215 protein-coding genes, 2 tRNA genes, 3 rRNA genes, 2 pseudogenes and 1 riboswitch (1 of these 223 cut by a window edge) are annotated in these 228091 nt (G+C 70.9%); of the genes and pseudogenes, 136 read left to right on the forward strand and 86 right to left on the reverse strand.

From position 1 onward, the window contains the following. The first annotated feature begins 577 nt into the window (after positions 1-577). The 3 genes from OH804_RS00005 to rrf all read left to right on the forward strand — a co-directional run bounded on the left by OH804_RS00005 (position 578) and on the right by rrf (position 5785). Positions 578-2092: ribosomal RNA gene (locus tag OH804_RS00005) — 16S ribosomal RNA — on the forward strand. Positions 2093-2473: 381 nt separating this feature from the next. Further along, a 23S ribosomal RNA gene (locus OH804_RS00010) occupies positions 2474-5583 on the forward strand. A gap of 85 nt (positions 5584-5668) precedes the next feature. Further along, positions 5669-5785 (forward strand): 5S ribosomal RNA (gene rrf, locus OH804_RS00015). Together the 16S, 23S and 5S rRNA genes form the textbook arrangement of a ribosomal RNA operon. Before the next feature lie 176 nt (positions 5786-5961). Here the strand turns inward: rrf and OH804_RS00020 are convergent. Beyond that, positions 5962-6648, reverse strand: coding sequence for a hypothetical protein (locus tag OH804_RS00020; RefSeq protein ID WP_196919329.1), 687 nt, complete (start codon positions 6646-6648; stop codon positions 5962-5964). 69 nt (positions 6649-6717) lie between these two features. Between OH804_RS00020 and OH804_RS00025 the strand changes: the two genes are divergently transcribed. Genes OH804_RS00025 through OH804_RS00035 form a run of 3 tightly spaced genes read left to right on the forward strand, consistent with a single transcriptional unit; the run spans position 6718 to position 11098 of the window. Further along, positions 6718-9336: a valine--tRNA ligase gene (locus tag OH804_RS00025; RefSeq protein WP_406061899.1), complete on the forward strand. Its 2619-nt coding sequence runs from the start codon at positions 6718-6720 to the stop codon at positions 9334-9336. Then, positions 9333-10667 (forward strand): bifunctional folylpolyglutamate synthase/dihydrofolate synthase, encoded by a 1335-nt coding sequence (locus tag OH804_RS00030; protein ID WP_406061901.1) that lies wholly within the window; start codon positions 9333-9335, stop codon positions 10665-10667. Before OH804_RS00025 ends, OH804_RS00030 begins: the two co-directional genes overlap by 4 nt. Continuing rightward, positions 10664-11098, forward strand: a complete 435-nt coding sequence (locus tag OH804_RS00035; RefSeq protein ID WP_196919326.1) for a DUF4233 domain-containing protein — start codon at positions 10664-10666, stop codon at positions 11096-11098. The genes OH804_RS00030 and OH804_RS00035 overlap by 4 nt, the downstream gene beginning before the upstream one ends. Positions 11099-11132: 34 nt before the next feature. Here the strand turns inward: OH804_RS00035 and OH804_RS00040 are convergent, their stop codons facing one another. After that, a complete protein-coding gene (locus OH804_RS00040) occupies positions 11133-12626 on the reverse strand; it encodes a VOC family protein (RefSeq protein WP_406061904.1) in 1494 nt (497 codons plus the stop codon). 142 nt (positions 12627-12768) lie between these two features. Between OH804_RS00040 and ndk the strand changes: the two genes are divergently transcribed. After that, positions 12769-13194: a nucleoside-diphosphate kinase gene (gene ndk, locus OH804_RS00045; protein ID WP_196919324.1), complete on the forward strand. Its 426-nt coding sequence runs from the start codon at positions 12769-12771 to the stop codon at positions 13192-13194. Positions 13195-13227: 33 nt separating this feature from the next. Here ndk and sigJ read toward each other — a convergent pair whose 3' ends face one another. Together sigJ and OH804_RS00055 are read right to left on the reverse strand one after the other, a co-directional pair. Further along, on the reverse strand, positions 13228-14106 hold the full coding sequence (gene sigJ, locus OH804_RS00050; protein WP_406061906.1) for an RNA polymerase sigma factor SigJ: 879 nt from the start codon (positions 14104-14106) through the stop codon (positions 13228-13230). Beyond that, entirely contained in the window at positions 14103-14543 is a 441-nt protein-coding gene (locus OH804_RS00055) for a carboxymuconolactone decarboxylase family protein (RefSeq protein WP_406061908.1), read from the reverse strand. The genes sigJ and OH804_RS00055 overlap by 4 nt, the downstream gene beginning before the upstream one ends. A gap of 220 nt (positions 14544-14763) precedes the next feature. Here OH804_RS00055 and OH804_RS00060 point away from each other — a divergent pair, with 220 nt between their 5' ends. Continuing rightward, positions 14764-16314 carry an alkaline phosphatase D family protein gene (locus OH804_RS00060; protein ID WP_406061910.1) on the forward strand — a complete coding sequence of 517 codons (1551 nt, stop codon included), beginning with the start codon at positions 14764-14766 and terminating at the stop codon, positions 16312-16314. A gap of 99 nt (positions 16315-16413) precedes the next feature. Here the strand turns inward: OH804_RS00060 and OH804_RS00065 are convergent, their stop codons facing one another. Further along, positions 16414-17610, reverse strand: a complete 1197-nt coding sequence (locus OH804_RS00065) for an acyltransferase family protein (protein ID WP_406066372.1) — start codon at positions 17608-17610, stop codon at positions 16414-16416. Between the two features lie 352 nt (positions 17611-17962). On the opposite strand from OH804_RS00065, the gene ileS reads away from it, so the two are divergent. Further along, entirely contained in the window at positions 17963-21178 is a 3216-nt protein-coding gene (gene ileS, locus OH804_RS00070) for an isoleucine--tRNA ligase (RefSeq protein WP_406061912.1), read from the forward strand. Positions 21179-21283: 105 nt separating this feature from the next. Beyond that, the gene (locus OH804_RS00075) at positions 21284-21973 is read left to right on the forward strand and encodes a 1-acyl-sn-glycerol-3-phosphate acyltransferase (protein WP_196919318.1); all 690 of its coding nucleotides are present in this window, start codon (positions 21284-21286) and stop codon (positions 21971-21973) included. Between the two features lie 41 nt (positions 21974-22014). Here the strand turns inward: OH804_RS00075 and OH804_RS00080 are convergent, their stop codons facing one another. Next, the gene (locus OH804_RS00080) at positions 22015-23232 is read right to left on the reverse strand and encodes a hypothetical protein (protein ID WP_406061914.1); all 1218 of its coding nucleotides are present in this window, start codon (positions 23230-23232) and stop codon (positions 22015-22017) included. 107 nt (positions 23233-23339) lie between these two features. Here OH804_RS00080 and OH804_RS00085 point away from each other — a divergent pair, with 107 nt between their 5' ends. The 11 genes from OH804_RS00085 (at position 23340) to OH804_RS00135 (ending at position 36684) form a co-directional block, all read left to right on the forward strand. Continuing rightward, a complete protein-coding gene (locus OH804_RS00085) occupies positions 23340-25340 on the forward strand; it encodes a TIGR03960 family B12-binding radical SAM protein (RefSeq protein ID WP_406061916.1) in 2001 nt (666 codons plus the stop codon). A gap of 261 nt (positions 25341-25601) precedes the next feature. Further along, complete coding sequence (locus OH804_RS00090) at positions 25602-26042, forward strand: hypothetical protein (RefSeq protein WP_196919316.1); 441 nt, start codon at positions 25602-25604, stop codon at positions 26040-26042. A gap of 10 nt (positions 26043-26052) precedes the next feature. Then, complete coding sequence (locus OH804_RS00095; RefSeq protein WP_406061918.1) at positions 26053-27534, forward strand: WXG100 family type VII secretion target; 1482 nt, start codon at positions 26053-26055, stop codon at positions 27532-27534. Between the two features lie 10 nt (positions 27535-27544). Further along, positions 27545-29017, forward strand: coding sequence for a type VII secretion-associated serine protease mycosin (mycP, locus tag OH804_RS00100; RefSeq protein WP_406061920.1), 1473 nt, complete (start codon positions 27545-27547; stop codon positions 29015-29017). 159 nt (positions 29018-29176) lie between these two features. Then, a complete protein-coding gene (locus tag OH804_RS00105) occupies positions 29177-29989 on the forward strand; it encodes a TIGR03936 family radical SAM-associated protein (RefSeq protein WP_406061922.1) in 813 nt (270 codons plus the stop codon). Positions 29990-30120: 131 nt separating this feature from the next. Next, positions 30121-33234, forward strand: a complete 3114-nt coding sequence (locus OH804_RS00110; RefSeq protein WP_406061924.1) for an Rne/Rng family ribonuclease — start codon at positions 30121-30123, stop codon at positions 33232-33234. A 117-nt stretch (positions 33235-33351) separates the two neighbouring features. Beyond that, entirely contained in the window at positions 33352-33846 is a 495-nt protein-coding gene (locus OH804_RS00115; protein WP_196919311.1) for a hypothetical protein, read from the forward strand. A gap of 166 nt (positions 33847-34012) precedes the next feature. Further along, on the forward strand, positions 34013-34327 hold the full coding sequence (gene rplU / locus OH804_RS00120) for a 50S ribosomal protein L21 (RefSeq protein ID WP_007464063.1): 315 nt from the start codon (positions 34013-34015) through the stop codon (positions 34325-34327). Positions 34328-34338: 11 nt separating this feature from the next. Next, positions 34339-34593, forward strand: coding sequence for a 50S ribosomal protein L27 (gene rpmA, locus OH804_RS00125; protein ID WP_007464062.1), 255 nt, complete (start codon positions 34339-34341; stop codon positions 34591-34593). A 95-nt stretch (positions 34594-34688) separates the two neighbouring features. Then, entirely contained in the window at positions 34689-36164 is a 1476-nt protein-coding gene (obgE, locus tag OH804_RS00130; protein WP_196919310.1) for a GTPase ObgE, read from the forward strand. Positions 36165-36234: 70 nt separating this feature from the next. Further along, a complete protein-coding gene (locus OH804_RS00135; RefSeq protein WP_196919309.1) occupies positions 36235-36684 on the forward strand; it encodes a GNAT family N-acetyltransferase in 450 nt (149 codons plus the stop codon). 46 nt (positions 36685-36730) lie between these two features. Here OH804_RS00135 and OH804_RS00140 read toward each other — a convergent pair whose 3' ends face one another. Together OH804_RS00140 and OH804_RS00145 are read right to left on the reverse strand one after the other, a co-directional pair. Next, on the reverse strand, positions 36731-37390 hold the full coding sequence (locus OH804_RS00140; RefSeq protein ID WP_196919308.1) for a DUF6766 family protein: 660 nt from the start codon (positions 37388-37390) through the stop codon (positions 36731-36733). A 66-nt stretch (positions 37391-37456) separates the two neighbouring features. Beyond that, positions 37457-37948: a DUF4383 domain-containing protein gene (locus OH804_RS00145; protein WP_406061927.1), complete on the reverse strand. Its 492-nt coding sequence runs from the start codon at positions 37946-37948 to the stop codon at positions 37457-37459. Between the two features lie 231 nt (positions 37949-38179). On the opposite strand from OH804_RS00145, the gene OH804_RS00150 reads away from it, so the two are divergent. The 3 genes from OH804_RS00150 to OH804_RS00160 are packed head-to-tail and all read left to right on the forward strand — an operon-like array spanning position 38180 to position 40138. Further along, entirely contained in the window at positions 38180-39025 is an 846-nt protein-coding gene (locus OH804_RS00150; protein ID WP_406061929.1) for a hypothetical protein, read from the forward strand. A gap of 31 nt (positions 39026-39056) precedes the next feature. Next, positions 39057-39524: a phage holin family protein gene (locus tag OH804_RS00155; RefSeq protein WP_196919305.1), complete on the forward strand. Its 468-nt coding sequence runs from the start codon at positions 39057-39059 to the stop codon at positions 39522-39524. Continuing rightward, positions 39521-40138 (forward strand): DUF3618 domain-containing protein, encoded by a 618-nt coding sequence (locus OH804_RS00160; RefSeq protein ID WP_196919304.1) that lies wholly within the window; start codon positions 39521-39523, stop codon positions 40136-40138. Before OH804_RS00155 ends, OH804_RS00160 begins: the two co-directional genes overlap by 4 nt. 101 nt (positions 40139-40239) lie before the next feature. Here OH804_RS00160 and OH804_RS00165 read toward each other — a convergent pair whose 3' ends face one another. Together OH804_RS00165 and OH804_RS00170 are read right to left on the reverse strand one after the other, a co-directional pair. Beyond that, complete coding sequence (locus tag OH804_RS00165; protein ID WP_406061932.1) at positions 40240-41238, reverse strand: glycosyltransferase; 999 nt, start codon at positions 41236-41238, stop codon at positions 40240-40242. A 73-nt stretch (positions 41239-41311) separates the two neighbouring features. Beyond that, positions 41312-42559 (reverse strand): cytochrome P450, encoded by a 1248-nt coding sequence (locus OH804_RS00170; RefSeq protein ID WP_406061934.1) that lies wholly within the window; start codon positions 42557-42559, stop codon positions 41312-41314. Between the two features lie 145 nt (positions 42560-42704). Here OH804_RS00170 and OH804_RS00175 point away from each other — a divergent pair, with 145 nt between their 5' ends. Next, entirely contained in the window at positions 42705-43106 is a 402-nt protein-coding gene (locus tag OH804_RS00175) for a hypothetical protein (RefSeq protein ID WP_406061936.1), read from the forward strand. A gap of 30 nt (positions 43107-43136) precedes the next feature. On the opposite strand, the gene OH804_RS00180 is transcribed toward OH804_RS00175, so the two are convergent. Continuing rightward, complete coding sequence (locus tag OH804_RS00180) at positions 43137-43355, reverse strand: DUF397 domain-containing protein (protein WP_030336536.1); 219 nt, start codon at positions 43353-43355, stop codon at positions 43137-43139. Positions 43356-43424: 69 nt separating this feature from the next. Between OH804_RS00180 and pepN the strand changes: the two genes are divergently transcribed. Further along, a complete protein-coding gene (gene pepN, locus OH804_RS00185) occupies positions 43425-45941 on the forward strand; it encodes an aminopeptidase N (RefSeq protein ID WP_406061938.1) in 2517 nt (838 codons plus the stop codon). 50 nt (positions 45942-45991) lie between these two features. Here pepN and OH804_RS00190 read toward each other — a convergent pair whose 3' ends face one another. Both OH804_RS00190 and OH804_RS00195 read right to left on the reverse strand, forming a co-directional pair. Then, positions 45992-47197 carry an FAD-dependent oxidoreductase gene (locus OH804_RS00190; RefSeq protein ID WP_406061940.1) on the reverse strand — a complete coding sequence of 402 codons (1206 nt, stop codon included), beginning with the start codon at positions 47195-47197 and terminating at the stop codon, positions 45992-45994. Positions 47198-47386: 189 nt separating this feature from the next. After that, positions 47387-48130 (reverse strand): PadR family transcriptional regulator, encoded by a 744-nt coding sequence (locus tag OH804_RS00195; RefSeq protein WP_406061942.1) that lies wholly within the window; start codon positions 48128-48130, stop codon positions 47387-47389. A gap of 154 nt (positions 48131-48284) precedes the next feature. On the opposite strand from OH804_RS00195, the gene nadD reads away from it, so the two are divergent. The 6 genes from nadD to OH804_RS00225 all read left to right on the forward strand — a co-directional run bounded on the left by nadD (position 48285) and on the right by OH804_RS00225 (position 52325). Then, positions 48285-48881, forward strand: a complete 597-nt coding sequence (gene nadD / locus OH804_RS00200; RefSeq protein WP_091409875.1) for a nicotinate-nucleotide adenylyltransferase — start codon at positions 48285-48287, stop codon at positions 48879-48881. Between the two features lie 110 nt (positions 48882-48991). Beyond that, on the forward strand, positions 48992-49402 hold the full coding sequence (gene rsfS / locus OH804_RS00205; protein ID WP_196919296.1) for a ribosome silencing factor: 411 nt from the start codon (positions 48992-48994) through the stop codon (positions 49400-49402). Next, the gene (locus tag OH804_RS00210; RefSeq protein WP_406061944.1) at positions 49399-50028 is read left to right on the forward strand and encodes a histidine phosphatase family protein; all 630 of its coding nucleotides are present in this window, start codon (positions 49399-49401) and stop codon (positions 50026-50028) included. The genes rsfS and OH804_RS00210 overlap by 4 nt, the downstream gene beginning before the upstream one ends. A gap of 48 nt (positions 50029-50076) precedes the next feature. After that, entirely contained in the window at positions 50077-50931 is an 855-nt protein-coding gene (locus tag OH804_RS00215; RefSeq protein ID WP_406061946.1) for a DegV family protein, read from the forward strand. Between the two features lie 21 nt (positions 50932-50952). Further along, positions 50953-51708, forward strand: a complete 756-nt coding sequence (locus OH804_RS00220) for an SDR family NAD(P)-dependent oxidoreductase (protein ID WP_406061948.1) — start codon at positions 50953-50955, stop codon at positions 51706-51708. Positions 51709-51950: 242 nt separating this feature from the next. Next, the gene (locus OH804_RS00225) at positions 51951-52325 is read left to right on the forward strand and encodes a VOC family protein (protein WP_406061950.1); all 375 of its coding nucleotides are present in this window, start codon (positions 51951-51953) and stop codon (positions 52323-52325) included. Here the strand turns inward: OH804_RS00225 and hemC are convergent. Then, positions 52268-53371: a hydroxymethylbilane synthase gene (gene hemC / locus OH804_RS00230; RefSeq protein ID WP_406061952.1), complete on the reverse strand. Its 1104-nt coding sequence runs from the start codon at positions 53369-53371 to the stop codon at positions 52268-52270. The genes OH804_RS00225 and hemC overlap by 58 nt on opposite strands. Before the next feature lie 188 nt (positions 53372-53559). Here hemC and OH804_RS00235 point away from each other — a divergent pair, with 188 nt between their 5' ends. The 4 genes from OH804_RS00235 (at position 53560) to OH804_RS00250 (ending at position 58427) form a co-directional block, all read left to right on the forward strand. After that, entirely contained in the window at positions 53560-54399 is an 840-nt protein-coding gene (locus OH804_RS00235; protein WP_406061954.1) for a helix-hairpin-helix domain-containing protein, read from the forward strand. Continuing rightward, the gene (locus OH804_RS00240; RefSeq protein WP_406061956.1) at positions 54396-56759 is read left to right on the forward strand and encodes a ComEC/Rec2 family competence protein; all 2364 of its coding nucleotides are present in this window, start codon (positions 54396-54398) and stop codon (positions 56757-56759) included. Before OH804_RS00235 ends, OH804_RS00240 begins: the two co-directional genes overlap by 4 nt. Positions 56760-57012: 253 nt before the next feature. Next, a complete protein-coding gene (holA, locus tag OH804_RS00245) occupies positions 57013-57993 on the forward strand; it encodes a DNA polymerase III subunit delta (protein WP_196919290.1) in 981 nt (326 codons plus the stop codon). Further along, positions 57990-58427, forward strand: a complete 438-nt coding sequence (locus OH804_RS00250; protein WP_196919289.1) for a hypothetical protein — start codon at positions 57990-57992, stop codon at positions 58425-58427. Before holA ends, OH804_RS00250 begins: the two co-directional genes overlap by 4 nt. Positions 58428-58593: 166 nt before the next feature. Here the strand turns inward: OH804_RS00250 and rpsT are convergent, their stop codons facing one another. Together rpsT and OH804_RS00260 are read right to left on the reverse strand one after the other, a co-directional pair. Continuing rightward, the gene (gene rpsT, locus OH804_RS00255) at positions 58594-58860 is read right to left on the reverse strand and encodes a 30S ribosomal protein S20 (RefSeq protein WP_030491765.1); all 267 of its coding nucleotides are present in this window, start codon (positions 58858-58860) and stop codon (positions 58594-58596) included. A gap of 281 nt (positions 58861-59141) precedes the next feature. Continuing rightward, a complete protein-coding gene (locus tag OH804_RS00260; protein WP_406061959.1) occupies positions 59142-60128 on the reverse strand; it encodes a phosphotransferase family protein in 987 nt (328 codons plus the stop codon). 61 nt (positions 60129-60189) lie between these two features. On the opposite strand from OH804_RS00260, the gene OH804_RS00265 reads away from it, so the two are divergent. The 7 genes from OH804_RS00265 to OH804_RS00295 all read left to right on the forward strand — a co-directional run bounded on the left by OH804_RS00265 (position 60190) and on the right by OH804_RS00295 (position 67262). Further along, positions 60190-60726, forward strand: a complete 537-nt coding sequence (locus OH804_RS00265; protein ID WP_196919287.1) for a DUF4240 domain-containing protein — start codon at positions 60190-60192, stop codon at positions 60724-60726. A gap of 116 nt (positions 60727-60842) precedes the next feature. Beyond that, a complete protein-coding gene (gene lepA, locus OH804_RS00270) occupies positions 60843-62720 on the forward strand; it encodes a translation elongation factor 4 (protein WP_196919286.1) in 1878 nt (625 codons plus the stop codon). A gap of 376 nt (positions 62721-63096) precedes the next feature. Further along, entirely contained in the window at positions 63097-63381 is a 285-nt protein-coding gene (locus tag OH804_RS00275) for a GlsB/YeaQ/YmgE family stress response membrane protein (RefSeq protein WP_406061962.1), read from the forward strand. A 249-nt stretch (positions 63382-63630) separates the two neighbouring features. Beyond that, positions 63631-63915, forward strand: a complete 285-nt coding sequence (locus OH804_RS00280) for a GlsB/YeaQ/YmgE family stress response membrane protein (RefSeq protein ID WP_091410004.1) — start codon at positions 63631-63633, stop codon at positions 63913-63915. 250 nt (positions 63916-64165) lie between these two features. Continuing rightward, on the forward strand, positions 64166-65452 hold the full coding sequence (locus OH804_RS00285; RefSeq protein ID WP_196919285.1) for a sugar ABC transporter substrate-binding protein: 1287 nt from the start codon (positions 64166-64168) through the stop codon (positions 65450-65452). Next, positions 65449-66435, forward strand: coding sequence for a carbohydrate ABC transporter permease (locus OH804_RS00290; protein WP_196919284.1), 987 nt, complete (start codon positions 65449-65451; stop codon positions 66433-66435). Before OH804_RS00285 ends, OH804_RS00290 begins: the two co-directional genes overlap by 4 nt. Beyond that, positions 66432-67262, forward strand: coding sequence for a carbohydrate ABC transporter permease (locus tag OH804_RS00295; RefSeq protein ID WP_196919283.1), 831 nt, complete (start codon positions 66432-66434; stop codon positions 67260-67262). Before OH804_RS00290 ends, OH804_RS00295 begins: the two co-directional genes overlap by 4 nt. Before the next feature lie 24 nt (positions 67263-67286). Here the strand turns inward: OH804_RS00295 and OH804_RS00300 are convergent, their stop codons facing one another. The 3 genes from OH804_RS00300 to OH804_RS00310 are packed head-to-tail and all read right to left on the reverse strand — an operon-like array spanning position 67287 to position 69667. Next, a complete protein-coding gene (locus OH804_RS00300) occupies positions 67287-68066 on the reverse strand; it encodes a MerR family transcriptional regulator (protein WP_406061965.1) in 780 nt (259 codons plus the stop codon). Between the two features lie 45 nt (positions 68067-68111). Next, on the reverse strand, positions 68112-68873 hold the full coding sequence (locus OH804_RS00305; RefSeq protein ID WP_406061967.1) for an ABC transporter permease: 762 nt from the start codon (positions 68871-68873) through the stop codon (positions 68112-68114). Continuing rightward, complete coding sequence (locus tag OH804_RS00310; RefSeq protein WP_406061969.1) at positions 68870-69667, reverse strand: ABC transporter ATP-binding protein; 798 nt, start codon at positions 69665-69667, stop codon at positions 68870-68872. The genes OH804_RS00305 and OH804_RS00310 overlap by 4 nt, the downstream gene beginning before the upstream one ends. Before the next feature lie 72 nt (positions 69668-69739). On the opposite strand from OH804_RS00310, the gene OH804_RS00315 reads away from it, so the two are divergent. After that, the gene (locus OH804_RS00315) at positions 69740-70381 is read left to right on the forward strand and encodes an MOSC domain-containing protein (protein WP_406061971.1); all 642 of its coding nucleotides are present in this window, start codon (positions 69740-69742) and stop codon (positions 70379-70381) included. Positions 70382-70558: 177 nt separating this feature from the next. Here OH804_RS00315 and OH804_RS00320 read toward each other — a convergent pair whose 3' ends face one another. Both OH804_RS00320 and OH804_RS00325 read right to left on the reverse strand, forming a co-directional pair. Further along, entirely contained in the window at positions 70559-71461 is a 903-nt protein-coding gene (locus OH804_RS00320) for a phytanoyl-CoA dioxygenase family protein (RefSeq protein WP_091409805.1), read from the reverse strand. Positions 71462-71682: 221 nt separating this feature from the next. Beyond that, on the reverse strand, positions 71683-72543 hold the full coding sequence (locus tag OH804_RS00325; RefSeq protein ID WP_196919281.1) for a hypothetical protein: 861 nt from the start codon (positions 72541-72543) through the stop codon (positions 71683-71685). Positions 72544-72869: 326 nt separating this feature from the next. Here OH804_RS00325 and OH804_RS00330 point away from each other — a divergent pair, with 326 nt between their 5' ends. Continuing rightward, entirely contained in the window at positions 72870-73634 is a 765-nt protein-coding gene (locus OH804_RS00330) for an SDR family NAD(P)-dependent oxidoreductase (RefSeq protein WP_357357285.1), read from the forward strand. A gap of 191 nt (positions 73635-73825) precedes the next feature. Here the strand turns inward: OH804_RS00330 and OH804_RS00335 are convergent, their stop codons facing one another. Then, positions 73826-74614 carry an enoyl-CoA hydratase-related protein gene (locus OH804_RS00335; protein ID WP_406061973.1) on the reverse strand — a complete coding sequence of 263 codons (789 nt, stop codon included), beginning with the start codon at positions 74612-74614 and terminating at the stop codon, positions 73826-73828. A gap of 19 nt (positions 74615-74633) precedes the next feature. Here OH804_RS00335 and hemW point away from each other — a divergent pair, with 19 nt between their 5' ends. Then, positions 74634-75857 (forward strand): radical SAM family heme chaperone HemW, encoded by a 1224-nt coding sequence (gene hemW / locus OH804_RS00340; RefSeq protein ID WP_196924593.1) that lies wholly within the window; start codon positions 74634-74636, stop codon positions 75855-75857. Positions 75858-75923: 66 nt separating this feature from the next. Here hemW and OH804_RS00345 read toward each other — a convergent pair whose 3' ends face one another. Beyond that, a complete protein-coding gene (locus tag OH804_RS00345; RefSeq protein WP_406061975.1) occupies positions 75924-76553 on the reverse strand; it encodes a DUF4870 domain-containing protein in 630 nt (209 codons plus the stop codon). Positions 76554-76779: 226 nt separating this feature from the next. Here OH804_RS00345 and hrcA point away from each other — a divergent pair, with 226 nt between their 5' ends. The 3 genes from hrcA to OH804_RS00360 all read left to right on the forward strand — a co-directional run bounded on the left by hrcA (position 76780) and on the right by OH804_RS00360 (position 79758). Further along, positions 76780-77802: a heat-inducible transcriptional repressor HrcA gene (gene hrcA, locus OH804_RS00350; RefSeq protein WP_091409786.1), complete on the forward strand. Its 1023-nt coding sequence runs from the start codon at positions 76780-76782 to the stop codon at positions 77800-77802. Positions 77803-77877: 75 nt separating this feature from the next. Next, entirely contained in the window at positions 77878-79023 is a 1146-nt protein-coding gene (dnaJ, locus tag OH804_RS00355; protein ID WP_181518639.1) for a molecular chaperone DnaJ, read from the forward strand. Continuing rightward, positions 79024-79758 carry a 16S rRNA (uracil(1498)-N(3))-methyltransferase gene (locus OH804_RS00360; protein ID WP_406061977.1) on the forward strand — a complete coding sequence of 245 codons (735 nt, stop codon included), beginning with the start codon at positions 79024-79026 and terminating at the stop codon, positions 79756-79758. A 103-nt stretch (positions 79759-79861) separates the two neighbouring features. Here the strand turns inward: OH804_RS00360 and OH804_RS00365 are convergent, their stop codons facing one another. Next, positions 79862-80623, reverse strand: a complete 762-nt coding sequence (locus tag OH804_RS00365) for an SDR family NAD(P)-dependent oxidoreductase (RefSeq protein WP_406061979.1) — start codon at positions 80621-80623, stop codon at positions 79862-79864. 99 nt (positions 80624-80722) lie between these two features. Here OH804_RS00365 and OH804_RS00370 point away from each other — a divergent pair, with 99 nt between their 5' ends. From OH804_RS00370 to OH804_RS00405, 8 genes are all read left to right on the forward strand, one after another. After that, positions 80723-81082 carry a histidine triad nucleotide-binding protein gene (locus OH804_RS00370; protein WP_406061981.1) on the forward strand — a complete coding sequence of 120 codons (360 nt, stop codon included), beginning with the start codon at positions 80723-80725 and terminating at the stop codon, positions 81080-81082. Next, positions 81079-82473 (forward strand): serine hydrolase domain-containing protein, encoded by a 1395-nt coding sequence (locus tag OH804_RS00375; RefSeq protein WP_406061983.1) that lies wholly within the window; start codon positions 81079-81081, stop codon positions 82471-82473. Before OH804_RS00370 ends, OH804_RS00375 begins: the two co-directional genes overlap by 4 nt. A 130-nt stretch (positions 82474-82603) precedes the next feature. Beyond that, complete coding sequence (locus OH804_RS00380; protein WP_124861046.1) at positions 82604-83662, forward strand: PhoH family protein; 1059 nt, start codon at positions 82604-82606, stop codon at positions 83660-83662. Positions 83663-83677: 15 nt separating this feature from the next. Further along, positions 83678-84151, forward strand: coding sequence for an rRNA maturation RNase YbeY (gene ybeY, locus OH804_RS00385; protein ID WP_406061986.1), 474 nt, complete (start codon positions 83678-83680; stop codon positions 84149-84151). Continuing rightward, the gene (locus OH804_RS00390; RefSeq protein ID WP_112677216.1) at positions 84127-85551 is read left to right on the forward strand and encodes a hemolysin family protein; all 1425 of its coding nucleotides are present in this window, start codon (positions 84127-84129) and stop codon (positions 85549-85551) included. Before ybeY ends, OH804_RS00390 begins: the two co-directional genes overlap by 25 nt. Beyond that, positions 85544-85930 carry a cytidine deaminase gene (locus tag OH804_RS00395; protein ID WP_196919273.1) on the forward strand — a complete coding sequence of 129 codons (387 nt, stop codon included), beginning with the start codon at positions 85544-85546 and terminating at the stop codon, positions 85928-85930. Before OH804_RS00390 ends, OH804_RS00395 begins: the two co-directional genes overlap by 8 nt. Before the next feature lie 5 nt (positions 85931-85935). Next, a complete protein-coding gene (gene era / locus OH804_RS00400) occupies positions 85936-86832 on the forward strand; it encodes a GTPase Era (RefSeq protein WP_372433024.1) in 897 nt (298 codons plus the stop codon). Positions 86833-86986: 154 nt separating this feature from the next. After that, positions 86987-88135: an acyltransferase gene (locus OH804_RS00405; RefSeq protein ID WP_406061988.1), complete on the forward strand. Its 1149-nt coding sequence runs from the start codon at positions 86987-86989 to the stop codon at positions 88133-88135. Here the strand turns inward: OH804_RS00405 and OH804_RS00410 are convergent. Further along, positions 88122-88931, reverse strand: a complete 810-nt coding sequence (locus tag OH804_RS00410) for a DUF4097 family beta strand repeat-containing protein (RefSeq protein WP_196919270.1) — start codon at positions 88929-88931, stop codon at positions 88122-88124. The two genes, OH804_RS00405 and OH804_RS00410, sit on opposite strands and share 14 nt — an antisense overlap. A 102-nt stretch (positions 88932-89033) precedes the next feature. On the opposite strand from OH804_RS00410, the gene recO reads away from it, so the two are divergent. The 5 genes from recO to OH804_RS00435 all read left to right on the forward strand — a co-directional run bounded on the left by recO (position 89034) and on the right by OH804_RS00435 (position 92272). Next, positions 89034-89900 carry a DNA repair protein RecO gene (gene recO / locus OH804_RS00415; protein WP_406061991.1) on the forward strand — a complete coding sequence of 289 codons (867 nt, stop codon included), beginning with the start codon at positions 89034-89036 and terminating at the stop codon, positions 89898-89900. A 4-nt stretch (positions 89901-89904) separates the two neighbouring features. Next, the gene (locus OH804_RS00420) at positions 89905-90717 is read left to right on the forward strand and encodes an isoprenyl transferase (protein WP_196919268.1); all 813 of its coding nucleotides are present in this window, start codon (positions 89905-89907) and stop codon (positions 90715-90717) included. A gap of 71 nt (positions 90718-90788) precedes the next feature. Continuing rightward, complete coding sequence (locus OH804_RS00425) at positions 90789-90974, forward strand: hypothetical protein (protein ID WP_030491795.1); 186 nt, start codon at positions 90789-90791, stop codon at positions 90972-90974. Positions 90975-91286: 312 nt separating this feature from the next. Then, positions 91287-91514 carry a thioredoxin reductase gene (locus OH804_RS00430; protein ID WP_231392379.1) on the forward strand — a complete coding sequence of 76 codons (228 nt, stop codon included), beginning with the start codon at positions 91287-91289 and terminating at the stop codon, positions 91512-91514. Beyond that, complete coding sequence (locus OH804_RS00435) at positions 91511-92272, forward strand: pirin-like bicupin family protein (RefSeq protein ID WP_196919267.1); 762 nt, start codon at positions 91511-91513, stop codon at positions 92270-92272. The genes OH804_RS00430 and OH804_RS00435 overlap by 4 nt, the downstream gene beginning before the upstream one ends. A 125-nt stretch (positions 92273-92397) precedes the next feature. Here the strand turns inward: OH804_RS00435 and gndA are convergent, their stop codons facing one another. Both gndA and OH804_RS00445 read right to left on the reverse strand, forming a co-directional pair. Next, the gene (gene gndA, locus OH804_RS00440) at positions 92398-93840 is read right to left on the reverse strand and encodes an NADP-dependent phosphogluconate dehydrogenase (RefSeq protein WP_406061994.1); all 1443 of its coding nucleotides are present in this window, start codon (positions 93838-93840) and stop codon (positions 92398-92400) included. A gap of 189 nt (positions 93841-94029) precedes the next feature. Next, positions 94030-94326 (reverse strand): thiamine-binding protein, encoded by a 297-nt coding sequence (locus OH804_RS00445; protein ID WP_196919265.1) that lies wholly within the window; start codon positions 94324-94326, stop codon positions 94030-94032. A 291-nt stretch (positions 94327-94617) separates the two neighbouring features. Between OH804_RS00445 and OH804_RS00450 the strand changes: the two genes are divergently transcribed. Beyond that, positions 94618-95025 carry a hypothetical protein gene (locus OH804_RS00450; protein ID WP_406061997.1) on the forward strand — a complete coding sequence of 136 codons (408 nt, stop codon included), beginning with the start codon at positions 94618-94620 and terminating at the stop codon, positions 95023-95025. 313 nt (positions 95026-95338) lie between these two features. On the opposite strand, the gene OH804_RS00455 is transcribed toward OH804_RS00450, so the two are convergent. The 3 genes from OH804_RS00455 to OH804_RS00465 form a co-directional block, all read right to left on the reverse strand. Further along, complete coding sequence (locus tag OH804_RS00455; protein ID WP_406061999.1) at positions 95339-96139, reverse strand: energy-coupling factor transporter transmembrane component T family protein; 801 nt, start codon at positions 96137-96139, stop codon at positions 95339-95341. After that, the gene (locus OH804_RS00460) at positions 96136-97566 is read right to left on the reverse strand and encodes an ABC transporter ATP-binding protein (RefSeq protein ID WP_196919262.1); all 1431 of its coding nucleotides are present in this window, start codon (positions 97564-97566) and stop codon (positions 96136-96138) included. The genes OH804_RS00455 and OH804_RS00460 overlap by 4 nt, the downstream gene beginning before the upstream one ends. A gap of 123 nt (positions 97567-97689) precedes the next feature. After that, entirely contained in the window at positions 97690-98283 is a 594-nt protein-coding gene (locus OH804_RS00465; protein WP_406062001.1) for an ECF transporter S component, read from the reverse strand. Between the two features lie 74 nt (positions 98284-98357). Then, positions 98358-98462: riboswitch (TPP riboswitch) on the reverse strand. Positions 98463-98569: 107 nt separating this feature from the next. Here OH804_RS00465 and OH804_RS00470 point away from each other — a divergent pair. The 5 genes from OH804_RS00470 to OH804_RS00490 all read left to right on the forward strand — a co-directional run bounded on the left by OH804_RS00470 (position 98570) and on the right by OH804_RS00490 (position 103725). Beyond that, a complete protein-coding gene (locus OH804_RS00470; protein WP_406062003.1) occupies positions 98570-99400 on the forward strand; it encodes an alpha/beta fold hydrolase in 831 nt (276 codons plus the stop codon). A gap of 29 nt (positions 99401-99429) precedes the next feature. Then, positions 99430-100236 carry an aminoglycoside N(3)-acetyltransferase gene (locus OH804_RS00475; RefSeq protein WP_406062005.1) on the forward strand — a complete coding sequence of 269 codons (807 nt, stop codon included), beginning with the start codon at positions 99430-99432 and terminating at the stop codon, positions 100234-100236. Then, positions 100233-100982, forward strand: a complete 750-nt coding sequence (locus tag OH804_RS00480) for a sugar isomerase domain-containing protein (RefSeq protein ID WP_406062007.1) — start codon at positions 100233-100235, stop codon at positions 100980-100982. The genes OH804_RS00475 and OH804_RS00480 overlap by 4 nt, the downstream gene beginning before the upstream one ends. Before the next feature lie 137 nt (positions 100983-101119). Continuing rightward, positions 101120-101623, forward strand: coding sequence for a DUF6328 family protein (locus tag OH804_RS00485; protein ID WP_406062009.1), 504 nt, complete (start codon positions 101120-101122; stop codon positions 101621-101623). 104 nt (positions 101624-101727) lie between these two features. Beyond that, complete coding sequence (locus OH804_RS00490) at positions 101728-103725, forward strand: acyl-CoA dehydrogenase family protein (protein WP_406062011.1); 1998 nt, start codon at positions 101728-101730, stop codon at positions 103723-103725. A gap of 25 nt (positions 103726-103750) precedes the next feature. Here OH804_RS00490 and OH804_RS00495 read toward each other — a convergent pair whose 3' ends face one another. The 9 genes from OH804_RS00495 to OH804_RS00535 form a co-directional block, all read right to left on the reverse strand. Further along, positions 103751-103918 (reverse strand): hypothetical protein, encoded by a 168-nt coding sequence (locus OH804_RS00495; RefSeq protein ID WP_167337361.1) that lies wholly within the window; start codon positions 103916-103918, stop codon positions 103751-103753. A 9-nt stretch (positions 103919-103927) separates the two neighbouring features. Beyond that, positions 103928-104536 (reverse strand): hypothetical protein, encoded by a 609-nt coding sequence (locus OH804_RS00500; RefSeq protein ID WP_196919255.1) that lies wholly within the window; start codon positions 104534-104536, stop codon positions 103928-103930. Positions 104537-104651: 115 nt separating this feature from the next. Continuing rightward, entirely contained in the window at positions 104652-105455 is an 804-nt protein-coding gene (locus OH804_RS00505) for a class I SAM-dependent methyltransferase (protein ID WP_196919254.1), read from the reverse strand. 320 nt (positions 105456-105775) lie between these two features. Beyond that, a complete protein-coding gene (locus OH804_RS00510; RefSeq protein WP_145792480.1) occupies positions 105776-106174 on the reverse strand; it encodes a Fur family transcriptional regulator in 399 nt (132 codons plus the stop codon). Next, positions 106171-106470 carry a metalloregulator ArsR/SmtB family transcription factor gene (locus OH804_RS00515; RefSeq protein WP_030338189.1) on the reverse strand — a complete coding sequence of 100 codons (300 nt, stop codon included), beginning with the start codon at positions 106468-106470 and terminating at the stop codon, positions 106171-106173. Before OH804_RS00515 ends, OH804_RS00510 begins: the two co-directional genes overlap by 4 nt. A 43-nt stretch (positions 106471-106513) precedes the next feature. Next, the gene (locus tag OH804_RS00520; RefSeq protein WP_406062015.1) at positions 106514-107380 is read right to left on the reverse strand and encodes a metal ABC transporter permease; all 867 of its coding nucleotides are present in this window, start codon (positions 107378-107380) and stop codon (positions 106514-106516) included. 3 nt (positions 107381-107383) lie between these two features. After that, positions 107384-108145, reverse strand: a complete 762-nt coding sequence (locus OH804_RS00525) for a metal ABC transporter ATP-binding protein (protein WP_196919252.1) — start codon at positions 108143-108145, stop codon at positions 107384-107386. Beyond that, entirely contained in the window at positions 108142-109086 is a 945-nt protein-coding gene (locus OH804_RS00530) for a metal ABC transporter substrate-binding protein (RefSeq protein ID WP_406062017.1), read from the reverse strand. The genes OH804_RS00525 and OH804_RS00530 overlap by 4 nt, the downstream gene beginning before the upstream one ends. A gap of 54 nt (positions 109087-109140) precedes the next feature. Beyond that, positions 109141-109398 (reverse strand): hypothetical protein, encoded by a 258-nt coding sequence (locus OH804_RS00535; protein ID WP_030338196.1) that lies wholly within the window; start codon positions 109396-109398, stop codon positions 109141-109143. 29 nt (positions 109399-109427) lie between these two features. Between OH804_RS00535 and OH804_RS00540 the strand changes: the two genes are divergently transcribed. From OH804_RS00540 to dusB, 4 genes are all read left to right on the forward strand, one after another. Continuing rightward, positions 109428-109769, forward strand: a complete 342-nt coding sequence (locus OH804_RS00540) for an antibiotic biosynthesis monooxygenase (protein WP_112589142.1) — start codon at positions 109428-109430, stop codon at positions 109767-109769. A gap of 24 nt (positions 109770-109793) precedes the next feature. After that, the gene (locus OH804_RS00545; protein ID WP_196919250.1) at positions 109794-110273 is read left to right on the forward strand and encodes a hypothetical protein; all 480 of its coding nucleotides are present in this window, start codon (positions 109794-109796) and stop codon (positions 110271-110273) included. Between the two features lie 112 nt (positions 110274-110385). Then, positions 110386-111765: a glycine--tRNA ligase gene (locus OH804_RS00550; protein WP_196919249.1), complete on the forward strand. Its 1380-nt coding sequence runs from the start codon at positions 110386-110388 to the stop codon at positions 111763-111765. Between the two features lie 64 nt (positions 111766-111829). Further along, a complete protein-coding gene (gene dusB, locus OH804_RS00555) occupies positions 111830-113002 on the forward strand; it encodes a tRNA dihydrouridine synthase DusB (protein WP_406062021.1) in 1173 nt (390 codons plus the stop codon). A gap of 441 nt (positions 113003-113443) precedes the next feature. Here the strand turns inward: dusB and OH804_RS00560 are convergent, their stop codons facing one another. Further along, positions 113444-114106, reverse strand: a complete 663-nt coding sequence (locus tag OH804_RS00560; RefSeq protein WP_406062023.1) for a C39 family peptidase — start codon at positions 114104-114106, stop codon at positions 113444-113446. Between the two features lie 461 nt (positions 114107-114567). Further along, positions 114568-116334, reverse strand: a complete 1767-nt coding sequence (locus OH804_RS00565) for a beta-N-acetylhexosaminidase (protein ID WP_406066375.1) — start codon at positions 116332-116334, stop codon at positions 114568-114570. Between the two features lie 230 nt (positions 116335-116564). Between OH804_RS00565 and ppdK the strand changes: the two genes are divergently transcribed. Next, positions 116565-119300, forward strand: coding sequence for a pyruvate, phosphate dikinase (gene ppdK, locus OH804_RS00570; protein ID WP_406062025.1), 2736 nt, complete (start codon positions 116565-116567; stop codon positions 119298-119300). Between the two features lie 43 nt (positions 119301-119343). On the opposite strand, the gene OH804_RS00575 is transcribed toward ppdK, so the two are convergent. Further along, entirely contained in the window at positions 119344-119844 is a 501-nt protein-coding gene (locus OH804_RS00575) for a roadblock/LC7 domain-containing protein (protein WP_406062027.1), read from the reverse strand. 253 nt (positions 119845-120097) lie between these two features. On the opposite strand from OH804_RS00575, the gene OH804_RS00580 reads away from it, so the two are divergent. Genes OH804_RS00580 through OH804_RS00590 form a run of 3 tightly spaced genes read left to right on the forward strand, consistent with a single transcriptional unit; the run spans position 120098 to position 122570 of the window. Continuing rightward, a complete protein-coding gene (locus OH804_RS00580) occupies positions 120098-120451 on the forward strand; it encodes a VOC family protein (RefSeq protein ID WP_196919244.1) in 354 nt (117 codons plus the stop codon). Further along, positions 120435-121706 carry a deoxyguanosinetriphosphate triphosphohydrolase gene (locus tag OH804_RS00585; RefSeq protein ID WP_406062029.1) on the forward strand — a complete coding sequence of 424 codons (1272 nt, stop codon included), beginning with the start codon at positions 120435-120437 and terminating at the stop codon, positions 121704-121706. Before OH804_RS00580 ends, OH804_RS00585 begins: the two co-directional genes overlap by 17 nt. Positions 121707-121721: 15 nt before the next feature. Then, entirely contained in the window at positions 121722-122570 is an 849-nt protein-coding gene (locus OH804_RS00590) for a siderophore-interacting protein (RefSeq protein ID WP_406062031.1), read from the forward strand. Between the two features lie 7 nt (positions 122571-122577). Here the strand turns inward: OH804_RS00590 and OH804_RS00595 are convergent, their stop codons facing one another. Next, on the reverse strand, positions 122578-123783 hold the full coding sequence (locus tag OH804_RS00595) for a low temperature requirement protein A (RefSeq protein WP_406062033.1): 1206 nt from the start codon (positions 123781-123783) through the stop codon (positions 122578-122580). Positions 123784-123896: 113 nt separating this feature from the next. Here OH804_RS00595 and dnaG point away from each other — a divergent pair. Beyond that, positions 123897-125799: pseudogene (dnaG, locus tag OH804_RS00600) on the forward strand (DNA primase). Further along, positions 125800-126336, forward strand: a complete 537-nt coding sequence (locus OH804_RS00605; RefSeq protein WP_406062035.1) for a hypothetical protein — start codon at positions 125800-125802, stop codon at positions 126334-126336. Positions 126337-126345: 9 nt separating this feature from the next. Here the strand turns inward: OH804_RS00605 and OH804_RS00610 are convergent, their stop codons facing one another. Together OH804_RS00610 and OH804_RS00615 are read right to left on the reverse strand one after the other, a co-directional pair. Continuing rightward, on the reverse strand, positions 126346-127365 hold the full coding sequence (locus tag OH804_RS00610) for a TAXI family TRAP transporter solute-binding subunit (protein ID WP_196919238.1): 1020 nt from the start codon (positions 127363-127365) through the stop codon (positions 126346-126348). After that, positions 127362-129689, reverse strand: coding sequence for a TRAP transporter fused permease subunit (locus tag OH804_RS00615; RefSeq protein ID WP_406062037.1), 2328 nt, complete (start codon positions 129687-129689; stop codon positions 127362-127364). Before OH804_RS00615 ends, OH804_RS00610 begins: the two co-directional genes overlap by 4 nt. 181 nt (positions 129690-129870) lie before the next feature. On the opposite strand from OH804_RS00615, the gene OH804_RS00620 reads away from it, so the two are divergent. Further along, on the forward strand, positions 129871-130803 hold the full coding sequence (locus tag OH804_RS00620; protein WP_406062039.1) for an ABC transporter ATP-binding protein: 933 nt from the start codon (positions 129871-129873) through the stop codon (positions 130801-130803). Between the two features lie 391 nt (positions 130804-131194). Continuing rightward, positions 131195-131734, forward strand: coding sequence for a hypothetical protein (locus OH804_RS00625; protein WP_406062041.1), 540 nt, complete (start codon positions 131195-131197; stop codon positions 131732-131734). 163 nt (positions 131735-131897) lie between these two features. On the opposite strand, the gene OH804_RS00630 is transcribed toward OH804_RS00625, so the two are convergent. After that, on the reverse strand, positions 131898-132113 hold the full coding sequence (locus OH804_RS00630; RefSeq protein WP_238670351.1) for a flavin reductase: 216 nt from the start codon (positions 132111-132113) through the stop codon (positions 131898-131900). Between the two features lie 273 nt (positions 132114-132386). Here OH804_RS00630 and OH804_RS00635 point away from each other — a divergent pair, with 273 nt between their 5' ends. The 22 genes from OH804_RS00635 to OH804_RS00740 all read left to right on the forward strand — a co-directional run bounded on the left by OH804_RS00635 (position 132387) and on the right by OH804_RS00740 (position 158874). After that, positions 132387-133190, forward strand: a complete 804-nt coding sequence (locus OH804_RS00635) for a Scr1 family TA system antitoxin-like transcriptional regulator (protein WP_406062043.1) — start codon at positions 132387-132389, stop codon at positions 133188-133190. After that, positions 133181-133372, forward strand: a complete 192-nt coding sequence (locus OH804_RS00640) for a DUF397 domain-containing protein (RefSeq protein ID WP_406062045.1) — start codon at positions 133181-133183, stop codon at positions 133370-133372. Before OH804_RS00635 ends, OH804_RS00640 begins: the two co-directional genes overlap by 10 nt. Positions 133373-133604: 232 nt before the next feature. Then, entirely contained in the window at positions 133605-134393 is a 789-nt protein-coding gene (locus OH804_RS00645; protein ID WP_406062046.1) for an ABC transporter permease, read from the forward strand. Between the two features lie 69 nt (positions 134394-134462). Further along, complete coding sequence (locus OH804_RS00650; RefSeq protein ID WP_406062048.1) at positions 134463-135272, forward strand: ABC transporter permease; 810 nt, start codon at positions 134463-134465, stop codon at positions 135270-135272. Positions 135273-135337: 65 nt separating this feature from the next. Next, positions 135338-136363: a YihY/virulence factor BrkB family protein gene (locus OH804_RS00655; RefSeq protein ID WP_406062050.1), complete on the forward strand. Its 1026-nt coding sequence runs from the start codon at positions 135338-135340 to the stop codon at positions 136361-136363. Between the two features lie 260 nt (positions 136364-136623). Then, positions 136624-137802 carry an ROK family protein gene (locus OH804_RS00660; protein ID WP_406062052.1) on the forward strand — a complete coding sequence of 393 codons (1179 nt, stop codon included), beginning with the start codon at positions 136624-136626 and terminating at the stop codon, positions 137800-137802. 133 nt (positions 137803-137935) lie between these two features. Further along, positions 137936-139444, forward strand: a complete 1509-nt coding sequence (locus OH804_RS00665) for a sugar ABC transporter ATP-binding protein (protein WP_406066377.1) — start codon at positions 137936-137938, stop codon at positions 139442-139444. Beyond that, the gene (locus OH804_RS00670; protein ID WP_091408995.1) at positions 139441-140568 is read left to right on the forward strand and encodes an ABC transporter permease; all 1128 of its coding nucleotides are present in this window, start codon (positions 139441-139443) and stop codon (positions 140566-140568) included. Before OH804_RS00665 ends, OH804_RS00670 begins: the two co-directional genes overlap by 4 nt. A 96-nt stretch (positions 140569-140664) precedes the next feature. After that, on the forward strand, positions 140665-141717 hold the full coding sequence (locus tag OH804_RS00675; RefSeq protein ID WP_196919228.1) for a substrate-binding domain-containing protein: 1053 nt from the start codon (positions 140665-140667) through the stop codon (positions 141715-141717). 53 nt (positions 141718-141770) lie between these two features. Further along, positions 141771-142946, forward strand: coding sequence for a Gfo/Idh/MocA family protein (locus OH804_RS00680; protein ID WP_406066379.1), 1176 nt, complete (start codon positions 141771-141773; stop codon positions 142944-142946). A gap of 570 nt (positions 142947-143516) precedes the next feature. After that, positions 143517-144683 carry an inositol-3-phosphate synthase gene (locus OH804_RS00685; RefSeq protein ID WP_406062055.1) on the forward strand — a complete coding sequence of 389 codons (1167 nt, stop codon included), beginning with the start codon at positions 143517-143519 and terminating at the stop codon, positions 144681-144683. Beyond that, positions 144667-145518 (forward strand): SCO3242 family prenyltransferase, encoded by an 852-nt coding sequence (locus tag OH804_RS00690; RefSeq protein WP_406062057.1) that lies wholly within the window; start codon positions 144667-144669, stop codon positions 145516-145518. The genes OH804_RS00685 and OH804_RS00690 overlap by 17 nt, the downstream gene beginning before the upstream one ends. Next, complete coding sequence (locus tag OH804_RS00695; RefSeq protein ID WP_406062059.1) at positions 145515-146483, forward strand: sugar phosphate isomerase/epimerase family protein; 969 nt, start codon at positions 145515-145517, stop codon at positions 146481-146483. Before OH804_RS00690 ends, OH804_RS00695 begins: the two co-directional genes overlap by 4 nt. A gap of 55 nt (positions 146484-146538) precedes the next feature. Continuing rightward, on the forward strand, positions 146539-147147 hold the full coding sequence (locus OH804_RS00700; protein WP_196919224.1) for an EboA domain-containing protein: 609 nt from the start codon (positions 146539-146541) through the stop codon (positions 147145-147147). Then, positions 147148-148005, forward strand: a complete 858-nt coding sequence (locus tag OH804_RS00705; RefSeq protein WP_196919223.1) for a TatD family hydrolase — start codon at positions 147148-147150, stop codon at positions 148003-148005. Continuing rightward, positions 148005-149204: a metabolite traffic protein EboE gene (gene eboE / locus OH804_RS00710; RefSeq protein ID WP_406062062.1), complete on the forward strand. Its 1200-nt coding sequence runs from the start codon at positions 148005-148007 to the stop codon at positions 149202-149204. The genes OH804_RS00705 and eboE overlap by 1 nt, the downstream gene beginning before the upstream one ends. Continuing rightward, entirely contained in the window at positions 149201-150616 is a 1416-nt protein-coding gene (locus tag OH804_RS00715) for an alkaline phosphatase family protein (protein ID WP_406062064.1), read from the forward strand. The genes eboE and OH804_RS00715 overlap by 4 nt, the downstream gene beginning before the upstream one ends. Further along, a complete protein-coding gene (locus tag OH804_RS00720; protein WP_196919220.1) occupies positions 150613-151680 on the forward strand; it encodes a polyprenyl synthetase family protein in 1068 nt (355 codons plus the stop codon). Before OH804_RS00715 ends, OH804_RS00720 begins: the two co-directional genes overlap by 4 nt. A 219-nt stretch (positions 151681-151899) precedes the next feature. Beyond that, positions 151900-154755, forward strand: coding sequence for a PQQ-dependent sugar dehydrogenase (locus OH804_RS00725; protein ID WP_406062066.1), 2856 nt, complete (start codon positions 151900-151902; stop codon positions 154753-154755). 75 nt (positions 154756-154830) lie between these two features. Further along, on the forward strand, positions 154831-156933 hold the full coding sequence (locus OH804_RS00730; protein WP_406062068.1) for a ThuA domain-containing protein: 2103 nt from the start codon (positions 154831-154833) through the stop codon (positions 156931-156933). Between the two features lie 217 nt (positions 156934-157150). Continuing rightward, the gene (locus OH804_RS00735) at positions 157151-157654 is read left to right on the forward strand and encodes a sensor histidine kinase (RefSeq protein WP_406062070.1); all 504 of its coding nucleotides are present in this window, start codon (positions 157151-157153) and stop codon (positions 157652-157654) included. Between the two features lie 212 nt (positions 157655-157866). Continuing rightward, a complete protein-coding gene (locus OH804_RS00740; RefSeq protein WP_030488695.1) occupies positions 157867-158874 on the forward strand; it encodes a sugar phosphate isomerase/epimerase in 1008 nt (335 codons plus the stop codon). 64 nt (positions 158875-158938) lie between these two features. Here OH804_RS00740 and OH804_RS00745 read toward each other — a convergent pair whose 3' ends face one another. Beyond that, entirely contained in the window at positions 158939-159346 is a 408-nt protein-coding gene (locus tag OH804_RS00745; protein WP_196919216.1) for a hypothetical protein, read from the reverse strand. A gap of 261 nt (positions 159347-159607) precedes the next feature. Between OH804_RS00745 and OH804_RS00750 the strand changes: the two genes are divergently transcribed. The 4 genes from OH804_RS00750 (at position 159608) to OH804_RS00765 (ending at position 163382) form a co-directional block, all read left to right on the forward strand. Further along, a tRNA-Asn gene (locus OH804_RS00750) sits at positions 159608-159680 on the forward strand. Between the two features lie 158 nt (positions 159681-159838). Next, complete coding sequence (locus OH804_RS00755) at positions 159839-161956, forward strand: MMPL family transporter (RefSeq protein ID WP_406062073.1); 2118 nt, start codon at positions 159839-159841, stop codon at positions 161954-161956. Continuing rightward, the gene (locus OH804_RS00760) at positions 161946-163184 is read left to right on the forward strand and encodes an FAD-dependent oxidoreductase (RefSeq protein WP_406062075.1); all 1239 of its coding nucleotides are present in this window, start codon (positions 161946-161948) and stop codon (positions 163182-163184) included. The genes OH804_RS00755 and OH804_RS00760 overlap by 11 nt, the downstream gene beginning before the upstream one ends. 121 nt (positions 163185-163305) lie before the next feature. Beyond that, a tRNA-Ile gene (locus OH804_RS00765) sits at positions 163306-163382 on the forward strand. A gap of 89 nt (positions 163383-163471) precedes the next feature. Here the strand turns inward: OH804_RS00765 and OH804_RS00770 are convergent. Next, positions 163472-164041, reverse strand: a complete 570-nt coding sequence (locus tag OH804_RS00770; protein ID WP_406062077.1) for a hypothetical protein — start codon at positions 164039-164041, stop codon at positions 163472-163474. A gap of 826 nt (positions 164042-164867) precedes the next feature. Here OH804_RS00770 and OH804_RS00775 point away from each other — a divergent pair. Next, a complete protein-coding gene (locus tag OH804_RS00775; protein WP_196919212.1) occupies positions 164868-165401 on the forward strand; it encodes an SUKH-4 family immunity protein in 534 nt (177 codons plus the stop codon). On the opposite strand, the gene OH804_RS00780 is transcribed toward OH804_RS00775, so the two are convergent. From OH804_RS00780 to OH804_RS00805, 6 genes and pseudogenes are all read right to left on the reverse strand, one after another. After that, positions 165395-165727, reverse strand: coding sequence for a hypothetical protein (locus tag OH804_RS00780; RefSeq protein ID WP_406062079.1), 333 nt, complete (start codon positions 165725-165727; stop codon positions 165395-165397). The two genes, OH804_RS00775 and OH804_RS00780, sit on opposite strands and share 7 nt — an antisense overlap. Before the next feature lie 259 nt (positions 165728-165986). Next, entirely contained in the window at positions 165987-166601 is a 615-nt protein-coding gene (locus OH804_RS00785; protein ID WP_406066381.1) for a DUF4240 domain-containing protein, read from the reverse strand. Between the two features lie 199 nt (positions 166602-166800). Continuing rightward, positions 166801-167073 (reverse strand): annotated as a pseudogene (locus tag OH804_RS00790) (hypothetical protein); the annotation flags it as partial. 914 nt (positions 167074-167987) lie between these two features. Continuing rightward, entirely contained in the window at positions 167988-169901 is a 1914-nt protein-coding gene (locus OH804_RS00795) for an EAL domain-containing protein (RefSeq protein WP_406062081.1), read from the reverse strand. Next, positions 169888-170508, reverse strand: coding sequence for an RNA polymerase sigma factor (locus tag OH804_RS00800; protein WP_231392867.1), 621 nt, complete (start codon positions 170506-170508; stop codon positions 169888-169890). The genes OH804_RS00795 and OH804_RS00800 overlap by 14 nt, the downstream gene beginning before the upstream one ends. Continuing rightward, complete coding sequence (locus tag OH804_RS00805) at positions 170508-170801, reverse strand: hypothetical protein (protein ID WP_406062083.1); 294 nt, start codon at positions 170799-170801, stop codon at positions 170508-170510. Before OH804_RS00805 ends, OH804_RS00800 begins: the two co-directional genes overlap by 1 nt. Positions 170802-171247: 446 nt before the next feature. Here OH804_RS00805 and OH804_RS00810 point away from each other — a divergent pair, with 446 nt between their 5' ends. Beyond that, positions 171248-171505: a hypothetical protein gene (locus OH804_RS00810; protein ID WP_406062085.1), complete on the forward strand. Its 258-nt coding sequence runs from the start codon at positions 171248-171250 to the stop codon at positions 171503-171505. A 64-nt stretch (positions 171506-171569) separates the two neighbouring features. Here OH804_RS00810 and OH804_RS00815 read toward each other — a convergent pair whose 3' ends face one another. Together OH804_RS00815 and OH804_RS00820 are read right to left on the reverse strand one after the other, a co-directional pair. Then, positions 171570-172382 carry a hypothetical protein gene (locus OH804_RS00815; RefSeq protein WP_406062087.1) on the reverse strand — a complete coding sequence of 271 codons (813 nt, stop codon included), beginning with the start codon at positions 172380-172382 and terminating at the stop codon, positions 171570-171572. 220 nt (positions 172383-172602) lie between these two features. Next, positions 172603-173244 (reverse strand): hypothetical protein, encoded by a 642-nt coding sequence (locus tag OH804_RS00820; RefSeq protein ID WP_406062089.1) that lies wholly within the window; start codon positions 173242-173244, stop codon positions 172603-172605. Between the two features lie 121 nt (positions 173245-173365). Between OH804_RS00820 and OH804_RS00825 the strand changes: the two genes are divergently transcribed. Further along, positions 173366-174073: a uridylate kinase gene (locus tag OH804_RS00825; RefSeq protein ID WP_406062091.1), complete on the forward strand. Its 708-nt coding sequence runs from the start codon at positions 173366-173368 to the stop codon at positions 174071-174073. Between the two features lie 11 nt (positions 174074-174084). Here OH804_RS00825 and OH804_RS00830 read toward each other — a convergent pair whose 3' ends face one another. Next, the gene (locus OH804_RS00830; RefSeq protein WP_406062093.1) at positions 174085-174501 is read right to left on the reverse strand and encodes a hypothetical protein; all 417 of its coding nucleotides are present in this window, start codon (positions 174499-174501) and stop codon (positions 174085-174087) included. 258 nt (positions 174502-174759) lie between these two features. Here OH804_RS00830 and OH804_RS00835 point away from each other — a divergent pair, with 258 nt between their 5' ends. Then, complete coding sequence (locus OH804_RS00835; protein ID WP_406062095.1) at positions 174760-175638, forward strand: hypothetical protein; 879 nt, start codon at positions 174760-174762, stop codon at positions 175636-175638. A gap of 35 nt (positions 175639-175673) precedes the next feature. Here OH804_RS00835 and OH804_RS00840 read toward each other — a convergent pair whose 3' ends face one another. The 6 genes from OH804_RS00840 to OH804_RS00865 form a co-directional block, all read right to left on the reverse strand. Next, entirely contained in the window at positions 175674-176255 is a 582-nt protein-coding gene (locus OH804_RS00840) for a dihydrofolate reductase family protein (protein WP_406062097.1), read from the reverse strand. Positions 176256-176320: 65 nt separating this feature from the next. After that, entirely contained in the window at positions 176321-177160 is an 840-nt protein-coding gene (locus OH804_RS00845; RefSeq protein WP_406062099.1) for a helix-turn-helix domain-containing protein, read from the reverse strand. A 55-nt stretch (positions 177161-177215) separates the two neighbouring features. Continuing rightward, complete coding sequence (locus OH804_RS00850) at positions 177216-177920, reverse strand: TMEM175 family protein (protein ID WP_406062101.1); 705 nt, start codon at positions 177918-177920, stop codon at positions 177216-177218. Between the two features lie 140 nt (positions 177921-178060). After that, a complete protein-coding gene (locus tag OH804_RS00855; RefSeq protein WP_406062103.1) occupies positions 178061-178420 on the reverse strand; it encodes a hypothetical protein in 360 nt (119 codons plus the stop codon). Positions 178421-178615: 195 nt separating this feature from the next. Further along, positions 178616-179068: a hypothetical protein gene (locus OH804_RS00860; protein WP_406062105.1), complete on the reverse strand. Its 453-nt coding sequence runs from the start codon at positions 179066-179068 to the stop codon at positions 178616-178618. Between the two features lie 16 nt (positions 179069-179084). Next, positions 179085-179705, reverse strand: a complete 621-nt coding sequence (locus tag OH804_RS00865) for a dihydrofolate reductase family protein (protein WP_406062107.1) — start codon at positions 179703-179705, stop codon at positions 179085-179087. Positions 179706-180085: 380 nt separating this feature from the next. Between OH804_RS00865 and OH804_RS00870 the strand changes: the two genes are divergently transcribed. The 7 genes from OH804_RS00870 (at position 180086) to OH804_RS00900 (ending at position 188356) form a co-directional block, all read left to right on the forward strand. Beyond that, the gene (locus OH804_RS00870; protein ID WP_406062108.1) at positions 180086-182851 is read left to right on the forward strand and encodes a BTAD domain-containing putative transcriptional regulator; all 2766 of its coding nucleotides are present in this window, start codon (positions 180086-180088) and stop codon (positions 182849-182851) included. 93 nt (positions 182852-182944) lie between these two features. Then, on the forward strand, positions 182945-183664 hold the full coding sequence (locus OH804_RS00875) for a hypothetical protein (protein WP_196919193.1): 720 nt from the start codon (positions 182945-182947) through the stop codon (positions 183662-183664). A gap of 43 nt (positions 183665-183707) precedes the next feature. Then, the gene (locus OH804_RS00880; protein WP_406062110.1) at positions 183708-184592 is read left to right on the forward strand and encodes a hypothetical protein; all 885 of its coding nucleotides are present in this window, start codon (positions 183708-183710) and stop codon (positions 184590-184592) included. Between the two features lie 93 nt (positions 184593-184685). Beyond that, the gene (locus OH804_RS00885) at positions 184686-184994 is read left to right on the forward strand and encodes a hypothetical protein (RefSeq protein ID WP_196919191.1); all 309 of its coding nucleotides are present in this window, start codon (positions 184686-184688) and stop codon (positions 184992-184994) included. Positions 184995-185092: 98 nt separating this feature from the next. Further along, a complete protein-coding gene (locus OH804_RS00890; protein ID WP_196919190.1) occupies positions 185093-185623 on the forward strand; it encodes a SigE family RNA polymerase sigma factor in 531 nt (176 codons plus the stop codon). Further along, positions 185620-187047 (forward strand): hypothetical protein, encoded by a 1428-nt coding sequence (locus OH804_RS00895; protein ID WP_406062113.1) that lies wholly within the window; start codon positions 185620-185622, stop codon positions 187045-187047. Before OH804_RS00890 ends, OH804_RS00895 begins: the two co-directional genes overlap by 4 nt. Positions 187048-187147: 100 nt before the next feature. Continuing rightward, the gene (locus tag OH804_RS00900) at positions 187148-188356 is read left to right on the forward strand and encodes an Imm21 family immunity protein (RefSeq protein WP_406062115.1); all 1209 of its coding nucleotides are present in this window, start codon (positions 187148-187150) and stop codon (positions 188354-188356) included. Between the two features lie 530 nt (positions 188357-188886). Here the strand turns inward: OH804_RS00900 and OH804_RS00905 are convergent. After that, positions 188887-189471 (reverse strand): hypothetical protein, encoded by a 585-nt coding sequence (locus OH804_RS00905; protein WP_406062117.1) that lies wholly within the window; start codon positions 189469-189471, stop codon positions 188887-188889. A gap of 70 nt (positions 189472-189541) precedes the next feature. Between OH804_RS00905 and OH804_RS00910 the strand changes: the two genes are divergently transcribed. Then, entirely contained in the window at positions 189542-190036 is a 495-nt protein-coding gene (locus tag OH804_RS00910) for a hypothetical protein (RefSeq protein ID WP_196919186.1), read from the forward strand. 26 nt (positions 190037-190062) lie between these two features. On the opposite strand, the gene OH804_RS00915 is transcribed toward OH804_RS00910, so the two are convergent. From OH804_RS00915 to OH804_RS00925, 3 genes are all read right to left on the reverse strand, one after another. Next, on the reverse strand, positions 190063-191250 hold the full coding sequence (locus tag OH804_RS00915; RefSeq protein ID WP_406062119.1) for an NAD(P)/FAD-dependent oxidoreductase: 1188 nt from the start codon (positions 191248-191250) through the stop codon (positions 190063-190065). Positions 191251-191332: 82 nt separating this feature from the next. Beyond that, on the reverse strand, positions 191333-192277 hold the full coding sequence (locus OH804_RS00920) for an RNA polymerase sigma-70 factor (protein WP_406062121.1): 945 nt from the start codon (positions 192275-192277) through the stop codon (positions 191333-191335). 33 nt (positions 192278-192310) lie between these two features. Further along, positions 192311-193069: a hypothetical protein gene (locus OH804_RS00925; RefSeq protein ID WP_406062123.1), complete on the reverse strand. Its 759-nt coding sequence runs from the start codon at positions 193067-193069 to the stop codon at positions 192311-192313. Positions 193070-193171: 102 nt separating this feature from the next. Between OH804_RS00925 and OH804_RS00930 the strand changes: the two genes are divergently transcribed. After that, the gene (locus tag OH804_RS00930) at positions 193172-193765 is read left to right on the forward strand and encodes an HD domain-containing protein (RefSeq protein ID WP_196919183.1); all 594 of its coding nucleotides are present in this window, start codon (positions 193172-193174) and stop codon (positions 193763-193765) included. 6 nt (positions 193766-193771) lie between these two features. On the opposite strand, the gene OH804_RS00935 is transcribed toward OH804_RS00930, so the two are convergent. The 4 genes from OH804_RS00935 to OH804_RS00950 all read right to left on the reverse strand — a co-directional run bounded on the left by OH804_RS00935 (position 193772) and on the right by OH804_RS00950 (position 196644). Continuing rightward, a complete protein-coding gene (locus OH804_RS00935) occupies positions 193772-194992 on the reverse strand; it encodes an MFS transporter (protein WP_406062125.1) in 1221 nt (406 codons plus the stop codon). A gap of 76 nt (positions 194993-195068) precedes the next feature. After that, the gene (locus tag OH804_RS00940; RefSeq protein ID WP_406062127.1) at positions 195069-195548 is read right to left on the reverse strand and encodes a hypothetical protein; all 480 of its coding nucleotides are present in this window, start codon (positions 195546-195548) and stop codon (positions 195069-195071) included. 9 nt (positions 195549-195557) lie between these two features. Then, positions 195558-196031 carry a GNAT family N-acetyltransferase gene (locus tag OH804_RS00945; RefSeq protein ID WP_406062129.1) on the reverse strand — a complete coding sequence of 158 codons (474 nt, stop codon included), beginning with the start codon at positions 196029-196031 and terminating at the stop codon, positions 195558-195560. Between the two features lie 10 nt (positions 196032-196041). Then, complete coding sequence (locus tag OH804_RS00950) at positions 196042-196644, reverse strand: TetR/AcrR family transcriptional regulator (RefSeq protein WP_406062131.1); 603 nt, start codon at positions 196642-196644, stop codon at positions 196042-196044. 138 nt (positions 196645-196782) lie between these two features. Here OH804_RS00950 and OH804_RS00955 point away from each other — a divergent pair, with 138 nt between their 5' ends. The 5 genes from OH804_RS00955 (at position 196783) to OH804_RS00975 (ending at position 200793) form a co-directional block, all read left to right on the forward strand. Continuing rightward, positions 196783-197802 (forward strand): aldo/keto reductase, encoded by a 1020-nt coding sequence (locus OH804_RS00955; protein WP_406062133.1) that lies wholly within the window; start codon positions 196783-196785, stop codon positions 197800-197802. Positions 197803-197850: 48 nt separating this feature from the next. Beyond that, on the forward strand, positions 197851-198405 hold the full coding sequence (locus OH804_RS00960) for a Uma2 family endonuclease (RefSeq protein ID WP_406062135.1): 555 nt from the start codon (positions 197851-197853) through the stop codon (positions 198403-198405). A 41-nt stretch (positions 198406-198446) separates the two neighbouring features. After that, entirely contained in the window at positions 198447-199046 is a 600-nt protein-coding gene (locus OH804_RS00965) for a class I SAM-dependent methyltransferase (RefSeq protein WP_406062137.1), read from the forward strand. 440 nt (positions 199047-199486) lie between these two features. Further along, entirely contained in the window at positions 199487-199756 is a 270-nt protein-coding gene (locus OH804_RS00970) for a hypothetical protein (RefSeq protein ID WP_124859437.1), read from the forward strand. Further along, positions 199756-200793 (forward strand): hypothetical protein, encoded by a 1038-nt coding sequence (locus OH804_RS00975; protein ID WP_406062139.1) that lies wholly within the window; start codon positions 199756-199758, stop codon positions 200791-200793. Before OH804_RS00970 ends, OH804_RS00975 begins: the two co-directional genes overlap by 1 nt. A gap of 46 nt (positions 200794-200839) precedes the next feature. Here OH804_RS00975 and OH804_RS00980 read toward each other — a convergent pair whose 3' ends face one another. Next, complete coding sequence (locus OH804_RS00980; RefSeq protein ID WP_196919175.1) at positions 200840-201364, reverse strand: SRPBCC family protein; 525 nt, start codon at positions 201362-201364, stop codon at positions 200840-200842. After that, positions 201365-201676 (reverse strand): helix-turn-helix transcriptional regulator, encoded by a 312-nt coding sequence (locus OH804_RS00985; protein WP_112699184.1) that lies wholly within the window; start codon positions 201674-201676, stop codon positions 201365-201367. A 98-nt stretch (positions 201677-201774) separates the two neighbouring features. On the opposite strand from OH804_RS00985, the gene OH804_RS00990 reads away from it, so the two are divergent. Beyond that, positions 201775-202704 carry an LLM class F420-dependent oxidoreductase gene (locus tag OH804_RS00990; RefSeq protein ID WP_406062142.1) on the forward strand — a complete coding sequence of 310 codons (930 nt, stop codon included), beginning with the start codon at positions 201775-201777 and terminating at the stop codon, positions 202702-202704. A gap of 33 nt (positions 202705-202737) precedes the next feature. Here OH804_RS00990 and OH804_RS00995 read toward each other — a convergent pair whose 3' ends face one another. Next, complete coding sequence (locus OH804_RS00995) at positions 202738-203160, reverse strand: hypothetical protein (protein ID WP_406062144.1); 423 nt, start codon at positions 203158-203160, stop codon at positions 202738-202740. A gap of 20 nt (positions 203161-203180) precedes the next feature. Here OH804_RS00995 and OH804_RS01000 point away from each other — a divergent pair, with 20 nt between their 5' ends. Both OH804_RS01000 and OH804_RS01005 read left to right on the forward strand, forming a co-directional pair. Then, a complete protein-coding gene (locus OH804_RS01000) occupies positions 203181-204032 on the forward strand; it encodes a hypothetical protein (RefSeq protein ID WP_406062146.1) in 852 nt (283 codons plus the stop codon). Beyond that, positions 204029-205300: an FAD-binding protein gene (locus tag OH804_RS01005; RefSeq protein WP_269215239.1), complete on the forward strand. Its 1272-nt coding sequence runs from the start codon at positions 204029-204031 to the stop codon at positions 205298-205300. Before OH804_RS01000 ends, OH804_RS01005 begins: the two co-directional genes overlap by 4 nt. Before the next feature lie 91 nt (positions 205301-205391). Here the strand turns inward: OH804_RS01005 and OH804_RS01010 are convergent, their stop codons facing one another. Both OH804_RS01010 and OH804_RS01015 read right to left on the reverse strand, forming a co-directional pair. Next, a complete protein-coding gene (locus OH804_RS01010; RefSeq protein ID WP_406062148.1) occupies positions 205392-206522 on the reverse strand; it encodes a site-2 protease family protein in 1131 nt (376 codons plus the stop codon). Positions 206523-206683: 161 nt separating this feature from the next. Continuing rightward, positions 206684-207538: an alpha/beta hydrolase gene (locus OH804_RS01015; RefSeq protein ID WP_196919170.1), complete on the reverse strand. Its 855-nt coding sequence runs from the start codon at positions 207536-207538 to the stop codon at positions 206684-206686. A 141-nt stretch (positions 207539-207679) separates the two neighbouring features. Here OH804_RS01015 and OH804_RS01020 point away from each other — a divergent pair, with 141 nt between their 5' ends. From OH804_RS01020 to OH804_RS01035, 4 genes are read left to right on the forward strand one after another with little or no spacing between them, the layout of a single operon-like run. Beyond that, positions 207680-208579, forward strand: coding sequence for an ABC transporter ATP-binding protein (locus OH804_RS01020; protein ID WP_196919169.1), 900 nt, complete (start codon positions 207680-207682; stop codon positions 208577-208579). Between the two features lies 1 nt (position 208580). Then, positions 208581-209381, forward strand: a complete 801-nt coding sequence (locus OH804_RS01025) for an ABC transporter permease (protein WP_406062151.1) — start codon at positions 208581-208583, stop codon at positions 209379-209381. A gap of 27 nt (positions 209382-209408) precedes the next feature. Further along, positions 209409-210539, forward strand: a complete 1131-nt coding sequence (locus OH804_RS01030; RefSeq protein WP_196919167.1) for a sensor histidine kinase — start codon at positions 209409-209411, stop codon at positions 210537-210539. Beyond that, positions 210536-211168 (forward strand): response regulator, encoded by a 633-nt coding sequence (locus tag OH804_RS01035; protein ID WP_406062153.1) that lies wholly within the window; start codon positions 210536-210538, stop codon positions 211166-211168. The genes OH804_RS01030 and OH804_RS01035 overlap by 4 nt, the downstream gene beginning before the upstream one ends. A 16-nt stretch (positions 211169-211184) precedes the next feature. Here OH804_RS01035 and OH804_RS01040 read toward each other — a convergent pair whose 3' ends face one another. Together OH804_RS01040 and OH804_RS01045 are read right to left on the reverse strand one after the other, a co-directional pair. Next, positions 211185-212096: a L,D-transpeptidase family protein gene (locus tag OH804_RS01040; RefSeq protein WP_406062155.1), complete on the reverse strand. Its 912-nt coding sequence runs from the start codon at positions 212094-212096 to the stop codon at positions 211185-211187. 76 nt (positions 212097-212172) lie between these two features. Further along, a complete protein-coding gene (locus OH804_RS01045; RefSeq protein WP_406062157.1) occupies positions 212173-213618 on the reverse strand; it encodes an alpha-amylase family glycosyl hydrolase in 1446 nt (481 codons plus the stop codon). A 273-nt stretch (positions 213619-213891) separates the two neighbouring features. Here OH804_RS01045 and OH804_RS01050 point away from each other — a divergent pair, with 273 nt between their 5' ends. Genes OH804_RS01050 through OH804_RS01065 form a run of 4 tightly spaced genes read left to right on the forward strand, consistent with a single transcriptional unit; the run spans position 213892 to position 218575 of the window. After that, positions 213892-215538 carry a hypothetical protein gene (locus tag OH804_RS01050; RefSeq protein WP_406062159.1) on the forward strand — a complete coding sequence of 549 codons (1647 nt, stop codon included), beginning with the start codon at positions 213892-213894 and terminating at the stop codon, positions 215536-215538. Continuing rightward, entirely contained in the window at positions 215538-217001 is a 1464-nt protein-coding gene (locus tag OH804_RS01055; RefSeq protein WP_196919164.1) for an NADH-quinone oxidoreductase subunit NuoF family protein, read from the forward strand. Before OH804_RS01050 ends, OH804_RS01055 begins: the two co-directional genes overlap by 1 nt. A gap of 51 nt (positions 217002-217052) precedes the next feature. Continuing rightward, positions 217053-217667: a TlpA family protein disulfide reductase gene (locus OH804_RS01060; RefSeq protein WP_406062162.1), complete on the forward strand. Its 615-nt coding sequence runs from the start codon at positions 217053-217055 to the stop codon at positions 217665-217667. Beyond that, the gene (locus tag OH804_RS01065) at positions 217664-218575 is read left to right on the forward strand and encodes a cytochrome c biogenesis CcdA family protein (protein ID WP_406062164.1); all 912 of its coding nucleotides are present in this window, start codon (positions 217664-217666) and stop codon (positions 218573-218575) included. Before OH804_RS01060 ends, OH804_RS01065 begins: the two co-directional genes overlap by 4 nt. Before the next feature lie 13 nt (positions 218576-218588). Here the strand turns inward: OH804_RS01065 and serS are convergent, their stop codons facing one another. From serS to OH804_RS01090, 5 genes are all read right to left on the reverse strand, one after another. After that, positions 218589-219872 (reverse strand): serine--tRNA ligase, encoded by a 1284-nt coding sequence (serS, locus tag OH804_RS01070; protein WP_406062166.1) that lies wholly within the window; start codon positions 219870-219872, stop codon positions 218589-218591. 96 nt (positions 219873-219968) lie between these two features. Further along, positions 219969-221051, reverse strand: coding sequence for a MerR family transcriptional regulator (locus OH804_RS01075; RefSeq protein ID WP_406062168.1), 1083 nt, complete (start codon positions 221049-221051; stop codon positions 219969-219971). Between the two features lie 25 nt (positions 221052-221076). Further along, on the reverse strand, positions 221077-222273 hold the full coding sequence (locus OH804_RS01080; RefSeq protein WP_406062170.1) for a saccharopine dehydrogenase family protein: 1197 nt from the start codon (positions 222271-222273) through the stop codon (positions 221077-221079). A gap of 50 nt (positions 222274-222323) precedes the next feature. After that, a complete protein-coding gene (locus OH804_RS01085) occupies positions 222324-223472 on the reverse strand; it encodes an alcohol dehydrogenase catalytic domain-containing protein (protein WP_406062172.1) in 1149 nt (382 codons plus the stop codon). Next, entirely contained in the window at positions 223469-223909 is a 441-nt protein-coding gene (locus OH804_RS01090; RefSeq protein ID WP_406062174.1) for a hypothetical protein, read from the reverse strand. Before OH804_RS01090 ends, OH804_RS01085 begins: the two co-directional genes overlap by 4 nt. Positions 223910-224053: 144 nt before the next feature. On the opposite strand from OH804_RS01090, the gene OH804_RS01095 reads away from it, so the two are divergent. Further along, positions 224054-226897 carry a LuxR C-terminal-related transcriptional regulator gene (locus OH804_RS01095; RefSeq protein WP_406062176.1) on the forward strand — a complete coding sequence of 948 codons (2844 nt, stop codon included), beginning with the start codon at positions 224054-224056 and terminating at the stop codon, positions 226895-226897. Positions 226898-226908: 11 nt separating this feature from the next. Here OH804_RS01095 and OH804_RS01100 read toward each other — a convergent pair whose 3' ends face one another. The 3 genes from OH804_RS01100 to OH804_RS01110 all read right to left on the reverse strand — a co-directional run. After that, positions 226909-227457: a DsbA family protein gene (locus OH804_RS01100; protein WP_196919156.1), complete on the reverse strand. Its 549-nt coding sequence runs from the start codon at positions 227455-227457 to the stop codon at positions 226909-226911. Beyond that, positions 227454-227951, reverse strand: coding sequence for a redoxin domain-containing protein (locus tag OH804_RS01105; protein ID WP_406062178.1), 498 nt, complete (start codon positions 227949-227951; stop codon positions 227454-227456). The genes OH804_RS01100 and OH804_RS01105 overlap by 4 nt, the downstream gene beginning before the upstream one ends. 100 nt (positions 227952-228051) lie before the next feature. Next, positions 228052-228091, reverse strand: partial view of a BON domain-containing protein gene (locus OH804_RS01110; RefSeq protein ID WP_196919154.1) — the end only. Its footprint extends 647 nt past the window's final position; only the last 40 of its 687 coding nucleotides appear in the window; its start codon lies off the right edge, out of view; it ends in the stop codon at positions 228052-228054.

The raw sequence follows: 228091 nt of genomic DNA on the forward strand, positions 1-228091 counted from the left end.
CTTTCTCTCTGCACGGGGGAGGCCGGACAAACCGGCCGAGAACGGGCGCCAGGCTCGTGGCGGGAACGCCGAGCGAGACTGAGGATCGGGCGGTGCGGAACACTCCGGAAACGGGGTTGCGAACGCGGAGCCGACCGGGTAGAGTTCTGAAGCCGGCAGGAGCCGGGCGGAGAGCCGCGAAGCGGCGATCGGCCGGTCTGCGGCTTCCCACGACAGAAACGAACGTCGGAAACGATGTGCGTCATCGTGGACTCGAGCTAGCAACACTATCCGCATTATCGGGTGAAGCACGACGAACCGCGAAATATCGGTTTGACACGGCGGAAACGAGCGGGTAACGTAGTAAAAGTGCCTGGCGCTGAAAGCGCCGGACGCGGTACGGAAATTAGCCCCGGTTGGGGTTCCACTTGGGTGGGGCTTCTGGTCGGTGTGTGGTTGTTCTTTGAGAACTCAACAGGGTGCTTGTAAAGCCAGTGCCAATTATGATTTATACCCCGGACTGGTCAGTTTTTGCTGGCTGGTTGGGATTCCTTTGGCAACATTTGTTTGTTGCCGGGATAGCTGTTCAACTAATTTTTTGTTGGAGAGTTTGATCCTGGCTCAGGACGAACGCTGGCGGCGTGCTTAACACATGCAAGTCGAGCGGAAAGGCCCTTCGGGGTACTCGAGCGGCGAACGGGTGAGTAACACGTGAGCAACCTGCCCCAAGCTTTGGGATAACCCTCGGAAACGGGGGCTAATACCGAATAGGACTGCTGGCCGCATGGCTGGTGGTGGAAAGTTTTTCGGCTTGGGATGGGCTCGCGGCCTATCAGCTTGTTGGTGGGGTGATGGCCTACCAAGGCGACGACGGGTAGCCGGCCTGAGAGGGCGACCGGCCACACTGGGACTGAGACACGGCCCAGACTCCTACGGGAGGCAGCAGTGGGGAATATTGCACAATGGGCGGAAGCCTGATGCAGCGACGCCGCGTGAGGGATGACGGCCTTCGGGTTGTAAACCTCTTTCAGCAGGGACGAAGCGAGAGTGACGGTACCTGCAGAAGAAGCACCGGCCAACTACGTGCCAGCAGCCGCGGTAAGACGTAGGGTGCGAGCGTTGTCCGGATTTATTGGGCGTAAAGAGCTCGTAGGCGGCTTGTCGCGTCGACCGTGAAAACTTGGGGCTCAACCCCAAGCCTGCGGTCGATACGGGCAGGCTAGAGTTCGGTAGGGGAGACTGGAATTCCTGGTGTAGCGGTGAAATGCGCAGATATCAGGAGGAACACCGGTGGCGAAGGCGGGTCTCTGGGCCGATACTGACGCTGAGGAGCGAAAGCGTGGGGAGCGAACAGGATTAGATACCCTGGTAGTCCACGCTGTAAACGTTGGGCGCTAGGTGTGGGGGGCCTCTCCGGTTCCCTGTGCCGCAGCTAACGCATTAAGCGCCCCGCCTGGGGAGTACGGCCGCAAGGCTAAAACTCAAAGGAATTGACGGGGGCCCGCACAAGCGGCGGAGCATGCGGATTAATTCGATGCAACGCGAAGAACCTTACCTGGGTTTGACATGGCCGCAAAACTCGCAGAGATGTGAGGTCCTTCGGGGGCGGTCACAGGTGGTGCATGGCTGTCGTCAGCTCGTGTCGTGAGATGTTGGGTTAAGTCCCGCAACGAGCGCAACCCTCGTTCGATGTTGCCAGCGCGTTATGGCGGGGACTCATCGAAGACTGCCGGGGTCAACTCGGAGGAAGGTGGGGATGACGTCAAGTCATCATGCCCCTTATGTCCAGGGCTTCACGCATGCTACAATGGCCGGTACAATGGGCTGCGATACCGCGAGGTGGAGCGAATCCCAAAAAGCCGGTCTCAGTTCGGATCGGGGTCTGCAACTCGACCCCGTGAAGTCGGAGTCGCTAGTAATCGCAGATCAGCAACGCTGCGGTGAATACGTTCCCGGGCCTTGTACACACCGCCCGTCACGTCACGAAAGTCGGCAACACCCGAAGCCGGTGGCCCAACCCTTGTGGAGGGAGCCGTCGAAGGTGGGGCTGGCGATTGGGACGAAGTCGTAACAAGGTAGCCGTACCGGAAGGTGCGGCTGGATCACCTCCTTTCTAAGGAGCACCTTCACCTGAAAGGGTGCAAGGAGCCCGCGGCCTACGAATGTTGGGTCGGGGTGCTCAGATGGCGGAGACACTGGCAAGTTTTGCCCTGGCAACGGCCGGCGGCGCCTAGTACAGCCACCCTTGGGTGGTGGGAACGGTTGCTTCTGGTGCGGCTGGGGGGAGATGTAGGCACCCTGTTGGGTCCTGAAGGAACAACCCGTGTGGTTGTTGTTTCAGAGACGTGGCTGGCCTCCTGTGTGGGGGCTGGCAGTCTGCCAGGCATGGCCTGGCCTCACATACCGCTGACTGTTGTCGGGTTTGGTGTGGGGCGGATCGGGTTGTGGGTTGGTCGTTTGTTGAGAATTGCACAGTGGACGCGAGCATCTTTGTGGTCAAGTTGTCAAGGGCGAACGGTGAATGCCTTGGCACCAGGAGCCGATGAAGGACGTGGGAGGCCGCGATAGGCCTGGGGGAGCTGTCAACCAAGCTGTGATCCCAGGGTGTCCGAATGGGGAAACCTGGCACCAGTCATGTGGTGTCACCCACACCTGAACACATAGGGTGTGTGGAGGGAACGCGGGGAAGTGAAACATCTCAGTACCCGTAGGAAGAGAAAACAATTTAGTGATTCCGTGAGTAGTGGCGAGCGAAAGCGGATCGAGGCTAAACCGGCTGCGTGTGATACCTGTCAGGGGTTGCGTGGTCGGGGTTGTGGGACCCCGCTGAGTGTACTGACATGCACTCGAGGAGTTACAAAGTCAGTGGCTAGTCGAACAGTCTGGAATGGCTGACCGTAGACGGTGAGAGTCCGGTAGGTGAAAGTTGCTGACCTTCTGTGGGTGTTCCCGAGTAGCGGCGGACCCCTGAAATCTGCCGTGAATCTGCCAGGACCACCTGGTAAGCCTAAATACTTCCTGGTGACCGATAGCGGACAAGTACCGTGAGGGAATGGTGAAAAGTACCCCGGGAGGGGAGTGAAATAGTACCTGAAACCGTTCGCCTACAATCCGTCGGAGCCTTGCGGGGTGACGGCGTGCCTTTTGAAGAATGAGCCTGCGAGTTAGTGGCATGTGGCGAGGTTAACCCGTGTGGGGGAGCCGTAGCGAAAGCGAGTCTGAATAGGGCGATTCAGTCGCGTGTCCTAGACCCGAAGCGGAGTGATCTAGCCATGGGCAGGCTGAAGCGCGGGTAAGACCGCGTGGAGGGCCGAACCCACCAATGTTGAAAAATTGGGGGATGACCTGTGGTTAGGGGTGAAAGGCCAATCAAACTCCGTGATAGCTGGTTCTCCCCGAAATGCATTTAGGTGCAGCGTCGCGTGTTTCTTGCCGGAGGTAGAGCACTGGATGGTCTAGGGGGCCCACAAGCTTACCGAAATCAGCCAAACTCCGAATGCCGGTAAGTGAGAGCGCGGCAGTGAGACTGCGGGGGATAAGCTTCGTAGTCGAGAGGGAAACAGCCCAGATCACCAGCTAAGGCCCCTAAGCGTGTGCTAAGTGGAAAAGGATGTGGGGTCGCATAGACAACCAGGAGGTTGGCTTAGAAGCAGCCACCCTTTAAAGAGTGCGTAATAGCTCACTGGTCAAGTGGTTCCGCGCCGACAATGTAGCGGGGCTCAAGCACACCGCCGAAGCTGTGGCATTCACATTTTATCCTCGCTTGGACTTGATTCCTTGTGCAGGTGTGTGGATGGGTAGGGGAGCGTCGTGCCGCGAGTGAAGCAGCGGGGTGACCCAGTTGTGGACGCGGCACGAGTGAGAATGCAGGCATGAGTAGCGAAAGAAGGGTGAGAAACCCTTCCGCCGGATGACCAAGGGTTCCAGGGCCAGGCTAATCCGCCCTGGGTGAGTCGGGACCTAAGGCGAGGCCGAGAGGCGTAGTCGATGGACAACGGGTTGATATTCCCGTACCCGCGAAAGAGCGTCCCTGATGAACCTCGTTGTGCTAACCATCCGAACTTGGTGAGGTCTTCGGACTGAGTTGAGGGAGCGTGGGAACCTGATGGGTAGTAGTCAAGCGATGGGGTGACGCAGGAAGGTAGCTGAGCCCGGCCGGTGGTTGTGCCGGGGTAAGCGTGTAGGCCGTGTTGTAGGCAAATCCGCAACACACTAGGGCTGAGACGTGATGCCGAGCCGATTCAGGTGAAGTCAGTGATCCTATGCTGCCGAGAAAAGCCTCTAGCGAGTTCTTAGCGGCCCGTACCCCAAACCGACACAGGTGGTCAGGTAGAGAATACCGAGGCGATCGGGCGAACTGTGGTTAAGGAACTCGGCAAATTGCCCCCGTAACTTAGGGAGAAGGGGGGCCGGAGACGTGAAGCCCCGCGCGGGTGGAGCGTTGTATGGCCGCAGAGAGCAGGGGGAAGCGACTGTTTACTAAAAACACAGGTCCATGCGAAGAAGTAATTCGATGTATATGGACTGACGCCTGCCCGGTGCTGGAACGTTAAGGGGACCTGTTAGCTCTTCGGGGCGAAGCGGAGAACTTAAGCGCCAGTAAACGGCGGTGGTAACTATAACCATCCTAAGGTAGCGAAATTCCTTGTCGGGTAAGTTCCGACCTGCACGAATGGCGTAACGACTTCCCCACTGTCTCAACCACAGGCCCGGCGAAATTGCAGTACGAGTAAAGATGCTCGTTACGCGCGGCAGGACGGAAAGACCCCGGGACCTTTACTATAGCTTGACATTGGTACTCGAATTAGCTTGTGTAGGATAGGTGGGAGCCGGTGAAGTCCATACGCCAGTATGGGTGGAGGCAATCTTGAAATACCACTCTGGTTGATTTGGGTATCTAACTTCGGACCGTTATCCGGTTCAGGGACAGTGTCTGGTGGGTAGTTTAACTGGGGCGGTTGCCTCCTAAAAGGTAACGGAGGCGCCCAAAGGTTCCCTCAGCCTGGTTGGCAATCAGGTGTTGAGTGCAAGTACACAAGGGAGCTTGACTGTGAGACTGACAGGTCGAGCAGGGACGAAAGTCGGGACTAGTGATCCGGCACTTGCGAGTGGAAGCGGTGTCGCTCAACGGATAAAAGGTACCCCGGGGATAACAGGCTGATCTTCCCCAAGAGTCCATATCGACGGGATGGTTTGGCACCTCGATGTCGGCTCGTCGCATCCTGGGGCTGTAGCAGGTCCCAAGGGTTGGGCTGTTCGCCCATTAAAGCGGTACGCGAGCTGGGTTTAGAACGTCGTGAGACAGTTCGGTCCCTATCCGCCGTGCGCGTAGGATACTTGAGAAGGGCTGTCCCTAGTACGAGAGGACCGGGACGGACGAACCTCTGGTGTGCCAGTTGTCCTGCCAAGGGCACGGCTGGTTAGCTACGTTCGGAAGGGATAACCGCTGAAAGCATCTAAGCGGGAAGCCTGCTTCAAGATGAGGTATCCCACCCACCTTGGTGGGGTAAGGCCCCCAGCTAGACGACTGGGTTGATAGGCCGGAAATGTAAGCCCGGTAACGGGTTCAGTTGACCGGTACTAATAGGCCGAGGACTTGACTACTAAGCTGCTACGCGTCCACTGTGCAACTCTGAACAAGCGAACACCCGTGTTTGTGTGCCGGGGTTGTTTGATATGTTCATAGAGTTACGGCGGTCATGGCGGAGGGGAAACGCCCGGTTACATTCCGAACCCGGAAGCTAAGCCCTCCAGCGCCGATGGTACTGCACTCGTGAGGGTGTGGGAGAGTAGGACGCCGCCGGACAATCTTTCAGAAAAGGCCACCCCAATGGGGGTGGCCTTTTCTGCGTGCCCGATACGGTTGTCCTGATAGCGGGGTCTCACGGCCGCAGTGATGCCCCTACAACCAGAATGTTGCGCGATCATGTGGTCGGCGGGCCCGCGGCCTGCGGAGCGGCGCGTGGTGGTCCGCAGTGCGGGTCAGCCTCGGGTCTGCATGCCGTCGCGGAGGTTGCGCAGCAGGCCGCCGGCGTCGTCGACCGATCGGCCCGGGAACATCGCCATGACCACGCTGCCGTGGTCGGCCCAGCCGCACACCGCGAAGTCTCCGCCCTCGCCGCTGGTGCTGCCGCACTTCAACACCCCGCCGAGGCTGCCCGCGGGGAGCTCGCGCAGACCGTTCACCGCACCGGTCTCGTCCGACATCAGCCGGAAGAGGCTGTCCAGGTCCCGCTCCGGCTGCCAGAGCAGTGTGGTGCCCCCGAAGATGAGCACTGAGCGCTTCTCGTCGGCCGGGTCGCGGTAGACAGTGCCGAAGCTACGGTCCAGCTCGATGTTGGCGGCCAGGCCGCTGCGCAGATAGTCGGCAGTGCTCTTCGCTCGCTCACTGTCGTCGCGGGTCAGACCCGCCACCTGATCGGGTGACGTCAGCTGGGTGTCCTTCTGTTGCGCCACCCGCAACCCACCGACACCGAGCACTGCGGCGCCGGCGAGGCCGACCACCAGTGCGACCGTCCAACCGATCTTGCGTCGGCGGGACCAGCCGCCGGACCGCTCGTCGGGGTCGCCTCCGGGGTCCCGGGTGCTCAGCTGGATCGGCTCTTCGGTCAGCTCGACCGGCTCGCGGCCGCCGTCGCGCGACCGCTCGGTGAGATGTGCGTCGGACATAGCCGACACCGTACGCGAACGGCAGGTGGCGCACGTCAGGTCTGCGGAAGCCCTCCGTAGACTTGTCCGGTGACCGAGAGACTGGATGCCCGACGCCCCGACGCCCCGACCCTTGCCGGCCAGTACCAGCCCGGTGAGGTTGAGCAGCGACGGTACGAGCAGTGGGTAGCCGCCGGGCACTTCCGGGCCTCCGCCGACAGCGACAAGCCTCCCTTCACCATCGTCATCCCGCCGCCGAACGTCACCGGCTCGCTGCACATGGGCCACGCGTTCGAGCACACGCTGATGGACGCGTTGACCCGGCGTAAGCGGATGCAGGGCTTCGAGGCGCTGTGGCTGCCGGGCATGGACCACGCCGGCATCGCCACCCAGAACCTGGTCGAGCGTCAGCTCGCCGCCGAGGGGCTGTCCCGGCACGACCTCGGCCGGGAGAAGTTCGTCGAGCGGGTCTGGCAGTGGAAGGCCGAGTCCGGTGGCGCCATCCTCGGCCAGATGCGCCGCCTCGGCGACTCCGTCGACTGGGACCGCGAGCGCTTCACCATGGACGAGGGGCTGACCCGCGCCGTCCAGACGATCTTCAAGAAGCTCTTCGACGACGGGCTGATCTACCGGGCCAACCGGATCATCAACTGGTGTCCGCGCTGCCTCACGGCGCTCTCCGACATCGAGGTCGAGCACACCGACGACGACGGCGAGCTGATCTCGATCCGCTACAGCGACGAGGTCGTGGTGGCCACCACCCGGGCCGAGACGATGCTCGGCGACACCGCCGTGGCGGTGCACCCCGACGACGAGCGCTACCAGCACCTGATCGGCACCGAGGTCGAGCTGCCGCTGACCGGCCGCCGGATCCCGATCGTCGCCGACGCGCACGTCGACCCGTCCTTCGGCACCGGCATGGTCAAGGTGACGCCCGCGCACGACCCGAACGACTTCGAGATCGGCCAGCGCCACGGCCTGCCCGCGCTGACCGTGATGGACGAGCGCGGTGTGATCACCGTGCCCGGCCCGTTCGAGGGGTTGGACCGGTTCGAGGCGCGGCCCGCGATCGTGGCCGCGCTCCGGGAGCAGGGCCGGATCGTCGCCGAGAAGCGCCCGTACATGCACGCGGTCGGGCACTGCTCGCGCTGCAAGACCACCGTCGAGCCGCGGCTGTCGCTGCAGTGGTTCGTCAACACCGCCCCGCTGGCCCAGGCCGCGGGCGACGCGGTGCGCGACGGCCGGGTCCGTATCGAGCCGGCCGAGCTGGCCAAGCGCTACTTCGCCTGGGTCGACAACATGCACGACTGGTGCATCTCCCGCCAGCTGTGGTGGGGGCACCGCATCCCGGTCTGGTACGGCCCGGCGGGTGAGATCGTCTGCGTCGGCCCCGACGAGGCGCCGCCGACCGGCGAGGGCTGGCACCAGGACGAAGACGTCCTGGACACCTGGTTCTCCAGCGGCCTGTGGCCGTTCTCCACACTGGGCTGGCCCGAGCAGACCCCGGACCTGGCGAAGTTCTACCCGACCAGCGTGCTGGTCACCGGGTACGACATCCTGTTCTTCTGGGTCGCCCGGATGATGATGTTCGGCCTCTACGCGATGGACGGCCGGCCGCCCTTCGACGTGGTCGCCCTGCACGGCATGGTGCGCGACCAGTTCGGCAAGAAGATGTCGAAGTCGTTCGGCAACGTGGTCGACCCACTGGACTGGATCGACAGGTACGGCGCCGACGCCACCCGGTTCACCCTGGCGCGGGGCGCGAACCCCGGCCAGGATGTCCCGGTCAGCGAGGAGTGGTGCCAGGGCTCCCGCAACTTCTGCAACAAGCTCTGGAACGCCACCCGGTTCGCCCTGATGAACGGCGCACACACCACGGGCGACCTGCCCCCCACCGAGCAGCTCTCCACCGTCGACCGGTGGATCCTGTCCCGGTTGGCGCACGTCACCGCCGAGGTCGACGAGCAGTTCGAGTCGTACGAGTTCGCCAAGGTGTGCGACCTGCTGTACCACTTCGCCTGGGACGACGTCTGCGACTGGTACGTCGAGCTGAGCAAGCCGGTGCTCGCCGAGGGCGGTGAGCGCGCGGAGGCCAGCCGTCGGGTGCTCGGGCACGTGCTCGACCAGTTGCTGCGGCTGCTGCACCCGGTCATCCCGTTCGTCACCGAAGAGTTGTGGCTCGCGCTGACCGGCGGCGAGACGGTGCAGGCCGCCGCCTGGCCGGTGGCCGACCGGTCGCTGATCGACGACGCCGCCGAGGCCGAGCTGGTCGGCGTGCAGCGGGTGGTCACCGAGATCCGCCGGTTCCGTTCCGACCAGGGGCTGCGCCCGACGCAGCGGGTGGCCGCCCGGCTGGACGGCCTGTCCGGCGCGGGTATCGCCGCCCACGAGCCGCTGATCCGTTCGCTGGTCCGGCTGGACCCGGCCGGTGACGACTTCCAGGCCAGCGCCACGCTGGCCATGCCCGGCGCGGTCGGTGTCGCGTTGGACACCCGGGGGTCGATCGACGTGGCCGCCGAGCGGGCCCGGCTGACGAAGGACCGCGCGGCGGCCGAGAAGGAGGTCGCGCAGGCCCGGGCGAAGCTCGACAACCCTGCCTTCATCGGCAAGGCCCCCGAGCCGGTGGTCGCGAAGATCCGCGACCGGCTCGCCACCGCCGAGGCCGACCTGGTCCGGATCGACGCTGCTCTGGAGACACTGCCCTCGTGACCGACCGTACCGATTTCGCCGCCGTCGAAGCCGAGCTGAACGCCCGCGGTTTCACCCGCATGGTCTTCGAGCTGGACCGGATCGAGTCGCTGCTCGACCTGCTCGGCAGCCCACAGCGGGCGTACCCCGCGATCCACCTGACCGGCACCAACGGCAAGACCTCCACCGCGCGGATGATCGACTCGCTACTGCGGGCGCACGGGCTGCACACCGGCCGGTACACCAGCCCGCACCTGGAGACCGTCCGGGAGCGGATCAGCCTGGACGGGGAGCCGGTCAGCGAGGAGCGGTTCACTTCGGTGTACCGGGAGATCAAACCGTTGGCCGAGCTGGTCGACGCACGGTCGGACGAGCCGCTGACGTACTTCGACATGACCACCGCGCTGGCGTTCGCCACGTTCGCCGACGCGCCTGTCGACATCGCGGTGGTCGAGGTCGGCCTCGGCGGCGCCGAGGACGCCACGAACGTCATCCAGGCCGGAGTCTGTGTGATCACCCCGATCGGCCTGGACCACACCGAGTGGCTCGGCGACACGCTCCAGGACATCGCGCTGGCCAAGGCCGGCATCATCCATCCGGGCGCCACCGTGATCGCGGCGGCGCAGGAGGAGGAGGCCGCGGGCCCGCTCCTCGACCGCTGCGCCGAGGTCGGGGCCACCATCGCCCGGGAGGGCGCCGAGTTCGGAGTGGTGAGCCGGGCGGTCGCGGTCGGCGGTCAGGTGCTCAGCCTCCAGGGGCTGGGCGGCGTGTACGACGACGTGTTCATCCCGCTGCACGGCGCCCACCAGGCGCAAAACGCTGCGGTGGCGCTCGCCGCCGTGGAGGCGTTCCTGGGTGCGGGGGCTCGGCGGCAGCTGGACCTGGAGGCGGTCCGGGAGGGCTTCGCCTCGACCAGCTCCCCGGGCCGGCTGGAGCGGGTCCGCAACGCCCCGACGATCCTGCTGGACGGGGCGCACAACCCGCACGGCATGAAGGCCACAGTCACCGCGCTCCAGGAGGAGTTCGCGTTCAGCAAGCTGGTGGCCGTGATCGGCGTACTGGCCGACAAGGACGCGGAAGCGCTGCTGGAGCTGTTGGAGCCGGTGGTCGACCAGGTGGTGGTCACCCGCAACAGCTCGCCCCGGGCGATGCCGACGGAGGAGCTCGCCGCGCTGGCCGCCGAGATCTTCGGCGAGGAGCGGGTGGCCTCGGCCGAGGAGATGCCGGACGCGATCGAGCTGGCGGTGGCGATGGCCGAGGAGGACGTCCCCGGTGAGCTGAGCGGGGTCGGGGTGCTGGTCACGGGTTCCGTGGTGACGGTCGCCGACGCGCGCCGGCTGCTGAAGCGATGACCAGCCCGGAGCGGGAGCCGCACCCCACCGAGGACCCGACGCGCCCGCCGGCCGAGGAGCCGGTGGGGGAGGAGCCCACGGCCGGGCAGCCGCGGCGCTCCGGGTTGCGCAACCCGGAGCGGGCGGTACGCGGTCTCGGCGCCGGCACGCTCAGCCTGGAGGCGCTGGTGCTCCTGCTGGCGATCCAGCCGATCCGGGTGGTCGGCGGTGACCTCGGTGGGGCCGCGATCGGTGCGGTCGTGGCACTGGCGGTGGCCGCCGTGGTGCTCGCCGGCATGATGCGCCGCCCCTGGGCGTGGAACGCCGGCACCGTGCTCCAGGGCCTGCTGTTGCTGGGTGGTCTGCTGCACTGGTCGCTGCTCGGGCTGGGCATCATCTTCGCCCTGGTCTGGGCGTACGCGTTGCATGTTCGCCGGGTCATCCTCGGCTGACGCCGGACCCGACCGAGGCGGGAGCGGACCCGGGTCAGGCCTCGGCGCGTTCGCGCCACTGGGTGAGCGCGACGCCGTGGCCGTCCGGGTCGCGGAAGGCCGCCGCCCACCCCTCCAGCTTGGTGCCCCGGTTGACCACCCGGGGCGCGTACGTGAAGCGGACGCCCGACTCGCGCAGCCGTTCGTACGCCGCCTCGATGTCGTTGACCTCGAGGTTGACGTGTACGAGCCGGCGGCTGATGGGTGCTGCCCCGGTCACCTCGCGGAGGACGATCCGGGTCGTCCCGGAGGCGAGGACGGCGTTGTGGGCACCCTGGTCGACCTCGTTGAAGCCGAGCATGTCGCGGTAGAAGGTGAGCGACCGGGGCAGGTCGGTGACCAGCAGGGTGAGCCCGACTCCGCTGATCGGCGCGGTCGGGTCCGCGGCCGAAGCGGCTTCGAACCCGAAGATCGCCTGGTCCAGTTCCTCGTCGGTCACTGTCGCGCGTGCGGCCCCGGCCGGGGACGGATCGTCCAGCGGAAGGTCGAGTGGGTCCAGCGGGTCGGCCGCGCCGGGACCGGACCGCTGCGCGGGCGGTGGGTCGGAGCGCTGCGCGTTGGGCGGGTCGACGGGGTCCTCGACGGGTGGGACGGTCGTGCCGTGCTGTGCCGGAGCGTCGAACCGGTCGGCGGCGGGCTCGTCGAAGCGCTCCTCGGCGGGCGGGCGCGGCGCCGGTGTGGCCCGTCGGGGCAACCCACCGGGCTGCTGCTCGACGAGAACGCCCTCCAACACCACCGGGCCACCCGGGCTCTGGTGCATCACCACCGGCTCGCGTTCCTCGGGCACGACGACCGGGTCATCGCGCCGAAGGTCATCGCGCCGGAGGTCATCGCGCCGAAGGTCGTCACGTAGGAGGTCGTCGCGGGAAGCGTCGCTGCGCAGGGGGTCACCGAGCGGGTCCCGGAACGGGTCACCGACCGGGTCCCGGAAGTCGTCGCGGAAGTCGTCGTCGGGTGCGCGGTCGGCCCACGGCGGCGCGTCCTGCTGGATCAGCAGCTCGTCCATGGCCTCCGCCTCGGCGAACTCCGGCGGGAGATCGGCGACGGCAGCGGCGGTCTCGGCGTGGGTCGGCACCTCGTCCCAGAGGACCTTGACGTGCCGCTGGTCGTCCAACGCGACCCGGATCGGCAGGGTCTGGCCCAGCGACGGCCACTTGGAGACCGGCACCCTCGGCTCGATGATTTTCTTGGATCGCGGCGGCAGACCAGGGGCATCGATCACCAGTTGCAGTTCACAGCGGCCGAACGCGTACTGGGTGGGTGGTTCGGAGGCGCTGTGCACGTGCCCGACACCGACGACCCACGTGCGACCGCCGCCGCGTACGGTCGCCAGCGCGATCGCCAGCACCAGCAGGGCGACCCCGAGAGCCACGATGGCCCAACTGGTCATGCCCAGCCCGAACAGGACGACGAACGTGGCCACGGTGCCCAGCACCGTGCCGATCAGCTTGCGTACCGGCGCGATGGGTCGGTTCCCGCCATTCGCCACAGTGGACCTCCCGGGGGTCAGGGCCAGGCTAGGCCGGATCGGCCACCGGGGGAAAGACCGGCCGCCGCGCCGGCGCCGGGACCGGGTCGCTAGGCTGACCGTACCGATCCCAAGCGTTCCGCGCGTACAGGAGGAACCCAGCGTGTCCAGCAACAGCCCGGATGAGCGCAGCCTCGTTCTGATCAAGCCCGACGCGGTCCGCCGCGGCCTGGTCGGCGAGGTCCTCTCCCGCTTCGAGCGCAAGGGGCTGCGGATCGACGCGATGGTGCACCGGACGATGGACGCCGCGCTCGCCGACGAGCACTACGCCGAGCACGTCGACAAGGCGTTCTACCCGCCGCTGAAGGACTTCATGACCGGCGGCCCGCTGGTCGCCCTGGTGCTCTCCGGCGACCAGGTCATCGACGTGGTCCGCGGGCTGGTCGGCGCCACCGACGGGCGCAGGGCCGCCGCCGGCACCATCCGGGGTGACCTGTCGCTGTCCAACCGGGAGAACCTGGTGCACGCCTCCGACTCGACGGACAGCGCCAAGCGCGAGATCGCGCTCTGGTTCCCCGAGCTGGGCTGACGCCCACCGGCCCGGGGTCGACGACGCCCGGGTTCAGCCGACCACCGGCACCTTCGCCGGGTTTCCGACCACGTAGATCCCGGTGATCCGCCCGTCGGCCGCCGCGATGGTCAGCGTGTATCGACTGCCGTCCGCGCGGGTGATCAGCATCGCGGGCTCCCCGTTGAGCTCGATCGGATCCATTGTCACCCGGTGACGCGGGCCGTAGACCCCGGCGTAGAACCGGGCGATCCGGTCCGCGCCGGTGACCGGGTTCAGGGCGGCCCGCGCCCGACCGCCACCGTCGTTCCACGCTGTGGCGTCGGCGGCCACCAGCTCGGTGAGCCTCGCCAGGTCGCCGTCGCGGGCGGCGGCGAGGAACGCGTCCAGCAGTCGCTCCCGCTCCGGGCGGCTGGCGGTGAACCGGCGCTGCTCCTGCCGTACCCGCGCGGTGGCACGGTGGTACAACTGCCGACAGTCGGTGACGGACCGGTCCAGGATCTCGGCGATCTCCGCGTACGGCAGGTCGAAGGCCGTGTGCAGGACGTACACCGCCCGCTCCGGCGGGGTGAGTCGCTCCAGGACGTGCAGCAACGCTGTGGAGAGCGTGTCGCGTAGCTCCACCCGGTCCAACGGCCCGAACGGCGAGGGCGCGGTCGGCACCGGCTCGGGCAACCACGTCCCGACGTACGTCTCGCGGGCCGCCTGCCGAGCGCGCAGCCGGTCCAGGGCCAACCGGGTGACCACCCGGGACAGGTACCGGCGCGGCTCGTCGACCCGGGCCCGGTCCACACCCAGCCAGCGCAGGTACGCCTCCTGGAGCACGTCCTCCGCGTCGTGCCGGCTGCCGAGCAGGCGGTACGCGAGCCCAAGCAGCATGGGCCGGTGCGCCTCGAGCGCACCGGCCGCCTCCGCTGCCGCCTCGGTGGTCACGCCTGGGCCGGAGGCTCCAGCCGCATCGTCACCCCGATCCGGTTCCACACGTTGATTGTGGCAATCGCGATGACGAGGTCGGCCAGTTCCTTCTCCGACCAGACCTTCGCGGCGGCATCCCACACCTCGTCCGGCACCCCGTGCTCGCCGAGCCGGGTGACCGCGTCGGTGAGGGCCAGCGCGGCCCGCTCCCGCTCGTCGAAGAAGGGCGCCTCCCGCCAGGTGGCGACCGCGAACAGCCGCTGGCTCGACTCGCCGCCGGCGAGCGCGTCCCGGCTGTGCATGTCCACGCAGTACGCGCACCCGTTGATCATCGACGCCCGCAGCTTCACCAGCTCCAGCACTGTGTGGTCGACGTTCGCCTGGACGTACTTCTCCAGCCCCAGGACCGCCTTGTACGCCTGCGGTACGACCTCGGGCGGGTTCATCCGTTGCATGACTACCTCCTGATCGGTCCGACGCCGATACGACGGTTGGGCCGGGGTGGGTCGTGACAACCGGGGGTGTGACCCCGCTCATGCCGCCCGGCGGCCGGGGTGGGCGGCCAGCCGACCGACGCCCCGACGACAGGCGTTCGCGTTCGCGTCACCCGGGCCGCCGCTCACTGTCACCTCCGCCCGATAGACCCACGGGGTCAACCCATGATCGGGAGGAAGCATGACCGAGCTTGATCGACGTACCCTGCTGCGGACCGGCCTGGTGGTCGGCGCCGGCGCCGCCGGTGGCGCCCTGTTGGGCGGTGCCGGCGCGAACGCCGCCCCGGCCTGGCGCCCGGCGGAGCGCCCGGTGCTCACCCACGGTGTGCAGAGCGGCGACGTGACCGCGGACTCGGCACTGGTCTGGACGCGGGCCGACCGGCCGGGTCGGATGCTTGTCGAGGTGAGCCGTCGGCCGGACTTCCGGGGGGCGCGCAAGCTGCGCGGCCCGGTGCTCACCCCGAACGGCGACTTCACCGGGAAGGTCCGGCTGCGAGGGCTGCCGGACGCCGAGCGGCTGCACTACCGGGTGCGGGTGGAGAGCCTGGACCGGCACGGGGTGGTCAGCGAGCCGCTGACCGGGACGCTGACCACCGCGCCGGGGCGGCACCGGCGACGCGACGTGAAGTTCGTCTGGACCGGCGACGTGGTCGGGCAGGGCTGGGGCATCGACCCGAACTTCGGTGGCATGTCGATCTTCCGGGCCATGCGGCAGACCCGGCCGGACTTCTTCCTGTGCAGCGGCGACACCGTGTACGCCGACGGCCCGCTGGTCGAGTCGGTGACGCTGCCCGACGGGCGGATCTGGCGCAACCTGGTCACCCCGGAGAAGAGCAAGGTCGCCGAGACGCTCACCGAGTACCGCGGGCAGTTCGCGTACAACCTGCTCGACGAGCACCTGCGGGAGTTCGCCGCGGCGGTGCCGCAGATCAACCAGTGGGACGACCACGAGGTCCTGAACAACTGGTACCCGGGCGAGATCCTCGACGACCCGCGCTACACCGAGCGGCGGGTGGACGTGCTGGCCGCCCGGGCCCGGCAGGCGTTCAACGAGTGGCTACCGGTGCCGGTCGACGGGCCGATGTACCGGCGGCTGTCGTACGGGCCGTCGCTGGACGTGTTCGTGCTGGACATGCGCACCCACAAGGACCCGAACGACGGCAACACGTACGCCGACCCGAAGCGTGGCCTGCTCGGCCGGCAGCAGCGGGAGTGGCTGATCCGGGAGCTGAAGCGCTCCACGGCGACCTGGAAGGTGATCGCCAACGACCTGCCGATCGGTGTGGTGGTGCCGGACGGCCCGGGCGCGCAGGAGGGGGTCGCGCAGGGCGACCCGGGTGCGCCGGCGGGCCGGGAGCTGGAGTTCGCCGAGGTGCTGCGGGCCACCCACCGGGCCGGGGTGACCGGCATGGTCTTCCTGACCGCCGACGTGCACTACTCCGCCGCACACCACTACGACCCGTCCCGCGCGGCGGTCGGCGACTTCACCCCGTTCTGGGAGTTCGTCTCCGGCCCGGCGCACGCCGGCGCGTTCGGCCCGAACGCGTTGGACGGCACGTTCGGGCCGCAGGCGGCCTTCGTGCACGCGCCGCCGGTGGCCAACACAGGCCCGGCGGGAGGTTTCCAGCACTTCGGTGAGGTCACCATCGACGGCGAGTCGGAGGCCCTGACGGTCCACCTGCGCGACCGCGACGGCGCCTCGCTCTGGAACACCACCCTCCCGGCCCCCTGACCGCAGCTCGTTGATCATGAGGTTGGCGGGTGGCTCGGCGACCGACCGTCCCGTCAACCTCATGATCAACGGCGGTCGCCGGTCAACGGCGGTCGCCGGTCAGCGGCGGTCGCCGCCGAGGGTGAGGACCGGGGCGGGCGGCACGGTCCGATCGGACAGGTCGGAGGCGGGGCGGTTGGTGAGGGCGGCGGGGGTCGCGGGGGTGGGGGTCGCGGGGGTGGGGAGCGGCGGCTCGGCGGACGGCACCGGGGGGACAACCTTTCCTCGTCCGGAGAGCCGACGTCCCACAGCGATCATCGGCTGCTCCACCCAGCGGTACAGCAGGTCGGCGGCGAGCAGGCCGACAACTGTGGTGGCGACGAACAACCGGGTGCTGTGCCCGGCGTACGACGGCACCAGCGCGATCACCGCCGTCATGGCGAGGTACTGCACCAGGTAGAGCGAGTACGAGCGTTCGCCCACCAACACCAGCGGTCGCCAGGAGAGCAGTTTCGTCGGCAGGCCAGGGGTCAGCGTGGCGGGGAGCAGAAGCGCCACCGCCACCGCGTACACGCCGACCATCAACTCCGAGTGGCCGTCCTCGGCCGGCGGCCAGTAGTACAGCGACAGGTGCAACGCCACGAACCCGACCAGCACGGCGACGGACGCCACGGGATGGGTCAACGGCCGGAGCAGCGCGTACCCCCGGGGGTGGTGCATGACGATCGCCAGCAGGCAGCCCACCAGGATCGACACGTAGTGGATCGGCCAGTAGGGCCAGTCCTTCTCGAACGGGACCAGCGCGACGAGCGCGGCGATGGCCAGCACCGTCACGGCCACCCGGCGCCAGAACGCGGCGGTGACGAACGCGAAGGCGAGCAGCGGCCACACCAGGTAGAACTTCCACTCGATAGCGATCGTCCAGGAGTGCAGGAACGCCTTGTTCGGCGCGAACTCGTTGACCATGAGCAGGTAGTACGGCATCGATTCGCGGAGCCTGCCGGTGGCGCCGTTGAGGTGCGCGAGCGCGTACGTCGCGGCGAGCACCACCAGATAGACCGGCAGGATCCGGAAGAGGCGCCGGATGTAGAAGGACCGCAACGACACCCGTCCCCGCGACTCCTCCTCGCGCAGCATCAGCGTGGTGATCAGGAAGCCGGAGAGCACGAAGAACAGTTGGACGCCGAGCGAGCCGGACAGCCACGTCCATTGCGGCCCCCCGAAGTGGAAGGCGACGACGATCACCGCGGCGATCGCCCGGAGCCCGTCAAGGGCAGGAAACCGGCGCATCGCACGGTATTCGGCGTAACTGATCATGGCCACCGGTGAATTCTGGGGAGCGGCACACGCTGCGTCAAGGCGGCTCCCCCGGCCGCCGCTCCGGTTCGGCGTCACTCGTCGGCGTGGCGGTGGGCGCGTCGAGTATCGTTGAGCACCGTAAGGCGATGACCCGGCCATCACCGGTGAGCCTCCGGAAGAACAGCCGGGCAACCGGCCCAGTAGAACCGGACGGGTGCGGCCCGTCACAGCCGGTAACGAGCGGGCGGTCGATCCTGACCGCCAAGCGGGGTGGTACCGCGGACCACGGGAGCGCCGTTCCAGGCGTACCCCGGACGGTTCGTCCTCGCAGACCCACGTTGAGTGAGCTGCATGAGGAGAGCGACCCCCGATGGCCTATCCGTTGCACGACGCGACCGCCGCCGGTGTCCCGGCGAGCCCGGACCTGCCCTCGGTGGAGCGCCGGGTGCTGGAGCACTGGACGGCCGACAAGACCTTCGAGGCCAGCATCGAGGCAAGGCCGACCTCCGGTCGGCAACCGGAACGGACGGACTCCGCCGACGGCGGCGTCGCAGGCGACGCCGAAAACGAGTACGTCTTCTACGACGGCCCGCCCTTCGCCAACGGCCTGCCGCACTACGGTCACCTCTTCACCGGCTACGTCAAGGACGTGGTGCCGCGCTACCAGACCATGCGCGGCCGACACGTCGAGCGGCGCTTCGGCTGGGACTGCCACGGCCTGCCCGCCGAGGTGGTGGCCGAGAAGCAGCTCGGCATCACCAGCAAGGCGGAGATCATCGACCTGGGCGTGGCCCGGTTCAACGAGGCCTGCCGTACCTCGGTGCTGGAGTTCACCCAGGACTGGGAGCGGTACATCAACCGGCAGGCCCGCTGGGTCGACTTCAGCAACGACTACAAGACGCTCGACCTGGACTACATGGAAAGCGTCATGTGGGCCTTCAAGACCCTGCACGACAAGGGTCTGATCTACGAGGGCTTCCGGGTGCTCGCGTACTGCTGGCGCTGCGAGACGCCGCTGTCGAACACCGAGACCCGGATGGACGACGTCTACCGGGACCGGCACGACCCCACCCTGTCGGTGTGGTTCGGGCTGACCGCCGACGAGTCCGCGCCGGAGCTGGTGCGCGGGCCGGTCAAGCTGGGCGTCTGGACCACCACGCCGTGGACCCTGCCGTCGAACCTGGCGCTCGCCGTCGGGCCCGACATCGAGTACGCGGTGCTCGAACACCGGGGTTCCCCCGACAGCGAGCGCAGTGGCGACCGCTACGTCGTCGGCGCGGCGCGGCTGGCCGCGTACGCCAAGGAGCTGGAGGGGTACGAGCAGGTCGGGACGGTGTACGGCCGGGACCTGGTCGGGCGCCGCTACACGCCGCTGTTCGACTTCCTCGTCGAGCAGGCCGGGGAGAACGCCTACCAGGTGCTCGGCGCGGAGTTCGTCACCACCGAGGACGGCACCGGGATCGTGCACCTGGCCCCGGCGTTCGGCGAGGACGACCAGAACGTCTGCAACGCCGCCGGCATCCCCACCATCGTCACCGTCGACGACCACACCCGGTTCACCGCGCTGGTTCCGCCGTACCAGGGTGAGCAGGTCTTCGACGTCAACAAGCCGGTGATCCGGGAGCTGAAGGACCGGGGGGTGGTGCTCAAGCAGGACACCTACACCCACTCGTACCCGCACTGCTGGCGCTGCGACACCCCGCTGGTCTACAAGGCCGTGTCGTCGTGGTTCGTCGCGGTGACCCAGTTCCGGGACCGGATGGTCGAGCTGAACCAGGAGATCAACTGGACGCCCGGCCACATCAAGGACGGCTCGTTCGGCAAGTGGCTGGCCAACGCCCGGGACTGGTCGATCAGCCGGAACCGGTTCTGGGGTTCGCCGATCCCGGCGTGGAAGTCCGACGACCCGAACTACCCGCGGCTGGACGTCTACGGTTCGCTGGCCGACATCGAGCGGGACTTCGGCGTACGCCTGACCGACCTGCACCGGCCGGCGGTGGACGACCTGGTCCGCCCCAACCCGGACGACCCGACCGGCAAGTCGATGATGCGCCGGGTGCCGGAGGTGCTGGACTGCTGGTTCGAGTCCGGGTCGATGCCGTTCGCCCAGGTGCACTACCCGTTCGAGAACGCGGACTGGTTCGAGCACCACTACCCGGGTGACTTCATCGTCGAGTACATCGGGCAGACCCGTGGCTGGTTCTACACGATGCACGTGCTGGCGACCGCGCTGTTCGACCGGCCGGCGTTCCGCAACTGCCTGAGCCACGGCATCCTGCTCGGCTCGGACGGGCGCAAGATGTCCAAGAGCCTGCGCAACTACCCGGACGTCTACCACGTCTTCGACGCGTACGGCTCGGACGCGATGCGCTGGATGCTGATGTCCTCGCCGGTGCTGCGCGGTGGGGACATGGCGGTCACCGAGGCGGGCATCCGTGACGCCGTCCGGCAGGTGCTGCTGCCGCTGTGGAACGTGTGGTACTTCTTCACGCTGTACGCCAACGCCGACGGGTACCAGGCGCGGCGGCGCACCGACTCCACCCACCTGCTCGACCGGTACGTGCTGGCGAAGACGAACGAGCTGGTGTCCACTGTCGGCGCGCAGATGGACGCGTACGACATCTCCGGTGCCTGCGCCACCGTCCGGTCCTACCTGGACGCGCTGACCAACTGGTACGTGCGTCGGTCCCGGGACCGGTTCTGGTCCGGTGACGTCAACGCGTTCGACACCCTGTCGACTGTGCTGGAGACGCTCTGCCGGGTGGTGGCGCCGCTCGCGCCGCTGACCGCTGAGGAGATCTGGCGTGGCCTGACCGGGGAGCGCTCGGTGCACCTGACCGACTGGCCGGAGGCGAGCGAGTTCCCGGCCGACCACGACCTGGTCGCCGCGATGGACAACGTGCGGGCGGTCGCCTCGGCGGCGCTGTCGCTGCGCAAGGCCAAGGGGCTGCGGGTACGACTGCCGCTGTCGAAGCTGACAGTGGCCTCGCCGGCCGCCGAGCAGCTGCGGCCGTTCGCCGACCTGGTCGCCGACGAGGTCAACGTGAAGGCTGTGGAGTTCAGCGCGGAGTTGTCCGCGTACTGCGAGCAGGTGTTGACGGTGGTGCCCCGGGCGCTCGGCCCGCGGGTCGGCAAGCAGGTGCAGCAGGTGATCAAGGCGGTCAAGGCGGGCGACTGGGAGCTGGTCGACGGCGCCCCGGTGGCCGCCGGCGTCACCCTCGCCGAGGGCGAGTACGAGCTTCGCCTGGTCGCCGCCGACGCCGAGCACTCCGCGCCGCTGCCTGGCGGTGAGGGCGTGGTCGTGCTGGACACCGACGTCACCCCGGAGTTGGCAGCCGAGGGGCTGGCCCGCGACGTGGTGCGGGTGGTGCAGCAGGCCCGCCGGGACGCCGACCTGGACGTCTCCGACCGGATCGTGGTGTCGGTGTCGGCGTCCGACGAGGTGCGCGCGGCGGTGGCCGCGTACGTCGACTTCGTCTCCGCGGAGGTGCTGGCCGACTCGGTGGACTTCGTCGAGGGCCAGGAGGGCTTCGCTGGCGAGGTCGGCGATGGTGAGCGGGTAACGGTGGTCGTCCGCCGGGTATAAGGGACCATCGCCAGGGTGCGGGCGCCTCACCACCTCCGTCTGGGAGGTGTGGAGGCGTCCGCTACCGTGACACCGCCTGTTCGCACCTGATCTGCCGGAGGACCAGTGCCCCTGCTCTACACCATCGGCAAGCTCACCGTGGCGCCCACGCTGCGGTTGGCGTTCCGCCCGACCGTGGAGGGGCTGGAACACGTGCCGGAGATCGGTGGCGCGGTCTTCGCCGGCAACCACCTCTCGGTGGCCGACGAGCTGTTCCTCGGCACTGTCGTGCCCCGGCACCTGGCGTTCTGGGCCAAGTCGGAGTATTTCAAGGGCACCGGCGTGAAGGGTGCGATCTCCAAGTTCGTCCTCACCGGCCTGGGCGCCATCCCGGTCGAACGGGCCGGTGGCCGGGCGGCGCTGTCCGCGTTCGACGCGGCGATCCCGGCGCTCAAGGGCGGTGACCTGGTGGTGGTCTACCCGGAGGGCACCCGCTCGCCGGACGGCAAGCTCTACCGGGGGCGGACCGGCGCGGCCCGGCTGGCGATCTCGGCCGGCGTGCCGATCATTCCGGTCGGCATGATCGGTACGGACAAGGCGCAGCCGATCGGCGCCAGGGTGCCCCGGCCGGGCACTGCCAAGATCACGGTTCGATTCGGCAAGCCGCTGGACTTCACCGGCCGTCCGGACGACCGCGCCTCGCTGCGGCAGATGACCGACGAGGTGATGAGCGAGATCCAGAAGCTCACCGGCCAGGAGTACGTGCCCCGCTACGCCCCGCCGCGCGCCCACCCGGACCCGACCCGCGACGCCTGACCCCGCCGCCGGTCCCGGTCTCTGGCCGGCCGGGGTGCGGCTCAGCTCCGCTCGGGCTGGACGATCTGGGCGCGCAGGGTGGCCAGCAGGCCGGCACTGTCGGCGACGGAGAGCCGGGTGAACACGCCGGTGGCGATGCTGCCGTGGTCGACCGACGTGCAGACCACCACGTCACTGCCGTCGGCGCTCCCCACCGCGCACCGTTCGTGCCTGCCGCGCACTCCGGTGTCCACGCTCTCCGGGGCACTCAGCGCGTACCGCTCGGTGAGCCGGCTGATCTCGGCTTCCGCGTCCGACTCGGGACTCAGCCGGAAGCCGGTGCCGCCGAAGACGGTCACCCGCTTGCCGCTCGTCGTGGAGTAGACGCCGGCGAAGGTGTCCTCGGCCAGCCAGTGCTCCTTGCGTACCTCGCCCTCCAGCTTCTGGGCGGTCTCCGTGCTGCGGTTGTCCTGCCGCAGGCTGAGGTCGTCGACCTGGACGGGCAGCGCGGCGCGCGCCGGGTACTGGGCCGAGATCGGGAACCCGTAGTAGGCGGGGCAGCCACAGCAGCAGGCCAGCGTGAGCAGGAGCAGCCACGGCCAGCGGCGTCGCCGGCGGACCGGGACCGGCACGTACCCCTTCGGGGCCTGCCATCCGGGCGGTGGCGCCGGTGGCGCGGCGGATCGCCGGCCCCGGCGCTGCTTCGGCACCTTCGGCATCGTCGGCGGCGCGGGTGGCGACATGGGTCGGGCCGGCACCGTGGGCCCGATGGCCCGGGGGGCGCTCGGGGCGGCCGGCGGCGGTACCGGGTGCGATACGGCCGGGGGAGCGGGCGGCCCGGACCACTGCCGGGTGTCCGGCGGCGTCGGGTACGACATCGTCGGCGGCAGCGGGGGCAGTTCGGCGGAGGGCAGGTCCCAGCCGCCGGTGTCCACGCCGGCCCACGGGTCGACCGGGGTCTGGTGCTCCGGCGGCCCGACGGCCACCGGCGGGGGAGGGGTCGGCTCGGCCGACTCGCCCCAGACAGGTCGTCGGGGCAGCGGCGGTGGCACCGGGGCCGAACCGCTCCACCTGGGCGCCGGGACCTCCGCGGTCGCGGCAGGTTCCGGCTGGTCCGGGGGTTCCGGCTGGTCCGGGGGTTCCGGCTGGTCCCGGGGTTCCGGCTGATCCGAGGGTACGGGTGGGGAGGTCGGCTCGTCGGCGACCGCCGGGTCCCGCTCCGGCTCCGCGCCCGGGGTGCTCCCGTCGGCCGGCCGTGCTCCCGGCTTCGGCTCCGGCATCGCGGCAATCTCCTCTCGCGCCGATCCGAGGTTAGTACCGCCCCGCCACCACCGCCGATCGGGCGTGCGCGCGATCCCCGCCGGAGGAACGCGTACCCTTGGGCATCATGAGTGCCCCGTCCACGACGCCGCGCGCGGCCGCGACCAACTCCGTGTGGTCCCAGCTCGAGCCGCTGCTACCCCAGATCTCCAAGCCCATCCAGTACGTCGGCGGCGAGTTGGGTGCGGTCACGAAGGACTGGGACTCGGCGACCGTGCGCTGGGCGCTGATGTATCCCGACGCGTACGAGGTGGGCCTGCCCAACCAGGGCGTGCAGATCCTCTACGAGGTGCTCAACGAGTTGCCCGACACCCTCGCCGAGCGGACGTACGCGGTCTGGCCGGACCTGGAGACGCTGATGCGCACGCACGGCGTGCCGCAGTTCACCGTCGACGCGCACCGGGCGGTGCGCGGGTTCGACGTGTTCGGCATCTCCTTCTCCACCGAGCTGGGTTACACCAACATGCTCACCGCGATCGACCTGGCCGGCATTCCGATGCTGGCCGCCGACCGCACCGACGCCGACCCGGTGATCGTTGCCGGCGGGCACGCCGCGTTCAACCCGGAGCCGATCGCCGACTTCATCGACGCCGCTGTGCTCGGCGACGGCGAGGAGGCGGTCCTGGAGATCACCGCGATCGTCCGGGAGTGGAAGGCCGAGGGCTCGCCGGGCGGCCGCGACGAGCTGCTGCTGCGGCTGGCCCGCACCGAGAGCGTCTACGTGCCGCGCTTCTACGACGTCGACTACCTGCCGGACGGCCGGATCCAGCGGGTCGTGCCGAACCGGGCGGACGTGCCGTTCCGGGTGCACAAGCGCACGACGATGGACCTGGACGCCTGGCCGTACCCGAAGAAGCCCCTCGTGCCGCTGGCCGAGACGGTGCACGAGCGGTACGCGGTGGAGATCTTCCGGGGCTGCACCCGGGGCTGCCGGTTCTGTCAGGCCGGGATGATCACCCGGCCGGTGCGCGAACGGTCGATCACCACTGTCGCGCAGATGGTCCGCGAGGGCCTGGAGTTCTCCGGCTTCTCCGAGGTCGGCCTGCTGTCGCTCTCCTCGGCGGACCACTCCGAGATCGGCGACATGTGCTCGGGCCTCGCCCAGCAGTACGAGGGCACGAACGTCTCGCTGTCGCTGCCGTCGACCCGGGTGGACGCCTTCAACATCGACCTCGCGCAGGAGCTGTCCCGCAACGGGCGGCGTACCGGCCTGACCTTCGCCCCGGAGGGCGGGTCGGAGCGCATCCGCAAGGTCATCAACAAGATGGTGTCGAAGGAAGACCTGATCCGTACGGTCGTCACCGCGTACACCAACGGTTGGCGGCAGGTGAAGCTCTACTTCATGTGCGGCCTGCCCACCGAGACCGACGAGGACGTCCTCGAGATCGCGGAGATGGCCCACGAGGTGATCCGGGCGGGCCGGGCCGCGACCGGCTCCAAGGACATCCGCTGCACGGTCTCCATCGGCGGGTTCGTGCCGAAGCCGCACACCCCGTTCCAGTGGGCCGCCATGGACCGTCCGGAGGTCATCGACCACCGGCTGAAGATCCTCAAGCAGGCCATCAACGCTGACCGTTCGCTGGGCCGGGCCATCGGCTACCGCTACCACGACGGCGAGCCGTCGCTCATCGAAGGGCTGCTCTCCAGGGGTGACCGCCGGGTCGGCTCGGTCATCCGCAAGGTCTGGGAGAACGGCGGCCGGTTCGACGGTTGGAGCGAGCACTTCTCGTACCAGCGCTGGGTGGACGCGGCGGCCGAGACGCTGCCCGCCTTCGGCGTGGACCTCGACTGGTACACCACCCGTCAGCGCGACGAGCTGGAGGTCCTGCCCTGGGACCACCTCGACTCGGGCCTGGACAAGGACTGGCTCTGGCAGGACTGGCAGGACTCGTTCAGCGAGTTCGAGCAGGACGACTGCCGGTGGACGCCCTGCTTCGACTGCGGCGTCTGCCCATCGATGGACACCGAGATCCAGATCGGCCCCACCGGCAAGAAGTTGCTGCCGCTCACCCCGCTGGGCGGCAACGGCATGAAGGTCCCGTCGGGCCACCAGCACTCGCACCCCTGACCGGGCCGCCGTCGGGCAGCGCCCGCTGGCGGTGACCCACCACCCTCCACATCCGACATGTCACCCAACGGGTCCGCGTCTCGCGGGCCCGTTGGCGTTGTTCGGGCCCGGCCGCGCTGCGGCCCGGCACCGAACCTTCCGCGAGATCGGCCGCCATCTGTACCACGTGCTGGTGGCTGGGGCTGCCCGGACTGGGTCAGACTCGATACGCTGCGTCTGACATGGACCGACCCGGCGGGTCGGGGACGGGGGAGGAATCGCATGGGGAGCATCCCGCCGCCGAGCATCGGCGATCTGCAGGTCAGCGTCGAGGACCTGGACGCCGCCGCCACGTACGTCGAGCGGCTCAGGCAGTACATCGACGACACCATCAAGTACGAGATGGAACGCATCAAGACGCGGATGAAGGGCGACAGCAACAACGCCCAGACCGTCCCGAACGGCACCCCGTTCGGCGCGTACGAGGACGCCGTCATGCAGTGGCGGGCCCTGGAGACCTCCACGGCGAACATGGAGGCGCACCTCACGACGCTCTCCCAGAAGCTCGCCGCGCTGAAGGAGGGCACCGAGGAGATCGCCAAGGCGTTCCGCGACACCGAGGCGCGCAACGGCGCCAACGGCAAGGAGATCGAGCGGCTGCTGGAGTCGGCGGCGCCGCCGCCCACTGCCAGCGGCGCACCCACCTACCCGTACACGGCCTGAGGGGGACGTCATGGCTGGAGGAACCTGGGAGCGGTGCGTCCGCGAGGTGACGCTCTCCGCGGACCCGGAAACGGTCGGATCGGTCGGAGCGGGCTGGAGCAACCTCTCCAGCGGCCTGCAGCAACTGCGGGACGCGCTCGTCGGTCGATCGTTCGTCGGCCCGGTCGCGACGGGCCAGGAACGCCCGAACGTCGGCGGCCTGCCCGGGATGCTCGCCGGTTGGAAGGGCAGCGGTGGCGACGCGTACCGCGAGCACCTGGGCAAGATCGGCAAGCAGATCGAGGATCTGATCACCGACGCGACGAACGTCAGTGGCGCGTTGACGCGGATCGAGGGCGACATCCGCAAGTCGGTCTCCACAATTCCGATCCCGCTGATGGACGACTTCGGCTTCAACGAGTGGAGCCTGCCCAACGGCACCGAGCTCGACGATGCCCGCGACGGCGAGAGCTCGTCGGGTTTCCTCGCCGCCCTGCGGAAGGACTACCAGAGCAACCCCGGCTCGTACGCCGACGGCGCGTTCCGCGACAAGGCCGACGACCTGGAAGCGACAATGAAGGTCGACGGTCAGGCCGGCGACCAGAAGCGGGGCGGCTGGTGGGACACCGGGGCCCACCTGGACAACTGGTACCGGGACAACCAGCAGGCGGCGAACACGGCGATGTCGCCGCTGCCGCAGGCCGTGTACACCGAGCGTCCCAAGCTGACCGTGGTGGGGCCCGAGGGCCACGAGAAAATCGACGACGTCCGCCGCGACCCCCGGGTGCCGCCCACGGGACGGCCCGACATCAGCGGTGGCGAATTCGGCGGGAAGCCCGACATCGGTGGTGGCGGCCCCACGATCGGCAGTAGGCCACCGGGCATCGACGACACGGGCGGTCCGACGTCCAGTGTCGAACCGTTCTCCCCGACCAAGCCCGGTGGGCTCGGCGATGGCTCGCCAACCGGCGGCACCGGCCAGCTCACGGCCCCACCGACCGGTTCCGGTTACCCGGGCTACGGCGACGATGACTACACCAGCGGTCTGGCTGGTGCCACCCCGGGCGGTGTCGGCGGCCTGGGCGGTGGCGTCGGCGGCGGCGGGGTCGGCAGCGCCGGTCTCGGTGGCGCCGGCGGCGGTTTCGGCGGCGGGGCCGGGGTGGGCTCGGCCGGCGGCATCGGCGCCGGCGGCGGCCTGGGCGGTGGTGCCGGGATCGGCGTGGGTGGCATCCCCGGCATGGTGGGTGGCGGTAACGGAAAGCTGCCGCCGATGACGAGCGCCGCGAACGCGCTGCGTACTGCTGCCGCCGCCGGCCCTGGCGGCGCCGGGATGGCGGGCGGCGCGCGTGGTGCGGGCGTCGGCGGCGCCGGAATGATGGGCGGCGGCATGATGGGCGGCGCGGGCGGCGCCGGGCACGGTGGCGGCGCCGGCTCCGAGCACTCGTCGTGGTTGACTGAGGATGACGATCCGTGGGGCCCCGGTGACGGGGCGTCCCCGGGTGTCCTTCGATGAGGATGGACGGATGAGGGTGAACGTCGGAAGCCTCCGGCCGGTAGCCGCCTGTCTGCTGGCGGGGCTCCTCGTGGTGGGGGCCGCCCAGCCGGCGGCCGCCGCGCCGCGGCGGGCCGAGCAGTGGTATCTGGATGAGCTCAAGATCGACCAGGTGCACGAGATCTCCACCGGGCGGGGTGTGGTCGTGGCCGTGGTCGACACCGGCGTCGAGGCCAGCCACCCGGACCTTCGGGGTCAGGTGCTGGCTGGTGGTCGCAGCTACGGCGCCTCCGGGGACGGCCGGGTAGACGAGGACGGGCACGGCACGCACATGGCCGGCATCATCGCGGCGAAGGGCAGCGGCGACGGTGTGGACGGCATCGCCCCTGGCGCGAAGATCCTGCCCATCAAGTTGCGCAAGGGCAGCGGCACCACCAGTGACGCGGCGATGGCCCTCGGCATCAGGATGGCCGTCGACGGCGGTGCCAAGGTGATCAATATTTCCCAGAGTGGCCCGGGCCTCGTCACCGACGCGGAGGCGAGCGCGATCAAGTACGCGTTCGACCGTGACGTCGTCGTGGTCTCCGGCGCTGGCAACACCGCCAGGGGCAGCGTCGCCGTAGGAAACCCGGCCAACACTCCCGGCGTGATCGCGGTGACCGGGACGACCAGGGGCGGCGCATTCTGGTCCGGCTCTGTCCGGGGTCCGGAGGCGGTGGTCGCCGCTCCAGGCGAAAGCGTCTACAACATCACCAACGAGGCGGGCTACGGCTGGGGCGACGGGACCTCCGACTCCAGCGCGATCGTCTCCGGTCTCGCCGCGCTGATCAGGTCGAAGTATCCGGACCTCAGCGCTCCAAGTGTGATCAACCGGATCATCCGGACCGCGCGGGACGCCGGCCCGTCCGGGCGGGATCCGCAGTACGGCTTCGGGGTGATCGACCCGATCAAGGCGCTGACCGCGAACGTGCCACCGGTCACCGCCAACCCGCTGCTCGGCCCGGCCGCGGCGCCGGTGGACCCGGGCCCGACCCGCGCCGCGGGTCCGGACGAGGAGTTCGACGTCACCCAGCACGGCGATCGCGGTGGTCCGACCGACCAGCAGGTCATGGTGGTGGGCATCGGCATCGCAGTGGTGCTGGTGTTGCTGTTGGGCCTGGCGGTGTTCCTCATCTGGAACCGCCGGCGGTACCGGCGGGAGGCGGCCCGGGCCGCCGCCATCCCGGACGAGGCGTTGGACCAGGTTCTCTCTGGTGCCTACCCGTCGCCGGGTGCGGGTTACGCCCCGCCGCCCGGCTATCCGCCAGCCCCCGGGTACGCCCCATCCTCCGGGTATGCCGCTCCGCCCCCCGGTCAGGGCCCGCCTTCCGGCTACGGCCCGCCTCCCGGTCATGCCCCGCCTCCCGGTCATGCCCCTGCCCCCGGTTACGGACCGCCGGGCGGACCGCCTCCCGGTTACGGACCGCCGGGCGGGGCGCCGCCTGCCCCGCCACAGGAGCGGTAACCGGCACTGATCGTGGTGGCCGGCTGGTGACCTTTCCGGGTCACCAGCCGGCCATCGGGCTTTTCGGGTCGGTGGTCACGATCCACACGACCGTTTTGCACCCGTCTGCCGGGCCATTCGGCCGCCCCGGCTGCGTACCGTCACGAGCCCTGCGCCAGGATGGGCGGACACGCAGGTACACCTGAGGAGCCCACGATCGCCAGAAAGCCTCAACCCGAGGGCGGCCAGGCACCGGTCGTCCAGCGCGTCCGCATCCGGTACGCCAAGCGCGGGCCGCTGCGATTCACCTCGCACCGCGACTTCGCCCGGGCGTTCGAGCGCGCGCTACGCCGGGCCGCCGTGCCGGTCGCCTTCTCCCAGGGTTTCCACCCGCACCCGAAGATCTCCTACGCCAGCGCCGCACCCACCGGGGTGGCGAGCGAGGCGGAGTACCTGGAAATCGCCCTTCAGGCCGCCGTCGACCCGGAGGCGCTGCGCGCCGCGTTGGACGCCGCGCTCTCGCCGGGGCTGGATGTCCTGGACGCTGTGATCGCCGAGGGAGGCAACCTGCCGGACCGGATCGAGGCGTCGCACTGGTACATCGAGTTGCCCGAGGTCGACACCGCGGTGCTGCGCGCCGCTGTGGACGCCTTCGTCGCGGCCGAGGAGGTGCTGGTCGAGCGGATGACCAAGCAGGGACGACGCACTTTCGACGCTCGCGCGGCCGTGATATCGATCGATGTCCAACTGCCGACGCCGACGCCTTCCGGGGTGCCGGCCGTACCGTGTGCGATACTCGAACTGGTCGTGCGGCAGGTCACCCCGTCCGTACGGCCCGATGACGTCCTTTCCGGCCTCCGCGTGGTGGCCGACCTGGAGCCGCCGGTTTCGCCGAGGGTGACCCGGCTGGCTCAGGGCACGTTGACCGCGCAGGGTGCGATCGTGGATCCGTTGGATGCGGACCGCGACGGGGCAGCCATCGTTGGGCACTGACCGACGGTCGGTGTTCTGGCAGGCAGACTTCGGCGGTCGCGCACCACGCGCGCCCGGCGGAAACACTTTTGCGGCGACCCTGCGTGGCAGCGCTCACCCGCGCCCGGGCTAGCCAGAACTGGAGAACGTCCATGCTCGAGAACGAGCCCGAGGGCGGCGAACGGACCGGTTCACAGCCGGCCGGCGAGACCGCCGACCAGAGCACCACGGCCGACGGCGCCGCCGTCGCGCCGCCCACCACCGCTGTCGGTTCGGCCCCGATGGAACCGACCGGCGCGGAGAGCGCTCCCGGTGAAGCCGAGCCCGCTGCGCCAGTGCGGCGCACCCGGGCGACCCGTCGTCGGGCCGCCCCGCTCAACCAGCCGGAGCAGACCGACGCTCCGATCGAGGCGCCCACCGCTGGGGCCGGCAACGTCGAGTCGCCGCAGGCGGAGGTCTTCGCCCCGGTCTCCGGCGACCTGGACGTCGCACCGAAGACCCCCCGGCGCCGCCGCAAGGCCGCCCCCGTCGAGACGACCGCTGAGGAGCCGCTGGTCGCGGCCTCCGCGGAGCCGGCCTCGGCCGAGGTGGTGCCGCCGGTCAAGGTCACCCGTACCCGGCGCAAGAAGGCCACACCGGCTGCCGTCGAGGAGCCGCCCGCCACCGAGCAGCCGGCCGCCGTCGACGAGGTGCCGGTCGTCGAGGAGCCGGTCGTCGAGGAGCCGGTCGTCGAGGAGCCCGCGGAGTCCGACCTGCGCGAGGCTGAGGCCGAGTTGAACGACGCCGAGACCCTCCCGAGCACGTCCGCCGCCGAACTGGCCTGGAGCAGTGGCGCGCAGGACCGCTCCGGTGAGGTGCCACCGGGGGTGGCCGTTCCCGCTGTGACGGATGAGCCGAACGAGCCGGCCGAGATCGAGCCGGAGCAGCCGCGTACCCGTCGTCGGCGGGCTGCGCTCTCCGCGCCCACTGTGCTGTTCATGGCACCCCAGCCGGACGCCGTGCCGGTGACCCGACCGGTGGAGCCCGCCGCGGCGACCGAGGAGCCGCCCGTCGAGGAGGCCGCCGAGCCGTCCCGCCGCCGTCGGCGTGGTCGCCGCGAGGTCGAGCCGGTGGAGCCGATCGAGGCGATCGAGGCCGAAGAGGAGCCGACCGAGGAGGCCGACGAGGCCACCGAGGCGGATGAGGACGACGAGGACAGCGCCGCCGCGCGCCGCCGCCGCCGGCGTGGTCGCCGGGGCCGGGGCCGGGGCAAGGGCGGGGCCGACGACGCCGAGGACGACGAGTCCGAGGAGGCGGCGCAGGCCGATGAGGAAGAGACCGCCGAGGTCGAGGCCGAGGGCGACGAGGACGAGGAGTCCGAGGGTGGGGACGGCCTGACCCGTCGTCGCCGCCGCCGTCGCCGTCGTGGCGCCGGTGACACCGAGGGAGGCGCGGCCGACGACGGCGTGCCGACCGTTGTGAAGATCCGCGAGCCGCGTCGGACCGTCGACGAGGTGCAGGGTGTGTCCGGCTCGACCCGGCTGGAGGCCAAGCGCCAGCGCCGCCGCGACGGTCGGGAGCAGCGGCGTACGCGTCCGCCGATCCTCAGCGAGTCGGAGTTCCTGGCGCGCCGGGAGGCTGTCGACCGGGTGATGGCGGTCCGCCAGCGCGGTGACCGCACCCAGATCGCCGTCCTGGAGGACGGCGTGCTGGTCGAGCACTACGTCACCCGCAACTCCTCTGGGACGATGGCCGGCAACGTGTACCTGGGCAAGGTGCAGAACGTGCTGCCGAGCATGGAGGCCGCGTTCGTCGACGTCGGCCGGGGCCGCAACGCGGTGCTGTACGCCGGTGAGGTCAACTGGGACACCTCCGGGCTGGAGGGGCGGGCCCGCTCGATCGAGCAGGCGCTGCGCTCGGGCGACTCGGTGCTGGTCCAGGTCACCAAGGACCCGATCGGGCACAAGGGCGCACGGCTGACCAGCCACATCGCGCTCTCCGGCCGGCACCTGGTCTACGTACCCAACGGCAACGCCTCCGGGATCAGCCGCAAGCTGCCGGACAACGAGCGCAAGCGGCTGCGGGACGTGCTCAAGAAGCTGGTCCCGGACGGCGCGGGCGTGATCGTCCGGACGGCTGCCGAGGGCGCCACCGAGGACGAGCTGGCCCGCGACGTCAAGCGGCTCCAGGCGCAGTGGGAGGACATCCAGGCCAAGGCCGCCGAGGGTGGCGCTCCGGTGCTGCTCTACGGGGAGCCCGACCTGGTCATCCGGGTGGTCCGGGACCTCTTCAACGAGGACTTCCGCGAGCTGGTGATCGAGGGCGAGCAGTCGTACGACATGGTCGAGTCGTACCTGTCGCACGTCTCCCCGGACCTGGTCGACCGGGTGCGCCGGCACGTCGGTACGAGCGACGTGTTCGCCGAGTACCGCATCGATGAGCAGATCATCAAGGGCCTGGACCGCAAGGTCTTCCTGCCCTCCGGTGGCTCGCTGGTGATCGACCGCACCGAGGCGATGACTGTCGTCGACGTCAACACCGGCAAGTACACCGGCTCCGGGGGCAACCTGGAGGAGACCGTCACCCGCAACAACCTGGAGGCGGCGGAGGAGATCGTCCGTCAGCTCCGGTTGCGTGACATCGGCGGCATCGTGGTGATCGACTTCATCGACATGGTGCTGGAGTCGAACCGTGAGCTGGTGCTGCGCCGGCTCACCGAGTGCCTGGGCCGGGACCGCACCAAGCACCAGGTCACCGAGATCACCTCGCTCGGCCTGGTCCAGATGACCCGTAAGCGGATCGGCGCGGGCCTGCTGGAGGCGTTCAGCGAGACCTGCGAGTGCTGCAAGGGCCGGGGCGTCATCATCCACACCGAGCCGGTGCCGGAGAAGCCGCGCCCCGCCGGCGCGGGGGAGAAGGTCAAGGCGGTCGCCTCGGCGGTGGCTCCCGCCCCGGCTGCCGAGCAGGGTGCCACCTCGTCCCGCCGCCGGGCCCGCAAGAGCGCCCCGGCCGAGCGGGCCGTCGTGGAGGTCGTCGACACCGACACCGCCGCCGAACCGGACGCCGACTACCAGGACACGATGGGTTACGACCTGTCCCGCTACGAGTCGGACACCGCCGCCGCGCCGGCGATCTCCGACGCTCAGCAGGGTGAGTCGGCTCGGCTTGCTGCGGCGGACGACCCGGACGCGCTCGCTGACGGTGAGGGCGACGAGGAGACCACCGAGGGTGGTGGCGGCCGTCGCCGGTCGCGTCGCGGTGGCGCCCGTCGGCGGACCCGCCCCTGAGCGCCTGACCGGCCACGTGTTTGACGAGGTCCCTCTCCCGGCAAAGTGACGGGGGAGGGACCTCGCCGTTGCGGCCATCCGGTCCCCCGATCGGCCGCCCCAGGTCAGGAGAAGAAGATGCGCCGTCTGCTCGCCGTCACCGCGCTGCTCACCATGCTCTCCGGCGCGGTCGGCTGCTCCACCGACGGGTCCGCCGGCGGAACCGCCCAGGGCACCGGCTCGGCGGCCGCCGGCACCCCTGCCGGCCCGAGCGGCATGCCGGCCAGCGGTGGGGTGGCGGGTGGCAACGCCACCGAGGTCTGCACCGCCGCGCAGGAGGCCAGCACCACTGCCGTCCGGACGTACGTGGCGGAGCTGGGCCACATGCTCGCGGCGGTGGGCGCCGGGGACAGCCGAGCGGCCGAAACCGCCCGGGGGCGGGCCGAGGCGGCGCTGGCCGACTGGCGGACCGTGCTGCGGGAGCAGTCGGGGCGGACCAACGATCCGCAGCTCAAGACTCTGCTCACCGACCTCGGGACCGAGGTTTCCGCGCTCGGCGCCGACGTCGAGTCGATCGACGAGACGGAACTCGACCGGCTCCAGCAGCGCCTCGACCAGCTCTGCGCGCGCTGACCAGGGCGGGCCGGTTTGGGGTCCGGGCCAGCAATGGCGTACTCTTGCCTGCGGCCCACCTTTGGTGTGCCGAGTTCCCGTGTGCCCGCGCCGCCGTGCACTGCTACCCGGCGAGCCGCCGCGGGGACGACCGCCAGCAGCCTCAACGACAGGGAGTCCGCCTCCGATGTACGCGATCGTCAAGACCGGCGGCAAGCAGTACAAGGTCGCCGAGGGCGACGTGATCGAGGTCGAGAAGCTCACCGGTGCCCCCGGTGACGCGGTGAAGCTCACCGCGGTGCTCCTCGTCGACGGTGACGACCTGGTGACCGACGCGGCGAAGCTTGCCGAGGTCGCGGTGTCCGGCGAAATCGCCGCGCACACCAAGGGCCCGAAGATCCGGATCCACAAGTTCAAGAACAAGACCGGCTACCACAAGCGCCAGGGTCACCGCCAGCCGTTGACCCAGGTCAAGGTGACCGGCATCTCCAGCGGGAAGTAGGTCGTCCTCCAATGGCTCACAAAAAGGGTGCGTCCAGCTCGCGTAACGGTCGTGACTCCGCGGCCCAGCGACTTGGCGTGAAGCGCTTCGGTGGTCAGGTCGTCAGCGCCGGTGAGATCATCATCCGGCAGCGTGGCACCAAGTTCCACCCCGGTGACCTGGTCGGCCGTGGCGGCGACGACACGCTGTTCGCGCTGTCCGCCGGTGCGGTCCTGTTCGGTACCAAGCGCGGTCGCAAGACCGTCAGCATCGTTCCGCAGCAGTAGTTCTCGGGCTAAGCGGGCCGCGGACCTCCGGGTCCCGGCCCGCTTAGCCTTTTTCGCGAAGTGCGAGGTCGAACCTCGCTGGAAGGATTGACGCCGTGGCAACGTTCGTTGACCGGGTCGTTCTGCATCTGCAGGCCGGCGATGGCGGGCACGGTTGTGTCTCGATCCACCGCGAGAAGTTCAAGCCCTTCGGTGGGCCGGACGGCGGCAACGGTGGGCACGGCGGCAGCGTGTCCCTGGTGGTCGACCCGCAGGTGACCACGCTGCTCGACTTCCACTTCCACCCGCACGTCAAGGCCGACAACGGCAAGGGCGGCGCTGGCTCGAACCGGGACGGGGCCAACGGCCACAACCTGGTGCTCAAGGTGCCCAACGGCACCGTGGTGCAGACCTCCGATGGCACAGTGCTGGCCGACATGGTCGGCGCCGGCACCACCTTCGAGGTCGCCCGCGGCGGGCGCGGCGGGCGGGGCAACGCCTCGCTGGCCAACGCCAAGCGCAAGGCACCCGGTTTCGCCGAGCTGGGGGAGCCCGGCGACCAACTGGACATCGTGCTGGAGTTGAAGAGCGTCGCAGATGTGGGCCTGGTGGGCTTCCCGTCCGCCGGCAAGTCGTCGCTGATCTCGGTGATCTCCGCCGCGAAGCCGAAGATCGCCGACTACCCGTTCACCACCCTGGTGCCCAACCTCGGCGTGGTCCGGATGGACAACCACACCTTCACCGTCGCGGACGTGCCGGGCCTGATCCCCGGCGCGGCCAACGGCAAGGGGCTGGGCCTGGAGTTCCTGCGGCACATCGAACGCTGCGCGGTGCTGGTGCACGTCATCGACTCGGCGACCCTCGAGCCTGGTCGTGACCCGGTGGCCGACATCGACGCCATCGAGGCCGAGCTGAGCCAGTACGGCGGCCTGGCCGACCGCCCACGGCTGGTGGCGGTCAACAAGGTCGACGTGCCGGACGGCCGCGACCTCGCCGAGATCGTGCGCCCCGACCTGGAGGAGCGCGGTTACCGGGTGTTCGAGGTCTCCGCTGCCACCCGGGAGGGGCTCAAGGAGCTGACCTACGCGATGGCCGAGCTGGTGGAGGCGGAGCGTAAGGCCGCTCCGCCCGCCGAGCCGACCCGGATCGTGATTCGCCCGATGGCCGTGGACGACGACGGCTTCACCATCACGGCCGAGGCGGATGGCTCGTTCACCGTCCGCGGTGTCCGGCCGGAACGCTGGGTCAAGCAGACCAACTTCGACAACGACGAGGCGGTCGGCTTCCTGGCTGACCGGCTGGCCCGGCTCGGGGTGGAGGACAAGCTGGCCAAGGCCGGCGCGCAGCCCGGTGATCTGGTCCGGATCGGCGTGCGCGAGTTCGACTGGCAGCCGACGCTGTTCGCCGGCGTGGACTTCGTACCCGGCAACCGGGGCACCGACATCCGCCTGGAGGAGAAGTCGAACCGGGCTTCCGCCGCGGATCGGCTCGCCGCCCGGAAGGCTCGCCGGGTGCGGTCGGCGGACGAGGTGGGCGCGGACGCGTCCGACGACCTCGACGAGGACATCGACGACGAGGACGACGCCGAGTAGTTCGTTGCGCTCCGTGATGGGGTTGATTTCCAGAAACCTCCCCGAAATCCACGCGTCCTAGCGTGGGGTGATGCTGATCGAGTCCCGGCCTGCCATCGATCCGGAGATCGCCGCCATGGTCACCGCGCAGCAGCGTGAGCTGCGCGAGGCCGATGGTGGGTTGGATGGGCAGGTCTTCGTCCCCCATGACGACGTCCGCTACCTCGCGGTGGTGGTGAACGGTCGGGCGGTCGCCTGCGGTGGGCTCCAGGCGTTGGATGCCGAGACCGGCGAGGTCAAGCGGATGTACGTCCGGCCCGCGTACCGGGGGCGGGGGATCGGCCGTCAGTTGCTCGCCGCGCTGGAGGAGTGCGCGTTCCGGCAGGGGCACTCGGTGGTCTGCCTGGAGACAGGCGTCTACCTGCCGGCCGCTGTCGCCTTGTACACCGCGTGTGGCTACCACCAGATCCCGGTCTACGGCGAGTACGTGGGCAACCCGTACAGCGTCTGTTTCGCCAAGCGGTTGCCGGTCGCGGCCTGACGGCCGGCCACCCCGCCGCGCCGCCGTTGCGGGCGCTGGCTGGCGTTCAGGCGCCGGTGCTGGCGTGCTCGACGGTCACCGGCTTCGACTCCGGCGAGGCGTGCTGGCGTAGCACGATGCTGAGCAGGATCAGCGCGCCGACGGCGAGAAACTCGCTCTGCCAGTTCTGCATGGACTGGAACCAGAAGTCGCTGGTGCCGAGGAACTCCCACGCCCCGATCGGCGGTGCGCCGCTCTGGAGCGCCTGCTCCTGGTTGTATGCGGCGGTGCCACCGAGCAGGTGACCGACGAACGAGCCGGCGAAGATCAGCAGCAGGGCGAGGGAGAGGCTGTTCCGGTAGATCACCAGCGGCAGGCCGCCGACGCGTACCGGCCAGGGTGACTGCGGGGTGGCCCGGCGCTCGTCGTCCTCCGGTCGGTCGGTCTGGTCCATCGGCTTCGACTCGGCCGAGCCCCGCTGCACCAGGTACGCGGTGAGCAGCACGTACCCGCCCATCTGGAGGAACTCCGACTCCCAGTTCTCGAAGACCGACTCGGCGAAGTGCCCACTGGTCAGGTACGCCGGCCAGCTCAGCGGGGCGGCACCGAACTCGGTCAGCTCCTCATTGTGGGTCTGCCAGCCGAAGACGCTCTGCAACACCAGAAAGACCAGGAACGCCCCCAGCATGGCAACGGCCAGGGCGTTGTCGCGTAGCCAACGAGGCATGATCGCACCCCCTTCGCCGGTCGATTACCCCTGCGGGCATGACCGCGAAACCCCAAAAAGTCCAGGTCAGTGCCGGTCGGCCGGACTGTCCAGGCGTCCACCGGTGCCGGCCTGGTTCGACAGCAGCAACCCGAGCGCCAGCATCCCGAAGCCGAGCGCGAGGTGCAGCCAGTTGTCGGCGTCGTTGACCGGCAGGATGTTCGCCCCGCCCTCCGGGTTGACCGCCTCGATCGCCAGGCCGTACAGCCAGAGAGCGAGGTAGATCGCGCCACCGGCGGCCAGGAACACGCGGGCGCCGGCGATGCTGCGGGCCAGCACCAGGCCGACCAGCCCGAAGAGCAGGTGCACCACGTTGTGCAGGATCGACACCTGGAACAGCCCGAGCAGGTGGGCGTCGGAGTGGTGCCCGGCGAACCGCAGCTCGCCGTAGTCGGTGGTGATGCCGGGGATGAAGCCGAGGACGCCGATCAGCAGGAAGACCCCGGCGACGGCCAGTGCGGCCAACTGGACCCGGGGTCGGGGGTGGGCCGCTCGGCCGCCCCGTGCGTTTCGTGCCATCGCTGCCCCCTCCATGGATCTGCCGGCCTCGCGAACCTCACTGTCCGCGGCGGCGACGTGACGCAGCCCGACGATCCTCCATTTTGAAGACCAACCGGTGGGCCGCGCAGAGAAATGCACGAAGAGGTATGGAAGCCAAAACGCAGGGTAGGTGAATGGTCAGCGGTCGCGGCAACGCGTTCCGCATCCCCCCAGCACAACCGCGACGACTTTCTGAGCGGAAGGGAAATCATGACTTACGATCTTTCATCTTCGTCCTCCACGTACGGGCAGCAGTCGACCAACGGCGGTGGCGTCCGCGACCAGGCGCGCCAGGTCGGGTCGGAGGCCGCGCAGGCTGGTGGCGCGGTCGCCCAGACCGCCAAGGAGCAGGGCACCGAGGTCGGCCGCGAGGCGGCCCGGCAGGCCCGCAACCTGTACGGCGAGGCCCGCAGCCAGCTCGCCAGTCAGACCGGTGAGCAGCAGCGTCGCGCCGCCGGTGGGCTGCGTTCGCTGGCCGACGAGATGCGCTCGATGGCCGAGAACGGTGGCCAGGCCGGTCCGGTGAGTGAGCTGGCCCGCCAGGCCGCCGACCGGGTGCACGGCGTCGCCGGCTGGCTCGAGGAGCGCGAGCCCGGCGACCTGATCACCGAGGTACGCGACTACGCGCGGCGTAACCCGGGCACCTTCCTGGTCGGCGCTGCGGTCCTCGGTGTGCTGGCCGGTCGGCTGACCCGGGGCATCTCGGCCGGCGGCGACGACTCCGGCAACGGTTCCTCGGCCTACCGGGGCGCCGGGGCATACGACCCGGAGCAGACCGCTGTGATCCCGACGCAGCCGCCGACGTCCCGCGCGGTGCCGGACGCTGTCCCGCCGGGCGGCTACCTCGACCCGACCCCCGGTACGCACACCCCGCCGACGTCCGGTGGCTACGCCGACCAGACGCCCGGCACCTACGCCGACCCGGCGCCCGGTGGTTACGCCGAGCCTGGCCGGGGCGACACCCCGGAGCACTCCGGCACCGGTCAGCCGCTGCCGCCGGTGACCCAGACCGACCCGCTGCCGGGTGTGCCGTCCACCGGCAACCCTCGCCCGTGAGCCGCCGAGTCATCCGAAGGGAGGCGACGGCATGAGCATGCCGACGCAGGGGTCCGGACTGGACTCCGGTTACCACCCTGACGCGGGTGCCCCGCACACCGCGTCGGAGGTGAAGGGCAGCTCGCTGGGTGACCTGATGCGTCAGGTCACCACCGACCTGTCGACGCTGATGCGTCAGGAGGTCGAGCTGGCCAAGGCCGAGATCCGCCAGGAGGGCAAGAAGGCCGGCAAGGCCGCTGGCCTCTTCGGTGGCGCAGGCTTCGGCGGCTACATGGTGGCCCTCTTCGTGTCCATCGCCGTATGGCAGTTCCTGGACAACGTCATGGACTCCGGCCTGGCCGCGCTGATCGTGGCCGTGATCTGGGCCGTGGTCGCCGCGGTCCTCTACTCGATGGCCAAGAAGAACGCCCAGCACGTACGCGGGCTCAAGCAGACCAACGACAGCGTGCAGCGGATCCCCGACGCGCTCAAGCCGCACCCGGAGGGAGTCACCCGATGAGCACCGATCCCGATCAGATCCGCCGGGAGATCGAAGCAACCCGTAACAGCCTCAGCTCCGATGTGGATGCGCTGGCGTACAAGGTCAGCCCCAGCCGCATCGTCGACGACCGCAAGCAGCGGGCCCGCTCCGCTCTGCAGAATGTGAGGGACAAGGTCATGGGAACCGCGTCTGACCTCGGCCACGGCACCGGCCAGGCCGCCCACTCGGTGGGTGACCGCGCCTCGTCGGCGGCCTCCAGCGTCAGCGACGCCGCGCACTCGGCGGCGACCACTGTCAGCGACGCCGCGCACAGCGCGCCGCGGGTGATCCGGCAGAAGTCCCAGGGCAACCCTCTCGCCGCCGGTCTGATCGCGTTCGGGGTCGGCTGGCTGGCCTCGTCGCTGATCCCGGCCTCCCGCCGCGAGCAGCACGCCGCCACCCAGGTGAAGGCCAAGGTCAGCGAGCACGGCGGGGCCGTGAAGGAGAAGCTGGGCGAGGTGGCCAGTGAGTTGCGCGAGCCGGCCCAGCAGGCCGCCGAGTCGGTGAAGTCCACCGCTCAGGACGCCGTGCACGCGGTCAAGGACGACACGAAGTCCGCCGCCCACCAGGTCAAGGACCACGCCACCCCCTGACCCATCTCCCCAGACCCAGCGCGACAGCTCGCGGCCACCCCCGGGTGCCCGCGAGCTGTCGCGTTCCCACCCACCCCCGACCTGCCCCCGCGATCTTGCACTTACGGTTGGGTCTTTGTCGTCGTTGAGGTGTTTTGCCCCCACAGAAAGTGCAAGATCGCGGAGGTCCTGGGGTGGCGCGGGGCGGGGTTGGCGGCTCGGCGGATTCGGGTGTCGCCGTAGCGGACGCCGCCCAGCAGGAGGCGTTGGGCTACCGCGAGCCAGCTGCACACCCCGCGTTCCAGCAGCCAGAGCGGGGCCGCCAGCGCCGTGGCCGGCGGGAACACCCGGCTGCCCCCGGCTCGGCGGCGACCCGTCTCGGCCAGGGCGACGACCCCGGCCACCACGCCGAGCAGTACCCGGGGCCGGCGCGCCGCGACCGCCGCCGCCGGCAGCACCGCCAGCGCGGTCAGCAGGCGAACCGGCTGGGCCAGATCGTCGTACGCCTGACGAACCCGTTGGCCGCGGAAGTGCGCGGCGCCCGGAGGCAGCCGGCGGACGTACAGCCAGGCCGGGGCGGCCTCGGTGCCGCGGTGGGCGCGCACGGTACGGATCAGCTCCAGGTTCTCGAAGAGAACGTCCCTGTCGTACCCGCCGATGGCGAGGAAGGTGCCGCGCCGCACGGCGAGGGTTCCCGGGTAGTCCGCCCCGAGCGCCCGGTTGAGCAGCGTGCGGCCGGTGTCCCACCAGGCGTGCCAGGGCAGCGGGTCGAAGTAGTTCTGCGGTCGTACCAGGTCGGCCCGGCCCAGCAGGCGGTGCACCGCGGTCAGCGCAGCCTCGTCGTACCTGACGTCGTCGTCGGCGATCACCACGTGCTCGTGGCCGGCCGCGCGGACGCCGGTGTGTACGCCGAGCACCTTGCCGTTGAGCCCACGCTCGCTCGGGTCCGGTGGGAGGTGCCGGACCAGCCCTCGCCACGCCTCGGCATGCCGAGCGAAGTGGCCCGGAGGTGAGCCGTCGACCACGAGGACCTCGACCCGGTCACCGAGCCAGCGCAGGTAGTCGGTCAGCTCGGCCAGGCCGGCGTCGGTGTGCCAGCGCAACGGCAGCACGTACGTCATCGGTAGGCGGGTCGGTGGGGCGTCGGCTCGTCGTACCGCTTCGTCACCTCGGCCATCCACGATCGTCGTCCGCTCAGGCGGCGGAGCGGACGTTGGTGAGGGTCAGTCCGAGGGGAGGCAGCGCGGGCATCCGGTGCAGGTCCAGGGCCAGGTTCTGCACGGGCACGTCGTAGCGCATGGTGGTGGTCAGGTTGGTGACCGCCCGCTTCATCAGGTCGATGGTGATCCACTCGCCGGCGCAGCGGTGCCCGGCCCAGTGATCGCCGCCGCCCTGCGGGATCAGCTCGAACGGGTCCACCCGGCGGCCGGCGAACCGCTCCGGGCGAAACAGCTCCGGTTGCGGCCAGATCGCCTGATGGTGGTTGGTGCCGTAGAGGTCGAGCAGCACCCGCCGGCCCTTCGGAAAGTGGTGGCCCTGCCAGTCGAAGGACCGCCGGACCCGGGCCGCCGCGATCGGAAAGAACGGGTAGTAGCGGCGTACCTCCTGGACGAAGTGCTCGGTGGCCTCGTCGTCGTCACGGACCCGGTCCCGCCAGGCCGGATGGTCGTGCAGGGCGAGGGCGGCGAAGGTCATGTACTGGTCGACGGCGACCACCGGGCGCAGCACGTTGAGCAGCTCCACCGCCGCGATCCGCCGGGGGAGGAGGTTGCCGCGCTCGTCCCGGTGTTCGGCGATCACGGCCAGGGCGGTGCCGGCCGGCGCCGGAGCGAAACCGACCCGGGTCCGTTCGATGAGGTTGGCGAGCCAGTGTTCGGCGCGGTACCGGGCGACCCGTCCCCGCCAGTGCCGGGTGCCCAGCACCGCCGGAGCCTCGATCATGGCGTGCAGTTCGACGGCGCGCCGCTCGACCTGCGACGCGGGCAACGGCACCCCGGCCCAGGCGCAGACCACCCGGGTCAGCAGCCGACCCAACTCGTCGTAGAGCGACACCGGACCGGCAGCCTCCCAGGCCGTGACCCGGGTCCGCCACTCGTCGTCGAAGAGCTGACCGAGCCGCTGGATCGCCGCCGGCGTCATGATCGACATGAACATGGCCTTGCGATCGGAGTGCTCCGACCCGTCCAGCCCCTGCACCCCACCCCGACCGGTCAGGGTCCGCTGCACGCGCAGCGGCATGGCGGTGGCCCGCTGGAAGCGGTCTCTGTCGTAGAACAGCTCCGCCGCCGGCCGACCGCGCAGGCAGATGGTCGGGGCGAGCAGAATCCGGGTCGTGAAGATGTCGCTGCCGTACCGCTCGCAGCGCTCGCCGATGAATCGGTAACCGGCGCGGAGCAGCGCGAGGGTGCTGTCCGGGCTGCGGTCGGCCGGCATCGTCGCCATCGGGTCTCCTCACGCGCAGGTGCGGCTGGTCGCCGCCGACCACTGCGCTTACCCCCGCCGACGCCGCTGAATCCCGCCCGGCTGGCCCCTCCCAGGGGCGGCGAAACCTGGTTTGCTGCTGGTGGGACGAGCACGGGGAGGGCGAATGCGCGACAACAGATCGCCGCACTGGCGGCAGCGGCGAGCGGCCGGAGCACTCGGCGGGGGCCGCGACGGACGATCACTGATCGGGCCGCCGCGGCGGCCCACCCGTCCACACCGGTTCTTCACCGTGCACCTGGGCTTCACCGCGCCCGGCCCGGCCGAGGCGCGCGAGCTGGCCGTGGCGTACGCCGAGGCGCTGAGCCTGCTCCGTTCGGAGGTGGCACTCGGTGCGGCGGCCCTGTCACCTGCGGACGCCTGGCAGCGGGCCGAGCGGCTGTTCTGCGGCGCGCTCGGCCCAGACGGAGAGCGCTGCGTCGACGTGGCCGACCATCCGGGCTTCCACCACGCCCCGGGCCCGGGTGGCCTCGGCTGGGGCGACGGCGACGGCCCCGGCGATGGCTGACATCCACCACCGGCGGGTCGGCCGGCACGATCAGTCCAGGTCGAACTCGCCGTCCTGCGCGCCGGCAACGAAGGCATCCCACTCGGCCTGGGTGAAGACCAGCACCGGCCCGTCCGGCTCGGCCGAGTTGCGCATCCCGATCAGGTCGTCGACGAAGGCGACCTCAACGGCGCTGTCGGAGGTGTCCCCCTCGGCCCGCTGCCAGACCGCCCGAGAGAGGTCGAAGTCGCCCTTGGGGTGCTGCGCCATGTTTCTTTCCTCCAGTGCCGAGGGTCGTGTGGTGACCGGGTGCCGATCCCCATCGGGCAGGATAAGCGGATGCCGAGCCTGACCCGTGTAGAGGCGACCGCGCGTGGCGCGGCGATTACTGTCGAGTCCTATCAGGTGGACCTCGACCTGACCGGTGACGGCGACCTGTTCCGCTCCCGCGTCGAGATCCGGTTCCGGGCCACCGCCGGCGCCGCGACCTTCGTCGAGGTCAAGCCCGCCAAACTGCTCGGCGTACGCCTCAACGACCGCGACCTCGATCCCGCCCTGCTCACCGACAACCGGCTGCCCCTCGACGACCTGTCCGTGGAGAACACGCTCCTCGTCGAGGCCGAGATGGCGTACTCCAAGACGGGGGAGGGGATGCACCGCTTCGTCGACCCGGCCGACGGCGAGACCTACCTCTACGCCGAGTCCTTCCTCGACAACGCGCCGCGCATCTTCGCCGCCTTCGACCAGCCCGACCTCAAGGCCCCGGTCACCCTCTCGGTCACCGCGCCGCCGCAGTGGATCGTCGCCGGTAACGCCGAGCTGGCCGTCAACCCGGTCCCCGGGCGCTGGGAGTTCGCCCCGAGCGCGCCCCTGGCCACGTACTTCTTCTCGCTGATCGCCGGGCCGTACCACGTCCGACGGGCCGAGCACGACGGCATACCGCTGGGCATCTACTGCCGCCGGTCGCTCGCCGAGCACCTGGACGCCGACGCCGAGGAGATCTTCACGGTCACCCGGCAGTGCCTGGACCGGTTCCACCAGCTCTTCACCGAACGCTACCCGTTCGGCAAGTACGACCAGGCGTTCGTGCCCGAGTTCAACAGCGGCGCGATGGAGAACCCGGGCCTGGTCACCTTCCGCGACGACTACGTGTTCCGTTCGGCGGTCACCGACACCCAGCGCGAGCAGCGGGCCGGCACCATCGCCCACGAGATGGCCCACATGTGGTTCGGTGACCTGGTCACCATGCGGTGGTGGGACGACCTGTGGTTGAACGAGTCCTTCGCGGAGTACCTCGGCACCCGGGTCACCGCCGAGGCGACCCGATTCGATCAGGCCTGGACCACCTTCGCGATGCGTCGCAAGGCCTGGGGGTACGCGGCCGACCAGCGGCCCTCCACCCATCCGATCGCTCCGCAGGAGGTGGCCGACGCCGAGCAGGGCCTGCTCAACTTCGACGGCATCTCGTACGCCAAGGGGGCCAGCGTGCTGCGGCAGTTGGTCGCGTGGCTCGGCGACGAGGCATTCCTCGCCGGCCTCAACGCGCACTTCGCCGCACACCGCTTCGGCAACGCCACCCTCGCCGACCTGCTGGCCAGCCTCTCCGCCAGCAGCGGGCGGGACCTGTCCGAATGGGCCGAGCTGTGGCTGCGCCGACCGCAGGTCAACACCCTGCGTGCCGAGGTCGCCGTGGACGCCGACGGCCGCTACACCGAGGTGGCGGTGGTGCAGACCGCGCCCGAGTCGTACCCGGTGCTGCGCCCACACCGCATCGGGGTGGGCCGCTACTCGATGGACGGCACCGGGCGGCGCGACGAGGTCGACATCGACCCGGACACCGACGGAGGCCGCACCGTGCTGGGTGGGCTGACCGGCGAGCCGGCGGCCCGGCTGTTGCTGCTCAACGACGGTGACCTCACGTTCGCGAAGGTTCGTCTCGACCCGGCCTCGGCGGATGCCGTCCCGCAGGTGTTGCCCGGTCTGACCGACCCGCTGGCAAGGGCGGTGCTCTGGCGCGAGGCCCTGGACGCGGCGACCGACGGCGAGCGGCCGGTCACCGGCCTGGTCGACCTGGTGACCGCCGCGCTGCCCACCGAGACCGAGGTGATCATCGCGGAGGACGTGCTGACGCTCAGCCGGTCCCTGGTCGACCGCTACCTCGATCCGCTGACCCGATCCACGGCGCTGGCCAGGGTCGCTGGGGCATGCCAGCGGCTGCTCGACGGCGCGTCGGCCGGGGAGTCGTTGCAGCTCGCCGCCGCCCGGGGTTGGATCGCCGCGACCACCGACGCCGATCTGCTCGTCGGTTGGCTCGCCGGCCGGGACGTGCCGGCCGGTCTGAAGGTCGACGCGGAGCTGCGCTGGGCGGTGCTGCGTCGCCTGGTGGTGCTGGGCGCCGCTGGCGAGGCGGAGATCGCCATCGAGGCCGCCGCCGACAACAGCTCCGCGGGCGCGGAACGGGCCGCCCACTGCCGGGCCGCCCTGCCCGACCCGGCGGCGAAGCAGGCCACCTGGGAGATCATCCTGCGGGACACCGAGCTGTCCGGTCGGCTGCTGGAGGCGATCACCGAGGGGTTCTGGCAGCCCGAGCAGGCCGACCTGACCACCGCGTACGTCGATCGGTACTTCGCCGAGATGCCGGCTGCCGCGCACCGGCGTACCGCCTGGACGGCCGACCGCGTGGCTGCCCTGGCGTTCCCCCGCTACGCCGTGGCGCAGCCCACCCGGGAGGCCGCCGCGGCACTTCTGGCCCGCGACGACCTGACTCCCGGGCTGCGCCGGGTGGTGACCGACGCCGACGACGACCTGCGCCGCGCGCTGGTCGCCCGGACGGCGGTGGCCGCCGCCTCGGCCTGAGCCGCTGACCAGCGCGGGGTGGCTGGCTGGCCACCCCGCGCGGGCACCGCTCAGCGCAGGGCGGGCTCCGTCGTGACCGGCGCGTCCCAGTCGATGACGTAGCGCTGCTCGTCGGCGACGGTCTTCTCCGGGTCCAGCACCGTGCGCACCATCAGCGGCATCAGCAACGGCATCAGCGTCCGCGCGACCGCACCGGGAGCCTTCGCATGGTTGATCCGGGCCGCCCGGGCCGCGACCTTCTCCACCCGGGTACGACGCAGCCGCACGTACGCGGCGAATGCCGCCTCGACGTTCGGCAGGTCACGCAGGCAACGGGCGAGCTGCACCGCGCTCTCGATGGCCAACGACGCGCCCTGCCCCGAACTGTTCGACGGCGCGTGCGCCGCGTCGCCGACCAGCACCATCCGGCCCCGATGCCAGTGCGGCACGGGCGGCATGATCTGCAACGACCCGACCACCTGAAGGTCGTCGGCGTTGCTGGTGGCGACGAGTTCCCGGCCCGGGTCGTCGTCGCCGTAGGTGGCGCGCAGCATGTCCAGCCACTGCTCCGCCGGCACCGCCCGGGCCTCGACGAGGCTCATCGGCCGCTGCTGCGGCAGGTTGGCCCCCCACCGGGTGCCGCCACCCGGCTCCGGCCAGTACAGGTAGTAGCCGCGTCGCCCGAACGCGAACGTCATTGTGCCCGGCTCGGCGTCCACGTCGTGGCGGGCGACCGCCTCGACGCCGAGCAGTCCGCTGAACCGGGGACCGGGCGCGGCCGGGTCGATGAGACCCCGGACCGTGGAGCGGATCCCGTCCGCGCCGACGAGGATGTCGGCGGTCGCGGTTGTGCCGTCCTCGAAGCGTGCGATGACGGCGTCGTCGGTCTGCTCGGCGTCGACCAGCCGCTTGCCGTACGCGAACGGCACGCCTTCGGCGAATGCCTGATCGTGCAGTGCCTGGTACAGCTCGGCCCGGTGCACCACGTGCAGCGGCGGCACCCCGGTCAGCGTGGGCATGTCGATGCGGCGGCGGCCGACGGCCAGAGCGCTGCGGACGATCGGCGTGGCGATCGTCGTCACCGCCTCATGGGTGCCTACGGTGCGCAGAGCCGCCATGCCGTTGGGCGCGAGGGCGAGGGTGCCGCCGATGCCGTTGGCCGTGGCCGGGTACGCCTCGTAGACGGTTGCGGTGATGCCGGCGCGGCGCAGCGCGAGCGCTGTCACCGGCCCGGCGATGCCACCGCCGATGACGATCGCGGTTCGTACCGTGGTCATGCTCTCTCCCTGGGTGTGGTCGTTGGTGCGCGGGCGCGCGGACCTGGTGGGGTCGGTGCGCGGACGCGCGGACCTGGGAGGGAGCCCGGTTATCCTCGTGGTTGCCGCTTCGGGCCGGGTGCCTTCCCAGGCGTCGGTTCGGGGTCAGGGCCCCGGTGAGGTGTTGGCGCACCTCGCCGGGGCCGTTCTTCAGCCGGTGGTGTCGGCTCGGCGGCTGCTGCTGTCGGGGCGTTCGGCGCTGTCGGGGCTGGCCTCCGGGGTGTGGGTGGTCGGGGTGTCGGAGCTGGCCGTCGGGGTGTTGCTTCTCGCGGCCAATTCGGTCAGCTCGGCCGGCATCTCGCCGGTCTCGTGGAAGGTGCGCCAGGTGTCCAACCCGGGGTAGCTCCCCGAGGTCAGCTCGGCGAGCAGTGCCCGCAGCCAGGCCGCCTCCGCGTCCCGCATGGCGAGGTCGTACTCCGACTCGACCAGGAACAGCCGGGGGATCTCCCGCAGGTACGCGTCGAGCGTCTCGCGGTCCTGGCGGATCGCGGCCTCCAGCAGATCGAGCCGTTGCCGCAGCAGGTCGGTGGCCTCGTCGGGATGCAGCGCGGCGAGCACTGACAACCCGGCCCGGAAACGGGGCTGCTCGGCCATCGGGGTGGAGACCAGTTCGCGGGCCCAGTCGACCAGCTCCGCCCGCCCCGCGTCGGTGATCCGGTAGACGGTGCGTTCCGGGCGTCGGCCTTCGCGCACACTCTCCACCGCCTCGATGAGGTGGTGTTTGTCCAGGTTGCCGATCACCGTGTAGAAGGACCCCCACTTGAACTCCATGTCCTGGTCCTTGCCCCAGGCGCGGAGTGCGGTGGCGATCTCGTACGGGTGCATCGGCCGCTGGACCAGGGCGGACAGCACGGCCAGCGCCAGCAGATTGCCGACCTTGCGCCGCTTCGGCACGACGACCCCCTCGCTCGTCGACGGTTACTCGTCAACGAATATACGCCGACGTGCGAGGATGCCGCGACCCCTGTCCCGCCCGCGACCCCGGCGCCCGCGTACGGCAGCGCCGGGCCGGGACGGTCGGCCACAGCGTTCGGCCTACGATCATTGGGTGGAGGAAGATATCCGGCGGATCGGGATCATGGGTGGCACCTTCGACCCGATCCACCACGGGCACCTGGTGGCGGCCAGCGAGGTGGCGGACCGGTTCGGCCTGGACGAGGTGGTCTTCGTCCCCACCGGGCAGCCGTGGCAGAAGGCCGACGAGCCGGTCAGCCCGGCCGAGGACCGGTACCTGATGACAGTCATCGCCACGGCCTCCAACCCTCGCTTCCAGGTCAGCCGGGTCGACATCGACCGCAGTGGGCCGACCTACACGGTCGACACGCTGCGTGACCTGCACGCCGAGTACGGCCCGAAGGTGCAGTTGTTCTTCATCACCGGCGCGGACGCTCTGCAACGCATCCTGTCCTGGAAGGATCTGGACGAGATCTTCGAGCTGGCCCACTTCATCGGTGTGACCCGGCCCGGTTTCCCGTTGAGTGACAAGCACCTTCCGGCGGATACCGTCAGCCTGATCCAGGTGCCCGCGATGTCCATTTCGTCGACCGACTGTCGTGCTCGGGTCGCCAGAGGTGAGCCGGTCTGGTACCTGGTGCCCGACGGTGTGGTGCAGTACATCGCCAAGCGGAGCCTCTATCAGCGCTGAGCGCACCCGTTATGCCCGGTTTCGTGCAGTTAACCGACCAGAACTGCACGATCGAGGCGCCGCCGGGTATGAGACGCTTGGAGGATCGCACGCTTGATCGAAGGAGAACGGTGACAGTTTCCGAACGCGCTCACGAGCTGGCTATCGCGGCCGCCCAGGCCGCCGCCGACAAGAAGGCGCAGGACATCACGATCATCGACGTCGGCGACCAGCTCGCCATCACCGACGCGTTCGTGCTCGCCGCCGCCCCCAACGAGCGTCAGGTGCTGGCCATCGTCGACGCCATCGAGGAGAGCCTGCTGGAGCTGCCCGAGAAGGCGAAGCCGGTGCGGCGCGAGGGCGAACGTGGTGGCCGCTGGGTGCTGCTCGACTACGTCGACATCGTGGTGCACGTGCAGCACACCGAGGAGCGCGAGTTCTACGGGCTCGACCGCCTCTGGAAGGACTGCCCCACCATCCCGTTCGTCGATCGCGACCTGGTCGAGGCAGACGCCAGCGGGTCCGCCGCCGCCGCCGAATGACCCGACTGATCGTCTGGCGGCACGGCAACACCGACTGGAACGCCGCCAACCGCGTCCAGGGGCAGACCGACGTACCCCTCAACGAGCTCGGCCGCGACCAGGCCCGCGCCGCCGCCCCGCTGCTCGCGGGGCTGCGGCCCGACGCCATCGTGGCCAGCGACCTGAGCCGCGCCGCCGACACCGCCGCCGCGCTCGCCGCGCTGACCGGGCTGCCGGTACGCACCGACGCCCGCCTGCGCGAGCGGCACTTCGGCCAGTGGCAGGGTCTGCACCTCACCGAGGTCGCTGAGCGATTCCCCGAGGAGTACGCGCGCTGGCGGGCCGGCGACCCCGACCCGGGCGCGGATCTGGAGCCTCTGCACGCCCTCGGGGAGCGGGTCGGCGCCGCGCTACAGGAGGCAGCCGACGCGGCTCCGGGCGGCACCGTGGTGATCGCCACTCACGGTGGCGGCTCCCGACAGGGCATCGGTCACCTGCTCGGCTGGGACACTGCCGTGCTGCGCACCATCGGTTCGCTGGCCAACTGCCACTGGACCGAGCTGCGCCACGACGACGTTCGTGGGTGGCAGTTGCGGGCGCACAACGTCGGCCTGATCACCGCCCCGGTCGCCGTCGACGCGGTCTGAGCGCTCGCGCCTCGGCGTTCGCGGTCTGGATCGGCTAGCGTGCCGGGCATGCCCGTCGCGGTTGTCATCGACTCCACCGCCTACCTTCCGCCCGAGCTGGTGCAGGCGCACCGGCTGACCGTCGTGCCGTTGACCGTTGTTCTCAACGGCGCGGAAGGGCTGGAGGGGGTGGAGACCCAGCCGGCCGACGCGACAGTGGCACTGAGCGCCCGCCGGGTCACGGCGACCACTTCCCGCCCGGCACCCGAGCAGTTCGCCCGGACGTACCGCCGACTGCTCGACGCCGGCGCCGATGGGATCGTCTCGGTGCACATCTCCGCCGCGCTGTCCGGCACGGTGGAGGCCGCCCGGCTCGCGGCCGCCGACCTGGACGGCCGGGTCGAGGTTGTGGACAGCCGCTCGGCGGGCATGGGGCTGGGCTTTCCGGCCATCGCCGCCGCCACCGCCGCCGAGGCCGGCGCCGACCTTGCCGGTGTACGCGACGCGGCGCTCGCCGCCGTCGCCCGCACCACCGTCTGGTTCTACGTCGACACGCTGGAGTTCCTCCGCCGGGGCGGCCGGATCAACGCGGCCGAGGCGTTGGTCGGCACTGCGCTGTCCGTCAAGCCGATCATGCACATGCCGGACGGGGCGATCGTGCTCCGCGAGAAGGTCCGCACCGCCAGCCGGGGAGTGGCCCGTCTCGTGGACCTGGCCGTCGAGGCGGCCGGCGACGACGACGTGGACCTCGGGGTGCACCACCTGGCCGCGCCGCAACGGGCCGAGGCGTTGCGCGTCGCGCTGACCGAGCGGTTCGGTGAGCGGCTGCACGACACGTACGTCTCCGAGGCGGGTGCCGTCGTCGGCGCGCACGCCGGGCCGGGTTTGGCCTGCGTGGTCGTCCACCGCCGTCCGGAGGGCTGAGCCCTGCCCACGTCGTGTGTGGTGACCGGGGGCGGACGCGGTGTCGGCCGGGCCGTTGTGGAACGGCTGCTGGCGACCGGCGCCACCATCGTCGTACTGGAACGCGACGCCGACGCGGTCGACTGGTTGGCCGGCCACCCGGCCGCCGACCGACTCGTCGCGGTGGTCGGCGACGCCGCCGACGAGCAGGTGGCCGAGCACGCCGCCGAGCTGGCCGACCGCGCCGCGCCACTGACCGGCTGGGTGAACAACGCGGCGGTGTTCCGCGACGCCACGCTGCACACCGCGTCTGCCGACACGGTGCTGGACCTGATCGGCTTGAACCTGCGTCCGGCGGTGGTGGGCGCCGCGGTCGCCGTCCGCCGCTTCCTGGCCCGCGCCGCCGGCGGCGCGATCGTCAACGTCTCGTCGCACCAGGCCCGCCGACCCGTGTCCGGTGCGCTGCCGTACGCGACAGCGAAGGCCGCCGTGGAGGGGCTGACCCGGGCGCTGGCCGTCGAGTACGGGCGGCACGGCATCCGGGCCAACGCTGTCGCCCTCGGCTCGATCGCCACCGAGCGGCACACCGAATTCCTCGCCACGCAGGATCCCACCCAGGCCCAGTGGATCGACGCCGAGCTGACCCGGCTGCACCCGGTGGGCCGCATCGGGCGGGCCGAGGAGGTGGCAGAGGCGGTCGCGTACCTGCTGTCGCCCGCGGCGAGCTTCGTCAACGGGGTGACGCTGCCGGTCGATGGCGGACGGGCCGTACTCGGCCTCGACCCGGAGGCCCGCTGACCCGTTCTCGTGGCGCCGCCGCTCCGGGGCAGCTGTGTTAGCCTCCGTGCGCGCCCCAGATGGGCCTACCCCCCGGAGGTTCTGGCTACTTCAGCCACCACGCCGAGGTTGACGCGATGTGCGCGTCTCTCGTGCGGGATCCGGGGCGTCGGTGCCCTCGGGGCTTTGTCATCTGCGTGGCTGGGTGAACGCTGTGGGCCTCCGGTCGGGTCTTCGGATCGACCGGAAAGAAGACGGCACGGATGACAGTCACGTTCAACCACACCATCATCGCCAGCAAGGACAAGAGCGCCTCGGCCGCGTTCTACCGGGAGTTGTTCGAGCTGCCGGAGGCGCCATCGTGGGGGCCGTTCGCCAACGTCCAGTTGGACGAGGGTGTGCTGCTCCAGTTCGCCGAACCACCGGTGGACATCCAGATGCAGCACTACGCGTTCCTCGTCGACGACGAGTTGTTCGTACGGTGCCTGGCGTTCGTCGAGGGGCGTGGGATCACGTACTGGGCCGACCCGCAGTTGAAGCGCGAGGCGGAGACCAACACCGAGCACGGTGGGCGGGGCTTCTACTTCTTCGATCCGGCCGGCCACGCCATCGAGATCATCACCCGGCCGTACCTGTAGGTCGTCTGCGTCGCTCGTCGAGGATGAGGTCGGCTCTGTTGGTTCGTCCACTGGAGCCGACACCTCACCGTTGTCGACTCGGCCTGCTCCGCCGGCGTTACCGTGGGCGGGCAGACGTGCGCGGACAGGTCGAGGAGGTCACGGGCGCCCTGCCGGAGCAACGCGGCGGCCACGGAGGTCCCGAGGGTGATCGGATCCGCCGCCCATTCGTGTACGTCGAGCACTGTCTTACCGTCGACGCTGATCACCCTCGCCCGTAGACCGAGGCGTCCGTCGGGTTCGGTACGGGCAAGCGCGGCGATGGGGGAGTGACAGTTCCCCTGCAGGATGTGCAGCATGGTCCGTTCCGCCACGGTCTCCCGCCAGGCTCGTGGGTCACCGAGGCTGGCTGCCAGGTCACGGGTGCTGGTGTCGTCTTCGCGGCATTGCAGGACCAGGGTGCCGGAGCCGACGGCCGGGACCATCGTGTCGACGTCGATCGGATGCGTGATCCGGGCGGCCTGCCCGATCCGCTCCAGCCCCGAGAACGCGAGCAGCAGCGCGTCGTACCTGTCGCCGGCGTCGAGTTTGGCGAGCCTGCTGTTCGCGTTGCCCCGGATGGGCACCGGCACCAGGCTCGGCCAGTGCAGCGCCAGCTGCGCGACCCGCCGGACGGCGGAGGTGCCGATCCGGGTGCCGGAGGGCAGTTGGTCGATTCGCAGCCCGCCCGGGTGCACGAGGCAGTCCCGGACATCGTCGCGGGCCAGGTAGGCGGCCATCACCGTGCCGGCTGGTGCCGGCCGGTCTCCGGGGACGTCCTTGACGCAGTGCACCACCAGGTCAACATCCCCGGCGATCAGGGCGGCGTCCACCTCCTTGATGAACGCCCCCTTGCCGCCCAGGGCGGCCAGGTCACCGTGCCAGCGGTCCCCGCTTGTCGACATCGACAGCACGTCCACTGTGACCTCGGGGTGCCGATCGGCGAGCATCGCGCGGACCCGCTCGACCTGCGCGAGAGCCATTGGAGAGTTGCGTGTGCCGATGCGCAGCAGGCGGGAGTCGGACATACCGGTGAGGGTAGTCCGCTCGACGCGGGTGCCGGCGACCAGACCGGCTGCCCAGGCCACGCGCCCTGGTTCGGCCCCCGCATAGCAGACCGGGACCATGATCAGGGCGTTGTCCACAGTGGCGGTGGTTGTCCACAGGACAGCGCCATCACCCGCCACCGTCCCGGTCGCCGCCATAGCGTCGCGCTGTGTCGCACGACGAGGAAACAGAGGTACGCCAGCGCCTGCGCCGGCTGACGGAGGCGGCTGTCGCACCGCCGCTCCGGCCGGAGGTGCCGCTCGCTGGCGTACCCCCGTCGTCACTGGTCGGCGCGCAGCCCGCAGACGTGCCGTCCTTCCGGCCCGCCGCCGTGCCGCTCGCGGAGCCGTCGTCGGACGGCCTCGCGGTCCCGCCCGAGTCACGGTTGCCCGGCCCGTCGGCGTTCGACCCCGGGCGGCGGGGTGTGCGGGCGCTGGCGGTGGTCGCCGTGGTGGTGGTCGTGGGTGCGGCAGGTTGGGCCTGGCAGGCCCGGCCGCAGTCGGAGCCGGTCGCCCCGCTGGTCAGCGAGACCGCGTCGGCCGCGCCAGCGGGTGACCCCAGCGTGTCCGGCCCCGGCGAGTTGGTGGTGGCGGTCGCGGGCAAGGTCCGAAAACCCGGTTTGGTACGCCTGCCGGCCGGGTCCCGTCTCGCCGACGCGGTTCAGGCGGCCGGCGGCGCGCTCCCGGGGGTCGACGTGGCGCTGCTCAACCCCGCCCGCAAGGTCACCGACGGCGAGCTGATCGTGGTCGGGGTGACGCCACCGCCGATGCCGGGCGGTGCGGCCGGGCCTGCGGCGGGCGATGGGGGACTCGCCGCCGGGCCGCTGAACCTCAACACCGCGACACTGGCGCAGCTCGACGCGCTGCCCGGGGTCGGCCCGGTGCTCGCCCAACGGATCCTCACCCATCGAGATCAGCACGGCGGGTTCAAGTCCGTTGGCGACCTACGCCAGGTCGACGGGATCGGCGATGCCCGTTACGAGCAGCTCAAGGATCTGGTGACGGTGTGAGCGAGTCCGAGCCGCCGGATCTGCGACTGGCTGGGCTCGCCGTGGCGGCCTGGCTCACCGCGCTCGCCGGGCTGCACCTCGGCAGCCGCACCGTTCTGCTGGTGGCCGCCGCGGCGGCCGGTCTGACGGCAAGTGGCGCCGTACATCTGCTCGGCCGCCTCGGCCGTCCCCGAGCCGTGGTGCGGCGTTTCGGGTGGGTGGCCGTGGCGGTCGGCCTCGGAATGGTCTGCGGTGGTGCCGCCACCGCCGCCCGGCTCGCCGTTCGCGACGCGCCGGCGATCCGTGCCCTCGCCGAGCAACGCGCTCCGATCACCGCCGACCTGGTCGTCCGGGACGACCCGCGTCCGATCCGGAGCGCCGGGCGACCGGGCATGTTGCTGGTGTCGACGAAGCTGGTCCGGCTCACCGGCCCGGATGGTCGGCGGATCCACGCGTCGGTGCGGCTGCTCGTCCTGGCCACCGACCCGGCGTGGCGGGGCCTGCTGCCCGGGCAGCGACTCACCGCCGACGGCCGGCTCGATGTTCCGCGCGGCGGCGACCTCACCGCGGCGGTGCTCAGCACCAACGATCCGCCGGAGCGGCACGGCGCGCCGTCCTGGGCGCAGCGCGCCGCCGGGACGCTCCGCACCGGCCTGCAACGGGCCTGCGAGCCACTGCCCGACGACCCCGGTGGGCTGCTGCCCGGTCTGGTGGTGGGCGACACCAGCCGACTGCCACCCGCCGTCGAGGAGGACTTCCAGGCCACCGGGATGACCCATCTCAACGCGGTCTCCGGCTCCAACGTGGCGATCGTGGTGGGTGCGGTGCTGTTGCTGGCCCGTTGGGCGCGCGCCGGTCCGTGGCTTGCGGCCGCGCTGTGCGGGGTGGCGCTGGTGGGGTTCGTCATCCTGGTCCGCCCGTCGCCGAGCGTCGTACGGGCCGCCACGATGGGAGCGATCGGGCTCGCCGCGCTCGCCGCCGGTCGACCTCGGGCGGCGCTGCCCGCGCTGGCCGCCGCCGTGACCGTGCTGGTGCTCGTCGACCCCGAGTTGGCTGGGGACCCTGGGTTCGCCCTCTCCGTGCTGGCCACCGGTGGCCTGCTGCTGCTCGCACCGCGCTGGCGGGACGGGTTGCGTCGGCGAGGCGTCCCACCTGGGCTGGCCGAGGCGTTGGCAGTCCCGGCTGCTGCCCAACTTGCCTGCGGTCCGGTCGTCGCCGGGATCTCGGGCACGGTGAGCCTGGTGGCGGTGCCGGCGAACCTGCTGGCGGTGCCGGCCATCGCACCAGCGACAGTGCTGGGCGTGCTGGCGGCCATGGTGTCGCCGATCTGGCCGGCCGGTGCCGAGTTCGTGGCGTGGCTGGCGAGTTGGCCTGCCTGGTGGCTGGTGGTCATCGCCCGGCAGGGTGCTCGACTGCCAGGCGGCACCCTGCCGTGGCCGGGCGGGGTGCCCGGTGCCCTGCTTCTGACCGGGCTGACCGTCGCGCTGCTGATCGCGGTGCGCCGGCCACTCGTACGGCGGCTGGTGGCGGTGGTTGGTGTCGCCGCCGTGCTGGGTGCCCTGCCGGTTCGGCTGTTAGCCGCCGGCTGGCCGCCCGTCGGGTGGGTCGTGGTGGCCTGCGCGGTGGGCCAGGGCGACGCCCTGGTGCTCCCGGTCGACCCCGGCCGGGCCGTGGTGGTGGACGCCGGGCCGGAACCGGGCGCGGTGGACGGTTGCCTGCGTCGGCTCGGTGTACGGGAGGTGCCCCTGCTGGTGATCAGCCACTTTCACGCGGACCACGTGGGCGGGGTGGCCGGCGTGTTCCGGGGGCGGCGGGTGGGAGCCGTACTGATGCCGTCGTCGGCGGACCCGGAGAGCGGTCGGGACCTGGTTCGGGCGGCAGCCACCGGCGGGCAGGCCGCGCTGCTGACCACCGTGGCCGGCGCTCGCCACCCCGTGGGCGGGGTCGACCTGCTGGTGCTCGGTCCGCCGTACCCGCTGGCCGGGACCAGGTCCGACCCGAACAACAATTCGCTGGTGCTGCGCGCCACGGTGGCCGGCGTGCGGATCCTGCTGGCCGGCGACGCGGAGACCGAGGAGCAGCACGCGATGGTGGCGCGGGCGGCCCCCGGCCAGTTACGGGCGGACGTGTTGAAGGTCGCGCATCACGGGTCGGCGTATCAGGACCCGGGCTTCCTCGACGCGGTCCGGCCGGCGGTGGCGCTCGTGCCGGTGGGCACCGGCAACACCTACGGCCACCCGAGCCCGGGGCTGCTCGCCCACCTGGGCAGGGGCGGTGTGCGGGTGCTGCGTACCGACACGGACGGCGATGTGGCGGCGGTCCGAACGGCCGACGGTCTGGCGGTAGCCCGGCGAGGTGTGCCCGCGGGCCGGCAGCCTTGAGTCGCCGGCGGTCCGGACTCGCGGCCGGCCGTCCGGGTCGCTGATCGACGCTGGATCGCTGACCTCGGGGTATCAGCGGCCCGAAACCGCGATTTCCGTGATCCCGTGTGGATCAAGAACGGGCCTCCGATTAATCGGGCGATTTGCGGGTTAAATGGGGAATTGACTTGGATGTCTGGATTTGCGCTGTGTGCGGGCTGCGCCGATCAAGCAGCTAATGAGCAGGCACGATCCCGCCGCAGGCCGTGCGAATATGGGCGACGTGACCCCCGCCAGCCTCGCCCCCATTCTGCTCGTCCTCGGTGACGAGGAACTGCTCGCCACGCGCGCGGTCACCGAAGCTGTCTCGAAGGTTCGCAGCGTCGACCCCGAGGTGGACGTCCGTGAGTACCAGGCCAGCGCGCTCACCGTCGGCGAGATCGCCGAGATGCTCAGCCCCTCCCTGTTCGGCGGGCGGCGGCTGCTGATCCTGCGTTCCGGCCAGGACGCCCGCAAGGACCTGGTCGCCGCGCTGTTGGCGTACGCGAAGAATCCCGACCCGGAGGTCCAGCTGCTGGTGCTGCACCTGGGGGGTGCCAAGGGCAAGGCGTTCGCCGACGGTCTGCGGGCGGCCGGCGCGACAGTCGTCCCGGCCGCCAAGCTCAAGGGGCACCGCGACCGGGTGGCCTTCGTCCGCGACGAGATCCGGCGGGCCGGCGGTAAGTGCACCGACGACGCCGCCGAGGCGCTCATCGCTGCGGTCGGCAACGACCTGCGCGAGCTGGCAGCCGCCTGCTCCCAGCTGATCGCCGACACCGACGGGCGGATCAGCGCCGAGACGGTCTCCCGTTACTACCGGGGCCGGGTCGAGGTGACCGGCTTCACGGTGGCGGACGCCACAATGGTCGGCGACGTGCCGGCGGCGCTTGAGGCACTGCGCTGGGCCCTGCACGTCGGCGTTGACCCGGTGCCCATCGCCGACGCCCTGGCCGACGGGGTGCGTACGGTGGCCCGGGTGGCGTCGGCCGGGCGGGGTAGCCCGTACCAGCTCGCCAGCAGCCTCGGAATGCCCGCCTGGAAGATCGAGCGGGCGCAGCGGCAGGGACGGGGCTGGACGCCGGAGGGCCTGGTCCGGGCCATGCAGGTGGCCGCCGAGTGCAACGCGGCCGTCAAGGGCGGCTCCGACGACCGGGCGTACGCCCTGGAGCGTGCGGTCTTCTCGGTCGTGGCGGCCCGGCAGGGCAGCACCAGGTGACGGGAGCGAGCCGCCCGGCGTGGGCCACCGTCCGCGTGGACGAGGAGCGTTACCGGCCGCTCTACGCCCGGCTCCTCGGCCTACGGTTCGTCAACCCCGGCGGCGTGCTGTGCTTCCTCTTCTTCGAGGGCGCCATCGCGCTGGCGGTGCTGCTCGCCCTCGCCGAGTTGGTCAGCTGGTGGGCGGTGCTGGTGCTGCCGGTCGTGGTGGCGGCCATGGTCAAGCTCAACGACATGGTGGCCGCGGTCGTGGTCCGCTCCGCCGCGCTCGTACCCGAGCAGGAACGGGATCGGTTTCGCCGGCAGATGGAGCCGGCGGTCGGGCGAGCGCAGGTGGAGTGGATGTTGCACAGTGTGCCCGGCGTCATCGTGACGGCGGATACATCGCCCCCGGGCACTGCCGAGCCGACGCGCCCACCGACGCATTCGTCGTAGACCTTGGAGCGGAATGGCCCCTCCAGGGGCACTTTCCTTCCAAGATCTCAAGGCGGGAGCGCAAGGGCGCGCAAGGCGGGCGCGCGGCTGAACGACTGGGGATGGGCACACGGAAACCCCGGGCCTTGGGCCCGGGGTTTTCCGAATCAGTCTGACGGTGAAGTCGTCAGGCGGAGAGCGACACCACGCGCTTCGCGATCGCGGACTTGCGGTTCGCGGCCTGGTTGGAGTGGATCACGCCCTTGCTGACGGCCTTGTCCAGCTTGCGAGAGGCGTCCAGCATGAGCGCGGTCGCCTTCTCGACGTCACCGGCCTCGGCAGCCTCGTGGAACTTCCGGACGGCGGTCTTCAGCGACGACTTGACCGACTTGTTGCGCAGCCGGGCCTTCTCGTTCTGCCGGTTGCGCTTGATCTGGGACTTGATGTTCGCCACGCGACAGCCTCGTCTTGATAGCTCGGGTTGGTCAGCTTATTGCGCGTGATGACGAACATGCGTCATCGCTGCGCGAAGAGCCAGGTTACCAGGTCGCCCGGGACGAGCCAAAACGGCTCGGCCTTCGCGCGGACGGACCCGGCCCGTCGGGCACCAGGTTACGCCCTCGACCCTGGCGGCGGCCCACCGCCAGCCCGACGGCAGCCGGTCCGGTCCGCGCCGCCAGCCCGACGGCAGGCCGGTCTGGTCCACGCCGCCAGCCCGACGGCAGGCGGGCCGCGTTACCGCCAACCCTGGCGGCGGGCCAGCCAGTCGAGCGACTGCTCGCCGCTCCACCGCTGGTGGGCCGGCAGGTGCGGCGAGGCCGTCGGCGGTGCCGCCGCGGCGCCGGTGAGGTAGTAGCCGGCCAACGCGGCCAGTGTCGCGTCCAACGCGTCCGGGGGTGCGCCGGTGGTGGCCGGGTGCGCGGCGAAGAGCCGGTCCGCGTCCAGCCCGCTGGCGTACGCGGTGAGCAGCAGGCCGGCCAGGTCGAACCAGGCCGGCCCGGTGCAGACCCAGGTCCAGTCGCAGAACCAGGCGCGGCCGGCCGAGTCGATCAGCACGTTGTCGACCCGCAGGTCGCCGTGGACCAGGCCGGTCGCCCCGGCGGCGTACCGGGGGAGGATGGACTCCAACTCCACCAGCTCGGGCAGCCGGTTCAGCAGCGACGCGGGCAGTGGTGGGGTCGGCTCGCGACCGGCGGCGACCTCCTCCCACCAGAGGATGTCCGACCGGGCCAGGTCGGCCAGGTGCGGCAGGCCGAGCGCGGTCAGCGCGATCGGCGGGTCGGCCAGGGCGGCGGCGACCTGCGCGTACCCGGCGAGGGTGGCGTCCAACTCGGCGGGCACCCAGGGCAGGCGGGGGGTGCGCCCGTCGACGGCGTCGGTGCAGAGCACGAACCAGCCGGCCGCGGAGAGGGTCCACCGGGGGCGGGGCGCCGGCAGGTCCGCCGGCAGCCGATCCAGGATCGCGGCCTCTCGGGCGTACCAGTCGACCAGATGCGGTTGCTCGGCGGCGGGTGCGGCCTTGACGAAGACCCGACCACCGTCGGCGGTGTCGAGCACGGCGGCGAAGCCCCGGGTGAAGCCCGCGTCCGCGACCCGGGCGGTGACCACCGGCGCGCCGAGCCGTTCGGCGACCGCGGCCCGCAGCGCCGCCGGCAACGCCGGCCACGACGGGCGCAGGGCGCTTGCGTGGTACGGCACCGGCGGCAGCAGGGGAGGGGACATCCCACCATGCTGCCCCGGGGTACGTGCGCGACGCACGGCGACACTGCCAGACTGCCAAGCCATGAGGACCGAGGACTTCTGGAAGCTGATCGACGAGGCGCGGGCCGGCGGCGGCGGTGAGCCCGGCCCGGTCGCCGCGCGGGCCGTCGCGCTGCTCGCCGAGCGCGACCCGGAGGACATCATCGGGTACGCGCGACACCAGACGCGGGTGCTGGCCGCCTCGCACAAGGCGGATCTGTGGGGTGCGGCGTACCTGATCAACGGTGGTGCCTCGGCCGACGGCTTCGAACACTTCCGGGGCTGGCTGATGACCCAGGGTCGGGCCGTCTTCGCCCGCGCCGTCGCCGAACCGGACTCGCTGGCCGAACTGCCCCAGGTGCGGGCGGCCTCGCTCAGCGGCGAGGAGTTCTCCGCCGAGCAGATGCTCTCGGTGCCCTGGGACGCGTACCGCAAGGCCACCGCTACCGAACTGCCGGCGGACCGCGACCCGGTGCGGACGCCGGACCTCAACGACTTCTGGGACTTCGACGACGAGGACGAGGCGCGTCGGCGGCTGCCCCGGCTGGCCGCGCTCTTCGTCGAACCGCCGATGGAGTGAGGGGTCCTCGCGCCGATCCATCGCCCGCGCAGCGGGCGCACCCCGGCGGCGTGGGAACATAGAGGGGGTCGGCGGCGCGCCGGCCTGTTCACGTCAGCCGACCAGAACGGACCGCTGTGCCACCGAAGCTCGATCCCGGCGCGAACGCCCCTGGTGCCACCGACCCCGGTCGCATCCGGAACTTCGGCATCATCGCCCACATCGACCACGGGAAGTCGACCCTGGCCGACCGGATGTTGCAGCTCACCGGCGTGGTCGACCCGCGGCAGATGCGCGCGCAGTACCTGGACCGGATGGACATCGAGCGCGAGCGCGGCATCACCATCAAGAGCCAGGCCGTCCGCATGCCGTGGACCATCCGTGAGGGTGAGCGGGCCGGCGAGCACGCGGTGCTCAACATGATCGACACCCCGGGGCACGTGGACTTCACCTACGAGGTGTCCCGGTCGCTGGCCGCCTGCGAGGGCGCGGTGCTGCTTGTCGACGCCGCGCAGGGCATCGAGGCGCAGACCCTGGCCAACCTCTACCTGGCTCTCGAGAACGACCTGCGCATCATCCCGGTGCTCAACAAGATCGACCTGCCGGCCGCGCAGCCGGAGAAGTACGCCGAGGAGCTGGCCCACCTGATCGGCGGCGACCCCGCCGACTGCATCCGGGTCTCCGGCAAGACCGGTGAGGGCGTCCCGTACCTGCTCGACGAGATCGTCCGGCAGTTCATTCCGCCGGTCGGCGAGGCCGAGGCGCCCGCCCGGGCGATGATCTTCGACTCGGTGTACGACGTCTACCGCGGCGTCGTCACGTACGTCCGGGTCATCGACGGCCGGATCAGCGCCCGCGACCGGATCAAGATGATGTCCACCGGCGCGGTTCACGAGCTGCTGGAGATCGGCGTCATCTCACCCGAGATGGTCAAGGCCGAGGCGCTCGGCGTCGGCGAGGTCGGCTACCTGATCACCGGTGTGAAGGACGTCCGGCAGTCCCGGGTCGGTGACACGGTCACCATCAACAGCCGGCCGGCGGCCGAGGCGTTGGGTGGCTACAAGGACCCGAAGCCGATGGTCTACTCCGGTCTCTACCCGATCGACGGGTCCGACTACCCCAACCTGCGCGAGGCGCTGGACAAACTCAAGCTCAACGACGCCGCCCTGGACTACGAGCCGGAGACCTCCGGCGCGCTGGGCTTCGGCTTCCGCTGCGGCTTCCTCGGCCTGCTCCACCTGGAGATCATCCGGGAGCGGCTGGAGCGCGAGTACAACCTCGACCTCATCTCCACCGCGCCCAACGTCGTCTACCGGGCGATCACGGACGACGGCGAGGAGATCGTCGTCACCAACCCGAGCGAGTACCCCACCGGCAAGATCGCCGAGGTGTACGAGCCGGTGGTCCGTGCCACAGTGCTGACTCCCAACGACTACGTGGGCGCGGTCATGGAGCTCTGCCAGGGCCGGCGCGGCACCCTGCTCGGCATGGACTACCTCTCCGCCGACCGGGTGGAGCTGCGCTACACGCTGCCCCTCGCGGAGATCATCTACGACTTCTTCGACCAGTTGAAGAGCCGTACCAAGGGCTACGCCTCACTCGACTACGAGCCCTCCGGCGAGCAGGCGTCCGACCTGGTGAAGGTGGACATCCTCCTGCACGGCGAGCCGGTGGACGCGTTCAGCGCCATCGTGCACAAGGACAAGGCGTACAACTACGGCGTCACCATCGCCGCCAAGCTGCGCACCCTGATCCCGCGCCAGCAGTTCGAGGTACCGATCCAGGCGGCCATCGGCAGCCGGGTCATCGCCCGGGAAACCATCCGGGCGATCCGCAAGGACGTCCTCGCCAAGTGCTACGGCGGCGACATCAGCCGTAAGCGCAAGCTGCTGGAGAAGCAGAAGGAAGGCAAGAAGCGGATGAAGATGGTCGGCCGGGTCGAGGTGCCGCAGGAAGCCTTCATCGCCGCCCTCTCCTCCGACTCCGGCGACGGCAAGGCCGCCGGCAAGAAGTAGTCCGCGACGCCGTACGCGCCCGGGTGCCACATGCACCCGGGCGCGTCGCGTTTCCGGACGCCTCGCGTGCCTCGCCCCTGCCCCCGTCGGGTCTGACGGGCCCGCCGAGATTGCCGGCCGAACGCGTCGGCGCGGCGGATGTGACCGCCGGGTGCGGGAAATTTCTCTGCCCCTGTTGTGGGGCCGGCGGGCGGGCGAAGTGGCCTCCTACCTGTGTGGACGTACTCACGCGTCAACCGACGCAGCTCCGGAACATTGACTGCTGGCGTTGCCGATTGAGGTGAGTCGGTTTGGGCTTTCGGTGGGTCGGGCACTTAGCGGTCACGACAGGAAGCACACACCTCGTGTGTCAGACATTCTTTGAAGGAGGGCGACCGTGGAGTTCACCGTGTGGGGCATCATCACTGCGATCGTTGTTGGTCTCATCGTCGGCGCGCTCGGCCGTCTGGTCGTCCCGGGCCGGCAGAACATGCCGATCTGGCTGCACATGCTGATCGGTATCGGCGCGGCCCTGCTGGGCACCGTCCTGGCGCGGGCCATCGGCATCGCGACCGAGACGAGCGGTATCGACTGGAGCGAGCTGCTGGTCCAGGTCGTGGTGGCCGCGATCGCCGTCGCGCTGGTGGCCGGCGTGGGTGGCCGTCGCCGCGTGACCCGATAACACCACAGCACCAACCCGCACCACCGCGACACCTCCGATGGGCGCCCGACCGACAGGTCGGGCGCCCATCGGCGTTCTCCCAACGCCTGGTGGCCAGGGTTGGCCTGCGGTGGAACGTGTCCTTGTTGGCCAAGTCGTGATCGTTTGGTGAGTGAAGGTCGGTTTGGATTTTCGATGGGTCGGGCAATTAACGGTCACGACAGGAAGCACACGAACCGTGTGTCAGACATTCTTTGAAGGAGGGTGGCCGTGGAGCTCACCGTGTGGGGCATCATCACTGCGATCGTTGTTGGTCTCATCGTCGGCGCGCTCGGCCGCCTGGTCGTCCCGGGCCGGCAGAACATGCCGATCTGGCTGCACCTGCTCATCGGCGTCGGCGCCGCCCTGCTGGGCACCGTCCTGGCGCGAGCCATCGGCATCGCGACCGAGACGAGCGGTATCGACTGGGCCGAGCTGCTGGTGCAGGTCGTGGTGGCCGCGATCGCTGTCGCGCTGGTGGCCGGTGTGGGTCGCCGCCGCAGCGTCACCCGATAACGACCCGGCATCATCTGACGACACCGCACCACGTGTAGGACAGCACGACTCGAAAGGGCGCCCGGCCGAGAGCCGGGCGCTCTTTCGTGCTGAAGGCCCGACTTTGGCCGGATGTTGGAGTGCCGGTCGTCGGGCCGCTGCGGTACGGTCGCCACGCTTCGGCCAGTCCCGCCCACTGTCGTAAAGGAATTCTCCGTACTAGGGTGCGGCGGAGAAGGTTAGTTCCAGGCGGCGCGAGGGGAGAAGTGGCGTGAACAGGTGGAAGCGGCTGGCCCCGGTCACCGCCATGGTGGCCTCGGCCGCGATGGTGCTGACCGGCTGTGGGGGCTCCGGCGACGACGCGGCCGACGACAGCAAGCTCACGGTCTGGATGATGGGTGAGGGTGGCGACGCGCAGAACTCCTTCCTCGACGGGGTCGAGGCCGAGTTCCGCCAGAAGCACCCCGACACCGACGTGGTCGTGCAGTACATCCCCTGGCTGGAGGCGCCCAAGAAGTTCCAGGCGGCGCTCGCCGGCGGTGAGGGGCCGGACATCACCGAGCTGGGCAACACCGAGACTCAGGGGTGGGCCGCCCAGGAGGCGCTCGCCGACGTGAGTGGTCGGATGGGCGGCTGGGCCGACGGCAAGGATCTGCTGCCCGACCTGGTGCGCAACGCGCAGCTCGACGGCAAGCAGTACGGCGTGCCCTGGTACGCGGGTGTGCGCGCCATCTACTACCGCACCGACTGGTTCGCCGAGGCCGGCGTGCAGCCCCCGAAGACCTGGGACGAGCTGGTCACTGTGGCCAAGGCCGTACAGGCGAAGAAGAAGGGCACCTACGGCATCGCGTTGCCCGGCAACTCCGAGCTGCCCTTCTACTCGTTCCTCTGGGGCGCGGGTGGCGAGATCGCCAGCAACCAGGGCGGCACCTGGAAGTCCGGCTACACCACGCCGGAGGCGCAGCGGGCCGTCAAGTTCTGGACCGACCTGGTGACCGTGCACAAGGTCGCCCCGCCGGCGGCGGCGGGTTGGAACGAAATCGACGCGCGTACCCAGTTCGCCACCGGTAAGGCCGCGATGGCCTTCGCCGGTAGCTGGCAGCAGGGCGCCATCAAGAAGGACAACCCCGAGATCGAGAAGGTCTGGGGTACGTTCCCGATCCCCGGCCCGGACGGCAAGGCGGCGCCCGGTTTCGCCGGCGGCTCGGACGTGGCGATCTGGAAGGACAGCGAGCGGCAGGACCTGGCCTGGGACTACCTGACCGTGCTGCTGAACAAGAAGAACGCGCAGAGCTTCGCCAGCAGCCTCGGCTTCTTCCCGGTCTACCAGGACCTGGTCTCCGGTGGCGCGTACGCGAACGACAAGGTGATGGCGTCGTTCGCCACCACCATGCAGAACACCAAGCTCACGCCGCTCACCCCGAAGTGGGTGGAGGTCAGCCGGACGAAGACGGTGACCCAGGCGATGAACAGCTCGGTCATGAAGGGTCAGAAGACGGTCGAGAAGGCTACCGCCGACGCGGCCGGTGAGATGGAAAGCATTTTGAACAGCAAGTGAGCTCACAGACAAAAAACCCGGAGACGTCCGCCGCGCGGGAGACCCCCGCGCGGCGGCGTCGCCGGGTGGACCGCCTGCCCTACCTGCTGCTCCTGCCCGCCCTGCTGATCATCGGGGTGCTGCTGCTCTGGCCGCTCGGCCAGGTGGTGGTGATGTCCTTCTACCGGCTGAACAGCGTCCGGCAGTTGCGCGGCGATCGGGAGTGGCCGTGGGTGGGGCTCGGCAACTACGTCGACATCCTCTCCGACCCGTTCTTCCTGACCGTGCTGCGCAACACGGTGCTGTTCGCCGCAGCGAACGTGCTGCTCACCATGGTGCTCGGCACCCTGGTGGGGCTGCTGCTCAACCGGCTCGGTCGCAAGATGGCGACGTTCGTGGCCAGCTGCGTGATGCTCGCCTGGGCCACGCCGGCGCTGACCGGCACCATCGTCTGGAAATGGATCTTCGACGACACGAGCGGCCTGGTCACGTGGCTGTTCAACGCGTTGCCGGACGGGCTCTCGACCAGCCTGTTCGGGCGCAGCGACTGGACCGGCTACGGCTGGTTCAACTCGCCGCTGCTCTTCTTCGCCATCCTCACCCTTGTGGTGGTCTGGCACTCGTTCCCGTTCATCGCGGTGAGTGTGTTGGCCGGTCTCAAGAGCGTGCCGAGTGAGCTGCACGAGGCGGCCCGGGTGGATGGCGCCAGCCCGTGGCGGGTCTTCTGGAAGATCACCTTCCCGTTGCTGCGCCCGGTCTTCGGGATCCTGATCGTGCTCTCCACGATCTGGGACTTCAAGGTCTTCACCCAGCAGTTCGTGCTGGCCGGCGGCACCCAGGACCGGCCGACGTTCATGCTCGCCATCTACTCGTACGCCGAAGCCTTCTCGCCGCCGCCGAAGTACGGGCTCGGCGCGGCCATCGCGGTGATCCTCACGCTGATCCTGCTCGTGGTCACCGGCTTCTACGTACGGATGGTGCTCAGGCAGGAGGACGAGTCGTGAAGAAGGTCGCCCTCAACGGCGCCGGGCTGCTTGTCGCGCTCTTCGCGGCGTTCCCGGTCTACTGGATGATCTCCACCTCGCTGAAGCCGAGCAACGAGATCTTCTCTTCCACCCCGCAGCCGGTGCCGACCCATCCGACGTTGGCGCACTACCGGGAGATCCTGACTGGCAACCTGATCCCCGGCGTCAGCTTCCTCGACTTCTTCCTCAACAGCGCGCTTGTCGCCGTCTCCACTGTGGTGCTCAGCGGCCTGGTCGCGCTGCTGGCCGCGACCGCGGTGGCGCGGTTCCGCTTCAAGCTGCGGACCAGCTTCCTGATCATGCTGCTGGTGGTGCAGATGATCCCGCTGGAGGCGTTGGTCATCCCGCTGTTCCTGATGATCCAGCGGTTGGGGCTCTACAACACCCTGCCCAGCCTGATCCTCACGTACCTCGGTTTCTCGCTGCCGTTCGCGGTCTGGATGCTGCGCGGGTTCGTCGCCGCGGTGCCGAAGGAGTTGGAGGAGGCGGCGGCGATCGACGGGGCCAGCCGGGCCCAGACCTTCCGCAGGGTGCTCTTCCCGCTGGTCGCGCCCGGCCTGGTGGCCACCAGCATCTTCTCCTTCATCACGGCGTGGAACGAGCTGATCTTCGCGTTGACCTTCATCAACGATCAGGGCAGCTACACCCTGCCGGTGGCGATGACCTTCTTCTTCGGTCGGGACGACACCAACTGGGGGCCGGTGATGGCGGCGTCCACACTGTTCACCCTGCCGGTCATCATCTTCTTCCTGCTGGTGCAGCGGCGGATGGTCTCCGGTCTGGTCGCCGGCGCCGTCAAGGGCTGACGGCGTGGCAGGACGCCCGGAGGGTCAGGATGGCGGCTTCGCGAGCCGCTCCATCCGGTTCCAACCGGACCAGCCGCGCTCGCGCATCAGCTCCCGCAGCTGCTGCGCCCGCGGGTCGGACTCGTCGGCGAGTGCGTCGATCAGGTCGTGCGGGAGGTCGTCGGCGGGCGCGTCGGCGAGGACGCCCTTGCCCGCGGCGTACGCCTGCTCTGCCAGGTCCGCCATGATGTCGGCGGCCTCCGCCAGGCGCGGGTCGTCCTGCACGTCGTCGTCGAAGATCTCCGACAGCACCCGATAGAGCCGGACGACCTGCGGATTGTCGAGGTGGGCGACCTTCTCCGGCATGATGTCGACGATGCGGTCGGGCCAGCGTGCCGCGACGAGGATCCATCCGTCCCGTTCGGCCTCCACCATCCGCTGTGACGCCCCGATGCCCCGGAGCCGGTCGAGGTAGGCGGCCACCTCCGGTGGGAGCGCCAGGCTGTTCCCGGCGGTGAGCTGTGCGATGTGTCTGCGGCTGGTCTGCAGTCGGTCGATCTCGTCGCGCAGGTGGTCGTCGATGGTCCGGATCGCTTTGGCGAAGGCTGACGCGTCGGCTTCGAGCAGCCGACTGATCTGCGACAGTGGCACGCCGGCGTCGGCGAGGGTGCGGATCTTGATGAGGGACACGACCGCCGTCGCGCCGTACCGTCGGTAACCCGAGGCATCGCGTTCCGGCTCGGGCAGCAGCCCGATCTGGTGATAGTGCCGCACCGCCCGTACGGTGACGCCGGCGTACGCCGCCAGTTGACCGATCGTCAGCATGCTCTGATCCTGCCCGCGATCGACCCCGCTCCGGTCGGCACCTGCTCAGGAGATCTTGCGCCGGTAGGTGATCGTGGCGAACAGGTAGGCGAGAACGAGGATGCCGACGCACCAGGCGAGGGCGATCCAGATGTCGGTGCCGACCGGCTGTTGGGTGAACAGGTCCCGGATCGCATTGACGATGGAGGTCACCGGCTGGTGCTCGGCGAAGGCGCGCACGGGGCCGGGCATGGACTGGGTGGGCACGAAGGCAGAGCTGACGAACGGCAGGAAGACGACCGGGTAGGAGAACGCGCTCGCGCCGTCGACGGTCTTCGCGGTGAGGCCGGGGATCACGGCGACCCAGGTCAGCGCCAAGGTGAGCAGAAGCAGAATGCCGGCGACCGACAGCCACCCCAGCACGCCGGCCCCCGAACGGAAGCCCATCAGGACGGCCACGAGGACGACGACGACGAGCGAGATCAGGTTGGCGACCAGCGAGGTCAGCACGTGCGCCCAGAGCACCGAGGATCGTGCGATCGGCATGGACTGGAACCGTTCGAAGATGCCGCCCTGCATGTCCTGGAAGAGCCGGAAGGCGGTGTAGGAGATTCCCGAGGCGATCGTGATGAGCAGGATGCCGGGGAGCAGGTAGTTCACGTACGAGTCGGAGCCGGTCTGGATGGCGCCGCCGAAGACGTAGACGAACAGCAGCATGAAGGCGATCGGCATGACCGCGGTGGTGATGATGGTGTCCGGGCTGCGGGCGATGTGGCGCAGTGAACGACCCAGCAGGACGGTGGTGTCGCCGAGGAAGTGCTTGTTCATCGTTGTTCCTTCTCCGTCTTGGCGCCGACGAGGGTGAGGAAGACGTCCTCGAGGCTCGGCTGCTTCTCGACGTACTCGATCTTCGCGGGTGGGAGGAGCTGCTTGAGTTCGTCGAGGGTGCCGTTGACGAGGATCCGGCCCTCGTGCAGGATCGCGATCCGGTCGGCGAGATGTTCCGCCTCGTCGAGGTACTGGGTGGTGAGCAGCACGGTCGTGCCGCCCTTCGCGAGTTCCTTGACGGCCTGCCACACCTCGATGCGCGCCTCTGGGTCCAGCCCGGTCGTCGGCTCGTCGAGGAAGATGACCGGCGGGTTCCCGATCAGGCTCATCGCGATGTCGAGGCGGCGGCGCATTCCGCCGGAGTACGTCGCCACCCTCCGGGTGCCCGCCTCGGTCAGCGAGAAGCGCTTCAGCAGGTCGTCTGCGATCGCACCGGGCTCCGTGAGGTGCCGCAGCCGGGCGACCAGGACCAGGTTCTCCCGCCCGGTGAGGATCTCGTCGACCGCCGCGAACTGCCCAGTGAGACTGATCGACTCGCGTACCCCGGCAGCCTGCGCCGCGACGTCGAAGCCGGCGACCCGGGCCGTGCCGCCGTCGGCCCTGAGGAGTGTGGCCAGGATCTTCACCACTGTGGTCTTGCCCGCCCCGTTCGAGCCCAGCAGGGCGAAGATGCTGCCCCGCGCCACGTCGATGTCGACGCCGCGCAGCACCTTCAGCTGCTTGAACGACTTCTCCAGGCCGCGCACGTGTATCACGGGCTGCTGGGCCTGATCCGTTCTTGGCGGGATGCTCATGGCGGCCAGCATGCAGGGTTGACGCAGCGTCAAGGTCAAGCCCGCACGGCGACTTCACCTAGGCTGACGGTCGTGACGGGCAGGGTGGCAGCGGTGAATCTCGGCATTGTGACCGAGGCGCAGTGGGCCGGCGACGCGAGCGGTCGCAGCGGCATCGACAAGCGGCCGGTGGACGGGCCGGTGCTGATCCGCGCCGACGGGCTGGTCGGCGACTTCATCGGCGAGCCAGCCCATCACGGCGGTCCTGACCAGGCGGTCTACGTCTACGCCGAGGAGGACGCCGCCTGGTGGGCGGGCGAACTGGGCCGGGCCGTGCGACCCGGGGGCTTCGGCGAGAACCTGACCACCTACGCGGTCGACGTCACGGGTGCGGTGATCGGCGAGCAGTGGCAGGTCGGGTCCGCCCTGCTCCAGGTCACCAAGCCGCGGACGCCCTGCACCACTTTCGCCGGGTTCTGGGGCGTACCGGATCTGATCAAGCGGTTCACCGCGCGGGCACTGCCCGGCGCCTACCTGCGGGTGCTGCGGGAGGGCGAGGTCGGCCCGGGTGACCCGGTCGAGGTGGTGGAGCGGCCCGCGCACGGCGTGACCATCGGCGAGGTCTTCCGGGCGACCAGCCTGGAGCCGGAGCTGCTGCCCCGGCTGCTCGAAGCGGAGGGCCTGCCGGAACCGCTCCGGGAGAAGGCCCGCCGCCGCCTCACCTCCCGCGGCTGAGCGCCACCGGCGACCAACCACTCCCCGATGAGGGTGAGTAGCGGGACGGCGGTCTGCGCCGCGCCCCGAACGGTGGGGTCCTCGGCCAGGCTGGCGGCGAGCCGGGAGAACCGCGGACGTGGAACGGCCCCCCGCCAACGCTGAGCGTCGGCGGGGGGCCGTTCTACGAGCAGTGGGTCAGCGGAGCCAGGGGATGTTGCGGTCGAGCAGACCGCGCTCCTTGAGTTCCTTGCGCAGCGGGATCTCGTCGTCGACGTACCCGTCCCAGTTGATGCCCCAGTAGTTGGCGGTGTGGGTGCCCTCACCGATCAGCTGGCGCTGCACGGGGGTGCGGTTGCGGTACCACTCGCCGTTCACGTCGGGGTGCAGCTCGTCCAGCGGGCGGATCCACCGGTAGGTGTAGCCGACGAAGAGCATCTTGCGGGTGATGGTCGACAGGTTCGTCGACCGCGAGTGCCACTGCCGGCGGTCGAAGATGAAGGCGTCGCCCGGGTTGGCGGTGATCTCCACCGTGCCCTCCGGGTCGGGGTTCTGCACCGTGAGGTCCGCCGGCCGGGGCAGCGAGTTCTTCAGGTGGCTACCCGGGATGACCTTGGTGGCGCCGCGGCCGGTCTCGGAGAGGTCCGACAGCACGTACGCGACCTTCAGCGAGAACATCGGCCGAGGCAGGTTCGGGTCCATCGTCTCCGGGTCGGAGTTCTGCCGGTACCCGTCCTGGTGCCAACCCCAGTACGGCTTCTCCGGCTCGGCGGCCGGCGGGGTGACGTCCAGGTGGTTGTGGTGCGTGTAGATGTTCCAGCCGGCCAGTCCCCACATGTACGGGAAGGCGATCGGGTGGGTCAGCAGCTCACCGAAGAGCTCGTCGCGCTCCAGGAAGCCCAGCAGGTGCAGGGTGCCGTCCTTCTTGGTGGTGCCCTTCGCCTGCTCCTCCGCGTAGACGCGGTCGACCGCCGCCTCCAGCGCCGCCCGGTGGTCCTCCGTCAGGACGTTGCGCAGCAGGAGGAAGCCCTGCTCGTGGAACTCCTTGCGGTCAGTGTCGCTGATCGGTTCGTAACCGGTCCGGTCGCCGTAATCGAACACCGCGTCGTACCCCTCCCCATGAGGTGAAACCTTTTCTGGCACAGGCCGCCGATCGTAACGCGGCGGTCCAGGCGTCGGGGAGGGTGCGGTGCGGGATTTGGCCCCGGTGGGACCCCACGCAGCGAGAGAAACGCACAGAGTGAGATCTACGCGTTCAATAGAGCGATTTAATGCGTCTTGCCCGATTGTGCGGTGACCGCCGGTTAAGAGATCCGGGTCGGTCAACCCTCGTTGAACACCTCGGCCACCACCTGACCGGCGGGGCTCTGCTGGCCGTCCACCCGGCCCCACGAGCCGTCGCGGGCGGTCCACTCCAGGTCGCCGAAGCGGACCCGCTTCACCCCGTGGTCCTGGGCGTGCGACACCAGCCAGTGCGCGTACCGCCAGCCGTCGCGCTGGTCGCCCGGAGTCACCGCCAACCCGGTCGGGTCGGTCGGGTCGGTGCCCTTCAACCCCCAGTCCAGCACCAGGTTGCGGGTCAGTTGGGCGGCCGCCGCCGCGCCGTGCATCACCGGGGTGCGCCCCACCGTGCAGGCGACCGCGCCGCTGGCGTCGCCGAGCAGAGCCCGGCTGAGCACCTCGGAGTCGTCGGCCCACTTCTGGTACGCCTCGGGGAATGCCGAGCGCTGCACCCGCTGGGCGGCGTCGGTGACCCGCATTTCCTCCCAGCCGCGCACCTTCTTCAGGGCCGCGTAGAACCGGTTGGCCGCGTAGCGCGGGTCGCGGATCTGCGCCGGAGTGCCCCAGCCCTGGCTCGGTCGCTGCTGGAACAGGCCGACCGAGTCGCGGTCGCCGTCGGCGAGGTTGCGCAGCCCGGACTCCTGGTACGCGGTGGCGAGCGCGACCACGACGGCCCGCTCGGGCATTCCGCGCTTCGCGCCGATCGCCGCGATGGTCGCCGCGTTGGCCATCTGGTCGGCGTCCAGCGCGACCCGTCCGTCGGCCTGCACTGTGCACTTGCGTGCCATCAGTGGCAACTTCAGATTGTCGCCGACCTGCCGTACGACGAGCCAGATCGCGATCACGGCGACGAGGATGAGCACCACTCCACCCGCCACGGTTGCCCGAGTTCGCACCCACACCCCCAGATCGACAGTCTGACAAGCGTACGTCCCCGCAGGCCCCCTCCGGGTCGTCCGAGCGGTTCGGGCCCGACCTGGTCGACTCCGACCGGTTCGGGGTCGGCTCCGCTGCCGCGTACCGGTTGGCGACGTTCCCGCTCCGGTCGCGATCTCACCTGCCCGCGTCGTTCCGTCACCCGCCCCGATGCGGGGCTGTCGCGCGCGTCACCGGGTAAGCGATATCGGGAAGCGATTGACCAGTCAAGGACTTAGGTCAGTTGACATGTCAATCCGACCTACCGCCCCGCACAGCCGGACGCGTTGGTCGCCCAACAAGGAGGAGTGCCATGGGAACGCTCGATGGCAAGGTCGTGCTGATCACCGGCACCGGCGGGGGGCTGGGCCGCGTCGCGGCGCTGACCTTCGCCCGCGAGGGCGCGAAGGTCGTCGGGGCCGACCTCCAGGTCGCCGGCAACGACGAAACTGTCGAACTCGTCCGCCGCGCCGGCGGCGAGATGACCGGCATCGCGCCGGTCGACCTCACCGACCCCGAGCAGGTGCGCAAGCTCGTCGACGACGCTGCCGCCGCCTACGGCGGGCTCGACGTGGTCTACAACAACGCGGCGGCGCTCCGCTTCGGCCCGATGCCCGACTTCTCCGTGGAGGACTGGCGCTACACCATCACCGGAGAACTCGACATTCCGTACTTCGTGTCGAAGTTCGCCTGGCCGCACCTGGTCCGGCGCGGTGGTGGCGTCATCATCAGCGCCGCCTCCATGGCCGGGATGATCGGCGGCCACGTCCCGCCGATGGTCGGTCACACCGCCGCGAACGCCGGCATCATCGGCATGACGCGACAACTCGCGCTCGAAGGTGCGCCCCACGGGATCCGCGCGGTGGCGATCAGCCCCGGGCCCACCCTCACCCCGGCCAGCGAACGCGACCTCGGTGACAACCAGGAGGCCCGGGACGCCATCACCGCCAAGACGCTCCTCAAGCGCTTCGCGCGCCCCGAGGAGGTCGTCGAGCTGGTGGTCTTCCTCGCGTCCGACCGGGCGTCGTACATCACCGGGGCGAACTACCCGGTCGATGGCGGCGCGACCGCCTGGTGACCCGACAGGACACCTGGGGCGTCGCTGAACGACGGCGGCGCTCAGCCAGCCCGGCCGGGCGACGACCCTCGTCTGCGTCCTTTGCTCTGCTTCACCGGACGCAACACCACCTGTCCGATATCCGGACAGCGGCTGTTGCGCCGGTTGAAGCAGAGCAAAGGACCGGCGAGCCGCAACGCCTACCCGGATGCTCAGTCGTCGAGAGCGGGCAACCAACGCGCCGGTCGCTTTTCCCGGAACGCGGTGACCCCCTCGCGCCCCTCGTCCGACCGGAAGTAGCCGGTCGAGACGGCGGAGAGCCGGGCCAGGTCCGCGCGCAGCTCGGCGGTACCCGGTCGGCGCAGCAGCTCCTTCGCGCCGGCCAGCGCCCCGGGCGCGCCGCGCACCAGCGAGTCGCAGTAGCCGCGTACCGCGTCGTCCAACCCGTCCGCCGGGACCGAGGCCGTCACCAGGCCGATCTCGGCGGCCCGGCGGCCGTCGAAGGTGTCGCCGGTCAGGTACAGCTCGGCGGCGGCGCGGGGGTGCAGCCGGGGCAGCACTGTCGCCGAGATGACCGCCGGGATCACCCCGATGCGTACCTCGGTGAACGCGAACGTCGCCTCGTCGGCGCAGACCGCCAGGTCGGCGGCGGCGATCAGGCCCAGCCCGCCGGCCCGCGCCGGCCCGCCGACCCGGGCCAGCACCGGCTTCGGGCACTCCCAGATCGCCGCGAGCACGTCACCCAGCATGCCGGCCGGCACCGTCCCGCTGGCGTACGCCGCGGCGGTCTCCTTCAGGTCGGCGCCCGAGCAGAAGACCGGGCCGGTGTGATCGAGCACGATCGCTCGCACCGCCTCGTCGGCGACCGCGTCCGCGAGCCCCGCCAGCAGCTGGGTCATGAGGCCGGTGGAGAGCGCGTTGCGGTTGTGCGGGCTGTCCAGGGTGAGGGTGGTCACCCCACGGGCCGTGGCGACCCGCACGAGGACGTCGGGAGAGGTCATGCCGGGCACACTAGTGGCCATGCCCGGCGTCCTTCCAGATGGTGAGACCGTCCCCGTCGACGGATCGTTGCCCGCCACCGCCACCACGGCGGTCGGCGCGCGCGGCTTCGGCGTGTACGTGCACGTCCCGTTCTGCGCCAGCCGTTGCGGCTACTGCGACTTCAACACCTACACCGCCTCCGAACTGGGCGGCGGCGCCAGCCGCGAGGGGTACGCCGACACCGTCCTGGCCGAGCTGACGCTCGCCGCCCGGGTGCTCGGCGACACCCCGCCGCCCCGGGTGGACACCGTCTTCGTCGGCGGCGGCACGCCCACCCTGCTCCCCGCCGACGACCTGGCCCGCATCCTCGACGGCATCGACCGCACCTGGGGGCTGGCCGCCGACGCCGAAGTGACCACCGAGGCCAACCCCGAGTCGGTCACCCCGGAATCGTTGAAGCTGCTGCGGGCCGCCGGCTACACCCGGATCTCGCTGGGCATGCAGTCCGCCTCCCCGGGGGTGCTGGCGATCCTGGACCGCAAACACAGCGCCGGCCGGGCCACCGCCGCCGCCCTGGAGGCGCGCGACGCCGGGTTCGAGCACGTCAACCTGGACCTGATCTACGGCACCCCGGGGGAGCGGGCCGAGGACTTCGCCGCCTCGCTGGAGCAGGTCGTCGCCGCCGGGGTGGACCACGTCAGCGCGTACGCCCTGATCGTCGAGGACGGCACCCGGCTCGCCGCCCGGATGCGACGCGGCGAGCTGGCGTACCCCAGTGACGACGTGGCCGCGGACCGCTACCTGGCCGCCGAGGCCGCGCTCGACGCGGCCGGGCTCTCCTGGTACGAGGTCTCCAACTGGGCCCGCACCGAGGAGGCCCGCTGCCGGCACAACCTGCTCTACTGGACCGGCGCGGACTGGTGGGGGCTGGGGCCGGGGGCGCACAGCCACGTCGGCGGGGTGCGCTGGTGGAACGTGAAGCACCCCTCGGCGTACGCCCAGCGGTTGGCCGCCGGCGCGTCTCCCGGCCTGGCCCGGGAGGTGCTCACCGTCGACGAGGCGCACATGGAGGACGTGATGCTGCGGCTGCGGCTGGCCAGCGGTCTCCCGTTGGCGGTGCTCGACGCCACCGGTCGGGCCGGCGCCGAGCGGGCGCTTGCCGGCGGCCTGCTGGCCGCCGACGAGTACGCCGCCGGCCGGGCGGTGCTCACAGTGCGTGGACGGCTGCTCGCCGACGCTGTCGTCCGCGACCTGCTGCCCTGAGTGGCCTACCGCCCCCCGACCGGGACCGCGGTGATCCGGACCGGCCGGGGGAGCGGCCGGCCCGGTTCACTTGATGAAGCTCGCGGCGAGCGGGTAGCGGTAGAGCTGGCCCTCGTTGGCTTTGATGCCGGCGATGATGCCGAACACGGCACCGAGGATGATGGCCGCCCCGACCCCGATGAAGCCGATCAGGATGCAGGACAGCACCCAGCCGACCAGACCGACGATCGACCAGATGAGCTGGAAGTTGAGCGCTGCCACAGCGTGCGCCCGCACCGTCGGGGACTGGTTGCCGCGTGCCAGCATCGCCACCAGCGGGGCGATCCAGCCGAGCACACCGCCGCTGATGATCATGCCGGCGGCGCCGCCGAAGTGCGCGACCAGCGACCAGGTCTTGTCCTCGTTGTTGGCGTAACCGCCGCCGGGGCCGCCGTAGGCCCCGCCGGCCGGGTAGCCGCCGGGTGGGGGATAGCCCCCGGGCGGGGGGTAGCCGCCTGCCGGAGGGTAGCCGCCTGACGGCGGTTGGTCACCGGTGGGCGGTGGATAGCCACCGGCCGGGGGATAGCCGGCCGGGCCGGGAGCCCCGGACAGTGGTGCGGTGGGCGGCTCGGCCGACGGGTACGGGCCCGGGGAGGTGGGCTCCGGCGGGTAGCTGCCGGCGTCGCCCGACCCGGGAGGGCGAGGAGGTTCAGTCATGGATGTCACGGTAGGGGCCGTTGGCAACGCCGCACCAGAGCGACACCGCCTGGCAGTGCGGGCCGATCGGCCCAACAAGGGTGGCGCGGGCCGCACCGACGGGTGGCCGTTGATCATCGCGTCGACGGGCCCGCCGACGTAGACTGGCACTCGTTACAGTCGAGTGCCAGGACGGCCCGACCGGCCCAGAGTGCCGGTGGCCGACGTGCGACAGGAGGTGCGGAGGATGGGTCTCGACGACCGGAAACTCGCCGTGCTCCGCGCCATCGTCGAGGACTACGTCTCCACCCAGGAGCCGGTCGGCAGCAAGGCGCTGGTCGAGCGGCACCAGCTCGGGGTCTCCCCGGCCACGGTCCGCAACGACATGGCCGTGCTGGAGGAGGAGGGCTACATCCGGCAGCCGCACACCAGTGCCGGCCGGGTGCCCACCGACCGTGGCTACCGCCTCTTCGTCGACCGGTTGTCCCGGGTCAAGCCGCTCAGCCCGGCCGAACGCCGGGCCATCGAGCGCTTCCTGGTCGGCGCTGTCGACCTCGACGACGTCGTACACCGCACGGTGCGGTTGCTCGCCCAGCTGACCCGTCAGGTCGCCGTCGTGCAGTACCCGAGCCTGGCGCGTTCCTCGGTGCGCCACCTGGAGCTGGTGCCGATCTCCACCACCCGGCTCATGCTCGTCATGATCGCCGACACCGGGCGGGTGGAGCAGCGGCTCGTGGAGCTGCCCGGGCCGGTGCCCGCCGACGACGTCACCGACCTGCGTCGACTGATCAACGAGAAGCTCGCCAACGCCCGGTTGTCCGAGACGCCGCCGCTGGTGCAGGCGCTGGTCGAGGAAGCGCCGACCGGGCTGCGTCCGACCATGACCACCCTCGCCACCGTCCTGCTGGAGACGCTCGTCGAGCGGCACGAGGAGCGGATCGCGCTCGCCGGCACCGCGAACCTCACCCGGGGCGGCCTGCTCGACTTCCAGGGCTCCCTGCGGCCGATCCTCGAAGCTCTGGAGGAGGAGGTCGTGCTGCTCAAGCTCATCGGTGAGACCGAGCCGAGCACGACCCGGGTGCTGATCGGCGACGAGAACGAGTTCGACAACCTGCGCGCCGCCTCGGTGGTCAGCACCGGGTACGGCCCGGGCACCACCATCGTGGGCGGCCTGGGGGTGCTGGGGCCCACCCGGATGGACTACCCCGGCAACATCGCCACGGTGCGCGCCGTGGCACGCTACGTGGGCGAGTTGCTGGCCCAGAACTGATTGGTCAGGGCCGATGCGGCCGGCTGCGGCCGCCGACCGGCGCAACGCGAGACGAACATGAGGACACGGAACGCAGTGGCCAGGGACTACTACGGCATTCTCGGTGTGAGCCGGGAAGCCTCCGATGACGAGATCAAGCGCGCCTACCGCAAGCTGGCCCGCCAGTTCCACCCGGACGTCAATCCGGACCCGGAGGCTCAGGAGAAGTTCAAGGACATCAACGCCGCGTACGAGGTCCTCTCGGACGACCGGAAGCGGCAGATCGTCGACCTGGGTGGCGACCCGCTCGCCCCTGGTGGTGGCGGTGCCGGCGGCCCGGGCGGCCCCGGAGGCGCCGGCCCGTTCGTCGGTTTCCAGGACATCATGGACGCGTTCTTCGGCGGTGCTGGCGGTGGCGCCCGTGGCCCACGGCCGCGTACCCGACCGGGCGCCGACGCGATCCTGCGACTCGAACTCGACCTGCACGAGACGGCGTTCGGCGTCGAGGCCCCGATCACGGTCGACACCGCTGTGCTCTGCACCACCTGCTCGGGCGCTGGCACGGCGGCCGGCACGCACCTGGCGACCTGCGAGGCGTGCGGCGGGCGGGGCGAGGTGCAGTCGGTGCAGCGCACCTTCCTCGGCCAGGTGGTCTCCGCCCGGCCGTGCACTGTGTGCCAGGGCTACGGCACCACCATCCCGCACCCCTGCCCCACCTGCGCCGGCGACGGCCGGGTGCGGACCCGCCGCTCGCTGACGGTCAAGATCCCGGCCGGTGTCGAGGACGGCATGCGGATCCGGCTGGCCCAGCAGGGCGAGGTGGGCCCCGGTGGCGGCACCGCCGGTGACCTCTACGTGGAGATCCACGAGCGCCCGCACGACGTGTACTCCCGCAAGGGCGACGACCTGCACTGCCGGGTCACAGTGCCGATGACCGCGGCGGCGTTGGGCACCCGGCTGACCATCAAGACGCTGGACAGCGAGGAGACCGTCGACGTCAAGGCCGGCACCCAGCCGGCCAGCACGCTGCGACTGCGCGCCCGGGGCGTGCCGCACCTGCGCGGCACCGGCCGAGGCGACCTCTACGTGCACCTGGACGTGCGGACGCCGACCAAGCTCGACCCGGACCAGGAGAAGATGCTGCGCGACTTCGCCAAGACCCGTGGTGAGGAGGTCGCCGAGCTGTCCAAGCAGGGCGGCTTCTTCTCCCGGATGCGCGACGCGTTCAACGGGCACGCCTGAGTGTCCGCGCCGCTGTTCCTGGTCGAGGCGCTGCCCACCGGCGACGCGCTGACCCTGGACGGCCCCGAGGGGCACCACGCCGCCACAGTGCAGCGACTGCGCGTCGGCGAGGAACTGCTGCTCGCCGACGGCCGGGGTGGCACGGCGGCCGCCGTGGTCACGGCCGTCGGCCGGGGCAACCTGGAGGTCACCATCACCTCCCGGGGGTACGCGGACGCGCCCGTACCCCGTCTGGTGACCGTGCAGGGCATCGCCAAGGGCGACCGGGGCGAGCTCGCCGTGCAGGCGATGACCGAGGTCGGGGTGGACGAGATCGTGCCCTGGGCGGCATCGCGCTCGGTGACCCAGTGGCGCGGTGACCGGGGCGTACGCGCCCGGGAGAAGTGGGTGGCCACCGCCCGGGAGGCGGCCAAGCAGGCCCGCCGGCCGTGGCTGCCGGTGGTGGCCGGCGCGCCGGACGAGTCCACCGCCACTGTGGCCCGTCGGATCGCCGGTGCCGCCGCCGGGTTCGTGCTGCACGAGGAGGCCGAGGACCGGCTCACCACGGCCGAGTTGCCCTCCACCGGCGAGATCGTCCTGGTGGTCGGCCCGGAGGGTGGCATCGCGCCGGCCGAGCTGAGCGCGTTCCGGGAGGCCGGCGGGCGACCCGTACGCCTCGGGCCGGCAGTGCTGCGCACCTCCACCGCCGGGGTGGCGGCCCTCAGCGTGCTCGCCACCCGCCTCGGCCGCTGGTAGTCCAGCCCGCCCCGCGCCGGTTACCGATCTTCTTCACCAAGATCTTGGAAGGAAACCGCCCCTCCAGTGGCGCTTTCTTTCCAAGATCTTGTCGGAGCTGGCCTCAGCTGCGCAGGTAGGAGGCCCCGTTGAGGTCGACGATCGTGCCGGAGGCCCACTCGGCCTGCGGCGAGGCCAGCCAGTGCACGGCGGCGGCGATCTCCTCCGGTTTGCCCACCCGGTCGAACGGGCTCTGCGCGCGGATGGCCGCGCCCTCCTCACCGCGCAGGTACTCGGTGACCATGTCGGTCGCCACGAAGCCCGGCGCGACGGTGGCCACCGCGATGCCGTACGGCGCGAGCGCCACGGCGAGGGACTGGCCCAGCGCGTTCAACCCCGCCTTGCTGGCGCCGTACGCCGGCTGCTCCGGCTCACCACGGAACGCGCCCCGGGACGAGACGTTGACGATCCGCCCGCCGCGTTCGCGCATGTGCTGGGCGGCGCACCAGGTGACGTTGCCGGCACCGGTCAGGTTCGTCTCCAGCACCTGCCGCCAGCGCTGCTGCCACTCCTCGTACGAGGCGCCGAAGATCGGGTGCGGGTCGTCGCGGTCGCCGTACGTCCCGGCGTTGTTGACCAGCACGTCCAGCCCGCCGAGCAGCTCGGCGGCCCGGTCCACCATGACCCGGACCGCGTCCGGATCGGTGAGGTCGGCGCGGACCACCGCGTGCCCGTCGCCGGGCAGCTGCGCGCGTAGCTCCTCGGCCGCGTCGGCGGAGTCGCGGTGGTGGATGGCCACCCGGTCGCCGCCGGCCGCGAACGCCTTCGCCACCGCGCGGCCGATCCCGCGCGAGGCCCCGGTCACGAGTACCGCCCGATCCGTCATGCCGGCCATCCTGCCTCAGCCATACCTTCGGCTGCGAACGGGCCGGCGGCGCATGCTGCGCCGGAGCGCCACCGGGCCGTTAGTCCTTACACTGCCCCGATGGGATCCGACTGCCTGTTCTGCCGCATCGTCGCCGGGGAGATCCCGGCCACAGTGGTCCGGGAGACCGACACCACCCTCGCCTTCCGTGACATCGACCCGAAGGCGCCGGTGCACGTCCTGGTCATTCCGAAGGAGCACTACGCCGACGTCGCCACGCTGGCCCAGGGCGACCCGGCGCTGGCCGCCGACGTGCTGGCGACGTCCGCCGCCGTGGCCGAGGACGAGGGTCTGCTCGGCGATGGTTTCCGGCTGATGTTCAACACCGGCGCGTACGGCGGGCAGGAGGTCTTCCACGCGCACGCGCACCTGCTCGGTGGTGCGCCGCTCGGCCCGATGCTCGTCCGGAACCTGGCGTGAGCGAGCGCAGCGAGGACGGTCGCGGCAATGAGCACCTGGACCGGTTGGTGCGGCGGGTGCAGGCCGAGGCCCGGGTGCCGGCGGTGTCGGCGGCGCTGCACCGGGCCGACCGGCCGCTCTGGAGCTGCACCGTCGGCGAGACCGGCACCGACAGCCCGCTGGGGCCGGGCACCCAGTTCCGGATCGGCTCGGTCACCAAGACGTTCACCGCGGTGCTGGTCCTCCAGTGCCGCGACGACGGGCTGCTGGACCTGGACGACCCGGTGGGCCGGCACCTGGACCTCCCGGCGCACGGCGACCTGACCGTACGCCGGTTGCTGTCGCACACCGGTGGCCTGCAACGCGAGCCGTTCGGCGATGTCTGGGACAGCCTGCGCGCGCCGGACGACGACCAACTGGTCGCCGAACTGGACCGGGCCGAGCGGGTGCTGCCGACCGGCCGTCGGTTCCACTACTCCAACCTGGGCCTGGCCGTGCTCGGCCAACTCGTAGCCCGGCTCCGGGGCGGAAGCTGGGCGCAGGCGCTCACCGAGCGGATCCTGACGCCGCTGGGGCTGACCGACACCACTGTGACCCCACGGCCGACGGCGGCCACCGGGTTCCTGGTGGACGCGTACTCCGACGAGGCGCACCCGGAACCGCCGACCGACTTCGGCGCGGTCGGCCCGGCCGCCCAGCTCTGGAGCACCGCGACCGACATGGCCCGCTGGGCGGCGTTCCTGGCCGACCCGGCGGCGCTGGACCCGGCCGGCGCGGTCCTCGCCCCGGCCACCCTGGACGAGATGCGCTGGCCGGTGACCACCACCGACGAGACGCTCTGGGGCGCGGGCTTCGGCCTCGGGCTGATCCTGATCCCGCAGGGGGAACGGGTGATGCACGTGGGGCACGACGGGGCCATGCCCGGTTTCCTCGCCGGGGTGTACGGCCGCCGAGGCGGCGACGGCACGCCCGGCGCGATGGGCGCCGCCGTGCTCGGCTCGTCCGGCACGGCGAGCGAACTGTTCGACCTGTCGCACCGGCTGCTCGCCGCGGCTGTCGAGCACGACCCGGCCGAGATCGAGCCGTGGCGGCCCGGCGCACCCGCGCCGGCGGCCCTGCGGGGTGCGCTCGGCCGCTGGTGGGGCGAGGGATCCGAGTACGTCTTCTCCTGGCACGACGGCACCCTGCGGGCGCGTGGGGTCGGTGACCCGGCCGGACGCCCACCGGCGATCTTCACCCCGCTGGAGGACAAGCCGGACGTGTTCCGCGTGGTCTCCGGTCGGGAGGCCGGTGAGCTGCTGCGACTGACCCGGGACGAGGCCGGCGCGGTGGTCCGGATGCACTGGGCGACGTACCGGTTCACCCGCCACCAGGAGACCTTCGACAGGTACGACTTCCGGGCCGGGAGTTGATCGCGGCCAGCGGAAATGGGCGCGATGCGGCCCGCGTTGAACGGATACGATGGGTGTAACGTCCGCACGCCAGGCCAGCAGGCCGGCGCCGAGATCGAGAGCAGGTGCGCAGGGCCCTTCGGCCCAACCTATGACCGGCACCCCACCTCCCGGCCCGCCCCGGGTGCAGACCAGGATCACCGTGCCCGACCCGAAGATCATGGTCAATCTGCTCGGCGCAGGCGACGAGATCCTCAGACTCGTCGAACGCTCGGTCAACAGTGACGTGCACGTTCGCGGCAACGAGATCACCATCACCGGTGACCCCGCGGACAACGCTCTCGCCGAGCGGGTCTTCAGCGAGCTACTCGAACTCATCGAGAAAGGCGAGACCCTGACCAGTGACGCCGTCCGGCGTACCGTCGGCATGCTCGAGCAGGGCAGCGCCGAGCGGCCCGCCGAGGTCCTGACACTCAACATCCTCTCCCGGCGCGGGCGCACCATCCGCCCCAAGACGCTCGGGCAGAAGAAGTACGTCGACGCGATCGACACCCACACCATCGTCTTCGGCATCGGCCCGGCCGGCACCGGAAAGACCTACCTGGCGATGGCGAAGGCCGTCCAGGCGTTGCAGGCCAAGCAGGTCAACCGGATCATCCTCACCCGGCCGGCTGTCGAGGCGGGCGAGCGACTGGGCTTCCTGCCCGGCACGCTCAACGAGAAGATCGACCCGTACCTGCGCCCGCTCTACGACGCGCTGCACGACATGCTCGACCCGGAGACGATCCCGAAGCTGATGGCCGCCGGCACGATCGAGGTCGCCCCCCTCGCCTACATGCGGGGTCGGACGCTCAACGACGCGTTCATCATCCTGGACGAGGCGCAGAACACGACGCCCGAGCAGATGAAGATGTTCCTCACCCGACTCGGCTTCAACTCCAAGATCGTCGTCACCGGTGACATCACCCAGGTGGACCTTCCCGGCGGGACGAGCAGCGGCCTGCGGGTGGTTCGGGAGATCCTGGAAAACGTCGATGACGTGCACTTCTCCCAGTTGTCCAGCTCCGACGTGGTCCGTCACCAGCTGGTCGGGGAGATCGTCGACGCGTACGCCCGCTGGGACGCCGAGCGGGAGAACCAGCAGGCGCAGGGCGTTCACGCCGTGCCTGGGCGACCCGCCCAGGGCGGCCGGGCCGGCCGCCGCCGCTAAAGCAGAGGAAAGCAGTTGTCCATCGAGATCGCCAACGAGTCCGGTATCGACGTCGACACCGACGCCGTGCTCGCCGTCGCCCGGCACGCCCTCGACGAGATGGGGGTCAACCCCCTCGCCGAGCTGTCAGTGCTGCTGGTCGACATCGACTACATGACCGAGCTGAACCACCGCTGGATGGGTGGCGACGGCCCGACCGACGTGCTCGCCTTCCCCATGGACGAGGGCAGCGTCGACCACGGCCCGGGTGAGTCCGCACCGGCCGGTGGCGAGCCCGCCCTCCTCGGCGACATCGTGCTCTGCCCAGAGGTGGCGGCCAAGCAGGCGGCGACCGCCGGGCACGCGCCCGCCGACGAGCTGCACCTGCTCACCGTGCACGGGGTGCTGCACCTGCTCGGCTACGACCACGCCGAGCCGGAGGAGGAGCGGGAGATGTTCGCACTCCAGGCTCGACTGCTGGCGAGCTGGCGGTCGACCCGCACCCAGTGATGTCCACTCCTCCGTTACTCGCGGCCGGCGCCACCGCCGGCCTCCCCGACTTCCAGCTGATCGTCTTCGCGGCGGGCCTGGTGGTGTTGGCCGGCCTGATCGCGATGACCGAGGCTGCCCTCGCCGCGGTCTCACCGGCCCGCGCCGCCGAGCTGGCCCGCGACGGCGTGCGCGGCGCCCGTACCCTCCAGGTCGTCGCCGGCGACGTCGTCCGGCACCTCAACCTGCTCCTGCTGTTGCGGCTGCTAGCCGAGCTGACCGCCACCACGCTGGTGGCGCTCGTGGCGGTGGACAGCTTCGGCGCAGGCTGGCGGGCCGCGCTGGTGACCGCCGGCGCGATGACAGTGGTCAGCTTCGTAGTGGTGGGCGTCGCCCCGCGCACCATCGGCCGGCAGCACGCCTACGCCGTGGGTCGTGCGGTGGCGCCGCTGGTCCGCTGGCTGGGCCGGGCACTCAACCCGCTCGCGTCGTTGCTGATCCTGATCGGCAACGCGGTCACCCCGGGGCGCGGCTTCCGGGAGGGCCCGTTCGCCACCCAGGTGGAGCTGCGGGAGCTGGTCGACCTGGCCGAGCAGCGCGGCGTGGTCGAGCACGGCGAGCGCCAGATGATCCACTCCGTCTTCGCGCTCGGTGACACCATCGCCCGTGAGGTGATGGTGCCGCGTACCGAGATGGTGTGGATCGAGGAGGGCAAGACCCTCGCGCAGGCGCTGGCGCTCTTCCTGCGCTCCGGTTTCTCCCGCATTCCGGTGATCGGCGAGAGCGTCGACGACGTGCTGGGCGTGCTCTACCTCAAGGACCTGATCCGGCGCTCCCGCGGCGGGGACCCGAGGGCAGAGCAGTTGCCGGTGGCCGAGCTGATGCGTCCGGCGACCTTCGTACCGGAATCCAAGCCGGTCGACGACCTGCTGTCCGAGATGCAGGCGGCCCGCAACCACCTGGTCATCGTGGTCGACGAGTACGGCGGCACCGGCGGTCTGGTCACCATCGAGGACATCCTGGAGGAGATCGTCGGTGAAATCACCGACGAGTACGATGTCGAGCGCCCGCCCGTCGAACGTCTGGCGGACTCCTCGGTGCGGGTGACCGCTCGCCTGCCGGTGGAGAATCTCGGCGAGATGTTCGACACCGACCTGCCCACCGACGAGGTGGAGACGGTCGGCGGTCTGCTCGCCCAGTCGCTGGGGCGGGTGCCGATCCCGGGTGCCGAGGCCGAGGTCGCCGGTCTTCGCCTGGTCGCCGAGGGCACCACCGGCCGACGCAACCGGATCGACACGGTGCTGGTCAGCCGGGTGGAGCCGGGAGACGAGCAGGACAGCGCGGGGCGTGGCGAGCACGCCGGCCCCGGGGACGACACTGACAACTACCGAGACGACGAGAGGCAACCCGCCGATGCCTGACACACCCGCCGCGCCTGCCGCCCGGCCCACCTTCACCGCGTCGGGTGCGCTGAGCGCCGAGGACGGCAAGCTCGTCGTCCTGGCCCGGGGAGCCCGCGCGCGGGTCGGCGCCGTGGAGGGCGCCGCGGTTCGTGACCAGGACGGCCGGACGTACGCGGCGGCCAGTGTCGCGCTGCCGTCGCTGACGCTCACCGCGTTGCAGTTGGCTGTCGCTTCGGCAGTGGCCGCCGGGGCGAGTCGGCTGGAGGCGGCGGTGGTGGTGACCGAGGCGTCGACGCTGGACGGTGCCGGGCACGCTGCGGTACGCGACCTCGCGGCGGACGCACCGGTCCACGTGGCCGCTCCGGACGGCACTGTCCTCGGCACGGTGACCGAGTGAGCCCGGTGCAGGATCCGGAGGCGCGACCGTACCGGGCCGGGTTCGGCTGTTTCGTCGGTCGCCCCAACGCCGGCAAGTCGACGCTGACCAACGCCATCGTCGGCACCAAGATCGCCATCACCTCGAACAAGCCCCAGACCACCCGGCACGTCATCCGGGCGGTGCTGCACCGCCCGGAGTCGCAGCTGGTCCTCGTCGACACGCCGGGCCTGCACCGCCCCCGTACGCTGCTCGGCGAGCGTCTCAACGACCTGGTCCGGTCCACCTGGACCGAGGTCGACGTGATCGGCCTGTGCATCCCGGCCGACGAGCCGGTCGGGCGCGGTGACCGGTTCATCACCGGCGAGCTGGCCGAGTTGAAGGCGACAGTGCTGGCGGTGGTCACCAAGACCGACCTGGTGGACAAGCGCCGCCTGGCGGAGCAGCTGCTCGCGGTCAGCCAGATGGGGGAGTTCGCCGAGATCGTGCCGGTGAGCGCGGTGTCCGGGCACCAGGTGGACACCCTCGTCGACGTGATGACCAAGTACCTGCCGCCGTCGCCGCAGCTCTACCCGGACGACATGCTCACCGACGATCCCGAGCAGGTGCTGGTCGCCGAGCTGATCCGGGAGGCCGCCCTGGAGGGGGTCCGCGACGAGCTGCCGCACTCCATCGCCGTGGTGGTGGAGGAGATGATCCCCGAGGGTCAGGTCATGAAGATCTACGCCGACCTGTACGTGGAGCGGCCCAGCCAGAAGGCCATCGTGCTCGGGCACAAGGCGAGTCGGCTCAAGGAGGTCGGCACCAACGCCCGCAAGCAGATCGAGGAGCTGCTCGGCGGTCGGGTCTACCTCGACCTGCACGTGCGGGTCGCGAAGGATTGGCAGCGCGACCCGAGGCAGCTACGCAAGCTGGGCTTCTGACCCACCTCGTTGGCGGCGCCCGACCGGCGGCATGATCGGCCCTCGGTCGGGCGGCGGAGGATGTTCACCTTCGGTTGAGGTCGCTGTCGTTTGGTGCGTGCGCGACGCAGGGTAGGGAAGTTGTGCCCGGCGTCCCCGACCCAGATGCAGGCTGATGCGCAACAGGTACCTCGACCTCCTCCGTTCCCTGGCCATCGTTCGAGTAGTGGTCTACCACGTCACCGGATGGGCGACTCTCACCCTCGTCTTCCCTGCGATGTCGGTGATGTTCGCGCTGGCGGGTTCGCTGATGGCCGCGTCGCTGACCCGCTCCGGGCCGGCGGCGGTCGGGCGTCGGCTGCGCCGGCTGCTGCCGTCGCTGTGGGTGCTGGCGGTGATCTTCGTGCCGGCCATGCTGTTCACCGGGCTGACGGTCAGTCCTCGGGTGTTGCTGTGGTTGTTCCCGGTCGCCGACCCGCCGGCCAACCACTGGGGTGCGCTGGCGCTGAGCGTCATCTGGTACCTGCGCGACTACCTGTGGTTCGTGTTCGCCTCGCCGGTCGCGTTCTGGCTGTTCCGGCGGGCTCCGCTGCCGACCCTGCTCGCCCCGTACCTCCTGCTGGTGGCGATCGAGGTGGGGATCTACCCGGCGCCGCCGGTGTTGCGCGAGTTCGGGCTCTACTTCGGTGCCTGGCTGCTCGGCTTCGCCCACCACGCCGGGATGCTGCGCCGACTTCCCGGCCGGCTGCTGTACCCGGTGGCGCTCGTTCTCGCAATCGGCGGCGGCGCCTGGATCGTCGGACATCCCGGCCCGCGCGGGTACGACCTGAACGACAACCCGCTGGGCAACGCCCTCTGGTCGGCCGCGTTCATCCTGATCGTGCTGGGCCGGGCCCCGGCTGGGGTGGCCTGGCTGAGCCGGAGCCGACTGGCCGACCGGGCGGTGACGGTGCTCAACCGGCGGGCGCTCACCGTCTACCTCTGGCACATGCCGTTCGTGGTGGCGCTCACTCCGCTTGTCGACGTGGTGGGCTGGTCCCACCAGGACCCGGTGGGCCTGGCCATCCGGGTGCTGCTGGTCTTCGCCCTGGTCGGGCTGGTCACCCTGGCCGTCGGCTGGGTCGAGGACGTCGCCGCCCGTCGCCGCCCGGAGCTGATCCCCGGTGGCCCGGCGCAGTCCGCCGACGCGGCCGTTCGGCCGGGTGCCGACGCTGCGGTCCGGCCGTGTGCCGACGCGGCGGACGGTGCCGGACCGGCCGTCGGACGAGCGGTGGTGCCGGCGCCGCGGACGGCCGGGGCCAGCGTCGAGATCAACGCTCGCTGATCGTGAGGTTGCCGCTGTTGGCCGAACCGTCGAGCACCAGGGACGCCGCCGGGTTGTCGGCGACGGTGATGGTCTCGTCGCCGGAGTCGGCGTTGGACCGGACCCGGTAGGCGCCCGCCGGCACCACGAGCGTGACGTCACCGCTGGAGGCGTGGACGCGGGCCGAGGCCGGCTTGTCCAGCTCGACGTTGACATTGCCCGAGCTGGCCTCGGCGTCGACAGTGCCGCCCAGCCGGCGTGCGGTGATGTCTCCGGACGAGGCGCGCAACCGTACCGCCGCGGCGGCCTCGCTCACCTCGATGTTGCCGGAACGGGCCTCCACCCCGACCGCGCCCGACGCACCGGAGATCCGCACGTCGCCCGAGCTCACCTGTAGCTCGACGGCGCCGACCCGGCTCAGCTCGACGTTGCCGGAACTGGTCTCGCCCTGCACCGCCACACCCTCCGGCACCGTCACCTCGTAGGAGATGCTGCACCGCGAGCCGCAGTCGGTGTCCAGCACCAACTCGCTGCCCTTGATCTCGTACCGGGCGTTGTCCGGTTCGCCGCCCTGGTAGCGCACCACCCGCTTGATCCGTACCTCGGATGCCGGGCCGGTGCCGCGGAGCACCACGTCGCCCGAGCCCCCGGAAAGCCGGACCGTGGTGATCCGGACCGCCTCGGTGTTGTCGTAGTCGAGCCGGCGGAACGACAGGTTGTCGCACCCGGAGAGCACGATGAGGGTGGTGACGAGCCCGAGTGCGACGGGAGCGGCGACGCGACGACGGCGCGGGGTGGTGGTCAGCTGCAGTGCCATGACCAGCACGCTACGGCCGGGCACGAGTTGGCCGCATCGGGGTTCATCCGCGTCTGCACCCCGAACCAACCCTGATTTCGCACCCCGAGGGAGAATGGCCCGATGGCCGGGTATCGCCGACAGCTCTACCGCGACGACGCGGTGGTCCTGCGTGTGCAGAAACTCGGCGAGTCCGACCGGATCATCACCCTGCTCACCCGCCGGCACGGCCGGCTGCGCGCGGTGGCTCGAGGGATCCGCCGCACCACCAGCAAGTTCGGTGCCCGGCTGGAGCCGTTCGGCCACGTCGACCTCCAACTCGCCGGTGACCCGAAGGGCAACCACGGCAGCTCACTGCACACCGTCAGCCAGGTCGAGGGCATCGACCTGTACGGCAAACGGTTCCTGGGCGACTACCCGCGCTACACGGCGGCCAGCGCGATCGCCGAGACCGCCGAGCGGCTGACCCCGGTGGAGCGGGAGCCGTCGCTGCGGCTGTTCCAGCTCACCATCGGCGCGCTGAAGGCGCTGTCCCGGGGCGAGCACGCCACCACCCTGGTGCTCGACGCGTACCTGCTGCGCGGGATGTCCCTGGCCGGTTGGGCGCCGGCGCTGGTCGCCTGCGCGGTCTGTGGCACGCCCGGGCGGCACCGGGCGTTCTCCGTGCCGGCCGGTGGCGCGGTCTGCCCGGATTGTCGGCCACCCGGGGCGGCCCATCCCGCGCCGGCCACCATCGATCTGATGTCCGCGCTGACCACCGGCGACTGGGTGATCGCCGACGCCACCGACGCCGCCGTACGTCGGGAGTGCAGTGGGCTGGTCGCAGCTCACCTGCAGTGGCACCTGGAGCGCGCGCTACGCTCGCTGCCGCTGGTCGACCGGGGTCCCTCGGCGGCCGGCACGGCCCCTCCGCCGGAAGGCACCGGGGCCGTGGTGCTCCGGCCACGTGGCGACGTCGAGGCCGGGGCGGACGGCGCGAGCAGGGAGTGACCGAGTGATCCGATCGAAGAAGGCCGGCCGGCGCGAGCCGACCCCGCCGGTGCCACACCCGTCCGGGGCCCGACCCCCGGCGCTGCCCAGCGAGGCGGTGCCGAAGCACGTGGCGGTGGTGATGGACGGCAACGGCCGCTGGGCGAAGGACCGCGGGCTGCCGCGCACCAAGGGGCACGAGGCGGGGGAGCACAGCCTCTTCGACACCATCGAGGGCGCCATCGAGATGGGCATCCCGTACCTGTCGGCGTACGCGTTCTCCACCGAGAACTGGCGGCGTTCGCCCGACGAGGTCCGGTTCCTGATGGGGTTCAACCGGGACGTGATCCGTCGTCGCCGTGACCAGCTGGTCGACCTCGGCGTACGGGTGGTGTGGTCGGGCCGGCCCGGCCGGCTGTGGAAGAGCGTCATCACCGAGTTGCAGACCGCCGAGGAGATGTCCCGCGACAACTCGACGCTGACCCTGCAGTTCTGCGTCAACTACGGCGGGCAGGCCGAGATCGGTGACGCCGCCGCCGCGATCGCGCGGGATGTGGCGGCCGGCCGGCTGGATCCGGCGAAGGTCACCGAGAAGACCGTGGCGAAGTACCTCTACCACCCGGAGATCCCGGAGGTGGACCTGTTCCTGCGCCCCTCCGGTGAGGAACGGATCTCCAACTTCCTGCTCTGGCAGACCGCGTACGCCGAGCTGGTCTTCCTGGACACGCTCTGGCCCGACTTCGACCGCCGCCACCTCTGGTACGCGTGCGAGTTGTACGCCCAGCGGGACCGACGCTTCGGCGGCGCGCTGCCCAACCCGGTCGCCCCGGCTATCTGAGCCGACGTGCTTACCGGCACGTCACTCTGGGTATCAGAGACGTCAGAAGCCACTGACGGAGGTGAACCCACATGATCCAGAAGCGCATTGCCCAGTGGGCGGTGATGGCTGTCGCGGTGCCGCTGGCCGCGGCCGGTGCCCGCCGGCTCAGCCACACCCTGGAGGCCCGGCGTGGTCCCTCCGGGGCGACCCGGTTGCTGACCAAGGGTGCGGACCTGATCCGTCCGCAGAAGGCCAAGCGCCGCCGCTTCTTCTGACCGATCCCCAACTGTCCCCGGCGCCGTCCGCACCCGTGCGGACGGCGCCGTCGCATCCCCACCCGCCCCCACCCCACCCCACCCCGCCCCCGCCCCGCCCGGGTCGATCATGGAGTTGTGGTGGCCGGATCAGCCGCTTTTGCGGTTTATGCTCACCACCACAACTCCATGATCGACCCGGCCCGGCGGGTGGGCGTTCGGTCGGCGGGGTAGGCGTGTGGTTGGCGTGGGTGGTTGCGGTCGTTTCGGCGTCCCGCGCACGGGCGGCGGGTAGGGTCCGGAGGTGGTGGGACGACGGCGGTTGGGGTGGGAATGCGGGATCTCCGATTCAAGATGATCATGGCGTTGAACGCCGCCGATCTGGGCGACCCGATCTGCGAGCAGGTGGCCGAGATCTGCGCCGAGATCGCCGAGCAGCACTGCGCCGAGTTCGGCCACACACCTCAGCTGCGGACCGGTGAGATCGCCGAACTGGCCACCGGTGAGCCAGCCCTGACCTGGGCGCCGTCCATCCCCGATTCCGGGCAGCGTGCCTGGTGACCGCGCCCGCGCCCGCTGTCGACATCCGTCGTGCCGACGATCGCTTCGCCACCCGGATCTCCTGGCTGGACTCCAAGCACTCCTTCTCGTTCTCCCGGCACTACGACCCGGCGAACACCCACCACGGCCTGCTGCTGGTCAACAACGACGACGTGGTCCGACCGGGGGCCGGCTTCGAGACCCACCCGCACCAGGACATGGAGATCGTGACCTGGGTGCTGCGCGGTTCCCTGGTGCACCAGGACTCCACCGGGCACTCCGGGGTGATCTACCCGGGTCTGGCCCAACGGATGAGCGCCGGCACCGGCATCCTGCACTCGGAGAAGAACGACGCCTGGCGGCTCAACAACCAGGAGCCGCACAGCGACCCGGTGCACTTCGTGCAGATGTGGGTGCTCCCCGACGAGCAGGGCGTCGACCCCGGTTACGAGCAGTTGGAGATCGAGGACGAGCTGCTCCGCGGGGGCCTGGTGCCGATCGCCTCCGGGATGGACCGCTACGACGGCGCGTCCGCGATCCGGATCCGCAACCGGTACGCGACCCTGCACGCCGCCCGTCTCGCCCCCGGCGACGAGGTCACCATCCCCGACGCGCCCTACGTGCACGTGTACGTGCCGGACGGCACGGTGACCCTGGAGGGCAGCGGCCCGCTCGGCAGTGGCGACGCCGCCCGGCTCACCATGACCGGTGGCCGGCGGGTCACCGCCGACGAACCGGCCGAGATCCTGGTCTGGGAGATGCACGCCACGGTCGGCTGACCGTCCCCCCGCGCGGCCCTCCCCATGATCTCGCCCGAACATTTTTGTAGTGGCCTCCCCACCGGGGGAGACCACTACATCAAGGATCGAGCACGATCACGGTGGCGCGCAGGGCGCCGCCCCGGCTACGCCGGGGACTCGGTGCGGTCGGCGGCCCAGGTGGTGTGGAACGAACCTTCGCGGTCCACCCGCTGGTAGGTGTGCGCGCCGAAGTTGTCCCGCAGACCCTGGATCAGCGCGGCGGGCAGCCGCTCCGCGCGCAACGCGTCGAAGTACGCCAGCGACGACGAGAACGCGGGCGTCGGCACACCGGCCCGGGTCGCGTCGGCCACCACCCGCCGCCAGCTCGGCACGCCAGCGCTGACCGCCTCCGCGAAGTACGGGGCCACCAGCAGCGTCGGCAGGTCCGGCTGCTCGTCGTACGCCTCACGGATCCGGTTGAGGAAGCGGGCCCGGATGATGCAGCCACCCCGCCAGATCGTCGCGGTGCCACCCAGGTCGATGTCCCAGTTGTATTCCTGGCTGCCCGCACGGATGTGGTCGAAGCCCTGCGCGTACGCGACGATCTTGGAGGCGAGCAGCGCCCGGCGGACGTCCTCGACGAACTTGTCCCGGTCGCTGACCTGCCACTTCTCACCCGCGTCGGGGAACGTCCGGCGGGCCGCCTCACGCTGGTCGACGTGCCCCGAGAGCGAACGGGCGAAGGTCGCCTCGGCGATCCCGGTGATCGGAATGCCCAGGTCCAGGGCGCTCTGCACTGTCCACCGACCGGTGCCCTTCTGCTCGGCCCGGTCCTGCACGATGTCCACGAACGACCGGCCCGTCGCCGCGTCGGTGTGCGCGAGCACATCGGCGGTGATCTCGATGAGGAACGACTCCAGCTCGCCGTTGTTCCACTCCCGGAAGATCTCCGCGATCTCGGCCGGCGTCGCGTCCAGGCCCGCCCGGAGCAGGTCGTACGCCTCGGCGATGAGCTGCATGTCGGCGTACTCGATGCCGTTGTGCACCATCTTGACGAAGTGCCCGGCGCCGTCCGGCCCGACGTGCATGCAGCACGGCACGCCGTCCACCTGGGCGGCGATCTTCTCGAACATCGGCCCGAGCTTCGCGTACGACTCGGCGGAACCGCCCGGCATGATGCTCGGCCCGCGCAGCGCGCCCTCCTCGCCACCGGAGACGCCGGTGCCGCTGAAGTGCAGCCCCTGCGCCCGCAGCGACTCCTCGCGGCGGCGGGTGTCGGCGAAGTGGGCGTTGCCACAGTCGACGATGATGTCGCCCTCGTCGAGCAGCGGCACCAACTCGTCGATCACCGCGTCGGTGGGCGCGCCGGCCTTGACCATGACGATGACCGCGCGGGGGCGTTCCAGTGACGCCACGAAGTCGGCCATCGTCTCGCCCGGCACGAACGTGCCCTCGTCGCCGTGCTCGGCGACCAGGCTGCGGGTGCGCTCCGGCGAGCGGTTGTGCACTGCCACCGTGAAGCCGTTGCGGGCCAGGTTGCGGGCCACGTTGCGACCCATCACCGCCAGCCCGGTCACACCGATTTGTGCCCTCGCCTGATCAGCCATTCGTGCCGCCACCTCTCGTCACACCACTATCAGCGTTTGGAAACTTACCGTGATGTGACCCGATACGGACCAGTGACGGGCGTCCCGTTACTGCACGTGATGTGGACGTTGCCGCTGGCGGCCCGGGCCGTCGGCAATGGTCGGTGAGTGCCGCGCAGGGAAACGTGTCGTCATCCCGCGCCGCGCCCGTCAGCCTTCGGCGAGACGGGCTTCGATTCGGGCGATCTTCCCGGTCAGCGCGTCGGTGACCCCAGGCCGGACGTCGGCCTTGAGCACCACACTCACCCGGGGCGCCCGCGCGGCGACCACGTCGACCGCCTGCTTCACCACCGCCATCACCTCGTCCCACTCACCCTCGACGGTGGTGAACATGGCATCGGTCCGATTGGGCAGGCCGGACGCACGGACCACCCGCACCGCCTCGGCGACCAGGTCACCCACGGAGTCGTCACCGCCGAGCGGGGTGATCGAGAACGCGATCAGCATGTGCCGATCGTGCCAGTAAAAACGGATGCGCGCCGGTCGGGCGGTGGCTACGGTACGGACATGCGTAACTGACGCCCCACTTCCGAGCCGGCCCGCCGTCCCGCGTCGCGGTCCGTGCGCTCCCGGGCGTCCCGCATTCCCTCCCCGCCGTTCGGCGGCGCTGGCAGTGCCCGACCCCCGGTGAGCAGTCCCTTCCCCACTCGACCGTCGCGCGACGGCGGTCACCAGCCGATCCGACCGACCGCCGCAGCGCGGGACCGGCCGTGCCGGTCGGCATTGAAGGAGGCCCGGATGCCTGCCAGGCGTAACCCGAAGAAGACCCGTACCCCGAGAGCGACGCCGCTCGGCGTCGACCCGGCGGCCGACCACGGCCCGATCCCACCCGCCCTTCCGGCCCTCGACCTCGCTGTCGAACCGGCCCTGCCGGCGGTGCTTGTGGAACCGGGAACGCTGGCCGAGCCGGCGCTGCTGGCGGTGCTCGCCGAGCCGGCACTGCCAGCGGCCGTCCTGGACGAGGTGGCGCTGCCGGTCGACGTGCCGGCAGCGGTCGACGCGCCGACGGTGGGCGACCTGCCGAAGACGACAGCGCGACCATCGGCACCGACGGCCGGCCCGCCGCAGGGTGGCGGCAACCGCTCCGGCGGCGGCCGCAGTCAGCAAGCCGGCCAGGCCCGCCGCTACGCCTTCCGCCGCAGCTGACAGAGCCACCCCACCCAGCCCACCCCACCCAGCCCTCCCAGCCCAGCCCAGCCCAGCCCAGCCCTGCTCCCGCGATCTTGCACTTTCTGCCCTCGCATCACCGGCATATCGGGATGAACCAACGACAGAAACCGCAAGATCGGCGATTGTGGTGCGGGGGTGTCGCGGGGGCGCTGGGTGGGACAGCAACATCAGGGATGTAGGGGTCTCCTTCGCCAGCGAGGCCACTACATCCCTGATGTTGTGCGGATCTTGTGGGCGGGGCAGCGGGCGGGGCAGCGGGCGGGGAGCAGGCGGCGGCGCTGAGTGGGGGTCAGCTGATCAGGGGGCGGAAGGCGCCGACCAGCACACTTGTCGTAAGGGCCGCGCCGGCCAGCGCGACCGCCCCGGCGATGAGCAGTGTGTCGGCAAGGCCGAAACGCTGGTGGCGGGCGACGGTACGAGGTGTGCCGGCGTCGAAGCCCCGCGCGTCCATCGCCACCGCCAACCGGGTGCCTCGACGGATCGCCCCCACCAGCAGCGCGAACGCGGTGGAGGCGAAGAGCCGCAGTTTCGCCACCGGATTGCGTCCCGCGTCGACGCCCCGGGCGCGCCGAGCCATGCTGATCATCTGCCACTCCTGACCGAGCAGCGGCACCAGCCGGAACGCCGCCAGCGCCCCGATGGCGAACCGGGCCGGCGCCTTCGCGTTCTGGATCAACGCGTCGGCCAGGTCGGTGGGGTCGGTGGTCGCGAAGACGATCACACCGGGCAGTGCCACCGCGAACACCCGCAGCACCAGGCCGAGCGCGGTGAGCAGCACTCCGGTGCTCACCAGCACCGGCCCCGCGTCGAGCAGGACCCGGCCGGACCGGTCGGCCGCGAACAGGACCAGGGTGACCAGGATGCCGGCGGCACTGAGCAGCAGTGGCCAGGCCCGACGGGCAAGCACCCGGTAGCGGATGCCGAACAGCGGCAGGACGGCCAGTTCGAGGGCGATGGCGATGGCCGGGGCCACCGGGTCCAGGGTCGACAGCAGGGTGAACGAGAAGACCAGTGCGGCGGCGACCTTCGCCACCGGGTTGCGGCGGGCCAACGGCGCGTCCGGCGCGGCGACCGGCTCGATACTGATCATCGGCCGTCGTCCGGGGCGCGTCGCAGGGTGACGGTGCGGTCGGCGAGCGCGGCCACGAAGTCCGCGTCGTGGGTGACGGTGACCACGCCGTGGCCGGCGTCGCGCAGGTCGGCGAAGAGGTCGACCAGCTCCCGCCAGGTCCGCCGGTCCTGGCCGAAGGTGGGTTCGTCGCAGATCAACAGGCGTGGCGCGGTGGCCAGGGCGGTCGCGACGCTCAGCCGCCGCGCCTCGCCACCGGAGAGGGTGTACGGGTTGGCGGCGGCGAGCCGGGCCAGTCGCAGCCGTTCCAGCAGCCCGGCCACGGTCTCCTTGACGACCGCCTCGGGTTGACCGGTGCGGCGTGGGCCGAGCGCCAACTCGTCGAAGACCGTGCTGGTGACGAACTGGTGCTCCGGATCCTGGAAGACCGACCCGATCCGTCGGGCCAGCGCGGGGGCCCGCCACCGGTGTGGGGGAGTGCGGTGGTCCCGGCCGGCCAACTCGGCGGACGCGGTGACCCGCCCTCTGCCCGGCCGGAGCAGGCCGCCGAGCAGCAACGCCAGGGTGGACTTGCCGGCGCCGTTGGGTCCGCGTACGGCGAGTGCCTCACCGGCGCGTACCGCCAGGTCTGTGGAGCCCAGCCGGGGCGGCAGGCCGAGCCGGTCGGCGGTGAGCAACAGCTCCCCGGGCCCGGCGGTGGCCGCCCGGGGCGCGATGGGGTGACCGGGCACCCAGACCCCCTCGGCGGCCAGGGCGGCGCCGTGGGTGGCGAATACCGCCTCGGGTGTGCCGTCCGCGCGGACGCCGCCACCCGGTTCCAGGACGACCACCCGGTCGACAAGCGGCAGCGCCTCGGCGACCCGGTGCTCGACCAGGATCAGCGTGGTGTCGGCGTCCAGTGCACCTGCCACCGCGCGCCGGACCAGGTCGGCCCCGGCCGGGTCGAGGTTGGCGGTCGGCTCGTCGAGCAGCAGCAGGGCGGGGCGCAGGGCCAGCGCGCCGGCCAGGGCGAGGCGTTGCTGCTCGCCGCCGGAGAGCGCCGCGGTGTGGCGGTCCCGGGGGTACGGGAAGCCGACCCGGTGCAGCGCCTCGTCCACCCGGGGCCAGATCTCGTCGGCCGGCACGCCCCGGTTCTCCAGCCCGAACGCGACGTCGTCGCCGCAGCGCGCCATCACCAGTTGGGTCTCCGGGTCCTGGAAGACGATGCCGACCCGTTCCCGCCCCTTGCGCGGGTCGAGCCCGTCGATCTCGACGGTGCCCTCCTGCTCGCCGGAGTCCTCGGGGAGCAGCCCGGCCAGCGCGCTGAGCAGTGTGCTCTTGCCGGCCCCGGACGGTCCGAGAAGCAGAACCCGCTCCCCAGCCTCAACCCGCAGGTCAACCCCGCGAACGGCCCAGGCGCGCCGCCCAGCGTGCCGCCACCCGAACCCCCGCAGCAAAACCCCGCCCACCGACCCACCCCCTCCACCCAACCGCGCGCCCCGCCTAACCCTGCACGGTCGATCATGAGGTTGACGGCGGTTATGAAGATCCATCCGCCCGTCAACCTCATGATCGACGCGAGTGGGTGGGGGTTAGATCAGGGCTCGGTTTCGGCCTGCGGGGAAGCGGTCCAGGACGCCGGTGTTGGCCAGGGCGTTGGTGAGCAGCCAGCCGCCGGCGCCGGCGATCACGGTGGCGCTGACGATGGTGAGCAGCGCGTACGGGATGCGGTAGTCGGTCAGCGCGTAGTCGACGTTCCAGACGAAGAAGTCGAACAACGCGGCGCTGAGGCCGGTCAGCGCACCGGCGAACACAGCGGTCGGCAGCCGGAACGACCGGTACCGGAAGGCGGCGAAGGCCAACTCGGCGCCGATGCCCTGCACGATGCCCTGCGGGATCACCGTGCCGGCCCACTGGCTGCCCAGCAGCGCGGACAGCACCGCGGCCACCGTCTCGCAGTAGAGCGCGGCGCCGGGCTTGCGGATGACCAGCCCACCGATCACCGCCGGCATCAGCCAGACGCCGTAGAGCAGCGTCTGCGCCGGCGGGAAGAAGGCGAACGCGCCCTCGGTGGCGCTCCAGACCAGGCCCCAGGCCCAGAAGATGACGCCGAAGGCGACAGCGATCACCGAGGCGACCACGATGTCGATGGTGCGCCAACGGTTGGTGTCGCTGGTGGATTTCATGTTTGCTCCCAGTTCAAGTGAAGAGAACCAGGAGAAGACGCACGCCGCGTCCGGTGGCACCGGACTGCGGCGCGGCTGGAGGTCGACCGAACTCCCTGCGCTGGCATTACCCAGATCAGGTTCGAGGGTCTGCGGGCGTGCCCGCACTCTCAGCGCTGTGCGCTCCCCTGTCGGATATGAAGTTGTCTCGCTGACGCTAACACCGACCGGGGTCGCGGGCCCAGCAGGGCATCCGCCTGACCTGCGGGAGGGGCCGGCCCGCCGCCGGCTGGGTACGCTTCCGATCATGCGGGTTGACGGGCGAGGCTTCACGTTCGAGGTGACCGTCGGCGGTCCGACGGACGGCGTACCCGTCCTGCTGCTGCACGGCTTCCCGCAGCACAGCGGCGAGTGGGACGACGTGGTACCGGCGCTGCACGCCGCTGGGCTGCGCACGTACGCGCTGGACCAGCGCGGTTACTCACCCGGGGCGCGGCCCACGGCGGTGGCCGACTACCGGATCCCCGAGCTCGTCACCGACGTGGTGGCGGTGCTCGACGCGCTCGGGCTGGACGCCGCCCACCTGGTCGGCCACGACTGGGGCGCTGTCGTGGCCTGGGCGGTCGCCGCCCGGCACCCCGAGCGGGTCCACACGCTGACCGCGGTGTCCGTACCGCATCCGGCGGCCATGGCGCACGCCCTGAGCACCGACGCCCAACAGAAGGCCCGCTCGTCGTACATCGCGCTGTTCCGCAAGCCGGACAAGGCGGAGAAGGTGCTGCTGGCGTGGCACGCCACCGCGCTGCGCAAGCTGCTCGGCGGGGTGGGCGACACCTCCCGGGTGAACCGGTACGCCGACCCGATGCGGGAGCCGGGGGCGCTCACGGCCGCGCTGAACTGGTACCGGGCGATGTCCCGCGCCGACCTGGCCGGCGTCGGCCCGGTCGCGGTGCCCACCACGTACGTCTGGAGTGACAGCGACGTCGCCATCGGCCGGACCGCCGCCGAGGCGTGCGCGGAGAACGTCACCGGCGACTACCGCTTCGTGCAGCTGCCCGGGGTGAGTCACTGGATCCCGGACGCCGCGCCGGCCCCGCTCGCCGAGGCGATCCTGGCCCGAGCCGGCGGAACGGCCTGAGCCGTGCGGGCCGGCGAGGAAAAGCCATCGTGACGACGGACGCCAGCGGGCCGGGCAGCCGTCGCTCGGTCGCCGCGCAGCTGCGCGTGCTCGGCGTACGCCCCGGCTCGACGCTGCTGGTGCACGCCGCGCTGCGTCCCCTGGGCTTCGTCAGCGGCGGCCCGCACGCGATGGTGCTCGCCCTGCGCGACGCGCTCGGCCCGGACGGCACGATCGTCGTGCCCACCCACACGCCCGACAACAGCGACCCCGCGCAGTGGCGCAACCCGCCGGTGCCAGCGGGCTGGTGGCCGCTGATCCGCTCGGAGATGCCGGGCTTCGACCCGGCGGTCACGCCGAGCCGGTTCATGGGTGCGCTCGCCGAGACGGTCCGTGGCTGGCCCGGCGCCCTGCGCAGCTCGCATCCGCACGTGTCGTTCGCCGCGCTCGGGCCGGCCGCCGAACAGGTGGTGGCAGGGCACACCCTGGCGGACATGCTCGGCGAGGGCTCCCCGCTGGCGCGCCTCTACGACCTGGACGCCGACGTGTTGCTCCTCGGCGTGGACCACTCGGTGAGCACCTCGCTGCACCTGGCCGAGTACCGCTGCCCCGGCTCGCCCCGGGAGCGACTCGGTGCCGCCGTGCGTACCGCCGACGGTGGCCGGGAATGGGTGTGGTGGCAGGACGTACGACTCGACGCGGACGACTTCGCCGTGTTGGGCGAGGACCTGGAGGCCACCGGGGTGGTACGCACCGCACCGGTCGGCACCGGGACCGGCAGGTTGATGCGCCAGCGGGCGGCGGTCGACTTCGCGGTTCGTTGGCTGGCCCGCAATCGAACGACGGAGGACGTATGACGGTGAGTGCCGAGGACTACCTGGCCGTGGTGACCGAGACGATCGGCCGGGTGGCCGCCAGTCAGCGGGAGGCGGTGGGGCGGGCCGCCGACCTGATCGCCGAGGCCGTCCGGGCCGACGGCGTGGTGCACGCCTTCGGCACCGGGCACTCGGAGGCCCTCGCCATGGAGATCGCCGGACGGGCCGGCGGTCTCGTGCCGACCAACCGGATCGCCCTACGCGACCTGGTGCTGCTCGGCGGCGAACCGGCCGAACGGCTCGGCCCGCTGCTGGAACGGGACCCGGCCGTCGCGCACCGCCTCTACGAGCTGGCCCCGGTGCGCCCCACCGACGTCTTCGTGCTCGCCTCGAACTCCGGGGTCAACGGCGCGATGGTGGAGTTCGCCACGCTGGTGAAGGAGCACGGTCACGGGCTGGTGGCGATCACCTCGGCCCAGCACTCCGGCCGGATGACCTCCCGGCACCCGTCCGGCCGCAAGCTGAGCGACCTCGCCGACGTGGTGCTCGACAACGGCGCGCCGTACGGCGACGCAACGCTGCCCCTGCCCGGCGGCGGCGCGGTCGGCGCGGTCTCCTCGATCACCGCGGCGCTGCTGGCCCAGCAGGTGACAGTGGAGGTGGTGGCGCGGTTGTTGGCGGCGGGGGAGCGGCCCCCGGTCTACCTGTCGGCGAACATCCCGGACGGCGACGCGCACAACAACGAGCTGGAAGCGCGGTACGCGGGCCGGATCCGACGCGGGTCCTGACGCCTCTGGCGGCCGACTTGCGTCCCGGAAATGAACGGCAGATGTCGTGAACCTGTTTCGCGCTCGGCCGGGTGGGGCATTGGCGTTGCTGCCGGCGGCCGGGACCGCCGGCAGTAGCGTCTCACCGGAGGTAGCGCGTGTCCAAGGAGACCGAGAAGCAGCGCTGGCAGCGCAACTTCGCCGACCTGCTGCAGGAGTTGCGGGTCGCCCAGACCGGCGTGCAGATCCTCTTCGCCTTCCTGCTCACCCTGCCGTTCAGTAACGGGTTCACCAGGACCACGGAGTTTCAGCGGGACGTCTACATCGTGGCGTTGCTCGCGGCGGCGGCCGCCACCGCGCTGATCATCTCGCCGGTGGCGTTCCACCGGGCGCTGTTCCGGCAGGGGCGCAAACCGGAGCTGGTCCGTTTCGCGCACCGGATGGCCACCGGCGGCCTCGCCTTCATGCTGATCGCGATGGTCAGCGCGGTGCTGCTGATCACCGACTTCGTGCTGGACCGGCCGATCGCCTTCGTGCTCAGCGCCTTGGCCGGAATCTGGTTCCTCACGTTCTGGGTGGCCCTGCCGTTCGCCCGGCGCAACTGGGGTGAGGACGACATCGACGACGATGACGACGACCCGGACACGATCAACGGCCGCTGACCAGGCCGATCTTCACGCAGCGCTACCCCTGGGTAACAACCGGGGGTAGCGTGGCGGTAGTCGCGCACGTCGACGCAGCCGCACCGAGCTTCGAGGGGGCAGCCGTGACCACGACGCAGGACGGCCGACCGGCACCGGACGGCCCCGACTCCGAAACCACGGCCGGTGCCGCCGCGCCGCTGCCCGCGGAAGCCGGGCAGGTCACCGAGAAGGAGGCCCGGCAGGTCGCCGAGGCCGCCCGCGAGTCCACCTGGGACCGGCCCAGCTTCGGCAAGGAGCTGTTCCTCGGCCGGTTCCGGCTCGACCTCATCGACCCGTGGCCCCAATCCGATCCGGACGACGTGGCGCGCGCGGAGAAGTTCCTTGCTCGGTTCCGCGCCTTCCTGACCTCCGAGGTGGATGGCGAGGCCATCGAACGGGACGCGTCCATACCCGACTCGGTGTTCCACGGCCTGGCCGACCTCGGCGCGTTCGGCATGAAGATCGACCGGAAGTACGGCGGGCTCGGGCTGAGCAACCTGCACTACTGCCGGGCGCTCATGCTCGCCGGCTCGGTCAGCCCGGCCATCGGCGCGCTGCTCTCGGCGCACCAGTCGATCGGGGTGCCACAGCCGCTGAAGATGTTCGGCACCGCCGAGCAGAAACAACGCTTCCTGCCCCGGCTCGCCGCAGGCGAGGTGTCCGCGTTCCTGCTCACCGAGCCCGACGTCGGCTCCGACCCGGCCCGGCTGGGCACCATCGCCGAGCCCACCGAGGACGGCACCGGTTACCGGCTCAACGGGGTGAAGCTCTGGGCCACCAACGGCATCGTGGCCACCCTGCTGGTGGTGATGGCCCGGGTGCCCGCCACGGAGGGACGTCGCGGCGGGATCACCGCGTTCGTGGTGGACGGCGACAGCCCCGGCATCACCGTCGAGCGGCGCAACGAGTTCATCGGCCTGCGCGGGCTGGAGAACAGCCTGACCCGGTTCCACGACGTGATCGTCCCCGCCGAGAACGTCATCGGCGGCGAGGGCAAGGGGCTGAAGATCGCCCTGACCACTCTGAACACCGGCCGGCTCTCGCTGCCCGCCATGTGCGTGGGCGCCGGCAAGTGGGCGTTGAACGTGGCCCGGGGCTGGGCCGCCGATCGGGTCCAGTGGGGACGGCCGGTCGGCGAGCACGAGGCGGTCGCGCAGAAGCTCTCCTTCATCGCCGCCACCACGTACGGCATGGAAACCATGCTCGACCTCTGCTGCCTGCTCGCCGACGAGGACCGCAACGACATCCGGATCGAAGCGGCGCTGGTCAAGCTGTACGCCAGCGAGATGGCCTGGAAGATCGCCGACGAGTTGATCCAGATCCGGGGCGGACGAGGCTACGAGACGGCCGACTCACTGGCCGCCCGCGGCGAACGCCCGGCCGCCGTCGAGCAGATGCTGCGCGACCTGCGGATCAACCGGATCTTCGAGGGCTCCACCGAGATCATGCACCTGCTGATCGCGCGGGAGGCGGTCGACGCCCACCTGTCGGTGGCCGGCGACATCATCGACCCGGACGCGGGGCTGGGCCGCAAGGCCCGAGCCGGCGCGCGAGCGGGCGCCTTCTACGCGAAGTGGCTACCCACCCTGGCCGTGGGCCGGGGGCAGAGCCCGTCGGCGTACGCCGACTTCGGCCCGCTCGCCGCGCACCTGCGGCAGGTGGAGCGCTCGTCGCGCAAGCTGGCCCGGTCGACGTTCTACGCGATGTCCCGCTGGCAGGGAAAGATGGAGCGGAAGCAGGCGTTCCTCGGCCGGGTGGTGGACATCGGGGCCGAGTTGTTCGCGATGTCAGCGGTCTGCGTCCGGGCCACCGCCGAACGGGACAGCCGCCCGGAGAACGTCGAGCTGGCCGACCTGTTCTGCCGACAGGCGCGGGTGCGGGTGGACGCCCTGTTCGCCGCACTCTGGGACAACACCGACTCGGTCGACACCGCCGCCGCGAAGCGCATCCTCGCCGGCCGCTACGCGGGCCTGGAGGAGGGTGTGCTCACCCCGTCCGACGAGCTGCCCTGGGTGGCCCAGTGGTCGCCCGGCCCGTCCACCGCCGAGGACGTCCGCCGCCGCATCCCCCCGAAGCCGTAAACCCCGCCGCGCGGGCTGACGCGGATCAGCGGGAGACCGCCCAGGCCAGCACTCCCGCCAGGATCAGACCGTTGAGCCCGGCCAGGGCCAGGTACGCCGCAGGTGGGATCTTCTTGCCCCGGCGTACGAAGGAGACCAGGACGGCGGCGTAGCCGAGCAGCAGGACGGCGATGACGACAAGGAAGTAGAACACCCGACGACCTTAGCGGCCCCGGCCGCGGAGGCCGAGTTGGCGCAGCTCCAGGGCGGCCAGGGCGTCGACTGTCGCGTCGTCGCCGCGCCGCCACGCCTCGGCGACGTCCGGACCGATCCGGGTCAGTTTGCCCAGTGGCTGGGTGGCCAGCGCGCGCAGGGCGAGCAGGTCCCGGCCGGCTGGCCCGGCAGCCAGCTTCGTCGCCGATCCGGCCCGGCGCATCCAGCGGACCCGCAGCGGCAGCCAGCCGAACAGCACGATGCCGAGTGGGAAGATCAGCACCGCGATGGCGAGGGCCAGGGCGAGCTGGTCGACCAATTGCTGCTGGTCGCGGCCGGCGTCGGCGAGCGATCGGGCGGCGTCGGCGGCGCGCTGGAACGGTGCGGTGAGTTCGTCGCCGACCAGTGGCACCCGGCCGACCTTGCTGCCGGCGTCGCCCAGGTTGTCGGCGAGCCCGCTGCCGGCGCCCTCCAACTTCTGCCCCGGCACGGCGAGCTTCTGCACCAGGTCGTGCAGCCACAGCGCGCCGCGGATCGCCACGTACACCCAGGCGACGACGAGCAGATCGGTGAGCAACTGACGGGCGGCGGTCGGGAACCGATCGGCATAGATTTTCACGTCGGCCAGCGTGCCACGAACGGACGCGGCGGGGCACCCGTCGGCGTTCAACCAGGACTTGGCCGAATGCACGTGCACTCTGGTGAATCCGACGACCGCTACCGATGGAAGCGATTCACCGGACACGTTCGGCGAGCCTCAGCTCAGTCAGGTAGCGCTTGACTACTTGGCCCCCGTAGTTGACGTCGATGAGCCGCGCGATGGAGTTCAGCAATGCGCTCTGCTGCGCGTCCGGCAAGGCACGGTGGCCGGAGTAGGTCAACAGCAGATCCAGGTAGTCCGCTGTCGAGTACGGCAACTCCCACTCGTATCGGTAGAAGCTCGCAGGCCCGAACCGCTCCGACGAGGTCAGCTCCCGATCGTCCTCCGGAATGTCTGGAGCACCTTCAAGACGCAGGCCCGGTGGGGTCGACGGATCGAAGCGCTCGTAAAGCTTCTGAATCTCAACGAAGAACGCCTCGGTCCAGGTGCCACCGGCGATGTGGTGGGTTCCCACGGTGGCCAGCAGACCACCGAGACGCAAGGCGTCAGCAGACTTCGACACCCGCACGGCCGGATCGATCCAGTGAAACGCCGTCGCGGAGAGGACCACGTCGAACGGTTCCGCAGGCAAGGGCCACTCCTCGAACGCTGCCGTCACCACCTCCACCGAGTCGGAGCCGGCAAGGTTTCGCCGAGCCACAGCAGCCATGTCTGCGCCCAACTCGACGGCCACGATCCGGTAGCCCCGTTCCGCCAGCGGCACGGTCGCCTGCCCGGTGCCACAGCCGATCTCCAACACCCTTGCATCGGGCGCTACGCCGGCCGCAGCGAGATCATCGAACATCTGTGCCGGGTACCGGGGCCGCGCACGGTCATACCGTTCAGCGTCCTCGTTGAAGGTTTCTCGCAGCCTCACGTAGTCATTGCTCTCGCTCACCCAGAGAGAGTACGAGTGCCGCTCCTACGGCAGGCACTCAATTCTCAATACCTGGCTCGCCGGGGCGCTGCAGCTCGCCCGCCTGCCGATCGTTACCGGAAATTCGCAACAACGTGCCACTTCAAGGCCGGCGGATCCCATGGGATCAGATTGAAGCACAGCAATGTAATGCGACGTTTCGGCGTGTAAACGCAGGCAGAGCGGTCCCTGGCATTCTGGGGCGAGGACCTTCGCGTGTCAGGGCTGCGCGGCGCGTGGTCAGCAACGGGGATCGGGCGTTCTGTTGGACCAGTCGCGTTGGACGAGGGCCGTGCGCCGGGTCAGCGGACGCAGGTCGGGCAGGTGCCGAAGATCTCCAGGGTGTGGCTGACGTCGGCGTAGCCGTGCTGCGCGGCGACCCGGTCGGCCCAGCTCTCCACGGCGGGGCCGGCCACCTCGACCGTACGCCCACACACCCGGCAGACCAGGTGATGGTGGTGCCCCTCGCTGCACCGGCGGTAGAGGTGCTCGCCGCCCGGCGGACGCATCACGTCGATCTCACCGGCGTCGGCGAGCCCCTGGAGGGTGCGGTAGACGGTGGTCAGGCCGACCCGCTCGCCGCGCTGCCGCAGCATCGCGTGCAGGTCCTGGGCGCTGTGGAAGCCCTCCATCTCGCCCAGCAGCGCGCTTACCGCCGAACGCTGCCGGGTGTTGCGCACCGCGGCGCTGCTCTCGCTCATGATCCCTCCCCGGCGTGACTGACCGCGTCCGCCACGATGTGCGCGACGTGCTCGTCGACCAGGCTGTAGGCGATCTCCCGGCCTCGACGGGAGCCGCGCACCACGCCCGCCCCGCGCAGCACCCGCAGGTGCTGGGAGACCAGTGGTTGCGCCGCGCCGAGCTTCTCCACCAACTCGTGCACGCACCGCTCGCCGCCGGCCAGCTCACTGACGATCGCCAGCCGGATGGGCGCGGACAGGGCGCGGAGCAACTCGCTGGCCCCGTCGAACCCGTCGTAGCCTGTCGCGCTGGTCATTCCGCAACGGTAACCAATACCACCGACGTCCCGCTGATCAGGCTCAGCTCAGCACGACCTCGTGCGGTTCCGGTGCCGGCGCGGCGGTCGGCGTCGTCCGGCGGCGTACGACCCGCCAGACCGCCCCGGCCACGGCCACCACCAGGAACGAGGCGATCGCCACCAGCACCACCGAGGCGCCCGGCGCGGTGTCCGCCGTGGCCGCCACCCAGACACCCGAGCCGGCGGCGAAGAGCCCGAGCGCCATGGCGGCGGCCATCGTGCTGCGGAAGCCCCGGGTGACCTGCTGGGCGGTGGCGACCGGCACCACCATCAACGCGCTGATCAGCAGCACTCCGACGGCCCGCATGGCGATGGTCACGGTGACCGCGGTGGCGACCGCGATCAGCAGGTTCAGGGTGCGGACCGGCAGGCCGGAGACCCGGGCGTACTCCTCGTCGTGGCTGACCGCGAAGAGCGCCGGCCGCAACGCGATCATCGTGACCAGGATCGCCGCGCCGAGCACCGCGATGGTGGTCAGGTCGGCGGGCGAGATGGTGGTCAGCGACCCGAACAGGTAGGCGTTGAGGTTCGCGCTGGTCGCGTCGGAGAGGCCGACCAGGAGTACGCCACCGGCGATGCCGCCGTAGAAGAGCAGGGCCAGGGCCAGGTCACCGGAGGTACGCCCACGGGCACGGACGACCTCGATGGCGATCGCGCCGAGGGTGGCGGCGATCACCGCGACCAGCACCGGCGAGCGGTTGAGCAGCAGCCCCGCCCCGACACCGGTCAGCGCCACGTGCCCCACCCCGTCGCCGATCAACGCCAGCCGGCGCTGCACCAGGTAGATGCCGAGCGCCGGCGCGGCCAGGCCGATCACCAGCGCGCCGATCAGGGCGCGCTGCATGTAGGGGTACTGGAAGAGTTCCATCTGTCAGTTGCTCCACAGCCCGGCGGGCTCGTCGTAGCAGTGCGGGTGCACGTGGTCGTGGTCGGGCTCCGCGTGATGGCCGGCCGGGTCCGGCACCGCGCCGTCGTGCGCGATGCGACCCTCGTGGACGACGACAGCCCGGCTGATCACCGGTCGCAGCGGGCCCAGTTCGTGGGCGACCAGCAGCACCGTTCCGCCGTCGGCGACGAAGTCGCGCAGCGCGCCGGCGAACGCCTCCTGGCTTGCCGCGTCCACCCCGGCGGTGGGCTCGTCGAGGACCAGCAGTTCGGGCTGGCCGGCCAGGGCGCGGGCGATCAGGGTGCGCTGCTGCTGGCCGCCGGAGAGCGTGGACACCGGGTCACCTGCCCGGTCGGCGAGCCCGACGGCGCGCAGCGCGTCGTCGACGGCGGACCGGTCGGCCCGACCCGGCGGACGCAGCACCCCGCGACGGGCCAGCCGGCCGGAGGCCACCACCTCGCGGACGGTGGCCGGCACGCCGCCGCCGGCGCCCAGGCGCTGCGGGACGTACCCGATGCGCGCCCACTGCCGGAAACGGCGCAACGGCCGGTCGAAGAGGGTGACCGAGCCGGCGCTGATCGGCACCAGCCCGAGCACGGCGCGGATCAGGGTGGACTTGCCGGAGCCGTTGGCGCCGAGGATCGCGACCACCTCGCCGGCGGTGACGGTGAGCGAGATGTCCCGGAGCACGGGGCGGCCGTCGTAGCCGACCACCCCGTGCTCGACGGTGATGACAGGTGAGGTCACGAGCAGCTCAAGGCCGTCTGCAGGGTCCGCAGGTTGGTGCGCATCACCGAAAGGTAGTCCCCGTTGCTGCCGGCGGCGAGCCCTTCGATCGGGTCGAGCACTGCGGTCTTCGCGCCGACCTGACCGGCGATGGTCTCGGCCACCTTCGGGCTGACCAGGGTCTCGAAGAAGATCGTGGTGGCCTGGTGCTCCTTCGCCTCCTCGATCACGTGCGCGAGGCGCTGCGGCGAGGGCTCGACGTCCGGGCTCAGCCCGGTGATGCCGACCTGGTCGAGCTGGTACCGGTCGGCGAGGTAGCCGAACGCGGCGTGGCTGGTCACGATCTCCCGCCGCTGGCAGGTCGCCAGACCGTTCTTGAACTCGCCGTCAAGGGTCGTCAGGTCGGCGCGCAGGGCGGTCGCCCGGGCGGTGTAGTCGGCGGCGTGGTCCGGGTCGGCCTTGCCGAGCCGCTGGGCGAGCTGGTCGCCGATGCCGGCCAGCCGGCTCGGGTCGAGCCAGACGTGCGGGTCCTTGCCGCCGCTCTCCTCGGCGTGCCCCTCCTCGCCCTCGTGGTTGTGCCCGCCGGCGGACGCGTCCAACAGCGGCTGCACGGTGGTCACGTCGAACGCCCGGTCGCCGCCGTTCTGGGCCACTGCGTCGTCCACCGCCGGCTGGAACCCCTTGAGGTAGACGATCAGCTCCGCGTCGCTGACCTGACCGACCTGGCTCGGGTTGAGTTCCAGGTCGTGCGGCTCGGCGCCGGGCTTGGCCAGGTTGGTCACCCGGACCGCGTCGCCGCCGATCCGTTCGGCCAGGAACTGGAGGGGGTAGAACGCGGCCACCACGTCGACTCGCTGAGGGTCGGCGCCGGCGGCGCCTCCGGTGGAGCAGCCGGCCCCGGCGCCCAGGGCGAGGAGGGCGGTCGTGGCGGCCAGGACACGGTACGTGGCGCGGTTGGTCATGTCATCAACTGTCCGTGGCAACGATAATGATTGTCAAAAACGCATGATTGCATGTCAGAGGAGCTTCGCGAGGCCCACCGTCACCAGCAGGGTCAGCATCACCAGTCGGATCAGCCGGGTCTGCGGCGCCTGAACCGCCCAGGTCGTCGCCAACAGGGCGATCAGGACCCCGGCGAGCGCGAGCGTCAACAGCCCGCCGATCACCCCGGGGGTGAAGAACGCCACCAGCACCACCACCAGGGTGAGCAGGAACACCGACGTCGGGTTCGCCCCGGCCAACCGGGCGAGCAGAGGGCGCTGCGTACGCTGCATCCCACAGACTCTACGAGGAGGAACCCCCGGTGCTGGTGACCAACCGGTTCGTGGTCGACGTCGATGCCGCCGACGGCTTCACCGAACGGGCGCACGCCGCCCTCACCGCGCTGGCCGCCCGACCCGGCTACCTGCGCGGTCAACTGGTCCGGGCGCTCGACGACCCCCGGCACTGGTCACTGGTCACCGAATGGGAGTCGGTCGGCACGTACCGGCGGGCGCTGGGCGCCTTCGAGGTCAAGGTCAGCGCCGTGCCGTTGCTCGCGGAGTCCGTCGACGAACCCTCCGCCTACGAGGCGCTGGCCACCGCCGCCCCCGGCGGGGCCGTGGTCGTCGCCGAGAGTGATCGGGCTGCGGGTCCTTACCGCTGAGCCGCCGGACACTACGCTGCTCCTATGACCGCACCCGCCCCGCCACCCGGTCCCGGGGTGGCTCCGCCGTTCGCCGCGCCGCCCACCGAGGGCCGCCGGAACCGGCTCTGGATCGGCCTCGGCGTCGGCGCGCTCGCCGTGGTGCTCTGCTGCGGCGGGGGTGGCACCGCCGTCGTCGGCCTGGCCGTCAGCGGAGTCCAGGCGATCCGGGAACAGGCCCACACCGTCACCAGCGACTACTACCAGGCGCTGGTCGAGCGGAACTACGGGCGGGCGTACGACCAGTTGTGCGACGACGCGCAGCGGCGTGAGTCCCGACCGGAGTTCGAGCGACGCGCCGCCGCCGAACCGCAGGTGACCGCGTTCCGGGTGGGCGAGGTGGACCAGACCTACCTGACCGTGCCGGTCGACGTGACCCTCGACGGCGGTGACCGGGAGCGGCAGCAGGTCAGCCTCGGCCAGGACGGGCAGACCGGGGGCGTGGAGGTCTGCGAGGTCAACTGACCCGCCACCGGTATTCTGCTGGGCTCGGGGGGACGGTGGTCGTACCGTTGTCCCGAACCGACCGTTCCATCCATCTCGCCCCCGCCGACCGCCAGCCGGCGTAGGAGGAAACATGCCAGCCGACCGTATCGACGCCGTCGTCAGCCTCGCCAAGCGCCGAGGCTTCGTCTTCCCCTCCAGTGAGATCTACGGAGGCACCCGATCGGCGTGGGACTACGGTCCGCTCGGCGTGGAGCTCAAGGAGAACGTCCGCCGGCAGTGGTGGAAGAACATGGTCCAGCAGCGCGACGACGTCGTCGGCCTGGACTCCGCGGTGATCCTGGCCCGCAAGGTGTGGGAGGCGTCTGGTCACATCGCCGAGTTCGTCGACCCGCTCACCGAGTGCCAGTTCTGTCACAAGCGGTTCCGGGCGGACCACCTGGAAGAGGCGTACGCCGAGAAGCACGGCAAGCCGCTGACCTCCCTGGCGGAGCTGAACTGCCCCAACTGCGGCAACAAGGGCACCTTCACCGAGCCGAAGATGTTCAACGGCCTGATGAAGACCTACCTGGGCCCGGTGGAGAGCGACGAAGGGCTGCACTACCTGCGCCCGGAGACCGCGCAGGGCATCTTCGTCAACTACAAGAACGTGGAGACGGTCGCCCGTAAGAAGCCGCCGTTCGGCATCGCGCAGACCGGCAAGTCGTTCCGCAACGAGATCACCCCGGGTAACTTCATCTTCCGGACCCGCGAGTTCGAGCAGATGGAGATGGAGTTCTTCGTCGAGCCGGGCACCGACGAGCAGTGGCACGAGTACTGGCTCCAGGAGCGCTGGAACTGGTACCTCGACCTCGGCCTCTCGGCGGACAATCTGCGGCTCTTCGAGCACCCCAAGGAGAAGTTGTCGCACTACTCGAAGCGGACTGTCGACATCGAGTACCGCTTCCAGTTCGGCGGCACCGAGTTCGCCGAGCTGGAGGGTGTCGCCAACCGCACCGACTTCGACCTCTCCACGCACAGCAAGCACTCCGGCGTCGACCTGTCGTACTTCGACCAGAGCAAGAGTGAGCGCTGGATGCCGTACGTCATCGAGCCGGCCGCGGGTCTGACCCGCGCGGTGCTCGCCTTCCTGCTGGAGGCGTACGACGAGGACGAGGCGCCGAACACCAAGGGCGGCGTGGACAAGCGCACCGTCATGCGGTTCGACCCACGGCTCGCCCCGGTCAAGGTGGCGGTGCTGCCGCTGTCCCGCAACGAGGCGCTGTCGCCCAAGGCCAAGGACCTCGCGACGCTGCTGCGCAAGCGCTGGGTGGTGGAGTTCGACGACTCGCAGGCGATCGGGCGTCGCTACCGCCGGCAGGACGAGATCGGCACCCCGTTCTGCGTGACTGTCGACTTCGACACCCTGGACGACAACGCGGTGACGGTGCGCAACCGGGACACCATGGCCCAGGAGCGCGTCTCCCTGGACCAGGTCGAGCGCTACCTGATCGAGCGTCTCCCCGGCTGCTGAGACTCTGCGCACGGGGCCTCGGCCGACGCGATAAGCGCCGGTCGGGGCCCCGTACACTTGTCCGGTGACTGCCTCGACCGTGCCCGCGCTGCGCCCGCTGACTCTCGGCCAGCACCAGGTGTGGCCGCCGGTCGTCCTCGCGCCGATGGCCGGAATCACCAACATCGGGTTCCGTCGGCTCTGCCGCGAGCAGGGCGGCGGCATCTACGTCTGCGAGATGATCACCACTCGGGCGCTGGTCGAGCGCAACCCGAAGACACTGCGCATGATCGCTTTCGGCGACGACGAGAAGCCCCGCAGCCTCCAGCTCTACGGCACCGATCCGGAGATCACCGCCGCCGCCGTGCGGATCGTCGTCGAGCGCAACCTGGCCGATCACATCGACCTCAACTTCGGCTGCCCCGTACCCAAGGTCACCCGGCGTGGCGGCGGCGCGGCGCTACCGTGGCGGCGCCGGCTCTTCGCGCGGCTCGTGCGGGCCGCGGTGGCTGCCGCGTCACCGTCCGGCGTGCCGGTCACTGTCAAGATGCGCAAGGGCATCGACGACGACCACCTGACGTACGTCGAAGCCGGGCTCGCCGCCCAGGAGGCCGGCGTGGCCGCGGTGGCCCTGCACGGGCGGACGGCGTCGCAGCGTTACTCGGGCACCGCCGACTGGGACGCGATCGCCACGCTGAAGCAGGCCCTCGACGTGCCGGTGCTCGGCAACGGCGACATCTGGGAGGCCGACGACGCGCTGCGCATGGTTGCCCACACCGGCGTCGACGGCGTGGTCATCGGGCGCGGCTGCCTGGGCCGACCGTGGCTCTTCGCCGACCTGGAGGCCGCGTTCAACGGTCGGTCGGACCGACGGCTGCCCACCCTCGGCGAGGTGGCGGTGACCATGCGCCGGCACGCCGAGCTGCTTGTCGACCAGTTCTCGGCCGGCGCCCGCAACCCGGCCCGAGGCGAACGGGACGGTTGCACCGACTTCCGCAAGCATGTCGCCTGGTATCTCAAGGGCTTCCCGGTCGGCGGCGAGCTGCGTCGCTCGCTGGCGATGATCGAAAGCCTGGCCCAGCTCGACGACCTGCTCGGCAAGCTCGACCCGGCGGAACCGTTCCCGGTGACCGCCCTCGGGCAGCCGCGTGGGCGTACGAACTCACCCGGCAAGGTCTTCCTGCCTGAGGGCTGGCTGGCCAGCCGGGACGACGACACGGTCCCCGAGGGCGCCGAGATGGACGACTCCGGCGGCTGAGCCGTCGGCCCGTCGAGCAGAGACGCCCCGCGAACGTCCCTTCCGAACGCGGCCTCGGCGCGGAGGCTGGGCATCTGAGTTCGAGGCCCTTTCGAGCTGATGTCGTGAACGATTCACCCGCTCGGCCTCGGCTCGGCTCGGCTCGGCTCGGCCTCGGCTCGGCTCGGCTCGGCTCGGCTCGGCCTCGGCTCGGCTCGGCTCGGCTCGGGCTCGGCTCGGCTCGGCCTCGGCTCGGCCCGGCTCGGCTCGGCCTCGGCTCGGCTCGGCTCGGCTCGGCCTCGGCTCGGCTCGGCCCGGCCCTGATTCGTTTACGACATCAGCTCCAAAGGACCCGTGACGGCGGTCAGTGGGGTGGGCCTTCTGTGCTCTGGACAGTGACCCGGTCATGCCGAAGGGCCGGGCCCCGTGGTGGGGTCCGGCCCTTCGTCGTGGTGCGGTGGGTCAGCTGGTGGCGTAGCCGCGGGTGGCGATCCAGTCCGCGAGGTGCTCGACGCTGATCCAGTAGGAGGCGGTGTTCGGGTCGGCGGAGTCGGCGATCTTCACCGTGTTGCCGTTGTCGCGGTAGCCGACGACGCTGATGTAGTGCCCGCCCTCGTAGGAGTGCACGCCGCCGTCGGTGTCGGTGCTGGTGCCGGCGATGTTGGCGACCACGGCCCGGCCGTCGTCGACGGTCTTGACGATGTCGGCGCGCAGCGTGTCGGTCTGCTTGGTGTTGGCATCCGGGGTGCTGATCTCGACCGACCGGTAGGCGTCGTTCTTGCCGGTTTCCTTGTTCAGCACGGGGGTGATGTCGTTGATGGAGTTGGTGCCGGCCTCGGTGGTGCCCATCTCCTTGGCCATGTCATCAACGTTGATGTCCTTGCCCTGCACACTCAGGGCGTTACGGGTCGCGGCGGGCCCGCAGTAGTAGAAGTTCGGCTGCGCCTCGTAGCGCACACCCAACTCGCGCTCGCCGTGGCCCTTGCGATCGGTCTGGGTCTGGGTGGCCGGCTTGCCGGTGGTGGAGGCGGCGAAGGCGGTGGTGACGGGGCCGGCGATGGCGCCTCCGGTGAACGCGAGGCCAGCGGCGGTCAGGGCGGTCTTACGGATCAGATCGGTACGCATGATGGCGTGCTCCTCTGCATCGGGGGTGCCCACACACAACCTCCGGGGGTGTGGTCGTGCGGGGGAAGTTCACGGCAACGTCGGCGATCCCGGGGGGACCTGCTCGGGCGTTGCGGGGGATGTAACCGGGGCGGCCGGCAGGGTGTTCCCGGCGGCTGCCGCGCCCCACGACTCGATGGTCGCGGTGGCATGCCAGGTATAACGACCCCGGCCGGCCGCCGATTCCACCGCCGGTGTGGCCCCGACCACCCGGCATCCCGGGCCAAACCGGACGATCCACCCACCTGACAACCGGACACCGGCGACCAGAATGACCTGATCGACTCGGGCTCACGGAAATCGCGGTGTCCCAGTGCCGGGGATACCCCGACTTCATGAAACCCGAGTGGATCACGGCGGTCTGCCCCGTTCGGGCACCCCGACCGGCCCGGAGCCCGGGGGCAGGGGCCGGGTGGACCGCTCTACTCGGGGGTCAGGTGGGTGGCGGTGTCGGGTTGGGGAACGTTGCGCTGCGTGGGGATGGTCGGCGTGGTCGACCAGGGGATCTCGGGCGCGCGGTGGAAGGTGATGCCGGCCGTCGTCCAGCGCGGGCCCTGGCCGGCCAGGCGGTCGCGGAAGCTGGCCCAGTCGTGGCTTGCCCGGGGTGACCAGCCCAGTTCGGCGATGGCCGGGAGGCGGGGCAGGAGCAGGAGTTCGATGTCGGCCAGCGAGGTGACCGATTCGGTCCAGAGCGGGGCCTCCACACCGAGCACAGCCTCGGCGGGTACGCCGACGACGTGTGTACCCGGATCCCAGTCGTAGGCCTTTCGTACGTCGATGAGGCCGGCCCAGTCGTGCCCGATCGGGGTGTCCGGGGCGTACTTCATGTCCAGGTAGGCGTGGTTGCCGGGGGAGACGATCAGCCGGGCGCCCCGTCGTACGGCGTCGACGGTGGTGGGGTCTTCGCCGTTCGTGCCCCACCACTGCAGCGCCCGCCCGTCGAGGTGGGCGGCGGGTGCGAGCTGGTGCCAGCCGATGACGGTCTTGCCGAGGTCGGCCACGATGCGCTGGACCCGCTCGACGAAACCGGTGTAGACCTCGCCCTTCACCTTGAACGCCTCGTCGCCGCCGATGTGCAGCCAGGGGCCGGGGGTGAGAGCGGCCACCTCGCCCAACACGTCGGCCACGAAGTCGTACGTCCGCTCGTCGGCTGGGTCGACGTAGCTGAAGCCGACCTCGGTGCCGGTGTACGGCGGCGGCGCCGTCTTGTCCGGTGCCAGCTCCGGGTACGCGACAAGCGCCGAGTTGGTGTGCCCCGGGAGGTCGATCTCCGGTACGACGGTGATGTGGCGGGCGGCGGCGTAGGAGACGATCCGCGCGTAGTCGGCAGTCGTGTAGTGCCCGCCGGAGCCGCCGCCGACCTCGGTCGTCCCGCCGACGGTGGTGAGCTTCGGCCAGGAGTCGACGGTGATCCGCCAGCCCTGGTCGTCGGTGAGGTGCAGGTGCAGATGGTTGAGCTTGTAGCGGGCCAGGTGGTCGACCACCCGCAGCACGTCCTCGACGGCGAAGAAGTGCCGCGCCACGTCGAGCATCGCGCCCCGGTAGGGGAAGCGGGGTGCGTCGGTGATGGTCCCGCCGGGCAGCGCCCAGCGTTCGGTGACCGGGTCGGGGCTCTCGATCGCCGCCGGTAGGAGCTGACGGAGCGTCTGGACGCCGTAGAAGAGGCCGGCGCCGGTGGCGGCGGTGACGCGTACCCCGCTGGTGGCGATGTCGAGGCGGTAGGCCTCCGCGCCGAGGTCGGCGCTGTCGTCGAGCACCAGCGCGATGCCACCGGCGGCCTCCGGCGTGGTGGCGTCGGTGACCGGCAGCGGGTAGCCGGTGGCCGGGCGCAGGAGGTGGGCGAGCTGCTCGGCGACGGCCAGCGCGGCGGGGTCGGCGCTGGCCACGATGACCGCGTCGGCCGGGAGGACCCAGTCGGCGGTCGGGTCCGGCTGGACCTGGAGCGGGGCGGGGACGACGTCGGTCAGCCGGTGCGGGGCCGCCGGGGCGAGCAATGCGCCCGCGGTCTGCTCGGCCGTGCGGGCCAGCGTGGCCGCGTCCGGTTCCACCGACGACAGCGGCGCGGGGACGGCGGTGGGGCCGGGGGAGGAGGTGGTCGACACGGCGGCGACTCCGGGGGGTGTATTCGCGTCGGTTATGGCAAAAGTGAGGTTCACCGGCTGGCGTGGCGTCAAGCGTACGACGCTCAGCCGGGATGCGTGATGGTGCGCATGGAAGCGTTCCCAAAAACCGGTACGAACACGGATAGTCGTGATGGCTGTGCCAATTGTCACCGAACGGTCCCAGGTCACTCGATGTTCGCTTAACCTTCGCCCACCGATCGACGTTGACCCCGGGATTACCGGCGGTCCGTCCCGGGGAAGAAGAAAACTGAACCTTCGTTAAGTGTCAATCCGGCGCGTGTGTTGTGGAGGCTCTGGTGGCAGCGCAAGAGACCGTCGATCACAAGTACGTCTACGACTTCTCCGAAGGCAACAAGGAGCTCAAGGAACTGCTCGGCGGCAAGGGGGCGAACCTCGCCGAGATGACCAACCTGGGTCTGCCCGTCCCGCCCGGCTTCACCATCACGACCGAGGCGTGCCAGGCGTACCTCGCGACCGGACGGGAGCCGGACGGGCTCGCCGGTCAGATCGAGGCGCACCTGGAATCGCTGGAGCGCGCGATGGGCAAGCGCCTCGGCGACCCGCAGGACCCACTGCTGGTCTCCGTCCGCTCCGGTGCCAAGTTCTCCATGCCCGGCATGATGGAGACCGTCCTCAACGTCGGTCTCAACGACCAGAGCGTGGAAGGACTCGCACGACAGGCGGGAGGCTCGGCTGGCCAGGCCGCCTCCGGCGGCGCAGACAGGTTCGCCTGGGACTCCTACCGGCGGCTCATCCAGATGTTCGGCAAGACCGTCTGCGAGGTGCCGGGCGAGGAGTTCGAGCACGCGCTCGACGAGGCCAAGCGCGCCAAGGGCACCCACAACGACCTGGATCTGGACGCCGACGACCTGCGCGGGCTTGTCGACGCGTACAAGAGGATCTTCCTGAAGCACACCGGTCGGGAGTTCCCGCAGCAGCCACGCGAACAGCTCGACCTGGCCATCCGGGCGGTCTTCGAGTCGTGGAACGCCGAGCGCGCGGTGCTCTACCGCCGCCAGGAGCGCATCCCGGCCGACCTCGGCACCGCTGTCAACGTGGTGACCATGGTCTTCGGCAACCTCGGGCCCGACTCCGGCACCGGGGTCGCCTTCACCCGCGACCCGGCCAGCGGCGCGCAGGGCATCTACGGCGACTACCTGGCCAACGCCCAGGGCGAGGACGTGGTCGCCGGCATCCGCAACACAGTGCCGTTGCAGGAGTTGGAGCAACTCGACGAGTCCTCCTACGACGAGCTGCTCGGCATCATGGCCCGGCTGGAGGAGCACTACAAGGACCTGTGCGACATCGAGTTCACCATCGAACGCGGCAAGCTGTGGATGTTGCAGACCCGGGTCGGCAAGCGCACCGCCGCCGCCGCGTTCGTCATCGCCGGGCAGCTCGTCGACGAGGGCCTGATCGACCTGGACGAGGCGCTGCACCGCGTCAACGGCGCGCAACTGGCCCAGCTGATGTTCCCGCGTTTCCAGCTCGACCACGAGTTCCAACCGGTCGCCAAGGGCATCGGCGCCTCGCCCGGCGCGGCGTCCGGGAAGGTGGTCTTCACCTCCGCCCGGGCCGTCGAGCTGGCCGCCGAGGGTGAGTCGGTGATCCTGGTGCGTCGGGAGACCAACCCGGACGACCTGAACGGCATGATCGCCGCGCAGGGCATCCTGACCTCGCGCGGCGGCAAGACCAGCCACGCCGCGGTGGTGGCCCGGGGCATGGGAAAGACCTGCGTCTCCGGTGCCGACCAGATCGAGGTGAACGTGCCGGCGAAGCGGTTCACCGTCGCCGGGCAGACCGTCAACGAGGGCGACGTCGTGTCCATCGACGGCACCACCGGCAAGGTCTACCTCGGTGAGGTGCCGGTCATGCCCTCCGAGGTCGTGCAGTACTTCGAGGGCAGCCTCGACCCCGAGCACATCGACAACGCGCTGGTCCGGGCCGTACACCGGATCATGACGCACGCCGACGGCAAGCGGAGGCTCGCGGTCCGCACGAACGCCGACACCGGCGCGGACGCCGCCCGGGCCCGGCGCTTCGGCGCCGAGGGCATCGGGCTGTGCCGCACCGAGCACATGTTCCTCGGCGACCGGCGGGAGTTGGTCGAGCGGCTGATCCTGGCCCGGGCCCCGGGCGAGCGGGAGGCGGCGCTGGCGGCGCTGCTGCCGTTGCAGCGGGCCGACTTCGAGGAGATCTTCCGCGAGATGGACGGCCTGCCGGTCACCGTCCGGCTCATCGACCCGCCGTTGCACGAGTTCCTGCCGCCGTTGGAGCAGCTCGCCGTCAACGTGGCGGTCGCCCAGGAACGCGGCGAGGACGTGGCCAAGGAGGAGGCGCTGCTCGCCGCCGTGCGGCGGATGCACGAGGAGAACCCGATGCTCGGGCTGCGGGGTGTACGCCTCGGCCTGGTCATCCCCGGCCTGTTCGCGATGCAGGTCCGGGCCATCGCCGAGGCGGCGGTCAGTTGTGCCCGTAACGGGGGCGTGGCCAAGCCGGAGATCATGGTGCCGCTGGTCGGCGCGGTGCAGGAGCTGGAGACGGTCCGCGCCGAGGCCGAGAAGATCATCGCCGAGGTGGTCGGGGACAGCGGCGTCGAGGTGCTGATCGGCACCATGATCGAGGTGCCCCGGGCGGCGCTGACCGCCGGGCAGATCGCCGAGGCCGCCGAGTTCTTCTCCTTTGGCACCAACGACCTGACCCAGATGGGTTGGGGCTTCTCCCGGGACGACGTCGAGGGCGCGTTCTTCTGGCGCTACCTGGAACTGGGCATCTTCGGCATCTCACCGTTCGAGTCGATCGACCGCGACGGCGTCGGCCGGCTGGTGCGGATCGCCGCCGAGGAGGGCCGGGCGGCCCGACCCGGGCTGAAGCTCGGCATCTGCGGTGAGCACGGTGGCGACCCCGACTCGGTGCACTTCTTCCACGAGGTCGGCCTGGACTACGTGTCCTGCTCGCCGTTCCGGGTGCCGGTGGCCCGGCTGGAGGCCGGTCGGGCGGTCGTGGAGAGCGGCGGGTCGGACAGCCGCTGACGCACGTCGGCGGCGGCCCGGTCACCCGGCCGCCGCCGACGTCTCAGATCGGCGGACGACGCCAGGTGGGTCGGGCCGCGCGGCGCAACTGCGCCGGCAGGGTCGCCATCGGGGTACGCGTGGCCAGCGGGGCGTGCGCGTCCGGCACGGAGGTCGCGCCGATGCCGCCGCCGCGAACGTCAAGGAACGAGCCCGCCCGGCGGGCCACCGCCCGCGCCTCCTCGTGCAGCGCCTCCAGGTCGCCCGCACCTGACACGGTGACGAGGGTCAACAGGGCGCTGCGCCCGGCCGGGTAGGTCACCACGCAGCCGGCGGTGGTGCACACGACCGACTCCCGGAACTCACCCTGCCGGACGGTGTCGGCCACCCGGTGACCGAGCCCGAAACTCGCGGCGGCGAGCGCGGCGAGATGGGTGGCGTCGGTGCTGGGCAGGTCGCTGGAGATGAGCAGGCCGTCGGTGCCCGCGAGCACCGTGCCGGCGATGTCGGGTCGACGTTGGCGCAGCCCGCGTAGCTCCGTTCCCATCACCGTGTCTGCGTCCACGAGCGTCACCCCTCACCGGTCGGCTCTTCGTGTCAGTCGGCTGGTCACGTTCCGCGCTGGGAACGCTACCGGCGGCGACTTCCAGCCGCGAGCCCGTAACCCTCGGCGATCGGTTGGCAACTGGGGGCCAATCGGTGGTTGTGTGCCCTTCGTCGATGCGTCGTGAGCGGGTCGAGCAACTGTGGCGGGCGTAATCTTGGCTCGCTCGTACACGGCCGATTGGGCGCCGCGTCGAACGGGAAGAGGTGACTGCATGACCAGTGTCTGGGAGAGCCTGACTGTCGACGCCCGCGACCCGGCCCGACTGGCCCGTTGGTGGGCCGAGGCGCTCGGCTATCAGGTCGTCACCGAGACTCCGAGCGGCGTGGAGATCCGGCAGTCCCCGGACCAGTCGCCCGCCCTGTTCTTCGGCCCGGTGGCCGAGGGCAAGGAGCGGAAGAACCGGCTGCACCTCGACCTGCGCCCCGCCAACCAGGAGGCCGAGGTCGAGCGCCTGGTCGACATGGGCGCCCGGCACGTCGACATCGGTCAGGGCGAGGTCGACTGGACGGTGCTGAGTGATCCGGAAGGCAACGAGTTCTGCGTCCTCCGTGAACGCGAGGAGTGAGCCGGGGGCGGCGGACGCGCGGTTGGTCGAGGAGCCGCCCAAGGACACCGGGCACCGCCGGTCGCCGTACGAGCGCGACCGGGCCCGGGTGCTGCACTCGGCGGCGTTTCGCAGGCTGGCCGCCAAGACCCAGGTGCACACCGCCGGGACTGACGACTTCCTGCGTACGCGGCTGACGCACTCGTTGGAGGTGGCGCAGATCGCCCGGGAGATGGGTGCCCGGCTGGGCTGTGACCCGGACGTGGTGGACGTCGCGGGGCTCGCGCACGACCTCGGGCACCCACCCTTCGGGCACAACGGCGAGGCCGCGCTGGACCTGCTCGCCACACCGTGCGGCGGCTTCGAGGGCAACGCGCAGACGCTGCGGGTGTTGACCCGGCTGGAGGCGAAGGTGCTCGCCCCGGACGGCTCGTCCGCCGGGCTGAACCTGACCCGGGCGTCGCTCGACGCGATCGGCAAGTATCCCTGGCCGCGTCGGCCGGGGGAGCGCAAGTTCGGGGTGTACGCCGACGATGCTGCCGTCTTCGACTGGATCCGGGTGGGCGCGCCCGGCGACCGGCGCTGCCTGGAGGCCCAGGTGATGGACTGGGCCGACGACGTCGCGTACTCGGTGCACGACGTGGAGGACGGCATCCACGGTGGCTACGTCACGTTGCATCCCCTGCTCACCGACGCCGACGAGCGGGCCGCGCTCTGCGCCGACGTGGCCGCCGCCTACTCCGGTGAGTCCGCGGCGGACCTGACCGAGGTGCTTGTCGATCTGCTGGCCGGTCCGCTGCTCGCCCCGTTTGCCGGGTACGACGGCAGCCATCGCGCCCAGGTCGCGTTGAAGGCCACCACCAGCGGGGTGACCGGGCTGTTCGTGTCAGCGGCGGTGGCGGCCACTGAGGAGCGCTTCGGTCCGGGCCCGCACCGCCGCTACGCCGCCGATCTGGTGGTGCCCCGACTGGTCCGGGCGCAGTGTGCAGTGCTCAAGGGCATCGCGCTTCGGTACGTGATGCGTCGCAGTGGCTTCCGGGGCCGCTACGAGCGGCAGCGGACGATGCTGGCGGAGTTGGTCGCCGCGCTGGTCCGGCGTGCCCCGGAGGGGCTCGACCCGGTCTTCGCCCCGCTGTGGCGGGCCGCACCGGATGACACGGCCCGGCTGCGGGTGGTGATCGACCAGGTCGCCTCGCTCACCGACCCGGCGGCGGTGAGTTGGCACACCCGCCTGGTCGGGGGAGGCACGCCGCCGATTGACCACGAGCCAGCTTAGGCTAACCTAACTGGCATGACGGAACGCCCCAGGAACGTCACCTCGGCCCGGGTGCTGCGCACCGAGCGGCCCACCCCGCACCTGATCCGGCTCGTCCTCGGTGGGGACGAACTGGTCGGCCTGCCGGTGGGCGAGTTCACCGACCACTACATCAAGGTCGTGTTCCCGCAGCCGAACGTCGCGTATCCGCAGCCGTTGGACCTCGCCGCGATCCGCCGGGACCTGCCCCGGGAGCAGTGGCCCCGGCTGCGCGCGTACACGGTGCGGCGCTGGGATCCGCTGGCCGGGGAGTTGACCGTCGACGTGGTGTACCACGGCGACGAGGGGTTGGCCGGCCCGTGGGCCGCCGCGTTGCGCCCGGGGGATCCGGTGCACTTCGTCGGCCCCGGCGGCGCGTACGCCCCGAACCCGGACGCGGACTGGCATCTGCTGGTCGGTGACGAGAGCGCCCTGCCGGCGATCGCCGCCGCCCTTGAGCGTCTGCCGTTGGGTGCCCCGGCCCACGTCTTCGTGGAGATCGCCGATCCGGCGGAGGAGCAGAAGCTGCTCAGCCCCGGGGCGGTCGAGCTGACCTGGCTGCACCGTGGCGAACGCCCGGTGGGCGAGGCGCTGGTCGCGGCGGTGCGGGCGTTGGAGTTCCCGGCCGGTCAGGTGCACGCGTTCGTGCACGGCGAGGCTGCGTTCGTCCGGGACCTGCGCCGGCTGCTGCGCGGCGAGCGGGGCCTACCCCTCGACCAGCTCTCCATCTCCGGCTACTGGCGGCGTGGCATGGACGACGAGGGTTGGCGCTCCACCAAGGCCGACTGGAACCAGCAGGTGGCGGCCGAGGAGACGGCCATTCCTGAGCCCGCCGCGGCGGCCTGAGCGCCGCTCACCCCTCGGGGGTGTTCATCTCCTTACCGGCCCGGGCGAGGCGCCGGCTGAGCAGTACGGCGTACCCGACGACGGCCAGGGAGAGCAGCGACAGCATCACCCTGGGCTGGTGCACCGTCGCGGTGATCAGGCTGACCGAGACCACCCCGTAGGCGGCGATCGCCAACCGGGCGGCGCTCGGTCGGGTCCACAACCAGTACAGGGCGAGCCCGCAGGCCGTCCACACCACCATCGAGGCGCCCAGCAGCAGCCGCAGCTCCAGCGGCAGCTGGTTCGCGTCGTCGTCGACCAGCCGGACCACCTGCCCGAGCGCCCAGCCGAGCAGCAACAGCGCACCGCCGAGCGGAATGTGCAGGTAGGTGTACGCCTGCCCGCCGCGCAGCCGGCTCTGGGTCAGCCGGGTGGTGACGAAGGTGGTGTAGACCCACCAGACCGCCGCCGGGATGAGGAACGCCATCGCGGCGGTGAGGATCATGTGGGGTGGGGGGTGGTCCGGCACGGCGAAGAGCAGGCTGGCCAGCGCGCTACCCAGCACGATGATGGTGAACTGGCCGATCCGTTCCGGCAGGTGCCGGTTGTCCACCGGCCAGCGGTTGAGCCAGCGCACGCCGGCCCAGGGCGTGGCCAGTTCGATGACCATCGCGACGATCCACAGGACCGGGCGTAGTTCGGCGGAAACGGTCAGCGAGACCAGCCAGATCAACCAACCCGACCCGAAGCCGATCAGATAGACAGTCGTCACCATTCGGGCGCTCGGGCTGGTCGGCCAGGCCCGCAGGTACAGCAGGAGCAGCACACCCCGCACGATCAGGTAACCGACCGGCAGCAGCACGCTCTCCGGGACCTCGTCGACGCCGAGGGTCATCGCGCCCGCGCCGACCAACGCGACAAGCACCAGCAGCCGGTGCAGCGCGTCGTCCGGATCGAACCGGGTGTCGTAGTAGACCTGCCCCATCCAGGCCCACTGGATCACCACGAAGAGCCCGATCACGGCCAGCACGGCCTTTGGCGACGGGGCCGGTTCGTTGCCCAGCCGGGCCACCACCGCCGCCAGCGCGTACACGAAGATGAGGTCGAGGAAGAGTTCCAGCCAGGTGGCGTGCCGGTGGCCGGCCTCGTCCGTCTGCGGGGTCTGCCCGGGTAGCCCCATCCGAGCGGCCAGCCATCTCGGCAGGCGGGGGGCTTCGGTCCGTACCCGGCGCATCTGGTCATGGTCCCCGTGCGGACCCGGCCTGCGGGCCGGAACCGCCCAGCCGGCAGCGGCCGCCGCCACACCGGCGTCCCCCGGCCGGCGTGTCGTCGGTCCGGCAGGGCAGGATGTACGGCGAGGGGGTGGCGCATGGCTGGGCGGATCCGGGACGAGGACATCGCACTGGTCCGGGAACGCACCTCGATCGGGGATGTGATCTCCGAGACCGTCACCCTGAAGTCCGCCGGCGGCGGCAACCTCAAGGGCCTGTGCCCGTTCCACGACGAGAAGAGTCCGTCGTTCAACGTGTCCCCGGCCCGCAACGTCTGGTACTGCTTCGGCTGTGGGGCCGGCGGGGACGCGATCAAGTTCCTGATGGACGCCGACCACCTCAGCTTCGTGGAGTCCGTCGAGCGGCTGGCCGGCCGCGCCGGCATCCAACTGCGTTACATCGAGGACGACAAGGGCACCCCGCGCCCGCGCCCGCAGCAGGGTCAGCGGCAGCGCCTGGTCGCCGCGCACGCCGCCGCCGTCGAGTTCTACCGCGCGCAACTGAGCACCGCCGGCGCCCGGCCGGCACGGGAGTTCCTGGCGCGACGGGGCTTCGACAGGGCCGCCGCCGAGCGCTACGGCTGTGGGTTCGCGCCGGAGGGTTGGGACCTGCTCACCAAGCACCTGCGCCAGCAGGGCTTCACCCACCAGGAGCTGGTCACCGCCGGGCTGTCCCGGGAGGCCCGTTCGGGCTCCCTGATCGACCGGTTCCGCCGCCGGCTGCTCTGGCCGATCCGCGACCTCGCCGGCGACGTGATCGGATTCGGCGCGCGCAAGCTCTTCGATGACGACGACGGCCCGAAGTACCTGAACACCCCCGAGACGCCGATCTACAAGAAGTCGCACGTGCTCTACGGCATCGACCAGGCCAAGCGGGAGATCGCCAAGCAGGGGCGGGCGGTGATCGTCGAGGGTTACACCGACGTGATGGCCTGCCACCTCGCCGGGGTGACCACGGCCGTGGCGACCTGCGGCACCGCCTTCGCCGCGGACCACATCTCCGTCCTGCGTCGGCTCCTGTTCGACAGCGACGAGGTGGCCGGCGAGATCATCTTCACCTTCGACGGCGACGCCGCCGGGCAGAAGGCCGCGCTGCGCGCCTTCGAAGACGACCAACGCTTCGTCGGGCGTACGTTCATCGCGGTCAGCCCGGACAACATGGACCCGTGCGACCTGCGGCTGGCCAAGGGTGACCTGGCGGTGCGTGACCTGGTCGCCCGCCGCGAGCCGCTTGTCGACTTCGCGCTGCGGCACGTGATCAGCCGCTTCGACCTGGACACCGTCGACGGCCGGGTCGAGGCGATGCGCCACGCCGCCCCCCTGGTCGCGCGACTCAAGGACCGGGAAAAGCGCCCCGAGTACGTCCGCAAGCTCGCCATGGACCTCGGCATGGAGATCGAGCCGGTGCAGCGGGCGGTGCTCGCCGCCGGCAACACCGCGCCGGCCGGCACCCGCGACGCCGCCCCCGCCGCCCGGCCGACCTCGGCCCGCCCTGAGCCTGCGGTGGACAGCCCGCAGTCGATGGTCGAGCGGGAAGCGCTCAAACTCGCCCTCCAGCAACCCGTTCTGGCCGGGCCGATGTTCGACGCTGTCGAGGCCACCGAATACCGCCACCCGGTGCACGTCGCGGTGCGTACCGCCATCGCGGTGGCCGGTGGCGCCGCGTCGGCGACCGGCGGGGCGGTCTGGATCGAGTCGGTCCGCGACGCCTGCGACGACCTGGCGGCCGCGGCGCTTGTCGGTGAGCTGGCCGTCGAACCACTGCGGATCGACGGCGAACCGGACCCGCGCTACGTGTCGATCACCATGGCGCGGGTGCAGTTCGGGTCGGTGACCGCCCGGGTCCGGGACCTCAAGTCACGCATCCAGCGGATCAACCCGGTCAACAACAAGGACGAGTACTTCGCCGCGTTCGGTGAGCTGCTGTCCCTGGAGCAGCACGCCCGGGCGCTGCGCGAGCAGGCCGCGGGAGGCCTCTAGATGGGACTGTTCAGCCGCAAGCCGAAGCTGCCGCCGGCCGACAGGCCGGCGCTGACCGCCGACGAGCGGGTGTTGGCCTGGGCCGCCGCCGGCAACGGTGAGGGCGACGGGGTGGTGGTCGCCACCAACCTCGGGTTGTGGTTGCCCGGTCGGGGGCACCGGCTCGGGTGGCACAGCATCCTCAAGGCGGTCTGGTCCGGCCGGGAGTTGACAGTCACCCCCGCCGAGCAGCTCGTCGAGCGGGACGGCTACACGGTGGTCGTCGACGGTCCGGCCGAAACGTACCTGCTGCTCGACCCGGGGGAGTTGCCGCACCAGGTGCGGGCCCGGGTGACCCGCTCGGTCGCGTACACCGAGCACCAGCCGGTGCCCGGCGGCGCGGCGCGGGTCGCGGCCCGCCGCGTGGCCGGGGTCGACGGTCTGACCTGGACGGTCCGACTCGACCCCGGCACTCCGGCGGACGACGAGGCCCTGCTCGCCGAGACCGACCGGCTGGTCGGCGTGGCCCGCGCCGCCACCGCGCCGGCCGACAACTGACCGGCTGGGTCAGTTGGCGCCGAGGTCCTTCAGCGCCTTCTCGGCGCCGCGGTGCAGCGGCACCGGCAGGGTCCTGCGGGCCTTTTCCAGCGAGATCCCCTTGGCCGCCGGGTTGGCCTGGGCCAGGGCGTCGCGCTTGTCGAAGACCGTCCGGGTGATCGCGCAGGCGACGTTGGCGTCCAGGTCCTTACGGACCAACAACACGTTCGGTACGACGATGGTCGGGGTGTCGCTCGCCGTCCGGTACGCGTCCCGGCCGATCGTCCCGGCCTGGTAGGCGGGGCTCAACGCTGCCATCTTCGGCAGCAACGGCGAGATGTCGACGAACTTCACCGAGCCGCCGGCCGTGGTGAACAGGTCGGTGAGGCCACCGGTGGGCAGACCACCGGACCAGAAGAAGCCGTCGACGCTGCCGTCCTTGATCCCCTCGACAGTCTTGGTCAGGTCCAGTCGCTGCGCCCTGACGTCCTTGGCCGGGTCGAGGCCGGCGGCCTCCAACAGCCGGTTGGCGATCACCTCGGTGCCGGACTTCGGTGAGCCGGTGGAGATCCGCTTGCCCCGCATGTCGGCCACCGAGGTGATCCCAGAGTCGTTGCGGACCACCACCTGGGTGTAGTTGTCGTAGATGCGGGTCAGCGCCTCCACCGGCTGCGGCGCGGTGAAGCTGTCCTTGCCCTCGAACGCATTGACAGCCGTGTCGAACAGCGAGAACGCCACGTCGTACTGACCACCGACCAGTTGCTCGACGTTCTGCACCGAAGCGCCGGTCTCGGCCGCGGTGCCGGAGAGCTTGCCGCCCGTCGCCCCGGACAACTGCCCGGCCAGGGCGTTGCCGACCACGTAGTAGACGCCGGTCGCGTTGCCGGTGGCGATGCCGACGCGGGTCTCCTTTGTCACCTCGCAGGTGACCTCGCTGGCCGTGTCGTCCTTTGCCGCGCCGCCCTGCTGACCTCCGCACCCCGCGGTGCCGACCGTGACGAGGGCGAGCACGCTCAGGCCCGCCGCGAGCCGTACGTCGATTCGTCTCACAGTTGTTCCTCCACAGGGTTGGCTGGTGATCCGGACGATGACCGGCCGGCGGATCCGCGTCGGACGAACACACCCGCCGCCGCGACGGCGGCCAGCGCCGCGCCCACAGTTACCGGCACGGGTTCGAGCCAGAGCAGTGTGACGCCGGCGAGGGCACCCAGCACCCGTTCCGGCGCGCCGGCCGGGCCCACGCCGGGCAACCAGCCACCGGCGGCGACGGCGAGCACCGCCACACTGAGCGCGGTGACCGCCGCGGCGAAGGCGATCCGTTGAACGCCACCGATGCCGAGCAGACCGAGCCCGGCCGGCGTGATGACGAACGCGATCGGGGTCAGGTACGCCGGCAGCGCGTACCGCAGGGTCTGCCACATGGTCGGCACCAGCCGGCCGCCGGTGACGGCGGCGGCGGCCACCGCGGCGAGCGCTGTCGGTGGGGACACCTCGGACAGCACAGCGAAGTAGAAGACGAACATCGCCGCCGCCGGCGCGGTGACGCCCAGGTCGAGCAGGGCCGGACCGACGATCACCCAACCGATCACGAACGACGCGGTGACCGGCACGGCCAGACCCAGCAGGGTGAGCGCGACGGCGGCGAGCAGCGCGGTGAGCACCAGCACCAGCGTCGGGTCCGAGGTGACCGCCTGCGCCCCGCCGATCAGCAGCGCCGCCGCCTGCGGCCCGAGGCCGGTCTTCGTGGTGGTCGCCGTGATGATGCCGGCGGCGGCGCAGACCGCGGTGACGGCGAGGACGCCGCGTACGCCGCTGACGAGCGCGGTCACCAGCCGGCCCGGGGTGAGCCGGTGCGCGCGGTCCTCGTTCCTGGGGGCGCGGCCGTTCCTGGGGGCGCGGCCGTTCCTGGGGGCCAGGAACGACAACGCGACGGTGAGCACGATGGCGAACACGACAGCCCTCGTCGCGGACACGCCTAGCGCGAGGAACACGATGATGGCGATCAGCGAGGCGAAGTGGTAGCCGAACCGGGCCAGCAGACGCCAGGGCGAGCCGACGTCGATCACCACGGGGCGTACGCCCGAACGGCGGGCGTCGATCTCGACGGCGAGCAGGATGCCGAGGTAGTAGAGCACCGTCGGCACGGTCGCCCAGCCCAGCACCTGGAGGTACGAGACGCCCAGGTACTCGGCGATGATGAACGCCGCCGCACCCAGAGTGGGTGGGGAGAGGATGGCGCCCACCCCGGCCGCGGCCAACATGCCGCCGGCCCGCTCCGGCGGGTAGCCGGCGCGGCGCAGCAGCGGCCAGGTGACCGCGCCGATGCTCACCGTCGTCGCCGCGCCGGAGCCGGAGACGGTGCCGAGCAGGAACCCCGAGGCCACCGCCGTCCGGCCGGCGGCGGTACGCGAACGCCGGAACGCCGCGGCCGACAGCTCGACGAAGAACCGCCCGGCCCCGGACAACTCCAGCACCGCGCCGTAGATGGTGAACAGCACGATGTACGAGGCGGCCACGTCGAGCGGCGTGCCGTAGAAGCCGCTGTCGGAGTTGTAGAACGCGTCGACCAGCTGACTGAAGTCGAGCCCCGCGTGCGCGACCGGCCAGGACTGCGGCAGCAACCCGCCGTAGTAGCCGTACCCGAGGAACAGCAGGCAGACCGCCGGCAGGATCCAACCGGTGGTCCGTCGGCACGCTTCGAGCAGCAGAAGCAGCAGGACGGTGCCCAGCACCAGATCCGTCGGCGCCAGCAGGCCCTGCCGGTCGAGGAACGCGTTGTAGCCGCCGCCACCGCTGCCGATCCGGATCGGCAGGACGGGGTAGAGACAGGCCGCCACCGCCAGGACGACCAGGACCCAGTCGGTCACTGTGGGCCGCGTCGAGGCGGGTGGTCGCCGGGCGCGTAGCCGGGCCGGCAGCCGCAGGTCGGCCGGGTAGGCGAGGAAGACCAGCGGGAGTACGCCGGCCAGGAAGATGATCAGGTAGTACTTGCTGCCCTGCGACAGCGGGCGGAACACCTGCCACAGGGCGAGAGCGCCGATCGCGAGCGCCGCAGTGGTGAGGAGCAGACCCGCCGGCCCGGAGAGCGCCCGTCCCGGTTTCTCGTCCTCGAACTGGGCGGCGAGGTCCCGGGTCGACTGCTCCGGGATGTCGGGCCCGCTCGGGTCGGGCCCGCTCGGGTCGGGCCCGCTCGGGTCGGGCTCGCTTGCGTGGGGCTCGCTCGGGTCGGGCCCGCTTGCGTGGGGCTCGCTCCGGTCGGCTTCCGGTCGTGGTCGGGGTGGCCCGCCGTCGGGGCTCACCGCGGACCCACCGGCGGGAGAGTTGGCTGGTCGGGCAGGTGACGACGAACCATCTGGCGCGCTGATGGGCGACACGAAAGGACGATACACGTCGATTGGCTGACGGGTGGGGCATCGACCGGCGTTTCGTCGCCCGTGGTCGGGGTGACCGGCGGGTCGCGGGCGCCGTCGCCCTGCCCGTCTCGCGGCGGACGTCCCGGCACAATCGCGCGTATTTGCGTGGAGGGCTGTCGGACCCGGCGGTTAGGGTCGGACGGTGACTTCGGGGCGACCACTGATTCAGGCTCGGGGGCTGGTGAAGCGGTTCGGTGATTTCACCGCCGTGGACGGCATCGACGTCGAGGTGCGCCCGGGTGAGGCGTTCGGCTTCCTCGGGCCCAACGGAGCGGGCAAGTCGTCCACCATGCGGATGGTCGGCTGCATATCCCCGCCCAGCGGCGGTGAGTTGCGCATCCTCGACATGGATCCGGTGGCCGACGGGCCGGCGATCCGGGCGCGCCTCGGGGTCTGCCCCCAGCTGGACAATCTCGATCCGGAGCTGACCGTCCGGGAAAATCTGACCGTCTACGCCCGCTACTTCGGCATCTCCCGCCGGGCGGCCCGGGAGCGCGCCGCCGAGCTGCTCGACTTCGTCCAGCTCACCGAGCGCGCCGACAGCAAGGTCGAGCCGCTCTCCGGTGGGATGAAGCGTCGGCTGACCATCGCCCGCGCACTGGTGAACGATCCGGAGATCGTGCTGCTCGACGAGCCGACCACCGGGCTCGACCCGCAGGCCCGGCACCTGGTGTGGGAGCGGCTGTTCCGGCTCAAGCAGCAGGGCGTCACGCTGGTGCTCACCACGCACTACATGGACGAGGCCGAGCAGCTCTGCGACCGCCTGGTGGTGATGGACGGCGGCCAGATCGTCGCGGAGGGCTCACCCCGAGCGTTGATCGAGCAGCACTCGACGCGTGAGGTGGTCGAGCTGCGCTTCGCCGCCGAGTCGCAGGAGCCGTTCGCCGGCAAGCTCGACGGGCTGGGGGAGCGGGTCGAGGTCCTGCCCGACCGGGTCCTGCTCTACGTACCCGACGGCGACGCGGCGGTCGCCGAGGTCACCGCGCTGGGGCTCCAGCCGGCCAACGTGCTGGTTCGGCGCAGCGGCCTGGAGGACGTCTTCCTGCACCTGACCGGCCGCACCCTGGTCGACTGACGGGCCAAGAGTGATCGTTGGCAGCCCATCCCTGCGACATTTCCGGTGTATCGACCCCGGCCCGCGAAGATCCACTCGGCTTCCTGCAAGTCGGGGTGATGCGGCGAAGTGGATAGCCCGACTTCCTGAAACCCGAGTCGATCAAGCGGCCGGGGCCAGGGGTACCGGCCAGGCCGAGGCGGGCGGCTGGGCCGAGGCGGGCGGCTGGGCCGAGGCGGGCGGCTGGGCCGAGGCGGGCGGCTGGGCCGAGGCGGGCGGCTGGGCCGAGGTGGGCGGCCAGGCGGGGCGAGTGGCTGGGGGCGGGGGCCGGACGACTGGGTGAAACGCGGGCGACAAGTCGAAGGGAACGTCGTAGGGTGACCGGCGGTCTGTCGTAACCCGGGGGAACTTCATGTCTGATCTGGTGATCGCCAACCGACGTCAGGCCGGGCTCACCGCCCTCTACCTGGGCATCTTCGCGATGGTCTGGTTCAGTGTGCCGGCGGCGGAGCAACCGCTGCGTGCCCTGCTCGTGGTGGGCAGCATCGTCGCGCTGCTCACCGCCGTGCTGGGCGGTGTGCTGGCCTCCCGACTGCGGGGGGCCGGCAGCCCTCGGGACCGGGCCGCCGACCGCCCGTACCTGCTCATCGTCGTGGCCGAGTTCGTCGCCGCCGGGCTGGGTGCCGCCGTGTTGGTGGCGGCCAACTGGTCCGAGTACGTGCCGGTGCTGGTCTGCCTGGTGGTCGGTCTGCACTTCTTCCCGCTCGCCCCGCTCCTGCGGGATCCGTTGCTGCGCACGCTCGGTGCCGCGCTGTGCCTGGTGGCGGCGGCGGGCCTCGTCACCGGCCTCGCCTCGGGAGTCTCTGCCGGGTTGGTGGTCGGCGTCGGCGCGGGAGTGCTGCTGCTCGGTTACGCCGTGCAGGCGCTGGTCCGCGGTTACCGGCCGGCCTGACCGGCGCAGCCCGCCGAAGTCGGGGCCGCCGCCCGCCCGTCGACACCTCGGCTCGGCCACCGAGCACCCGGTCCGACCATTGACGATTCAACCGTCCGATCGTTGGCAGCTCAGCAGCAACCGTTCCGGCGTGTCGAGCTGCTGGGCTGCCAACGATCACCGCTCAACGGGCCCTGGCCCAGGTGATGAAACGGTCGGTCAGTCGATCCTGACCGGCCTGGCCGGCGAGGTCCCCGGCCGCCTCGTAGAGCAACGCGGCCAGGTAGATGAGCAGGCCGATCCGGTCCTCGCGGTACTCGCCCAGCAACGCCAGGCGGGCCGGCGAGCAGGGCCACGCCGCCCCGCAGACCCGACAGCGCCAGGACGGGCGCGCCGCCACGTGGGGGCGGTACCGGGGCATCAGCGCCCGCCGCCGTCATGAGCCGACCAGATGAGTCGCACGGGGGAACCTCCGTCGGGTGGGTGGGGAGCGCCCCGGATCGGGGGTCACGGGGCGCTCCCGGCCTGGTTCCGCCCGCCGTCTGATCCCGTGAGCGGTTCCGCTGCGTGACAGTCTGGTGAGGACCCGACTACGGTGGGAGGTTCCGCACGCTGACGACCAGCGCGTACGGCGATCGGCCCGGCACGGTACGGGAATGTACGGGGGTTGTCCATGGAGAGTTCGTCCATGCTGGAGCACTTCGCCGAGGAGCTGCGACTGGCCCGGGCCGCCAACGGGATGTCACAGGCCGCGCTGGCCGAGGCGTTGAGCTATTCCGGGGCGCTGGTCGCCAAGGTGGAGACATCCGAGCGCCGGCCGAGTCTGGACTTCGCCCGCCGGTGTGACGCAGTGTTCGGGGCCGACGGTCGGTTCGAGCGGATCCAGCGGCGGATCAGCCGGGAGGCCGTGGTGCCGTGGTTCCGCGACTGGGCCGGCATCGAGCAGGAGACCACCGCGTTGCGGTGGTACGAGCCGCTCTACGTGCCGGGTCTGGTGCAGACCGAGGGGTACGCCCGCGCCATCCTGGCCGGTGCCGGGCTCTTCGCGGCGGACGAGGTCGAGCAGCAGGTGACCGCCCGGCTCGACCGGCAGGGCGTGCTCACCCGGGACCGGCCACCGCTGCTCAGCGTGGTCGTCGACGAGTACGCACTGCGCCGCCACGTCGGCGGGCTGGAGGTGATGCGCGAGCAGTTGCGTCACCTGGTGAAGCTCGGCTCGGCCCTGCCGCGGGTCCGAATCCAGGTCGTGCCGCTGTCGGCCGGTGCGTACGCTGGGCTCGATGGTCCCTTCGTGATCGCCACCGCCACCACCGGCGAGGATGTCGTCTTCCTGGACGGGCAGCGCCACGGGCAGGTGATCGACCGGTCCGAGTATGTGCGGCAGATGGTCGAGGTGTGGGAGTCGATCCGGGGTGAGGCACTATCGCAGCAGCAGTCCCTCGACCTGATCGCGGAAGTGGCGGAGACATGGAGCTGACCGGCGCCCGCTGGCGCAAGAGCACCCGCAGCAACGGCAGCGGCGGTGCCTGTGTGGAGGTTGCCGCCAACCTGCCTGGGCTGGTGGCCGTCCGCGACTCCAAGGACCCGACCGGCCCCGTGCTCGTCTTCCCGCCCGACGCGTGGCGCGCGTTCGTCGGCTCCGACTCCGTCGGCCGGTAGGTAGGGAGCGACCACGCCGCCTTGATCGACTCGGCTTTCAGGAAGTCGCGGCATCGGGGTGGCTCTGACGCCGCGACTTTCAGGAAGCCGAGTCGATCAACCAGCGGCGCACAGGCCGACGCGGCGAAACCCGGGCGACACGTCGGCGGGGTCGTCGTAGGGTGACCGGCGATCTGTCGTACCCCGGGGGTAGACAGGTCGTGGTGGCTGGCGTGGCGGGCGGGGTGGTCGGGTGAGTGTGGCGGGATCGGCGCGGTTCCCATGGGTGCCGGCGTATGCGGTGTTCGAGCACTACCTGGTGGGTCTGCGACGCACCTGGCGGGCGGGGGTGTTCTCCTCGTTCCTGCTGCCGGTGCTGACCGTCCTCGGGTTCGGGGTCGGCGTCGGCGCCTACATCGACCAGGGCGTCGACGGGGTGCGTTACCTCGACTGGCTGGTCCCGGGGCTGATCGCCTCGACAGCGCTCCAGGTGACCGTCGGCGACTCGACCTGGCCGGTGTTCAGCAACTTCCAGTGGATCAAGACCTACTTCGCGCAGGGCGCGTCGCCGCTGCGGGTGGGTGACATCGTGGCCGGGCACCTCGCCTTCGTGCTGTTCCGGGTGCTCACCACGATCGTGGCGTTCCTGCTGGTCACCGGGCTGTTCGGGGCGTTGCGGTCGCCGTGGGCGGTGGCCGCCCTGCCGGTGGTGGCGTTGTTCGGGCTGGCTGTCGCCGCGCCGACCTTCGCGTACGCCGCGTCGGTGCCGAGCGACAGTTGGCTCGCGATGCTGTTCCGGTTCGCGGTGATCCCGATGACGCTCTTCGCCGGGGTGTTCTTTCCGGTCGAGTCGTTGCCCGAGGCGCTGCGCTGGCTGGCGTACGCGACGCCGTTGTGGCATGCCGTGGACCTGTGCCGCGCGGCCACGCTCGGCGTCGCCCCACAGTGGTCGATCGTCGGGCACCTGCTCTACCTGGCTGCCTGGGCGGTCGCCGGCTGGTTGCTGGCGGTGCGCGCGTTCCGTCGCAAGCTCGTCGTCTGAGCCGAGCAGGCCCGGCAGCCGAGCGAGCAAGAGCAACTCGTGGTTTGAAGAGCAAGCAGAGAGGGTGTCGTGGTCACGCTGATCCTGCCCCGGCTGGTCGATGTCTCCGCCGCGTCCCGGCGGTCGGCGTCGGTGGTCGGGCGCAACGTCGCGGCGCTGAAGTCGGTCTACTGGCTGCTGCTGCTCTCCGGCTTCGTGGAGCCGCTGCTCTACCTGCTCTCCATCGGGGTGGGCGTCGGCTCGCTGGTCGGCGACCTGCCGTTGCCGGACGGGCGGCTGGTCTCGTACGCCGAGTTCGTGGCCCCGGCGATGCTCGCCTCCTCGGCGATGACCGGGGCGCTCGCGGAGACCACCTTCAACTTCTTCGGCAAGATGAAGTACATGAAGCTGTACGACGGGATGATCGCCACCCCGGTACGGCCGTTCGAGATCGCCGTGGGCGAGTTGGGTTGGGCGATGCTGCGGGGCAGCGCCTACTCGGCGGCGTTCCTCGGGGTGATGGTCGCGCTGGAGTTGACGAGCGTCACCCGCGCGCTGACCGCCCTCCCGGCCGCGGTGCTGGTCGGGTTCGCGTTCGGGGCGCTCGGCATGGCGATCTCCACCTTCATGCGCAGTTGGCAGGATTTCGACCTGATGGGCTCCGCGCAGTTCACGCTCTTCCTCTTCTCCGGCACCTTCGTGCCGGCGCAGGCCTATCCGACAGTGCTGCACTGGCTCGTCGAGATCACCCCGCTGTACCGGTCGGTGCACCTGATCCGGGGGGTCGCCCTGGGCAGTGGCGGCTGGCTCTGGCTGCTCGACGTGCTCTACCTGGTGGCGATGGTGGCGGTCGGCCTGCTGGTGGCTTCCCGCCGAATGGCGAAGTTGCTCTACAAGTAGGGGGTTATCCGCGCCCGTCGACGGGGCATGTCCGGAGGTGACACCGCCGACCAGGAGGAGGGGCGATGGCCTCGGACGAGTCTTCCGCCCAGCGTGAGCATGAGCGTGATCCCGCCAGTGCGCCGGTCGGGCCCGACGCGGGCCCGGACAGCCCCACCGACCTGCCCGGCAGTGGCTGGAAGGCGGCGATGCGCCGGACGATCAGCGAGTTCCAGGACGACAGCCTGACCGACTGGGCGGCGGCTCTGACCTACTACGGGGTGCTGTCCATCTTCCCGGGCGTGCTGGTGCTGATCTCCCTGCTCGGCCTGCTCGGCGAGAGCGCCACCGAGGGCGTCAAGGACACCGTCAACCAGGCGGTGCCGGACGACAGCATCCGGCAGATCATCACCGAGGCGATCGGCACCGCGGACAAGAACGGTGGTCTGGCCAGCCTCGCCGCGATCATCGGTCTGGTGGCGGCGTTCTGGTCGGCTTCCGGTTACATCGGCGCGTTCATGCGCGCCTCCAACACCATCTACGACGTGCCGGAGGGCCGGCCGATCTGGAAGACCCTGCCGATCCGACTCGGCGTGACAGCGGTGATCGGTGTGCTGTTGCTGGCCAGCGCGGTGATCGTGGTCTTCACCGGCCGCCTCGCCGAATCCGTCGGCGACGTGATCGGGCTCGGCTCGACGGCGGTCGCGGTGTGGGACGTCGCCAAGTGGCCGGTGCTGCTGATCCTGGTCAGCCTGATGTTCGCGATCCTCTACTGGGCCTCGCCGAACGCCCGGCACGGCGGTTTCCGCTGGGTCAGTCCGGGCGGGGTGCTGGCCGTGGTGATCTGGCTGGTGATCTCCGGCCTGTTCGCCCTCTACGTGAGCAACTTCGGTTCGTACAACAAGACGTACGGGACCCTGGCCGGGGTGATCATCTTCTTGGTCTGGCTCTGGCTGAGCAACATCGCGATCCTGCTGGGGGCGGAGTTCGACGCGGAGTTGGAGCGTGGCCGGGCGATCTCGGCCGGCCACGCGGTGGACGACGAGCCGTACGTCGAGCTGCGCGACGACCGCAAGCTCCGCAAGAAGCGCAACTCTGCTGGCCGTCGCTGACGGTTCCGCGCCAAACGCCCCGCCACCGAGGATCGGCTGGCGGGGCGTTTGCGTGTCCGTCGATGGAACTGCGGGCGAGGGGATGCGGGCCGTCCGTGATCCTTTCCTTGATCGACTAGTAGCTTTTGTTCTTTCGGACAAAAGTTGGTCTCGGAACGGTTGAAGCTCTGGACAGGCGGCGTGGAACGCTCTTACTGTGTCGGACACAACACATCGGCATTGCGTCGATGTGAACGCTGCCAATGAAGAGGGGGACCCGGATGCGCACCGTCGACCCCCTGCACGTGCGTCTGTTGCGGTTGCTCCGCGACGAGGGCGCCGTGTCCCGAGCTGAGCTCGGTGACCGACTCCAGATGCCGCGTCCGCGGATGCTGGCCGAGCTGGATCGCCTGGTGGCGCTGGGCTACGTCGCCGAGGCCGGGCTCGCCGCATCCCGAGGTGGGCGTCGCTCGACCCTTGTCGAGCTGAACCCGAAGCTGCGCTTCGCCGCCGTCGACCTCGGTGCCAGTTCGATGGACGTCGAGGTGGTCAACGGCCGCCTCGAACCGGTGGCCCACTACGCCGAGTCAGCCGACATCCGCAACGGCCCGAAGGTGACCCTGCAACGGGTCAACGAGCTGCTGCACAAGGCCCGGGTCGACGGCGCGTACGAGCGACTGGACGCGGTCGGCATCGGCGTACCCGGCCCGGTCAGCTTCCGCGACGGCGTTCCGGTCTCACCACCGATCATGCCGGGCTGGGACCGGTTCCCGGTGCGTGAACTGCTCAGCCGGGAGCACGGCTGCCCGGCGGTTGTCGACAACGACGTCAACATCATGGCGATCGGGGAGCGGCACGGTGGGGTCGCCCACTCGGTCGACGACTTCCTCTTCGTGAAGATCGGCACCGGCATCGGGTGCGGCATCTACCTCACCGGCGAGGTCTACCGGGGCACCGACGGTTGTGCCGGCGACATCGGCCACATCCAGGTCGACTCGCACGGTCCGATGTGTTCCTGCGGCAACGTCGGCTGCCTGGAGGCGCTGTTCAGCGGCGCCGCGCTGGCCAAGGACGCGGCAGCCGCCGCCCGCAGTGGGACGTCGCCGGCGCTTGCCGAGCGGTTGGCCCTGCGGGGAGTCGTCACCGCGCTGGACGTCGCCGAGGGCGCCGTCGAGGGCGACGTGACCTGCATCCAGCTGATCCGGGACGGCGGACGGCGGGTCGGCGGGGTGCTCGCCGGCCTGGTCAGCTTCACCAACCCGTCGATGATCGTGATCGGCGGCGGGCTGGCCCAGCTGGGTCACATCCTGCTCGCCGAGATCCGCAGTGTGGTCTACCGCCGGTCGCTGCCGCTGGCCACCGGCAACCTTCCCGTCGTCCTGTCCGAGCTGGGCGGCCGTGCCGGTGTCACCGGTGCGGCGGTGCTCGCGAGTGACGTCGCCTTCGGGGAAGCCGCATGAAGCTGTTCGAGATTCCGTCGTGAGCGAGGAGGAGACTGTGGCTCTGCCCGAGGATGACCCCGCCACCGCGTCGGCCGAGGCCGTCGCCGAGGCGCCGCTGGTCGAGGCTCCCGCCGACACCGTCGCGGGCGAGGTGGTCCTGCGCCTCACCGACCTGGTGAAGACCTTCCCCGGCGTACGCGCGCTCGACGGCGTGCAGCTTGAGGTGCGTGCCGGCGAGGTGCACTGCCTGCTCGGGCAGAACGGCGCCGGCAAGTCCACCCTCATCAAGGTTCTCGCCGGGGTGCACCAACCGGATTCCGGGCAGGTGGAGTGGCGCGGTGAGCCGGCCACGTTCGCCAACCCGCAGGCCGCCATGAAGGCGGGCATCGCCACCATCTACCAGGAGCTCGACCTCGTCGAGGACCTGTCGGTGGCGGAGAACGCGTTCCTCGGGCACGAGTACCGCAGCTTCGGTTTCGTCCGGCGCGGCCGGATGGCCCGGCACACCCGGCAGATCCTCAGCCGGCTCGGCCACGGTGAGATTCCGCCCGGGCGGATGGTCCGGTCACTGCCGGCGGCCGGCAAGCAGATCGTCAGCATGGCGCGGGCGCTGTCGCACGAGGCCCGACTGATCATCATGGACGAGCCGAGCGCGGTGCTGGCCCACGACGAGGTCGGCAACCTGTTCCGGATCATCCGTGAGCTGACCGCGCAGGGCATCGCCGTCATCTACATCTCCCACCGGCTGGAGGAGATCCGCGAGATCGGCGACCGGGTCACCGTACTCAAGGACGGCCGGACCACGGCGGCGAACCTGCCGGCGCGCGACACCCCGACCCGCGACCTGGTGAGCCGGATGACCGGCCGCACCATCGAGTACGTCTTCCCGGACCGGCCGACCGAGGACTCCGCCGGCGCCGACCTGCTCCAGGTGGAGGGGTTGACCCGCGCCGGCGAGTTCGCCGACGTCTCGCTGAGCGTGCGCGCCGGGGAGATCGTGGGCATCGCGGGCCTGGTCGGCTCCGGTCGCTCCGAACTGCTGGAGACGATCTACGGTGCCCGCCTCCCGGAGGCCGGCACGGTGCGGATGGACGGGAAGGTCCTGCGTCCCGGTGTCGGCGCGGCGGTTCGCGCCGGCATGGGGATGGCCCCGGAGGAACGCAAGAGCCAGGCGCTGCTGCTCGGCGAGCCGATCTACCGCAACGTCACGCTGGCCACCTTCGGCCGGTACGCGCGGCTCGGCTTCACCAACGCCGCCAAGGAACGCGCCGAGGCGGACCGGATCGCGGAGACCCTGGAGCTGCGGCCCCGGGACGTCGACCGGCCGGTACGCACGCTGTCCGGCGGCAACCAGCAGAAGGTGGTGGTCGGGCGTTGGCTGCTCGGCGGCACCAAGTTGCTGCTCCTCGACGAGCCGACCCGGGGTGTGGACGTGGGCGCCCGGGCCGAGCTCTACCAGGTCATCCGGGCATTGGCCGCTCAGGGCGTGGGGGTGCTGCTGGTCTCCAGCGAGGTGCCCGAGGTGCTGGGTCTGGCCGACCGGGTGCTGGTGATGCGGGAAGGGCGGGTCGTCCGCGAAGCCGCGGCCGGCGAACTCGACGAGAACACTGTGCTTGACCTCGTGATGGCGGGGTCCTTGATGGAAGGCGCACCGGCATGAGCGACGCGACTCCCACTCCCACCGCGACACCGGAGCGCCCGCAGCTTCCGGCGCAGTCGCCGCCGGTGGACCCGGCGGAGACGGCGGTGGCCAATAACAAGGCAGGATCCGGGGGCAAGCTCTCCTGGTGGCGGGGTGACGGTGGCGACGGCGCCAAGCGCAACCTCGGTCTGATCGGGGTGCTGGCCGCGCTCATCGTGGTCGGCGCGGTCACCAAGCCCGACCTGTACGGCGACCCGAACTGGGTCTGGAACAACGTCCTGGCCATCCTCCAGTTGGCCTCGGTCGTCGGTGTGGTCACTGTCGGCATGACCTTCGTGATCATCGGTGGTGGCATCGACCTGTCGGTCGGCGCGATCGTCGCGCTGGCCGGGGTCTGGTGCACCACGGTGGCCACCCAGAGCTACGGCGCCGGCGGCATGATCTTCGCCGCCCTCGCGGTCGGCATCTGCGTCGGCCTCGTCAACGGTGTGCTCATCTCGTACGGGCGGCTGGTCCCCTTCATCGCGACGCTGGCGATGCTGGTGGCCGCGCGAGGGCTCGCGGCGTCGATCTCCAACAAGCAGACCCAGGTGTCGAGCAGCACGTTCATCAACGACATCGCGGCGCGCAAGGTGATCGGTATCCCGATCCTCGTCTACATCCTCGGCGCGGTCGTGCTGGCCGGTTGGGTGGTGCTCAACCGCACGACCTTCGGCCGGCGGACCATCGCCGTCGGCGGTAACCCGGAGGCGGCCCGGTTGGCCGGCATCAACGTCCGGCGGCACACCATGCTGCTCTACGCGCTCTCCGGTCTGTGCTGCGGCATCGCCGCGATCATGCTCACCTCGCAGGCGACCTCGGCGCAGGCGGCGATGGCCAACCTGTACGAGTTGGACGCGATCGCCGCGGCGATCATCGGCGGGACGTTGCTCAGCGGCGGTCGGGGCACCATCGTCGGCTCGCTGCTCGGCGTCATCATCTTCGCCACCATCACGAACCTCTTCGCCATCAACGGCCTCTCCATCGAGGCGCAGAACATGGTCAAGGGCGGCATCATCGTCGCCGCCGTCCTGGTCCAGCAGTTCCAGTTCAAGTCAGTCACTCGGCTCCTCGCGCGGAACAGGGTCACCACCGCAACCTGACGCACCGCACCGTTGTCCTGGCGACGTCGAGAATTCGACGCTGGCCGGGCCTCGCACACCCTCAACAAGTCAAATCCCGCTCCCAGGAGGTCATTCATGACCCAGCACAGTCGCGACCTGTCGCGCCGCCGGTTGCTCTTCGGTGGAGCCGCAGTGGGCGCTGCCACCCTGCTCACCGCCTGCACCAGCAACGAGACCCCGGCCGCCAGCACCCAGACCAAGGCCGCCGGAAACGCCGAGGGCAACAACGCCCCGGGCAAGAAGGTCGTCATCGGCTTCTCCGCCCCGGCCGCCGACCACGGCTGGATGGGCGCTATCCACGCCAACGCCAAGGCGCAGGCCGCGGCCTACTCGGACGTGGAGTTCAAGGAGGTCGACGGCGGGTCGAACTCCGAGGCCCAGCGTTCCACGCTCGGCACCCTGATCGCCCAGAAGCCGGACATCATCGTCGTGCTGCCGCACGACGGCAAGGAGGTCAACGCCGTTGCCCTCCAGGCCATGCAGGCGGGCATCCCGATCGTGAACCTCGACCGGGCGTTCCCCGACGCGCTGGCCTCGCGGCTGGTCATCAAGGGCGACAACTACGGCATGGGCGTCTCGGCCGGGCACTTCATCGGCAAGATGCTCAAGGACAAGGGCGTCGCCAACCCGGTCATCGGTGAGATCGCCGGTCTGGAGATCCCGCTGACCGTCGAGCGCAGCGAGGGCTTCAAGGCCGCCCTGGCGACCTACGGGTTCAAGGTGGGCAACCGTCGTTCGGCCGAGTTCACCTCGGACAGCGGCCAGCGCGAGGCGTCCCAGCTGCTCCAGGCGCTGCCGAAGATCGACGCCATCTGGAACCACGACGACGACCAGGGTATCGGTGTGCTCGCGGCCATCAAGCAGGCCAACCGGTCGGAGTTCTTCATGGTCGGCGGCGCGGGCTCCAAGCTCGCGATCGACGCGATCAAGGCCGACAACACCGTGCTGAAGGCCACTGTCACCTACAACCCGTCGATGGCCTCCTCGGCCGTCTCGCTCGCGCGGCTCATCGCGCAGGGTCGGGGCCTGGGCGACCTGACGGAGCTGCAGGTGCCCAAGGAAGTGACTCTGGCCTCGGAGACGATCACCAAGGAGAACGCGAGCAGCTACGACAAGCTCGGGTTCTGACATACGGGGGGAGACCCACCTTGTCCACGACAGACAAAGAACTGCGGGTCGGCATGGTCGGCTACGCGTTCATGGGCGCCGCGCACTCACAGGCGTGGCGCACCGTGAACCGCGTCTTCGACCTGCCGGCGCGGGCCCGGATGGCGTTGATCTGCGGCCGAGACACAGCGAAGGTGGCTGACGCCGCCGACACACTCGGCTGGGACGCGTACACCACCGACTGGCGTGACCTGATCAACCGGGACGACATCGACGTCGTCGACATCTGCACCCCGGGAGACAGTCACGCCGAGATCGCTCTCGCCGCGTTGGCCGCAGGCAAGCACGTTCTGTGCGAGAAGCCGTTGGCCAACTCGGTGGAGGAGGCACGGGCGATGACCGCTGCGGCGGATGTCGCCCGGGCCGCCGGAGTGCGGTCGATGTGCGGGTTCAACTACCGCCGGGTCCCCGCGGTCACGATGATGCGCCAGTTGGTCGCCGACGGACGGCTCGGGGTGATTCGACACGTCCGTGCGACGTACCTGCAGGACTGGATCGTGGACCCGCAGTTCCCGCTGGTCTGGCGGTTGCAGAAGGACAGGGCGGGCTCCGGCGCGCTCGGTGACATCGGTGCGCACATCATCGACCTGACCCAGTTCGTGACGGGTCAGCGGATCAGCGGCGTCAGCGCGGTCACCGAGACCTTCGTCAAGGAGCGGCCGTTGCCGGCCGAGTCGAGCGGTCTGGCGGCCTCGGTGGACGGCCACACGGCGCCCACCGGAACGGTCACCGTCGACGACGCCGCGGTCTTCGTGGCGCGGCTCGACGGTGGCGCCCTGGCCACGTACGAGGCGAGCCGGTTCGCGACAGGCCGTAAGAACGCGCTGCGTGTCGAGATCAACGGCTCGCTGGGCAGCGTGGTCTTCGACCTAGAGCGCCTCAATGAGCTGGAGTTCTACGACGCGACCCGCCCGGCTGTGGAGCAGGGCTTCAACCGCATCCTGGTGACCGAGGGCGAGCACCCGTACATGTCGGCGTGGTGGCCCCCGGGCCACATCATCGGCTACGAGCACTCGTTCACGCACGAGATGCGCGACTTCATCGAGGCGGTCGCCACCGGTGTCGACCCGACTCCCTCCTTCGCCGACGCGTTGCAGGTCCAGCTGGTGCTGGACGCGGTGGCCCGTTCGGCGGAGCTCGGCTCATCCTGGGCCGAGGTGGAACCGACGCTGACCGCGGCGGCTGTCTGACCATCGACCATCCGCGACGGCGGTGTTCGCACCGCCGTCGCCCGACCGGCTTTCCGACGCCGACCGGCGAGGGACCAGCCACGGATTGCGCCCCGTGGCCGGGACAGAGGTCGGCATCGGTGAGCGTGCAGCCGGGCCCCACGGCCCGGTGGCGCACGAGCAGGACGGTCGTCCGGTGCGACCGGACCGGGATTCCCCGGCCGCACCGGAGGACCGCCACCACCGGTGACTTCCGGAGGACCTGATGACACCGCCCGCCGCGGCGGCCTGAGACGCCCGGCCGGGGCATGCCAACGCCCCGACCGGCCGGATGCGGGGGAGGCAGGGTCGAGACGCCGACCCGACCCTGCCTACCAGCCCCGTCTGCTCGCACCTGCCGGGATCCGGTCCGGCGTCGTCGCCGCCGACGCCGACGTCGGAAGCCGGTGCTGTTCCGGTGCGGGGCGAGCGGACGGGGCCCATCCACCCAGCCCGAAACTTTCCGAAACCCGGCCGTATCTTTCCGAAACATATTCTGATATTCCTATATTTGCCGGTACCGACGGTTCCTCGCGAAGGGGAAGGAGCACCATGCGAACAGGTGTCTGGCTGGTAGGAGCGCGCGGTTCCGTCGCGACCACCAGCATCGTCGGGGGGCTCGCGCTGCGGGCCGGCCTGGCCGGGCCCACCGGCTGCGTCACCGAGCTTCCCGAGCTGCGCGGCCCGGCCCTGCCGGCCTTCGCCGATCTGGTCTTCGGCGGACATGACCTGGCCACCACCCCGCTGTGCAAGCGCGCCGAGGCCCTCGCTGACGCCGGTGTCATCCCCTGGCGGCTGGTCGCCGCGCTCCGCGACGAACTGGGCATGGTCGAGCAGGAGCTGCGCCCCGCGCCGGTCGGCGACACCCAGGCCGACCGGGCCGCCGCCGTGGTCCGCGACCTGACCAGCTTCCGCGAGCGCCACGAACTGGACCGGGTGGTGGTGGTCAACGTCTCCGCCACCGAGCCGGCCCCTGGACCGCACCCCGGGCACGCCGACCCGGCCGCGCTGCGCGCCGCCCTCGACGGGCCGGACGAGGTGCTGCCGGTCAGCTCCCTCTACGCGTACGCGGCAGTGCTCGCCGGCTGCCCGTACGTCGACTTCACCCCGTCCACCGGGCTGCGGCTGCCGGCGCTGGCCGCGCTGGCCGAGGAGGCCCGACTGCCGTACGCCGGGCACGACGGCAAGACCGGGGAGACCCTGGTCAAGTCGGTGCTCGCGCCGATGTTCGCGATGCGCAACCTGGCCGTGGGCTCCTGGTCCGGGGTCAACCTGCTCGGTGGTGGCGACGGCGCCACCCTCGCCGACCCGGCCGCGAACGCGGCGAAGGTGCAGAGCAAGCAGCGGGTGCTCGGCGAGACGCTGGGCTACGTTCCGCAGGGCGGCACCCGGATCGAGTACGTCGAGGAACTGGGCGACTTCAAGACCGCCTGGGATCTGATCACCTTCAGCGGGTTCCTCGGCACCGGCATGCGGATGGAGTTCACCTGGCACGGCTGTGACTCCGCGCTGGCCGCGCCGCTGGTGCTCGACCTGGCCCGACTCACCGCCGCCGCGCACGCCGCCGGGCAGGTGGGTCCGCTGGCCGACCTTGGCTTCTTCTTCAAGGACCCGCTGGGCACGCCCACCCACTCGCTGGGCGAGCAGTGGGCCCGGCTGACCGCCTTCACCCGGCACCTGCACGACGGCGGGGACAGTGACCATGACAACGTTGGCTGATCTCGCCGAGCTGGTCCGGGCACCGGCCGCGCTCTCGGTGCCCGGTGACGTGATCGCCGGGGCCGCGGCTGCCGGCGCGTTGAGCCCGCGTACCCCCGGCCTGGCCGGCGCCTCGGTGCTGCTCTACTGGGCCGGCATGGCCGCCAACGACTGGGCCGACCGGCGCCTGGACGCCGAGGAACGGCCCGAGCGGCCGATCCCCAGCGGGCGGGTCACCCCGGCCGCCGCTGTCGGTCTCGCGGCGGGCCTCACGGCCGCCGGCGTGGGCCTGGCCGCCGCCGTGGGCGGTCGCCGCGCCGCCGCGCTCGCCGTGCCGCTGGCCGCCACCATCTGGGGGTACGATCTGCTGGCCAAGAACACCGCCGCCGGTCCGGCCGTGATGGCCGCCTGCCGGGGGCTGGACGTGCTGCTCGGCGCGTCCAATGGCCGGATGACCCGGGCGTTGCCGGCGGCGGCCACCGTCGCCGCGCACACCTGGACGGTCACCGCGCTGTCCCGCCGGGAGGTCACCGGCGCCGACGCCACCCTGCCGATGCGTACCCTCGCCGGCACCGCGTTGGTCGCCGCCAGTGCCGTCGCCGCCCCTCGGCGGGTTGCGGTGCTGCCCGCAGTGCTGGCCGGCTGGTACGCCGCCCGCTACGGCGCGGCCCAGGCCGAGGTGGTCCGGGACCCGTCGGCCGGGCGGGTCCGCGCGGCCGTCGGCGCCGGGATCACCGGGTTGCCGGCCCTCCAGGGGGCCCTCACCGCACGGGGTGGAGCGGGTCTGCTCGGGGTGGCCGTCGCGGCGGCCGCGCCGCTGGGTCGACGGCTGGCCCGGAAGGTCTCCCCGACATGAGCGTCCCCGAGCCCCGGCCCGGTGCGCCGGCCGCCGACGCCACCACGCTGCGCCTCGGGTACGGCACGAACGGCTTCGCCAACCACCGCCTCGACGACGCGATCGCCGTCATCGCCGACCTCGGCTACGACGGGGTGGCGCTCACCCTGGACCACGACCACCTGGACCCGTTCGCGCCCGGGCTCACCCGCCGGGTCGCCGCTGTCGGTCGACGGTTGGAGTCGCTGGGCCTGGGGGTGGTCATCGAGACCGGGGCCCGCTACCTGCTCGACCCGTGGCAGAAGCACGCACCGACGTTGCTGCACGACGACCCGACCCGGCGGATCGAGTTCCTGCGCCGGGCCGTGCGGATCGGCGCCGACCTGGGCGCGGAGGCGGTCTCGTTCTGGGCCGGTGTCCGACCCGAGGCGGTGTCACCGCAGTGCGCCTGGGACCGGCTGGTGGCAGGCTGCGCCACAGTGGTCGACGCGGCCGACACCGCCGGCGTCACCCTCGGCTTCGAACCGGAGCCCGGCATGCTGGTGCAGGACATCGGGGACTGGCGTCGGCTGCACGCCGCACTCGACAACCCGGCCCGTTTCGGCATCACCCTCGACATCGGCCACTGCCGGTGCCTGGAGCCCTGGCCGGTGCCGCAGTGCGTCGCCGAGGTGGCCGACCACCTGGTCAACGTGCAGATCGACGACATGCGCCGAGGCGTGCACGAGCACCTGGAGTTCGGCGTCGGCGAGATCGACTTCCCGCCGGTGCTGGCTGCCCTGGCGGCGGCCGGCTACCAGGGGCTGGTCGCTGTGGAGTTGCCCCGCGACTCGCACGCCGCACCCGCCGTGGCCGCCCGGTCGATCGAGTTCCTGCGCGCCGCCGCGGCCACCGATCACGACAGTGTCCGCACCCTTTGCTCTGCACCCGCCGAGGCGACACCTGCCGAGGCGACACCCGCCGAAGAGGCCCCGGTGCATATGTAGGTGCAGAGCAAAGGGTGGCGGGGCACCGGGGAGCAGCACCAAGGGAGGAGACGGGATGACACCGGATTCACTACGGGCCGCGCTGCGAGGCGTACCCGATCCCGATTGGCTGGACACGGCGCTGCGCCGGGTCAGCACCGAGCCCACCGCGATCACCCGGCTCTTTCCCGCCGTCGGCCGACGCTGCGGTCGGGGCGCTCTGCCCGACGCCCCCGGCTGGACCGCCGACGACGCGGCCCGGGTGCTGCTGCTCACCAGCCTGCCCGGCGAGCACGCGGAGTACGCCGAGCGCCTCTACCACCACGGTGACGCTGCCGAACGACGAGCCGTGCTGCGCGCCCTGCCGCTGCTGCCGATCGGCGCCGACGGGGTTCCGTTGCTGCACGACGCGATCCGGACCAACGACACCCGGCTGGTCGCCGCCGCGCTCGGCCCGTACGCCCGGCACCTCGACCAGGCCGCCTGGCGGCAGGCGGTGCTCAAGTGCGTGTTCAGCGGCGTCCCCCTGGCCGGCGTGGCCGACCTGGACAGCCGGGCCGACAGCGAGCTGACAGCGATGCTGGCCGCGCTGGCCGCCGAACGGCACGCCGCCGGCCGGGACCTGCCCGCCGACGCCACCGACCTGCTCGACCGGCTCACCGCCGCACTGCCCCGGGAGGCGTGAATGCGCATCTTCGACCCCCACATCCACATGACCTCACGCACCACGGACGACTACGAACGGATGGCAGCCGCCGGAGTACGCGCGGTGGTCGAGCCGGCGTTCTGGCTGGGTCAGCCGCGCACCAGCGCCGCCTCGTTCACCGACTACTTCGACTCGCTGATCGGCTGGGAGCCGTTCCGGGCCGGGCAGTTCGGGGTGCGCCACTTCGCCACCATCGCGCTGAACCCGAAGGAGGCCAACGACCCGCGCTGCCGCCCGGTCCTCGACCTGCTGCCCCGCTACCTCGACAAGGACGCGGTGGTCGCGGTCGGCGAGATCGGGTACGACTCGATGACCCCCGAGGAGGACGAGGCGTTCGCGGCGCAGCTCGCCCTCGCCGTGGCGTACGACCTGCCGGCGCTGGTGCACACCCCGCACCGGGACAAGGCGCGCGGCTGCGAGCGGACCCTGGCCGTGGTCGCCGAGTCCGGCATCGACGCGGGACGGGTGGTGGTCGACCACCTCAACGAGGTGACGGTGAAGCTGGTCCGCGACAGCGGCTGCTGGCTGGGTTTCTCCATCTATCCGGACACCAAGATGACCCCGCAGCGGATGGTGGAGTTGCTGCGGGAGTACGGCACGGAACGGATGCTGGTCAACTCGGCGGCCGACTGGGGACGCTCCGACCCGCTGCTGACCCGGGCTACCGGCGAGGCGATGCTCGCGGCCGGCTTCAGCGACGATGACGTCGACAAGGTGCTGTGGCGAAACCCGGTGGAGTTCTACGGGCAGTCGGGGCGGCTCGACCTCAGCGACCTGGACGTCGCCGCGGCCGTGGACCCGCAGACCGGCAACTCGATCCTGCGCGGCGGCAGCTGATGCGGCTGCGACATGCCGGCGGCGAGGCCGTCCACCTCGGCTACTGCACCAACGTGCACCCCGCCGAGGACCTCGCCGGCATCCTCGGTCAACTGGACATCTACGCGGTGCCGGTCCGCGAGGCGCTCGGCAGCGACCTGCTCGGGCTCGGCCTGTGGCTGGCCGCCCCGGTCGCCGCCGAACTGGCCGCCGACCCGACGCTCCGCCGCCGGTTGCGCACCGAGCTGGACGCGCGGGGGCTGGAGGTGGTCACCCTCAACGGCTTCCCGTACGCGGCCTTCCAGGCGCCGGTGGTCAAGCAGGACGTGTACCACCCGGACTGGACCACCGAGCAGCGCCTGACGTACACGCTGAATCTGGCCCGGGTGCTCGCCGACCTGCTGCCCGACGACGCCGCCCGGGGTTCGATCTCCACTCTGCCGCTGGCCTGGCGTCGACCGTGGGACACCGGCCGGGCCGACGCGGCCCGACGCCGGCTGGACCAGTTGGCCGCCGGCCTTGCCGACGTGCAGCGGGACACCGGGCGTGAGGTGCGGATCGCCTTCGAACCGGAGCCCGGCTGTGTGGTGGAGAGCACCGGTCAGGCGGCCGGGTTGCTGTCCGGGATGGACACCGATCGGCTGGGTGTCTGCCTCGACCTGGCCCACCTGGCCTGCGCCTGGGAAGAGCCGGCCGAGGCGCTGGAACGACTGCGGGCGGCCGGACTGCCGGTGGTGAAGGTGCAGGTCTCCGCCGCCGTCGAGGCCGCCGACCCGGAGGGCGGGGCCGAGGCGTTGCGCCGCTGGGTGGAGCCACGCTTCCTGCACCAGACCCGGGGCGCCGGTTGCGCCGGTCTGGCCGACCCGGCCGACCCGGCGTACGCGGCCGACGACCTGGACGAGGCACTGGACCGGGCGCTACCGGGGCCGTGGCGGGTGCACTACCACGTGCCCCTGCACGCTCCACCCGAGGAACCGCTCGGCTCGACGGTGCCGGTGCTCCGCGCGGCCCTGAGAGCGCTCTTCGACGGCCCGACCGCCGGCTGTGACCACCTCGACGTCGAGACGTACACCTGGGGGGTGCTGCCGGCCGCACGACGGCCCGGCACCGACGCGGAGCTGGCCGCCGGCATCGCCGCGGAGCTGGCCTTCGCCCGGGACGAACTGGTCGGCCTCGGCCTGACCACAGAGCGAACCGTGAGCATGGGAGTGACGCGATGAGTCGGCGACTGGTGGTCCTCGACGTGGTGGGGTTGACGCCCCGACTACTGGCGCACATGCCTCGACTGCGGGGGGTCGCCGACGGCGGCTTCCGGGCCGAGCTGGGCACGGTGCTGCCCGCCGTGACCTGCTCGGTGCAGTCGACCTTCCTCACCGGCGAGGCGCCCAGCGGGCACGGGATCGTCGGCAACGGGTGGTATTTCCGGGAGCTGGGCGAGGTGTTGCTGTGGCGGCAGCACAACGCGCTGGTCGGCGGGGACAAGCTCTGGCAGGCCGCCCGTCGGGCCGAACCCGGCTACACAGTGGCAAACGTCTGCTGGTGGTACGCCATGGGCGCGGACGTCAACTGGACGGTGACGCCCCGCCCGGTCTACTACGCCGACGGACGCAAGGAGCCGGACTGCTACACCGACCCGCCGGAGCTGCACGACGCGCTCACCGGGCGGCTGGGCACCTTCCCGCTCTTCACCTACTGGGGGCCGACCGCCGGGTTGCCGTCGTCGCGGTGGATCTGCCAGGCGGCCGAGCAGATCCTCGCCGACGTGTCACCCGACCTGACCCTGGTCTACGTCCCGCACCTGGACTACGACCTGCAACGTTTCGGCCCGTCGTCGGCCCAGGCCGCCGCCGCGGCAGCGGAGCTGGACACGGTGCTCGGTCCACTCCTGGACGCCGCCCGAGCGCGGGACGCCACAGTGGTGGTGTTGTCGGAGTACGGCATCACCGACGTGTCCCGCCCGGTGGACGTCAACCGACTGCTGCGCGCCGAGGGCCTTTTGCGGGTGCACACCCAGGCGGGCATGGAGTACCTCGACCCGTGGACGTCGAAGGCGTTCGCTGTCGCCGACCACCAGATCGCCCACGTCTACGTCAAGGATCCGGCCGACGTGCCGGCGGTGGCGAAGCTCTGCGCCGGCCTGCCCGGCGTGGCCGAGGTGCTCGACGCCGAGGGCAAGGCCGCACACGGGCTGGACCATCCGCGCGCCGGTGAGCTGGTGCTGGTGGCCGAGCCGGACGCCTGGTTCACCTACTACTACTGGCTGGACGACGCCCAGGCACCGGATTTCGCCCGGCTGGTGGAAATCCACCGCAAGCCCGGTTACGACCCGGCCGAGCTGTTCTTCGACCCAGCCAACCCCGGTGCCGCGAAGGCCCGCGCCGGGGTGGCGCTGGCCCGCAAGAAGCTCGGCATGCGGTACCTGATGAGCGCTGTCGGCCTGGACGCCGGCGCGCGGGCGGTGCGGGGCTCGCACGGGCGGCTGCCGGACGACCCGGCGGACGGCCCGGTCCTGCTCTGCTCCGACCCGACGGCGGCGCGGGACAAGATCGCGGCGACCGAGGTCAAGGCACTGCTGCTGGAGCTGGCCGGCCTCAGCCCCGGCGGCACTGGCGGGTCGGGGGAGGGCTCATGACGGTCACCGTCGCGCCCACCGACGCCAGCGGACTGCGGGCGCGCTTCGACGCGGAGCTGGCCGGGTTTCTCAGCCGGCAGGGCCCGGACTGGCCGGACGGGGCGCCGCGGGGCGTGTTCACCGCGCTGCAACGGTTCGTGCTGGCCGGTGGCAAGCGGTTGCGGCCGCTCTTCTGCTACTGGGGCTGGCGCGGCGCGGGGGCGGCCGACGGCACCCCCATCGTGGTGGCCGCGGCGGCCCTGGAGCTGTTCCACGCGTTCGCGCTGATCCACGACGACATCCTGGACGGCAGCGACCGCCGCCGGGGTGAGCCGTCGGTGCACCGGCTCTTCGCCGACCTGCACGCCCGCTCGTCGTGGCGCGGTGACCCCGAGGCGTACGGCCGCAACACCGCGCTGCTCTGCGGGGACCTCTGCGCGGCCTGGTCGGATCAGATGTTCCACGAGTGCGGGCTGAGCACCGAGCAGGTGCACCGGGGCTACGGCGTGTTCGCGCTGATGCGTACCGAGGTGATCGCGGGGGAGTACCTGGACCTGGTCTCGGGCGTGGGTGACGGCTCGGTGGCCAGCGCGCTGACCGTGATCCGGATGAAGGCCGCCCGGTACACGGTGACCCGGCCGTTGCAGATCGGCGCGGCCCTGGCCGGCGCGGGGCCGGAGCTGATCGCCGCGCTCGGCGAGTTCGGTGACCCGCTGGGGGACGCGTTCCAGCTCCGCGACGACGTCCTGGGCGTGTTCGGTGACCCGGCGGTGACCGGGAAGTCGGTCCTGGACGACCTGCGTGAGGGCAAGCCCACAGTCATGATGGCGCTGGCCCGCAGCGAGGCCGACCGGCCGCAGACCCTCCGGCTGCGCGAGCTGTTCGGCAACCCGGCCCTGGACGCCGAGGGCGCGGCGGAGCTGCGCGACATCATCGAGGCGACCGGTGCGCGGGAGCGGATCGAGCAGATGATCCGGGTCCGGACCGAGGCCGCGCTCGCCGCCCTGCAGAACGCCATGGTGGCCGACGAGGCCCGCGCGGCCCTTGTTGCGCTGGCCGGACAGGCGATCGACCGACGCGCCTGACCGGCGACTTTCGATCAAATCGACAAAAGTTGATGCTGAACCGCCGGAAGGTATGGACACATCGACACGTGCGACTTAGTGTCGTGACCAACACGACAATGTTTCGTCGAGGTGAACCGGCGGCGCGGTAACCCATCGACCCCCCCATCACCGCTACGGCATCCGGCGCGACGGCGCGCGCCCGGCCTGGCAGTCACACGTCAGGAAGGGACAGCACAGATGTCCATGAAGGACGCTCCCAGACAACGGTCCCGACGATGGTTCTCCGCCGGATCAGCGCTGCTGCTGGCGGTCGCCGCCGGCACTGTCACCTTCGCCGCCGGTTCGGCCCCCGCCCAGGCGCACACGATCGTCGCCAGCGACTTCCAGCAGGTCGAGCTGGCCCGCGGCGTGACCGACATGGGTGAGCCGATGTCGCTGGCGGTCCTGCCGGACCGCTCGGTCCTGCACACCGCCCGCAACGGCACCCTGCGCCGCACCGACGCCAACGGCACCACCTCAGTGGTCGGCACCCTGTCGGTCTACACGCACGACGAGGAGGGGTTGCAGGGCGTCGGGGTCGACCCGGGCTTCGCCAGCAACCGCTACATCTACCTCTACTACGCCCCGCCGCTCTCCACCCCCAGCGGCGACGCGCCGGCCACCGGCACCGACTTCTCGGCCTGGAACGGCGTCAACCGGCTCTCCCGGTTCACCCTCAACTCGGACTTCACGCTCAACCAGGCCAGCAAGGTCGACGTGCTCGACGTCCCGGCCAGCCGGGGTGTGTGCTGCCACGTCGGTGGGGACATCGACTTCGACGCCGCCGGCAACCTCTACCTGTCCACCGGCGACGACACCAACCCGTTCGAGTCGTCCGGCTACTCGCCGCTGGACGAGCGGACCAACCGCAACCCCGCGTACGACGCGCAGCGCAGCGCCGGCAACACCAACGACCTGCGCGGCAAGATCCTGCGGATCAAGGTGAACGCCAACGGCACGTACTCCATCCCGTCGGGCAACCTGTTCGCCCCCGGCACGGCCAGGACCCGGCCGGAGATCTACGCGATGGGGTTCCGCAACCCGTTCCGGATCAGCGTGGACAAGGCCACCGGGGTGGTCTACGTCGGTGACTACGGGCCGGACGCCGGCTCCACCAGCTCCACCCGCGGGCCGTCCGGCCAGGTGGAGTTCAACCGTGTCGCGGCACCGGGCAACTACGGCTGGCCGTACTGCACCGGCACCAACACCAGCACCGAGACGTACAACGAGTTCGACTTCGCGACCAGCGCCAGCGGCGCGAAGTACAACTGCACCGGCGGGCCGACCAACAACTCGTTCCGCAACACCGGCCTGACCACCCTGCCGCCGGCCCAGCCGGCCTGGATCCGGTACGCCGGCGACGCCGGCACCCCGACCGAGTTCGGCGGTGGCTCCGAGTCGCCGATGGGCGGCCCGGTCTACCGGTACAACGCCTCGTCGACCTCCACCACCAAGTTCCCGCAGTCGTTCGACGGGCAGTTCTTCGCCACCGAGTTCGGCCGGGGCTGGATCAAGCCGATCCACGTCAACTCCGACGGCTCCCGGGGCACCATCGACACCTTCCCCTGGGTCGGCAAGCAGGTGATGGACTCGGCGTTCGGCCCGGACGGCGCGTACTACGTCCTCGACTACGGCACCGGTTACTTCAACGGTGACGCCAACTCGGCGCTCTACCGCTTCGACTACGTCGGCGGCGGCAACCGGGCGCCCACCGCGAAAGCCAGCGCCAACCGCACCTCCGGGGCGGCCCCGCTCGCGGTGACCTTCTCCTCGGCCGGCTCGTCCGACCCCGAGGGCGGCGCGTTGACCTACTCGTGGGCGTTCGGCGACGGAACCACCTCGACCGCCGCCAACCCGACGAAGACCTACAGCGCCAACGGCACCTACACCGCCACGCTGACGGTGCGCGACCCGCAGGGCGCCACCGGCAGCAGCAGCGTGCAGATCAGCGTCGGCAACACCGCGCCCACCGTCACGATCAACAACCCGGGCAACGGTCAGCTGTTCGGCTTCGGGGACACGGTGCCGTACAGCATCACTGTGACCGACCCGGAGGACGGCACCATCGACTGCACGAAGGTCAAGATGACCTACGTGCTCGGGCACGACCAGCACGGGCACCAGATCACCTCGAAGACCGGCTGCTCGGGCTCGATCACCATCCCGGTCGACGGTGAGCACGACGACGCGGCGAACATCTTCGCGATCTTCGACGCCGAGTACACCGACGCCGGTGGGCTGACCACGCACACCCAGCACACGCTGCCGCCGCGGCACCGCCAGGCCGAGTTCTACGGCACCTCGTCCGGGATCAACGTGTTCAGCAAGACCCCGGCCGAGGGCGGCAAGACCGTCGGCGACATCAACAACGGCGACTGGATCGCGTTCCAGCCCTACCGGTTGGGCAACGTGACCTCGTTCAACGCCCGGGTCTCCTCGGCGGGCGCCGGTGGCACCCTCCAGGTCCGGGCCGGCTCGGCCACCGGCACCGTGCTCGGCTCGGCCACGGTCCCGGTGACCGGCGGCTGGGAGACCTTCACCACGGTCACCGGGACGATCAGCAACCCGCCGACCGGCACGACCACGCTCTACCTGACCTTCGCCGGGTCGGGCACCGGGGCGCTCTACGACCTGGACGCCTTCACCTTCGTGACCGGGACGCCCCCGGCCGGTGGGGCCGGGGCGATCAAGGGCCTCGGTGGCAAGTGCCTGGACGTGCGCAACGCCGCCACGGCCGACGGCACGCAGATCCAGATCTACACCTGCAACGCCAGTGCCGCCCAGACCTGGGCGGTCACCCCCAACTCCACGATCAAGTCGTTGGGCAAGTGCCTGGACGTGTCGGGTGGTGCCACCGCCGACGGCACCAAGATCCAGCTCTGGACCTGCAACGGGACCGCCGCGCAGAACTGGGCCGCCCAGGCCGACGGCACCCTCCGCAACACGTCGTCGAGCAAGTGCCTCGATGTCTCCGGCAACAGCTCCGCTGACAGCACGGTGGTCCACCTCTGGACCTGCACCGCCGCCGCCAACCAAAAGTGGACCCTGCCCTGAGCTGGCGGGAGGGGCCCCTCGACAACGCCTAGTGTGAGGCGAGGGGCCCCTCCTAACCACAATTAGGAGAGCGATATGCGCAGACGCCTGCGACCCGTCCTCGGTGCGGCCATGGCCGCACTCGCCGTCATCGCCTGCACCACCCCGGCCACCCCGGCCAGCGCCGCCGACGCCCCGTACGACGTGCTGGTCTTCTCCAAGACCGCCGGTTTCCGGCACGACGCGATCCCGGTCGGCATCCAGACCATCCGCGATCTGGGGGCGGCGAACAACTTCACAGTCACCGCCACCGAGGACGCTGCCGCGTTCACCACCAGCAACCTCAACCAGTACGAGGCCGTCGTCTTCCTCAACACCACCGGTGACGTGCTCAACGCCAGCCAGCAGACCGCCTTCGAGTCGTACATCGGCTCGGGCCGCGGGTACGTGGGTGTGCACGCCGCGGCCGACACCGAGTACGACTGGCCGTTCTACGGCAACCTCGTGGGCGCGTGGTTCGCCTCGCACCCCGCCATCCAGCAGGCCAACATGAAGGTGGAGGACCGGGGGCACGCGGCCACCGCCCACCTTCCGCAGACCTGGACCCGCACCGACGAGTGGTACAACTACCGCACCAACGCCCGGTCGAGCGCCCACGTGCTGGCCACCCTGGACGAGTCGTCGTACTCCGGCGGCGGCATGGGCGCCGACCACCCGCTGAGCTGGTGCAAGAGCTACAGCGGCGGCCGGTCCTTCTACACCGGGGCCGGGCACACCCAGGCGTCGTACGCGGAGTCGGGGTTCCGGAACCACCTGCTCGGCGGCATCCGGTACGCCTCCGGTCGGAGCAAGGCCGACTGCCGGCCCGAGACCGGCTACACCCCGCTGTTCAACGGCTCGACGGCCGGTTGGTCACAGGCCGGCCCGGGCAGCTTCACCAACGCCGACGCCACCCTGACCTCGGTCGGCGGCATGGGGCTGTACTGGTACAGCGCCAAGCAGTTCACCAATTACTCGCTGAAGATGGACTGGAAGCTGGCCGGTGACGACAACTCCGGCGTCTTCATCGGCTTCCCGCCGTCGAGTGACCCGTATTCGGCGATCAACAACGGCTACGAGGTCCAGATCGACGCCACCGACGCGGTCGACCGCACCACCGGCGCGATCTACACGTACAAGGCCGCCGACATCGCCGCCCGCGACGCGGCGCTCAACGCGCCGGGGGAGTGGAACACCTACGAGCTGCTGGTCGAGGGGGAACGGCTGCAGGTCTTCCTCAACGGAGTGAAGATCAACGACTTCACCAACACCGACCCGGTCCGCTCGCTCGCCGGCCACATCGGCATCCAGAACCACGGCACCGGTGACGACACCTTCTTCCGCAACATCCGGATCAAGGAGTTGGGCACCACCCCGCCGCCCACCGGCACGATCCAGGCCGAGACGTTCAGCTCGGCCAACGGCGTCTCCGCGTTCACCAAGGAAGGCGCGAACGGCGGGCAGACCGTCGGTTACATCGACCCGGGTGACTGGGTCGCGTACAACGGGGTCAACCTGACCGGGGTCACCTCGTTCACGGCCCGGGTCGTCTCCGGCGGCGCGGGCGGCACCATCCAGGTGCGCACCGGCTCGGCCACCGGCCCGGTGCTCGGCTCGGTCGCCGTGCCCAACACCGGCAGTTGGACGACCTTCGCCAACGTCTCCACGGCACTGTCCAACGTCCCGTCCAGCACCCAGAACCTCTACCTCACCTTCACGGGCAGTGGCACTGGGCTCTTCGACCTGGACGATTTCACCCTGGTCAAGGGCGGCGGCACCCCCGGGGTCGGCCCGATCAAGGGTCTCGCCGGCAAGTGCCTGGACGTGCGCAATGCCGGCACCGCCGACGGCACCCAGATTCAGATCTACACCTGTAACAGCAGCACGGCGCAGACCTGGACCGTGTCCGGCTCGACGATCAAGGCGCTGGGCAAGTGTCTGGACGTCTCCGGCAGCGGCACCGCCAACGGCACCAAGATCCAGCTCTGGACCTGCAACGGCAGCGGCGCGCAGAACTGGGCTGCCGCGTCCGACGGCACCCTGCGCAACCCGTCGTCGGGCAAGTGCCTGGACGTCTCCGGCAACAACTCCGCCGACAGCACCATCGTGCACCTCTGGACCTGCCTCAACGCGGCCAACCAGAAGTGGACCCTGCCCTAACCAACCCCCTGACGCGTCGTCCCGCCGGCTCCACCCCGCCGGCGGGGCGCCGCCCCCGCGCCGCCCCGCGCTGCACCCCACCCCCGCCCCGTCGATCTTGCACTTTCTGTCGGGATGAATGCCGCAATGCCGGCGTTTCGTCGACACAAAGTGCAAGATCGGCGGGCTGGGGGGCGGCGCGGACCGGCTTGCAGCTTGCTGCCGTACCTTGACCTGCATGGGGTTGTTCGCGCAGTGGCGTGGGACGGTGCTGGCGCGAGGCCATCAGCTGCTCGGTGCGCTGGGCCGGGCCGACGAGCCCGAGGACCCGTCCGAGCCGGCGCCCAGCCTGAACCGCCTCGGCGCGTTGGTGGAGGGCTTCACCGCCGGTCAACCGGTGCGGTGGACCATGGCCGGGCAACCCCGGCCGCTGCCCGGCCCGGTCGACGTGGTGGCGTACCGGATCATCGAGGAAGCGCTGACCAACGCGTGCCGGCACGCGCCCGGCGCACCGGTCGGGGTCCGCCTGCGCTACGACGCCGCCGGCATCACCATCGAGGTCCGCGACGAGGGCGCCGGTCCCGCCCCGGCCGGCGGCGGCACCCAGACCGCCGGTCGGGGTCTGCTCGGGGTACGCAGGCGCGCCGAGCGGCTCGGCGGCACGTTCTCCGCCGGCCCCCGGGCCGGTGGCGGCTTCACCGTGCGGGCCGTCCTGCCCGCGCCCGAGGAAATGATCGGATGATCGGCCGACCGTGGGGCTTCCCCGAGGGGGCACTGCGGAAATAGGGTGGGGGTCGGCGACCGTGCTGGTGGCCGGTGACCCGGTGGGAGGCGCAACCCGCCGGGCTCAGGTGTGTTCCGCACCCACCGGTGACCGCTCGGGTGCCGCGCACGTCCGGTCACCCTCGCCCCGGTCCGCACAAGGAATCCCCATCACAACAGGGGAGAAGGACAATGGCGCGACCCATCACGCTCTTCACCGGCCAGTGGGCCGACCTTCCGTTCGAAGAGGTCTGCCGGCTCGCCTCCGAGTGGGGCTACGACGGTCTGGAGATCGCCTGCTGGGGCGACCACTTCGAGGTCGACAAGGCGCTCGCCGACGACTCGTACGTCGAGCGCAAGCGGGAGACCCTCGCGAAGCACAACCTTGAGGTCTTCACGATCTCCAACCACCTCGTTGGTCAGGCGGTCTGCGACCACCCGATCGACGAGCGGCACCAGGACATCCTGCCCGGCCGCATCTGGGGCGACGGGGAGCCCGAGGGGGTCCGCCAGCGGGCTGCCGAGGAGATCAAGGACACCGCGCGGGCGGCGGCGAAGCTCGGGGTGAAGACGGTCGTCGGCTTCACCGGTTCGTCGATCTGGCACACCCTCGCGATGTTCCCGCCGGTGCCGCCGTCGATGATCGAGCGCGGCTACCAGGACTTCGCCGACCGGTGGAACCCCATCCTCGACGTGTTCGACGAGGTGGGGGTGCGGTTCGCGCACGAGGTGCACCCCAGCGAGATCGCGTACGACTACTGGACGACGAAGCGGACGCTGGAGGCGATCGGCAACCGGCCCGCGTTCGGGCTGAACTGGGACCCGTCGCACTTCGTCTGGCAGGAGCTGGACCCGGTGAACTTCATCTTCGACTTCGCCGACCGGATCTACCACGTGGACTGCAAGGACGCGAAGGTGCGTACAGGCGACGGCCGGCGTGGCCGGCTCGCCTCGCACCTGCCCTGGGCCGACCTGCGCCGCGGGTGGGACTTCGTCTCCACCGGCCACGGCGACGTGCCCTGGGAGGACTGCTTCCGCGCGTTGAACGCGATCGGCTACACCGGCCCGATCTCGGTCGAGTGGGAAGACGCCGGCATGGACCGGCTGGTCGGTGCCCCGGAGGCGTTGCAGTTCGTCCGCCGGCTCGCCTTCGACGCACCGAGCGCCGCCTTCGACGCGGCGTTCAGCAGCAAGGACTGACCGCACGTCGGACAGACCACGGGCCGGTCGCCCTGCGGCGACCGGCCCGTCGACGTGCGATTGGTCAGAGCGTGCTGGCGTTCGTGCCCGAGCCGGACGGCTTGGTGCGGGGGTTGTTGGTGGACGACGGCGACCCGGAGGTCGTGCCGACCGTGCTGGTGCCCGCCTTGGCGCCCACGGTGGCGGGCGTGCCGGCGAACGCGTCGTCGGCGGCGGTCAGCTCCTGCTTGCCGGTGCTGCCGTTACCGTTGCCCAGCTTCTCGCCCAGTTTGGTCTGGCCGAGCTTGTCCTTGCCCTCGCTGTAGAGCTTGTTGGCCTGGGCCTGCGCGACCCCGGCCGCCTCCTGGACGGTCGGGTGGTCGAGCACCTTGCGGCCCCGAACCACGAGCTCTTCGTACTTTTCCCGGCCGGCACGGGCGCCCAGGACGAATCCCGCAGCCAGCCCGCCAAGAAACATGATCTTTCCGCGCATGGCGGCTCCTTCCGTACCTGACGCGCCGTCACCCCGGCGAGTTGCCCCGTCGGAAGGCGACCTGTTCGCGCCTGCGTCCTCTGTCCGCAGCTAACTACCCATCCTGCTCTCCGCTCAAGCATGCTTGTGCCGGGATGGCGATTTACCCCTATTGTCAATGCGACAGCGGGGAGGGAACCCACTGGACCACCACCCGGGGATGTCCTGTACTCTTGTCCCGTCGCACGGCGTCGGGGAGATCCGAAGTCGCGCGGAGCACGATCCCCTGTAGCTCAATTGGCAGAGCAGCCGGCTGTTAACCGGCAGGTTATTGGTTCGAGTCCAATCGGGGGAGCTTTTCCACGTACGCCCGTCAGCCACCGGCCGGCGGGCGTTTTCGTATGCGTGACCCGGTTTCACCCACCCTCGACCTGCTTGCCCGGCAGGATGGTCGATGTCGACTGAGGCTTACCGCTGCGTCGATTGATGCGTCGATCCTTGGGGTGAGTGCGGATGTCCGGACGAGGCGGCAAGGCCACGCTGATCGCGGTGGCGGTCGTGCTGGCCTGGTTGGTGATCGGCGGCGTGTCCGGCCCGTACGCGGGGCGCCTCAGCGAGGTCGCCACCAACGACAACGCGGCCTTCCTACCCACCGACGCCGAGGCGACCCGCGCCCAGGACCTCGCCGGCGAGTTCGTCGACCGGCAGACCATCCCGGCGCTTGTCGTCTACGAGCGACCCGCCGGGATCACCGACGCCGACCGGCAACGGGTCAGCGCCGACGCCGCCCGGTTCGCCCAGATCCCCGGCGTGGTCACCCCGCTGCCACCGCCCATCCCGAGCGACGACGGCCAGGCCCTCCAGGTCGTCGTACCCGTGGACGACGCCGAGGGCGAGGAGATCGGCGCGGTCGTCGAGCAGCTCCGCAACATCACCGGCGGTGACCGGGACGGGCTCACAGTGGACGTCTCCGGGCCGGCCGGCCTGCTCGCCGACCTGATCGAGGTCTTCTCCGCCATCGACGGACCACTGCTGCTGGTCACCCTGGTCGTGGTGCTGGTCATCCTGCTGATCGTCTACCGCAGCCCGGTCCTCTGGATCTTCCCGCTGCTCGCCGCCGGAATGTCGTACGCCCTCGCCTCGGTCTTCGTCTACCTGCTCGCCGACGCGGACGTGGTCAAGCTCAACGGGCAGGCCCAGGGCATCCTCACCGTGCTGGTCTTCGGCGCCGGCACCGACTACGCCCTGCTGCTGATCGCCCGCTACCGGGAGGAACTGCACCGGCACGACCGCCCCTGGGGCGCCATGAAGACCGCCTGGAAGGGCGCCGCGCCGGCCATCATCGCCTCCGGCGGCACTGTCATCGTCAGCCTGCTCTGCCTGCTGCTGTCCAGCCTCAACTCCAACCGGGCGCTCGGCCCGGTCGCCGCCATCGGCATCGCCGCCACCCTGCTGGTGATGCTCACCTTCCTACCCGCGCTGCTGGTGCTCGGCGGACGGTGGGCGTTCTGGCCCCGCCGGCCCCAAGCCGACCAGGCCGACCCGCGGGCCGAACACGGCATCTGGAGCCGCGTGGCCGGCTTCGTGGCCCGGCACGCCCGCCCGATCTGGCTGACCACCGCCGTCGTGCTGGCCCTGCTGACCCTCGGCCTCACCCAGCTCGGCGCCACCACCCTCGGCCAGTCCGACCTGTTCACCCAGCGCACCGACTCGGTCGACGGCCAGGAGGTGATCGCCCGGCACTACCCGGCCGGCACCGGCAGCCCGGCCACCATCTTCACCACCGAACAGACCGCCCGACAGGTCGCCCAGGTGGCGAAGGACGTGCCCGGCGTCGCCGACGTCCGCCCCCTCACGGCCGGCCCGCAGACCGGCCCACCCGACCCGAACGTCGCCCCCAAGGTCGTCGACGGGCGGGTGCAACTGGAGGCGACCCTGGCCGACCCACCCGACAGCGACGGCGCCGAGCGGACCATCCGCGAGCTGCGGGTGGCCGTGCACCAGGTGCCCGGCGCAGACGCGGTGGTCGGCGGCTTCACCGCGATCAACGTGGACACGTCGGACGCCGCGAAGCGCGACCAGAACGTCATCATCCCGGTCGTGCTGGTGGTCATCGCCGTCATCCTGGCGCTGCTGCTGCGCGCCCTGCTCGCCCCGGTGCTGCTGATCGCCACAGTGCTGCTCAGCTTCGCGGCGACGCTCGGCCTCTGCGCGCTGCTGTTCCGCCACGTCTTCGACTTCCCCGGCGTGGACTCGTCGTTCCCGCTGTTCGCGTTCGTCTTCCTGGTCGCGCTCGGCATCGACTACAACATCTTCCTGATGAGCCGGGTCCGCGAGGAATCGGTCAAGCGCGGCACCCGCGCCGGGGTGCTCGCCGGCCTCGCCGTCACCGGCGGGGTGATCACCTCCGCCGGCATCGTGCTCGCCGCGACCTTCTCCGCCCTCGCCGTCCTGCCACTCGTGGTGCTCGTCGAGTTGGGTACGGCGGTCGCCATCGGGGTACTGATCGACACCATCATCGTCCGGTCGCTGCTGGTGCCCGCACTCGCGTACGACATCGGGCCGAAGATCTGGTGGCCGGGCCGGTTGTCCCGGGCGAACGGTGAGCGGGAGGCGCGCGGTGCTGGCTGAAACCGATGTGGTCATCGTCGGCGGCGGCCTGGCCGGCCTCGCCGCCGCCCGCCGGCTGCACCGCGCCGGCGTGCCCTGGCGGCTGGTGGAGGCCGAGGGCCGGCTCGGCGGCCGGGTCGCCACCGACGTCGTCAACGGTCACCTCATCGACCGGGGCTTCCAGGTGCTCAACACCGCCTACCCGCGGCTCGGCACGCTGCTCGACACCGACCAGCTCAACCTCGGCTACTTCACCTCCGGCGTGCTGGTCCGCAAGGGCGACAACCTGCTGCGGCTGGTCAACCCGCTACGCGAGCCGACCGGCGGGCCCGGCACCGCACTCGCCGGCGTCGGCTCCCTGCTCGACCGGCTGCGCTTCGCCGCGCTCGCCACCGGCTGCGCCACCCTCCCCGCGTCCCGACTGCTCGCCGCACCCGAAACCACGACCGAGACGGCGCTGCGCCGCGCCGGCCTCTCCGACGCCATCATCGAGGAACTGCTGCGACCGTTCCTGTCCGGCGTGTTCATCGACCGGGAACTCTCCACCTCCAGTCACGTACTGGCGATGGTGCTGCGCTCCTTCGCCCGCGGCCGGATCGGCCTGCCCGCCGAAGGGATGGCCGCGCTGCCCCGGGCCATCGCCGCACCGCTGCCCGCCGACCTGCTCGACCTGGACACCCCGGTCGCGGAGGTCACCCCCGGCCGGGTCCGCACCCAGGCCGGCGACATCAGCTGCCGGGCCGTCGTGGTCGCCGTCGACCCACCCGCCGCGTCCGCGCTGCTGCCGGCCCTGGCGACGGTACGCATGCACAGCTACACCACCTACTACCACAGCGCCCCCGAGCCGCCGCTCACCGAGCCGATCCTGCTCGTCGACGGCGACCGACGCGAACTCGTCGCCAACACCGTGGTGCTCAGCAACGCCACCGCGACGTACGCGCCCGCCGGACGGCACCTCATCGCCACCTCGGTGGTCGGCCCCACGGCCCCACCCGAGCCGACCATCCGGGCCGAGTTGACCCGGCTGTACGGGCGCTCCACCGCCGACTGGACCCACCTCACCACAGTGGCCATCCCCGAGGCGCTACCCGCCGCGCCACCGCCGCAGGGACGGCTACGCAAGCCGGTGGCACTGGGGGAGGGCCTGTTCGTGGCCGGTGACCACAGGGACAGCCCATCGATCCAGGGCGCTCTCACCAGCGGCTGGCGCGCCGCCGGCGCCGTGCTCGACGAGCTGCGCGCCGGCTGACAGTCGTACCCGAGCACGCTGTTATATTCCTGTTGCCCATCGTGCTGGTGCAGGCGTGGGCGCCGGCCGGCTCGGTGCTGGCTGCTGATCGCCGAGCGGGATAAGATCCGGCGCGGTGTTCGGGGCGGTAGCTCAGCCGGTTAGAGCAGGGGACTCATAATCCCTCGGTCGCGGGTTCGAGTCCCGCCCGCCCCACCAGCCGTCTTCCCGTCGAAGGGCGATGCTGCCGAGTAGCGCTTCACGGAGCTGGCCGAGGTCGCCGCCTGTCCGCTCGATCGCGTCCGTGGTCACGATGTCGTCGGGGCGCGGCCCCGACGGGCTGCTTCCGGAAGCACGCCGGGCGGGATGATGCCGAACCAGGCTCCGGCGGCGGCCATCGAGGCGACGACGTACGCCACCCACCACCCGAGCAGCGCCCACGCACCCTGGGTGACGGCGCCGGCCAGGCAGGGCAGGACGAGCAGGAGAAGAAAGTAGGCCAGACGGCCGTACGAGAGGCTGTTCTCCTTCGGCAGCCTCCGGGCCTTGCGGAACGGGATGAGTCTGACTCCGTAGGGACGACGGCGCAGCGTGAGACTCGCCGGCCAGAGCCGCCCGTACCCGGCCACGTCGACCACGCTGACGCCGGACCCGTGCCGGACTGTGGCCTGACGCGGCCTGGTCAGCTCGCGCAACCACGGTTCCCAGACGACGCGTTGGTGCAGGACACGGCCGTCCCGGCCGCTCACCGTCAGCCACACGGCGTATCCCTTGGGACTGGTGTCGATCCCTCCGGCGGCGCTCACGGCGTCCGCCGCAGCGGTGACCCGCCCCGCACTTCCCGGCTGCGGCGACTGCGCCAGATGCGCGGTTACCATGACGCGCCTCGCGGGAGCACGAGCGGCACCCCACCACTGCACAAGGCGGACGAGCCAGGACAGCACCAGAAGGGCTCCCGGAGCCAGCGCCAGGAGGATGACGACCTCTACGTGCTCGACCCGCGAGTCGGTACCCAGCCGGTACCCCGGCGTGATGAGGGCGGCCAACGCGACGACGCTGCCGATCACGACCATCGGCGCGCAAGCACGCCGATTCGCCAAGGCCGCTGCACTTCCGCTGCTGGCCACCGCGTCGTCCTCCCCGTTGGCCCCTCCGGACGTCGCCCCGACGTTAGCAACGCCGAGCAAGGCTGACCTCGCGCGTCCGTTCCAGATTTTCACGTCTTACGGCGGTGGCAGGCTCTCGTGCAGTGCAGTGCAGTGCAGTGCAGTGCGGTGCGGTGCGGTGCGGTGCAGTGCAGTGCAGTGCGGTCGCGGACGGGGCCCTGAGCCGATCGCTTCGAACCGAAGGTGAGCGGGCGGCCCGCATCTGGTCCGCAAGAGGCCGACCGATAGCGGGGGAACGGTGTGAAATGTCGAGGAGGGTTTCCGCTGCTAGACGCCCACACGCCCAGGTCGGCGGGGGGAGCATTTTGATTTCAAAATTCCTCGGTTGCGGGTTCGAGTCCCGCCCGCCCCACCAGCCGTTTCCCTGGTCAGCCATGCTGTCGATGGCCCGGACGCACCGCATCGAGGTCCGGGTCGACGCCCTCGGTCCGCACTGAGTCCGCAGCAGCACGACCCGCCGCCCGGTCAATGATCGGATGCCTGGCCGCCACAACGAACGCTGGTTGCTTGGAACCGTGGCCGGACTACCCTCGTTGGCGTGCCCGTTGATGATCTTCCGTTGCCTCCCGCGTTCGGGGCGGTCACGGCCTGGGCCGGTACTGGGCGGGTGGTGCGTGCTACCGAGCTGGACGTGGCGACGTGGCGGCTTCCCGAGCCGCAGAAGGCCGCGCTGGTCTCCTCTGGCGTACCGCTGATCGATGACCTCGTGAGCGCGGTGTCATTCCACGCAGAGCCGACGATGTACCGGTTGGCGAACGCCGATGACCTGGACTGGGTGTACGGTGCCGCGCCGGGGACCGGTGAGGTGCAGATCTGGTCGTCGGACGGCAGCACCGGGTTCGTCAACTCGACGATCACCCACTGGCTGTGTTCGCTGCACATGGTTGGTAGCTGGCTGACCAGCTCAACCGTCGTCGACCGCTGGGACGAGGACGGACAGGCCGAAGACGAAGCACTCGCGGAGCTCGCCGACCTGTTGGAGCGAATCAAAGCCCTTGACCCGCCCGCGTTCGGGGACGGCGACCATACAACCCATTTCTGGCCCGCAGTGCTCGACCGATGGCTCTACTGATCGACGTAGCTACCCCCGGTAGCTCGGAGGACGATCTGCTGGGCTGCTTGGGCGGGCGTGAGGTGCGTGGTGTCAACGACCTCGGCCTCGGCATGCAGCCACGTGCGGGCCGCCTCGGCGTAGGGCTCAAGGTATTTGAGGCGGAACGGGGAGGGGACGGGGTGTTCCCCCTCGATACGCCTGCGGAGGGTGTCTTGGTCTGCGTGGAGGACGAAGTGCCTTACCGGTATGGCGTGCTGGGCGAGGCCCCCGTTGATTTCGCGCCAGTACTGCTCCACCAGGACGGTCATAGGCATCACCAGAGTGCCGCCGGTGTAGTCGAGCACGCGGCGGGCGGTCTCGACGACGAGCTGTCGCCACGGCGGCCAGTGCTGGAAGTTGTCCGTCTCGGGCAGCCCCGGCGTGATGTCCCATTAACGCGGGTGAGCAACCGGGCGGCGTATGGACGGGATCCGGCGGGACGATCGCCGTCGGGGTTGCTAGCTGTCGAGGGCAGGGCGATCGCTGCCGCGCAGGAGAGCTGCTTGCCCGCGGACTCTCGTGGGTACCGCCCGCGGCCGATGACGACGAGGCCCAGGGCGTGACCTATCCCCCGGCTGCCCGATCCCCTACGCCACCCCGCCCGGCGTCAATGGCGCTACGCGGGAACAAGCGCGCGAGGCGCGGCAGGCGTTGTTCGATCTGGGCGAGGCTGTCGCTGTCCCAGGGTTGATCGGTTGGTTCCGGGTCGACGTACGTGCGGTGGCCCCGGGCGTCCAGCGCTTCATCGAGGCTGTCTTCACGCCCGGTGATGTGGTCGTGGGCGCGGGGTGCCACGTAGGCGAGTCCTTCCCAGTGCGGCCAGTCCGCGTCGGCCCATTCCCGGGGGCTGCTTCCGGCGAGCGCCCGAACGGCGGGCAGGTCGGCGAGGTTGTCAGGGTTGTGGGCGGCGTGATGCCACCAGCGCTCGCCCTGGCCGATGAGCCATGGTTGGAAGTACCAGAACGCATCGCCGCTACAGAGGCCGTCCATGATCTGGTTGGCCGCGCCCCACATGGCGTAGGTATCGATCGGGCGGCGTACGGCCTCCAGGTAGAGCTGGAAGTCGGCGATGTGGTCAAGAGAGACGCGGCTGAGCCGGTATGCCAACCAGTCGAGCCTTTGGGCCGGGTCGGTCGTCTCCTCGGCTGATCGCTCCAGGAACTGCCAGAATTCCGCCATGTCCACGTAGAGGACGGTAAGGGTCCGGCAGTCGCGCATCGAGGGCTGGTTGCCAGTCCGCCGACTTGTTGCTTGCCAGCATCGAGCCGATGCTGTTGCCGTGGGTACAGCCAGGAAGCGTCAGCCGATCCGCCGCGAGCGAGCTGACCGCCTCACACTGGGCCTCGAAGACCTGGGACGCGTTGTTGGTGCCTGAGGACTACGCAGCGGCGACGGCGGACGGGCGCTGGGATCGGGACGTGCACGGCTTTCTTCGAACCACCCCCGGCCCGAGCCGTCGCTCGATGGCCCGGACCTCAAGCCGCATCTGGACATCAGCCCATCGCCGCCACCGCCGGACGACCTCGCTCGCATCGATGCCGGTCGCTTTCGTGATGTCCGTCAGGTCTGCGCCCGCCCGTAGGGCGGTGTGGATCGTCGAGGGTTGCCAGCGAGTCCACCAGGACGCCATCGCAGCGGGCATCGCCAGTTCCACAGCAGCACTACCCGCTGCTCGGTCTAGTCGGCCCGCCACCCGGCCCAGATCGTCCTCGAACAGGTCCCCGTCTTGCTCAGCGACGGAGCAAGACGTATCGCGGATCGCTCTGCACCCACGGACTGGCCGGAAGTCCTCGCCCCCACGGTGTGTGAGACTCCCGGCGGAGATGGCTCTGCGGCCCGTCGTGTGGCAGCAGGAGCGGGGACGCTCGACCGGGGCTCTGTTGTCGGTGGGCGATGGACGCGTCGACCTATTCGCCTGATGCTGGTCGCGGTCGACAGTGAGTAGCGTCGCCGTATGAGTGGCATTTCAGCGGCGTGGGGGCTGCTGGCTGTAGTACTGGCAGTCGGACTTGCTGCCGCCGGTCTGCTGTGGCGTCGTCGCAGGCATGCGGCTCAGCCGCAGGACCGTGCGGAAGTGATGCGGGCAGCGCGGTTGCTGCTCGCCAGATCGAGCGCGACAGGCGTCGAACCCAACGCGGCACCCTCCGCGGCAAGGGTGGCGGCGGAAACGAGAAGATTTCGCACGATGCCGCACATGGCAGTGACGGTGGAACGCCCGGCGGCATCTGAATCCTGCATTGCTGGCGATATCGGCCTAGCTGCCCGGCAACACTGGCCGAAGGCAGGCCTCACGTCTTAGCTGGGCTCGATGGCGTGTGAATTGCACGAGCAGCTGAATCAGCCGGTGGGCATCGCCGAGGTTAGTGGCCTGGAAGGCGACCGTCCGACCGCCGTCGACGCCGGCCACACCCGGCGCCAGAACGTCGAGGTCGACCATGTAGGGCTTACAGATCGACCTCGACGTCTAACCGCCCAGCCATCTTCGTCGGGGGCCCGATGCGTGACGGGTGATCGCATCGACGGCACCGTGGCGCAGCCGCGTTGGCTCACGTCTCTGGCTCCTACTCAGCCCATGGCGGTCTGCTGCGGCGGGAGCCGCAGTTCGAGTTCGATCGTCCGCACCGGCTTCTCGGGGCTCACCGCAATCGGTTCGGGTCGTCCGGTCTTGTAGCCCTGGGCGAAGTCGACTCCACACCTCTGCAGAAATTCGAGCGTCTCCTCGTCCTGGACATATTCAGCAGCAACACGGATGCCGAGCGTGTGGCACAGCTCCACCAGCTTCGAGACGACGGCCTGGTCGGCGGGCGATCGGCAGAGATCGACGATGAAGACCCCGTCAATCTTTACCAGGTCCACCGGCAGGTACTTCAGGTGAGCGAGGGCGCCGTATCCCGTACCGAAGTCGTCCAACGCGAGGTGGCAGCCGATCTCCCTGATCCCCGTTGCGAAGGCGAGGGCCTCGTTGCGGTTCTCGATGAGGGTGGTTTCGGTGATCTCGAAGGTCAGGCATTCCGGCTTCACCCCGTGTCGGCGGATCGCCTCCGTCACGTAGGTGAGCAGCCCCGGGTCGGCGAGGGACTTGCCGGATATGTTGACCTGGTAGTGGGAGGTCTGGGCGCCGCGGCCGATCAGTTCGAGGGCATGGTCGATGACCCACTTGTCCACGGTGAGGATCTCGCCGACGCGCTCGGCCATGTCGAGGAAAGCCCACGGTGCCACGGACTGGCCGGTATCGCTCCGAACCCGCAACAGGATCTCGTGGCGAGTGACCTCGTTGAGGCGGAGCTCGACGATGGGCTGAGCGTAGAGGGCGAACCTGTTGGCAGACACCGCCTGTCGTACCTGTGACCGGCATCTGTCTATCCGGTCCCTGGTCGCCACCGGCTCACTGAGGACGGTGGTCGGGACGCCGTCGCTGCGCGCGTCACGCGCCGCGTGTTCGCCGTCGACGAGCAGGTCGAACCCGGTTGCCGACACCCCGCTGCCGAAGAGCACCAGGCCCGCCGACGTGTTGAGGCGCAAGGTCTTGTGCTGGACGCTGAACAGGTGGCGTCGGAACGTGTCGACGATCCGAGCCGCCAGGGCCTCGGGAGCCTCCGTGTGCCCTTCGGCCGGAGCGAGGAGTACGCCCCACAGGCCGGGGCCGACCAGACCGCACGTCACCTCGTCGCCCACGATCGTTCGCAGGTGCTGTGCGATCTCTGCCGTCAGGTCGTCGTGGTTCTCGTCGGTGAGCGCGTCGGGTGGCCGGGTGGTGGGTTCGGTTGCCACGACGATGAGTGCTCCGCCAGTGGTGCGACGGGCTCGGTCGACCTCGTCGGTCAGGTAGCTGCGGGTCGGCAGTCCGGTGACAAGGTCCAGCGCGGCCAGGTCGGCGCACAGCATTTTGCTGCGAGTGGCGAGCCTGCGACGTTCTTGCCGGGCAAGTTCGAGCGCGGTGGCATCTGCGCCGGTGGCGATGATTCCCGATGGTGTGCCGTCGGTGGTGAGAATCTCGATGTGGCAGTGCACGTGGCGGACGGTGCCACCCGGCTGGATCACCCGGAACGTGACCTCCTCGGGGCGGCGGCGGTCCCATGCCGTCCGCACAACCTTGCGGACCGTCTCCACGTCTGCGGGATGGACGAGGTTGGCAAGCCTTTCGGGCGTGAGCCGCAGTGTTCCCGGAGCATGCCCGAAGATCATCGCCATCTCATCCGACCAGATGAGGCGCCCGAAACCATCGGACTTCCCTCCACCGGTCGTCCAGGTGATCGTGCCGAGCTTCGCCAGCTGCGCGGCACGGGCGACTCTGGTCGCCTCGTCGACAACCGCGGTCAGCGGATCGACGAGGTCGGCGTCGACAATGATCTCGTATCCCTCGGCGACGGACAGGTCGTACTCGCCCTGCGCCTTTCGCGCCACGCGGCGTGCACGGGCGAGTTCCAGAGGACTGGGCTGGTTGGTCTCGGCCAACGTCAGAATGTCATCGAGGTCCACGGCTGCCTCCCTGGCGCCGGCGGCCTTCCGAGTCCGTGTAGCCGGCTTCCTCGGCCAGCTCACGCAGGCGTTTCCTGGCAGCGAGCTTGTAGGAGCGAATGCTGGATTCGGCCAATCCGAGGATGCGCGCGATCTCCTGGTTGGAGAAACCCTCACGAGACATCTGGAACACCTCGGCCTGCCGCGACGGAAGGTGGTGCATCCAGTTCCTCAGCGTCTCCTGTGCCTCCCATACGTCGGCGATGTCGGTGTGCGGTGCCGGGGGCAGGTCCTCCGGCGCCACGGCGGCTTCGCGCTGACGTCGTTGCAACTCCTTGCGGATCTTGTTTCGGGCCGTGATGATCACCCAGCCGATCGGCTCCGTGTAGGTGCGGATCTTGAACCACTGGACGCGCCCGTGCAGGTACGCCTCGTTGAGAGCGTCCTGAACCACCTCGCGATCCCAGCACGCCGCCCGGAGAATTCGCTCCACCGTGTGGTAGCTGCCCTCGGCGAAAGCGGCGAACTCCTGGTCGTGCTCTGCCTTGAGGCGCGTGGCCTCCGCCCTGCGCGCCGCTTCACCGTCGACCGGCTCCGGTGTCAGGGCGGCGGTGCCCTCCACCCCCATCACGCGGCCTCCCTGGTGTCGTCGCGCCGCGTCGCGTCGCGGCTGCCCAGCTCCACCTCGCGATGCCCGTCCCGATCACGCTCCACGATCCGCACGACATCGTGCTCGGCCTCCGCCAGCCTGATCAGCCAGGTCGCCCGGGCGGCGGTTCGTGTCGACGCCTCACGCTCCTCGTGCAGACGTGTTCGGTGCGCAACGTATGCGCGTACCAACCCTGCCGCCGTTCCGGCGATGGCAAGAGCCAAGGCCAACGCTCCGTGATCGGAGACGGCCGTCGCCAGCGTTTCGTTCATCATTTCCCCTCGTCATCCCCGGTTAGCTAATTACTATCCGTGGCGAGGGGCGAATGTAGATGTCTCACCGTCCACAATATTCTGCTTGATCAGTGATCAAGCATTTGAACTGCTAATACTTCCCAAAGTCATGCTACCGGCACGTCCAGCGAGGGGGAGCTGCTCCGCCCTCACGCCCTATGATCTGCTCGCGTGACTACTGTGGGTGAAATTGCGATCACCTAGGCTGGGTACTCGAGGGCGGATCCCGCAGCACCGGACTCAGGACTGAGAGCTACCAGTGCGGTCCTTGGGCCGACAGGGCAGGCAGCGTTCCTCGTGCCGACGCCGCAGTTCCGGGACAGGGCCTTGCGGGCTCGATTCGCCGACGACGCGAGAGTCCGAGCGAACTGGGGCGACAGCGACCACAGCGAGGCGCTCGCTCTGCGGCTGGCTCGCGATGAACTGTGGGAGTTGGCGGCGAGCTGGACATCGCCTCGCCACAGAAGGTGGCGGAGGCGTTCCTCGGCGGCCTTCCGGAGGGCGTACGCCGGGAACGACACCGCTACCTGCACCTGCTGAAGGCGTTGACCGAGCAGGACGGCCGTCGGAGGTGGCACAACTTGGGCGTCTTCCTCACCGAGAAGGATGCCCAGGAGGCCAAGCGACTGGTTGAGCCCCACGTGACGATGTGCGACATCGAAATGATCTCAGTGGTGCTGTAGTAAGCGTCTGCTCTCTGTCCTGCCGTCTTACAAGAAACCCTGGCGCCCTGGGTGTGACGACGGATCACGCGCTGCGGGGGAAATCCTTACGCTTGATCTTGGCCCGCCGGCCATCCGGGTGGTGGAACACGATGCCCTCGGCCAGATGGCCCGGGGCGAATCGGCTCTCCAACGCGGCTAGATAGTCCTGCAGCTCGGAATAGCTGCGGGGCGCGTCCAGCAGGGCGGGCACGTGGAGGTTGAACGGCACACATGTGTGCTCTTCCAGGCCAAGTGGGTTGCCTTGAACGCGGGGACCGAGCGCCTCGCACGGGTGCTCGCCGTCGGGCCAGTCCGACACGTCGGTGTGGCGGGCAGCGACCAGAATCCACTTGTCCTCCGCGGCGTGATCGTCGGTGTCGACATACCACCCATCGACGATGCCCTGCTGCTTCTGCGCCTTGCTGGGGTTGCGGCGCTTCTCCACTCGCACCAACTGTCCAGAGCGGACGGTGAGGCGCACGTTGGAACCGTCGAGCTTCTCGGTTGGGGAGCCCTCGCCGTCGAACACCCAGGCGCAATCCGGCCTGGGGCGGTCGACGACCCGGAAGTGCTCGTCGCGTTCGAACAGCGTGGGGATCTTCTCCATGACCTGTGCCCCTCTCCTGACCTTCCCGATCAGTTCGTCGGCGGTGATGACCCCGTCGACCAGACCGCTGGCCAACGCACGAACCAGATCGGCCACGGCCACATCGGCCTCGACGGCGACGTGCTTGAGCGCCCTCTTCTCCTCTGGCGAGAGCCAGGCGACCAGGCGCGACCAGCCCTCCGGTGGAGTCCATCGGGCGAGCTGGCCGGGGGTCTTGCGAGGCCGTCCGGGCCGTCTGACCTCATCCATGGCGGAGAATTTATGGGCTGGATGATGTTGTGTCAATTGGCATAACAGGAAATAGGCAGAGTGGATCACGAGAGGCGCCCGATGCCGGCATGCTGCGCTACGCGCCCCCGCCTGAGACTCGTTCGTGGACACGATCAAGACGAACGCCCGCCGCGCCTGACCCGGCAGGACGGCGACATGGTTGATGGCACCCGCGAACGGCGCGGCTGTGCGCTGAGTGTCAGCGTGTCCGGCTGACGGACGAGACCTTCGGGTCCGCGGAGTAGCGGCGGACGACGTCGGCGGCGTCGCCAGCGGTGGCACCGGGATCGAACAGCACCTCCAGGCACGGCGCTTGCGGCCCTTCTGACCCGAAGCCCGCAATCACGTTGTTCGGGTCGAAGCGGTGGCTCTCGCGCACCAGCTCCTCAGCGGACTGCCCCTCCCGCACGCAAACCACCGCCTCGGGCTGCCTCCCACCCCAGGCCAGTGCTGGAGCCGACACGCCGATGGTGAGCACTACTGCCGTCCCCACGCCGAACACTGTCGTCCGGCCAAGCCCTGGCCGGCTGATCGGCGAGATCACCGCCGTCAGGGCGGACAGCACGTAAACCCAGAGAGCCCGCTTGTCGGCCGAGTCATGGAGAGCCAACACGATGACGCCGGCACCGACGGTCTGTGCGATCAGGCTGATCAGCCGGAACCCTGGCGAGCCGACCAACGCCGCTGGTACTGCAGCAAGCGCACCCAGCAACAGGAAGAGAATGACAAGCCCGTACGCACTCCATTCACGGCGCGCGTCCAGGGCGAGCAACACCAGAGCAGCCAGGTGTCCGCACACGACAAGCGGCGGCCGGAGGTGCGCCAGGAACCGTACGACCATCGGCAGACCCTACGTGATGTGACCGACGTCGATGGGGGTGCTAATCCGGGCCGACAGGCTAGCCAGTTCGCAAGAGATCGACAGACAGTGGGGGAGCGATGTGGGACGAGAATCGGCAGACATGGTTCAAGGCACCCGCGAGGAGCTGCTCCACCGCCTGGCTGAGGCAGTCGGGTCCGTCGCCGTGGCGCACCCGACGCGGGTTGCCGTCGACGGGCCACCCGCCGCCGGCAAGACCACCCTCGCCGACGAGTTGGCCGTCGTCCTACGTGATCAGGGCCGTGACGTCATCCGCGCCACGATCGACGATTTCCTCTTCCCCCGGCCCCAGCGCTATCCGCGCGGCGAGTACTCGGCCGAAGGCTGCTACTACGACACCCACGACAACGAGGCGCTGAAGCGGGTTCTGCTCGATCCGCTCGGCCCGGGTGGAGATCGACGCTTCCAACACGCGGTCTACGACCGGACCGCGGATGCCGCGCTGTCGCCGCCGGTCACGACTGCCCCAGCCGACGCCGTGCTCGTCTTCGACGGCGTCTTCCTCCTGCGCCCGGAACTGATTGATCGGTGGGACCTGCGCATCTTCGTGTCGACGGCACCGGAAAAGACCGTGGATCGTGCCGTGATCCGGGAGGAACGGGTGTCAACTCGGGTCGACGTCGAACGACGCTGGCGCGAGCGTTACATCCCTTCGCAGCAGCTCTACTTCGCTACGGCCCGCCCGACCTGGCACGCCGACATTGTCGTGCACAACGACGAACCCCAGCGCCCGGTCTGGGAGAGCGCCCGGCGAGGAGGTCCGCTCTCCGAAGCCCCCGGCAGCCGGTGAGTGAGCAGCGCCTACGGGTGGTCCACATACTCGCCAAACGGCTCGATGGACCCATCCCAGCCGTTCCAACCCTGTTGGGTGATCTGCCCGTCCGCGTAGGTGTATGACCAGCGGGCGCCGTCCTCGCCCTTGATCTGGACGGTTCCCGAGCGAACGAACGGCGCAATCGCGACGTAGAAGGCCGTCGCCTGGTCCGACCACTTGGGGTCACCCGCGTCGTCGTACCCGAACTCGATCCAGTCGCCGTCGCGAACGATCGTGGCCCTGGCCGGATCCGCCAGGTCAACCAGGGTGCCATCCGACGGAAACTCGTCCGGCCTGTACCAACCACCTCGTCCAACCAAAGCGGCCTGGACAGCGGCGACCGCAGCGGCGTCCTCCGACTCCGGGAGGTTCAGACGGCCTGAGGGCATCACCGTGTATCCCACGGCCCGCACCCTACAACGGTCGATGCCCCCACGCCGCGTGGTCCGTCGAGATCGTGGGGTGGTCCGGTGGGGCGTAAGCCGGCGAGGTCCTGGTGCAGGGCGCGGCCCGCGTGCCAGGTCTCGATCCTGGTGTGGGTGCTCACAGCGGCGGCTGCGGCGTGGACCATGCGGTAGGAGGTCAGGAGTGAGCCGTAGTAGCCGGCGGTTGAGCCGTCCGGGCCGGTCGGCGCGACTCTCGGACCCGGATGGAGTGACGCCATGACGACGGCGGTCATGACGCTGGTTGCCAGGTGCGCGTCGGCCCCGACGTACATGCCTGCATACGGTGCCTGGACCGGCCGGGGTAAGAAGTTCCGCCCCCTCTCCTTGATCTTCACCGGCCGCCGACAGAAGAACAAGACTGTTTCTTTGCCCGCGATATCGGCAGTCTCTGGTGGCATGGCCGCCGACAACCACCGTGTAGATCACGCTCGCTGCCTTTCGCATGTTCGATGGCTCGCCGGCGGCACCGGGTCAGGCAAAAGCACTCTCGCCCGAGCCCTGGCCGAGCGCTACGACGTGCTGATCTACGACGGCGACCGCGCGGAACGCGACTACGTCAGCCGGTGCACTGCGCACGAGCAGCCGTACCTCTGGGCGTTGCTGCAAGCTCCGTTGGCGCAGAATTGGAGCGGCCGCAGCGCTCAGGAGATCTTCGAGTCGATGCCGAGCCTGCACGGCGAGACGTTCACGTTCGTCGTCGACGACCTACTCGCGCTACCCACGGAACGTCCGGTCTTGGTGGATGATTTCCGGACTCTGCCCCGCGAGGTTGCTCCGTTGCTGACGTGGCCAGAGCAGGCGGCCTTCCTCCTGCCAACGCCGCAGTTCCGGGACGGGGCGTTGCGGACTCGATTCGCCGACGATGCGAGAGCCCGAGCGAACTGGGGAGACGGCGACCACAGCGAGGCGCTCGCTCTGCGGCTGGCGCGCGATGAACTGTGGGACGCAGAAGTCCGGCGCCAGGCGATCGAGCTGCGTCTGCCGGTGATAACCGTTGATGGATCGCGTAATGCCCACGACCTTGTCGATGACCTGGCAACCCGGTTCCGTCTCGGCCATCGGCAGCTCGTCGGATCGCCAACCTCAGTCTCATAACCCCTCGGGCGAACGGCGGCGTCCGCTCAGATCGGTCAGCGGCGCACCCGATAGCTCAGGTGAAGCACCCGGTTGCCCTGAATCACCACGTCAGGATCCTCCAGCAGGTGCTGCGCGTCGACCGACCCGAAGTAGCGCTTGCCGGACCCGAACACGACGGGTACGACGTCCATGCGCACCTCGTCGACCAGGCCCGCGGCAAGCACCTGGCCGCCGACGTCGCCGGCGGCGACCTCGACGATGCGGTCACCCGCCAGCTCCTGCGCCTTGGCCACGGCCGCCTCGACGCCGTCGACGAAGTGGAACGGCGCCTCGGGGGCCCAGCCCTCGGGCTTCGGCCGGTGCGTCACCACGACCACGTGGTCGACCCCGCCGGGAGGCTTCCCGTCCCAGCCGTCCGTCATGTCGAAGACGTGGCGGCCGGCGATTGTCGCCCCGATCTGGTCCCAGTACGGCCGGGTGTAGTCGTAGGACGTCTGTGACACCTTCAACGCACCGCTGTCGTCCAACGCCACGTCACCGCTGAGCAACCAGTCGAACAGTGGTCCGGGCTGGTCGTTTTCGTCCGCGATGAAGCCGTCCACCGACACCGAGCTGTACATGACTACCTTGCCCACGGGCACTCCTCTGCTGGGGGGTGCCCTCACATTAGGGTTTCGTGGGCTGTCGCTCTTGTAAGGAATCAATCGGCCGGCAGCGGCCAGCCGTCCAGCACGTGGCCGGGATGTTCGCGCAGGAACCGCCGCCTGACGTCGACATATCGCGTCGGCGTGAGGCCGGTGAAGGCCCGGAACTCGTGGCCGAAGTGGGCCTGATCGAAGTAGCCCGCGCTACTGGCGAGGTCGGCCCAGTCGACCGGTTCGGCAGGGTTGATCGACAGCACGGTGGCGGCGAAGCGGTAGGTCCGGGCCAACCGCTTCGGCGTGACGCCGATGACCTCCTTGAACCGCTGTGCCAGGTGAGTGCTGCTGACAGCGGCGGAAACCCTCAGGTCGTCGATGGCCACCGCCCCGCTGGTCGCCGCGATGACGCGGCTCGTATGTCGGACCAGCCCCAGGCCGGCCGTATCGCCCAGCCGTCGCATCAGCTCATCCTCGAGCAGCGTCAGCATCTCGTGCAGTCCCTCGGCCATGGCCAGCCGGTCTCGCAGCTCGGCAATGGCGGGCCGGCCCCAGACCTGCTCCACCGTCACCGGCTGGTCACGCAGTTCGGACGCGGGCATCGGCAGGAACGGCGCCAGCCCCCATGGCTTGAAGTGCACGCCGACGGACCGGGTCCGGAGGGGGTAGCCGAAATCGAATGCGCGGGTGGGCGTGGTGACCACGCAGCCGTCGGCGTACTCGGCCGCCTCGGCGTCGGTGCCGGCACGAATGAGGAACGGCGCCCCGAGGTTGACGATGAGCAGCGCCGCCGGACTTGCCGGCAGCGTCAGGCGGGCGTACGGCGGCGCACCCTCCAGGTAGTAAAGGTCGTCGATCAGCCCGTCCAGCGGCGGTCGCGGCACTCTGGACACGTACTCCACGCGCACAGTATCGCCGGCACCGCGCGCCGGGATGGTCCAGCCACGCTGCAACCAGCTATGGGTCGCCGAGACTCTGCTCGCGGGTGCGCTTGATGCTGGCGACCTCGCCTTTGATCGGCAGCCAGTAGAAGGGGATGAACGCGGTGACCACCACGAGGCCCACGACCGGATGAAGGGCGCCCAGCGCGGTTCCGGCGGCGATCCATATTGGCGCGGGGCGGAAGCGTCTGCTGATCGCCCGGGCGGTGTCGTTGTCGGTGGTGGAGGTCAGCAGGCGACGGCCAGATCTGGCGTATTCCCAGATCACATTGAAGAGGATGGCGGCCAACTCGTAGGTGGCGCCGTAGAAGATGAGTGCAGTTCGCTTGCCGTGGCCGGACTCGAACGCGTGGGCCAGGAGGGACGAGGCGAACGGCAGGAACGCGATCACCATCAGCAGCAGGGTGTTGAGCAGGAGCAGCATGCGGTCGGCGGAGCGGATGTGGTCGAACATGACGTGGTGATTCACCCACATCTGCCCGATCAGCAGGAAGGTGATGGCGTACGCCACGTACGAGGGCCACAGTTCGAAGAGGCCGCGGAGCAGGTGCTCGGTGTCCTCCGGCGGCTGGATCTCCAGGACGAGCAGGGTGACGGCGATGGCGATGACCGCGTCGCTGAAGATGACTGCCCGCTTCGGATCTCGTTCCGCACCGATCGGGTTGCGAGATCTGGTTGCGCCCTTCGTGGAGGCGCCGCGAGCCGCGCGGAACCAACGCATGAGCCTCCCCCAACGGTGAGAGCACCCGGGTACCCCACCGCAGGTAGGGCTGCCCGCGGTGGTCATCGAGACGCCTTCCGGTGCCGCCGGTTTCCCGCCGTCGCGTGAGCCAAACCGGCTATGGAACCTGCCCGCGACGATCAGGTGGCGGGGGTGGTGGCAACGACCTCGCGGACTGCGCGTTCGTACTGGCTCCGCTCGAATACGAATGGGCCGAAGTCCCCGTAGTCGCGCTGAGGGCGGTAGATCTGGGAGAAGCCGCGCCAGATCACCGAGTGCTCTGTGGTGATCACCTGGGCTTCCAGTGGCCAGCAGCCGAGCTCACCGCAGTCGCAACCGAGGAGTGCGATCACGCCGTTCTGCGACCGGTAGGCGAACTCCGGTCGTCCGCTGAGGTAGGCAGCCAGATCACCGACCTTGAAATGATCGAGAATGATCCCGGCATACGCGCCGGGCACATCGTGGCCGGCGGCGTGCTCGAAGCCCGAGACCAGGTCCACCAGGCTCACCTTGTCGACGTACGGCAACAGCTCGCGCGCCGGGTCGGAGCCGTGACCCCACGGACGGACCTCAAAGCGAACCTTGCGCGTGAGTGGCTGGGCTGGCACAGGGACAACTCTGCCGCAGACCGCCGTCTGGTCGTGCAGTCCGCATCTGGTCCGCAGGAGGTCGACAGACAGAGCGGTCGGTCGGCGTCAGCCGATGTTGAGCAGCAGAACCTGGTCGTCGCGGAGGTCGGAGATGCAGTCGCGCAACACCCTCAAGGTGTCCAGACCGGCCGCGCCGCTCTCCTCGAAGTCCACCCCCATCTCCTCGAAGTGGGCGACCAAATCCTCCTCGCGGTGCTGGGCGGGGTCGAGCTGCTCCGGTAAACCTGGGGCTGGAGTGATGAGCGTGGTCAGGCCGTACGCGCTGTTGATGGCCTCCGACTCGGCATTGAACTCCGACTGCTCCACGTCGATGCCGCGCTCCTCCAGATAGGTCAGGACGTACAGCATGCAGTAGCCGGACCAGTCGTACTCCTGCCGCGTCTTGCTCCCGTGTTCCGCCAGGTAGGTGCGGAACGACGACGGCGATGTGCGGGCCAGGCGGGCCAGCTCGGCGATGCTGTCCCTGGGGACCACTGTCAGTGAGGCGATAGCAGACAACGCATCCTCCGGCGGGTCAGGAGAGCACGCGGTAGGTGACGTGCAGGACAGTGCTTGCCGCCCGCGCCGTCACCTGTTCGAGCTTCAGCGGCGGGACACCCTCGAACAGCCGCACACCGGTGCCGAGGGTGAGCGGCACGATGTGCAGCCGCAGTTCGTCGACCAGACCGGCGGCGAGGTACTGGTTGATGGTGGTCGCGCCGCCGTGGATCAAGATGTCCCCGCCAGCGGCGGACGCGCGGGCCCGCGCGAGCGCCGACTCGATCCCGTCGGTGACGAAGTGGAAGGTGGTGCCGCCCGCCATCGGCTGCGGCTCCCGTGCGTGGTGGGTGAGCACGAACACCGGCTTGTGGAACGGTGGGTCGTCACCCCACCAGCCGTTCCACTGCCGATCCCACTCGCCACGCACCGGGCCGAACATGTTGCGCCCCATGATGACCGCCGAGGCCAGTGTGGTCTGGTCGAGCTCGGCCCGGTTCTCCTCAGCCGCGTCGAACATCCAGGCGTGCAGCCCACGGCCCCAGCCGTCACCGCCGTCGTCGCCGAACGGGCGTTCCTCGCTCTGGTTGAGCCCGGCCGAGTACCCGTCGACGGAGATGGTCTGGTCGACGATCACCTTGCCGTCACGTGTGGTCACAGCGCTCTCCATTGGCGACTCGTGGGCGAGGGGCCAGCCTACGGCCACCCCTGGTCGGGCTGCGCTCGAACGAACATGAAAGCAGCGCGGCGGCCATCACCACGGGGGCCAGGGCGCACGCGACACTCACCACCACCACCACCGTGACCCGAGAGCCGGGGTCGGTCTCGGTCTCGCGTTTCGGGAAGGCGTACACGCCCACCAGGAGGAGCACGACGCGACGCGCCGCAGCCGTGGGCCCATTGGTGCACCTCCCTGCCGTAGTGCGCTAGACGGTAGCTCCCGGAGTCCGTTTCTGGTGCCCCGTGGATCGTGTCCATTACGCGACGAATAGATCGAGTTTGCTGCGCTGGGGACGTTAGTTTGATTCGGTGATGTCGATGACTGGCACGGGCGTGCGCGTCAGGCTGCTCGGGCCGGTGGAGGTGGTCGTCGCCGGCAGTCCGCAGGCGGTGAACGGTGTGCGCCGCAAGGCGGTACTGGCGACGTTGGCGCTGCACGCGGGCCGGGTGGTCAGCGTCGACCGGCTCCTCGACGTGGTCTGGGGCGACCAGTTGCCGGCCACCGCGGCGAACACGTTGCAGCGTCACGTGTCCTACCTACGCGGGGTGCTCGGCGAGCCCGGATCGATCGTGGCGCGCCAGCCCGGTTATCTGCTCGACACCGGGCCGGATTCCACGGATGTCCAGGCCGCCGAGCGCCTCATCGAGCTGGCCCGGCGGTCGACGGACCGCAACGAGCAGGTGAAGCACCTGACGGCAGCTGTGGCACTGTGGCGGGGCCCACCGCTGGCCGACGTGGCCGGGTCGCCCTGGCTCGAGGAGCAGGCGGAACACCTGGCCCGCCTGCGGTTGGAGGCCGAACGGTCGCTCGCCGAGGCCCGGCTGTCCGTCGGTGAGCACGCCGGGCTCATCCCCGGATTGGAACGGCTGGTCCGACAGCACCCATTCGACGAGCACCTGCACGCGCAGCTGATGCTCGCCCTGTACCGCGACGGTCGGCAGGGCGACGCGGTCGCCACGTACCGGCGGCTGCGCGACAACCTGCGGGAGAACCTCGGCATCGACCCGGGGCCCCGGCTACGGGACCTGGAGTGCGCCATCCTGCGCCAGGACACCGCGATCGCCGCACCCGCCCCGCTGGCGGCGACGCCGGTCGCGGCGCAACTGCCTCCCCCCGTACCCACCTTCACCGGACGCGACGCGGAGCTCGCCGCCCTCGACGCGCTGGTCGACCGGGGCGGCGCCGTCGTGGTGTCCGGGACCGCCGGCGTCGGCAAGACCGCGCTCGCCGTGCACTGGGCGCACCATGTGGCCGACCGTTTCCCCGACGGGCAGCTCTACGTCAATCTGCGCGGCTTCGACCCGGGGGCCACACCGACCGAACCGGCGCGAGCGCTGCACGGCTTCCTGGAGGCGCTCGGCGTTCCGGCGGCACGGATGCCCAGTGACCCGGACACGATGGTGAGCTTGTACCGCACGACGGTGGCGGGCAAGCGACTGCTGGTGGTGCTGGACAACGCGCGGGACGCCGAACAGGTCCGGCCGCTGCTGCCCGGCTCGCCGGACTGCCTCGCGATCGTCACCAGCCGCGACCAGCTCATCCCGCTGGTCGTCACGGAAAGCGCCCAGCCGGTACCCCTCGACCTGTTGAGCCCCGGTGAGGCCCGCGACATGCTGGTCCGCCGGCTCGGGGAGCGCCAGGTCGCCGCCGAACCCGGCGCGGCCGACACCATCGCCGACCGGTGCGCGCGGCTGCCCATCGCCCTGGCCATCGTCGCGGCCAGAGCCGCCACCAACCGGCACTTCTCGTTGGCCGCCGTCGCCGGAGAGCTGGGCGACCTGGACGCCTTCCGCGCAGGCGACGAGGCCACCGATGTCCGGGCGGTCTTCTCCTGGTCGTGTCGGACGCTCAGCCCACCCGCGGCCCGGCTGTTCCGGCTGCTGAGCCTGCATCCCGGCCCGGACGTCGCAGCCCCGGCCGTGGCCAGCCTGGCCGGCGTCGACGGCCAGGCGACCGGTCCGCTGCTCACCGAGTTGACCCGGGCGAACCTCTTCACCGAGCACACCTACGGGCGCTACGCGTTCCACGACCTGCTGCGCGCGTACGCCGCCGATCTCGCCGACGAGGCTGAGCCGCCGGCCGAGCGTCGTGCCGCCATGCACCGGCTGCTCGACCACTGCCTGCACACCGCCCACGCCGCCGACCTGGCGCTGCACCCGCACTTCAGCGCGATCAGCCTTCCGCCACCGCGGGCCGGCGTGACGCCGGAACGCCCGAAGAGCCGGTCGGCCGCAGCGGCGTGGTTCACCACCGAGGTCCCCGTCCTGCTCGCCGCCGTACCGCTCGCGGCGCGGTCCGGCTTCGAGGGGCACGCCTGGCGGCTCGCCTGGACCATGGCCGGCTTCCTGCACCGGCAGGGGCACTGGCAGGACTGGCTCGGCACGCAACAGATCGCCCTGGCCGCCGCGTCCCGCATCGGGGATCAGGCGGGGCAGGGCCACGCGCACCGCAGCCTCGGTCTCGCCTGCTCCCGGCTCCGACGGTACGACGAAGCCGACGACCACCTGCGGCGCGCGCTCGACCTGTTCACCGACGTCGGCGACGACGCCGGACGGGCGCACACCTGCCTGAACCTCGGCCAACTGGCGGAGCGGCAGGGGCAGCACCAGCAGGCGCTGCGTCACTCCCGGCGGGCACTGGCCCTGTTCCGGGGCACCGGAAACCGGGCCGGGCAGGGGTACACCCTCAACGCGGTCGGCTGGCAGGAAGCATTGCTCGGCAACTACCACAATGCCCTCGAATCGTGCGGCGAGGCGCTGCGGATGTTGCAGGAGGTGGACGACGTCCAGGGGCAGGCCGACACCTGGGACAGCCTCGGCCACGCCCACCACCAACTCGGGGACGACCGGCGCGCGATCGCCTGCTACGAGCACGCCCTCGAACTCTTCACGCAGGTCAACGACAGGTACGCCGAAGCGAGCACGTACGTCAACCTCGGCGGCAGCCACCGGGCCCTCGCCGACCTCGCCGCCACCCGTGCCGCGTGGCGCCGAGCCCTGACCATCCTCGACGAACTCGGCGATGCCGACGCCGACTCGATCCGCGCCGACCTCCAAGAGCTCGACGCCACGCGGCTGCACTGACCGCCTCGCTTTCAGCGCCGTTTCCGGGGCGCTTCAGCGCGGCCCGGCACTCTTCGGACACCAGTTTCTTCCGCAGCAGGAATGGAGCGTTCGATGAGTCTTTTGGCACACCGCCTCGCGGTGATCGGGGTGGTCAGCGGGACGGTGCTGGCCATGTCCTCCGCCGCCGTGGCCCAGACCGACAAGCCGCCGCAGAAGGGCGCCGACTGCGTCGTCCAGCACGTGGACGACCGCGGCAAGATCCTCCGCACCGAGACCGCGTCCGAGGGCCGGGAGTACGGCGCGTTCCGCTGCGTCGCCGGGCAGTGGACGTTCGCCTGGGCGCCGTTCGGCGCGGACGACATGATCACGGCCGACGAGATCCAGATCAACCCGGCCGGTGACGCTTCGGTCCGACGGTTCACCGGCCCCGCCCTCGGCAACGACCTCACGGTTGGCGAGATGACCGGCATCGCCCAGGCCATCAGCGGCAGCCGTGAGGTGCTGATCGACCGCGCGATCGTGGCTGTCGACGACGGAAAGGAGCGAACTCCGGCGCAGGTCGCGGCGCTGCTGGCCGGCAAGGACGACACCGGGGTACGGGTGCTGGACATCATCGACAAGCCGAATGCCGCCATGTCGACGAAGGACGTCATCGACGAGGCCGGCGGAACCCCCGAGACGACAGTCGTCTACTTCAGCATCTGGGGCGCGATCAAGTCGGCGATCGCCTGGATCGTTGACACGATCGGCGACATCGGTGAGTGGATCGACGACCACTGCGACCTGGGGTCCCCCAACGACTTCGGCGACATCGTCACGTGTCGCTGGTAGCCCGTCCCACCCGGCCGACACCGATCACCGAGATGAGGACAGGATGACAACTCTGCGGGACATCACCAGGCGCGCCACCATCGTCACGACCGCCCTGATCGTCGGGCTGACCGCTTCGTACGCCCCGTCGCAGGCCGCCGAGGGTGACGCCCGGACGACGATCACCGACCACCCCGGTGCCCCGGGCACCATGCTTCAACAGTTCGAGGACCTGACCGGCCGGCCCGTCGGCGACCTGGACAAGGTGCTGGCCGTCGACACCGGCGGCCGGAACCTCACCGGCGACCAACTCGAAGCACTCGCCGCCGGCAAGCAGGTCGACGGTGTCAAGGTCGTCGGCACGATTCCGGGCAGCCGGGACGTCCTCGGCACCACCATGGCCGACCTCGCCGACGGGGCGTACGACGGCCGGGGCGACAGCGGGACAACGACGTCCCTGCTCTTCGCCTCGTCCACCCCCGACGGGCGGGAATGGTGCCTGACCATGTGCGTCGCCTCGGGCAAGTCCATCTGGGAATGCCTGCTGTCGCGCCGTACGGGCGACCTGATCCTCACCCTGAACCTCGCCGGCAGCACCACGATCGGTGGGACGAAGGCCGCCTTCGAGAAGGCCAACGGCGTCGCCGTCGAGGGCCCGTACACGGTGGACACGCTGATCGGCGACGGCGAGCCCTCGGCGGACGAGATCAAGACGCTGCTCGACGGCAAGGACATCCAGTCGATGCGCCGGGTGGCGACAGTGGACCGACCGGACCCCGGCTGGGCACTGGCCGACATCGCCGAGAACTCCGGCGTCGTGTACGCGAAGACCAAGGCCCACATCTTCACCCTCAACCTGCCGTTCCTCGGGAAGCTCCTCGTGGTCTGCATCTCGCAGGATGGCGGGAAGACCTGGAAATGCTCGGCCCGCCAATGGGACGGGTTCTAACCGGTAGACCGTCCACGGTCCCGCTCCGCATCGACCTCATGGGTCGACGCGGAGCGGGATTCCGCGCTTGAGCGAGCCGCTCATACTCGCAAGATGATCAGCAGCGACCCCCGCGTCCCTTGGCCGCCTCGGGCGTCCCACCCGGCAGACAATTCAACACTGCCGCTCTACATGGTCCTTTTCTTCCTCCTGGGCGTCTTTAGCTTCGCGACCTACGGGCTGAGCGACGGCGAGGGAGCGCTCATTCTCGCGAGCATCATCTCGGGAGTGTTCTTCGCGTGCTTCCTGATCCTCTTCGCGATCTACTGGGTTGGATACCTGCTCAAAGGACACGCCAGTTGGCTGGCCGAGCGCCAGGCTGATTCCGATGGGCCGTCCACGGGTCACCAACCGGAGGCGTGAGCCCGGCGAGCGATCTTCCACTCAACCCCGGACGCCGCAGGTGGCGTCTCACTCTGCGTCCGCACTTAGACGCGAGGTGGACGCGACCTGGAGGTGGCGTGAGTCGGCACGACGACGACGAAGAGTTTCGGCTGTTCGTCCAACGGCAGTGGGGGTCGCTGCTTCGAACGGCCTACCTGCTGACCGGTGACCGGGGGACCGCCGAGGACCTGACGCAGTCGGCGTTGGAGAAGACCCATCGGCGCTGGGGGCGGGTGCTGCGCAGGGACGCGCCCGAGGTCTACGTACGCCGGGCGATGGTCAATACGGCGATCTCCTGGCGGCGTCGGCGGCGGCCGTTGGAGGTGCCGCTGCTGACCTTCGACAGCCAGCCGACGCATGACGCGTACGTGCAGGTGGAGCAGCGGCAACTACTCCTCGCCGCGTTGCGGCGGTTACCGCCCAGGACGCAGGCGGTGCTGGTGCTGCGCTACTTCGAGGACCTCAGCGAGGCGGACACCGCCAAGGTTCTCGGCTGCTCCGTCGGCGCGGTGAAGAGCCAGGCGTCGCGCGGGTTGGCCCGGCTGCGGAGCGACTTCGCCCCACCCACCGCTCAGTCCCCGGTTCGGATCGAGGAGGAACTGGCATGACCGAGAGCTTCGCTCAGTCGACTGTCGGTCCCGCGCTGCGGCACGCCGCGCGCGGCGTCGACGTACCCGAGGACCCATGGCCCGGGTTCGCCCGCCGCGAGCGACGGCACCAGCGGACGCGGCTGGCCCGGACGGCGGTGGCCGCCGCGGTCGGGGTCGCGCTCGTCGGGGTCCAGACCAACGTGGTTCCGCTGCCCGGATGGGCCCCTGGCATCGCGGTCGCCGCCACTCCGACCGCGCTGCTCGACGCGCCAGCGCGGGGGGCGCTGGCCGGGGACCGGGCCTGGCTGGACGCACTGCGGGCGCGGATCAGCACCGATCCGCCGGTGAGACTCGACGCCCCGGTGGGTGCCTGGAAGATCGGCGACCGTGACCGGATCCGTCTGATCTACGGCAGTGACCAGCCGGGCCACCGGGTCGCGCTGGTCGCCGTGCCGCTGCGGTTCGGCCTGCTGACCAGGCAGGCACTGGTCTGGTACGTGGGCCCGGCCGGGGCCGGTGCCCAGCAGATGCGTTACGGCGGCCACAGCGAGGGTGACGACCCGGTGATGACATTGATGCGGGCCTACCCGGACCGGGCCGGGTTCGCGGTCGCCGTGGGTCCGGCCGAATCCACAGTGACGATCAGTGGCGAACCCCGGTACACGTCGAGGGGGACTGTGGAGTACCAGGACATCGCCAGGGCGGACGGGGCAGGTGTCGGGTTCGCCGTCCTGCCTCGCGAACCGCTTCCGCACGAACCCGTCGTCCGGGTCAGCCGCGGCGACCGGGTTTTCTTCCAGGGCGGTCTGGGCGGCGGCCCGTACGCCGGGCTCGATCCGACCGGGCCGGAGATGGACGCCCTGCTCACGGGCGCTCGCCAACCCGCCCTCGGTACGCCGCTCGACGAGGCCAACCTGCGCAACTTCGTCCACACGGCACTTCAGGACAGCCACCTGCCGGCCGTCGGCACGACGGTACGGGTGCGGTGGTCGGGCCGCGATCACGGCCAGGCCGCCGCGCTGCTCACCCTGCAACCGACCGGCGGCGGAGTGATCGCGTACGCCATGCACGGCGACGACCGGACCGGTTGGTGGACCGACCTGCGGTTGCTGTTGCCGGCGGAGGGCGTCGACAAGCGACCGATCGGCTGGCGGGTCCGGACCGAGGACGGCGCCCGGCCTCCCACGGGCCAGGTGCGGGTGATCGCCCCGCCGGACGCGGCCCGCGTCACGGTGACGGTCGGCGGCGCACCGCCGGCCACTGTCACGCTCGACGGGTCGAACGCCGGCACTACCCGGGTATCGCCGGATGAGCCGGCCACTCTCACCGCGTACTCCAGAAATGGTGGTGTCCTCGGGACCACGCCGTTGCCTCCGGTGGAGACGGCCAGCGACGCCGGAGGTCTGCCGGGCGACAGCCCGGCCACCCGGGTGACACCCTGACGCAGCGGCAGGCGGGCCGAGCCGTCCCAGGACGGCTCGGCCCGGGCCGGTCTCTAGGATCGACAGCCTTGACGGAGAAGACGGTCCTCGGGAGCGCGTGGTGACGATCGAGGCAGAACGGCCAGCCGACCGGCTCGCCGACATCGTCGAGCGGGCCGAGGCCGTCCTCGTCGACTTCGACGGTCCGATCTGCCGCCTGTTCGGCAGCAGGGCCGCGCCGCGCATCGCCGCCGACCTGCGTCAGCTGATCGTCGGCCGGGGCGTCGTCCTGCCCGACGAACTGCGCGACGGGGACGACCCGCTGGAGCTGTACCGCGCGACAGCTGTGTTCGCGCCCGCACTGGTGGGCGTCGTCGGTGCGGCACTGGCGGCGGCGGAGATCGAGGCAGCGGCATCCGCGGAGACGACGATCGGAGCCTTCGACGTGGTCGCGGCATGCCTGGCGACCGGGCGTCCCCTCGCCATCGTCAGCAACAACTCCGCCGCAGCAATCGGCGCCTACCTCGGGCGCCGTGACCGGGCCCGCTACTTCGCCGCCGTCATCGGGCGAGGCGAGCATCCCGACCTGCTGAAGCCCAACCCGGCGCCCGTTGTGCAGGCCCTGCAAGAGCTGAAGGTCGCGCCCGATGCCGCTGTTCTGGTCGGTGACTCGGTCACCGACGTCGAAGCAGCCCGAGCGGCCGGCGTCGCCTGCGTCGGGTACGCCAACAAACCCGGCAAGGCCGAACGTCTCGCCGCCGCCGGTGCCGACGCGGTCGTGACCGACATGACCGACCTGGCCCACGTACTCGCTCGTACGCGCACGCCGGTCAGTCTGCTGCCGTGGGTCGATTCGGGCGGCGGGCCGCTCATCGTTGTGCCGACGACAGCGCTCGGCGAGTGGAAGGGCGCGTCGGACGACGACGATGACTCCTGGGGTGACTACGACCGGGCCTGCCGGGTCGACGGTCACGTGGGGGTGATTGAGGTCGGTGCCGACCAGGCGCTCGTTCTGGCCGACGAACCGGCCTCCACCACGTACCTCCCGGACCGGCGGATCTTCGTGCGGTGGCTCTACGCGGCCTCGGAGGCAGAGGTCGTCCGCCTCGTTCCCCGGGCGGTCGAGATCGCCGACTGGGAAGACGCGGGTACGTGGACGACCGGCGGGCCAGCCGAATTGTTCGACTCCGCCTACAGCGGCGACGGGCTGGAGCACACCACCCACCTCACCGCGGACCTGGCGCGTGGCACGTACCTGATCCGCACCGCGTTCGTGCAACCCGACAAGAGGACGGCGCTGATGCTGGTTCACCTGGTCGCGTGGAAGTAGCCGACCTGAGCGCCCCGAACAACTCCGGACAGACCCGTGAGCAGCCCGGACAGGACGCGGCTGTTCGGAACAGGCATCGTCCGTAGCGGACGCCGAGCTGGCGTCAATACGCTGATGTCCGGTCACCCGGGACGCTGGCCAGCAGGATTGGGTGACGAGTTTCGCCGATACGTGGGGGCCCCAACGATCCGTCAGCGCTGTCGCCTATCCAGACGGCAGCACACACCCCTTGAGAGGGAGACTTCATGCGAATCCGTCGTGTTATCTACGCAACGGCCCTCGGCGCCATCCTGGCCGTCACCTGGATGGCCGCGCCAGCTCAAGCCGGTTGGGGTCACGGCTGGTAATCAGCTTCGGGCGAATGCGGGCGGGCCGGCGCCCAGCGGGACTCCGGCCCGCCCGACAACGCCACGCGGCCGGACTTCTGCCGCGTCGTGTCGTCGGGGTGAGGTACATCGCCTGCCGGTATCACTACGGGGACAGGTAGCAGTGACCCCGGGCTCAGCAGACGAGCCGATCAAACCGTCCGGCTACGAGTCGAGCCTGGGCTCGCACATCAGCAGGGCGTCCTCCTGCCAGGCGCTTCCGACAAGAGCGACCGGGTAGCGCACCTCTCTGAGCCGCCTGTCCTCGGTCTCGACGGAGAACCGCACCGACAACGGATCCGGCTGGAACGCGGTCGAGCATTCCAATTGCAGGTCGACGAGGATCTGGCCGATGCCGCCCGGGCGTACCTGCCGGGCCTGACCGATCGCGCGCACCTGGACGCCCAGCCTTTCCGCTTCTACGGCCCGAATCGTGATCGGCGCGGGGCCGGTGTTGATCATTGTCAGCTGCCCGTTCAGCCGGACGGTTCCCCTGGAGTTCGAGCCTCCCGAATAGCCCGACTCGGGTAGGGCCACGAGGGCCACCACAGTGGACCGCTCGCGCTGTGCGCGGGAGTCTCGCAACTCGCCGACACCGATGCCGCCGAGCACCACACCGATCAAGAAGGCGGCGACGAGTTGAAGGAGCGTCTTCCGACTGTTCGCGACGTTCCGCTGAGTGATGCCACTGCGTTCGACCGGCTCATGACCGTGTTCGTCGAGATCGATCACCACTTGTTCCGCCGCCATTGCGACAGCCTAGGGCTGGCGCACGGTCGGTCAGGAGGCGGCTGTGCGGACCTCTGACACAATGTGATCCGTGGATGGGGAGCAGCAGGAGCGCGCCGTCTTCATCGCTGAAGCCGAGTTGCTCGAACAGCGGCACGACTCCTGGGCTTCACTTCAGCGGAGGCAAGCTGCGTTTTGGCAACGCTGGAACACCTTGACCACTGTCTCGTCGGCGGTCCTCGCAGGCGCGTCGGGGGCGGCCGGGCTGGCCTCCGCCGAGCTGGGCACGGCAGCTGCGCTCGCGGCCCTGGTGGCCGCCGGCCTCGCCTCGGTAGCCAGCAGTTCCGGGGCCGCCCACCGCAGCGAAGTGGCGTTCACCTCCGCTGCGGCCAACCAGTCCCTGGCCGACCAGGCCAGGGCCTTCCGGACCATCTGGGCGCCACACCAACCGCTGACCGATGTGCGAGCACGGTTTGCCGAGCTCTCCCATCAACGTGATCAGGCGGTCACCAGCGCAGCGTTGAAGTTGGGCAGGCGGTCGTTGATGCGGTATCTCCAGAGGAACGCGCCCTCGGTAAGCCCGTGAGGACGCGGCTGTGCCTCAGCCACCTGTCAGGACGCGGCCGTGCGGATCTCCGTTCGGGTCGGAACGACGCGGTGGCGGCGCACCGGGTAGAGCACCGGGTGGGAGATGCTCCAGGCGGCGCCCGTGCAGACGAACTCCTTGTACCGGGCCGCCAGCTTCCCGGTGAGCTGGGCCGGCCTGGCCCGGTCGTCGGCGGTCACGTACTGGATGATGCCGTCGCGGCGGCCGAGGCTGATGCACTGGTTGAAGTAGCGCAGCGGGGCCTTGGGGAACTTCGCCCGACCGGTCAGGCGTGCGGCGATGGCGTCGGCGGCCTGCCAGGCCATCGGGATGCCCGACGCGCAGGACATCCGCAGTGGCTTGCCGCCCGGCCCTTCGGCGATCGCGGCGTCGCCCACCGCGTACACCTCGGGGTGTGAGACCGACCGCATGCTGGCGTCGACAATGATCTGCCCGGTGTCCGCGACCGCCAGGGTCGTGGCGGCGGCGATGGGGTGCACGGCGAAGCCGGTCGTCCACACCGTCACCTGGGCCGGGATCTCCCGGCCGTCGCGGGTGACCGCGCCGGCCGCCTCGACCCGCGCGATGTCGGTGTGCTCGTGCACGGTGATGCCGAGCCGGTCGCAGACGCCGCGCAGGTGCTGCTGCGCCTTGCCGTTGAGCCAGTCGCCGAGACCGCCGCGGGCGGCGAGCGCGACAGCGAGGTCCGGCCTGGCCTCGGCGATCTCGGTGACCGCTTCGAGGCCGGTGAGGCCCCCGCCGACGACGAGCACGGTCCCGCCGACCGTGAGGTGGGCGAGGCGGTCGCGCAACAGCAGCGCCGACGACCTGCCGGCGATGTCGTACGCGTGCTCGGCCACCCCGGGAACGCCATGCTCAGCGGTAGCGCTGCCGAGGGCGTAGACGAGTGTGTCGTAGGCGATCTCGTCGACGCCGTGGTCGTCGGCGAGCGCGACGGTCCTGCGGTCGACGTCGACGGCGGTGACCCGTGCCAGCCGAGGCGTGACTGCGGTGCCGGCGAAGACCTCGCTCAGCGGGCGGCGCTTGAGGTCCTGCCCGGTGGCGAGTTGGTGCATACGGACCCGCTCGACGAAATCCGCGTCGGCGTTGACGACGGTGATCTCGGTGTCGTCGGCGTGCAGCCGCTTGGCGAGGCGCCCGGCGGCCATGGCTCCGGCGTACCCCGCTCCGAGGACGACGATGCGGTGCTTCATGGTGGCACTCCTGTCTCGGTGGTGGTCGCTTCCTGAACCGGACAGCGACGCGATTCCTGACAGGAGCCGGCTATGAGCTGGATCACCAGACGTGCAGGGTGGGCTCCTCGTGCTCGGAGGCCGACCACTGCCGGGTGGCGCGGGCGAGCTTGTCGGGGTTGACCTGGTTGTGGATGGCTGTGACACCCTCGGGCGTCACCTCCACTGACATCACGCCGATGACCCGGTCGTCGATCACGACCACCACCGCGGGGGCGCCGTTGGCGGTGGTGACGTACATGGCCGGGCTGCCACCGACCAGGTCCCGTTTGACGTCGGCCGGTTTGAAGAGGCCACGCAGGAACTTCGCCACCGCCAGCGCGCCGACGATCGGCGCGGACCGGGCCGGGATCTTGCCGCCGCCGTCGGCGGTGCTCGTCGCGTCGTCGGTCAGCAACGCCACCAGTCGCTGGATCTCGCCGTTGTTGGCGGCCGTGAGGAACTCCGCGACGATCTTCCGCGCGGCGGTTTGGTCGACCTCCGCCCGGGCCCGCTCCGCGGTGACGTGCTGCTTGGCACGCCGGTAGGTCTGCTGGCAGTTCGACTCGGTGATGCCGAGGATCTCGGCGATCTCACCGTGCGAGTAGCCGAAGGCCTCCCGCAGCACGTACACCGCGCGCTCGTTGGGCGACAACCGCTCCAGCAGGGTGAGCACCGCCATCGAGACCGATTCGCGCTGCTCGGCGGTGTCGAGCGGGCCGAGCATCCGGTCCCCGGCGAGGACCGGCTCGGGCAGCCAGGTGCCCACATAGGTTTCCCGCCGGGCCCGCGCCGAGGTCAGCTGGTTGAGGCACACGTTGGTGAGGACCTTCGTCAGCCACGCCTCGGGCGTCTCGACGTGCTCCCGGTCGGCGCCCTGCCAGCGGAGGAAGGTGTCCTGGACGGCGTCCTCCGCGTCGCTGGCCGAGCCCAGCAGACGGTAGGCGATCGCCTCCAGGCGGCCTCTGGAGTGCTCGAACAGCTCGACCTCGTCCGGACTGAGCGGCATGACTAGACAGTATCCAGGCGGACGGCGAACGGCTCAGAGTTGGCTCGCGCTCGGCCCGGAAACCCGGCTCGGTTCCCGTCGACCCACGTAGAAGATCAGCCCGGTCAGCAGCAGCACGAGCGCCAGCGGCACCAGCACGGGAGCCAGAGCCGGCCAGACCGGCCACGTCGGCTCCATCAATCCATTCGCGATCAGGCCCTGCCAGATGGGAACGACGCCCGGGAGGAGAACGATCGTCACCAGCGTGCCAACCAGTCGAGGTACGGGTGGACGCTGTCGTCCTGTCAGCCAGAACAACGCTGCCCCAGCCGCGGCACCCAGGGCGGTGGCAGCCAGGGTGACGGTGAGGTAGCCGTCGGGCGCGGCTGGCGCGAACCTCAGGATCGCCCTGCGGTCCACCTGGGTGAGCGTGGCCGTCAGCCCGTCCCGCTCGCCCCGCCAGCCCTCGCAGGGCGCGCCCGGCACACGGTGACCGCCCTGCCAACCCAGTGCGGCGGCGCTGCGCCGCACCGATTCGGAGTGCGTGCAGTCGGCAGTGTCGCGGTAGTGGAATTCCGCGTACGACGACCCGAAGTCGTTGGGGGCCACGACACCGTAGATGAAGTTGCGGCCCTCCGCCGACGCGACTGGTTCGCTGCCGGGAAGCAGCTCCACCGCTGTGCTCCGTGCCTGGTCGAAGGCGACTGGCGGGGTGCCGCGGCCGGCGTACCAGGAGCCGAGGCTCAGGCCGGCCGTGCCGAACAGCGCCGCGCCGAGCAGCACCATCGCGACCTGCCGTAGGCGAGTTCTCACCGGTGGACCCCTTCCCTGGTGCGGGGGAGCGTAGCCAAAGCGAACCAGCTTCGGTGCCCTGAGAGAGGGTCGAGAGCGCGCTGTGGTCGTACCCTTGCCGGGGTGACGTCCGATTCGTTGCGCCGCGCCCTCACCGCACCCGCGGACCCGCCGCTGCGGCCCCTGCCCGACCGGGTCGTGGCCCTGCTGGAGGCGCTGGACGCGCCGCCACGCCTCGCCGCGCACCTGCGGGCCGTGCACGACGTCGCCGCGCAACTCTCCGACGCGCTGGCGCACCGGTTCCCGCAGCTCTCGTTCGACAGCGAGGCGGTGCTCTTCGGTGCCGCCACCCACGACATCGGCAAGGTCCGGCACCCGGAGGAGTTGTCCGGGCCCGGGTCCGCGCACGAGCCTGCCGGCTACGAGCTGCTGCTTCAGCACGGCGTCGCCGAGTCGTCGGCCCGGTTCGCGCGCGACCACGCGTCCTGGCACCGGGACGGCATCGACGTCGACGACCTGCTGGTCAGCGTGGCCGACAAGGTGTGGAAGGGAAAGCGGGTCACCGACCTGGAGGAGTTGCTCGTGGACCGGCTGGCCGGCGTCACCGGCCGTGAGCGGTGGTCGGTCTTCCTCGACCTGGACGACATCCTCGACCAGATCGCTGCCGACGCGGACCGCCGGCTCGCCTTTCAGGCAACCCATCCGGTACGCGGCTGACCCTGGTCAGCGGCTCGCCGGACCCGTTCCCGCCGTTCGGCGCGGCGGGGGCACGGTCGGTGTCTCGTCGGACGACGTGGACCGGCGGTAGAACGTGGCCGCTACCACGGCTGTCAGGCAGATCGCCGCGGCGGCGACGAGCGGCGGGCGGGCGCCGAGGTGGACGGCCGCTGAGCCGAGCGGGATCGCCGCGACGAGGGGACCGAACATCGCGGTGTTGGCCGACGCGGAAACCCGTCCCAGCAGCGCCGACGGTGTGTGGGTCTGCACGGCGGTCACCGCCGCGACCAGGGTCCAGGGCAGCCCGACGCCGGCCACCACCGCCCCGACGACAGTGGCCGGCCACCACGGCAGGCAGCGCGCCAGGCAGCCGACCGCGAACAGCGCCGTCCCGGCGACACCGACGGCACCGGCACCTTTCGCCGCGATGAGCCGGCCGACGATCAGGCCGCCGAGAATGGAACCGGCGCCCTGCGCGCTGGCCAGCACCCCCAGGAACGTCGTCGGCAGGCGCAGCTCGGTGACGACGACCGCGTAGATCCCCGCCGTGGTGAAGCCGGACATGGCGATCGACACCGCGGCGAGCACGACCGGCAACCGTGTCGCCCGCCGTCCGAACAGGACCACCAATCCGGTACGCGGGCCGCCTCCGCGTCCGGTGGACTGGTCAATGGGTGTCCGGGTCAGGCGGAGCACCGCGTACAGGATGGCGACCAGGACCGGCATGGCCGCGCTGAGGACCGCGACCGCGTGACCGCCCCGCCACGCGTAGAGGCCAGCCCCGGCCAGGGGAGCGACGAGCTTCATGCCCTCCTGGGCGCTGGAGCGCCACCCGTTGACGTGGCCGAGTTCGGTCGGTGCCAGCGCCGCCGGCAGCAGCGCCGTCTCGCCGGCGTCGATCAGCACGTAGCTGACGCCGTAGGCGCACGAGACGGTGAAGATGAGCCAGGTCTGCCCCGGCCCGCGTACGGCGAGGAGTGCCAGCAGGGCGGCTGCCAACATGAGGTTGACGGCGATGACCAGCGGCCGCCGAGGCGCCCGGTCGAGCAGACCGCCCAGCCACGGGCCGGCGAGCACCGGGGCGTACACGCAGAGCCCGGCGAGGGCCGCGAGGCTGGTGGAGTCGGTGAGGTCGAGGATCCAGATGCCGGCGACCAGGGACATGGTGCTGCTGCCGAAGCCGGACAGCAGGGAGATCGCCACGAACAGGCCCGCGTTGCGACGCATGAGCGCTCCGAGTTGAGTCGAGGTGACTCACACTCTCAAGCTTGAGTCGCGCCCCAAGCAATACCGCCGCGTACTGTCAACGGACCGTTGACAGGGCGATGTCGAGCTTGGTCGCGACGGTTCGAGCGGGCGCGGGCAGTCGCTCACCCGCCTCGGTGAGATCGGTGGCGAGGTGCACGGCCAACTCGTACAGCGAGCCCGGGGCGGCGTCCAGCGCGGCGTCCACAGTGCTCCGCACGAGTGCCGCTCGACGAAAGCGGCTGTCCCACCGCTGATCGGCGCCGATCCACCGGCCGAGTTCGGCCATCGCCGCCCGCAGCGCCGAGATCTGCGGAGGCAGCCGGAGGTCGAGCTGCTGCCGCCGCGACCACCGCGCCGCCACCAACCGCTGTCGACGCTGCTCGGCGGCCTGCCGGCTGCCGAGGCCGAGTGCCGTCGCGATCTGCGCCCACGTCGCCCCGTCGTGGCGCGCGCGGTCGATGATCTCCAGCTCCTGCTCGTCCAGGCGGGCGCGGGTAGCGCGAACCTCTGCCAACCGAGCCAGCTCCGACGTCATCTGTCAACGTTACATTGACACCGTCGGGGCCTCGCTGGTGATCGTGCCGGGTGCGCGGACCATGAACACGTCCACCGGATCCTCGGTGTCGAGCGTGAAACCGTGCCGCTCGTACAGCCGCCGGGCCGGGCTGCCCCGCAGCACGTTCAGCCGCACCGGCGTGCCGGCGCTGTCGCACCGGTTCAGCAGGTCGCGCAGCACTGCCGTGCCGATGCCGCTGCCCTGTAGCCGCGGGGCCAGGTAGAAGTGCTCCAGCCAGTGGGCGTCCGCGTCGGGCCGCAGCGCCACGCAGCCGGCGAACGCGCCGTCCACCTCGACGACCCAGGTGTACGCCGGTGCGAACCCGTCGCGCAGGCGCTGCCGCACCCGCTGTTCGTCGTACCGCCCGAGCCGCTCCAGATCGGCCCGCAGCACCACCGCCCGCAACTCGGCCACCGCCTCGACGTCCGCCATCGAGGCTGGCCGAAGCTCCCAGTCCGTCATGATCAATAAGCTATCGCGGCCCGGCGCCTTGGTGTTGGCGCAGCCCCGCGACGAGGAGTTCCACCATGCGGCGCGCGTCGTAGCGGGGTTCGCAGGCGCCGATGCAGAGATTGCCGACACCGCGCAGCAACTCGAAGGCTGTCACGTCGGGGCGTATCTCGCCGGCTGCGGCAGCGGCGTCGAGCAGGTGGGCGCACACCGGCACGAGGCGGTCCAGGAAGTAGGCGTGCAGGGTCTGGAAGGCCGCGTCGTCGGACTGGAGCGCCTCGGCGAGGCCGTGCTTGGTGACCAGGAAGTCGACGAAAAGGTTGATCCACTGGGCGAGGGCGGCGTGCGGTGTGCTGCTGTCGGCCAGCAGCCTCGGGCCGGCCTCCGCGCATGCCTCGACCTGGTGCCGGTAGACGGCGACGATGAGGTCGGCGCGGGTCGGGAAGTGGCGGTAGATGGTGCCCACACCGACGCCGGCCCGGGCGGCGATGTCGCGTACGGGCGCGTCCACGCCCGAGGTGACGAAGGCGGCGGCGGCGGCTTCCAGCAGTGTCGCCTCGTTGCGCCGGGCGTCGGCCCGCTTCCGCGGCGTCGACCGTCCTGCTCCGCTGTCGATGTCGGCCACCGCGCCGTTACCCCCATCACTCCACTTGGCAAGCGGAACACCGTTCCGTATCGTTCTTAGCGGAACCTGGTTCCACTTGCCCCAGGATGCCAGAACCTGTGGGCCAGTGCCACAACACCCTTCCGTGGAGGAACAACCATGCAGTACCGCACCCTGGGGCGCACCGGCGTCCAGGTCAGCACCCTCGTGCTCGGCGCGATGAACTTCGGCAAACTGGGGCACACGACCCAGGGCGAGGTGACGGCGATCGTCGACGCCGCGCTGGAAGCCGGAATCAACCTGATCGACACCGCCGACATGTACAGCCAGGGCGAGTCCGAGCAACTGGTCGGCGCGGCCATCGCCGGCCGCCGCGACGACATCGTGCTGGCCACGAAGGCCGGCATGCCGATGGGCGACGAGCGCAATCAGCGGGGCAGCTCGCGCCGCTGGCTGGTCACCGAGTTGGACAACAGCCTGCGCCGCCTCGGCGTCGACCATGTCGACCTCTACCAGATCCACAGGTGGGACCCGACCACCAGCGACGAGGAGACCCTGTCCGCGCTGACCGACCTGCAACGGGCCGGAAAGATCCGCTACTTCGGCTCCTCGACGTTCCCCGCGTACCGCATCGTGCAGGCCGAGTGGGCCGCGCGGGAGCACCACCTGAGCCGTTACGTGACCGAGCAGCCCAGCTACTCGATCCTGCAACGGGGGATCGAGGCCCACGTCCTGCCCGTGACCGAGCAGTACGGGCTCGGCGTGCTCGCCTGGAGCCCGCTCGCCTCGGGCTGGCTCTCCGGTGCGATCCGCGCCGGCCGGGAGATCACCACCAGCCGCTCGGCGCTCCTGCCCGCCCGCTTCGACCTCAGTGTCCCGGCCAACCAGGCCCGGCTGCACGCCGTCGAGCAGCTGGCCACCGTCGCCGACGAGGCGGGGCTCACCCTGATCCAGCTCGCACTCGGGTTCGTCACCGCGCACCCGGCCGTGACCAGCGCGATCATCGGCCCCCGCACCATCGACCACCTGCACGCCCAGCTCGCCGCCGCGGACACCGTGCTCCCGGCCGACGTGCTGGACGCGATCGACGCGATCGTCGCACCCGGGGTCGACCTTGCCGCAGCCGAGAAGTTCGACACCCCGCCCGCCCTGCTCGACCCGGCGCGGCGGCGTCGCTGAGCCTTCGGGTGCGGTGCTCGGCGCCGCTGGTCACCTAGGATGAGACTCATGAGCGCTGAGGCTGTCGGCATGCACATGCCCGCCGTTGTGACGCTCGACGACGTGGCGGCGATGAACGCCGCCGATCCGAACGGCCACCGCTACGAGACCAGCCCCGAGGGGGTCCTGTCGGTCATGCCGCCGCCCGATTCGGAACACGCCATGATCGCCAGTCGTCTCTTCGCCTGGTTGATCGTGGCGGGATGGCCCGCCGAGCAGGTGCTCCAGGCGGTCGGTGTGCGCATCTCCGGCCCGGACGGTGACGGTGGCCGCATCCCCGATGTGAGTGTGTGGCGTAAGCCGCCGCCCCGCAGCGTCTGGGCCGCCGTCGCCGACGTCGTACTCGTCGTGGAGATCGTCTCGCCGGGCTCGGAGGCGATGGACTCCGTGACCAAGGTCCGCGAGTACGCGTCGGCGGGGATCCCGCAGTACTGGGTGGTCGATCGGGACGGCGCGCAGACGGTCACCCTGCACCGGCTGAGCGGGGACGGCACCTACGAGGCACGGGCACGGATGCCGCTGGCCTGGCTGCTCCAGACCGCCCCAGCCGACCATCTCGACTGAACACCAGCATCGACAGCCATGGTCTGTCGTATCGTTCCGGAATGGCGCAGCCGGTGTGGGCGGACGGTGACGCGTACGAGGCGTACGTGGGTCGGTGGAGCCGCCTCGTCGCTGTGGACTTCCTGCGCGGGTTGGCAGTGCCGCCGGGGCGGCACTGGCTCGACGTGGGCAGTGGCACCGGGGAGCTGACCTCGACGATCCTCACCACCACGGATCCCGTCCGGGTGACCGGCATCGACCCGTCGGAGGGGTTCGTCGCTGTCGCGCGTACCCGGGTCACCGACACCCGGGCGGCCTTTGAGGTCGGTGACGCGCGGGCGCTGCCACTGCCCGATCGCGTCGTGGACGTGGTGGTCAGCGGTTTGACGCTCAACTTCGTGCCGGAGCCCGCGCGGGCGGTGGCGGAGTTCGCCCGGGTGGTCCGGCCGGCCGGGGTGGCGACGACCTTCACCGACTTCGCCGACTACTGGACGCCGTTCCTCGGCGGTCAGGGGTCGGCGCCGGGGTACGTCGCGACGTTGGCCGAGACCGACCGGGCCGCGTTGCGGGAGTTGCTGGCCACCCGGCTTCCGGTCGAGCCGGACCTGTCGATCCGGCTCACCGCGCGGGCCTGGGCCGTGCGGGGCACGAGGCCCGAGTAGCCGTCGCGCCGAGCCTCACCGGGCGTTGTCGCAAGTCGGACAAGACGGTAAAGCCCCTGGTAGAGCACCCTTGGGGTAGGTGGAGGTAGACGGGTGGCGGGCCACATCCCGATCCTCCGGCCCGGCGGGGACGACATCGTCCGCGTCGGTGCCGCTCTCACCCAGCCCGGCCTCGGAGCCGCGGCGGTCACGGCACAGCTGCCGCGCCGATCGCGCGCACGACAGGCCGTGGCTGCCACCGACACCCCTGCGGGCGCCCGCAGCGGTGCCTCCGCCCATCGGGACAAGGACGTCAGCACCGTCGGCAGTCAGGCAACGCCGTCCGCCGGTCGTGCCCACCGTCCCCGTGCCCCGCCGGCCTTTCGCACTGTGGACCCGCCGGGTCCGGCGTCGCATGACCGCGCGCCGAGCCCTGGCGATCGAGCCAGAAAGGGCCCGACATGGCCGCTCCCACCGCAACCGCAGCCTTGAACGCATCCGTCTTCGCGCCGGGTGACCAGATGCTGCTGACAGTCACCTACTCGGACGCCGACACCAAACCGCTGACCGTCACCATCGTGGTCACCGACGCGCAGGGCAACAGCAGCGCGCCGGTCAAGGTCACGGCGGTCATCGACCCGCTCACCGTGACCGTCACCGACAACTCCGGTCGTACCTGGACCCGGGTTTCCGACAACGGCTCCGTGGCCGTGTACCGGTCGGTGGCGTGATGCCCCGGGTCACCGTCCAGGTCCGCGACGCCGCCGGCAACACCGCGACGGCCACCGCCGACTACAGCCTGGGCCAACCCGTGCTCGGCGGCTACTACCTGTCCGGCGGCGCTGATCCGACCGCCGACATGGCCGGCGGCAACTTCCGGTCGCTCACCCAGTACCGCAGCTTCGCCGACGGCTACATCTTCCCCGGCTACAACCGACCCTGGCTGATCACCCTGGGCAAGGCCGGGGTGCAGATGAACATGGTCCTGGAGTTGAAGCACTACGGCGCTCCGACCTACGGACCGCAGAGCTTCACTGTGGACGGCGTCAACTACACCGTGCCGGCACCGACGATGACCATCCAGCAGCGGCCCGGCACGACCTGGCCGAGGGCGTACGGGTACGGCCAGGTGCTCAAGGGGCAGTGTGACGGGTTGTTCGCCCGCGCCCTGTCGCAGTACCGGACGCTCGGCTTCGGAGTGAACATCCAGCTCGCCTCGGAACTGGACACCGATCACGAGTTCGGCACCACCGAGGACGGCAAGGCGTACACCTGGGCCGAGTCGGACGCTCGGGCGGTACAGGCGATGAACTACATCCTGACGTGGTTCAAGGCGCGGACGCTGCCGACCGGAACGACCTTCTCGGTGGGGCTGGGAGGCTTCGACCGGGCCTGTTTCCAGCGCACCCACCCGGAGTCGCTGATGTCCCGCCTCGACTTCCTCCAGTGGAACGCGTACGGCACCAACGCCAGCCACACGGCGCTGGCCCGCTTTCGGCGCACCAAGGACTGGGCGGTGGCGGATCTCGGCCCGGTGGCGCTGTCCCGGCCCGTGATCATCGCCGAGTGGGGGGTCCGGGTGGCCGAGATCCCGAACCAGGCGGCCTGGATCGCCACGGTGCCGGCGGCGATCGCCCAGCTCAACGCCGAGGGTGGGCCACGGATCGTGCGGACCAACTACTTCAACTCCGGGTGGGGCACCCTGACGCCGAAGGCCACCGGGTTGGCCGCGCTCCGCGAGGCGTACGCCAAGCGGCCGTACGTCTGACCGGGTTCCGGCGGCTCCGGGCTCCGGGGCCGCCGGACCGCACCGGTCAGCCCTCAGCGAGCCGTTCGGCGTACGCGTCGCGCAGCTCGGGCCAGCCGAAGTCCTTGGCCTCCGCACCGCGGATCGGGCCGACCGGGTCGCCGTCGAGCAGCCGGTCGGCCACGTCGAGGCAGAGGTGCCAGCCGGCCGCGACCATCGGCAGGATGCCCTGGTCGGCGACGGTGTGCCGCAGGGTGAGCCGGGTGCCGCTGCCCAGCGGGCTCAGCTCCCAGCGCAGCAGGTCGTCGCCCCAGGTGTACTCCAGCAGGTGCGGCGGCTCGGCCCGGCGTACCGTCGCCGGGTGCTCCTGGGTGGTCTCGCCGTCGACGAGGGTGAGCACGGCGGCGCCGGCGGTGCCGAGATCGCGGTCGGCGAGGAACGGCGCCCACTGCGCGAGCTGGGCCGGGTCGGTCAGCGCCGCCCAGACGGTGGCTGGCGGATGCCGTAGGTCGCGGACGAAGACCAGTGTCGCGCCGTCGTGGGCGGCGCGTACGTCGGCGGGTGGGCTCGGGCGGAACGCGTCGCGGTTCATTCACTGCTCCTGACTGTCGAGGTGCCGTTCCAGGGCGTCCAGGTGTCGGGCCCAGAGCCGCCGGTACGGGTCGAGCCAGCCGTCGACGTCCCGCAGTGGGCCCGGGTCGAGGCGGTAGATCCGCTGTCGAGCGGCCGTCCGGCAGGTGACGAAGCCGGCGTCGCGAAGCACCCGCAGGTGTTTGGAGACGGCCGGCTGGCTGACCCCGAGCCCGTCGACCAGCTCGCCGACGCTGCGTTCGGCGTCGCGGAGCTGGTCGAGGATCCGGCGCCGGGTGGGCTCGGCGAGGACGGTGAAGGCGTCGGTGGACACCCACCTAATATGCCTCTTGCTTCATATGACTGTCAAAGCATATGAGTGAGGTCTCCATCCCGACGCGACACCGCCGATCGGCTCCCTATGCTCGGATCATGGAACTTCGGATCTTCACCGAGCCCCAGCAGGGCGCCAGCTACGACCAGTTGCTCGCCGTCGCCCGCTGCGCCGAGGACGCCGGCTACGGCGCGTTCTTCCGGTCCGACCACTACCTGATGATGGGCGACGTGAGCGGCGAACCCGGCCCCACCGACGCGTGGACCACCCTCGCCGGCCTGGCCCGGGAGACCAGCCGCATCCGGCTCGGCACGTTGATGACCGCCGCCACCTTCCGGCTGCCCGGCCCGCTGGCGATCACCGTGGCGCAGGTCGACCAGATGAGCGGCGGCCGGGTGGAGCTGGGCATCGGCACCGGCTGGTACGCCGAGGAGCACAGCGCGTACGGCATCCCGTTCCCGCCACTGGCCGAGCGGTTCGACCGGCTGGAGGAGCAACTCGCCGTGATCACCGGGCTCTGGTCCACGCCGGCGGGGGAGCGGTTCGACAATGACGGCCGGTACTACCCGGTCCGTGACTCGCCCGCCCTGCCCAAGCCCGTGCAGCAGCCGCGTCCACCGATCCTGCTCGGCGGAACGGGCCCGAAGCGCACGCCTCGGCTGGCCGCCCGCTACGCCGACGAGTTCAACCTGCCGTTCGCCTCGGTGCCGGACACGGCGGCGCAGTTCGACCGGGTCCGCGCGGCCTGCGTCGAGATCGGCCGGGACCCGGCCGGGATGGTCTGGTCCAACGCCCTGGTGCTCTGCTGCGGGCGCGACGACGCCGAGGTCGCCCGACGGGCCGCCGCCATCGGCCGCGAACCGGACGAGCTGCGGGCCAACGGTCTGGCCGGGACGCCCGCCGAGGTGCTGGACACCATCGGCCGGTACGCGGAGATCGGCAGCGAGCGGCTCTATCTCCAGGTGCTGGACCTCAGCGACCTGGAGCACCTGGAGTTGGTCGCCAGCGAGGTGATGGCGAAGCTCTGAGCCGGCCGGGTGGCCGGGGGACGACGCCGCCGGTCAGGCCCGGTGGGCACCCGTCCCGACCGCATTCGGGTCGCCGAGCACGGTGTCCAGCCGACCGTCGCGGTCACTGTCCACATAGGTGATGTCCGGGATCCCGTCACCGTCCACGTCGATCTGGACGACATCGGCGACGCCGTCACCGTCGAGGTCGGTGACGACCTCCACCGAGCCGTCCAGGTGACGGGTCACGATCGACTGGGCGCCGGGAGCGCGTGGCGGTGGCCCGGGTGTCGGCACCGGCGTCGGGGCGGGCGCGGGTGCCGGTGTCGGTCGAGGACCGGGAGTGGGCGACGGGTGGCCCGGCAACCCGCCGGACGGCGGCGCGCTGGCCTGCTCGACCCCGGTACCGGTGGGGTCCAGCTCCTCCTCGGAGGGGAAGACGTCGCCCCGCGGGGCCGGATCACGGTAGCTGCTCATGGGCGTAGGGTTCCCCGACGATGACGAGTACAACCGTGCCCGATCGACCGGTGTCCTCGGTGCCCGGTTTGGCGGAGGATGCGGAGACCGACGCCACGGTCATGAACGGGGGTCCGAGCGTGGAACTGCGCCGGAGTCGGGGCGCCCGGGTGCTCGCCCTGGTCTGCGTACTCGGTGGAGTGCTCTTGTTGGTCTATCCCAGCGACGGCGCCCTGCTACGGACGATCATCGCGGTGGGTGCCATCGCGCTCGGCACGGTGGCGCTGGTCAGCGCGATGCGGCGGTTCCGGTTCGGGATCCACGCGGACGGGCTCAGCATCCGACGGCCCGGCCTGCGCCGGGATGTCCGGTGGGCCGAGGTCGACGCGCTGGTCCTCGACGAGCCGCCCCGACGCGACGGTCGTCCGGAGCCGCCGCGACTGCTGCTGGTTCCCGTGCCGGGTGTGACGATCGAGCCGGTGACCGCCCGCCATCCGCTCGACGGCCGACCCGCCGTCGAGCTGCTCGTCCTCGACCAGGTCCGTGAGCAGCCCGAGCAGGTGTCGGCCGCGCTCACCCAACATGGCGGCGGCCGTTTCGTCGACCTGCTCGCGCTGCGTCGCGCCGCCTTCGACACCCCGGAGCTCCCGGTCGGCCTGCGGGGCTACCAGATGGACCGGGTCGACCGGTTGATCCGACGCGGCCAGGACGCGCTGATGTCCGGGGACGCGTCGGCCCGGCAGGCCGCCCGGGGGGAGATCGAACGCGCCACCGCGGCCGGTCTGCCGATCGCCCAACGTGGCTACAACACGTTCCAGACGGATACCGTTCTGGACGCCCTCGTCACCGCGTTGGCCGACCAGCAGAGCACCGATCGGGAGACCGCCACATGACCGCGCAGGGACCGCAGGCCGCCTCGATGACCGACGTTCCGCGCCGCAACTGGGCAGGCAACGTGCGGTACGCCGCGAAGGCGTTCCACCGCCCCACCTCCGTCGACGAGTTGCGCCGGCTGGTCGCCGGCAGCAGCCGGATCCGGGCGGTGGGCAGCGGGCACTCCTTCAACCGTATCGGCGACACCGACGGTGACCTGGTCAGCCTCGCCGGGCTGCCCCCGGTCGTCGAGGTGGACCACGAGCGGGGGCAGGTCACAGTGAGCGGCGCGCTGCGCTACGGCGACGTCGCCCGACAGCTGCACACCCAGGGGTACGCGCTGGCGAACCTCGCCTCGCTGCCGCACATCTCGGTGGCCGGCGCGGTGGCCACCGCCACCCACGGCTCCGGGCAGACCCACGGCAACCTGGCCAGCGCGGTCGCCGGCCTGGAGCTGATCACCGCCGACGGCGACCTGCTCCGGGTCGACCGTGACACCGACACGTTCGCCGGCATGGTGGTCGGGCTCGGCGCGCTCGGCCTGGTCACCCGGGTCACAGTGGACGTCGTGCCGACCTTCGCGCTGCGCCAGTACGTACGCCTCGGCCTCGACCGGACGGCGTTGGACGAGGCGCTCGGCTCGGCGTACAGCGTGAGTGTCTTCACCGACTTCCGTACCCCCCGTCTGCGCGAGGTGTGGCGCAAGCAGGTGGCGGACCAGCCGCCACCCCCGGCGGACTGGCTGGGCACCACCGCCGCCGACCAGCCCCGGCACCCGGTGCTCGGGATGCCGGCGGAGAACTGCACCCCGCAACTCGGCGAGCCGGGCCCGTGGCACGAGCGGCTGCCGCACTTCAAGCTCGGCTTCACCCCGAGCAGCGGCGACGAACTGCAGTCCGAGTACCACGTCGCGCGTACGTCGGCGGCTGACGCGCTCGCCGCCCTGGACGACGTGGCGGACCTGATCGCCCCGGTGCTGCTGGTCTCCGAGTTGCGCACCGTGGCGGCCGACGAGCTGTGGCTCAGCCCGAACTACCGGCGGGACAGCTTCGTGCTCCACTTCACCTGGATCGGCGACACAGCGGCGGTGCTGCCGGTGGTGGCTGCCGTGGAGGAGCGGCTGGCGCCCTTCGCGCCCCGCCCACACTGGGGCAAGGTCTTCGTCACCGACCCGGCCGAGCTGTCCGCCCGCTACCCGAGGTACGCAGACTTCGCCGCGCTCCTGACCAACCTGGACCCGAAAACCAAGTTCCGCACCAACCTCCAGGACCGCTACTTCCCCCGCTGACCCCCGCCCCCCTGCCCCCCACCCCGCCCCGCCGGTTGATCATGAGGTTAGCGGCATCGAAATCGGCGTGTCGCGCCCGCTAACTTCATGATCACCGGGAGCTGGCGAGGGTGCTGCGTTGGACGGCGCGGCTTATGTCGCTGGGGGAGACTATGCCCGTTAGGTGGCCGTCGTCCGTCACCACCAGGGCTCGGCCGTCGGCGCACTCGCTGAGCCGGGGGAGCAGGTCGTTGAGCTGTTCGTCGGGCTGGGCCAGCACCAACTGGTCGGCTCGGCAGGCCACCTCGGCCAGCGTGGTCGACGCCCGCCGCTCCGGCGGCACGCCCCGTACCCGGTCGACGGTGACCAGGCCGGTCGGCCGGCCGTCCTCGGTCAGCGGCAGCGCCGAATGCCGGTACGCGAACAGGTAGTGATCCACGAAGTCCGCGACAGTCATCTCCGCCGAGGCGGTCTGCGGCTGCGGGGTCATCACGTCGCCCACCCGAATCCCGCGCAGCGCGTTGCCGGTGCGGGCCTGCCGCTCCTCCATCCCGGCCGCGCCGATCAGGAACCAGCCGATCAGCGCCAGCCAGAGCCCACCGAAACCGACGCCGGACAGGAACTGCCACAACCCGAGACCGATCAGCAGCACCCCCAGCACCCAGCCGGCGCGGGCGGCGACCACTGACGCCCGGGTCCGGTCACCGGTGGCCTTCCAGACCGCGGCGCGCAGCAACCGGCCACCGTCCAGCGGTGCGGCCGGCAGCACGTTGAAGATGGCCAGCAGCACGTTGATGCCCGCCAGCCAGGCCACCGCCCCGAACAGCAGCCCGCTCTGCCCGGCCAGCGCCAGCAGCGCCGCGATGGCACCGAAGAAGGCCCCGATCAGCAGGCTGACCAGCGGGCCGACGCCCGCGATCCGCAGCTCCGCGCCCGGGTCACGCGGCTCGCCCCGCAACTCGGCGACGCCGCCGAACAGCCACAGCGTGATGCCGTCGACAGTCAGCCCGTTGCGCTTGGCCACCACCGCGTGCGACACCTCGTGGGCGAGCAGGCCGACGAAGAAGACCACCGCCGCGGCCAGCCCGGCGAACGTGTACGCCAGCGGCGAGTGGTCGGGGTACGAGCGGGGGAACTGGTTCGCGGCCAAACCCCACGCGATCAACGCGAAGATGACCAGCACGCTCCAGTTGACGCCGACCGGCACCCCCGCGACCCGGCCAAGCCGGAAACTGGCCCTCATCCCGCCGAGATACCCCGCCAGGCCGTGGGCATGCCGAGGAATCAGGCAAACCGCGTGATCCACTCCGCTTTCGTGAAGTCGGGGTGTCCTGGCGCCTTGGATACCCCGATTTCATGGAAGACGAGTGGATCATGCTCGGCTGTGTGGTGGCCGAGCCCCGGTCAGCGGCGGGGGGCTTCGCTGGCGATGGTCACGTCGCGGGGGAGGGCCGCCGCGCGCAGCGCCCAGTCCAGCGCGTAGTCGGCGATCTGCTCCCAGCCGTCCTGTCCGACGGTGAAGTGTGACCGGCCGGCGAACTGCTCGTACGCGGTGAGGGCGCGGGACTTCTGGTAGAGCCCGGCGTTGGCGCGCACCACCGACGCCGGCACCACGTGGTCGACCTCGCCGGCCATCAGCAGCAGCGGCGCCCGTTCGTTACGCCCGACATCGACCCGGGCTGGCGAGCGCGGGTCGAGGTTGGCGAACGCGCCCTCGAAGAAGACCCGCCCGGCGCCGGGGACGGCGTAGCGCCGCCACGCCCGGTCGGAGTCCTCGCGGCTCATGGTGTTGCCGAAGGTGTAGGCGAAGTCGTCCGGGGTGAACGGGACGGCCTTGTTGCGGTTGGCGGGGCTGCGCAGGATCGGGAAGCCCGAGCGCAGCTGACTCAGCGGCACCTTGAGTACGCCCTTCACCGCCGCGGGGTGCACCCCCACCACCGCTGCGCCGAGACCCCGGTCGGCGAGGACCTGGGCGAACAGGCCGCCGAACGAGTGCCCCATGATGATCGGCGGTCGGGGCAGCGCCCGGATGATCTTGTCGTAGTGCGCGACGATCGTGGCCATGCTCTGCTCGGCGATCGGGCCGGGATCGTCCCGCAACTCCTCCACGGACCGGTCCATGCCGGGCCAGGCGGGGGCGATGACGTGCATGCCGCGCTCGGTGTACCGCTGGGCCCACCCCTCCCAGCTGCGCGGCGTCATCCAGAGCCCGTGGATCAGCACGACCGTGTCGACCTGACCCTGCGGCGTGGCACCCATCGCGTCCTCCCGGTGTCGCGGCGTCGGCCCGGCGGTTACCCGCTGTGCCCGTGCGGAATCCGGCGGCCCTGACAAATGTCACGGTCGGGGCGTGACGACCGCTCCGGGCATCGGGGTACGCGCCACCGGAGCATCAGTGGCATGACCAGTACGCATCCGGCTGTCGAGTTGGACGGCCTCACCAAGAGCTTCGGCGCGGTCACCGCTGTCGACGGGTTGAGCCTACGAGTGCAGCCCGGCGAGGTGGTGGCTTTTCTCGGCCCGAACGGCGCGGGCAAGACCAGCACCATCGACATGCTGCTCGGGCTGTCCCGCCCGGACACCGGCACCGTCCGGGTCCTCGGCGGCACCCCGGACGAGGCGGTGGCCCGAGGTCGGGTCGCCGCCGTACTCCAGACCGGCGGGCTGCTCAAGGACCTCACAGTGGGCGAGACGGTACGGATGACAGCGCACTTCTACCGGCACACCCGCCCCGCGGCGGAGGTGCTGGAGCGCGCCGGTATCACCGACATCGCCGACCGGGTGGTCGGGCGCTGCTCGGGCGGTCAGCAGCAGCGACTGCGCTTCGCGTTGGCCCTGCTGCCCGACCCGGACCTGATGGTGCTCGACGAGCCGACCACCGGCATGGACGTCGAGGGGCGGCGGGACTTCTGGCAGGCCCTGCGCCGCGACGCCCGACGCGGACGGACCGTCATCTTCGCCACCCACTACCTCGACGAGGCGGACGCGTACGCCGATCGGATCGTGCTGGTCCGGCAGGGGCGCATCGTCGCCGACGGCACCACCGCGGAGATCAAGAACCTGGCCGCCGGCCGTACGGTGCGGGCCACCCTGCCCGGCGCCGACCAGGCGGCGCTCGCCGCGCTGCCCGGCGTGGATGCCGTGGAGGTGCGCGGCGACAGCGTGCTGGTGCGGACCGGGGACTCGGACGCGGTCGCCCGGCACCTGCTGACCCGGACCGCGGCCCGGGACGTCGAGATCACCTCCCGCAACCTCGAGGATGCGTTCCTCGCCCTGACCACAGCGCAGACCGGAGCCTGAGATGACCACCTCCACCCCCACCCGCGCCGGTGCCACAGTGCCGGACCGTCGGCAGCCCGCACTGGGCGGGTTCGCCCCGGGCGCCCTGCTCATCGAGCTGCGCCGGGTGCTGCGCAACCGTCGCACCCTCGCCTTCACGCTGATCATGCCGGGCGTCTTCTTTCTCATCTTCGGCCTGCCGCAGGGCGGGCAGAACCTGGACAACGGTCGGCCGGTGACGGCGTACGTCATGATCAGCCTGGCCGTCTACGCGGCAATGGTGGCGACCACAAGCGTCGGTGGCGCGGTGGCCACCGAGCGGGCGCTGGGCTGGAGCCGGCAACTGCGGCTCACCCCGCTACGCCCGGCGGCGTACGTGGCGACCAAGCTGATCACCGCGATGAGCCTCGGTCTGCTCGCGGTCGTCATCGAGTTCCTGGTGGGTGCCGTGGCCGGCGTCCGTGTCCCGGCGTACGTCTGGCTGCTGTCCGGGCTCGCCGCCTGGGTGGGGTCGCTGGTCTTCGCCGCGTTCGGTCTCTTCATCGGCTACCTGGCGCCGGCCGAGAACGTCATGCAGATCATCGGCCCGGTCCTGGCGGTGCTGGCCATGTTCGGCGGGCTGTTCGTCCCGGTCGAGGTGCTGCCGGACGTGCTCCAGCAGGTCGCGAAGTTCACCCCGGTGTACGGCATGGGCGTGCTGGCCCGCGCCCCACTGACCGGCGACGGGGTGAGCATGGCGGCGGTGGCGAACCTCGTCGTCTGGGCGCTGCTCTTCGGCGTCGGCGCGGCCCGGTTGTTCCGCCGGGACACCGCGCGGGTCTGACCGGCCGCGACCACTAGCGTGAACACGATGGACCTCTCGACCGGGCAGCCCTGGCCGGTGAGCCGCCACTGGCGGGTCACCGGCTGGCTGCTGGCCGCCGTCTGGCTGTTCTTCCTCAACGTCCCGCTGGCCACCGCGCTGCACCAGCCGGAGCCGTGGCGGCGGGTCCTCGGTGTGGTGGCCCTGGTCGTCTTCGGCATCGGTTACGTGCTGCTGTTCCAGTGGGCCCGCAAGCTGCGCCAGTCCCTGCTGCCGATCCCGGCTGGCCGGGCGCGGGCAGGGCTGGCGCTGCTGCTCGCGGTGGGCCTGGCCAGCCTCCCCGGCACTGAGGGGGACTGGCTGGCCACCCTGGTCTACGTGGCCGCGGCGGCGGTGTTCCTGCTGCCGCCGTGGGAGGCGTTGGCCGTCGTGCTGGTCTGCGCGGTGACCCCGGTGCTGGCGTCCTGGCTGGTGCCGGGATGGGAGGCGGAGAACGGCATCGTCTTCGCGGTGCTGCTCGCCTCGTTCGCCATGTTCGGGGTGTCCCGGCTGGCCCAGCGCAACAGCGAACTCCGCGCCGCCCAGCAGGAGATCGGCCGGCTCGCGGTCGCCGAGGAGCGGTCCCGCGCCGCCCGCGACCTGCACGACATCCTGGGCCACTCGCTCACCGTGGTGGCGATCAAGGCCGAGTTGGCCGGGCGCCTGATCGAGGTCGACCGGGAGCGGGCCGCCGCCGAGATCGCCGAGGTGGAGGCGCTGGCGCGGGCCGCGCTGGCCGACGTACGACAGACGGTCGGGGCGTACCGCGAGGTCAGCCTCGCCGCGGAGCTGGCCGGCGCCCGCTCCGCGTTGGCCGCGGCGGGCATCGCGGCGGACGTGTCGGCCGAGGTGCCGGAGCTGCCGGAGGAGTGGGACCGGTTGTTCGGCTGGGCGGTGCGGGAAGGGGTGACGAACGTGGTCCGACACAGCGGGGCGCGGTGCTGTGTGATCCGGGTGCACAGGGATCGGGTCGAGATCAGTGACGACGGTCGTGGCCCGTCCACTCCCGACGCGAGCGGGCACGGGCTGGTCGGTCTGCGGGAGCGGGCGCTGCGGCTGGACGCGGTGGTGACAGTCGGTCGTCGTCCGGAGGGTGACGGGTTTCTGCTGCGGGTGCACGCGCCGGGGGAGGCCCGGTGAGCGGCGGGTCCGCGCCGATCCGGCTGCTGCTCGCCGACGACCAGGCGCTGGTCCGGGGTGCGCTGGCCGCCCTGCTCTCGCTGGAGGAGGACCTGACAGTGGTCGCCGAGGTCGGCCGGGGCGACGAGGTGGTGCCCGAGGCTCGACGCAGCTCCCCGGACGTCGCCCTGCTGGACGTGGAGATGCCCGGCCTGGACGGTATCGCCGCCACCGCGGCGTTGCGCGCCGCGCTGCCGACCTGCCGGGTGCTGGTGGTGACCACCTTCGGCCGACCGGGTTACCTGCGTCGGGCGATGGAGGCCGGTGCGAGCGGTTTCGTGGTCAAGGACACCCCAGCCCGGCAGCTCGCCGACGCGGTCCGCCGGGTGCACGCCGGCCTGCGGGTGGTCGACCCGACGCTGGCCGCGGAGACCCTCGCCGCCGGGGTCAGCCCGCTGACCGAGCGGGAGACCGAGGTGCTGCGAACGGCGCGCGGCGGTGGCAGCGCCGCCGACCTGGCCAGGGCGTTGCACCTTTCCGAGGGGACGGTCCGCAACCACCTGTCGGCGGCGATCGGCAAGACCGGTGCCCGCAACCGGGCCGACGCGATCCGGGTCGCCGAGCAGAACGGCTGGCTGCTCGGCGAGTGACAGTCTGTGCCGGCGCTCAGGCGGTCGGCGGTGGGGCGGCCAGTTCGTCGACCACGACGACGCTGCTGCCGGGACGTACCTCGGCGAGCAGTTCCCGCTGACCGCTGCGGGTCAGCCGGATACAGCCGTTTGTGGTGTTCTCGCCCAGCTCGTCGTCGTGGAGCCAGGTGTGCACCCCGATGTGCGCGCCGCGCAGCCCGGACGGCACCGACTCCGGGTCGTCGGGCACCGAACCGAGGGCGTAGATGTCCACCCCGCCGTAGACCTCCTCCGGCGGTGGGGTGCGGCCCAGGATGAAGGTTCGCCCGAGTGGAGTCTCCTGGCCCGACTGGCCGAGGCTGACCTCCCAGGAGCGCACCGCCTTGCCGGCCCGGTACCAGGTGAGCCGGTGGACCTTGCGTTCCACAACGATCTGGTCGCGCAGCGGCACCGTCTCGAACCCGCCGGGCGGCAGCCAGGCGAGCCGGCGGTTGGCCGAGGGCAGCAGGACGGCGGTCCAGCCGGCACGCCGCTGGGCGATCGGCATGGTCAGCTCGACACCGCGGATTGTCGGTTCGAGGAAGGCTCGTGGCCGACCGCCGGGCGCGTCGTACGCGGCGATCCGTCGGGTCGGGTGGGCGCCGTCGGTCAGCGGCGTGACGTCCATGGCGTTCGGGTCGGCGGGGAATCCGCCGGGTGCGGGGTCGTAGTCGACAACCGGCAGCCCGTCCGGGGCGGGCGCGGCCGGGGGGATCGACTCCTCCGGGCTCTGCTCCACACTGCTCGGTGTCGGGTCGGCTGCCACCACGTTGCGGTCGTCGGGGGCCGTCGAGCTGGGGGTGAGGGCCTGGCCGACCAGCAGCGCGGTCACCAGCAGCGTGGGTACGCCGATCGCGGCGGCCACCCAGACGCCGCGACGACGGTACGGAGTCTTTCGGTCAAACGGCACGAAACCACTCTATGGTGGCGAACGCTTCGGGGCCCCCGGTTCGGCGAGACCCGCCGTCCGGAGGCCCCGCTCGAAATCAGATTCGTGCGCCGATGTGGATGGCCACGGCGTCGTGCGCCGGCACGTTGGCCGCGAACCAGCCGCTACCGTCCACCGTGATCACTGGACCGCTGCACGTGCCGCCCGCGTACGTGCCGTGGATGACGTCGCAGTATCGGCCGGCGGGCAGCCCCGTGTAGTAGGAGCGGCCGTTCACCGCGACGTCCTCGTCGTTGACCGTGAGGAAGCCCTTGCCGCCGCGGCTGAACGCGATGTGGTTGTTGCCGTTGTCGTACCAGTTGGCCACGCCGGCGCTCTCGGTGGCGTTACGGAAGCCGACCATGTTGGCGATCACCGGCCAGCGGTGTTCGCACTCCCAGCCGGAGTAGCAGGTGGTGTTGAGCGTCTTGTTGGCACCGTCCGACGGTGGGCCGGCGTCCCGGTTGCTGAAGGTGTAGCTGGACATGACGGTCGGGGAGCCGTACGGCCAGGCCAGCATGAAGGCGTTCGCCAGCGCGTAGATGCCCCGGTCGCGGTAGGTCAGCACCCCGCCGGAGTCGCGCTGGGTGTCGTGGTTGTCGACGAACACCGAAGCCGGGCCGGTGGGTAGGTGCCCCCAGCCCTCGCCGAAGTTGCGCAGGTACGCCAACCGCTCGGAGCGGAACACCCGGGCCAGGTCCTTGCCGTAGCGGAACTCGTGCACGTCACCGTTGCCGGTGTACTCGGTCGGCTGGACCGGCTCGCCGGCGCCGTAGATGACCTCCTGCACGAGGTACGCGGAGCGGGACAGCTTGCCCCTGATGGCCGCGATGTCGGCGGCCGGCATGTGCTTGCTGGCGTCCAGCCGGAAGCCGTCGACGCCGAGCGAGAGCAGGTCGTTGAGGTACGCGGCGATCTTCGTGCGCACGTAGTCCGACTCGGTCTTCAGGTCCGAGAGGTTGACCAGCTCGCAGTTCTGCACCTCGTACCGGTCGTTGTAGTTGGCGATGTCGTCGCCGCCGTTGCGCCCGCAGTGGTGGAAGTCCTGGGTCTGGTAGATGCCCGGGTAGTCGTAGTGCGAGTAGGACGAGCCGGCCCAGCCGGTGCCGCCGTTGTCCTGACCGGACATGTGGTTGATGACGGCGTCGACGATCACCTTGACCCCGGCCGCGTGGCAGGTGTTCACCATCGACTGGAACTGCGCCCGGGTGCCCTTGCGGGACTCGATCCGATAGCTGACCGGCTGGTACGCCAGCCACCACTGGTTGCCCCGCACGTGCTCCTGCGGGGGCGAGACCTGCACATAGCCGTAACCCTTCGGGCCGAGGGTGCTCTGGCACTCACTGGCCACCGAGGGCCAGTTCCACTCGAAGAGCTGGACGATGACCTTCTTGCCGCCGGACGGGGCGGCGACGGCCGGGGGTGCCGTCACGGTGGCGGGGACGAGCAGGCTGGCGATCAGGCTGAGGGCGAGGAGCGCCGTGCCGCGTCGACGTCGGTGCATGGGGACTCCTGACGGGAGCGGGGGGTGGTGGTGCGGTGGGGGAGAGCCAGGTTGCCGGAATCTTGCAAGTCTGGCTGAAATTTGCTGAAAGGTTACAAGCGTGTTGCAGCCACTGTCAATGCATGGACGCTTGTCACTGTCCAGGTCGGTGGGTGGGAGCGGGTACAACGCACGGCCGCGCCCCTCGGTTCGATTCCGGCCCAGAAATTTTCGTCGGCGGGTGATCCGCGCGCCCCGCCGGTCCGTACTGGATGGGGGAGCAGGGGTCGGCCGGTGGTACGCCGCCGCGAGACGATCGAGGAGCAGATGGCCCGGGCACAGCAGGACAAGAAGGCGGCGACGGTCCGGACCAGCGCCAGCAGTCGGGGGGTGCGTACCCCGTCGAGGTCGGCGAGCGCCCTGCTGATCGCGTCGCTGCTCACCGCGCTCTGGGCGGCGATCATGCTGACCGGCGCCGGCCAGACGGCGTACGCCTACGGCTTCTTCTTCACCGAGTTCTTCGCCGGGGTCATCTCCCTGGTGGCGTTGAGCCTCACAGTGATGCTCGGTCTGCTCGCCACCGACCGGCTGGTGCTGCGCATCCCGCACCGGGTGCTGATGCAGTCGGCGCACCGGGCCACCGGCGTGCTGGGCGTGGCCGGGCTCGGCTTCCACGTCCTCACCAAGATCGCCACCGGGCGGGCCGCGGCGACCGACGCGCTGGTGCCGTTCGTCGGCGGCCGTGGGCTCTACATCGGGCTCGGCACTGTGGCCGCGCTGCTGATGGTCAGCGTGATCTGGACCGGCATCATCCGGGCCCGCTTCGCCGACGTCGGTCCGAAGTGGCTGTGGCGGGCCCTGCACTCCACCGCGTACCTGGCCTGGCCGTTCGCTGTCTTCCACGGCCTCAACGCCGGTCGGGCCGCAGCGCCCTGGGTGATGTTCAGCTACCTCGGCTGCATGTTACTGGTGGTGCTGGCCCTGCTGGTCCGGTTCTCGGTCACCATCGGTCGGCGCAGCCGCGAGCAGCACCAGGCAGCGGTGCGCAACGCGGTGATGGTCGGCCGGGCCGAGGAGGCGAAGACCGCCCGATCGCTGCTGGCCGGGTTGGGTCGGCGCAGCAAGGCCGCCGACAAGCGTCCCGCCTGGGCGGAGACCACCACCGCCACCTGGGCCGCACCGGCCGCGCGACGTGACCCGGAACGGTTCACCGTTCCGGTGGTGCCCGAGCCCGGTTCCCTCGTCGAGCCGACCCGGCCCAGCCGGCGTCGGCGGGAGGAGGAGCCGGCGGCCCGCCGCGACACCGAACGGTCCTCGCGCAGCCGGCGGGCCGAGGAGACCACTACCAGCCGATCGGCTCGCCGCAGCGTGGAGGACACCGGCACGTTCCGACGCGACGAGGAGGAGCTGGAGCCGGTGACCCGGCGGCGCGGCTCCCGCACCCGCGACGAGGACGTGCCGACCGGCCGGCGACGCGCCGACGAGGCCACCGCTGAGCGGTCCCGTCGCCGGTCCCGCAGCGAGGACGACGGTAGCCGTTACTCGGCGCCGCCGCAGTCTACAGTGGACGAGGCCGAGGAGCCGTGGGACAGCCCGCGCCGGTGGCAGGCCGCCGAGCCCATCTCCGCCGGCCCGATCTCCGTCGAGCCGATCTCGGCCGGCCCGGTCTCCAGCAACCCCATCTCGTCGGCGCCACGCAGCGGCAGCGGCCGGCACAGCGTCGAGGACGACCTGCCCGAGGAGCCGGACTACTGGCGCCCGCCGGCCCGGTACATGCCGGACGAGGTGGCACCACCCGTCGACGACACCCCGACCCTTGTCGACCTGGCGTCCCGCCGTGCCCGCCGGGCAGCCGGCGAGGGCAAGTCCAAGCGCCGCAAGGCCAGCGCCGACGCGGTGGACGGGGCGTACTGGGCCGGGCTGCGGGGTGAGGCGAAGTGATGCGGACCGCCGTGCCACCGGTCGCCTGTGTGGGCGAACCCCGGCTCACCGCCGGCTTCGCCGAGTACGGCCGGCTCGACCTGCTCGCGCACGAGGAGGTGCACGGACCCATCGGCCCGATGGAGCCCGCACAACTGCTCCAGCTCGCCGAGGGCATGCAGCTCAAGGGCAAGGGCGGTGCGGGTTTCCCGTTCGCCCGCAAACTGCGCGCGGTGCTGGAGTCCTGCGAGCGGCAGGACCTCGCCGCCGTGGTGGTGGTCAATGCCACCGAGGGGGAGCCGGCCAGCTGGAAGGACAAGGTGCTGCTGACCCGCGCCCCGCACCTGATTCTGGACGGGGCGGCGCTGGCCGCGTACGCGCTGGACGCCGACGAGATCGTGATCGGCGTGGCGGACGACGGGGTCGGCCGGGACTCGCTGATGGACGCCCTCGAAGAGCGCCGGATGCCGGTGCAGACGACAATCGTCACAGTGCCGCACCGGTTCATCTCCGGCGAGGGCGGCGCACTGGTCAACGGGATCAACGGGCTGCCGCACATCCCGCCGGGCACCAAGAAGCGCTCCAGCGACTCCGGGGTCAGCGGCCTGCCCACCCTGCTGTCCAACGCCGAGACGTTCGCCCAGCTCGCCATCGGCGCCCGACTGGGCCCGTACGAGTACGCGGCGCTGGGCACCGACGACGAGCCGGGCACCGTGCTGCTCACAGTGACCGGCGCGGCGGGCCGACCGGCGGTGGTGGAGTGCACCGCCGGCATGCCGCTGCGCGACGTCCTCGACCTGTGCGAGGTGCCGGACGTCCAGGGCATCCTGATGGGCGGCTACCACGGCAAGTGGATCACCCCCGAGGCGGCGGAGAAGGCCGAGGTCTCCCGCAAGGGCCTGGCCGCGGTCGGCGGCACCCTCGGCGCGGGCATCATCGTCCCGCTCGGTGTCGACACCTGCCCGCTCGGTGAGGCCGCCCAGGTGGTTCGGTACCTGGCCGGTGAGTCCGCCGGCCAGTGCGGGCCGTGCAAGATGGGCCTCCCGGACCTGGCCCGCGCTGTCGACCTGGCCGTCGCCGGCAGCCAACCGGCGGACGTGGTGCGCGCCGCCGCCGGCGAGGTGAAGGGCCGGGGCGCGTGCAGCCACCCGGACGGCACCGCCCGGTTCGCGCTCTCCGCTATCGAGGTCTTCGCCGAGGACCTGCGGCTGCACAGCACCGGCGACGGCTGCGGCCGACGGGTCAAGGGCGTGATGGGGCTGCCGGGCGCGCCCGACGCGAACCCGCAGAAGCTCACCCTGGACTGGTCCCGTTGCGACGGACACGGCCTGTGCGCGCACGTCGTACCGGACTTCATCCGGCTCGACGCGAACGGATACCCCGCCTTCCCGGCCACCCCCGTGCCGACCTGGCTGCGGGAGGGCGCGCTGAAGGCGGTCAAGGTCTGCCCCGAGCTGGCTCTCCGACTCGCCAAGGCCGAATAGCGAAGCCTCAGGCCCAGCAAGGGTCCCTTCCGGACCGGAACGGAGAAGCGGATGCGGATCGGCATGGCGTGGACAGGGGTCGGGCGACTGCGCCGGGCCGCCACCGCCGGGGCGCTCGTGGTGGCCCTGCTCGGCACTGCCGCCTGCACCGGCACCGCGCCGGGTGGGCCCGCCGCCGCCCCGACCGGCGTTCCGGCCCCGACCGGCGCCCCGCCCACCCCGGCTGGCGCGGCGACCAGCGGACCACCCGCGGCGCAGGTCCCGGACGTGCTGCGCTTCACCGGGACCACCCTCGGCGGGGCCGCGTTCGACGCGGCGCAGCTCGCCGGCAAACCGGTGGTGCTGTGGTTCTGGGCGCCGTGGTGCGCCACCTGCGCCAGCCAGGCCTGGACCGTGGCCGAGATCGCACCCCGGTACCGGGACACAGTGCCGATCGTCGGCGTCGCCGGGCTGGGCGAACGGAAGGCCATGAAGGAGTTCGTCACCGAGTTCGACCTCGGCGCGACGCCGCAGATCGAGGACGGCAAGGGCGCGCTCTGGAAGCGGTTCAAGGTGACCGAGCAGAGCATCTTCGTGATCATCGACCGGAGCGGCACTATCGTCCACCAGGGCTTCCTGGACGGTGAGGCGCTCACCGCCAAGGTCGCCGCACTGGCCGGGGCGTGACCGCCACACTGCTGCTCGCGCTGACCGCCGGCATGCTCGGCGCTGTCAACCCGTGCGGCTTCGCGTTGCTGCCCGCGTACCTCTCGCTGTTGGTTGCCGGGAAGTCGGACACCCGCGGCGCGGTCGGCCGCGCGCTCACCGCGGCGGCCGGGCTGACAGTGGGGTACGTGCTGGTGTTCGGCGCGTTCGGCCTGGCGCTCGCGCCGCTGGCCGGCTGGCTGCGGCCCCGGCTGCCGTGGCTGACAGTGGCGCTCGGCGTGCTGCTGGTCCTGGCCGGCTGCTGGCTGCTCGCCGGCCGGCGGCTGCCCGCCCCCGGCTGGTCCGCCCGGGCGCCCCGGCTGACCCGGTCCTGGCCGTCGATGGCGCTGTTCGGCGCGGCGTACGCGCTGGCGTCGCTCGGCTGCGCCATCGCGCCGTTCCTGGCCATCGTGGTGACCAGCCTTCAGGCCGGCTCGACCGGCCAGGGGTTGGCGCTGTTCGGCGCGTACGCCCTCGGGATGGGTCTGGTGGTCGCGGTCGCCGCGCTCGGGGTGGCGCTGCTGCGCGACGGCCTGGTGGCCCGGCTGCGCGTCGCCGGCGCGCTGGTGCCCCGCCTCAGTGGCCTGGTGCTGCTGCTCGCCGGCGGCTACGTCGCCTGGTACGGCTGGTACGAGCTACGCCTGGCCGCCGGCCGCCGCGACGCCCTCGGAGACCCGGTCATCCAAGCGGCATCTCAGGTGCAGCACGCCCTGGCCAACGCCCTCGACAGCATCGGCCCGGCACTGCTGCTGGCCGCCCTGGCGGCCCTCCTGCTGGCGGCAGCCCTCACCAGGCGCCGCTCCCACCCCCGCGATCTTGCAGTTTCTGTCGCGACAAAAACCGCGGAACCCTGCATTACGGAGACCGAAACTGCAAGATCGACGGGGTGAGGAGGGGTCCGGGCTAGCGGGGGGTCAGGCGGTCGGTGCCTAGGCGGTCCTGGAGGACCTTGGGGATCAGGACACTGCCGTCGGCCTGCTGGTACTGCTCCAGGATGGCCGGGAAAAGCCGGCTGGTGGCCAGCGCCGACCCGTTGAGGGTGTGCACGAAGCGCGTCTGCTTGCCGCCCGGCTCGCGGTAACGGATGGCCGCCCGGCGAGCCTGGTAGTCGCCGGCCCAGGAGACCGACGACACCTCCTTGTACTTGCCGGTGCTCGGCATCCACACCTCGATGTCGAGGGTCTTCTTCATCGAGGCGCTGGCGTCACCGGCCGAGAGCAGCGTGCGCTGGTAGTGCAGACCCAGCCCCTCGACCAGGCTCTCGGCGTGGGCGAGCATCTCCTCCAGCGCCGCGTCGGCCTGCTCCGGCAGGGTGAACTGGAAGATCTCCACCTTGTTGAACTGGTGCCCCCGCACCGTGCCGCGCTCGTCCGAGTGCGAACCGGCCGACTCCCGCCGGTAGCACGGGGTGTACGCGAACGCCTTCAGCGGCAGCTTCGGGGTCTCCAGGATCTCGTCCTGGTACGCGCCGAGGATCGCCGTCTCCGACGTGGGCAGCAGGAACTGGCCACGCGGGGCGGACGCCGAGTCCAGGTGGTAGACGTCGTCGTAGAACTTGGGGAACTGCCCGGCGGCGAAGCCGGCCGAATCCAACAGCAGGTGCGGCGGGAGCAGGAACTCGTAACCGGCCTTGATGTGCTGGTCGACGAAGTAGTTGAGCAGCGCCCACTCCAGCCGGGCGCCGACCCCGGTGTACATCCAGAAACCGGACCCACCGAGCTTGACCCCGCGCTCGTAGTCGACAAGGCCCAACGCGCGGCTCAGCTCCACGTGGTCGCGGACCTTCTCGATCACCGGCGGCTCACCGAAGGTCTTCACCACCCGGTTGGCTTCCTTGCCGCCGGCCACGACGTCGTCGCTGGGCAGGTTGGGCAGCTCACTCATCGCGTCGCGCAGCCGGGCCTGCACCTCGTCGAGCTGGGACTCCAGTTCGGCGAGCTGCTTACGCTCCGCCTCCGGCGCGGCGACCTGCGGCTCCTCGCCGGCCCGCTTCGCCTGCGCGTACGCCCGGGCCTCGGCCTTGCGGCGCTGCCGCTCGGCGTCGATCTCCGTGATCAGGGCGCGGCGTTCCTGGTCGAGCCGCTGGATCTCGTCCAGCGCTCGGGTGACCTCGGCGGGATCCAGACGCTTCGCCAGCGCGGTCGCCACCGCCTCGCGATCCTTCCGGATCAACTCCATGTCGAGCATGCTGCTCCGTACGCCTCCGTCCGGGGTTCACTGGTGAACCATCAGATGTTACCGTCGCGCACGTTTCCACCCGGGGACGGGGAGCGCGAGGGATTTCTACAGCCGGATCGGCATGAGCACCGAGTAGGTGTCCGCGTCGTCCGGTCGGCGTACGGCCAACGGGGCGATCGGCCCATCCAGCTCCAACACCAGTTGCGGCGCGCCGGCCGCGTTCAGCGCGTCCAGCAGGTAACCACCGTCCACCCCGACCCGCAGCGCGTCGGAGCCCAGCTCGGCGGCAGGGAGCAGCCGCAGCCCGCCCTGGTCGTCGACGCCGAGCACTGTGACCGCCCGGGTCGTGCCGTCGTGGTCACGGGCGACAGTGGGGGCCGCCGGGTCGGCCAGTGCCGCGCGCAGCGCTGCCACGTCCACCGGGATCCGGCGCGCGGTGGGCCGCTCACCGACGGACTTGCGCAGCAGCCGGTGGTAGTCGGGGAAGTCGTACGGCAGGGCGTTGCCGGTCACCGTGCGGTCGGCCGCCCGCACCCGCAGGTCCGCTCCCGCCACTGTCAGCCGCACCGGCCAGGTGTCGGCGGTGTCGAGCAGCGGCCGGAGCTCATCGACGAGGGCCACCGGCACGAACACCCGCACCGGCGGCCCGTCGACGTCGGCCCCGGCCCTTGCCAGCGCCAGCCGGTACCGGTCGGTGGCGACGAGCCGGACACCGTCGGGCTCCACGTCGAACAGCACGCCGGCGAGCATCGGCAGCTCCCTGTCGACGCCGACGGCGAAGCGCACCGCGTCGAGCGCGGCGGCCAGGGCGGCGGGGGAGACCAGGAGCGTGGTGGCGGTCGGCGGGGCCGGATCGACCAGGGCCCGGAGCCGGTCGACCTCGCGGCGGGCGTCGCTGAGCCCGTCGGCGAGCCGGCGCAGGTGCGCGTCGAGCAGTTGGTGCACCACGGCCGGCTCGGCGCGGACCGCGGCGGCGATCTCCGGCACCGGCATGCCGATCCGGCGCAGCCCGGCCACCAGCCGGGCCGGGGCGATCTGCTCCCCGGCATACCAGCGGTAGCCGGTCACCGGGTCGACAAGTGTCGGCTCCAGCACCCCCGCCGAGTCGTAGAACCGCAGGGCGCTGACTGTCAGGCCGCTGGCCCGGGCCAGCTCGCCGATGCTGTGCAGGTCGCTCACGCTGGGCATCCTGCCCCCTCGACCCGGTTGAGGGTCAAGCCGAGGGCTCCCGCGTCTCCTGCTTGAGCACCCGGAAGGTGAGGCCGGCCCGGACGAGCCGGTCGAGCAGCGCGTCGCCCATCGCGGCGACCGGGGTGAGCTGGCCGGCGGTCGGCGGCAGCTCGTCGAGCGCCAGGCACAGCGCCGACTCGGCGAGCATCTTCGCCGTCTCGTCGTAGCCGGGGTCACCGCCGGCGACCTCGGTGACCACCCGCTGCCCGCCGCCGGTGCCGACGAACCGGACCCGGAACCACGACGACGCCCGCTGTTGGGCGGTGGGCCCCTGCCCGGACGAGAGCCGGCCGAGCAGCCAGCGGCGGCTGGGCGGCAGCTTCACCAGCCCGATCAGCGCGCCGAGCCCGGCCGCGCCGGCCAGGACGGTGGGTAGCCGCTTCACCGCCGCGAAGTGCCGGTAGCGGAAGTCCGGACCGTACTCCGGGCGGGCCGCCGCCGAGCGGCGGACCACCTGCGGGTCGATGGTCGGCAGCGGCACTGTCCAGATGCCCAGCTCCGCCGAGCGGGCGAGCCGGCCGGGCACCGCCCGGACCCGACGGTCGGTGGGACGCGGTTCGACCGCCCGACGGTCCCGGGCGGCCTTGCTGGCCTGCCCGGTACGGGAGAACGCGGTGAGCGCCGAGTGGTAGGTGCCGGCGGAGAACCGACCGCCGGCACGCACGTACCCGTCGACAGTGATCGGCACGTCGGCGGGCAGTTGCTTGACGGTGAACCAGGCGCCCAGGTCGTGCGGGACGGAGTCGAAGCCGCAGGCGTGCACCAGCCGCGCGCCCGTGCGCGTCGCCTCGGCGTGGTGACGTACGTACATGAGGTCGACGAACTCCGGCTCGCCGGTGATGTCCAGGTAGTCGGTGCCGGCTCGGGCGCAGGCCGCGACCAGCGGTTCCCCGTGGTGGATGTACGGCCCGACAGTGCTGGCCACCACCCGGGCGCTCTCGGCCACCGCCCGCAGGGAGTCGGCGTCGGTCACGTCGGCGGTGAGCAGCGGCAGGTCGGCCAGGTTGCTGTCGATCGCGGTGAGCCGGTCCCGTACGGCGGCGAGGCGCTGCGGGTTGCGCCCGGCCAACGCCCAGCGCAGCTCGGCCGGCGCGTGCCGGGCCAGGTACTCGGCGGTCAGGCCGCCGGTGAACCCGGTCGCTCCGAACAACACCACGTCGTACGTTCGCTCCCCAGCCATGCCCAGAGTGTGCCATTCGCGGTCCCCGATGGCAGCTCACAAGGAGGGCGTCAGGGCGTGAACACGGCGCGTACGCAGCCGTCGGCCCGGTCCCGGAACAGCGCGTACCCCTCGGGGCCCCGCGCCAACGGCAGTTGGTGGGTGGCCAGGTGCTCGGTCCGCAGCTCGTCGCGAGCCATCCGGTCCAGCAGCATCGGCACGTCCCGCAGGTCCGGCCGGCCGGCGCCGCGCAGCGTGAGCCGCCGCTCGGCCAGCGCACCCAGCGGGAACGCGTCGACGAACCCGCCCGTCCCGCCGAGCACCACCACCACGCCGCTCTTGCGGCACGCGTGCACCGCCTCCCGCAGCGCGTCCGGTCGGTCGGCGTGCTGGCCACCGAACCGGTCGGCCATCGACCGGGCCGGCGGGGTGCCGACCGCCACCACGCACACGTCCGGCCCGCGCCCACCGCTGCGGTCGCGCAGCTCGGCCGCGACGTCGGTGCGGCGGTAGTCGAGCGGCTCGGCGTCGGAGTGCCGCTCGGCCATCCGCAACCGCTCCTCGTGCCGGTCCACGACCAGGACCCGGGCGGCGCCGCGCAGCACCGCCGCCCGGGCGGTCAACTGACCGACCGCCCCGGCGCCCCAGACCGCCACCACGTCGCCGGGGCGCACCGCACCCAACTCGGTGGCCAGCCACCCGGTCGGCGCCGCGTCCGCGGCGAACACCGCCCGGTCGTCATCGACGGCGTCCGGCACCCGGAACGCGCTCACGTCGGCGTACGGCACCCGCACGTACTCGGCGTGGCCGCCCGCGAAGCCGCCCGCCGCCCGGGGCCGGCCGAAGCAGCCGGCGTCGGAGCGGGTCCAGTCGGGCTCGGCGCTGGCGAGGTCGGCATGGGCGTTGTCGCAGCAGGAGTGCAGGCCCCGGCGGCAGTACCAGCAGCCGCCGCAGGCCACGCCCGCACCGACGACCACCCGATCACCGGTGCGGTGTCGGCGGACCCCGGGGCCGACCTCGACCACCTCACCCAGGAACTCCGCGCCGAACACATCGCCGGCCCGCAGCAGCGGGTGCCGGCCGGCCAGCAGCGGCAGGTCACCTCCGCAGGTGGCGCTGCGGCGCACCCGGACGATGACGTCCCGCTCGTTGCGCAGTTCCGGGTCGGGCACCTCGCGTACCGCCAGCTCGCCCGCGGCCACCCAGCACAGCGCCCTCACCCGTGGACCTCGGGGCGGTCCAGCGCCGAGCGGTCCGCACGGAGCACCTCACCGGCCTCCACCCGTTGCTTGATCTGGCGCAGGGTCCGGCGGACCAGCAGACCCGGGTCGTTGCCGACCAGGTGCGCGGCCAGCCCGGTGGGCGGGGTGACGCCGGCCAGCGGCCGGGCGGCCAGCTCGGTGCCCCGGTCACCGGGCGCCGGGCGCACCCGCACCTCGACCGCGCCGTCCAGGCGGCGCAGCGGCTCCGGCCAGCGGCCGTCCGGAAGCACCTGCTCCGGCGGTCGGTCGACGGTCACCACCTCCCAGCGGGCCGGCGCGGCGGCGTCGCCGCCCGCGCCGGTCCGGCCACCCCGACGGGGTACGCGCAGCAGCCGCGCCGCCCCGGCCAGCGCCGCGCCGCCCAGGGCGGGTCCCGCCCGCGCCAGCCGTCCCATCGGTACCACCCGTCCTCCCGGTTCACGTCCCCCGATCGTCGGTCGCGGCCGGGTGAAGCGCGCTCGCCCGGAAGGGGTGAACCGGCCCGCGTCGGGTAACCGCTCGCCGACCGGGGGCGGAGCGCGTGGTGGGGGTGGGGCTGGGTGCCGGAACAGGATCACGTACGGGTCGAGCCGGCACCGGGGCCACCGCTGTTGGCGTCCCGGCTGACACCGGCCGTGCCGCCGGAGCCGGTGGTGGCCCGGCCCCGCCTGCTGCGCCGGTTGGACGAGGGCAGCGCGGGACCTGTCACCCTGGTGGCCGCCCCCGCCGGCTGGGGCAAGACCACCCTGCTCGCCTCGTGGGTGCGGTTGGGCGGCGCGCCCCCCGACGTGGAGCCGGGCGCTGTCGTACCGGACTCCGGTGACCTGTCGGTTTCGTCCGCTGACGAGCCGGTCTCGGCGTGGATGTCGGTGGAGGCCGGCGACGACTCCGACCGGCTCTGGGCGTACCTCGCCGCAGCGCTGCGATCGGCGACCGGGGCGGCGGAGAGCGGCGCGGTGCCCGACCGGCCGCCGCGCCCCGACCAGTTGGAGGCGTTGGCCGCCACGCTCGCCGCCGCCGACCGGCCGGTGCTGCTGGTCCTGGACGACCTGCACCGGGTCGCCGACCCGGCGGCGCTGACCGGCCTGGAGTTCCTGCTGCGGCATGCCGGGCGGCGGCTGCGTCTGGTGATCGGCGCGCGGGCCGGGCTGCACCTGCCACTGCACCGGCTCCGGCTCGCCGGCGAGTTGACCGAGATCGGCCCCGACGAGCTGGCGTTCACCGACGACGAGGTGGCCGACCTGCTCACCGCCCACGCCGCCGCGCTGCCGGCGACCGCCGTGCACCGGCTGCGGGAACGCACCGGCGGCTGGCCGGCAGCGCTGCGCATCGCGGCCCTGGCGGTACGCGCACAGCCCGACCCGGAGCGCTGGGTGGGGCAGTTCGGCGGCGACCAGCCGGAGATCGCCGGCTACCTGCACGAGGAGGTGCTCGCGACGCTCGACCCGGCCGAGGAGGACCTGCTGCGCCGTACCGCGGTCGTCGACACCGTCTGCGCCGACCTGGCCGAGGCCCTGACCGGCCGCCCCGACGCCGGGCAGGCGCTGGCCGACCTGGCCGGGACCGGTGGTCTGCTGCACCGGGAGGACACCCGGCCGCCCTGGTACCGGTGCGAGTCACTCCTGGCCGACCTGCTCCGCGCCGACCTGGCCCGTTTGCCCGCCGACGAGCTGCGCGAGCTGCACGTCCGGGCCGCCGACTGGTACGCGGGCGACGGCCGGCCCGCCGACGCGCTGCGGCACGCCCTGGCCGCCGGCCGGTGGGACCTGGCCGGCGACCTGTTCGTCGCCCACTGGCCGGAGCTGACCCGCTACGACCGGGATCCGGGGCACGCCCCGGCACCCGCGTCACCGCCGGAGGAGGTGATCCGCGCCGACCCGGAGGTGGCGTTGGCGTGCGCCGCCGAGCGCGCGTACGCCGGTGACCTGCCGGCCGCCACCGGTCACCTGCGGTCCGCCGCCGGGCACGCCGCGGGCCTGCCGGTGCCGCGCCGGGACCGGTTCCTGCGGTTGGTCACCGCGCTGGAGTTGACAGTGGCACGGCTCGCCGACGACCGCGCTGAGGTCCGGGCCGCCGCCGCTCGCCTGCTGCGCACCCGCCCTCCGGAGGCCACGCCGACCCGGGTGCCGACCGGGGTGGCCGGTTCCGCCCCGACGGCCGGCGGTGGCGGTGCGGCCGACGACCTGGACCTGCGGGCGTTCACCGGTACCGCGCTGGGGATGGTCGAGCTGGCCGACGGCGTGCTGTCCACCGCCCGGTTCGTCCGGGCCAGGGCGGCGGCCCGGGAGGCCGACCGACCGCGTACCGAACTGGTCGCCGCGAGCCGCGCCGCGCTGCTCCTCGCGGTGCGCGGTGAGCTGCGGGCGGCCGAGCAGGCGGCCCGGGACGCGCTCGTCATGCCGCAGTGCCGCGGCTGGTCCTGTCGGCTCGACTGCGGCTACGCGTACCTGGCACTCGCCGTGGTGGCACTGCTGCGCGACCAACCCGAGGAGGCCACGGCGAACCTCGGCCTCGCCCTCCCGGCGTTCGACGTGGCGGGCGGCTGGGCCGGCGACCCCGAGGTGGACGACGACTGGCTGGCCGCCGCCTCCGACGAACCGGTGGCGGCAGCGGTGGCGGCGCTGTGCCGGGCGCAGCTGCGGCGTGACTCCGGCGATCCGGCGGCCGGCCAGCGGCTGCTCGTCCGGGCCCGGGAGGCGTTGACGGACCGCCCGTCCGCCGAGTTGACCGGTCTGTTGCGGGCCGCCGAAGCAGAACTGCGGGCCGAGCGGGGCGACCTGGACTCCGCCCGCGACCTGCTGGCCGGCGCCGCCGACGAGGGGGCCCACCCGGGGCTCGCGGTGACGTTGGCGAAGGTGCAGCTGATGGCCGGCGACCCCGCCGCCGCCGGGCGGACCCTGCCGGACTGGCAGGCCCCGGCCGCCACAGCCTGGCCCCTACCGGTACGCCTGGACGCGGGGCTGCTGGACGCGGTGCTGGCCGAGCGCGCCGGGGACGGGCGTCGGGCGGGCCGGATCCTGGAACGGATACTGGACCTGGCCGGGCCGCAGGGCTGCCGACGGGTCTTCACCCGCGCCGAACCACAGGTGCGGGACCTGCTGGCCGCCCACCTGGACGCGGGCACAGCGCACTTCGCGCTGGTCAGTGACCTCGTGCGGGGCGCGGAGCAGAGCACCGCCGGGCCGGCCGCCGCGCCGAGGGGCGCGCTCGACGAGCCGCTCACCGAGCGGGAGCTGACCATCCTGCGCTACCTGCAGAGCATCCTGTCCAACGTGGAGATCGCCAGCGAGCTGTCCCTCTCGGTCAACACGGTGAAGACCCACGTCCGCAACATCTACCGCAAACTCGACGCGACCCGCCGACGCGAGGCGGTCCGGCGGGCGCGCGAGTTGCGGCTGATCTGAGTGGCTGACGGTCAGGGGTTGGCGGCGGCGTCCACCGCCGTCAGCAGGTCGGGTAGGTCGTACCCGCCGTCGTGCCGAACGCCGTTGACGAACAGGGTGGGGGTGCCGTTCACCCCGCTGCGGATGCCCCCCACGAAGTCGCGGCGCACCCGGTCCGCGTGGGCATGGTTCTCCACCTCGGCGTTCAACTCGTCCGGCGGCAACCCGACCTGCTCGACACCGAGCGAGAGGTGCACCGGGTCCAACTGGTCCTGGTGCTCGTAGAGCCAGTCGTGCATCTCCCAGAACCGGCCCCGCACCCCGGCAGCCTCGGCCGTCTCGGCGGCGCGTTCGGCGTACGGGTGCACGTTGGCGATCGGGAAGTATCGGTAGACCAGCCGTACGGTGTCGGCCCGCTGCCGTAGCAACTCGTGCAGGTTCGGGTACGCCGCACCGCAGAACTGGCACTGGAAGTCGCCGTACTCGACGACTGTCACCGCCGCGTCGGCCGGCCCCCGGATGTGGTCCTCGGTGGTCACCGGGTCTCGAAGTCGGGCGGTGACCTGCAGTGGCGTACTCATCCGGCCATCACCTTCCGATCGGCGGCGAGTCGGTCCAGCGCGTCGAAGATGCCGTCGGCGCCGGGGTTGACGTCGGGCGGCGACAGGTAGCTCCAGGTCACCGTCCCCGCCGGGTCCAGCACCACGAGCGCGCGGGCCGCCTCACCGTTCGACATGTACGCGCCGTAGCTGCGGGCCACCTCGCCCTTGGGCTCGAAGTCGGCCAGCAGCGGGAACTGGATGCCCCGGCTCTCCGCGAACGCCCGGTGCGACCAGATGCCGTCCACCGAGATGCCGAGCACCACCGCCCGGTACTGGGCGAAGACGGGTGCCGCCGACTGGTAGAGCGACATCTGGTCACCGCAGACCGGGCTCCAGTCGGCGGGGTAGAAGGCGAGCACGACCGGCCGGCCACGGAACTGCTCAGGTCCCAGCAGAGCCCCGTCCGGGGTGGCCGGCACTGCGAAACCGGGCGCGGTGCGCCCCGGTTGGATCAGCCCGTTCGGATCACTCATGCCGCCAGCCTGCTCCCGGGGTGGGTGAGGCGGCCTCACCCACCCCGGGTGGTTCCGCGCTCGCGCCGCGCTCGGCAGAGTGCGCTCAGCCCGCGTCCGCTCAGCGCAGCACCGGGGCGACCGCGATGTGGTTCTGCACC

This window comes from Micromonospora sp. NBC_00860 (assembly GCF_045207375.1).
In the GTDB taxonomy this organism is placed as follows: domain Bacteria; phylum Actinomycetota; class Actinomycetes; order Mycobacteriales; family Micromonosporaceae; genus Micromonospora; species Micromonospora vinacea.

Coding starts and splice junctions, on each gene's coding strand:
- OH804_RS01020 (WP_196919169.1), top strand. CDS start 207,680: ATGACCAGTACGCATCCGGCTGTCGAGTTGGACGGCCTCACCAAGAGC.
- OH804_RS00955 (WP_406062133.1), top strand. CDS start 196,783: ATGCAGTACCGCACCCTGGGGCGCACCGGCGTCCAGGTCAGCACCCTC.
- OH804_RS00655 (WP_406062050.1), top strand. CDS start 135,338: ATGGCCTCGGACGAGTCTTCCGCCCAGCGTGAGCATGAGCGTGATCCC.
- OH804_RS01010 (WP_406062148.1), bottom strand. CDS start 206,522: ATGAGGGCCAGTTTCCGGCTTGGCCGGGTCGCGGGGGTGCCGGTCGGC.
- OH804_RS00180 (WP_030336536.1), bottom strand. CDS start 43,355: ATGGCGCAGCACCCCAAGGGCGACTTCGACCTCTCTCGGGCGGTCTGG.
- OH804_RS00380 (WP_124861046.1), top strand. CDS start 82,604: ATGACCGGCACCCCACCTCCCGGCCCGCCCCGGGTGCAGACCAGGATC.
- OH804_RS00700 (WP_196919224.1), top strand. CDS start 146,539: ATGACACCGGATTCACTACGGGCCGCGCTGCGAGGCGTACCCGATCCC.
- OH804_RS00305 (WP_406061967.1), bottom strand. CDS start 68,873: ATGAACAAGCACTTCCTCGGCGACACCACCGTCCTGCTGGGTCGTTCA.
- OH804_RS00935 (WP_406062125.1), bottom strand. CDS start 194,992: ATGCGTCGCAACGCGGGCCTGTTCGTGGCGATCTCCCTGCTGTCCGGC.
- OH804_RS01080 (WP_406062170.1), bottom strand. CDS start 222,273: ATGGCTGGGGAGCGAACGTACGACGTGGTGTTGTTCGGAGCGACCGGG.
- OH804_RS00145 (WP_406061927.1), bottom strand. CDS start 37,948: ATGGCACGAAACGCACGGGGCGGCCGAGCGGCCCACCCCCGACCCCGG.
- OH804_RS00800 (WP_231392867.1), bottom strand. CDS start 170,508: ATGGGGGTGGAGGGCACCGCCGCCCTGACACCGGAGCCGGTCGACGGT.
- OH804_RS00165 (WP_406061932.1), bottom strand. CDS start 41,238: ATGACGTACGTGCTGCCGTTGCGCTGGCACACCGACGCCGGCCTGGCC.
- hrcA (WP_091409786.1), top strand. CDS start 76,780: ATGGGTCTCGACGACCGGAAACTCGCCGTGCTCCGCGCCATCGTCGAG.
- OH804_RS00905 (WP_406062117.1), bottom strand. CDS start 189,471: ATGGCGGCGGAACAAGTGGTGATCGATCTCGACGAACACGGTCATGAG.
- OH804_RS00595 (WP_406062033.1), bottom strand. CDS start 123,783: ATGCGCCGGGTACGGACCGAAGCCCCCCGCCTGCCGAGATGGCTGGCC.
- OH804_RS00515 (WP_030338189.1), bottom strand. CDS start 106,470: ATGACCAGCGCGACAGGCTACGACGGGTTCGACGGGGCCAGCGAGTTG.
- OH804_RS00820 (WP_406062089.1), bottom strand. CDS start 173,244: ATGGTCGTACGGTTCCTGGCGCACCTCCGGCCGCCGCTTGTCGTGTGC.
- OH804_RS00785 (WP_406066381.1), bottom strand. CDS start 166,601: ATGGCGGAATTCTGGCAGTTCCTGGAGCGATCAGCCGAGGAGACGACC.
- OH804_RS00055 (WP_406061908.1), bottom strand. CDS start 14,543: ATGCAACGGATGAACCCGCCCGAGGTCGTACCGCAGGCGTACAAGGCG.
- rplU (WP_007464063.1), top strand. CDS start 34,013: ATGTACGCGATCGTCAAGACCGGCGGCAAGCAGTACAAGGTCGCCGAG.
- recO (WP_406061991.1), top strand. CDS start 89,034: ATGGCCGGGTATCGCCGACAGCTCTACCGCGACGACGCGGTGGTCCTG.
- gndA (WP_406061994.1), bottom strand. CDS start 93,840: ATGGCTGATCAGGCGAGGGCACAAATCGGTGTGACCGGGCTGGCGGTG.
- OH804_RS01075 (WP_406062168.1), bottom strand. CDS start 221,051: ATGCCCAGCGTGAGCGACCTGCACAGCATCGGCGAGCTGGCCCGGGCC.
- OH804_RS00190 (WP_406061940.1), bottom strand. CDS start 47,197: ATGACCACGGTACGAACCGCGATCGTCATCGGCGGTGGCATCGCCGGG.
- OH804_RS00155 (WP_196919305.1), top strand. CDS start 39,057: ATGAGCATGCCGACGCAGGGGTCCGGACTGGACTCCGGTTACCACCCT.
- OH804_RS00410 (WP_196919270.1), bottom strand. CDS start 88,931: ATGGCACTGCAGCTGACCACCACCCCGCGCCGTCGTCGCGTCGCCGCT.
- OH804_RS00745 (WP_196919216.1), bottom strand. CDS start 159,346: ATGCGCGGAAAGATCATGTTTCTTGGCGGGCTGGCTGCGGGATTCGTC.
- OH804_RS00150 (WP_406061929.1), top strand. CDS start 38,180: ATGACTTACGATCTTTCATCTTCGTCCTCCACGTACGGGCAGCAGTCG.
- OH804_RS00725 (WP_406062066.1), top strand. CDS start 151,900: ATGTCCATGAAGGACGCTCCCAGACAACGGTCCCGACGATGGTTCTCC.
- OH804_RS01090 (WP_406062174.1), bottom strand. CDS start 223,909: ATGGGACGGCTGGCGCGGGCGGGACCCGCCCTGGGCGGCGCGGCGCTG.
- OH804_RS00065 (WP_406066372.1), bottom strand. CDS start 17,610: ATGATCAGTTACGCCGAATACCGTGCGATGCGCCGGTTTCCTGCCCTT.
- OH804_RS00920 (WP_406062121.1), bottom strand. CDS start 192,277: ATGCCGCTCAGTCCGGACGAGGTCGAGCTGTTCGAGCACTCCAGAGGC.
- OH804_RS01000 (WP_406062146.1), top strand. CDS start 203,181: ATGACGAGTACAACCGTGCCCGATCGACCGGTGTCCTCGGTGCCCGGT.
- OH804_RS00940 (WP_406062127.1), bottom strand. CDS start 195,548: ATGACGTCGGAGCTGGCTCGGTTGGCAGAGGTTCGCGCTACCCGCGCC.
- OH804_RS00310 (WP_406061969.1), bottom strand. CDS start 69,667: ATGAGCATCCCGCCAAGAACGGATCAGGCCCAGCAGCCCGTGATACAC.
- OH804_RS00975 (WP_406062139.1), top strand. CDS start 199,756: ATGCCCCGGGTCACCGTCCAGGTCCGCGACGCCGCCGGCAACACCGCG.
- OH804_RS00635 (WP_406062043.1), top strand. CDS start 132,387: ATGGAGAGTTCGTCCATGCTGGAGCACTTCGCCGAGGAGCTGCGACTG.
- OH804_RS01030 (WP_196919167.1), top strand. CDS start 209,409: ATGGACCTCTCGACCGGGCAGCCCTGGCCGGTGAGCCGCCACTGGCGG.
- OH804_RS00915 (WP_406062119.1), bottom strand. CDS start 191,250: ATGAAGCACCGCATCGTCGTCCTCGGAGCGGGGTACGCCGGAGCCATG.
- OH804_RS00835 (WP_406062095.1), top strand. CDS start 174,760: ATGACGACGGCGGTCATGACGCTGGTTGCCAGGTGCGCGTCGGCCCCG.
- OH804_RS00480 (WP_406062007.1), top strand. CDS start 100,233: ATGACGGTGAGTGCCGAGGACTACCTGGCCGTGGTGACCGAGACGATC.
- OH804_RS00590 (WP_406062031.1), top strand. CDS start 121,722: ATGACGGAACGCCCCAGGAACGTCACCTCGGCCCGGGTGCTGCGCACC.
- OH804_RS00735 (WP_406062070.1), top strand. CDS start 157,151: ATGGGGTTGTTCGCGCAGTGGCGTGGGACGGTGCTGGCGCGAGGCCAT.
- OH804_RS00825 (WP_406062091.1), top strand. CDS start 173,366: ATGGTTCAAGGCACCCGCGAGGAGCTGCTCCACCGCCTGGCTGAGGCA.
- OH804_RS00450 (WP_406061997.1), top strand. CDS start 94,618: ATGCCTGCCAGGCGTAACCCGAAGAAGACCCGTACCCCGAGAGCGACG.
- OH804_RS00995 (WP_406062144.1), bottom strand. CDS start 203,160: ATGAGCAGCTACCGTGATCCGGCCCCGCGGGGCGACGTCTTCCCCTCC.
- OH804_RS00805 (WP_406062083.1), bottom strand. CDS start 170,801: ATGAACGAAACGCTGGCGACGGCCGTCTCCGATCACGGAGCGTTGGCC.
- OH804_RS00510 (WP_145792480.1), bottom strand. CDS start 106,174: ATGAGCGAGAGCAGCGCCGCGGTGCGCAACACCCGGCAGCGTTCGGCG.
- OH804_RS00175 (WP_406061936.1), top strand. CDS start 42,705: ATGCGCGACAACAGATCGCCGCACTGGCGGCAGCGGCGAGCGGCCGGA.
- OH804_RS00300 (WP_406061965.1), bottom strand. CDS start 68,066: ATGCTGACGATCGGTCAACTGGCGGCGTACGCCGGCGTCACCGTACGG.
- OH804_RS00445 (WP_196919265.1), bottom strand. CDS start 94,326: ATGCTGATCGCGTTCTCGATCACCCCGCTCGGCGGTGACGACTCCGTG.
- OH804_RS00755 (WP_406062073.1), top strand. CDS start 159,839: ATGTCCGGACGAGGCGGCAAGGCCACGCTGATCGCGGTGGCGGTCGTG.
- OH804_RS00265 (WP_196919287.1), top strand. CDS start 60,190: ATGAGGACCGAGGACTTCTGGAAGCTGATCGACGAGGCGCGGGCCGGC.
- OH804_RS00530 (WP_406062017.1), bottom strand. CDS start 109,086: ATGACCAACCGCGCCACGTACCGTGTCCTGGCCGCCACGACCGCCCTC.
- OH804_RS00105 (WP_406061922.1), top strand. CDS start 29,177: ATGGGCGGACACGCAGGTACACCTGAGGAGCCCACGATCGCCAGAAAG.
- OH804_RS01045 (WP_406062157.1), bottom strand. CDS start 213,618: ATGCACCGACGTCGACGCGGCACGGCGCTCCTCGCCCTCAGCCTGATC.
- OH804_RS00965 (WP_406062137.1), top strand. CDS start 198,447: ATGGCGCAGCCGGTGTGGGCGGACGGTGACGCGTACGAGGCGTACGTG.
- OH804_RS00090 (WP_196919316.1), top strand. CDS start 25,602: ATGGGGAGCATCCCGCCGCCGAGCATCGGCGATCTGCAGGTCAGCGTC.
- OH804_RS00425 (WP_030491795.1), top strand. CDS start 90,789: ATGATCCAGAAGCGCATTGCCCAGTGGGCGGTGATGGCTGTCGCGGTG.
- OH804_RS00020 (WP_196919329.1), bottom strand. CDS start 6,648: ATGTCCGACGCACATCTCACCGAGCGGTCGCGCGACGGCGGCCGCGAG.
- OH804_RS00085 (WP_406061916.1), top strand. CDS start 23,340: ATGAGTGCCCCGTCCACGACGCCGCGCGCGGCCGCGACCAACTCCGTG.
- OH804_RS00365 (WP_406061979.1), bottom strand. CDS start 80,623: ATGACGGATCGGGCGGTACTCGTGACCGGGGCCTCGCGCGGGATCGGC.
- OH804_RS00095 (WP_406061918.1), top strand. CDS start 26,053: ATGGCTGGAGGAACCTGGGAGCGGTGCGTCCGCGAGGTGACGCTCTCC.
- OH804_RS00670 (WP_091408995.1), top strand. CDS start 139,441: ATGAGCGACGCGACTCCCACTCCCACCGCGACACCGGAGCGCCCGCAG.
- OH804_RS00115 (WP_196919311.1), top strand. CDS start 33,352: ATGCGCCGTCTGCTCGCCGTCACCGCGCTGCTCACCATGCTCTCCGGC.
- OH804_RS00370 (WP_406061981.1), top strand. CDS start 80,723: ATGGGATCCGACTGCCTGTTCTGCCGCATCGTCGCCGGGGAGATCCCG.
- OH804_RS00740 (WP_030488695.1), top strand. CDS start 157,867: ATGGCGCGACCCATCACGCTCTTCACCGGCCAGTGGGCCGACCTTCCG.
- hemW (WP_196924593.1), top strand. CDS start 74,634: ATGCCCGGCGTCCTTCCAGATGGTGAGACCGTCCCCGTCGACGGATCG.
- OH804_RS00970 (WP_124859437.1), top strand. CDS start 199,487: ATGGCCGCTCCCACCGCAACCGCAGCCTTGAACGCATCCGTCTTCGCG.
- OH804_RS00520 (WP_406062015.1), bottom strand. CDS start 107,380: ATGGAACTCTTCCAGTACCCCTACATGCAGCGCGCCCTGATCGGCGCG.
- OH804_RS00685 (WP_406062055.1), top strand. CDS start 143,517: ATGCGAACAGGTGTCTGGCTGGTAGGAGCGCGCGGTTCCGTCGCGACC.
- OH804_RS00560 (WP_406062023.1), bottom strand. CDS start 114,106: ATGCGTACCGATCTGATCCGTAAGACCGCCCTGACCGCCGCTGGCCTC.
- OH804_RS00720 (WP_196919220.1), top strand. CDS start 150,613: ATGACGGTCACCGTCGCGCCCACCGACGCCAGCGGACTGCGGGCGCGC.
- OH804_RS00345 (WP_406061975.1), bottom strand. CDS start 76,553: ATGACTGAACCTCCTCGCCCTCCCGGGTCGGGCGACGCCGGCAGCTAC.
- OH804_RS00225 (WP_406061950.1), top strand. CDS start 51,951: ATGACAGTCACGTTCAACCACACCATCATCGCCAGCAAGGACAAGAGC.
- OH804_RS00160 (WP_196919304.1), top strand. CDS start 39,521: ATGAGCACCGATCCCGATCAGATCCGCCGGGAGATCGAAGCAACCCGT.
- OH804_RS00980 (WP_196919175.1), bottom strand. CDS start 201,364: ATGAACCGCGACGCGTTCCGCCCGAGCCCACCCGCCGACGTACGCGCC.
- OH804_RS00260 (WP_406061959.1), bottom strand. CDS start 60,128: ATGTCCCCTCCCCTGCTGCCGCCGGTGCCGTACCACGCAAGCGCCCTG.
- OH804_RS00135 (WP_196919309.1), top strand. CDS start 36,235: ATGCTGATCGAGTCCCGGCCTGCCATCGATCCGGAGATCGCCGCCATG.
- OH804_RS00815 (WP_406062087.1), bottom strand. CDS start 172,382: ATGGATGAGGTCAGACGGCCCGGACGGCCTCGCAAGACCCCCGGCCAG.
- OH804_RS00690 (WP_406062057.1), top strand. CDS start 144,667: ATGACAACGTTGGCTGATCTCGCCGAGCTGGTCCGGGCACCGGCCGCG.
- OH804_RS00680 (WP_406066379.1), top strand. CDS start 141,771: ATGGTCGGCTACGCGTTCATGGGCGCCGCGCACTCACAGGCGTGGCGC.
- eboE (WP_406062062.1), top strand. CDS start 148,005: ATGCGGCTGCGACATGCCGGCGGCGAGGCCGTCCACCTCGGCTACTGC.
- rpmA (WP_007464062.1), top strand. CDS start 34,339: ATGGCTCACAAAAAGGGTGCGTCCAGCTCGCGTAACGGTCGTGACTCC.
- OH804_RS00695 (WP_406062059.1), top strand. CDS start 145,515: ATGAGCGTCCCCGAGCCCCGGCCCGGTGCGCCGGCCGCCGACGCCACC.
- OH804_RS00770 (WP_406062077.1), bottom strand. CDS start 164,041: ATGGTAACCGCGCATCTGGCGCAGTCGCCGCAGCCGGGAAGTGCGGGG.
- hemC (WP_406061952.1), bottom strand. CDS start 53,371: ATGTCCGACTCCCGCCTGCTGCGCATCGGCACACGCAACTCTCCAATG.
- OH804_RS01005 (WP_269215239.1), top strand. CDS start 204,029: ATGACCGCGCAGGGACCGCAGGCCGCCTCGATGACCGACGTTCCGCGC.
- OH804_RS00895 (WP_406062113.1), top strand. CDS start 185,620: ATGACCGAGAGCTTCGCTCAGTCGACTGTCGGTCCCGCGCTGCGGCAC.
- OH804_RS00545 (WP_196919250.1), top strand. CDS start 109,794: ATGACCGCACCCGCCCCGCCACCCGGTCCCGGGGTGGCTCCGCCGTTC.
- mycP (WP_406061920.1), top strand. CDS start 27,545: ATGAGGGTGAACGTCGGAAGCCTCCGGCCGGTAGCCGCCTGTCTGCTG.
- OH804_RS01015 (WP_196919170.1), bottom strand. CDS start 207,538: ATGGGTGCCACGCCGCAGGGTCAGGTCGACACGGTCGTGCTGATCCAC.
- OH804_RS00675 (WP_196919228.1), top strand. CDS start 140,665: ATGACCCAGCACAGTCGCGACCTGTCGCGCCGCCGGTTGCTCTTCGGT.
- OH804_RS00625 (WP_406062041.1), top strand. CDS start 131,195: ATGTCTGATCTGGTGATCGCCAACCGACGTCAGGCCGGGCTCACCGCC.
- serS (WP_406062166.1), bottom strand. CDS start 219,872: ATGCTCGACATGGAGTTGATCCGGAAGGATCGCGAGGCGGTGGCGACC.
- ileS (WP_406061912.1), top strand. CDS start 17,963: ATGGCCTATCCGTTGCACGACGCGACCGCCGCCGGTGTCCCGGCGAGC.
- OH804_RS01100 (WP_196919156.1), bottom strand. CDS start 227,457: ATGAGTACGCCACTGCAGGTCACCGCCCGACTTCGAGACCCGGTGACC.
- OH804_RS00885 (WP_196919191.1), top strand. CDS start 184,686: ATGATCAGCAGCGACCCCCGCGTCCCTTGGCCGCCTCGGGCGTCCCAC.
- OH804_RS00170 (WP_406061934.1), bottom strand. CDS start 42,559: ATGGCGACGATGCCGGCCGACCGCAGCCCGGACAGCACCCTCGCGCTG.
- OH804_RS00580 (WP_196919244.1), top strand. CDS start 120,098: ATGACCAGTGTCTGGGAGAGCCTGACTGTCGACGCCCGCGACCCGGCC.
- OH804_RS01055 (WP_196919164.1), top strand. CDS start 215,538: ATGCGGACCGCCGTGCCACCGGTCGCCTGTGTGGGCGAACCCCGGCTC.
- OH804_RS00210 (WP_406061944.1), top strand. CDS start 49,399: ATGACCCGACTGATCGTCTGGCGGCACGGCAACACCGACTGGAACGCC.
- OH804_RS00215 (WP_406061946.1), top strand. CDS start 50,077: ATGCCCGTCGCGGTTGTCATCGACTCCACCGCCTACCTTCCGCCCGAG.
- OH804_RS00140 (WP_196919308.1), bottom strand. CDS start 37,390: ATGCCTCGTTGGCTACGCGACAACGCCCTGGCCGTTGCCATGCTGGGG.
- OH804_RS00035 (WP_196919326.1), top strand. CDS start 10,664: ATGACCAGCCCGGAGCGGGAGCCGCACCCCACCGAGGACCCGACGCGC.
- OH804_RS00875 (WP_196919193.1), top strand. CDS start 182,945: ATGAGTCTTTTGGCACACCGCCTCGCGGTGATCGGGGTGGTCAGCGGG.
- OH804_RS01105 (WP_406062178.1), bottom strand. CDS start 227,951: ATGAGTGATCCGAACGGGCTGATCCAACCGGGGCGCACCGCGCCCGGT.
- OH804_RS00470 (WP_406062003.1), top strand. CDS start 98,570: ATGCGGGTTGACGGGCGAGGCTTCACGTTCGAGGTGACCGTCGGCGGT.
- OH804_RS00715 (WP_406062064.1), top strand. CDS start 149,201: ATGAGTCGGCGACTGGTGGTCCTCGACGTGGTGGGGTTGACGCCCCGA.
- OH804_RS00730 (WP_406062068.1), top strand. CDS start 154,831: ATGCGCAGACGCCTGCGACCCGTCCTCGGTGCGGCCATGGCCGCACTC.
- OH804_RS00640 (WP_406062045.1), top strand. CDS start 133,181: ATGGAGCTGACCGGCGCCCGCTGGCGCAAGAGCACCCGCAGCAACGGC.
- OH804_RS00110 (WP_406061924.1), top strand. CDS start 30,121: ATGCTCGAGAACGAGCCCGAGGGCGGCGAACGGACCGGTTCACAGCCG.
- OH804_RS00990 (WP_406062142.1), top strand. CDS start 201,775: ATGGAACTTCGGATCTTCACCGAGCCCCAGCAGGGCGCCAGCTACGAC.
- pepN (WP_406061938.1), top strand. CDS start 43,425: ATGCCGAGCCTGACCCGTGTAGAGGCGACCGCGCGTGGCGCGGCGATT.
- OH804_RS00850 (WP_406062101.1), bottom strand. CDS start 177,920: ATGCGTTGGTTCCGCGCGGCTCGCGGCGCCTCCACGAAGGGCGCAACC.
- OH804_RS00080 (WP_406061914.1), bottom strand. CDS start 23,232: ATGCCGGAGCCGAAGCCGGGAGCACGGCCGGCCGACGGGAGCACCCCG.
- OH804_RS00605 (WP_406062035.1), top strand. CDS start 125,800: ATGGGACTGTTCAGCCGCAAGCCGAAGCTGCCGCCGGCCGACAGGCCG.
- OH804_RS00060 (WP_406061910.1), top strand. CDS start 14,764: ATGACCGAGCTTGATCGACGTACCCTGCTGCGGACCGGCCTGGTGGTC.
- OH804_RS00705 (WP_196919223.1), top strand. CDS start 147,148: ATGCGCATCTTCGACCCCCACATCCACATGACCTCACGCACCACGGAC.
- OH804_RS00660 (WP_406062052.1), top strand. CDS start 136,624: ATGCGCACCGTCGACCCCCTGCACGTGCGTCTGTTGCGGTTGCTCCGC.
- OH804_RS00330 (WP_357357285.1), top strand. CDS start 72,870: ATGGGAACGCTCGATGGCAAGGTCGTGCTGATCACCGGCACCGGCGGG.
- OH804_RS01025 (WP_406062151.1), top strand. CDS start 208,581: ATGACCACCTCCACCCCCACCCGCGCCGGTGCCACAGTGCCGGACCGT.
- OH804_RS01060 (WP_406062162.1), top strand. CDS start 217,053: ATGCGGATCGGCATGGCGTGGACAGGGGTCGGGCGACTGCGCCGGGCC.
- OH804_RS00960 (WP_406062135.1), top strand. CDS start 197,851: ATGAGCGCTGAGGCTGTCGGCATGCACATGCCCGCCGTTGTGACGCTC.
- OH804_RS00405 (WP_406061988.1), top strand. CDS start 86,987: ATGCGCAACAGGTACCTCGACCTCCTCCGTTCCCTGGCCATCGTTCGA.
- OH804_RS00870 (WP_406062108.1), top strand. CDS start 180,086: ATGACTGGCACGGGCGTGCGCGTCAGGCTGCTCGGGCCGGTGGAGGTG.
- OH804_RS00945 (WP_406062129.1), bottom strand. CDS start 196,031: ATGACGGACTGGGAGCTTCGGCCAGCCTCGATGGCGGACGTCGAGGCG.
- holA (WP_196919290.1), top strand. CDS start 57,013: ATGGGCGACGTGACCCCCGCCAGCCTCGCCCCCATTCTGCTCGTCCTC.
- OH804_RS00455 (WP_406061999.1), bottom strand. CDS start 96,139: ATGATCAGTATCGAGCCGGTCGCCGCGCCGGACGCGCCGTTGGCCCGC.
- OH804_RS00430 (WP_231392379.1), top strand. CDS start 91,287: ATGCGGGATCTCCGATTCAAGATGATCATGGCGTTGAACGCCGCCGAT.
- OH804_RS00550 (WP_196919249.1), top strand. CDS start 110,386: ATGCCAGCCGACCGTATCGACGCCGTCGTCAGCCTCGCCAAGCGCCGA.
- OH804_RS00535 (WP_030338196.1), bottom strand. CDS start 109,398: ATGCAGCGTACGCAGCGCCCTCTGCTCGCCCGGTTGGCCGGGGCGAAC.
- OH804_RS00465 (WP_406062001.1), bottom strand. CDS start 98,283: ATGAAATCCACCAGCGACACCAACCGTTGGCGCACCATCGACATCGTG.
- OH804_RS00335 (WP_406061973.1), bottom strand. CDS start 74,614: ATGACCTCTCCCGACGTCCTCGTGCGGGTCGCCACGGCCCGTGGGGTG.
- OH804_RS00880 (WP_406062110.1), top strand. CDS start 183,708: ATGACAACTCTGCGGGACATCACCAGGCGCGCCACCATCGTCACGACC.
- OH804_RS00395 (WP_196919273.1), top strand. CDS start 85,544: ATGCCTGACACACCCGCCGCGCCTGCCGCCCGGCCCACCTTCACCGCG.